Annotated in this window: 202 protein-coding genes, 1 tRNA gene and 2 pseudogenes (2 of these 205 running past the window's edge); 117 read left to right on the forward strand and 88 right to left on the reverse strand. The window is 67.3% G+C overall.

What is annotated here, in order from left to right; translation table 11 throughout:
• From ASF16_RS12685 to ASF16_RS12700, 4 genes are all read right to left on the reverse strand, one after another.
• Window positions 1–343: the 5' portion of an enoyl-CoA hydratase gene (locus ASF16_RS12685; RefSeq protein ID WP_056167444.1), read on the reverse strand. The gene continues 437 nt to the left of window position 1, outside the view; 343 of the gene's 780 nt are visible here — the first part of the coding sequence; it begins with the start codon at window positions 341–343; its stop codon lies beyond the left edge, outside the window.
• A 133-nt stretch (window positions 344–476) separates the two neighbouring features.
• Window positions 477–2,276 carry a M61 family metallopeptidase gene (locus ASF16_RS12690; RefSeq protein ID WP_056167446.1) on the reverse strand — a complete coding sequence of 600 codons (1,800 nt, stop codon included), beginning with the start codon at window positions 2,274–2,276 and terminating at the stop codon, window positions 477–479.
• A gap of 117 nt (window positions 2,277–2,393) precedes the next feature.
• Window positions 2,394–3,122, reverse strand: a complete 729-nt coding sequence (locus ASF16_RS12695) for a DsbC family protein (RefSeq protein ID WP_056167448.1) — start codon at window positions 3,120–3,122, stop codon at window positions 2,394–2,396.
• A gap of 58 nt (window positions 3,123–3,180) precedes the next feature.
• The gene (locus ASF16_RS12700) at window positions 3,181–4,314 is read right to left on the reverse strand and encodes an FAD-dependent monooxygenase (RefSeq protein WP_200926899.1); all 1,134 of its coding nucleotides are present in this window, start codon (window positions 4,312–4,314) and stop codon (window positions 3,181–3,183) included.
• A 105-nt stretch (window positions 4,315–4,419) separates the two neighbouring features.
• Between ASF16_RS12700 and ASF16_RS12705 the strand changes: the two genes are divergently transcribed.
• The 4 genes from ASF16_RS12705 to ASF16_RS12720 all read left to right on the forward strand — a co-directional run bounded on the left by ASF16_RS12705 (window position 4,420) and on the right by ASF16_RS12720 (window position 8,991).
• The gene (locus ASF16_RS12705) at window positions 4,420–5,292 is read left to right on the forward strand and encodes an MOSC domain-containing protein (protein ID WP_056167454.1); all 873 of its coding nucleotides are present in this window, start codon (window positions 4,420–4,422) and stop codon (window positions 5,290–5,292) included.
• Window positions 5,293–5,375: 83 nt separating this feature from the next.
• Window positions 5,376–6,470, forward strand: a complete 1,095-nt coding sequence (gene ychF, locus ASF16_RS12710) for a redox-regulated ATPase YchF (RefSeq protein ID WP_056167457.1) — start codon at window positions 5,376–5,378, stop codon at window positions 6,468–6,470.
• A 159-nt stretch (window positions 6,471–6,629) separates the two neighbouring features.
• A complete protein-coding gene (rarD, locus tag ASF16_RS12715; RefSeq protein WP_056167461.1) occupies window positions 6,630–7,514 on the forward strand; it encodes an EamA family transporter RarD in 885 nt (294 codons plus the stop codon).
• A 286-nt stretch (window positions 7,515–7,800) separates the two neighbouring features.
• A complete protein-coding gene (locus ASF16_RS12720) occupies window positions 7,801–8,991 on the forward strand; it encodes a diguanylate cyclase (RefSeq protein ID WP_235507363.1) in 1,191 nt (396 codons plus the stop codon).
• 23 nt (window positions 8,992–9,014) lie between these two features.
• On the opposite strand, the gene ASF16_RS12725 is transcribed toward ASF16_RS12720, so the two are convergent.
• Window positions 9,015–9,485 (reverse strand): YqaA family protein, encoded by a 471-nt coding sequence (locus ASF16_RS12725; RefSeq protein WP_200926912.1) that lies wholly within the window; start codon window positions 9,483–9,485, stop codon window positions 9,015–9,017.
• Window positions 9,486–9,675: 190 nt separating this feature from the next.
• On the opposite strand from ASF16_RS12725, the gene ASF16_RS12730 reads away from it, so the two are divergent.
• The 7 genes from ASF16_RS12730 to ASF16_RS26170 all read left to right on the forward strand — a co-directional run bounded on the left by ASF16_RS12730 (window position 9,676) and on the right by ASF16_RS26170 (window position 14,738).
• Window positions 9,676–10,281 (forward strand): M15 family metallopeptidase, encoded by a 606-nt coding sequence (locus ASF16_RS12730; RefSeq protein WP_056167471.1) that lies wholly within the window; start codon window positions 9,676–9,678, stop codon window positions 10,279–10,281.
• 235 nt (window positions 10,282–10,516) lie between these two features.
• Entirely contained in the window at window positions 10,517–11,563 is a 1,047-nt protein-coding gene (dusB, locus tag ASF16_RS12735; RefSeq protein WP_056167474.1) for a tRNA dihydrouridine synthase DusB, read from the forward strand.
• Window positions 11,560–11,793, forward strand: a complete 234-nt coding sequence (locus ASF16_RS12740; protein ID WP_056167477.1) for a Fis family transcriptional regulator — start codon at window positions 11,560–11,562, stop codon at window positions 11,791–11,793. The genes dusB and ASF16_RS12740 overlap by 4 nt, the downstream gene beginning before the upstream one ends.
• Before the next feature lie 100 nt (window positions 11,794–11,893).
• Window positions 11,894–13,507 carry a bifunctional phosphoribosylaminoimidazolecarboxamide formyltransferase/IMP cyclohydrolase gene (gene purH / locus ASF16_RS12745; RefSeq protein ID WP_056167480.1) on the forward strand — a complete coding sequence of 538 codons (1,614 nt, stop codon included), beginning with the start codon at window positions 11,894–11,896 and terminating at the stop codon, window positions 13,505–13,507.
• A 117-nt stretch (window positions 13,508–13,624) separates the two neighbouring features.
• Window positions 13,625–13,951 (forward strand): N-acetylmuramoyl-L-alanine amidase, encoded by a 327-nt coding sequence (locus ASF16_RS26160; protein ID WP_156372062.1) that lies wholly within the window; start codon window positions 13,625–13,627, stop codon window positions 13,949–13,951.
• Between the two features lie 35 nt (window positions 13,952–13,986).
• Window positions 13,987–14,316, forward strand: coding sequence for a hypothetical protein (locus ASF16_RS26165; protein ID WP_156372063.1), 330 nt, complete (start codon window positions 13,987–13,989; stop codon window positions 14,314–14,316).
• Complete coding sequence (locus ASF16_RS26170) at window positions 14,316–14,738, forward strand: hypothetical protein (protein WP_156372064.1); 423 nt, start codon at window positions 14,316–14,318, stop codon at window positions 14,736–14,738. Before ASF16_RS26165 ends, ASF16_RS26170 begins: the two co-directional genes overlap by 1 nt.
• 97 nt (window positions 14,739–14,835) lie before the next feature.
• Here the strand turns inward: ASF16_RS26170 and pobA are convergent, their stop codons facing one another.
• Window positions 14,836–16,032 carry a 4-hydroxybenzoate 3-monooxygenase gene (pobA, locus tag ASF16_RS12755; protein ID WP_056167487.1) on the reverse strand — a complete coding sequence of 399 codons (1,197 nt, stop codon included), beginning with the start codon at window positions 16,030–16,032 and terminating at the stop codon, window positions 14,836–14,838.
• Window positions 16,033–16,149: 117 nt separating this feature from the next.
• Between pobA and ASF16_RS12760 the strand changes: the two genes are divergently transcribed.
• Window positions 16,150–16,941 (forward strand): IclR family transcriptional regulator C-terminal domain-containing protein, encoded by a 792-nt coding sequence (locus ASF16_RS12760; RefSeq protein WP_056167490.1) that lies wholly within the window; start codon window positions 16,150–16,152, stop codon window positions 16,939–16,941.
• Between the two features lie 72 nt (window positions 16,942–17,013).
• Here ASF16_RS12760 and hemL read toward each other — a convergent pair whose 3' ends face one another.
• Window positions 17,014–18,318, reverse strand: coding sequence for a glutamate-1-semialdehyde 2,1-aminomutase (hemL, locus tag ASF16_RS12765; RefSeq protein WP_056167494.1), 1,305 nt, complete (start codon window positions 18,316–18,318; stop codon window positions 17,014–17,016).
• Window positions 18,302–19,255 carry a bifunctional hydroxymethylpyrimidine kinase/phosphomethylpyrimidine kinase gene (locus ASF16_RS12770; protein ID WP_056167495.1) on the reverse strand — a complete coding sequence of 318 codons (954 nt, stop codon included), beginning with the start codon at window positions 19,253–19,255 and terminating at the stop codon, window positions 18,302–18,304. The genes hemL and ASF16_RS12770 overlap by 17 nt, the downstream gene beginning before the upstream one ends.
• A 94-nt stretch (window positions 19,256–19,349) precedes the next feature.
• Between ASF16_RS12770 and ASF16_RS12775 the strand changes: the two genes are divergently transcribed.
• The 7 genes from ASF16_RS12775 to ASF16_RS12805 all read left to right on the forward strand — a co-directional run bounded on the left by ASF16_RS12775 (window position 19,350) and on the right by ASF16_RS12805 (window position 30,888).
• Window positions 19,350–19,523 carry a rubredoxin gene (locus tag ASF16_RS12775; protein WP_082516905.1) on the forward strand — a complete coding sequence of 58 codons (174 nt, stop codon included), beginning with the start codon at window positions 19,350–19,352 and terminating at the stop codon, window positions 19,521–19,523.
• Window positions 19,524–19,586: 63 nt separating this feature from the next.
• Window positions 19,587–19,985 (forward strand): PleD family two-component system response regulator, encoded by a 399-nt coding sequence (locus ASF16_RS12780; RefSeq protein WP_034692846.1) that lies wholly within the window; start codon window positions 19,587–19,589, stop codon window positions 19,983–19,985.
• On the forward strand, window positions 19,985–20,350 hold the full coding sequence (locus ASF16_RS12785) for a PleD family two-component system response regulator (protein ID WP_010459520.1): 366 nt from the start codon (window positions 19,985–19,987) through the stop codon (window positions 20,348–20,350). The genes ASF16_RS12780 and ASF16_RS12785 overlap by 1 nt, the downstream gene beginning before the upstream one ends.
• Window positions 20,351–20,365: 15 nt before the next feature.
• A complete protein-coding gene (locus ASF16_RS12790; RefSeq protein WP_056167501.1) occupies window positions 20,366–20,893 on the forward strand; it encodes a chemotaxis protein CheW in 528 nt (175 codons plus the stop codon).
• 21 nt (window positions 20,894–20,914) lie between these two features.
• On the forward strand, window positions 20,915–23,203 hold the full coding sequence (locus ASF16_RS12795; RefSeq protein WP_056167502.1) for a methyl-accepting chemotaxis protein: 2,289 nt from the start codon (window positions 20,915–20,917) through the stop codon (window positions 23,201–23,203).
• Window positions 23,204–23,257: 54 nt separating this feature from the next.
• The gene (locus ASF16_RS12800; RefSeq protein WP_056167505.1) at window positions 23,258–29,557 is read left to right on the forward strand and encodes an Hpt domain-containing protein; all 6,300 of its coding nucleotides are present in this window, start codon (window positions 23,258–23,260) and stop codon (window positions 29,555–29,557) included.
• Between the two features lie 161 nt (window positions 29,558–29,718).
• On the forward strand, window positions 29,719–30,888 hold the full coding sequence (locus ASF16_RS12805; protein WP_082516906.1) for a PilT/PilU family type 4a pilus ATPase: 1,170 nt from the start codon (window positions 29,719–29,721) through the stop codon (window positions 30,886–30,888).
• A 178-nt stretch (window positions 30,889–31,066) separates the two neighbouring features.
• Here ASF16_RS12805 and ASF16_RS12810 read toward each other — a convergent pair whose 3' ends face one another.
• Window positions 31,067–32,551 (reverse strand): deoxyribodipyrimidine photo-lyase, encoded by a 1,485-nt coding sequence (locus ASF16_RS12810; RefSeq protein WP_056167510.1) that lies wholly within the window; start codon window positions 32,549–32,551, stop codon window positions 31,067–31,069.
• A gap of 21 nt (window positions 32,552–32,572) precedes the next feature.
• Between ASF16_RS12810 and ASF16_RS12815 the strand changes: the two genes are divergently transcribed.
• The 9 genes from ASF16_RS12815 (at window position 32,573) to ASF16_RS12855 (ending at window position 40,922) form a co-directional block, all read left to right on the forward strand.
• Window positions 32,573–33,172 (forward strand): YqgE/AlgH family protein, encoded by a 600-nt coding sequence (locus tag ASF16_RS12815; protein WP_056167512.1) that lies wholly within the window; start codon window positions 32,573–32,575, stop codon window positions 33,170–33,172.
• Window positions 33,169–33,606, forward strand: coding sequence for a Holliday junction resolvase RuvX (gene ruvX, locus ASF16_RS12820; RefSeq protein ID WP_056167514.1), 438 nt, complete (start codon window positions 33,169–33,171; stop codon window positions 33,604–33,606). Before ASF16_RS12815 ends, ruvX begins: the two co-directional genes overlap by 4 nt.
• Window positions 33,603–34,124, forward strand: a complete 522-nt coding sequence (gene pyrR, locus ASF16_RS12825) for a bifunctional pyr operon transcriptional regulator/uracil phosphoribosyltransferase PyrR (RefSeq protein ID WP_056167517.1) — start codon at window positions 33,603–33,605, stop codon at window positions 34,122–34,124. The genes ruvX and pyrR overlap by 4 nt, the downstream gene beginning before the upstream one ends.
• Before the next feature lie 2 nt (window positions 34,125–34,126).
• Window positions 34,127–35,089 carry an aspartate carbamoyltransferase catalytic subunit gene (locus ASF16_RS12830; RefSeq protein ID WP_056167520.1) on the forward strand — a complete coding sequence of 321 codons (963 nt, stop codon included), beginning with the start codon at window positions 34,127–34,129 and terminating at the stop codon, window positions 35,087–35,089.
• A 199-nt stretch (window positions 35,090–35,288) separates the two neighbouring features.
• On the forward strand, window positions 35,289–36,581 hold the full coding sequence (locus ASF16_RS12835) for a dihydroorotase (protein WP_056167523.1): 1,293 nt from the start codon (window positions 35,289–35,291) through the stop codon (window positions 36,579–36,581).
• 177 nt (window positions 36,582–36,758) lie between these two features.
• Entirely contained in the window at window positions 36,759–37,499 is a 741-nt protein-coding gene (locus ASF16_RS12840; RefSeq protein WP_056167525.1) for a 1-acyl-sn-glycerol-3-phosphate acyltransferase, read from the forward strand.
• Window positions 37,500–38,393: 894 nt separating this feature from the next.
• Window positions 38,394–39,626: a Yip1 family protein gene (locus ASF16_RS12845; RefSeq protein ID WP_056167528.1), complete on the forward strand. Its 1,233-nt coding sequence runs from the start codon at window positions 38,394–38,396 to the stop codon at window positions 39,624–39,626.
• 328 nt (window positions 39,627–39,954) lie between these two features.
• Window positions 39,955–40,536 carry a DUF4166 domain-containing protein gene (locus tag ASF16_RS12850; protein ID WP_235507364.1) on the forward strand — a complete coding sequence of 194 codons (582 nt, stop codon included), beginning with the start codon at window positions 39,955–39,957 and terminating at the stop codon, window positions 40,534–40,536.
• Window positions 40,533–40,922, forward strand: coding sequence for a thiol-disulfide oxidoreductase DCC family protein (locus ASF16_RS12855; RefSeq protein WP_056167535.1), 390 nt, complete (start codon window positions 40,533–40,535; stop codon window positions 40,920–40,922). Before ASF16_RS12850 ends, ASF16_RS12855 begins: the two co-directional genes overlap by 4 nt.
• Window positions 40,923–41,009: 87 nt before the next feature.
• Here the strand turns inward: ASF16_RS12855 and ASF16_RS12860 are convergent, their stop codons facing one another.
• Window positions 41,010–42,074, reverse strand: coding sequence for an ABC transporter ATP-binding protein (locus ASF16_RS12860; RefSeq protein ID WP_056167538.1), 1,065 nt, complete (start codon window positions 42,072–42,074; stop codon window positions 41,010–41,012).
• A gap of 129 nt (window positions 42,075–42,203) precedes the next feature.
• Here ASF16_RS12860 and ASF16_RS12865 point away from each other — a divergent pair, with 129 nt between their 5' ends.
• Complete coding sequence (locus ASF16_RS12865; protein WP_056167540.1) at window positions 42,204–43,826, forward strand: iron ABC transporter permease; 1,623 nt, start codon at window positions 42,204–42,206, stop codon at window positions 43,824–43,826.
• A 374-nt stretch (window positions 43,827–44,200) separates the two neighbouring features.
• Here the strand turns inward: ASF16_RS12865 and ASF16_RS12875 are convergent, their stop codons facing one another.
• From ASF16_RS12875 to ASF16_RS12925, 11 genes are all read right to left on the reverse strand, one after another.
• Window positions 44,201–44,989, reverse strand: coding sequence for a hypothetical protein (locus ASF16_RS12875; RefSeq protein WP_156372065.1), 789 nt, complete (start codon window positions 44,987–44,989; stop codon window positions 44,201–44,203).
• 328 nt (window positions 44,990–45,317) lie between these two features.
• On the reverse strand, window positions 45,318–46,874 hold the full coding sequence (locus ASF16_RS12880) for a PepSY-associated TM helix domain-containing protein (protein ID WP_056167548.1): 1,557 nt from the start codon (window positions 46,872–46,874) through the stop codon (window positions 45,318–45,320).
• An 18-nt stretch (window positions 46,875–46,892) separates the two neighbouring features.
• Window positions 46,893–49,163 carry a TonB-dependent siderophore receptor gene (locus ASF16_RS12885; protein ID WP_082516907.1) on the reverse strand — a complete coding sequence of 757 codons (2,271 nt, stop codon included), beginning with the start codon at window positions 49,161–49,163 and terminating at the stop codon, window positions 46,893–46,895.
• A 118-nt stretch (window positions 49,164–49,281) separates the two neighbouring features.
• Complete coding sequence (locus tag ASF16_RS12890) at window positions 49,282–49,641, reverse strand: DUF2946 family protein (protein WP_056167551.1); 360 nt, start codon at window positions 49,639–49,641, stop codon at window positions 49,282–49,284.
• Between the two features lie 277 nt (window positions 49,642–49,918).
• The gene (locus ASF16_RS12895) at window positions 49,919–51,172 is read right to left on the reverse strand and encodes a VWA domain-containing protein (RefSeq protein WP_056167555.1); all 1,254 of its coding nucleotides are present in this window, start codon (window positions 51,170–51,172) and stop codon (window positions 49,919–49,921) included.
• Window positions 51,169–53,589 carry a DUF5682 family protein gene (locus ASF16_RS12900; RefSeq protein WP_056167559.1) on the reverse strand — a complete coding sequence of 807 codons (2,421 nt, stop codon included), beginning with the start codon at window positions 53,587–53,589 and terminating at the stop codon, window positions 51,169–51,171. The genes ASF16_RS12895 and ASF16_RS12900 overlap by 4 nt, the downstream gene beginning before the upstream one ends.
• Window positions 53,590–53,710: 121 nt before the next feature.
• Window positions 53,711–54,802 carry an AAA family ATPase gene (locus tag ASF16_RS12905; protein ID WP_056167561.1) on the reverse strand — a complete coding sequence of 364 codons (1,092 nt, stop codon included), beginning with the start codon at window positions 54,800–54,802 and terminating at the stop codon, window positions 53,711–53,713.
• Window positions 54,799–56,376 carry a DUF5691 domain-containing protein gene (locus ASF16_RS12910; protein WP_056167564.1) on the reverse strand — a complete coding sequence of 526 codons (1,578 nt, stop codon included), beginning with the start codon at window positions 56,374–56,376 and terminating at the stop codon, window positions 54,799–54,801. Before ASF16_RS12910 ends, ASF16_RS12905 begins: the two co-directional genes overlap by 4 nt.
• The gene (locus tag ASF16_RS12915) at window positions 56,373–57,731 is read right to left on the reverse strand and encodes an SWIM zinc finger domain-containing protein (RefSeq protein ID WP_082516908.1); all 1,359 of its coding nucleotides are present in this window, start codon (window positions 57,729–57,731) and stop codon (window positions 56,373–56,375) included. The genes ASF16_RS12910 and ASF16_RS12915 overlap by 4 nt, the downstream gene beginning before the upstream one ends.
• Window positions 57,732–57,966: 235 nt before the next feature.
• A complete protein-coding gene (locus ASF16_RS12920) occupies window positions 57,967–59,406 on the reverse strand; it encodes an aldehyde dehydrogenase family protein (RefSeq protein WP_056167567.1) in 1,440 nt (479 codons plus the stop codon).
• A gap of 245 nt (window positions 59,407–59,651) precedes the next feature.
• Window positions 59,652–60,380: a FadR/GntR family transcriptional regulator gene (locus ASF16_RS12925; protein WP_056167571.1), complete on the reverse strand. Its 729-nt coding sequence runs from the start codon at window positions 60,378–60,380 to the stop codon at window positions 59,652–59,654.
• 131 nt (window positions 60,381–60,511) lie between these two features.
• Here ASF16_RS12925 and ASF16_RS12930 point away from each other — a divergent pair, with 131 nt between their 5' ends.
• From ASF16_RS12930 to ASF16_RS12965, 8 genes are all read left to right on the forward strand, one after another.
• Complete coding sequence (locus tag ASF16_RS12930; RefSeq protein ID WP_056167575.1) at window positions 60,512–61,330, forward strand: NAD(P)-dependent oxidoreductase; 819 nt, start codon at window positions 60,512–60,514, stop codon at window positions 61,328–61,330.
• Between the two features lie 8 nt (window positions 61,331–61,338).
• The gene (locus tag ASF16_RS12935) at window positions 61,339–62,235 is read left to right on the forward strand and encodes an SMP-30/gluconolactonase/LRE family protein (protein ID WP_056167578.1); all 897 of its coding nucleotides are present in this window, start codon (window positions 61,339–61,341) and stop codon (window positions 62,233–62,235) included.
• A gap of 58 nt (window positions 62,236–62,293) precedes the next feature.
• On the forward strand, window positions 62,294–63,271 hold the full coding sequence (locus ASF16_RS12940; protein WP_056167580.1) for a TRAP transporter substrate-binding protein: 978 nt from the start codon (window positions 62,294–62,296) through the stop codon (window positions 63,269–63,271).
• 76 nt (window positions 63,272–63,347) lie between these two features.
• Window positions 63,348–63,836 carry a TRAP transporter small permease gene (locus ASF16_RS12945; RefSeq protein WP_010459444.1) on the forward strand — a complete coding sequence of 163 codons (489 nt, stop codon included), beginning with the start codon at window positions 63,348–63,350 and terminating at the stop codon, window positions 63,834–63,836.
• Between the two features lie 217 nt (window positions 63,837–64,053).
• Window positions 64,054–65,346 carry a TRAP transporter large permease gene (locus ASF16_RS12950; RefSeq protein ID WP_010459442.1) on the forward strand — a complete coding sequence of 431 codons (1,293 nt, stop codon included), beginning with the start codon at window positions 64,054–64,056 and terminating at the stop codon, window positions 65,344–65,346.
• A gap of 173 nt (window positions 65,347–65,519) precedes the next feature.
• Window positions 65,520–67,094, forward strand: a complete 1,575-nt coding sequence (garD, locus tag ASF16_RS12955) for a galactarate dehydratase (protein ID WP_235507365.1) — start codon at window positions 65,520–65,522, stop codon at window positions 67,092–67,094.
• A gap of 379 nt (window positions 67,095–67,473) precedes the next feature.
• Window positions 67,474–68,424 carry a DMT family transporter gene (locus tag ASF16_RS12960; RefSeq protein ID WP_056167587.1) on the forward strand — a complete coding sequence of 317 codons (951 nt, stop codon included), beginning with the start codon at window positions 67,474–67,476 and terminating at the stop codon, window positions 68,422–68,424.
• 11 nt (window positions 68,425–68,435) lie between these two features.
• A complete protein-coding gene (locus ASF16_RS12965; protein ID WP_056167589.1) occupies window positions 68,436–69,578 on the forward strand; it encodes an aldose epimerase family protein in 1,143 nt (380 codons plus the stop codon).
• Between the two features lie 70 nt (window positions 69,579–69,648).
• On the opposite strand, the gene ASF16_RS12970 is transcribed toward ASF16_RS12965, so the two are convergent.
• Complete coding sequence (locus ASF16_RS12970; protein ID WP_056167592.1) at window positions 69,649–70,596, reverse strand: LysR family transcriptional regulator; 948 nt, start codon at window positions 70,594–70,596, stop codon at window positions 69,649–69,651.
• Between the two features lie 126 nt (window positions 70,597–70,722).
• Here ASF16_RS12970 and ASF16_RS12975 point away from each other — a divergent pair, with 126 nt between their 5' ends.
• The 7 genes from ASF16_RS12975 (at window position 70,723) to ASF16_RS13005 (ending at window position 78,293) form a co-directional block, all read left to right on the forward strand.
• A complete protein-coding gene (locus ASF16_RS12975; protein ID WP_056167595.1) occupies window positions 70,723–71,505 on the forward strand; it encodes an SDR family NAD(P)-dependent oxidoreductase in 783 nt (260 codons plus the stop codon).
• 279 nt (window positions 71,506–71,784) lie between these two features.
• Window positions 71,785–73,311, forward strand: coding sequence for a DegQ family serine endoprotease (locus tag ASF16_RS12980; RefSeq protein WP_056167598.1), 1,527 nt, complete (start codon window positions 71,785–71,787; stop codon window positions 73,309–73,311).
• Between the two features lie 145 nt (window positions 73,312–73,456).
• Window positions 73,457–74,116, forward strand: a complete 660-nt coding sequence (locus tag ASF16_RS12985; protein WP_056167600.1) for a response regulator transcription factor — start codon at window positions 73,457–73,459, stop codon at window positions 74,114–74,116.
• Window positions 74,113–75,489, forward strand: coding sequence for an ATP-binding protein (locus tag ASF16_RS12990; protein ID WP_056167605.1), 1,377 nt, complete (start codon window positions 74,113–74,115; stop codon window positions 75,487–75,489). The genes ASF16_RS12985 and ASF16_RS12990 overlap by 4 nt, the downstream gene beginning before the upstream one ends.
• A 359-nt stretch (window positions 75,490–75,848) precedes the next feature.
• Window positions 75,849–76,844, forward strand: a complete 996-nt coding sequence (locus ASF16_RS12995; RefSeq protein ID WP_056167607.1) for a 2-dehydropantoate 2-reductase — start codon at window positions 75,849–75,851, stop codon at window positions 76,842–76,844.
• A gap of 166 nt (window positions 76,845–77,010) precedes the next feature.
• A complete protein-coding gene (locus tag ASF16_RS13000) occupies window positions 77,011–77,814 on the forward strand; it encodes a hypothetical protein (protein WP_056167610.1) in 804 nt (267 codons plus the stop codon).
• A 251-nt stretch (window positions 77,815–78,065) separates the two neighbouring features.
• A complete protein-coding gene (locus ASF16_RS13005; RefSeq protein ID WP_056167614.1) occupies window positions 78,066–78,293 on the forward strand; it encodes a DUF4287 domain-containing protein in 228 nt (75 codons plus the stop codon).
• A gap of 40 nt (window positions 78,294–78,333) precedes the next feature.
• Here the strand turns inward: ASF16_RS13005 and ASF16_RS13010 are convergent, their stop codons facing one another.
• Entirely contained in the window at window positions 78,334–78,864 is a 531-nt protein-coding gene (locus ASF16_RS13010) for an Lrp/AsnC family transcriptional regulator (RefSeq protein ID WP_369817150.1), read from the reverse strand.
• Between the two features lie 103 nt (window positions 78,865–78,967).
• On the opposite strand from ASF16_RS13010, the gene ASF16_RS13015 reads away from it, so the two are divergent.
• Window positions 78,968–79,855 carry an EamA family transporter gene (locus tag ASF16_RS13015; RefSeq protein WP_056167616.1) on the forward strand — a complete coding sequence of 296 codons (888 nt, stop codon included), beginning with the start codon at window positions 78,968–78,970 and terminating at the stop codon, window positions 79,853–79,855.
• 36 nt (window positions 79,856–79,891) lie between these two features.
• Here the strand turns inward: ASF16_RS13015 and ASF16_RS13020 are convergent, their stop codons facing one another.
• On the reverse strand, window positions 79,892–80,278 hold the full coding sequence (locus ASF16_RS13020) for a nuclear transport factor 2 family protein (RefSeq protein ID WP_056167618.1): 387 nt from the start codon (window positions 80,276–80,278) through the stop codon (window positions 79,892–79,894).
• An 80-nt stretch (window positions 80,279–80,358) separates the two neighbouring features.
• Window positions 80,359–80,859 carry a VOC family protein gene (locus tag ASF16_RS13025; RefSeq protein WP_056167621.1) on the reverse strand — a complete coding sequence of 167 codons (501 nt, stop codon included), beginning with the start codon at window positions 80,857–80,859 and terminating at the stop codon, window positions 80,359–80,361.
• A gap of 322 nt (window positions 80,860–81,181) precedes the next feature.
• Between ASF16_RS13025 and ASF16_RS13030 the strand changes: the two genes are divergently transcribed.
• From ASF16_RS13030 to ASF16_RS13040, 3 genes are all read left to right on the forward strand, one after another.
• The gene (locus tag ASF16_RS13030) at window positions 81,182–81,934 is read left to right on the forward strand and encodes a hypothetical protein (RefSeq protein ID WP_056167624.1); all 753 of its coding nucleotides are present in this window, start codon (window positions 81,182–81,184) and stop codon (window positions 81,932–81,934) included.
• Window positions 81,935–82,130: 196 nt separating this feature from the next.
• Window positions 82,131–82,331 (forward strand): hypothetical protein, encoded by a 201-nt coding sequence (locus ASF16_RS26175; protein WP_156372066.1) that lies wholly within the window; start codon window positions 82,131–82,133, stop codon window positions 82,329–82,331.
• Window positions 82,332–82,638: 307 nt separating this feature from the next.
• On the forward strand, window positions 82,639–83,964 hold the full coding sequence (locus ASF16_RS13040) for a hypothetical protein (protein WP_200926900.1): 1,326 nt from the start codon (window positions 82,639–82,641) through the stop codon (window positions 83,962–83,964).
• A 57-nt stretch (window positions 83,965–84,021) separates the two neighbouring features.
• Here the strand turns inward: ASF16_RS13040 and ASF16_RS13045 are convergent, their stop codons facing one another.
• On the reverse strand, window positions 84,022–84,372 hold the full coding sequence (locus tag ASF16_RS13045) for a hypothetical protein (protein ID WP_056167631.1): 351 nt from the start codon (window positions 84,370–84,372) through the stop codon (window positions 84,022–84,024).
• Window position 84,373: 1 nt separating this feature from the next.
• Here ASF16_RS13045 and ASF16_RS13050 point away from each other — a divergent pair, with 1 nt between their 5' ends.
• Together ASF16_RS13050 and ASF16_RS25490 are read left to right on the forward strand one after the other, a co-directional pair.
• Complete coding sequence (locus tag ASF16_RS13050; RefSeq protein WP_235507366.1) at window positions 84,374–84,721, forward strand: KTSC domain-containing protein; 348 nt, start codon at window positions 84,374–84,376, stop codon at window positions 84,719–84,721.
• A 228-nt stretch (window positions 84,722–84,949) separates the two neighbouring features.
• Complete coding sequence (locus ASF16_RS25490) at window positions 84,950–85,654, forward strand: lysozyme inhibitor LprI family protein (protein WP_082516909.1); 705 nt, start codon at window positions 84,950–84,952, stop codon at window positions 85,652–85,654.
• A gap of 598 nt (window positions 85,655–86,252) precedes the next feature.
• Here the strand turns inward: ASF16_RS25490 and ASF16_RS13055 are convergent.
• From ASF16_RS13055 to ASF16_RS13085, 7 genes are all read right to left on the reverse strand, one after another.
• A tRNA-Arg gene (locus ASF16_RS13055) sits at window positions 86,253–86,327 on the reverse strand.
• Window positions 86,328–86,386: 59 nt separating this feature from the next.
• Complete coding sequence (locus ASF16_RS13060) at window positions 86,387–90,988, reverse strand: translocation/assembly module TamB domain-containing protein (protein WP_056167635.1); 4,602 nt, start codon at window positions 90,986–90,988, stop codon at window positions 86,387–86,389.
• Window positions 90,988–92,805, reverse strand: a complete 1,818-nt coding sequence (locus ASF16_RS13065; RefSeq protein ID WP_235507396.1) for an autotransporter assembly complex family protein — start codon at window positions 92,803–92,805, stop codon at window positions 90,988–90,990. Before ASF16_RS13065 ends, ASF16_RS13060 begins: the two co-directional genes overlap by 1 nt.
• Before the next feature lie 307 nt (window positions 92,806–93,112).
• The gene (locus ASF16_RS13070) at window positions 93,113–94,300 is read right to left on the reverse strand and encodes a VWA domain-containing protein (RefSeq protein ID WP_056167638.1); all 1,188 of its coding nucleotides are present in this window, start codon (window positions 94,298–94,300) and stop codon (window positions 93,113–93,115) included.
• 21 nt (window positions 94,301–94,321) lie between these two features.
• Window positions 94,322–94,921 carry a GNAT family N-acetyltransferase gene (locus tag ASF16_RS13075; RefSeq protein WP_056167639.1) on the reverse strand — a complete coding sequence of 200 codons (600 nt, stop codon included), beginning with the start codon at window positions 94,919–94,921 and terminating at the stop codon, window positions 94,322–94,324.
• 53 nt (window positions 94,922–94,974) lie between these two features.
• Window positions 94,975–95,205, reverse strand: coding sequence for a hypothetical protein (locus ASF16_RS13080; RefSeq protein WP_056167641.1), 231 nt, complete (start codon window positions 95,203–95,205; stop codon window positions 94,975–94,977).
• A gap of 135 nt (window positions 95,206–95,340) precedes the next feature.
• Window positions 95,341–96,195: a MoxR family ATPase gene (locus ASF16_RS13085; protein WP_056167643.1), complete on the reverse strand. Its 855-nt coding sequence runs from the start codon at window positions 96,193–96,195 to the stop codon at window positions 95,341–95,343.
• Window positions 96,196–96,306: 111 nt separating this feature from the next.
• Between ASF16_RS13085 and ASF16_RS13090 the strand changes: the two genes are divergently transcribed.
• Window positions 96,307–96,969 (forward strand): cytochrome c, encoded by a 663-nt coding sequence (locus ASF16_RS13090; protein ID WP_056167645.1) that lies wholly within the window; start codon window positions 96,307–96,309, stop codon window positions 96,967–96,969.
• A 75-nt stretch (window positions 96,970–97,044) separates the two neighbouring features.
• On the opposite strand, the gene ASF16_RS13095 is transcribed toward ASF16_RS13090, so the two are convergent.
• Complete coding sequence (locus ASF16_RS13095) at window positions 97,045–99,630, reverse strand: EAL domain-containing protein (RefSeq protein WP_056167647.1); 2,586 nt, start codon at window positions 99,628–99,630, stop codon at window positions 97,045–97,047.
• Between the two features lie 235 nt (window positions 99,631–99,865).
• Window positions 99,866–100,300 carry a DUF1841 family protein gene (locus tag ASF16_RS13100; RefSeq protein WP_056167649.1) on the reverse strand — a complete coding sequence of 145 codons (435 nt, stop codon included), beginning with the start codon at window positions 100,298–100,300 and terminating at the stop codon, window positions 99,866–99,868.
• A gap of 195 nt (window positions 100,301–100,495) precedes the next feature.
• Here ASF16_RS13100 and ASF16_RS13105 point away from each other — a divergent pair, with 195 nt between their 5' ends.
• Window positions 100,496–100,720 carry a hypothetical protein gene (locus ASF16_RS13105; RefSeq protein WP_200926901.1) on the forward strand — a complete coding sequence of 75 codons (225 nt, stop codon included), beginning with the start codon at window positions 100,496–100,498 and terminating at the stop codon, window positions 100,718–100,720.
• A 252-nt stretch (window positions 100,721–100,972) separates the two neighbouring features.
• On the opposite strand, the gene ASF16_RS13110 is transcribed toward ASF16_RS13105, so the two are convergent.
• Complete coding sequence (locus tag ASF16_RS13110) at window positions 100,973–101,773, reverse strand: IclR family transcriptional regulator C-terminal domain-containing protein (RefSeq protein ID WP_056167651.1); 801 nt, start codon at window positions 101,771–101,773, stop codon at window positions 100,973–100,975.
• Between the two features lie 90 nt (window positions 101,774–101,863).
• Here ASF16_RS13110 and ASF16_RS13115 point away from each other — a divergent pair, with 90 nt between their 5' ends.
• From ASF16_RS13115 to ASF16_RS13135, 5 genes are all read left to right on the forward strand, one after another.
• Entirely contained in the window at window positions 101,864–102,562 is a 699-nt protein-coding gene (locus tag ASF16_RS13115) for a 3-oxoacid CoA-transferase subunit A (RefSeq protein WP_056167655.1), read from the forward strand.
• Between the two features lie 40 nt (window positions 102,563–102,602).
• Window positions 102,603–103,253 carry a 3-oxoacid CoA-transferase subunit B gene (locus ASF16_RS13120; RefSeq protein ID WP_056169142.1) on the forward strand — a complete coding sequence of 217 codons (651 nt, stop codon included), beginning with the start codon at window positions 102,603–102,605 and terminating at the stop codon, window positions 103,251–103,253.
• Window positions 103,254–103,285: 32 nt separating this feature from the next.
• Complete coding sequence (gene pcaF / locus ASF16_RS13125) at window positions 103,286–104,497, forward strand: 3-oxoadipyl-CoA thiolase (protein WP_056167658.1); 1,212 nt, start codon at window positions 103,286–103,288, stop codon at window positions 104,495–104,497.
• 5 nt (window positions 104,498–104,502) lie between these two features.
• Window positions 104,503–105,234 (forward strand): SDR family NAD(P)-dependent oxidoreductase, encoded by a 732-nt coding sequence (locus tag ASF16_RS13130; protein ID WP_369817161.1) that lies wholly within the window; start codon window positions 104,503–104,505, stop codon window positions 105,232–105,234.
• 146 nt (window positions 105,235–105,380) lie between these two features.
• The gene (locus ASF16_RS13135) at window positions 105,381–106,394 is read left to right on the forward strand and encodes a tripartite tricarboxylate transporter substrate binding protein (RefSeq protein WP_056167664.1); all 1,014 of its coding nucleotides are present in this window, start codon (window positions 105,381–105,383) and stop codon (window positions 106,392–106,394) included.
• A gap of 114 nt (window positions 106,395–106,508) precedes the next feature.
• Here ASF16_RS13135 and ASF16_RS13140 read toward each other — a convergent pair whose 3' ends face one another.
• A complete protein-coding gene (locus ASF16_RS13140; RefSeq protein ID WP_056167666.1) occupies window positions 106,509–107,111 on the reverse strand; it encodes a short chain dehydrogenase in 603 nt (200 codons plus the stop codon).
• Between the two features lie 128 nt (window positions 107,112–107,239).
• On the opposite strand from ASF16_RS13140, the gene ASF16_RS13145 reads away from it, so the two are divergent.
• Window positions 107,240–108,127: a LysR family transcriptional regulator gene (locus ASF16_RS13145; protein WP_056167668.1), complete on the forward strand. Its 888-nt coding sequence runs from the start codon at window positions 107,240–107,242 to the stop codon at window positions 108,125–108,127.
• Window positions 108,128–108,169: 42 nt separating this feature from the next.
• Here the strand turns inward: ASF16_RS13145 and ASF16_RS13150 are convergent, their stop codons facing one another.
• The 9 genes from ASF16_RS13150 to ASF16_RS13190 form a co-directional block, all read right to left on the reverse strand.
• Window positions 108,170–109,441, reverse strand: a complete 1,272-nt coding sequence (locus ASF16_RS13150; protein WP_056167670.1) for a type II toxin-antitoxin system HipA family toxin — start codon at window positions 109,439–109,441, stop codon at window positions 108,170–108,172.
• 2 nt (window positions 109,442–109,443) lie between these two features.
• Window positions 109,444–110,040, reverse strand: coding sequence for a helix-turn-helix transcriptional regulator (locus ASF16_RS26775; RefSeq protein WP_235507367.1), 597 nt, complete (start codon window positions 110,038–110,040; stop codon window positions 109,444–109,446).
• Window positions 110,041–110,240: 200 nt separating this feature from the next.
• Window positions 110,241–110,708, reverse strand: a complete 468-nt coding sequence (locus ASF16_RS13160) for a PaaI family thioesterase (protein ID WP_056167672.1) — start codon at window positions 110,706–110,708, stop codon at window positions 110,241–110,243.
• Window positions 110,705–111,421 (reverse strand): transglutaminase family protein, encoded by a 717-nt coding sequence (locus tag ASF16_RS13165; protein WP_056167674.1) that lies wholly within the window; start codon window positions 111,419–111,421, stop codon window positions 110,705–110,707. The genes ASF16_RS13160 and ASF16_RS13165 overlap by 4 nt, the downstream gene beginning before the upstream one ends.
• A 129-nt stretch (window positions 111,422–111,550) precedes the next feature.
• Entirely contained in the window at window positions 111,551–112,198 is a 648-nt protein-coding gene (locus ASF16_RS13170; protein WP_056167676.1) for a trimeric intracellular cation channel family protein, read from the reverse strand.
• A 129-nt stretch (window positions 112,199–112,327) separates the two neighbouring features.
• A complete protein-coding gene (locus ASF16_RS13175) occupies window positions 112,328–112,678 on the reverse strand; it encodes a hypothetical protein (protein WP_056167679.1) in 351 nt (116 codons plus the stop codon).
• Window positions 112,675–113,529: a hypothetical protein gene (locus ASF16_RS13180; RefSeq protein WP_056167682.1), complete on the reverse strand. Its 855-nt coding sequence runs from the start codon at window positions 113,527–113,529 to the stop codon at window positions 112,675–112,677. The genes ASF16_RS13175 and ASF16_RS13180 overlap by 4 nt, the downstream gene beginning before the upstream one ends.
• A 157-nt stretch (window positions 113,530–113,686) precedes the next feature.
• Window positions 113,687–114,847 (reverse strand): PepSY domain-containing protein, encoded by a 1,161-nt coding sequence (locus tag ASF16_RS13185; protein ID WP_056167686.1) that lies wholly within the window; start codon window positions 114,845–114,847, stop codon window positions 113,687–113,689.
• Window positions 114,848–114,881: 34 nt separating this feature from the next.
• Complete coding sequence (locus ASF16_RS13190) at window positions 114,882–117,077, reverse strand: TonB-dependent siderophore receptor (protein ID WP_056167689.1); 2,196 nt, start codon at window positions 117,075–117,077, stop codon at window positions 114,882–114,884.
• A gap of 390 nt (window positions 117,078–117,467) precedes the next feature.
• On the opposite strand from ASF16_RS13190, the gene ASF16_RS13195 reads away from it, so the two are divergent.
• Together ASF16_RS13195 and ASF16_RS13200 are read left to right on the forward strand one after the other, a co-directional pair.
• A complete protein-coding gene (locus ASF16_RS13195) occupies window positions 117,468–117,959 on the forward strand; it encodes a hypothetical protein (protein ID WP_056167691.1) in 492 nt (163 codons plus the stop codon).
• A 92-nt stretch (window positions 117,960–118,051) separates the two neighbouring features.
• Window positions 118,052–118,918 (forward strand): DUF4424 family protein, encoded by an 867-nt coding sequence (locus ASF16_RS13200; protein ID WP_056167694.1) that lies wholly within the window; start codon window positions 118,052–118,054, stop codon window positions 118,916–118,918.
• Between the two features lie 148 nt (window positions 118,919–119,066).
• Here the strand turns inward: ASF16_RS13200 and kefC are convergent, their stop codons facing one another.
• On the reverse strand, window positions 119,067–120,971 hold the full coding sequence (kefC, locus tag ASF16_RS13205; RefSeq protein WP_056167697.1) for a glutathione-regulated potassium-efflux system protein KefC: 1,905 nt from the start codon (window positions 120,969–120,971) through the stop codon (window positions 119,067–119,069).
• 358 nt (window positions 120,972–121,329) lie between these two features.
• Between kefC and ASF16_RS13210 the strand changes: the two genes are divergently transcribed.
• The 4 genes from ASF16_RS13210 (at window position 121,330) to ASF16_RS13225 (ending at window position 124,370) form a co-directional block, all read left to right on the forward strand.
• Window positions 121,330–121,968, forward strand: coding sequence for a LysE family transporter (locus ASF16_RS13210; RefSeq protein ID WP_056167698.1), 639 nt, complete (start codon window positions 121,330–121,332; stop codon window positions 121,966–121,968).
• A 171-nt stretch (window positions 121,969–122,139) separates the two neighbouring features.
• Window positions 122,140–122,757 (forward strand): ParA family protein, encoded by a 618-nt coding sequence (locus ASF16_RS13215; protein WP_056167703.1) that lies wholly within the window; start codon window positions 122,140–122,142, stop codon window positions 122,755–122,757.
• A gap of 105 nt (window positions 122,758–122,862) precedes the next feature.
• Window positions 122,863–123,327 (forward strand): MaoC family dehydratase, encoded by a 465-nt coding sequence (locus ASF16_RS13220; protein ID WP_056167706.1) that lies wholly within the window; start codon window positions 122,863–122,865, stop codon window positions 123,325–123,327.
• A 101-nt stretch (window positions 123,328–123,428) separates the two neighbouring features.
• The gene (locus ASF16_RS13225; protein ID WP_056167709.1) at window positions 123,429–124,370 is read left to right on the forward strand and encodes a LysR family transcriptional regulator; all 942 of its coding nucleotides are present in this window, start codon (window positions 123,429–123,431) and stop codon (window positions 124,368–124,370) included.
• Window positions 124,371–124,578: 208 nt separating this feature from the next.
• Here ASF16_RS13225 and trmL read toward each other — a convergent pair whose 3' ends face one another.
• Together trmL and ASF16_RS13235 are read right to left on the reverse strand one after the other, a co-directional pair.
• Window positions 124,579–125,106 carry a tRNA (uridine(34)/cytosine(34)/5-carboxymethylaminomethyluridine(34)-2'-O)-methyltransferase TrmL gene (gene trmL, locus ASF16_RS13230; protein WP_056167712.1) on the reverse strand — a complete coding sequence of 176 codons (528 nt, stop codon included), beginning with the start codon at window positions 125,104–125,106 and terminating at the stop codon, window positions 124,579–124,581.
• Window positions 125,107–125,169: 63 nt separating this feature from the next.
• Entirely contained in the window at window positions 125,170–125,892 is a 723-nt protein-coding gene (locus ASF16_RS13235) for a ComF family protein (protein ID WP_056167715.1), read from the reverse strand.
• 34 nt (window positions 125,893–125,926) lie between these two features.
• Here ASF16_RS13235 and ASF16_RS13240 point away from each other — a divergent pair, with 34 nt between their 5' ends.
• The 8 genes from ASF16_RS13240 (at window position 125,927) to ASF16_RS13270 (ending at window position 132,450) form a co-directional block, all read left to right on the forward strand.
• Window positions 125,927–126,853 (forward strand): class I SAM-dependent methyltransferase, encoded by a 927-nt coding sequence (locus ASF16_RS13240; protein WP_056167718.1) that lies wholly within the window; start codon window positions 125,927–125,929, stop codon window positions 126,851–126,853.
• A 241-nt stretch (window positions 126,854–127,094) separates the two neighbouring features.
• Entirely contained in the window at window positions 127,095–127,571 is a 477-nt protein-coding gene (locus ASF16_RS13245) for a DUF2244 domain-containing protein (RefSeq protein WP_056167722.1), read from the forward strand.
• A 59-nt stretch (window positions 127,572–127,630) separates the two neighbouring features.
• Window positions 127,631–128,800: a cytochrome c oxidase subunit II gene (gene coxB / locus ASF16_RS13250; protein ID WP_056167724.1), complete on the forward strand. Its 1,170-nt coding sequence runs from the start codon at window positions 127,631–127,633 to the stop codon at window positions 128,798–128,800.
• A 33-nt stretch (window positions 128,801–128,833) separates the two neighbouring features.
• Window positions 128,834–130,465, forward strand: coding sequence for a cytochrome c oxidase subunit I (ctaD, locus tag ASF16_RS13255; RefSeq protein ID WP_056167726.1), 1,632 nt, complete (start codon window positions 128,834–128,836; stop codon window positions 130,463–130,465).
• A 10-nt stretch (window positions 130,466–130,475) separates the two neighbouring features.
• Window positions 130,476–130,586, forward strand: a complete 111-nt coding sequence (locus tag ASF16_RS26780) for a cytochrome oxidase small assembly protein (RefSeq protein WP_232727916.1) — start codon at window positions 130,476–130,478, stop codon at window positions 130,584–130,586.
• 17 nt (window positions 130,587–130,603) lie between these two features.
• Window positions 130,604–131,236, forward strand: coding sequence for a cytochrome c oxidase assembly protein (locus ASF16_RS13260; protein WP_056167728.1), 633 nt, complete (start codon window positions 130,604–130,606; stop codon window positions 131,234–131,236).
• Window positions 131,233–131,463, forward strand: a complete 231-nt coding sequence (locus tag ASF16_RS13265) for a DUF2970 domain-containing protein (RefSeq protein ID WP_056167731.1) — start codon at window positions 131,233–131,235, stop codon at window positions 131,461–131,463. Before ASF16_RS13260 ends, ASF16_RS13265 begins: the two co-directional genes overlap by 4 nt.
• A 105-nt stretch (window positions 131,464–131,568) precedes the next feature.
• Window positions 131,569–132,450, forward strand: a complete 882-nt coding sequence (locus ASF16_RS13270) for a cytochrome c oxidase subunit 3 (protein ID WP_056167734.1) — start codon at window positions 131,569–131,571, stop codon at window positions 132,448–132,450.
• A gap of 119 nt (window positions 132,451–132,569) precedes the next feature.
• Here the strand turns inward: ASF16_RS13270 and ASF16_RS13275 are convergent, their stop codons facing one another.
• Window positions 132,570–132,800 carry a twin transmembrane helix small protein gene (locus tag ASF16_RS13275; protein ID WP_056169145.1) on the reverse strand — a complete coding sequence of 77 codons (231 nt, stop codon included), beginning with the start codon at window positions 132,798–132,800 and terminating at the stop codon, window positions 132,570–132,572.
• 15 nt (window positions 132,801–132,815) lie between these two features.
• Between ASF16_RS13275 and ASF16_RS13280 the strand changes: the two genes are divergently transcribed.
• Genes ASF16_RS13280 through ASF16_RS13300 form a run of 5 tightly spaced genes read left to right on the forward strand, consistent with a single transcriptional unit; the run spans window position 132,816 to window position 136,989 of the window.
• Entirely contained in the window at window positions 132,816–133,607 is a 792-nt protein-coding gene (locus ASF16_RS13280; RefSeq protein ID WP_056167737.1) for an SURF1 family protein, read from the forward strand.
• Entirely contained in the window at window positions 133,549–134,295 is a 747-nt protein-coding gene (locus ASF16_RS13285) for a hypothetical protein (protein ID WP_056167740.1), read from the forward strand. The genes ASF16_RS13280 and ASF16_RS13285 overlap by 59 nt, the downstream gene beginning before the upstream one ends.
• On the forward strand, window positions 134,295–135,476 hold the full coding sequence (locus tag ASF16_RS13290; protein WP_056167743.1) for a heme A synthase: 1,182 nt from the start codon (window positions 134,295–134,297) through the stop codon (window positions 135,474–135,476). Before ASF16_RS13285 ends, ASF16_RS13290 begins: the two co-directional genes overlap by 1 nt.
• On the forward strand, window positions 135,473–136,372 hold the full coding sequence (gene cyoE, locus ASF16_RS13295) for a heme o synthase (protein ID WP_056167746.1): 900 nt from the start codon (window positions 135,473–135,475) through the stop codon (window positions 136,370–136,372). Before ASF16_RS13290 ends, cyoE begins: the two co-directional genes overlap by 4 nt.
• A 5-nt stretch (window positions 136,373–136,377) precedes the next feature.
• Entirely contained in the window at window positions 136,378–136,989 is a 612-nt protein-coding gene (locus ASF16_RS13300) for an SCO family protein (protein WP_056167749.1), read from the forward strand.
• 127 nt (window positions 136,990–137,116) lie between these two features.
• Here ASF16_RS13300 and ASF16_RS13305 read toward each other — a convergent pair whose 3' ends face one another.
• On the reverse strand, window positions 137,117–138,175 hold the full coding sequence (locus ASF16_RS13305) for a tripartite tricarboxylate transporter substrate binding protein (protein ID WP_056167751.1): 1,059 nt from the start codon (window positions 138,173–138,175) through the stop codon (window positions 137,117–137,119).
• Window positions 138,176–138,308: 133 nt separating this feature from the next.
• Window positions 138,309–139,250, reverse strand: coding sequence for an RNA polymerase sigma factor RpoH (rpoH, locus tag ASF16_RS13310; RefSeq protein ID WP_056167754.1), 942 nt, complete (start codon window positions 139,248–139,250; stop codon window positions 138,309–138,311).
• Between the two features lie 491 nt (window positions 139,251–139,741).
• Between rpoH and ASF16_RS13315 the strand changes: the two genes are divergently transcribed.
• A complete protein-coding gene (locus ASF16_RS13315) occupies window positions 139,742–140,029 on the forward strand; it encodes a hypothetical protein (RefSeq protein WP_056167756.1) in 288 nt (95 codons plus the stop codon).
• A 93-nt stretch (window positions 140,030–140,122) separates the two neighbouring features.
• On the forward strand, window positions 140,123–140,416 hold the full coding sequence (locus ASF16_RS13320) for a hypothetical protein (RefSeq protein ID WP_056167760.1): 294 nt from the start codon (window positions 140,123–140,125) through the stop codon (window positions 140,414–140,416).
• A 112-nt stretch (window positions 140,417–140,528) separates the two neighbouring features.
• On the opposite strand, the gene ASF16_RS13325 is transcribed toward ASF16_RS13320, so the two are convergent.
• Window positions 140,529–143,186 carry an EAL domain-containing protein gene (locus tag ASF16_RS13325; protein WP_056167762.1) on the reverse strand — a complete coding sequence of 886 codons (2,658 nt, stop codon included), beginning with the start codon at window positions 143,184–143,186 and terminating at the stop codon, window positions 140,529–140,531.
• Between the two features lie 119 nt (window positions 143,187–143,305).
• Window positions 143,306–144,277, reverse strand: a complete 972-nt coding sequence (ftsY, locus tag ASF16_RS13330) for a signal recognition particle-docking protein FtsY (protein WP_369817151.1) — start codon at window positions 144,275–144,277, stop codon at window positions 143,306–143,308.
• A 552-nt stretch (window positions 144,278–144,829) separates the two neighbouring features.
• Between ftsY and ASF16_RS13335 the strand changes: the two genes are divergently transcribed.
• Genes ASF16_RS13335 through rsmD form a run of 3 tightly spaced genes read left to right on the forward strand, consistent with a single transcriptional unit; the run spans window position 144,830 to window position 148,326 of the window.
• On the forward strand, window positions 144,830–146,263 hold the full coding sequence (locus ASF16_RS13335; protein WP_056167766.1) for a pitrilysin family protein: 1,434 nt from the start codon (window positions 144,830–144,832) through the stop codon (window positions 146,261–146,263).
• 21 nt (window positions 146,264–146,284) lie between these two features.
• Complete coding sequence (locus ASF16_RS13340; RefSeq protein WP_056167768.1) at window positions 146,285–147,631, forward strand: pitrilysin family protein; 1,347 nt, start codon at window positions 146,285–146,287, stop codon at window positions 147,629–147,631.
• Window positions 147,628–148,326, forward strand: a complete 699-nt coding sequence (gene rsmD / locus ASF16_RS13345) for a 16S rRNA (guanine(966)-N(2))-methyltransferase RsmD (RefSeq protein ID WP_056167771.1) — start codon at window positions 147,628–147,630, stop codon at window positions 148,324–148,326. The genes ASF16_RS13340 and rsmD overlap by 4 nt, the downstream gene beginning before the upstream one ends.
• A 77-nt stretch (window positions 148,327–148,403) precedes the next feature.
• On the opposite strand, the gene xdhB is transcribed toward rsmD, so the two are convergent.
• From xdhB to ASF16_RS13375, 6 genes are all read right to left on the reverse strand, one after another.
• On the reverse strand, window positions 148,404–150,857 hold the full coding sequence (xdhB, locus tag ASF16_RS13350) for a xanthine dehydrogenase molybdopterin binding subunit (protein ID WP_056167774.1): 2,454 nt from the start codon (window positions 150,855–150,857) through the stop codon (window positions 148,404–148,406).
• Window positions 150,854–152,512: a xanthine dehydrogenase small subunit gene (xdhA, locus tag ASF16_RS13355; protein ID WP_056169152.1), complete on the reverse strand. Its 1,659-nt coding sequence runs from the start codon at window positions 152,510–152,512 to the stop codon at window positions 150,854–150,856. The genes xdhB and xdhA overlap by 4 nt, the downstream gene beginning before the upstream one ends.
• A 164-nt stretch (window positions 152,513–152,676) precedes the next feature.
• Window positions 152,677–153,498 (reverse strand): precorrin-6A synthase (deacetylating), encoded by an 822-nt coding sequence (gene cobF / locus ASF16_RS13360; protein ID WP_056167775.1) that lies wholly within the window; start codon window positions 153,496–153,498, stop codon window positions 152,677–152,679.
• Complete coding sequence (gene cobM, locus ASF16_RS13365) at window positions 153,495–154,337, reverse strand: precorrin-4 C(11)-methyltransferase (protein ID WP_056167778.1); 843 nt, start codon at window positions 154,335–154,337, stop codon at window positions 153,495–153,497. Before cobM ends, cobF begins: the two co-directional genes overlap by 4 nt.
• Complete coding sequence (locus ASF16_RS13370; RefSeq protein WP_056169156.1) at window positions 154,334–154,864, reverse strand: cobalamin biosynthesis protein; 531 nt, start codon at window positions 154,862–154,864, stop codon at window positions 154,334–154,336. The genes cobM and ASF16_RS13370 overlap by 4 nt, the downstream gene beginning before the upstream one ends.
• A 17-nt stretch (window positions 154,865–154,881) precedes the next feature.
• A complete protein-coding gene (locus tag ASF16_RS13375) occupies window positions 154,882–156,075 on the reverse strand; it encodes a bifunctional cobalt-precorrin-7 (C(5))-methyltransferase/cobalt-precorrin-6B (C(15))-methyltransferase (protein WP_056167780.1) in 1,194 nt (397 codons plus the stop codon).
• Between ASF16_RS13375 and ASF16_RS13380 the strand changes: the two genes are divergently transcribed.
• Complete coding sequence (locus ASF16_RS13380; protein WP_056167782.1) at window positions 156,074–156,853, forward strand: cobalt-precorrin-6A reductase; 780 nt, start codon at window positions 156,074–156,076, stop codon at window positions 156,851–156,853. The genes ASF16_RS13375 and ASF16_RS13380 overlap by 2 nt on opposite strands.
• Here the strand turns inward: ASF16_RS13380 and cobJ are convergent.
• From cobJ to cobG, 4 genes are read right to left on the reverse strand one after another with little or no spacing between them, the layout of a single operon-like run.
• Complete coding sequence (cobJ, locus tag ASF16_RS13385) at window positions 156,808–157,638, reverse strand: precorrin-3B C(17)-methyltransferase (RefSeq protein WP_056167786.1); 831 nt, start codon at window positions 157,636–157,638, stop codon at window positions 156,808–156,810. The genes ASF16_RS13380 and cobJ overlap by 46 nt on opposite strands.
• Window positions 157,632–158,387: a precorrin-2 C(20)-methyltransferase gene (gene cobI, locus ASF16_RS13390; RefSeq protein ID WP_156372068.1), complete on the reverse strand. Its 756-nt coding sequence runs from the start codon at window positions 158,385–158,387 to the stop codon at window positions 157,632–157,634. The genes cobJ and cobI overlap by 7 nt, the downstream gene beginning before the upstream one ends.
• A gap of 4 nt (window positions 158,388–158,391) precedes the next feature.
• A complete protein-coding gene (locus ASF16_RS13395) occupies window positions 158,392–159,021 on the reverse strand; it encodes a precorrin-8X methylmutase (RefSeq protein WP_056167792.1) in 630 nt (209 codons plus the stop codon).
• Window positions 158,943–160,382, reverse strand: a complete 1,440-nt coding sequence (gene cobG / locus ASF16_RS13400; RefSeq protein WP_082516911.1) for a precorrin-3B synthase — start codon at window positions 160,380–160,382, stop codon at window positions 158,943–158,945. The genes ASF16_RS13395 and cobG overlap by 79 nt, the downstream gene beginning before the upstream one ends.
• Before the next feature lie 253 nt (window positions 160,383–160,635).
• Here cobG and ASF16_RS13405 point away from each other — a divergent pair, with 253 nt between their 5' ends.
• The 12 genes from ASF16_RS13405 to ASF16_RS13455 all read left to right on the forward strand — a co-directional run bounded on the left by ASF16_RS13405 (window position 160,636) and on the right by ASF16_RS13455 (window position 173,824).
• Entirely contained in the window at window positions 160,636–161,568 is a 933-nt protein-coding gene (locus tag ASF16_RS13405) for a LysR family transcriptional regulator (protein WP_082485921.1), read from the forward strand.
• 79 nt (window positions 161,569–161,647) lie between these two features.
• Window positions 161,648–163,261, forward strand: a complete 1,614-nt coding sequence (locus ASF16_RS13410; protein ID WP_056167794.1) for an ABC transporter ATP-binding protein — start codon at window positions 161,648–161,650, stop codon at window positions 163,259–163,261.
• On the forward strand, window positions 163,254–164,327 hold the full coding sequence (locus ASF16_RS13415; RefSeq protein WP_056167796.1) for an ABC transporter permease: 1,074 nt from the start codon (window positions 163,254–163,256) through the stop codon (window positions 164,325–164,327). Before ASF16_RS13410 ends, ASF16_RS13415 begins: the two co-directional genes overlap by 8 nt.
• Complete coding sequence (locus tag ASF16_RS13420) at window positions 164,327–165,247, forward strand: ABC transporter permease (protein WP_056167799.1); 921 nt, start codon at window positions 164,327–164,329, stop codon at window positions 165,245–165,247. Before ASF16_RS13415 ends, ASF16_RS13420 begins: the two co-directional genes overlap by 1 nt.
• Before the next feature lie 162 nt (window positions 165,248–165,409).
• Window positions 165,410–166,576, forward strand: coding sequence for a BMP family ABC transporter substrate-binding protein (locus ASF16_RS13425; RefSeq protein WP_056167802.1), 1,167 nt, complete (start codon window positions 165,410–165,412; stop codon window positions 166,574–166,576).
• Window positions 166,577–166,733: 157 nt separating this feature from the next.
• Window positions 166,734–167,786, forward strand: coding sequence for an adenosine deaminase (locus ASF16_RS13430; protein WP_056167804.1), 1,053 nt, complete (start codon window positions 166,734–166,736; stop codon window positions 167,784–167,786).
• 279 nt (window positions 167,787–168,065) lie between these two features.
• Window positions 168,066–169,658, forward strand: coding sequence for a methyl-accepting chemotaxis protein (locus tag ASF16_RS13435; RefSeq protein WP_056167808.1), 1,593 nt, complete (start codon window positions 168,066–168,068; stop codon window positions 169,656–169,658).
• A gap of 11 nt (window positions 169,659–169,669) precedes the next feature.
• Window positions 169,670–169,795 carry a hypothetical protein gene (locus ASF16_RS26980; RefSeq protein WP_255354955.1) on the forward strand — a complete coding sequence of 42 codons (126 nt, stop codon included), beginning with the start codon at window positions 169,670–169,672 and terminating at the stop codon, window positions 169,793–169,795.
• Between the two features lie 85 nt (window positions 169,796–169,880).
• Window positions 169,881–171,026: a BMP family ABC transporter substrate-binding protein gene (locus ASF16_RS13440; RefSeq protein ID WP_056167812.1), complete on the forward strand. Its 1,146-nt coding sequence runs from the start codon at window positions 169,881–169,883 to the stop codon at window positions 171,024–171,026.
• A 92-nt stretch (window positions 171,027–171,118) separates the two neighbouring features.
• Window positions 171,119–172,402, forward strand: coding sequence for a guanine deaminase (gene guaD, locus ASF16_RS13445; RefSeq protein ID WP_056167814.1), 1,284 nt, complete (start codon window positions 171,119–171,121; stop codon window positions 172,400–172,402).
• A gap of 269 nt (window positions 172,403–172,671) precedes the next feature.
• Window positions 172,672–173,244: a dCTP deaminase gene (gene dcd, locus ASF16_RS13450; protein ID WP_056167817.1), complete on the forward strand. Its 573-nt coding sequence runs from the start codon at window positions 172,672–172,674 to the stop codon at window positions 173,242–173,244.
• Between the two features lie 196 nt (window positions 173,245–173,440).
• Complete coding sequence (locus ASF16_RS13455) at window positions 173,441–173,824, forward strand: hypothetical protein (RefSeq protein ID WP_056167820.1); 384 nt, start codon at window positions 173,441–173,443, stop codon at window positions 173,822–173,824.
• A 15-nt stretch (window positions 173,825–173,839) separates the two neighbouring features.
• Here the strand turns inward: ASF16_RS13455 and ASF16_RS13460 are convergent, their stop codons facing one another.
• The 3 genes from ASF16_RS13460 to pcp all read right to left on the reverse strand — a co-directional run bounded on the left by ASF16_RS13460 (window position 173,840) and on the right by pcp (window position 177,312).
• A complete protein-coding gene (locus tag ASF16_RS13460) occupies window positions 173,840–175,549 on the reverse strand; it encodes a diguanylate cyclase (protein WP_235507368.1) in 1,710 nt (569 codons plus the stop codon).
• On the reverse strand, window positions 175,534–176,529 hold the full coding sequence (locus ASF16_RS13465) for a delta(1)-pyrroline-2-carboxylate reductase family protein (RefSeq protein WP_056167822.1): 996 nt from the start codon (window positions 176,527–176,529) through the stop codon (window positions 175,534–175,536). The genes ASF16_RS13460 and ASF16_RS13465 overlap by 16 nt, the downstream gene beginning before the upstream one ends.
• Window positions 176,530–176,634: 105 nt before the next feature.
• Complete coding sequence (gene pcp, locus ASF16_RS13470) at window positions 176,635–177,312, reverse strand: pyroglutamyl-peptidase I (RefSeq protein ID WP_056167825.1); 678 nt, start codon at window positions 177,310–177,312, stop codon at window positions 176,635–176,637.
• 122 nt (window positions 177,313–177,434) lie between these two features.
• Here pcp and ASF16_RS13475 point away from each other — a divergent pair, with 122 nt between their 5' ends.
• The 3 genes from ASF16_RS13475 to ASF16_RS13485 all read left to right on the forward strand — a co-directional run bounded on the left by ASF16_RS13475 (window position 177,435) and on the right by ASF16_RS13485 (window position 182,541).
• The gene (locus ASF16_RS13475; RefSeq protein ID WP_056167827.1) at window positions 177,435–178,325 is read left to right on the forward strand and encodes a neutral zinc metallopeptidase; all 891 of its coding nucleotides are present in this window, start codon (window positions 177,435–177,437) and stop codon (window positions 178,323–178,325) included.
• Window positions 178,326–178,414: 89 nt separating this feature from the next.
• Window positions 178,415–180,631, forward strand: coding sequence for a SulP family inorganic anion transporter (locus ASF16_RS13480; RefSeq protein ID WP_082516913.1), 2,217 nt, complete (start codon window positions 178,415–178,417; stop codon window positions 180,629–180,631).
• Between the two features lie 398 nt (window positions 180,632–181,029).
• The gene (locus ASF16_RS13485; RefSeq protein WP_056167829.1) at window positions 181,030–182,541 is read left to right on the forward strand and encodes a DEAD/DEAH box helicase; all 1,512 of its coding nucleotides are present in this window, start codon (window positions 181,030–181,032) and stop codon (window positions 182,539–182,541) included.
• 185 nt (window positions 182,542–182,726) lie between these two features.
• Here ASF16_RS13485 and ASF16_RS13490 read toward each other — a convergent pair whose 3' ends face one another.
• On the reverse strand, window positions 182,727–183,572 hold the full coding sequence (locus tag ASF16_RS13490; RefSeq protein WP_056167832.1) for a symmetrical bis(5'-nucleosyl)-tetraphosphatase: 846 nt from the start codon (window positions 183,570–183,572) through the stop codon (window positions 182,727–182,729).
• A 479-nt stretch (window positions 183,573–184,051) separates the two neighbouring features.
• Between ASF16_RS13490 and ASF16_RS13495 the strand changes: the two genes are divergently transcribed.
• Window positions 184,052–184,357: an H-NS histone family protein gene (locus tag ASF16_RS13495; protein WP_056167837.1), complete on the forward strand. Its 306-nt coding sequence runs from the start codon at window positions 184,052–184,054 to the stop codon at window positions 184,355–184,357.
• A gap of 302 nt (window positions 184,358–184,659) precedes the next feature.
• Here ASF16_RS13495 and ASF16_RS13500 read toward each other — a convergent pair whose 3' ends face one another.
• Complete coding sequence (locus ASF16_RS13500) at window positions 184,660–185,544, reverse strand: helix-turn-helix domain-containing protein (RefSeq protein WP_056169168.1); 885 nt, start codon at window positions 185,542–185,544, stop codon at window positions 184,660–184,662.
• 123 nt (window positions 185,545–185,667) lie between these two features.
• Here ASF16_RS13500 and ASF16_RS13505 point away from each other — a divergent pair, with 123 nt between their 5' ends.
• The 7 genes and pseudogenes from ASF16_RS13505 (at window position 185,668) to ASF16_RS13525 (ending at window position 197,125) form a co-directional block, all read left to right on the forward strand.
• Window positions 185,668–186,075 (forward strand): hypothetical protein, encoded by a 408-nt coding sequence (locus ASF16_RS13505; RefSeq protein ID WP_056167840.1) that lies wholly within the window; start codon window positions 185,668–185,670, stop codon window positions 186,073–186,075.
• Between the two features lie 213 nt (window positions 186,076–186,288).
• A complete protein-coding gene (locus tag ASF16_RS13510) occupies window positions 186,289–189,225 on the forward strand; it encodes an aconitate hydratase (RefSeq protein ID WP_056167842.1) in 2,937 nt (978 codons plus the stop codon).
• Between the two features lie 334 nt (window positions 189,226–189,559).
• On the forward strand, window positions 189,560–191,677 hold a 2,118-nt coding region (locus ASF16_RS26785), incomplete at its 3' end, for a PAS domain-containing protein (protein ID WP_235507369.1).
• Window position 191,678: 1 nt separating this feature from the next.
• Window positions 191,679–192,885: pseudogene (locus tag ASF16_RS27145) on the forward strand (putative bifunctional diguanylate cyclase/phosphodiesterase); the annotation flags it as partial.
• A 1-nt stretch (window position 192,886) separates the two neighbouring features.
• Window positions 192,887–193,225: pseudogene (locus ASF16_RS26795) on the forward strand (EAL domain-containing protein); the annotation flags it as partial.
• A complete protein-coding gene (locus tag ASF16_RS13520) occupies window positions 193,222–195,738 on the forward strand; it encodes an EAL domain-containing protein (protein WP_056167847.1) in 2,517 nt (838 codons plus the stop codon). The pseudogene ASF16_RS26795 and the gene ASF16_RS13520, both read left to right, overlap by 4 nt.
• 175 nt (window positions 195,739–195,913) lie before the next feature.
• Window positions 195,914–197,125 carry an FAD-dependent monooxygenase gene (locus ASF16_RS13525; protein WP_056167851.1) on the forward strand — a complete coding sequence of 404 codons (1,212 nt, stop codon included), beginning with the start codon at window positions 195,914–195,916 and terminating at the stop codon, window positions 197,123–197,125.
• Window positions 197,126–197,229: 104 nt separating this feature from the next.
• Here the strand turns inward: ASF16_RS13525 and ASF16_RS13530 are convergent, their stop codons facing one another.
• Together ASF16_RS13530 and ASF16_RS13535 are read right to left on the reverse strand one after the other, a co-directional pair.
• Window positions 197,230–197,592, reverse strand: a complete 363-nt coding sequence (locus ASF16_RS13530) for a MerR family transcriptional regulator (protein ID WP_056167855.1) — start codon at window positions 197,590–197,592, stop codon at window positions 197,230–197,232.
• Window positions 197,579–198,469, reverse strand: coding sequence for an ornithine carbamoyltransferase (locus ASF16_RS13535; protein ID WP_056167856.1), 891 nt, complete (start codon window positions 198,467–198,469; stop codon window positions 197,579–197,581). Before ASF16_RS13535 ends, ASF16_RS13530 begins: the two co-directional genes overlap by 14 nt.
• 139 nt (window positions 198,470–198,608) lie before the next feature.
• On the opposite strand from ASF16_RS13535, the gene ASF16_RS13540 reads away from it, so the two are divergent.
• Window positions 198,609–199,094 carry a hypothetical protein gene (locus tag ASF16_RS13540; RefSeq protein ID WP_056167859.1) on the forward strand — a complete coding sequence of 162 codons (486 nt, stop codon included), beginning with the start codon at window positions 198,609–198,611 and terminating at the stop codon, window positions 199,092–199,094.
• Here the strand turns inward: ASF16_RS13540 and ASF16_RS13545 are convergent.
• The gene (locus ASF16_RS13545; protein ID WP_056167861.1) at window positions 199,054–200,316 is read right to left on the reverse strand and encodes a nitrate/nitrite transporter; all 1,263 of its coding nucleotides are present in this window, start codon (window positions 200,314–200,316) and stop codon (window positions 199,054–199,056) included. The two genes, ASF16_RS13540 and ASF16_RS13545, sit on opposite strands and share 41 nt — an antisense overlap.
• A gap of 647 nt (window positions 200,317–200,963) precedes the next feature.
• Here ASF16_RS13545 and ASF16_RS13550 point away from each other — a divergent pair.
• Complete coding sequence (locus ASF16_RS13550) at window positions 200,964–201,341, forward strand: MliC family protein (RefSeq protein ID WP_056167864.1); 378 nt, start codon at window positions 200,964–200,966, stop codon at window positions 201,339–201,341.
• A gap of 232 nt (window positions 201,342–201,573) precedes the next feature.
• On the opposite strand, the gene kynA is transcribed toward ASF16_RS13550, so the two are convergent.
• The 4 genes from kynA to ASF16_RS13570 all read right to left on the reverse strand — a co-directional run bounded on the left by kynA (window position 201,574) and on the right by ASF16_RS13570 (window position 205,320).
• Window positions 201,574–202,461, reverse strand: a complete 888-nt coding sequence (kynA, locus tag ASF16_RS13555) for a tryptophan 2,3-dioxygenase (protein WP_056167867.1) — start codon at window positions 202,459–202,461, stop codon at window positions 201,574–201,576.
• A gap of 144 nt (window positions 202,462–202,605) precedes the next feature.
• Window positions 202,606–203,916, reverse strand: a complete 1,311-nt coding sequence (kynU, locus tag ASF16_RS13560) for a kynureninase (protein WP_056167869.1) — start codon at window positions 203,914–203,916, stop codon at window positions 202,606–202,608.
• Window positions 203,917–204,007: 91 nt separating this feature from the next.
• Complete coding sequence (kynB, locus tag ASF16_RS13565) at window positions 204,008–204,667, reverse strand: arylformamidase (protein WP_056167871.1); 660 nt, start codon at window positions 204,665–204,667, stop codon at window positions 204,008–204,010.
• 206 nt (window positions 204,668–204,873) lie between these two features.
• Window positions 204,874–205,320, reverse strand: coding sequence for a hypothetical protein (locus tag ASF16_RS13570; protein ID WP_056167874.1), 447 nt, complete (start codon window positions 205,318–205,320; stop codon window positions 204,874–204,876).
• A 261-nt stretch (window positions 205,321–205,581) separates the two neighbouring features.
• Between ASF16_RS13570 and ASF16_RS13575 the strand changes: the two genes are divergently transcribed.
• The 3 genes from ASF16_RS13575 to ASF16_RS13585 are packed head-to-tail and all read left to right on the forward strand — an operon-like array spanning window position 205,582 to window position 208,073.
• Window positions 205,582–205,902 carry a FeoA family protein gene (locus tag ASF16_RS13575; protein WP_056167875.1) on the forward strand — a complete coding sequence of 107 codons (321 nt, stop codon included), beginning with the start codon at window positions 205,582–205,584 and terminating at the stop codon, window positions 205,900–205,902.
• Window positions 205,899–207,809: a ferrous iron transporter B gene (locus ASF16_RS13580; RefSeq protein ID WP_056167879.1), complete on the forward strand. Its 1,911-nt coding sequence runs from the start codon at window positions 205,899–205,901 to the stop codon at window positions 207,807–207,809. The genes ASF16_RS13575 and ASF16_RS13580 overlap by 4 nt, the downstream gene beginning before the upstream one ends.
• Before the next feature lie 6 nt (window positions 207,810–207,815).
• Window positions 207,816–208,073 carry a hypothetical protein gene (locus ASF16_RS13585; RefSeq protein WP_056167881.1) on the forward strand — a complete coding sequence of 86 codons (258 nt, stop codon included), beginning with the start codon at window positions 207,816–207,818 and terminating at the stop codon, window positions 208,071–208,073.
• A 350-nt stretch (window positions 208,074–208,423) separates the two neighbouring features.
• Here the strand turns inward: ASF16_RS13585 and ASF16_RS13590 are convergent, their stop codons facing one another.
• Together ASF16_RS13590 and ASF16_RS13595 are read right to left on the reverse strand one after the other, a co-directional pair.
• Entirely contained in the window at window positions 208,424–209,884 is a 1,461-nt protein-coding gene (locus tag ASF16_RS13590) for a HAMP domain-containing sensor histidine kinase (protein WP_056167885.1), read from the reverse strand.
• Window positions 209,881–210,537, reverse strand: coding sequence for a response regulator transcription factor (locus tag ASF16_RS13595; protein WP_056167888.1), 657 nt, complete (start codon window positions 210,535–210,537; stop codon window positions 209,881–209,883). The genes ASF16_RS13590 and ASF16_RS13595 overlap by 4 nt, the downstream gene beginning before the upstream one ends.
• A 111-nt stretch (window positions 210,538–210,648) precedes the next feature.
• Between ASF16_RS13595 and ASF16_RS13600 the strand changes: the two genes are divergently transcribed.
• Complete coding sequence (locus ASF16_RS13600) at window positions 210,649–212,829, forward strand: TonB-dependent siderophore receptor (RefSeq protein ID WP_162241079.1); 2,181 nt, start codon at window positions 210,649–210,651, stop codon at window positions 212,827–212,829.
• Window positions 212,830–213,013: 184 nt separating this feature from the next.
• On the forward strand, window positions 213,014–213,433 hold the full coding sequence (locus ASF16_RS13605; RefSeq protein WP_056167895.1) for a GNAT family N-acetyltransferase: 420 nt from the start codon (window positions 213,014–213,016) through the stop codon (window positions 213,431–213,433).
• A 29-nt stretch (window positions 213,434–213,462) separates the two neighbouring features.
• Here the strand turns inward: ASF16_RS13605 and ASF16_RS13610 are convergent, their stop codons facing one another.
• The 3 genes from ASF16_RS13610 to ASF16_RS13620 are packed head-to-tail and all read right to left on the reverse strand — an operon-like array spanning window position 213,463 to window position 216,293.
• Window positions 213,463–214,143 carry a hypothetical protein gene (locus ASF16_RS13610; RefSeq protein ID WP_056167898.1) on the reverse strand — a complete coding sequence of 227 codons (681 nt, stop codon included), beginning with the start codon at window positions 214,141–214,143 and terminating at the stop codon, window positions 213,463–213,465.
• A gap of 12 nt (window positions 214,144–214,155) precedes the next feature.
• Entirely contained in the window at window positions 214,156–215,082 is a 927-nt protein-coding gene (argF, locus tag ASF16_RS13615; protein ID WP_156372069.1) for an ornithine carbamoyltransferase, read from the reverse strand.
• A 14-nt stretch (window positions 215,083–215,096) separates the two neighbouring features.
• Window positions 215,097–216,293 (reverse strand): aspartate aminotransferase family protein, encoded by a 1,197-nt coding sequence (locus ASF16_RS13620; RefSeq protein WP_056167904.1) that lies wholly within the window; start codon window positions 216,291–216,293, stop codon window positions 215,097–215,099.
• A gap of 271 nt (window positions 216,294–216,564) precedes the next feature.
• Between ASF16_RS13620 and ASF16_RS13625 the strand changes: the two genes are divergently transcribed.
• Window positions 216,565–216,885, forward strand: a complete 321-nt coding sequence (locus tag ASF16_RS13625) for a DUF3579 domain-containing protein (protein ID WP_056167907.1) — start codon at window positions 216,565–216,567, stop codon at window positions 216,883–216,885.
• Between the two features lie 19 nt (window positions 216,886–216,904).
• Here ASF16_RS13625 and ASF16_RS13630 read toward each other — a convergent pair whose 3' ends face one another.
• Both ASF16_RS13630 and rpsT read right to left on the reverse strand, forming a co-directional pair.
• The gene (locus ASF16_RS13630) at window positions 216,905–218,092 is read right to left on the reverse strand and encodes an AAA family ATPase (RefSeq protein ID WP_056167910.1); all 1,188 of its coding nucleotides are present in this window, start codon (window positions 218,090–218,092) and stop codon (window positions 216,905–216,907) included.
• A gap of 247 nt (window positions 218,093–218,339) precedes the next feature.
• Window positions 218,340–218,642 (reverse strand): 30S ribosomal protein S20, encoded by a 303-nt coding sequence (gene rpsT, locus ASF16_RS13635; RefSeq protein WP_056167912.1) that lies wholly within the window; start codon window positions 218,640–218,642, stop codon window positions 218,340–218,342.
• Between the two features lie 200 nt (window positions 218,643–218,842).
• On the opposite strand from rpsT, the gene murJ reads away from it, so the two are divergent.
• Together murJ and ASF16_RS13645 are read left to right on the forward strand one after the other, a co-directional pair.
• Entirely contained in the window at window positions 218,843–220,408 is a 1,566-nt protein-coding gene (gene murJ / locus ASF16_RS13640) for a murein biosynthesis integral membrane protein MurJ (RefSeq protein WP_056167915.1), read from the forward strand.
• An 82-nt stretch (window positions 220,409–220,490) separates the two neighbouring features.
• Window positions 220,491–221,339 (forward strand): SirB1 family protein, encoded by an 849-nt coding sequence (locus ASF16_RS13645; RefSeq protein ID WP_056167918.1) that lies wholly within the window; start codon window positions 220,491–220,493, stop codon window positions 221,337–221,339.
• 77 nt (window positions 221,340–221,416) lie between these two features.
• Here ASF16_RS13645 and ASF16_RS13650 read toward each other — a convergent pair whose 3' ends face one another.
• On the reverse strand, window positions 221,417–222,301 hold the full coding sequence (locus ASF16_RS13650) for a hypothetical protein (protein WP_056167921.1): 885 nt from the start codon (window positions 222,299–222,301) through the stop codon (window positions 221,417–221,419).
• A gap of 134 nt (window positions 222,302–222,435) precedes the next feature.
• Window positions 222,436–223,515, reverse strand: a complete 1,080-nt coding sequence (locus tag ASF16_RS13655) for a transporter (RefSeq protein ID WP_156372070.1) — start codon at window positions 223,513–223,515, stop codon at window positions 222,436–222,438.
• Between the two features lie 126 nt (window positions 223,516–223,641).
• On the opposite strand from ASF16_RS13655, the gene ppk2 reads away from it, so the two are divergent.
• Window positions 223,642–224,556, forward strand: a complete 915-nt coding sequence (gene ppk2 / locus ASF16_RS13660; protein WP_056169174.1) for a polyphosphate kinase 2 — start codon at window positions 223,642–223,644, stop codon at window positions 224,554–224,556.
• A gap of 262 nt (window positions 224,557–224,818) precedes the next feature.
• Here the strand turns inward: ppk2 and ASF16_RS13665 are convergent, their stop codons facing one another.
• The 3 genes from ASF16_RS13665 to ASF16_RS13675 all read right to left on the reverse strand — a co-directional run.
• Window positions 224,819–225,211 carry a hypothetical protein gene (locus tag ASF16_RS13665; RefSeq protein WP_056167923.1) on the reverse strand — a complete coding sequence of 131 codons (393 nt, stop codon included), beginning with the start codon at window positions 225,209–225,211 and terminating at the stop codon, window positions 224,819–224,821.
• The gene (locus ASF16_RS13670; protein WP_056167926.1) at window positions 225,208–225,714 is read right to left on the reverse strand and encodes a GAF domain-containing protein; all 507 of its coding nucleotides are present in this window, start codon (window positions 225,712–225,714) and stop codon (window positions 225,208–225,210) included. The genes ASF16_RS13665 and ASF16_RS13670 overlap by 4 nt, the downstream gene beginning before the upstream one ends.
• 75 nt (window positions 225,715–225,789) lie before the next feature.
• Window positions 225,790–226,368 carry the 3' portion of a GlxA family transcriptional regulator gene (locus ASF16_RS13675; RefSeq protein ID WP_056167929.1) on the reverse strand. 432 nt of this gene lie beyond the right edge of the window, so only the last 579 of its 1,011 coding nucleotides appear in the window; its start codon lies beyond the right edge, outside the window; it ends in the stop codon at window positions 225,790–225,792.

Genomic DNA, 226,368 nt, shown 5'->3' on the forward strand with positions numbered 1-226,368 from the left:
CCAGCTCGCACCCGCCGCCCAGCGCAAAGCCGCTCACGGCAGCGATCACGGGCTTGCGGATGGATCGGATGGCTTCCCAGTTGCGGGTGATGTAGTCGCCTTTGTAGGTGTCCGCAAAGCTGTACTTGGCCATCGCGCCGATGTCGGCGCCCGCTGCAAATGCTTTTTCGCTGCCGGTGACGATGATGGCGCCGATCGCTTCGTTGGCGTCGAAATCCTTCAGGGCGGCACCCAGCTCGTTCATGAGCTGGTCGTTCAAGGCGTTGAGTTGCTTGGGGCGGTTCAGCGTGATCACGCCGACCTTGTCCGCTTCGATGCGAACCTCAATGGTTTCGTAGGCCATGGAATCTCCTGGGTTTATGGTTTGTTATGACGGGCGTGAAGGAATATACCGAAGCAGGTCCGGATTGCGCCGCGGTAGGTAAAAGACCGTACCGCTGCCGCGCGTGGGCCTGAATTGCCCTCCGCCGTCACCTTTACCCCAGCCAGCGTCCCAGCGCCGCGGCGTCCGAGGCCGACAGGCTGACCGTATCCGGGGCGGGCGTATGGCGGCTCGATTTGCGCGGCGTGGCACTGTGGCCGCGCGCCGGCAGCTCCAGCGCCAGGCGCAGCAGCCGGCCGTCGCGGGCCACCACGGCCGTCACCGACGTTTCGGTGCCTGCGTAGAACGCCACGTCGTCGAGTTTGCTGATGCGCCAGCCCTGGCCTTGCACCTCCACGCCCAGCCATTCGTCCCCGGGTGCGATGCCGGCCTGCTCTGCCAGGCCCGCGCGCAGCACGGTCTTGATTTGCACGCTGTGGTTTTCGGCCACGCGCAGCCCCAGGCGCTGGGCCCATTGCGGCGCTTCTGCCTGCAGATGCACGCCGTGGGCCGCCAGCAGTTCGGCCAGGGGGAGTTCCGACGTGCTGTGCACCCACTGCGCGATGTCAGCGTCGAACGAGCGCCCGCCCAGCTCCCGCAGCACGGTGCGCAGGTCGTCCTCCGTCATGGGGCCGCCCTGGCAGCGCTTCCACAGCGCGCGCATCACGTCGTCCAGCGTGCTCTTGCCGTCGCGGCGCAGCGCCAGGTCCAGGCACAGCGCCAACAGCGAGCCCTTGGTGTAGTAGCTCACCGTGGCGTTGGGGGTGTTTTCATCCTGGCGGTAGTACTTGACCCACGCGTCGAAGCTGGCCTGCGCCACGGTCTGCACCGCGCGCCCCGGGGTCTGGTGCACCTGGTTGATGGTCTTGGTGATGAGCTTGAGGTAGGTTGCGTCGTCGATCAAGCCGGCACGGCGCAGCAGCAGGTCGTCGTAGTAGCTGGTAAAGCCCTCGAAGAACCACAACAGGTCGGTGTAGTTCTCCCGCGCGTAGTCGTACTGCGCAAATTCGGCAGGGCGCAGGCGCTTGACGTTCCAGGTGTGAAAGTACTCGTGGCTGATCAGACCTAGCAGCGTGGTGTAGCCGTCGCCAGCGCGGCTTTCGCCCACACGGGGCAGGTCCCTGCGGCCGCAGATGAGGGCCGTGGAGTTGCGGTGCTCGAGGCCGCCGTAGCCGTCGCCCACGGCATTGAGCATGAACACATAGCTCTTGAACGGGGCCGCGCCGTCGCCGTGCCAAAACCGGATGGCCGTCTCGCAGATTTTTTGCGTGTCCGCCAGCAGGCGCTTGTCGTCGAATGACGGCGCAGCGCCGGCCACGACGAAGCGGTGCGGGATGCCACCGGCCGTGAAGCGGCCCACCCAGAAGTTGCCCAGCTCGAACGGGCTGTCGACCAGCTCATCGTAGTCCTCGGCCTGGTAGAGACCAAAACCCTTCTTGTCGACCTTGAGTGCCGTCAACCCGGTGGCCACCGACCAGTCCGCCGTGGCCGGGGTGCTGGCCATCTCCAGGGTGTGGCTTTGCTTTTCCTGGCCGCGCACCTGCAGGCACAGGCTGGTGCCGTTGAAGAAGCCGCGCGACGTGTCCAGCCACGCCGTGCGCACCGAGGTGTCGTAGGCGCAGACGGCGTAGGTCAGTACCAGGGGCTTGTCCGCGCTGCAGTCCGCGCGCCAGCGGTGCTTGTCCAGCTGCGTCAGGGGCACATCGTGCTTGCCCTGGTGTGCCTTGAGCTCCTGGAGGTTCTTGGAAAACTCGCGCACCAGGTAGCTCCCCGGGATCCACACCGGCAGTGCGACCTCCTGCAGCGCCTGGGGGTGGGCGATCGTCAGCGTGATGTGAAAGAGGTGGGCATGCAGATCCGCAGGCTCTACGCGGTAGTGGATGGCTGCGGGCTCGTGGTGGCGGGGTGAGGGCATGGGCGTCTGGTGGGTTCTGGCGTGGTAGCCAGCAGCGCCGGGCCCTGCTGGCAGGCTCAGGGAACGTCAACGCGTTCCCACAGTGCGGTTCAGTTCGTGCGGCTCAATGGATGCGGCTCAGTTGGCCCGGGTGGTTTCGCTGCTGGCCTCGGCCAGGCGCTTTTCGACTTCCTGCGCGCCGATGGCTCCGGGGACCCGTGTGCCATTGGCAAAGATCAACGTGGGGGTACCGGTGATCTTGTGCTTGCGGCCGAAGGCCAGGTTGCGCTGCAGGGCGCTGGTGTCGCAACTGGCGGCTGGAGCGGGCTTGTCGCGCACCATCTGGTCTTGCCAGGCGGCCACCTTGTCCTTGGCGCACCAGATGTTGCGCGATTTTTCTGCCGAGTCGGGGCTCAGGATGGGGTACAGGAACAGGTAGACGGTCACGTTGTCCACGTTCTGCAGGTCGCGCTCGAAGCGCTTGCAGTAGCCGCAGTTGGGGTCTTCGAACACGGCCACCTTGCGCTTGCCGTCGCCGCGCACGATGGTGAAGGCGTCCTTCAATGGCAACGCCGAGAAGTCCACCGCAGAGAGCTTGGCGCTGCGGTCTTCGGTCAGGTTGCGGCGTGCCTTGGTGTCGATCAGTTCGCCCTGGATCACGTAGTCGCCCTTGGCATCGGTGTAGAACAGGTCAGTGCCGATGCGCACTTCGTACAGCCCCTTCATGGGCGTGGGGCGAACCTCGTCGACCTTGTCCATCTGCGGAATGCGTTCGGCCAGGGCCTTGCGGATATCGGCCTCCTGGGCAGAGGCTGCGGTGCTGGCGAGGAGGCCAATGGCCGTGATCAGGATGGGAAGCAATGTCATGGTGTTCTCGGGTTCAAGGCGCGGAAGCCACCAGGGGCCGCCGCAGTGTCGTCGTCAATCAAATTCCCATGGCCTGTCGGGCCACAAAATCCTTCAGTGGGCCGCTTCTCTCGAAGCCCTTCATGCCCCAGTTGCGCAGTGCCTGTATCGGCCCCTCGGGCCGCGCAAACAGCTGCTGCAGTCCGTCGGTGGCCACGCCCATGGGCAGCAGGGCGGCCTTGCGCTCGCGTTCATAGCGCCGCAGCAACCGCACATCGCCCACGCTGCGCCAGTAGTCCCGCTCGTGCAGCACACGGGCCAGTGCCTGTGCATCTGCCAGCCCCAGGTTCAAGCCCTGTCCTGCCAGCGGGTGCACGTTGTGGGCGGCATCGCCGGCCAGGGCCCAGCTGCGCATTGCAGTGCCTGGTGCCGATGGCATGGGGCCGCTCCAGCGGTCAGCCTTCGCCCATTGCAAAGGCCAGGCGGCCCGCTCCGCGCTGAGTTGCAACGCGCCCAGTGCGTCGTGGCTGGCCGATTGCAGCCGTCGCGCAAATTCCTGCGGTGGCAAAGCCAGGAGCGGCGCCACCTGCTCCTGCAAGACGGACCACACAACGGCCACGGAGTTCCCGTCAGGCCCGCCCAAAGGCAAAAAAGCCAGGATGCCGTCGGGCAAGAACCACTGGCGGGCCACCTGCCCATGGGGGCGTTCGCACTGCAGCCGGGTGGCGATGGCGTGCTGGGCATAGGGCGTGACCTGAAAGTTCACCCCGAACTCGTCCCGGGTGCTGCTGGCCCGGCCCTCGCACACCACGGTGAGTGCGGCAGGCACCGGCGCGTCCACCACTTCTACATGGGGTTGGTACCGCACGGCCTGGGCCAGGCCCGATTCCAGGGCCGGCACGTCGACGATCCAGGCCAGGGCATCCACGCCCTGGGCCGCCGCATCGAATTGCACCGCGCCGTCCTGGTCGCCCTGCACCTGCATCTGGCGCACGGCCGTGGCATGTGCATCGTCTGGCCAGCTGCGCAGGGATTGCAGCAACTGGCGGGAGGCGATGTTCAGGGCATAGGCCCGCACGTCGGTGGCTGCAGGATTTTTGGGGCCTGAGGCGGGCAGCAGCGCCACTTTCAAACGGTCCCGCGCCAGCAACAGGGCGAGCGTGCTGCCCACCACGCCGGTGCCGCGAATACAAATATCAAAGGTTTGGGCCATGAGAGGCATTGTAGGAGCCGTCCCGGGCGCCTGGGCGCAGTGCAAAATTGCGGGCGGAGAGCCCCTTTTTTGTATCGATGGCCCATTTTTCAGGAGCGCGCTGGCGTGAGTTTCAATCCCGATTCCGATCTGTCCGGCACCATCGCGCGCCTGTTCGTCTACCCCGTCAAGTCGTGCGCGGGCATCGAGGTGCGGGAGGCGCTGCTCACCGAGACGGGCCTGGACCTGGACCGCGCCTGGATGGTGGTGGACGCGCACGGTGCCTTCCTGACCCAGCGCGCGCTGCCGCGCATGGCCCTGATTCGCCCGCAGCTCAAGACCGAAGAGATGGTGCTGCGGGCACCCGGCATGCTGGCCCTGCACGTGGCCATCGACGCGGTGGAGGCCCCGGCCACGGTCACGGTCTGGCGCGACACGGTGCCCGCCTGGGACATGGGCGCGGTGGCCGCCCAGTGGTTCACCGACTTTCTGGGCCAGCCCTGCCGGCTGGTGCGCTTCGACCCCGATTACCGGCGCCTGTCCAGCATGGACTGGACGGGCGGCATCGAGGCGCCCAACCAGTTCTCCGACGGGTTTCCGGTGCTGGTGGCGAGCGAGGCCTCGATGCAGGAGCTGAACGACCGACTCACGGCGGCTGGCCACGGCGCCGTCGGCATCGAACGCTTTCGGCCCAACGTGGTGCTGGGCGGTGTGGACTCTCACGACGAAGACCGGGTGGACATGGTGCGGGTGGACGGCGGAGCCGAAGGCGAGATCCATCTGCAGACCGTCAAGCCCTGCGCACGCTGTCCTATCCCCGACATCGACCCGGCCACCGCCGAGAGCAGCCCCGAGGTGGGCACCACGCTGCGCGCGTACCGCGCGGACCGGCGCCTGAACGGTGCCATCACCTTCGGCATGAACGCCATTGTGCGCCAGGGGGCCGGCCAGATGCTGCGCGTGGGACAGCGGGTGGCGGCCGATCTGCGGTTTGACTGAGGCGTGAACGGTCTCTCTCGGAGGGGCATGCCTCGCGCGCCGTAAAATAAGCGGTTTGTCTCCGAATTCCAGAAAGCCCTGCCATGAGCCTCCAATGCGGCATCGTGGGTCTGCCCAATGTGGGCAAGTCCACTCTCTTCAACGCGCTGACCAAGGCCGGCATCGCCGCCGAGAACTATCCCTTCTGCACCATCGAGCCCAACACGGGCGTCGTGGAAGTGCCCGACCCTCGCCTGCAGAAGCTCGCTGAGGTCGTCTCGCCCGAGCGCGTGGTCCCCGCCATCGTCGAGTTCGTGGATATTGCCGGTCTGGTGGCCGGTGCCTCCAAGGGCGAAGGCCTGGGCAACCAGTTCCTGGCCCACATCCGCGAAACCGATGCCATCGTCAACGTGGTGCGCTGCTTCGAAGACCCGAACGTGATCCACGTGGCCGGCCGCGTGGACCCGATCGCGGACATCGAAGTCATCCAGACCGAGCTGTGCCTGGCAGACATGACGACGGTCGAGAAGGCACTGAACCGTTACAGCAAGGCCGCCCGGTCGGGCAATGACAAGGAAGCCGCCAAGATCGTCGCGCTGCTCACCCCCATCCAGGCCGCCCTGGACCAGGGCCAGCCTGCCCGCAGCGTCCCCGTCAGCAAGGAAGACGCGCCGCTGCTCAAGCAGTTCTGCCTGATCACGGCCAAGCCCGCCATGTTTGTCGGCAACGTGAGCGAAGACGGTTTCGAGAACAACCCCCTGCTCGATCGCCTGAAGGAATACGCAGCCGCCCAGGGCGCGCCGGTGGTGGCCATCTGCGCCAAGATCGAAGCCGAAATGGCCGAGATGGGCGATGAAGACCGCGACATGTTCCTGCAGGAGATGGGCCTGGAAGAGCCCGGCCTGAACCGCCTGATCCGCGCGGGCTTCAGCCTGCTGGGGCTGCAGACCTACTTCACGGCCGGCGTGAAGGAAGTGCGCGCCTGGACGGTGCCTGTGGGCGCCACCGCACCGCAGGCGGCGGGCGTGATCCACGGCGACTTCGAGCGCGGCTTTATCCGTGCGCAGACCATCGCGTTTGACGACTACATCCAGTACAAGGGTGAGCAGGGCGCCAAGGACGTGGGCAAGATGCGCGCGGAAGGCAAGGAGTACATCGTCAAGGACGGCGACGTGCTCAACTTCCTCTTCAACGTTTGATTGGCCTTTGTGGCATCGCCGGCCTTCCGGCGGTGCCGCCTGGGGGCGCGTGGCGCTCCCGGTCCGCTCCCTGCAAGCCCCTGGCGGCCTGCAGGGATTTTTTTCGACCCTGCGGCGGGACGGGCACTGGCCCCATTCCGCACCCACCCTGGCAGCACCATGAACCCCGGAATCCTCTACGCCGCGCTGGCCTATGTCGCCTGGGGCCTGTTCCCGCTGTACTTCAAGCAGGTGGCCGATGTGCCGTCGCTGGAGGTGGTGATGCACCGCACGCTATGGTCGCTGGTGTTCGTGCTGGCGGTGCTGCTGGTGCGTCGCCAGTGGGCGTGGATGGGCGCCGTGGTGCGCCAGCCCCGCGTGCTGGCGGCGTTTGCGCTGTCGGCGCTGCTGCTGTCCGGCAACTGGCTCACCTATGTGTGGGCGGTGCAGAACCAGCATGTGGTGGACGCGAGCCTGGGCTACTTCATCCTGCCGCTGGTGAACGTCGCACTGGGCTATGTCTTCCTGCACGAGCGTCCGCGCCCCGGGCAGTGGGTGGCGGTGGCCGTGGCGGCAGCGGGGGTGCTATGGCTCACGGTGCAGGCGGGTCGGCTCCCCTGGATCGCGCTGGTGCTGGCGTCGAGCTTCGGTGTGTACGGGCTGCTGCGCAAGGTGGCCGCCCTGGGGGCCCTGGAGGGTCTGGCGCTCGAGACGATGATGCTGGCCCCGGTGGCCGCCATCGTGCTGGGCTGGTGGGCCTGGCAAGGGCAGGGAGCGATGGTGCAGGGTGATGCGGCCACGCTGGGCTGGCTGCTGGTGGCGGGGCCGCTCACCGCCGTGCCGTTGCTGCTGTTTGCGGCGGGCGCGCGTCTCATTCCCATGTCCACGCTGGGCATCCTGCAGTACATCTCGCCCAGCCTGCAGTTCGCGCTGGGCGTATGGGTGTTTCATGAGGCCTTCGAGCCTGCGCGATTGGTGGGTTTTGTGCTGATCTGGGCGGCTCTTTGCGTCTATTCTGCTGAAGGCTGGTGGTCGGTGCGCAGGGCGGAGCCCGCGCGACTATGATGCGCCGCGCTGCAGTGCGCGGCGGCGGCCGCTGCGGACGGCGGTCCATGCCCCCCATCGGTTGATCTTTCTCAAAAGTGGGCGTCTGGCGCTGCCCGCTACTGGAAAACACCGTGTGGTGTGATGTCAGTTCTGCGTAAGATGCGCGGGGCCTGCACCAAGGCTGCTTGCCAAGGGCCCGCGCACCCCGGCAAGATGTTGCCACCCGAACGAACCCAGGCTTCGCCTGTCCTCCCACATGTTTTTTGGACGCAAGAATCCGTTTTCTGCCACGGATGCCTTTCCCTTGTCCGACGCTGTCATGGAGTTCGACGACTCGTCGGCGGCGGTGGTGCGTCCGGCCCGGCGCGCCATGGACGGACTGGGCGCACAGGGCGCGCGCGGGGCCAGCGTGGCGCAGCAGTGGCAGCAGGCGATCGGTCTGATCGGGCTGTACGCGGCGGCGATGGTGGGTTTCTACGCGCTGGACGTGGTGTCGGCGCAGGTATTGGTGGTGCTGGCGGTGTTGGCAGCGCTGTGCTGCCTGGCCTTCTGGGCCTTGTTTGCCACGGCGCTGCACCAGAAGCTGCGGCACCGGCATATCAAGCTGGCCATCGTGGCCACGGCGCTGGCCTGCATGCTGGTGCTGTTCTACCTGGAACCCGTCACGCAGATTTTGCTTGCGCCCTTTGCGTTCGTGGCGGTGGCTTACGGCACCTTCACCGTGCCGCGCCGCACGCTGCTGGGCTTGTCGGCCTGCCTGATGGTGCTGTATGCCGGGGTGGTGGGGCTGCATTACCTGGAGCAGCGCAATGTGGCGCTGCTGCGTCTGGAGGCGCTGCACGGTCTGGCCCTGCTGTTGGCGCTGCCCGCGTTCATCCTGCTCATGGGCCGGGTGCAGCGCCTGTACCGCAGCCTCTACCACGCCAGCCGCAAGATCAAGAACATCCAGGAAGACGCGCAGCGCGACACGCTGGTGGGCTGTTTCAACCGGCGCTACGTGCTGGCCGCGCTCGAAGAGCAAAAGCAGATGGCCGACGAAAGCGGCATCCCGCTGTGCCTGGCCGTGCTGGACATCGATCGCTTCAAGCGCATCAACGACGAGCTGGGCCACCTGGGCGGCGACGAGGTGCTGCGCACGTTTGCGCGCATCGCGCAGCAGGGCGTGCGCGGCGGCGATGTGTTCGGGCGCTACGGCGGCGAGGAGTTCTTGCTGATCTTCCCCGCGACCTCGCTGCTTCCGGCGCTCAACACCTGCGAGCGCATCCGCGCGCAGGTCGAGTCGCACGCCTGGACCGGGCTGCTCAAGGGCCGCGTGACGGTGTCCATCGGCGTCACGCAGTATGTACTGGGGGAATCGGTGCTGGAGTTCTTCTCGCGCGCCGACACCGCGATGTACATGGCCAAGGAGGGCGGGCGCAACCAGGTGGTGGTCGAGGAGCCCGTGGCCAAGGGTGATTCAGTGCTGTCGGAGTCCAGCGCCCACGCTTTTCTGTAGGCCTGCGCAAACGGCGCCGGGCATCAGCCGCCCAGTTTGCCGGGCATGAAGTGCAGCAGCACGCTGGTCATGACCAGGTAGCGCATGAATTTGCCGATGGCCATGTAGAACAGGCAGGGCCAGAACGGCAGCTTGAGCCAGCCGGCCACCGCGCACAGTGGGTCGCCCACCACCGGCAGCCAGCTCATCAGGCACGCCCGGGCGCCGAACCGCTGCAGCCAGGCCAGTGCCCGCACATCCGTGTGGCCGCCCCGCGCCTTGTCCACCGCCTTGTGGGCGCCAAAACCCATCCACCAGCTCACGCCACCCCCCAGCGTGTTGCCTGCCGTCGCCACCAGGATCGCGGGCCAGAACATTGCGGGGTTGATCTTGATGAGGCCGAACACCGCGGGCTCCGAGCCCAGCGGCAGCAGCGTGGCCGAGATGAAAGAGACGATGAAGACGGTGCTCAGGCCGAACTGCGGCAAAGCCAGCCATTCCAGCAGTTGCTGCATCCAGTGTTGCATCCAGATTTCCATAGCGGCGAAGTGTAGGTCCGGCCAATGGGGCGGTTTGCGCATGGGGGCGCTGTCCTACGCAGGCCTGCGGCATCTGCGCATGGGCCTGCCACAGCCCGATTTGTATCGTGAAGCAACACGGTGCTGCCAATCCTGTTCTTCTGGTGGCGCCGCTCAGGAGACCGCCATGCACAAAGACACCCTGTCCACCATCCCATCGTTTGCAGTCCGCACCGGGCGCCGCTGCGCCGCCGTGTCGTCCCGCACCCGCTGGTCGTCGGTGGCCACGGCGCTACTGATGGCGGCCTGTGTGCACAGCCCGCAGGCTGCAGTGCCGGCATCGTCAGAACCGCGGGCCGCCAGCGCCTCAGCCGGTCAGGGCTCTGCCCAGCCCTGTGCGGAGACCGCCGCCTCGCGCAGCGCTCTGCAGGGCATCACGCAGGAGCTGAAGGCCCAGGGCCTTGCGTTTCGCGCGTCGTGCCAAGTGGCTCAGAGCCGCAGCGGCTGGGTCGTGCAGGTGAAGGTGACGGACGGCGTCAAGGCCAGCAAGGTGGTGCGCGGTCCGTTGGCCGACGGGCACGATGTGGACATGGGCACCCCGCCCGGTGTGGAGCTGGCAGGTGCGCAGACCGGGGCACAGGGCTTTTCGCCCGATGTACAGCACAACCGGGATTGGCTGCGCGGCCTGATGGCCCGCCACCAGTTCGACAACCTGCCTACGGCCTGGTGGCATTTCGCACAGCGCGGCGCGGCGCCCGCGTCCTCGGCGGACACCGATCTCGCATCGCGCTGATCGGGCCAAAGCGTGGCGCGCGGGCCAAAAGCTGAGATAGCAGCAGCCGAATCAACGAGACGTTGAAACGTACCGGCCGATGAGGCCATGCCTGCCGCGGCTTGGTGCGGCTACCGCCAGCTGCAAAGACATCCGCTTTTCACTGGGCGGAACATTTCATTTGCTGAAATTTTGAGCAGGTACAATCCCGCCTCCTTTTTCAGCATTCGCTGCTGCCCCCTCCCGCACCCTTCCCATGCACATTGGCCACATTCCTTTGGCGAACCGGTTGTTCGTCGCCCCGATGGCGGGCGTCACGGACCGGCCGTTCCGCCAGTTGTGCAAGGCGCTGGGCGCGGGCTATGCGGTGAGCGAGATGGTGACCTCGCGCAAGGACTTGTGGAACAGCCTCAAGACCTCGCGCCGGGCCAACCATGACGGGGAGCCCGGGCCGATTGCCGTGCAGATCGCCGGCACCGAGGCGCAGATGATGGCCGAGGCCGCGGTCTACAACGTAGAGCGTGGCGCGCAGATCATCGACATCAACATGGGCTGCCCCGCCAAGAAGGTCTGCAACAAATGGGCGGGCTCCGCCCTGATGCAGAACGAGGCCCTGGCGGTGGAGATCGCCGCTGCGGTGGTTGAGGCCTGCGCGCCCTTCAACGTGCCCGTCACGCTGAAGATGCGCACCGGCTGGTGCCAGGAGCACAAGAACGCGGTGCAGCTCGCCCGCGCGTTCGAAGGCGTGGGCATCCAGATGCTGACCGTGCACGGCCGCACGCGCGAGCAGGGCTACAAGGGCCATGCGGAGTACGACACCATCGCGGCGGTCAAGGCCGCGGTGAAGGTGCCCGTGGTGGCCAACGGCGACATCACATCGCCCGAAAAGGCGCGTGACGTGCTGGCCGCCACCGGGGCCGACGCGATCATGATCGGCCGCGCGGCCCAGGGCCGGCCGTGGATCTTCCGCGAGGTCGGCCACTTCCTGGCCACGGGTGAACACCTGGCGCCGCCGTTGGTGGCTGAGGTGCGGCGCCTGCTGCTGGACCACCTGCAAGACCACTACGGCCTGTACGGCGAGCTGACCGGGGTGCGCAGTGCGCGCAAGCACATTGCCTGGTACCTGCGCGCGCTGCCCGGCGGCGAGGCCTTCAGGCAACACATCAATACGATCGAAGACAGCGCCACGCAGTGGCAGGCCGTGGCCGACCACCTGGATGCCCTGGGGCAGCAGATGGACCGGCTGCCCGCCGCCACCGGCGTGGACGCTGACTCAGAAGAACAAGAGGGAATGGCTGCATGAGCAAGAAACACATAGAGGAATGCGTGCGCGAGAGCCTGCAAGGCTACTTTCGCGACCTGGGCGGAGAGACGCCCGACGGCATGTACGACATGCTGGTGCGCGTGGTCGAAAAACCGCTGCTGGAAGTGGTGATGCAGCAGGCCGACAACAACCAGTCCCGCGCCGCCGAATGGCTGGGCCTGAACCGCAACACCCTGCGCAAGAAACTGTCGCTGCACAAGCTGCTGTGACGGCCCGCACAACCTATTGCTATTAAATTTGTAGCTGCTCGCGCTTATCCATCCAGCGGTAGACCCTGTTTTTATTCAAACTCTCCCCACCACCACTGCCATGAACGCACTTCTTTCCGTCTCCGACAAGACCGGCATCGTCAAATTTGCCCAGGCCCTGCACGCGCTGGGCATCAAGCTGCTGTCCACCGGCGGCACCGCCAAGTTGCTGGCCGACAACGGCCTGCCCGTGACCGAGGTGGCCGAGGTCACCCGGTTCCCCGAGATGCTGGACGGCCGCGTGAAGACGCTGCACCCCAAGGTGCACGGCGGCCTGCTGGCCCGCCGCGAACTGCCCGAGCACATGGCCGCCTTGAAGGAGCACGGCATCGACACCATCGACCTGCTGGTGGTCAACCTGTACCCCTTCGAGTCCACCGTGGCCAAGGCCGGCTGCACGCTGGCCGACGCCATCGAGAACATCGACATCGGCGGTCCCGCCATGGTGCGCAGCGCCGCCAAGAACTGGAACGACGTGGGCGTGATCACCTCGGCCGACCAGTACGACGCTGTGCTGGCCGAGCTGAAAGCCGGCGGCAAGCTCTCCAACAAGCTGCGCTTTGCGCTGTCGGTGGCTGCGTTCAACCGCATCGCCCAGTACGACGGCGCCATCAGCGACTACCTGTCGTCCGTCACGTTCGAAGAAGACAAGCTGTCGGAAACCTACGTGCCCACGCGCGCCCAGTTCGCCGGCCAGAGCAACGGCATCTTCACCAAGGTGCAGGACCTGCGCTACGGCGAAAACTCGCACCAGCAGGCCGCGCTGTACCGCGACCTGCACCCCGCACCCGGCTCGCTGGTGACCGCAGAGCAGGTGCAAGGCAAGGAGCTGTCGTACAACAACATCGCCGACGCCGATGCCGCGTGGGAATGCGTCAAGAGCTTTGAGGCGCCTGCCTGCGTCATCGTCAAGCACGCCAACCCCTGCGGCGTGGCCGTGGGCCTGGACGCGCTGGATGCCTACAGCAAGGCCTTCCAGACCGACCCCACCAGCGCATTCGGCGGCATCATCGCCGTGAACCGCACACTCGACGGCGCCGCTGCCGCGCAGATCAGCAAGCAGTTCGTCGAAGTGCTGATGGCCCCCGACTTCACGGCCGAGGCATTGGAAGTCTTCAAGGCCAAGGCCAACGTCCGCCTGCTCAAGATCGCGCTGCCGCCCCACGCATCCAAGACCGACGTCCTGACCGACTGGCAGCGTGGCCGCAACGCCATGGACGCCAAGCGCATCGGCTCGGGCCTGCTGCTGCAGACCGCCGACAACCATGAGCTGTCGCTCATCGACCTGCAGGTCGTGACCCAGAAGCAGCCCACCCTGGAGCAACTGGAAGACCTGCTGTTCGCCTGGAAGGTCGCCAAGTACGTCAAGAGCAACGCCATCGTCTTCTGCAAGGGCGGCATGACCATGGGCGTGGGCGCCGGCCAGATGAGCCGCCTGGACTCCGCCCGCATCGCCAGCATCAAGGCCGGCCACGCCAACCTCTCGCTGCAGGGCACCGTGGTGGCGAGCGACGCGTTCTTCCCCTTCCGCGACGGCCTGGATGTGGTGGTGGACGCAGGCGCCACCTGCGTCATCCAGCCCGGCGGCTCGATGCGCGACAACGAAGTCATCGACGCAGCGAATGAGCGTGGCGTGGCGATGGTGTTCAGCGGCGTGCGCCACTTCCGCCATTGATACCTATACAAAAAAAGATATCTGCGTAAAAAGCGGCCTCACGGCCGCTTTTTATTTGCCCTTACATCTGAAAACGTTTCAACTTGAAAATTTCCTTGTTGAAAGATTTGCCTTGAAATGAAATCTGTCGCGCATATCAATAGGTTCATTGCGGGGCGGATTATGTTGAAGCTAAGTGCTGACGGGATGGTGATCAAAAATTCCAGGGTGGTTGCTCACAGGGTAACATCCATCGAGCGTTCAAAAATGGCTGCCGTGATGGGCATCATTGCCCATCAAACCGGTTCTTCTACCGAGAATTCCACACTGGCTAGTTATAAACAACCAGGCGCCAATGGTGCTCATTTTCTTATTTCGAAAACGGGTGTTATATATCAGACGGCTTCTATCAGGTATCGCACAATCATATTGGTCCGATACGCGCCCGTTGCCTTGCTGAAGTGAAATGCACGCCTTCTGAAAATTCGGCATACAAGAAGATGGGCGTCACCCGAATGCACGCAGCGGAAATGAAAAAATCAGTGCCTGAAAGATATCCGTCCAATTCCGAAACCATCGGGATCGAGATCGTGGGCCAAGCTTTCCTGCCGGCTAACAAACCAATGCCCAAAGGACTGAGCGACGTTCAGCAAAAGCGTTTTTTTAACGATCATTCGGTGTACGAGGCGTTGACGGGCGCACAACAGATGTCTTTCAAATATCTGCTGGAGGAACTGCTGCAGACCTTGAGCTTGGAGAAAGCAGATGTCTTTCGGCACCCCACCGTCAGCCGCAAGAACGTCACGGAAGCGGCCACTGCGGAGTGGTGATGCCAAAACTGTTGTCGACAACCCTTGCCGTGATGGCCGCAGGAGTCGCCGCGTTTGCCCACGCGGCGGACGATTTTCCGCTCCTCCAGAAAGACTCCAAGGCGACGTACATTGTCAAGAATTCTGCGGGAGCGAATTCATCGGGCAATCAAGATCATTGCGTCGATTCGGTATTGACCGAGCGAAAAATGCGATTCTTCATAAAACATGCTGTCCCAAGTACGGCATTCAATTATCAAAGGGCATTGATCCTGGATGACTGCACGGCCGAGGGTTTTGTGCGGTCCCACAAAGGAAAGACCTATCGACTCACTCTGGATGGCGCCACGGGATGGGGCGCGTTGGCGGCTGGAACCAAAACTAGGTATCTTTATTGCGAGCGTTGTGAAGGCATCTTAGACAAGGATTTTCCCCTCGACTGAGATGCGTTATTGGCTCTTGATGCGTTGCAGGGGGTGCATGACGTCCGCGCCCCCGTCAAGCATGTATCGAAACCGCTTCAAACGCTTGAAGAGCGGATTACGAGGGCTCACGCAGCGCAAAATCCAGCGGCAACCCCACATAGTTCTCCGCCAGCGACGTGGACGCCGCGCGTGAATTCACCAAGTAATCCAGCTCCGCCTCCTGCATCTTCTGCCCGAACTCGCCCGTGTCCGGAAAACGGTGCATCAGCGAGGTGAACCACCACGAGAAGCGCTCGGCGCGCCAGACGCGGCGCAGGCAGCGGTCCGAATACGTGTCGATGCCCGCACTGGACTTATCGCGGTAATAGTCCGACAGCGCGTTCCACAGGTACCCCACGTCGCTCGCCGCCAGGTTCAGGCCCTTGGCACCGGTGGGCGGCACGATGTGGGCCGCGTCGCCCGCCAGGAACAGGCGGCCAAACCGCATGGGCTCGGCCACGAAGCTGCGCAGCGGTGCGATGCTCATCTCCAGCGCCGGGCCGGTGACCAGGTTCTCGCGCGCCTCGGGGTCCAGGCGGTTGCCCAGTTCTGCCCAGAATTGCTCGATGCTCCACTGCTCCACCTTGTCGGTCGATGGCACCTGCAGGTAGTAGCGGCTGCGCGTGTTGCTTCGCATGCTGCACAGCGCGAAGCCGCGCTCGGTGTTGGCGTAGATCAGCTCGTGCGAGACGGGCTTCACGTCGGCCAGCACGCCCAGCCAGCCGAAGGGGTAGACGCGCTCGTAGGTGCGCAGCGCGCCCTCGGGCACGCTGGCGCGGCACACGCCGTGGTAGCCGTCGCAGCCTGCGATGAAGTCGCACAGCACCTCGTGCGTCTGGCCGTCCTTCTCGTACGTCACGCGCGGCTGCTGGCCGTCGAAGTCGTGCACGCTCACGTTCTGGGCGTCGTATACCGTGGTCAGGCCTTCGGCGGCGCGGGCGTCCATCAGGTCGCGGGTCACCTCGGTCTGGCCGTACACCGTCACCCGGCTGCCGCCGGTCAGCGCGTGCAGGTCGATGCGGTGGCGGGCTCCCTTGAACAGCAGCTCGATGCCGTCGTGCGGCAGCCCTTCGGCATGGGCGCGGGCGCCGACGCCGGCCTGGTCCAGCAGGTCCATGCTGACCTGCTCCAGCACGCCGGCGCGGATGCGGCCCAGCACGTAGTCGGGGCTGCGCTGTTCGATGATGACGGCGTCGATGCCGGACGTATAGAGCAACTGGCCGAGCAGCAGGCCGGCGGGGCCTGCGCCGATGATGGCAACCTGGGTACGCATGGGTGGGCAACCTCGTGGGGAAAAGATGCTGCCAAGCGTAGGTTGATCTGCGTCAAACGGGCAGGGCGACTGGGCGGTTGCGTGCGATGGGCGGATGTATTGTGCGATCATCGCGCAATGACCACCGTTCAGACTGCGTCCCCCATCGCCAAGGCGGACTTCATCGAAGGCATGGCCAAGGGCATGGCGGTGCTGGAGAGCTTCGACACCGAGCGCCAGCGGCTGAACGCCACGCTGGCGGCGCAGCGCACGGGCCTTACGCGCGCGGCGGCGCGCCGGCACCTGCTGACGCTGGCGCACCTGGGCTACCTGGAGACGGACGGCAGCTACTTCTGGCTGGCGCCCAAGGTGCTGCGCTTTTCAGGAAGCTATCTCGCGTCGGCCCGGCTGCCGCGCGTGCTGCAGCCCACGCTCAACCGGCTGGCGGCGCAGACGCAGCAGTCGTTCTCGGCGGTGGTGCTGGACGGCAACGAGGTCGTGATCGTGGCGCGCAGCGGTGTGTACGGCGCGCCGTCCCGTGTGCTCGCCTACGGCCTGCACCTGGGCGCGCGGCTGCCGGCGCACCCCACGTCGACTGGGCGGGTGCTGCTGGCGGCGCTGCCTGCGGCGGAGCTGACGGCCTGGCTCAAGGGCTGCACCCTGCAGCGTCTCACGCCGCACACCATCACGCAGGTCGGGCCGCTGCGGCAGGTGATTGCTAGGGCGCGGCGGGACGACTGCTGCTTGGCGGTGGAGGAGCATGAACTGGGCGTGCACGCGCTGGCCGTGCCGCTGCGCAACCTGCAGGGCCGCACGGTGGCGGCACTGAACGTGGTGGCGTCACCCAAGCAGGTGGACGAGGGCAGCCTGCAGCGCGACATGCTGCCGCTGCTGCAGGAAGCCGCGCGCGAGCTGCGCGGGCTGCTGTGATGGCGCTGCAGCCAGGATTTCGATAAAAAATGCCGCTACCGCGCTATGGATCAGCGCTGGTAGCTATGATTTTTATAGTGTCTTGAATACTTCGCGCGCGGCGGCCACGGTGGCGTCGATGTCGTCGGCCGTGTGGGCCGAGCTCACGAAGCCTGCCTCGTACAGCGCTGGCGCGATGTAGACGCCGCGGTCCAGCAGGCCGTGGAACAGCGTGTTGAAGCGCGCGTTGTCGGTCTTGAGCACCTGGGCGTAGTTCTGCGGTAGCTCGGGCAGCAGGAAGAAGCCGAACATGCCGCCTTCGCAGTCCGCGCTGAAGGGAACGCCCTCTGCGGCGGCGGCGGCAGACAGCCCATCGACCAGCGAGCGGGTGCGGGCCGAGAGCGCGTCGAAGAAGCCAGGCTTCTTGATCTCGCGCAGCGTGGCCAGCCCGCAGGCGGTGGCCACCGGGTTGCCAGACAGCGTGCCCGCCTGGTACACGGCACCCAGCGGGGCCAGGTGCTCCATGATGGCGCGCGGCCCGCCGAAGGCCGCCAGCGGCATGCCGCCGCCGATCACCTTGCCCAGCACCGTGATGTCGGGCTTGAAGCCGGGGATGGCTTTTGCGTACACGCTCTGCGCACTGCCCAGCGCCACGCGAAAGCCGGTCATCACCTCGTCGAGCACCAGCAGCGCGCCGTACTCGGTGCACAGCTCGCGGCAGCGCTTCATGAACGGGACGCTCGCGCGCACCAGGTTCATGTTGCCCGCGATGGGCTCGATCATCACGCAGGCCAGTTCCTTGCCATGCAGGGCAAAGGCTTCTTCGAGCTGGGCGACGTTGTTGTATTCGAGCACCAGGGTGTGCTGCACCACTTCGGGGGGCACACCCGCGCTGGTGGCGTTGCCGAAGGTGGCCAGGCCCGAGCCGGCCTTGACCAGCAGCGAGTCGGCATGGCCGTGGTAGCAGCCTTCGAACTTGATGAACTTGCTGCGCCCCGTGGCGCCGCGCGCCAGGCGGATGGCGCTCATGCCGGCTTCGGTGCCCGAGCTCACCAGGCGGATCATTTCCATGGAGGGCACCAGGCCCAGGATCTCCTCGGCCAGTTCGACCTCGCGCTCGGTGGGCGCGCCGAAGCTGAAGCCTTCGAGCGCCGCCTTCTGCACCGCGTCGAGCACGGCCGGGTGACCGTGGCCCAGGATCATCGGGCCCCAGGAGCCGATGTAGTCGATGAAGCGCTGGTCGTTGGCGTCCCAGAAGTACGCGCCTTGGGCCCGCTTGATGAAACGCGGCGTGCCGCCCACGGCCTTGAAGGCCCGCACGGGCGAGTTCACGCCGCCGGGGATGAGCGCCTTGGCGCGTTCGAACAGGGGAATATTGAGATCAGTGCTTGGTGTCATGAGGGGGCATCACAAAGCCTTCGATGGCCTGTGTTTCGTCGATCAGGGTGTCGTCATCCGCATCGTCTTCGTCGTCGGGCTGGGCCCAGAACATGCGGTCGGGCACGATGTGGCCCATGCCAGGGCGAAAGCCGGCGTCCAGGCAGCGGTCGAGGTAGCTCAGCGCCTCGCTCGTGGCCTCGCCCAGGTCGTTGCCGGCGCCCACCAGCGCGGTGAGCGCCGCCGACAGCGTGTCGCCCGCGCCGGCGAAGGTGGCGTCGAACAGCTCGAACTTGCCGCTGCCCATGATGGCCTGGGGAGAGGCGAGCACGTTCTCGACGAACTGCTCGGGCAGGGGGATGCCGGTGACCAGGGTGTAGGGCACGCCCATCTCGGACGCGGCGCGGGCGATGTCGCGCGCCGTGGGGCTGCGCTCGCTGCTCCAGTCCGGCAGCAGCCAGCGCCACAGCGTGCTGTGGTTTCCTACCAACACCGAGGTCTGCGGTAACAATAATTCTCGGAAGGCATCCAGGTACTCGTCGATCTGCTCGTCCGTCCACCAGGACAGGTTGGGCATGTAGGCGATCACGGGGACTTCGTCGTAGTCGGTCGTGATCTCGGCGATGGTGCTGATGTTCTCGGGGCTGCCCACGAAGCCGACCTTGATGGCCTGCACGGGCATGTCTTCCAGCACGGTGCGGGCCTGCTCGGCCACGGCCTCGTCCTCGAAGCTGAAGTGGTCGAAGATCTGGGCTGTGTCCCTGGCGTAGGCCCCACACACCACCGCAATAGGGTGGCCGCCTACCGAGGCAATGGTGGTGATGTCGGCCGTCAGTCCGCCCGCGCCGCTGGGATCGCTGGCATTGAAGACGAGGATGCAGGCCGGGCTTGCGTCTTCGGAACCGTCATCTTCGCTGTCTATGATTTCTGGGGAGGGTTGGGATGCTTTGTTGGTCATGGACCAGATCCTGCTGAAGGGGTGGCCCCGAAGCCGCAGCCCGCTGAGATGACTAGATACAATCGTTGCATTCTATGTGAAGGCCCTTTAAGCTGTGACCGACTCTAAAACCTGGATGTGTTTGATTTGCGGCTGGATATATGACGAGGCAGAGGGTTCTCCCGAGCACGGCATTGCCCCCAATACGCCCTGGGAGCAGGTCCCCATGAACTGGACCTGCCCCGAGTGTGGCGCACGCAAGGAAGATTTCGAGATGGTTCAGATTTGAGACGATTTAGCCCAGCATCATGGACTACAGCGTTGTTTATTTTTCCATCGGGAGCAGTAACAATTGACTACAACAGGCGCATCTTTCAAAGTGCTCGTGGTGGATGACAGCAACACCATCCGTCGAAGCGCCGAGATTTTTCTCAAGCAGGGGGGGCACGAAGTCTTGTTGGCAGACGACGGCTTTGATGCTTTGGCGAAGGTCAACGATTACCAGCCTCAGCTGATTTTCTGTGACATTCTCATGCCCAAGCTCGACGGGTACCAGACCTGCGCCATCATCAAGCGCAACGCCCGTTTCGCAGATACACCGGTAGTCATGCTGTCCTCGAAGGACGGCGTGTTCGACAAGGCCCGCGGGCGCATGGTCGGCTGCCAGGAATATCTCACCAAACCGTTTACCAAAGACCAGTTGCTGCAGGCTGTGCAGCAATTTGGCAATGCCCAACAAGGAGCGATGTAATGCCCATCCAGAAAGTACTGGTCGTCGACGACTCGAAGACCGAGTTGATGTTTTTGACCGACCTGCTTCAGAAAAAAGGCATGCAGGTGCGTACCGCAGAAAATGCTGATGAAGCTTTTCGCCGTCTCGCCGAAGAAAAGCCCGACCTGATTCTCATGGACGTGGTCATGCCCGGCCAGAACGGTTTTCAGCTCACCCGCGCCATTACGCGTGACCCGCTGTATGCCGACGTGCCCATCATCATGTGCACCAGCAAGAACCAGGAAACAGACCGCGTCTGGGGGATGCGCCAAGGTGCGCGTGGCTACATCACCAAGCCAGTGGATCCCGCAGAACTGCAGGCCAAAATCGACGCGCTCAACTAACGCGGCGGCTCGCTCATGGCCAACCGCGAAGCCCTGCGAGAGCTCCAGACCCGCCTTGCCAGCCGCCTGCAGGCGGCGCGGGTCGAGGGAACCTCTGTATCGTCCTGGCTGGCTGTAGAGTCCGCCGGGAGTTTTTATTTGCTGCCGCTCGGACAGTCGGGGGAAATCTTCTCCTGGGTCTCCGTGCAGCCTGTCCCCTACACCCAGAGCTGGTTTCTGGGGGTCGCCAACCTGCGCGGCGGGCTCGTCGGCGTGGTGGATCTGGCCGGCTTGCTAGGTGCCACGGCGCCGCGCACCGAGCAGGCACTGACCGAGTCGAGCCTGCTGGCGTTCAACGCCGCGCTCGACGTCAATGCTGCGCTCCTGGTCGACCGCCTTGCGGGCCTGCGCGGCACCGACGCTTTCGTGTCGTCGCACCCCCCGGGCGAGGATGCACCCGCATTCTTCGGCACGACCTATATCGATTCCAGCGGCACCCGCTGGCAGGAACTGAACCTGCAGCTCCTGTCCCAACATCCCGCTTTCCTGAGCATCAGTGCTTGAGTTTTTCTGTAAGGCTGCACCATGTCCGTCGTCAATCAATTTGGAAAACTGTTCAACCGGAAACCTGCCACGCCAGACAACGGCGCGACGGCAGGCACTGCCGACGATGGGCAGGACCTTCTGGCCACGGGTTCGCTGGACGGCGCGCAACTGCGCGACGCGTACCAGGCCGAAGCCATGAACAGCGTGCAGGGAGACCCTGACGGCTACGCACCGGAGCTCTCGGCCCCGGACGTCGAGGAAGACCTGATTTCCCTGCCCATCCTGGGCCGCGCGACCGCAGCGGCCCACCAGCGCCGCCTGCTCGCCCTGCTGGGCGTCGGCGTGCTGGTGCTGGGTGCCATTGCCTTCTGGGTGCTGCAACAAGCCGACCGCTCTGCACAGCAACTGGCCGCTACCGGCCAATCGCTGATGCAGTCGCAGCGTCTGGCCAAGTCGGTGTCGCAGGCGCTGGTGGGTAGCCCCCAGGCTTTCCCCGACGTGGTGGAAAGCTCGGGCGTGCTGGCGCGCAACGTGCGCGGCCTGAACGCTGGCGACAACGAACTGGGCGTGCAATCGCTGGGCGAGCCCTACAAGCCGGATCTCGATGCGGTGAACCCGCTGATGGAGCGCGCAGAGCGCAACGCCAGCGTGGTGATGGGCCAGCAAAAGATCCTGACGCAGGTGGGTGACGCTCTGCGCACCATCAACCGCCAGTCGTCCGACCTGCTCGAAATCGCCGAAACGGTGTCGTCGCTCAAACTCCAGCAGAACGCGCCCGCCGCTGAAATCTCTGCTGCCGGCCAGCTGGTGATGTTGACCCAGCGTATCGGCAAGTCCGCCAACGAATTCCAGACCATGGAAGGCGTGAGCCCCGAGGCTGTGTTCCTGCTGGGCAAGGACTTGAACTCGTTCAAGGAAATCGCCCAGGGCCTGCTGGATGGCAGCCCTGAACTGCGCCTGGCCGCCACGAAGGACGCCCAGACCCGCGAGCAACTCGAATCGCTGATCAAGCTGTACGAACAAACCCGCACCCAAGCCAGCGCCATCCTGGGTAACCTGCAAGGTCTGGTGTCTGCCCGTGAAGCGCAGTCCGCCATCATTGCCGACAGCGAACCCCTGCGCCGCCAGCTGGAAGGCCTGCAGTCCAAGCTGTCCGCACAAACCGGTGTGGGCGGTGGTCAGCTGGCAGCCCTGGCTCTCGCCGGTCTGTTCGTGATTCTTTGCGGTGTGGGTATCTCCCGCGTGCAGCTGCTGGACAGCCGGGGCCGCCAGGCCGCTGCCGAATCGCAGCAAAAGGACGCCAAGCGCCAGGAGCAGGAAGCCAAGCGCGTCAACGATGCCAACCAGGCCGCCATTTTGCGTTTGATGAACGAACTGCAGTCGGTTGCTGAAGGTGACCTGACCCAGGAAGCTACCGTGACCGAAGACATCACGGGCGCCATTGCCGACTCGGTGAACTACACGGTGGAAGAACTGCGCCAACTGGTGGGCAGCGTGCAGAACACGGCGACCCGCGTGGCACAAACGACCGCCCAGGTGGACAGCACGTCGACCGAACTGCTGGCAGCCTCGACCGAGCAGCTGCGCGAAATTCGCGAAACCGGCCGCTCCGTTCTGGACATGGCGACCCGAATCAACGAAGTGTCCACACAGGCGCAAGAGTCGGCCACGGTGGCCCGCCAGTCGCTGCAAGCAGCCGACTCCGGTCTGCAGGCCGTGCAGAACGCCATCGGCGGTATGAACTCCATCCGTGACCAGATCCAGGACACCTCCAAGCGGATCAAGCGCCTGGGCGAGTCGTCGCAGGAGATCGGTGAAATCACCGAGCTGATTTCCGACATTACCGAACAGACGAACGTGCTGGCTCTGAACGCCGCCATCCAGGCAGCGTCTGCTGGTGAAGCCGGTCGCGGCTTCTCGGTGGTGGCAGAAGAAGTGCAGCGACTGGCTGAACGTTCCGCAGACGCCACGCGCCAGATCTCGGCGCTGGTGAAGGCCATTCAGACCGACACCCAGGATGCCGTGGCCGCTATGGAGCGCTCCACGCAGGGTGTGGTGGAAGGGGCCCGACTGTCCGACAGCGCCGGTACCGCACTGACCGAAATCGACCGCGTGTCGCGCCGCCTTGCCGAGCTGATCGAGCAGATCTCGTCGTCGACATCCCGCGAAGCCGTGCTGGCCAACGAAGTGGCCGACAACATCCAGCACATTTTTGCGGTGACCGAGCAGACCGGTGAAGGTACCCGGACCACAGCACAGCAGGTGCGCGAACTGTCGCACATGGCCGAAGAACTGCGCCAATCGGTGGCCCGGTTCAAGATCGCCTGACGCGTCAGCAGTTAGTCATCAATCAGCTGGCTCATAGCGGCCGGGGACGAATACATGTCATCTATGGATGTCAACAATGCACCGGCCGCAGACTGGTCCCAAGGGGACCAGGACCTGGGTCCCTTGGCCTGGGTGCTGGACGAACTGCGCAAATCGCTGGACGGTGCGGTCAAGGCCATGCGCCGCTTCGTGCGCGACGCCGAAGTGGCCAGGGAGTCGGATCTGGCCGCGCTGGACGCCGGGTCTCTGCGCATAGCGCGCCAGCAACTGCACCAGGCGTGCGGTGCGCTTGAAATGGTGGGCATGGGCCCACCGGCGTTGGTGCTGCGCTCGATGGAGTCTGCTGTCCAGAAGTTCGTGCAGCGCCCTGAAACCTGCAGCGACGAAGCCGCTGCGGTGATCGAGCGCGCCAGTTTTGCGCTGATCGAATACCTGGAAACGGTGCTGGCGGGCAAGCCTGCCTCGCCCGTGTCGCTGTTTCCGCAGTACCGCGATGCCCAGGCACTGGCCGGGGCCGACCGTGTGCACCCTGCCGACCTGTGGCCCGTGGAGCGCCGCTTTCGCGAGCCGGAAGGCACGGTGTCCGTGCCCCCGCTTCCCTACGGCCCGGAAGCCCGTGCACGCCTGGATTCCGCGGTGCTGCGCATCGTCAAGTCGGGTGACCTCAAGGCGGCCATCAGCCTGCGCGACACCTGCCTCGGGTTTGTCGCAGCTCAGCCGGACCGCCAGTCGCGCGCCTTCTGGAAGATCTGTGCCGGCTTCTTCGAAGCGTTCGGCACCGGCCTGTTGCCCCCCGATGTGTATGTGAAGCGCGTCGCGTCGCGCGTGCTGATGCAGTACGCCACGCTGGCCAAGGGCGACACCACCATCGCCGACCGTTTGGTGCAAGACCTGCTGTTCTTCTGCTCGCAGGCCAAGCCGGCCGAAGGCACTCTGGACGACGTGCCTTCGCTGCGCGCCGTGCGCCAGGCGTTTTCGCTCGACCGTTTCAAGCCGGTCGATTACGACACCCCCCGCTTCGGCCGCTTCGACCCTGCCGTGTTGACCCAGGCCAGAAAGCGCATTGCCGCGGCCACGGAAACCTGGTCGGGCCTCGCGGGCGGAGACCGCAACAAGCTCAAGCCTGCAGCGGACCAGTTCAGCCTCGTCTGCGACTCCCTGCGCAAGCTGCACCCAGGCAGCGAGAACCTCGCCCTGGCCCTGACGCGCGTGGTCGAATCCACCACCCGCTCGGGCGAGCCGCCTTCGGCCGCCCTGGCCATGGAGGTCGCGACCTCGGTGCTGTACCTGCAGGCCGCGTTCGAAGAACTGGACGCTGGCGACGAACAGATGGAAGTGCGCGCGACCCGCCTGGCGGAGCGCCTGGATGCGGTGGGCGCAGGCGCACAGCCTGAGCCCCTCGAACAATGGATGGAAGAGCTGTACCGCAGGGTCAGCGACAACCAGACCATGGGCAGCGTGGTGGACGAGTTGCGTGCCACCCTCGGCGAAGCCGAAAAGGCGCTGGACCAGTTCTTCCGCAATCCGCAAGACACGGCTGTTCTGGCCGCGGTGCCGGGCCACCTGGCGCAAATGCGCGGCGTGCTGTCGGTGCTGGGCCTGGACCAGGCCTCGTTGGCCGTCGTGCGCATGCGCGATATGGTCGAGCGCCTGCTGATCAACGAAGTGCCCGAGGCCGAGCGCCAGGGCGTCTTCGAGAAGCTGGGCAACAGCCTGGGCGCTTTGGGTTTCCTGATCGACATGCTCAGCTACCAGCGCACCATGGCGCGCAAGCTGTTCGTGTACGACGAAGAACTGGGCGAGCTGCGCATCCTGATGGGCAAGACACGCCCCCGCGCATCGGACGCGGTGGAAGAGTCTCCCGCCAAGCTGGAAGAGCGCTCTGCGATCCCGGTGCCCGACGTGCTGCCACGCTTTCCGGTGCAGGAACCCATCAGCGCACCGACCGATTTCGGCTCCTTGCAGGAACTGCCGGATTTCCCCGCTGCGGCCCCTGTCGCGGCGCCGTCCGATGCCCCATCCCTGGCGCCCGAAATCTCTTTCGACGCGCTGGACCTGGGCGCAAACGCTGCGGCACCAGCTGCCGCGCCGGCCCCTTTCATCAACCTGCGCGCAGCGCCTGCCATCGAAGACGAACTCCTCGAGGTATTCCTCGAAGAAGCGCGCGAAGTGGTCGTCAACGGTCTGGCCGCGATCGACCTGCTCCGCGATGAACCGGGCAACCTGAGCGAGCAGACCACGCTGCGTCGTGCGTTCCACACGCTCAAGGGCAGCTCGCGCATGGTCGGCCTCAACGACTTCGGCGAAGCCGCCTGGTCGATGGAGCAACTGCTCAATGCCTGGCTGGCAGAGCAAAAGCCGATGCAGCCCGAATTGCTCACGCTGTCGGCTGATTCCTTGCAGGCCTTCAGCCGCTGGGCAGACGACATCGCGGCAGGACGCGATGCTGGCTGGGACCCAGAGGCCTTCCGCAAGTCTGCTGACGCGATGCGCCTGGATGGCACCTTGCTGCCGCTGGCACCCCCGTCGGCCGATGGAGTCGCGGCCCCGGTGCCCGCCGCTGCCGAACCCGAGCTGGTGGCCGAGGCGCCCGAACTGGCCGCTCCGGAAGTCGAGCCCCTGGTGGCAGAGTTGCCTCCTGTGTTGCCCGAGCCTGTGGTCGCAGAAGTACCTGCCGCAGGTGAAGAAGAATTCACCATTCCCGACTTTGAGGCCACCGAGATCGCAGAGCACGGTCCCGACGAGATCGCTGCGGTGCCGGAAGTGGCCGAGGACATCGACTTCTCGGTCTTCAGCGCTGCGCTGAACGAAGCCTCGCCTGCCGAAGTGCCCGCTGCAGTCGATACGTCCAGCGTCGATTTCGTGCTGGACCTCGAACTGCCAGACCTCGAACCCGTGGCCGCCGCAGAGCCTGTGGCTGACGGCTATCTGTCGCTGGACTCCGAGCCAGCCGCCGAAGGTGCCGTGGAAGAGGCGGATGCAGCGCCTGCGTTGCCGCCTCTCGAGTCGGTGGAAGAGGTCGAATTCCTGGAAGCACAGGAATTTGCAGAACTGGAAAAACTGCTGGATGCCGGTGAGCCGGAGCCCGTGGCTTCTGCAACTGCCGAGTTGCCCGATGCGCGCGTGGATGCCCCGGTGGCTTCGTTCGCCGCAGAAGACGCGGCCGATGCGGAGCTCACTGCGGCAGCCGAGCCATCAGCTCCACTTCCGGTCTCGGCCGATCTGGACGAACCGCTGCAGCTGGACGATTCCGGCAGCGACGATGCGGTGAAGGTCATCGACACGCTGCGCATTCCGATCCCTCTGTACAACGTGTACCTGAACGAAGCCGACGAGTGGTCGCGCCGCCTGGTGACCGGTCTGCAGGAGTGGGCGCTGGAGCTGCACGAGCCGCTGCCCGACAACGCCGTGGCGCTGTCGCACTCGCTCGCAGGCAGTTCGGCCACCGTGGGTTTCACGGGTCTGTCCGAAATGGCCCGCACACTGGAACATGCGCTGCAACACGTGCAGTTCCAGTCTGGCGGCACCGAGGAGCAGGCCCAGGCGTTCATGGCTGCGGCCGACGACATCCGCCGCCTGCTGCACCAGTTCGCGGCCGGATTCCTGAAGGAGCCCAGCCAGGAAGTGCTCGAACAGCTGCGCCAGATTCTGGAGACCGAGGTCGAAAACACCCTCACGCCTCCCGAAGACGACTTGCTGGACGCGTACGCCAACGAGTTTGCAGAACCGGCACCCGCAGCGCCAGCAGAACCCGCAGCAGCTGTGGTTGCTGCTGCGGAGCCCGCCGCGCCCGAGCTGCCTGAAGAACCCGAAGCGTTTGCCGAGTCGACACTCGACCCTGCTCCGCTGATCGTGCCCCAAGGCCATGTGGCCCCCGCGCTGTCGGTGGTGGTGCACGACCAGGACCAGTTGGTGGACGACGCCATCGCCCACGCCGTGGCCATGGCATCCGACGTGGACGACGACATCGACGCCATCGACGTCATCGACCCAGACCTGTTCCCGATCTTCGAGGAAGAAGCCGCAGAACTGCTGCCCCAGCTGGGTGGTGCACTGCGCCAATGGGCCTCCCGCCCCGACAACCTGGGCGCACGCAGCGAGGTGCTCCGTGCCTTGCACACCCTCAAGGGCAGCTCGCGCCTGGCAGGCGCCATGCGCCTGGGCGAAATGGCGCACAGGCTGGAATCGGCGATCGAACACCTCGATGCCGAGACCGTCACGTCCGACCAGATCGAGCCTTTGCAAGGCAGTTTCGACGGCTTGCAGGCCAACTTCGAGGCACTGCGCGCCATCGGCCAGAACGCTGGCGACACCGTGGTGGCGCTGCCTGTGGACGCTGCGCGCGCCGGCGCTCCGGCTGCAGCACCGTCTGCAGATGCGGCGGCCGCAACGTCGGCTCCATCGGCGGCTACCCCTGCGGGCGCTACCGCTGCCCGCATGCCCGGACCGTCCCAGCTGGCGCCCCTGCGCGTGGCGACGAACCAGTCGGTGCGCGTGCGTGCCCAGTTGCTGGACCGCCTGGTCAACCAGGCCGGCGAGGTGATGATCAGCCGCTCGCGCCTGGACGTTCGCCTGGGCCAGTTCCGCAGTTCGCTCACCGACCTGTCGGGCAACCTGGACAGGCTGCGCCAGCAGCTGCGTGACATCGAAGTGCAGGCCGAGTCGCAGATGCAATCGCGCCTGGCGCTGTCCAAGGACTCCGCCGCCGGTTTCGACCCGCTGGAGTTCGACCGCTTCACCCGCGTGCAGGAACTCACGCGCATGATGGCCGAGTCGGTGAACGACGTGGCCACCGTGCAGCGCAACCTGCAACGCGCCATGGAAGGCGCCGAAGACGATCTGATCGCCCAGGGCCGCCAGGCCCGCGAGCTGCAGCGCGACCTGCTGCGCACCCGCATGGTGGAGTTCGAAGGCATTGCCGAACGCCTGTACGCCGTGGTGCGCCAAGCCTCCAAGGAGACCGGCAAGCAGATCAAGCTCGACATCACCGGCGGCTCCATCGAAATGGACCGCGGCGTGCTGGACCGCATGACGCCGGCGTTCGAACACTTGCTGCGCAATTGCGTCGCCCACGGCATCGAAGACCCGCAGGTGCGCACGGCGGCTGGCAAACCAGCCTCCGGCACCATCACGGTGGACCTTCACCACGAAGGCAACGACGTGTCGGTCGAGTTCCGCGACGACGGTGCAGGCCTGAACCTGCCCCGCATTCGCGAGAAGGCGCTGGCGCAAGGCATCGTGGAAGCCGGTGTCGAACTGAGCGACGCCGATGCCGCCAACTTGATCTTCATGCCCGGGTTCTCCACGGCGTCTGAAGTGACCGGCCTGTCGGGCCGTGGCATCGGGATGGACGTGGTGCGCGCCGAGATCAACGCGCTGGGTGGCCGCATCGAAACCTCGACCGAAGCGGGCAAGGGTGCTGCGTTCCGCATGGTGCTGCCCCTGACGACTGCGGTGACGCAGGTGGTGATGCTGCGCGCGGGCGATCTGTCCGTTGGCGTACCCGCCAGCGTGGTCGAGATCGTGCGCCGCACGTCATTGCAGGACCTGGAAGAAGCCTACCGGACCGGCACCTTCGATGACGGCACCGAAAAGCTGCCGTTCTTCTGGTCCGGCGCGCTGCTGCAGGCCTCGGCCCGCAGCTACGAGCCTGCTGGCAAGACCCGCCCTGTCGTGATCTTCCGAAGCGCTGCACAGCGCATCGCGATGCACGTGGACGAAGTGCTGGGCAACCAGGAAGTCGTGGTGAAGAACCTCGGGCCGCAGCTGTCCCGTCTGCCTGGCCTGGCCGGTATGTCGGTGCTGGCATCGGGCGCCGTGGTGCTGATCTACAACCCCGTGGCGCTGTCCACGGTGTATGGCGACCAGGTGCGTGCGGCCAGCGTTGGCCTGCCACCCGCTTCTGAAGCTGGCGGCGCGGGCGCCGGCAAGGCAGTGGTGCTCCCCCAACTGGCAGGACCGAGCCAGGTGCCGCTGGTGCTGGTGGTGGACGACTCGATCACGGTGCGCCGCGTCACGCAGCGCCTGCTGCAGCGCGAAGGCTACCGCGTGTCCCTGGCGGCCGACGGCCTGCAGGCGCTCGAACGCTTGCAGGAAGAGCGTCCGACCGTGGTGCTGTCCGACATCGAAATGCCGCGCATGGACGGCTTCGACCTGGCGCGCAACATCCGGGCCGACGGTGCACTGCGCGACCTGCCGATCATCATGATCACCTCGCGGATCGCCGAAAAGCACCGCGAGCATGCGATGGAGCTGGGCGTGAACCACTACCTGGGCAAGCCGTACTCGGACGAGGAACTGCTGAGCCTGATCCAGCACTACGCGCGCCTGGAGGCCGCGGCCGCCGAGGCTTGACCACGGTACTGCAGGAGCAGATGCCCGGATCGGTGGACGAGAGAGATAGAGACGAATGAATGTGTGCCGCGGCATGCGGCCCCCTGAAGGAGCTGCATGCCCGGTTCTCACACAGTTCCTGCAACGGGCGCCCTGGAGGCGCCCTTTTTTTTGAGCGTGCCATGCCCCCAGAGTCCGATGTCCTGATCGAGCCCAACCCGCCCGCACCGTTCGGCGACAGCCGGCTGCTGGCCTGCCTCGCCCTGGTCGCCCGCGAAAGGGCGTCAGACCTTTTCCTGCTGGCGGGGGCACCGCCCACCGTCAAGCGGCAAGGCGACTTTCTGCCCATCAGCCAGCAGGTGCTGCCAGCGCAGGACATCCGCACTATGGCCTATTCGATCATGGGCAAGGCGCAGCGCCACGAGTTCGAAAGCACGATGGAGTGCGACTTCTCGTACGCGACGGCAGAAGGCGATCGCTTTCGGGTCAACGTACACCTGCAGCGCGGCCAGGTGGGCATGGTGATTCGCCATGTGGCCTCCCGGATTGCCAGCCTGGACGAGCTGGGCCTGCCCAAGGTGCTCAAGGAGCTGGCCTTCCTCAAGGGCGGCCTGGTGCTGACGGTGGGCTCTGCAGGCTCGGGCAAGACGACCACGCTGGCCGCGCTGCTCGACCACCGCAACACCAACGCGTCCGGGCACATCCTCACCATCGAAGACCCGATCGAGTACCTGCACCCGCACAAGAAATCGCTGATCACGCAGCGCGAGGTCGGTATCGACACGCGCTCCTACGACGAGGCCTTGCGCCGCGCGATGCGCGAGGCGCCCAACGTGATCATGATCGGCGAGATCCGCGACCGCGCCACGATGCAGCATGCGCTGCACTATGCCGAGTCGGGCCACCTGTGCGTGTCCACTCTGCACGCGCACAACGCCAACCAGGCGGTGCAGCGCATCCTCAATTTCTTTCCGGAGCATGCGCACAAACAGCTGCAGATGGACCTGTCGCTCAACCTGCGGGCGGTGATTGCGCAGCGCCTCATCAAAGGCGTGTCGGCGCGCCTGGTGCCTGCTACCGAGGTCATGCTGCTCACGCCCTACGTGGCCGACCTCATCCAGAAAGGACAGGTCGACGAGCTCAAGACCGCCATCAGCCGGGGCGTGGAGCAGGGTATGTGCAGCTTCGACCAGTCACTGTTCGCGTTGGCTGAGTCCGGCGCGATCAGCGCCGAAGAAGCCATTGCCCATGCGGACAACCGCACCGACCTGTCACTCAAGCTGCGGCTGGCCGCGGGAGGCTCGCTCACGGTGGCGGGGATGAGCATGCGTGAGAACGCGCCTCCCGTCTGAGCGGGGTGGCAGATACCCATTCGTCTTCAGCAGATACAAGAACCCGTTCACGCTGGAATGCATCAACGGGCTCCGGACGGGCTCAGGGCAGGCCTGCCGAAGCGCCGCGCAAGGCTTCGACAGGCTCAGCCTGAACGGTCTTGGGTGATTGAACGCAAATCCGCAGGAAAGATCAGGCTCAGGCGCCGGCCTTCACCACCGCATACCGCGCCAGCGTCTGCTGCCGCGCGGTGTCATGGTCCACGATGGGCAAGGGGTAGTTGTCCCCCAGTTGCACGCCGGCGCTTTGCAGCTCCAGCGGCTTGGCCTTCCAGGGGGCATGCAGGGCTGCGTTGGGCAACGCGGCCAGCTGGGGCAGGTACCTGCGGATGAACTTGCCATCCGGGTCGAACTTCTCGCTTTGGCTCACCGGGTTGAAGATGCGAAAGTAGGGCTGTGCATCGCAGCCGCTCGAGCTGGCCCACTGCCAGCCCCCGTTGTTGGCCGACAGGTCGAAGTCGTTCAACTGCAGCGCAAAGTAGGCCTCCCCCCGGCGCCAGTCGATACCCAGGTCCTTGACCAGAAAGCTGGCCACCACCATGCGCAGCCGGTTGTGCATGTAGCCCGTCTGGTTGATCTGCGCCATGGCGGCGTCCACCAGCGGGTAGCCGGTGCGGCCCTCGCACCAGGCCGCAAACAAGGCATCGGCCTCGGGCCCCGTCTCCCAGTCGATGGCGTCGTAGGCGGGCTTGAAGCTGTTGTCCACCACGTGGGGGTGGTGGTACAGGATCTGAAAATAGAAGTCGCGCCAGATCAGCTCGCTCAGCCAGGTGGCCGCGCCGGGGCTGCCCTTGCTGGCGCGCTCGTGGGCGGTGCGGGCCAGCAGGCGGGGCGATATGGTGCCAAAGCGCAGGTGCACGCTCAGGTAGCTCGGGCCCTTGACCGCCGGGAAGTTGCGCGTGTCCTCATACTTGTCGATGCGCTCCACAAAGTCCGCCAGCAACTGGTGCGCGCCCTGGCTGCCGGTGGGGATCTTCAGCTGCGCCAGGCCCGCGGGCTCGAAGCCCAGTGCCGCCAGCGTGGGCACGGGCCTGCGGTGGCCCGCAGGCCGGGGTGCCAGCCGCGCGGCATGCCGCTCCACCGGGTAGCTGCTCAGGTAGAACGCATCCACCTTCTTGAGCCACGCGTTCTTGTACGGCGTGAACACGCTGTACGGGTGCCCCGCCTGCGTCATCACCTCGCTGCGTTCGAAGACCGTGTGGTCCTTGAAGGTGTGCAGCGCGCGGCCCTGGGCCGCCAGCCGGGTGCGGACGGTGCCGTCCCGCTCGATGGCCTGCGGTTCGTCGTCGTGGTTGGTGAACACGGCCTGCACGTCCAGCGCGGCCGACAGGTCCGGCACCGCATCGGCTGCCGCGGCGTGGTGCACCGCGATGAGCCCGCCGTGATCGTGCCCTGACAGGGCGCGCAGGGCGGCATCCAGCTCCACCAGCGTCTCGCGGATGAACTCCACCCGCCGGTCCGCGCGGGGCAGCGCATCGAGGATATCGGTGTCGAAGACAAACGCGCAGTGCACCTGCTGGCACTGGGTGAGGGCGTGGTACAGGGCGGCTTGGTCCTCGGTGCGCAGATCGCGCCGAAACCAGACCAGCCCGCTTGAATAGGAGGGCGCCGAAGGGGGCTGCATGTTCACCGTTAAAATTGCGGAATGTCCTCCGATTCTGCGCCCATCAACCTGACGCATCACTTCCTGATTGCGATGCCCGGCCTGGAGGATGAGTCTTTCGCGCGCAGTGTGGTCTACCTGTGCGAGCACAGCGAACGCGGTGCGCTGGGCCTCATCATCAACAAGCCCACCGACATCACCCTGAAGGGCCTGTTCGACAAGGTCGATCTGTCCCTGCGGCGCGAAGACCTGACCCAAGAGCCCGTGTTCCAGGGCGGCCCGGTACAGACCGAGCGCGGCTTCGTGCTGCACGAGCCCATGCTGTTCGAGAGTGCCGAGGCGGATGAATCCGTGTACGCCTCCACCATGACCATTCCGGGCGGCCTGGAGATGACCACCTCCAAGGACGTGCTCGAAGCCCTGTCCACCGGTGCGGGCCCCCGCCGCGTGCTGATCACGCTGGGCTATTCGTCCTGGGGCGAAGGGCAGCTCGAGACCGAGCTGGCCGAGAATGCCTGGCTCACCGTGGCGGCCGACCTGTCGGTGATCTTCGACACCCCCGTGCCCGAGCGCTACGACCGGGCCCTGGCGCTGCTGGGCCTCAAGGCCTGGATGCTGTCGCCCGAGGCGGGGCACGCATGACCGTTGCGCCCGTTCACCACGAGCCCCCCGAGCAACCCGCCGTTCCCGCGCATTTCCAGACCTTTTTGGCTTTTGACTTCGGCCTCAAGCGCACGGGCGTGGCCACCGGCAACCGCATGCTGCGCAGCGCGACACCCCAGCGCACCATCCAGGCCGAGGGCGACGCCCGCTTTGCCCATGTGGCCGAGCGCATCAAGGAGTGGCAGCCCGACGCCCTGGTGATCGGCGTGCCCTACCACCCCGACGGCGCCAGCCACGAGAACACCGCGCGCGCGCTCAAATTCGGCCGCCAGCTGCGCGGACGCTTCGGCCTTTCGGTGTTCGAGGTGGACGAACGCTACAGCACCACCGAAGCCATTGCCGGTGGCGCCAAGGACGCCGATGCCGCCTCGGCCTGCATCATCCTGGAACAGTTTTTGAGGACCCTCCCATGACTACCCCCTCCAACGCCATCGCAGGCAGCCTCGTGCTCGATGCCGAGGCCCTGTACCGCGAGCTGCTGCGCGGCGTGCGCAGCATGCACACCGGCACCACGCGCCTGGTGGGCATTGCCTCTGGCGGTGCCTGGCTGGCCGAGCGCCTGCAAAAGGACCTGGGCCTCGAAGGCCCCGCCGGCGTGCTGTCGTCGGCCATGCACCGCGACGATTTTGCCCAACGCGGCCTGGCCGCCAGCGCGCAGACCACACTGCCGTTCGACGTGAACGGCGCCGACGTGCTGGTGCTCGACGACGTGCTCTACACCGGGCGCACCATCCGCGCCGTGCTCAACGAATTGTTCGACTACGGCCGCCCCGCCAGCGTGCGCCTGGCCGTGCTGGTGGACCGCGGCGGGCGCGAGCTGCCGGTGCAGGCCGACTTCGCCGCCGCGCGCGTGGCGCTGCCCGCATCGCAGTCGCTGGCGCTGGCGCGTGACGACAGCGGCACCTTCCATTTCCAAGTCAAAGAGGCCTGACCGTGCTGAAGAAGCGCAACCCCCAACTCAACGGCAACGGCGAACTCATCCACCTGCTGTCCATCGAAGGGCTGCCGCGCGACATCGTCACGCACATCCTCGACACGGCCGCCAACTTCGTCTCCGTCAACGACCGCGAGGTCAAGAAGGTGCCGCTGCTGCGCGGCAAGAGCGTGTTCAACCTGTTTTTCGAGAACAGCACGCGCACGCGCACCACATTCGAGATCGCGGCCAAGCGCTTGTCGGCCGACGTGATCAACCTGGACATCGCGCGCAGCTCGGCCAGCAAGGGCGAGTCGCTGCTCGACACCATCGCTAACCTCTCGGCCATGGCGGCCGATTTGTTCGTGGTGCGGCACAGCGAGTCGGGCGCGCCGTACCTGATTGCCCAGCACGTGGCACCGCATGTGCACGTGATCAACGCAGGCGACGGCCGGCATGCCCACCCCACGCAGGGGCTGCTGGACATGTACACCATCCGGCACTACAAAAAAGACTTCAGCAACCTCACCGTGGCCATCGTGGGCGACGTGCTGCACTCGCGCGTGGCGCGCTCGGACATCCACGGCCTGACCACGCTGGGATGCCCCGAAGTGCGCGTGGTGGGCCCGCGCACGCTGGTGCCGTCCGATATGTCGCAGATGGGCGTGCGCGTGTGCCACACGCTCGAAGAAGGCATCAAGGACGCCGACGTGATCATCACGCTGCGCCTGCAGAACGAGCGCATGAGCGGCGCGCTGCTGCCGTCCAGCCAGGAGTACTTCAAGAGCTTCGGCCTCACGCAGGAGCGCCTGCAGCTGGCCAAGCCCGACGCCATCGTGATGCACCCGGGGCCCATCAACCGTGGTGTGGAGATCGACTCCGCCGTGGTGGACGGCAAGCAGAGCGTGATCCTGCCGCAGGTGACTTTTGGCATCGCGGTGCGCATGGCGGTGATGTCCATCGTTGCCGGAAATGAGGCTTAACCCCCCTGAGCCGCTTCGCGTCTTCCCCCCAAGGGGGGACGCCCCCGGTGGCCCGGCGAAGCCGGTTCCACGGGGGCGCTGGCATCGCGTCTGCTGCGGTGCGAACGGCGGGTGAAAAGTTGAGTGAAGTATTTGCTATGTTTTTTGTAGCTGCTGGCGCTTATCCATCAAGCGGTAGCGGCCCATTTGGCTTGAAATCATGAAAATCCTGATCCAGAACGGCCGTGTGATCGACCCTGCCTCGGGGTTCGACCAGACCTGTGACATTGCGCTGGCGGCGGGCCGCATCGTGGGGGTGAACCGCGTGCCGCCCGAGTTCGCGCCCAACCGGGTGATCGATGCGGCGGGCTGCATCGTGCTGCCTGGGTTGGTGGACCTGGCGGCGCGCTTGCGCGAGCCGGGGTATGAGCACGAAGGCATGCTCGAATCCGAGATGGCCGCCGCCGTGGCCGGGGGTGTGACCAGCCTGGTGTGCCCGCCCGATACCGACCCCGTGCTCGACGAGCCGGGGCTGGTGGAGATGCTCAAGTTCCGCGCCGAGAAGCTGCACCAGTCGCGGCTGTTCCCGCTGGGCGCGCTCACCCGCAACCTCGCGGGCGAAGTGCTGACCGAAATGGCCGAGCTGACCGAGTCCGGCTGCGTGGGCTTCGGCCAGGCCGAGGTGCCGCTGGCCAGCACGCAGGTGCTGCAGCGCGCGCTGCAGTACGCGGCCACCTACGGCTACACCGTGTGGCTGCGCCCGCAGGAGATGCATCTGGGCAAGGGCGTGGCCGCCAGCGGCCCGCTGGCCACCCGCCTGGGCCTCTCGGGCGTGCCCGTGGCGGCCGAGACGATCGCGCTGCACACCATCTTCGAATTGCTCAAGACCACCGGCGCGCATGTGCACCTGTGCCGCATCAGCAGCGCAGCCGGCGTGGAGCTGCTGCGCCGCGCCAAGGCCGACGGCCTGAAGGTCACGGCCGACGTCAGCATCAACTCGCTGCACCTCACCGACGCGGACATCGGCTTCTTCGACAGCCGCGCGCGCCTGTCACCGCCGCTGCGCCAGCAGCGCGACCGCGATGCACTGAACGCCGCCCTGCTGGACGGCACCATCGATGCGCTGGTGTCCGACCACACCCCGGTCGACGAAGACGCCAAGACCCTGCCGTTCGCCGAAGCCGAGCCCGGCGCCACCGGCCTGGAGCTGCTGCTGTCGCTGGCGCTCAAGTGGTCGCAGGACAACGGCGTGCCGCTCGCGCGCGCGCTGGCCGTGGTCACCTCCGAGCCCGCCCGCGTGCTGGGCTCCGCCCTGGGCACGCTGCAGGCCAGCGTGGGCCAGATCGTGGAGGGCGGCGTGGGCGACCTGTGCATCCTGGACCCCGGCGCCGCCTGGGTCGTGCAGGGCAACGCGCTGCGCAGCCAGGGCAAGCACACCCCGTTCTCCGGCTACGAGCTGCCGGGCCGCGTGCGCATGACGCTCGTGGGCGGACAAGTCGCGTTTGATCGGTAGCCCCCCTGTGCCGCTTCACGCCATGTACCCAAGGGGACGCCACCCTTGGCCCGGGAAAGCCGGTTCCATGGTGGAACGGGCGTCGGCCGCGCCATTCATGCCAGTCGTGCCGGGCATGCTGATTGGGCGACCGCTGCAGGGCCGGTCCGTACGGATGGATCGATACGGACCATTGGCATGAGGCATCTGCGCGCCGGCTGGCGCTTGCTGCGTCTGCTGGGCCACATTGCCAAGGGGCTGTGGATCGTGGCGCTGCGCTTTCCGGCACTGTCCGAGGACCAGCAGCACGCGCATGTGCAGGCGTGGTCGCTGCAGCTGCTGGCCCGGCTGGGCATCAGCCTGCGCGTCGTGGGCCAGCCGCCGGTGGCGGGGCCGGTGATGCTGGTGGCCAACCACATCTCGTGGCTCGACATTCCGGTGATGCACGCAGGGCGGCACTGCCGCTTCGTGTCCAAGTCCGACGTCAAGGGCTGGCCGCTGATCGGCACCCTGGCCACCGCGGCCGGCACCCTGTACATCGAGCGCAGCTCGCGCCGCGACGCGCTGCGCATGGTCAAGTCCATGCAGGACGCACTTGGGCGCGGCGAGGTGCTGGCCGTGTTCCCCGAAGGCACCACGGGCGATGGCCGCGACATGCTGCCCTTCCACGCCAACCTCATCCAGGCCGCCGTCGCCGCCCAGGCGCCGGTGCAACCGGTGGGCCTGCGCTTTGCCGACAAGGCGACGGGTGCGACGAGCTTTGCGCCCAGCTATATCGGCGACGAGACGCTGATCGGCTCCATCTGGCGCACGCTGAGCGCGCCGCCGATTGAGGCGGTGGTGCACTACGGCGAGATCCAGCAGCCCGAGGGGCGCGACCGCCGCGTGTGGACGCAGAATTTGCACGGCACGGTGGATACGCTGCGGCAGACGGGGTGAGAATTTCGGGACTTGAATGGGTTGTGTTTTGACTCTCCTGCGCTGCGCGGGAGTACCGGCTGAATGGTTTGGAAAAGCGGCCTGAACCGATGACTGGGATCGGCCAATAGCGGCCATTAATGAGGACGCCAAGTTGTACTACCAAGGCTGTGTCGTGTTTGATGGCTTCCAAAGTGATAGCACGCACGCGATAGGTACAAGAACAAATGCCGACCCTGCCAGATAGTGATTTGGATAGAGCCAACGGTAGGCCAACACCATGCCAAGTAAGCTTGCGACTACCAGCAACAGGCAGTTCGCAATGCGCCATCCAACCCGTCGTTGGGGCAACAGGGCTCCCGAAATTCCAAAAAGTAGTATGAACATTGAGTCCATTAACGCGAAACTGATAGGGATGCTTATCGAATCAGCGTCTGCTGGATAAATTCCCCTTGTTAGATTGGCACCCAGCACGCCCCACAGGGTTGCGTTGGCACACACGACAGCACCAAAGATAGCCAGTGCAGATTGGGCACGAGATAGTGGCTTGAGATTTGGCATAAAAGGCATAGTAGGAGCCTTTCGTGTGCAGAAAATGAGCCTAATTTGAACTGAGCGTGAAGTAGCCATCTTGGATGCTCGCAAACCGGTGACCAATGCAAAGCGAGTCGGCTCAATTAACCCGCAATGTCTGCAAGAATGCAGGTCACTGAAGGACTGCTCAGGGCCCTGAGTCGACAGTGGGCACCCTTCCCGAAAGCAGCCACTGGCCTCGCTCCCCAAAACCGTGCATATTCCACGGTTACAGCCGCGGGGGCTGCTACACACCGGCCCCATACACGCCGTTTCCCCGTATCGTCCGCATCTTTCGCCAGCCTGCAGCCTTTGCAGGCCTGTCACTGCCGGGAGGGCACCATGAACCTGATCGAACGCGCCAAGAGCATTCTTTTGCAACCCAAGGAGACCTGGGTCGCCATCGACACGGAGCCTACCGACGTCGCCACGCTGTTCACCCGCTACGCGATGATCCTGGCGGCCATTCCGGCGGTGTGCGGGTTCATCGGCATGTCGCTGATCGGGTTCGGCGGGTTTGGCGTCACCATCCGCGTGCCCTTCGTCTCCGGGCTGGTGAACATGGTGGTGTCGTACGTGCTCAGCCTCGTGGGGATCTTCGTGCTGGGGCTGATCATCGATGCGCTGGCCCCCACGTTTGGCGGGCAGAAGAACCCCATTCAGGCCCAGAAAGTGGCGGTGTACGCCAGCACGGCGGCGCTGCTGGGCGGCATTTTCAGCCTGCTGCCCTCGCTGTCCGTGTTGATGCTGGTGGCTTCGCTGTATTCCATCTACCTGCTCTACACCGGCCTGCCGGTGCTGATGAAGAACCTGCCCGAAAAATCGGTGGTCTACACCGTGGTGGTCATCGTGGCGGCGATCGTGGTGGGCGTGATCATCGGTGCGGTCAGCTCCATCTTCATGCCGCGCGGCGGGTCGTTGATGGGCGGTGCTGCAGGCTCTGCCATCACCATGGAGACCGCGGGCGGCAAAGTGTCTATCGACACGGCCGGGCTGGAGGCCGCGGGCAAGAAGATGGAAGAGGCCGCGCGCAAGATGGAAGAAGCGCAAAAGAGCCAGGACCCGGCCGCCATCGCTGCCGCGGGCCAACAGGCGGCCGCGGCGGCTGCGGGCGCCCTGGGCGGCGGCCAGGTGGTGGCCGCGCAGTCGCTCAAGGCCGCGCTGCCCGAGAAGCTGGCGGGCCTGCCCCGCACGGGTTTTGACGTGCAGGACGGCGCAGCGCTGGGCCTGCCCACCAGCCAGGCCCGTGCGCAGTACGGCAGCGATGACAAGCAGGTGCGCCTGGAGATCGTGGACGTGGGCGGCCTGGGCCAGATGGCCGCGATGGCGATGGGCATGGCCCAGGGCGAAAAGGAAGACCCGTCCAGCGCTGAAAAGACCTGGCAGGAAGGCGGCCGCACGCTGCACACGCGCTACCAGAAGGACGGCAGCCATGCGGAGTTCAAGGCCATCCTGAAGAACGGCCTGGTGGTCAGCCTCGAAGGCGACAAGGTGGGCGTGAAGGAACTGCAGGGCTACATGTCGCAAGTGGACTTGAATGCCCTGGAAGGCCTGCAGCGCAAGGGCAAGTCCTGAAGCGCAATAGCACCCTCTGAAGCGCTGCGCGCGTCTCCCGCCTCTCTAGATTCGCTGCGCGATTCTGGAGGGGGATGTTCAGAGCACACCAGCGAAGCGCCGCATCCGCGCTCGCGCCCGCGCCCGCGCCCGGGGCGGCCCTTGCGCGGGGGCACTGGCTGTGGCCGCGCCAGTGGCATGCGCTGCGGGTGGCGCGTTGCACCGGTATGCATGCCGGCTTTTGAGCGTGGGGCACTGGCAGGGTCGGTAGACTGGTCGGCATCGACAGCGTGGCCGTCCGTCCGTTGGCGACGGTGGTCTTCGCTGGACTGATACCCTCACTTTGCCCATGCCCGACACGTCCGCACCCTCCCACCCCTTGCCTATGTACCAGCGCGCCATGGGCCCGGCCTTCGCGCGCCTGGCACCGGCGCTGGCGCGTTTTCACAGCCTGTCTGGCCAGCACCGGCTGCAGGGGCAGGTCGCGGTAGAAGCTCCCGCGGGCGCTGTGGGCCGCGTGCTGGCCTGGGCGCTGGGGGCGCCGCAGGCATCGGTGCGCGGCAGCATCGTCTTCGAGCTTCAGGCCACCCCGCTCGCCGAGGTGTGGACCCGCCACTTTCCCGCGCGCACCATGAGCTCGACGTTGCGTGCATCGGGCGGCCAAGTGGTCGAGCACCTGGGTGCGGCGCGCCTGGGCTTCACCTTGGTCGAGGCACAGGGCCGCCTGGTCATGCGCCTGGAGAGCCTGCACTTTCTGGGCGTTCCGTGCCCCGCATGGCTGCGCCCGCAGATCGTGGCCGAGGAGATGGGGCAGGGCGACACGCTGCACTTTCATGTGCAGGCCACCGTTCCCTGGGTGGGGCGGGTGGTGCACTACCGCGGCCACCTTGTCGTGCCGGTCGTACCGGCTGGGCGGGAGGCATCCGCATGATCGTGGTGTTCGATGCGCAGTGCCTGCTGTGCAATGGCTGGGTGCAGTTCATCCTGCGGCACGACCGCGCCGGGCGCATCCGGTTCGCGTCTATGCAGGGCGCCACGGGCCGGCAGCTGCTGGCCGATGCCGGACTGCGGGTGGACTCGTTGCAGACCCTGCTGGTCATCGATGGCGACCGCAGCTGGCAGCACACCGCCGCCATCCTGCGCGTGCTGCACGCGCTGGGCTGGCCGTGGCGGCTGGCGTGGGTGGGGTGGCTGGTGCCCGCACCGCTGCGCGATGCGCTCTACCGCTGGGTGGCGCGCAACCGCTACCGGATCTGGGGGCGGTCAGAGGTGTGCATGGTGCCTTCGCCCGAGACCGCTGCACGCTTTCTGGACTGAAATACTGCAGCGCTGATCGTCAAAAATGATAGCTGCTTGCGCTTGATGGACAAGCGGTAGAGCCCGTTTTGGATCAAATCCCGGCCATCATGCGCGCGGGAAGGTCACCACATGGTCCACCTGCGCGCGAATGCCGATCCACTCGCCCAGCGCATGGTTGTGGTGGCTGGGCACATGGGCCAGCACGGTGTGGCCGCTGGCCAGGCGCAGCGTGTACAAGAACTCCGACCCGCGGAACGACTTGCGCAGGATCTGCGCCTGCACCGGGGCGGCGTCGTCGTGCACCACGTCGTCGGCGCGCAGCAGCACGTCGCACTCGCCGCCCGCGTAGCTGCCGGGCAGCGGGCATTCCTCCAGGTCGGTCAGCTCGCCCAGCGGCGTCTGCGCGATCACGTTGTCACCGCGCTGCACCAGCGTGGCGGGAGCGAACACGCCGTGCCCGATGAAGTCGGCTACGAAGCGGGTGGCAGGGCGGTGGTACAGGGTGTATGCGTCGTCCCACTGGTGCAGCTGGCCTTCGTGCATCACGCCGATCACATCGCCGATGGCAAAGGCTTCGAGCTGGTCGTGCGTCACGAACAGCGCCGTGGCGCCCGCGGCCTTCAGGATGCCGCGCACCTCGTGCGCGAGCCGCTCGCGCAGGTCCACGTCGAGGTTGGAAAATGGCTCGTCCAGCAGCATGAGCTGGGGGCGCGGTGCCAGTGCACGGGCCAGCGCCACGCGCTGCTGCTGGCCGCCCGACAGTTCATGCGGAAAGCGGTTCTCGCTGCCCGCCAGGCCCACCAGCTCCAGCACCTCGGCCACGCGCGCGGCCTGCTCGGTCTTGGACAACCGGTGGATGCCGAACGCCACGTTGCGGCCCACGGTCAGATGGGGGAACAGCGCGTAGTCCTGAAACACCATGCCGATGCGCCGCTCTTCGGGCGGCACGCTCACGGTGGCGCTGCTCACCACCTGCTGGGTCAGGCAGATCTGGCCGCCGGCCACGGGCTCCAGCCCCGCCACCGCGCGCAGCAGCGTGGTCTTGCCGCAGCCAGACGGGCCGATCAACACGCCGATATCGCCTGCATTGAGGCTGAGAGTGACGCCTTGCACGGCGGCCTGCGCGCGGCCGGCATAGCGCACGTCGAGTTGGGAGACCTCAAGAAACATGCCCCAATTCTAGGCGTACGCACGAATGCTTAAAATTCGCATTTGCATTCCCGAACCATGCCTGGCCCCGCCACGCCGGGCGTGCGTCCCTGGTCCTGATTCCCTGACTCCTCCGCCGAGCCCCCTGCCTTGCGCCGCATCTCCTTCGCCCTTCGCTCCATTCCGCTGATCCTGTTTGCCGGTTTCCTGTCGCTGCCCGTGCTGGCGGTGCTGGCATCGTGGCTGCCTTTTGGCCAGGGCGATGCGCAGGCGGGCAGCATCCTGCGCGAGATGGCGTCCACCGTGCTGCCCGGCTATGTGTGGACCACGCTGTGGCTCAGCCTGCTGGTGGCGGTGGGGGCGGCCATCGTCGGCACGGGCACGGCGGCGATGGTGACGCTGTTCGACTTTCCGGGCCGGCGCACGTTCGAATGGCTGCTGCTGCTGCCGCTGGCCATGCCGGCGTATGTCACCGCGTATGCGTACACCGACTTCTTGCAGTTCAGCGGGCCCCTGCAGGTAGGGCTGCGCAACACTTTCGGCCTGGAAGGCCGCCTGCTGCCCGAGGTGCGCAGCCTGGGCGGCGCGGTGTGGGTGTTCATCTTCTCGCTGTACCCGTACGTCTACCTGCTGGCCCGCACCGCGCTGGGCGAGCGCGCAGCGCACCTCATGGAAGCCGCGCGGCTGCTGGGCGCGCCGCTGTCCCGCCGCATCCGCACCGTGGCCCTGCCGCTGGCGCGCCCTGCCGTGGCCGCCGGGGTGGCGCTGGTGCTGATGGAGACGCTGGCCGACTTCGGGGTCACCAGCTATTTCGGCATCCAGACCTTCACCACCGGCATCTACAAGGCCTGGCTGTCCATGGACAACCGGTTGGCCGCCGCGCAGCTGGCCACCATCCTGCTGGTGCTGGTTCTGCTGTTGCTGCACATGGAGCACCGCGCGCAAAAGCGCATGCGCTTTGCGGCCGGCGGTGGCCGCGCGGGCTCGGCCGAGGCGCAGCCCGTGCGGCTGCGCGGTGCGCGCTGCGCGGCCGCCTGGGCCATCTGCCTGGTCCCGGTGGTCATGGGCTTCGTGGCGCCGGTGTTCTTCATGCTGCGCCCGCTGGCGGCGGACTGGTCGGTGCTGCCGTGGGAGCGCTTCGTGGGCTGGGCCTGGAACAGCGTGCGCCTGGGTGGCATCACCGCCGGCCTGGCCGTGATGGTGGCGCTGGGCCTGGCGTTTGCGTTGCGCCGCCAGCCCGACCGCATCACCCGCGGCGTGGTGCAGCTCGCCAGCGTGGGCTACGCCGTGCCGGGCGCTGTGATCGTCGTGGGCCTGCTGCTGCCTGTGGGCTGGCTGCAGGCGGCGGTGCCGCAGTGGGGCGTGGGTGCACTGGTCACGGCCACCGCGTTCGGCATCGTGTGGGCGTACCTGGTGCGCTTTTGCGCTGTGGCGCTGCAGTCCATGCAAAGCGGCTATGCGCGCATCCCCCCCAACCTCGATGCCTCGGCCCGTATGCTGGGCGCGGGCAGCGCGCGGCTGCTGTCGCAGGTGCACTGGCCGCTGCTCAAGCGCTCCACCGCCGCAGCGGCGCTGCTGGTGTTCGTGGACGTGATGAAGGAGCTGCCCGCCACCATGGTGCTGCGGCCCTTCAACAGCGACACGCTGGCCGTGGTGGCCTACCAGCTGGCGCGCGACGAGCGCCTGGGCGAGGCGGCGCTGCCGTCGCTTGCGCTGGTGGCGGTGGGGCTGGTGCCGGTGATTTTGCTGAGTCGCACGCTGCGCAGCCGCTGATGAGTGGGTAGGTCGGCGCTGTGCGCTTTCGTAACCTTTCCACAGCAATTCGAGCCCTTGTACTCGCGCACGCAATCTTCAGGTCGTCAGAGACTAATCCAGCTTCCTGAATGGATAGTCGTTGATGATCCATCCATCACCCTGCGGGCAAACCACTTTCTGGTAGCCCAAGGATTTGGTCACCTTAACGTCTGGACTTATGGCACAGACATCACCCTTGGCCAAATGGAATTTCACGGTGAACCTGTCGTCGCTTTCGGCATAGACATTGACCGGGCCAGTGGCCTCCCAACGGCCCTGAGGCGGCTGTGGCGGGTCGGTGCAGGCACACAAGATAGACAGGCATGACAGCATCGCCATTTGCAAAACCCTGGTCATTTCGATTTTGAATAGTTAGTGCGCTTGATCAACCGATCCGAGCGGGAAAGAACAATCAGCAGCTCCTTGGGGGTCACCAATTTTGTGCTGGATGGCATCAGTTGAAAGCGTGGGTCATGGGCCAGTATGCCGACCTTTTCCAGAACGTCTGCCACATTGGTGGAACAACTATTGACCGCGATGTCGTAAGGCGCTTGAGCTGCAACACGCTTGTCCAGCTCGGCCTTGATGATCGCTTTTTCCTGGCGAGTGACACGCAGAGTCAGTGACACCACATCGCGTTTCACCCGCGTCAAGTTGCTGGTGATGTAGTCGTCGCGCCCAAGCTTTGCATATTTTGTGTGCGCACGGGAGTAGGTAGTGCCGTCAATGTCGATTGCGGCATGTCCGAACTGCGACCCAGGGCTGCTCATGATGGCGTCAAATACAAAAACCTCAATGCTCTGTTGAGGCTCTGTCATGGTGAGTGACATCTTCAGCCGCATCCGCCTTCGCTCGTATCCAAAAGCGTCCGGTCTCTGATTGAGCATCCACAGCGTAGGGCTCCCCGGTTCAACGCGGCCGGGCCGTATGGCAGCGATGTCGCCAGCTATTTGGAACGACGTTATGGCTTCAAGGAGTTCGGTCGACATCTTTCCATCCACCGCCAGCTGCCTGCTGCCGTTATCTCTCGCCAAGTGCCCGTTGAGAAGGCGCTGTATGGCTATCACGTCAGTTGGCTTATTCAGGCCTGCATCTCCCACAGCGCCAGTGATCCTTTGTTGTGCTGTTGCTCCCATTTTCATCCCACGTTGCGAATTGGTCGGTTGGTGCGGGTAGCACCGAACTTGGGCCATTCCATCATCTGTGGGAGCGGTTCCAACGTAGCTGGTGACGATGCAGCATCGGTTGATGCAACGAGGTCTAAAAAGGCTAGAAAGTGCGCCCTGATAGCAATTGGAAGAAATTTTTCATCGAAGGGGCCATGTGGTCCGTATGACGACATCAGGGTTTCAATCACCACTACTTGCGCAGCGCAGAAGGCATTTAGCGAGGTGCAGCGAAAGAGGATGACGCCGGCCTACGCAGAGCGCGAGGTCATGGCGCTGCAAGCGGTCTGTCGAGCCCATCACGTTAGCCGCCGCGCAGCTTCAACCCCAGCCTCCGCCACCCGATCACCACCCCCGTCACGCTCATCACCGCACCGCCCAGGCTCAGCACGATCAGCACCACATCCCACAGCGGCCTGCGCTCCAGCAGGGGCAGCCAGTCCCAGCTGTGCAGCATGGCAAACAGCCAGCGGCTGGTGCGGCGGCGGGTGTCGGTGCGGCCCAGCACCGCGCCGGTGTGCGGGTCGATGTGGACCCAGGTGGCCTGTGGGTCGTCGAACACCACGCGCAGCACGGGCAGGGGCTTGTCGCCGCCGCCGGTCATGGTGTGGGCTGCGCGGTCGTAGTAGTGCAGGTCATAGGCCTGCAGGGTGTCGGTGCGCACTACCGGGTAGGGCAGCAGTTGGGCGGCGGCGTGGGCCAGTGCGCCGGGCTGCCAGGCGTGGGGGTCGCCTGTGCCCGCGTGCAGTACCAGGGGCGCGCCGGTGGGGCTGTGTGCCTGTACCAGGGCGTGGCCGGCGGTCTGCGTCCAGCGCAACTCGCGGGTATTGGGCGATGCAGCGGCCAAGAGCGCGGGCACGCTGGCGGCGGGCACGGGCAGCACCAGGGGGCCGCCGTGCATGGCCTCGGTGCGCAGCGGGGCGGCGCCGCTGTCGAAGATCTTCCAGGGGTTCATGGACATGAGGCCGCTGAAGATCCAGGTGAAGGTGACGAGCGCAAACACCAGGCCGAACACATGGTGCCAGCGCATCATGAAGCCGCGGTACGGCGTGCGTGCACCGGTCTTGTAGCGGCCCGCAAAGCGCCAGCGCATCACGCCCACCACGGTGCCCGTCACTGTCAGCACGATGCCTGCGATGGAGAGCCAGTTGACGATGTCCGTCCAGTGGGGGTTGAACACATTGCCCCGCAAGGGGTACAGCCAGTGAATCCAGGCGCCTGCGTAGTTCCACACGCGCTCTTGCAGCGTGGCGTCGCGCACCACCTCGCCGGTGATGCCCGATACGTAGACGACGGTGCCTGCCGCATCGCCCAAGTGCAGGCGGTGCAGCGGGCGGTGCACGTCCAGGGCGCGGGAATGGGTGAACGCATCTTCGTCCACTGTGCCCAGGTGCTGGATGGGTCCCGCAGCGCCCTGTGCAAAAGCGCTCGCAGAAGCGACGGCGTGTTGTGTATCCACCTGCTGCAGCACGGCGCCGGTGATGGCGTCGATGACGGCCGGAGCCGCTGGCCTGCGCGGGGGCGCTTCCTTTGAAGCGGGCGCTGTGTGCGTGGCCTGCGCCGTCGCCGGTATCACCAGGTACACGGCCCGGCCAGCGCTCGCCACAGCCAGCCGCAGGTCCTGCAACGGGCCGGTGATGCCCGCGCGCTGCAGCGCCTCGGCAGGCTCCAGCACGCGGTCGGGCCCTTGCGTGGCGGGGCGCAGCGGCGGCAGGTGTGCCAGCCGCTCGGCCTGCGTGAGCTTGGGGTAGCCCACGTACATCATGACCACGCCCGAGACGAACCACATGGCGAAGAAGGCGCACAGCAGCACGCCCAGCCACCGGTGAACCAGGTACAGCCAACGCTTGGCATGCAGCATGTGTGGGTGCTCCCTGCGTCAGAAGGCGGTGTGCAGCGTCACGTCCAGCGTGCGGGGCGCGCCCAGGTACACCTGGTCGCGCGTCTCGGCGGCGTAGATGCGGTCGGTGGCGTTGCGGATGCGGCCGGTGAGCGTGGTGGTGGGGCTGACCTTCCACGCCAGGCCCAGGTCCAGCAGCGTGTACGAGGGCCAGAACTTGGTGTTGGCGGCGTTGCCATACACCTTGCCCACATGGCGCACCCCGGCGCTGGCGGTGATGGCGGGCGTGATGGCATACGACGCCCACAGGTTGGCCACGGCCTGCGGTACCAGGGCCGGCACGTTGCCCGCGCGCGAGACGCCGCCCTGCACGAAGTGCTCGTACCGGGCGCGGATGAGCGACAGGTTGCCTTGCAACTGCCACCGCGCGCTGGGGCGCACGCCGGCCGCCAGCTCGATGCCCTTGGACGATTGCTCGCCCACCAGCACGGTGAGGTTGGGGTTGGCCGTGTCTTGCGTGGCGATGTTCTTGCGGCGAATCTCGAAGGCCGCCACCGTGGCGCTGCCTTTGCCGTCCCAGAAGTCCCACTTGCTGCCCAGCTCGACCTGGCGGCCCGTGGTCAGCTCGCTGTTGTTGCGCACGTCGGCGAACGACGCTGATGCCAGCGAGCCCGAGGGCGGGTCGGCCGCGTTGGAGGCCTGCGCATACAGGTTGGCGCCGGGGGCGATGTCCCACACCACGCCCAGGCGGCCGGTCGTGGGGCTGTAGCTGCGGCTGAACGTGGCGGGCGCGGCGGCGGTGACGGCGCGGCGGTTGACCAGGTCGAGCCCGATGCGCTCGTGCCGCAGCGCGGTGACGAGGTTCACGCCCGGCACCACGGCTGTGCGGTTCTCCAGGTACAGCGCGGTGGTGGTGGCCTTGTTGTCCTTGTCGGCACTCAGTACGGGCGACATGCCGGGGATGTCGAAGAAGTTCTCGGTCGAGAACTGGTAGGGGTTGACCGTGCTCACCGTGACCGAGGGGCCCAGCGGAAACCGCGTCTGCTTGTTCACGCTCACATCGAGGCCAAAGGCCCAGTCGCTTTGGCGGCCCGCGAGCTGGCCCTGGTAGGTGCCCTCCAGCCGATTGCCCACCAACTGCTGGTCGTGGCGCTGCAGCAGGGGCGATGTGCGAACGACCGCCGTGTTGGCGGCGTTGAAGGTGTAGATCTCCACGTTACGGTAGTCACGCAGCGCGTCGTACGCGTACAGCGTGTTCTTGATCTGCAACGCATCCGATACGCGCCACTGCGACACCGAGCGCAGCCACTGCACGCGGTGGCCGTACATGCCGTCGGCGCTGTTGTAGTTCGCAAAGCGCGTGGCCCGGTCGATGCGCAGCGCGCCCACGGCGGGGTTGAGCACGGGCGTGCCCCAGTAGGGGCGGTCCACGTGGTCCTTCTGGTATTCGTAGGCCAGCGTGTGGGTGAAGCCGCCGCCCAGGTCCGACAGCAGCGAGGTGGCTAGCTGTGTGGCCTGGGTTTTTGTGCCGTGCGTCCAGCTGCCAGCGTCGCGGTGGTTCAGGTCGATGCGCGCGAAGTGGGCCGGGCCGGTGCCATCGGTGCTTGTGGCGATGCGCCGGTTCAGGCCCACCGACACCTCTTTGTGCCCGTAGGAGCCCAGGCGCACCTGGCCTTCGGCGAAGTCGCTGCGCTCGGCCGTCTTGGTGATGTAGTTGATCGAGCCGCCCACGCCGCCCGATCCGAACAGAAAGCTCGACGCACCGCCGATGGCCTCCACCCGGTCGTAGATCCAGCTGTCCACCGCGCGCGTGGCGCTGCCGTACTGTGGGTTGATGCCGTTGTACAGCTGCGCCACCGAATTGGCCGTGAAGCCCCGGTAGTTGGCGGCCATGGAGCCGGGTGCGTTGTGGGCGGTGACGCCCGGGATGCCCCGCAAGATCTCCTGCGTGTCCTGCGCGCCGCGCGCGTCGATGGTGGCTCGGTCCACCACGGTGACGGCGGCCGGGGTCTCGCGCGCCGTGAGGCCCAGGCGGCTGCCGGTCTCGGTGGGGGTGTCGAGCTGCAGCTTGCCGCCAGCCGATGCTGCGGGCTCGGCCACGGTCACGGGCTGCAGCGTGGGTGTGGGGGTGGCGTCTTGCGCCTGGGCTGCTGCCAGCGGGCCCAGCGCCAGCAGGGCCAAGACGCCGCTGTAGATGGGCGAGGGCGACAGGGTCAAGGAGCGGCCCACGGGCTGCAGGCAGCCGCTATCAGCGAAACGGGGCGCGCAGGCGCGGGTGGCCGCAGTGCGGCGGGGGGAGGTACGGGACATGAAAAAAACGCTCGGAATGAACCGCGCAGCCCACCCCACAGGATGCGCTGGCGCGTTGGTACGGACAGGGATGCAGTGCCGTCCCACCAGGAACGCGGCGCTGCGAAGGCGTGTCAGCTCACGAGCGTGCGGGCGGGCCGCGGGCCGGCAGCGGCGCTGCCGTGGCCGCCGCAATGCGGGCGGCCTCCACCGGCTGCAGCGCATGGGCCAGCGGGTGGTAGGGGAGCGGAAGGGTCACCGCAGCCGGCGGTGGTGCAGCCGGCGTGGCGCACAGTGGGCAGTCCATGGGGGTGGCGGCCATCTCCACCGTGCCGTCGTCGGTCTGCACCAAAAGCTTGATGGTGCCGGCGCCCGAGCAGATCACTTCGATGGTCTGCGGGTTGACGAACGGGGTCGCCACGGCCATGCCCATCGACGCCACGAACCATGCGAGCACCCACAGGCGCAGCGCAGAGAAGGTTCGTCGGGTGGCGGTCATGGGGCGCGATGATAACCGCGCATGCCCCGGATCGCCGGGCGAGGCACTGCAGGCGGCGTGCGCGCCTCTCGATGATCTCAATGCGATGTGCTATAAAAAATATAGCTATTGGCGCTGATCCATCAAGCGGCGGGAGGTCGTTTGGATCGATAGTCTTCAGGAGCGAACACCGTGCCGTAACCTCTGTGGCGCTGGCGGTAACTGGCCCTGCTGCCCGTGCGTTGGGCGCCGCAGACTGGGGGGCGCTGGCGTTGCTCCTGCAGTCTGCAAGGCGCACTCACCGCGCCTTGGCGCTCGTCACCATGCCCTGGGTCGCCGCCCACGCGTTGATGTCGTCGCGCCGGATCGCCGCGGCCATCAGCTGCGGAAAGGCGTCGGGCGTGCACGCGAACGAGGGCACGCCCAGCGCGGCCAGTTTGGCCGCCAGCGCGTGGTCGTAGGCGGGCGCGCCTTCATCGCTGAGCGCCAGCAGGGTGATGAACTGCACGCCGCTGTCCACCAGCTCCGCGGCGCGGCGCAGCAGGTTGGCCTCGACGCCGCCTTCGTACAAATCGGAGATCAGCACGAAGATGCTGTTGCGCGGCTCCTTGATGAGGGACTGGCAGTACGCCACCGCGCCGTTGATGTCGGTGCCGCCGCCCAGCTGCACGCCGAACAGCACGTCCACCGGGTCGTCGAGCTTTTCGGTCAGGTCCACCACCGCTGTGTCGAACACCACGAGCTTGGTGGATACGGCCGGCAGGCTGGCCAGCACTGCACCGAAGATGCTGGAGTACACCACCGAGTTGGCCATGGAGCCGCTCTGGTCGATGCACAGCACCACCTCGCGCTGCGGGCGCCGGGCCTTGCGGCCGTAGCCGATCAGCGTCTCGGGCACCACGGTGCGGTAGTCGGGCTGCCAGTGCTTGAGGTTGGCGCGGATGGTGCGCTGCCAGTCGATCTCCGAGTGGCGCGGGCGGCGGTTGCGCTGGCTGCGGTCCAGCGCGCCGCTCACGGCCGAGCGCATGGGGTCCTCCAGCCGCTTCATCAGGTCGTCCACCACGCGGCGCACCACCATGCGGGCGGTGTCCTTGGTGCCGGCCGGAATCACGTGCGACAGCGCCAGCAGGTTGGCCACCAGGTGCACGTCGGGCTGCACGGTCTCCAGCATCTCGGGCTGCAGCAGCATGTCGCGCATGTTCAGGCGCTCCATGGCGTCGCGCTGCATCACCTGCACCACCGAACTGGGGAAGTACTTGCGGATGTCGCCCAGCCAGCGGGCCACGCTGGGCGACGAGGCGCCCCGGCCCCCGCGCCGCTCGCGCGACTGCAGGCCGCCCGGGCCATCGGCCTCGTACAGCGCCGCCAGGGCCTGGTCGATCTCCACGGCAGGGCCCGTCAGGGGGCCGCAGCTTTGTGCCGCTTCGCTGCCCAGCACCAGGCGCCAGCGGCGCAGGCGTTCTTCGTGGGTGAGCGGCGTGGGCGCGGTGTCCGCCGCCGGTGCCGATGGCGTTGCCTGGGCGGCCGGCGTGGGGTTCGGGGTTGTCGTCATGCCGTCAGTCCCATCAGTTCGCGCAGCAGCGGCAGCGGCAGGGCCGCGCGGGTTTCGTCCCATGCGGGGGCGGCCAGCGGTGCGGCGGCGGTGCGCGCGCCCTGGCTCGCTCGCTGCCCCAGGTCGCGCCGCTCGCTCGGGCCGAACGCCGAGAACGTGCGGCGCACCAGCGGCAGCACCCGCACGAAGTGTTCTTCATTCAGGCTGGAGAGCCACTGGTCCACCAACTGCCACACGTTGGCATCGTGCAGCAGCACCACGGCGTTGCGGTTGAGAAAACCATCCAGCCACGCCGCCGCCTTGCCGGGCTCCGCGCCCGCCGACAGGTGCAGCGACAGCGCGGGTCCGACCTGGTCTGCCGACCAGACGCCATCGTCGAGCAGCAGCCGCACCGCCACGCCCTGCAGCAGCTCGTGCGCGCTCTGGTGCTGCTGAGCCACCTGGGCCAGCGCACGCTGCCACTGCTCGGTCTGCTCAGGCGATTGCCGCAGTGCGATGGCCGCGTGGGCGCCCAGGAGCTTTTCGCGCAGCTGGTCGGCGGCGTCGTCGTCGATGGCGCTGCAGGCCAGTGGCAGGCTGATGGCCGCGCGCACGATGAGGCTGTCCAGCACATGGCTGACCAGCGTGGCGTCGGTCTGCCGCACATTGCCGTAGCGGAAAACGTTGGACAGCGGCGGCAGCGCGGCCAGCAGCTGCAGCGCATCGCCGGTGAGCGCCGCGCGGTTTTCCAGCGCGCGCGTGGCGGCGGCCACGGCCGTGTCCAGGTCGGCCAGCAGCACGCGGTCCACCAGGGACGACAGCTCGCCCAGGCTCTCGGCGCGGGCGGACTCGTCGGTCACGCGCGCCGTGGCGGCCTGCGCCAGTGTCTGTCCCCACTGGCTGGCCTCGATGAGGCGCAGCACGAACTCGGGCTGCCACTGCAGGTTCCACACCTCGTGGAAGGTGCCGCGCGACGAGCGCCCCACACGGGCCAGCGTGCCCCAGGGCACGTCCAGCAGGTTCAGGCGGTGCAGCAGGTGGCTGCGCGCCAGGTCGTTGGCGTTGCGCAGGTCCAGGTCCAGCGTCTTGTGCGTGGCCTCGGGCTTCAGGCGCAGGCTCTTCTGGGCCTGCTCCACATCGCGCTGCAGCGGCACCATGGGCACGTCGGGCGGCACGGCGCCCAGGCGGTCGCCCACCACCAGCGCATCGTGGATGAAGTGCAGCACCGACTCGTCGCCCAGCGTGAGCACGGTGCGGCTGGCCTCGTGCAACTCTTCCAGCCCCGGGGCGGGCCGCTCGCGCAGCGCGGCCAGGGAATCGGCCAGCCGTGCGGCCTCGATCAGGTGGGCGGACGAGCAGTCCAGGTCGCGCTCGCGCATCAGCCGCGCCACACGGGCCAGCCAGCCGATGGCGCGCGGCTGAGTGCTCTGGTGGCTGGTCCACAGGTGCTCGTACCAGCCGGGCGCGTGGACGCCGGCGCCATAGCCGCTGGCGCGGGCCAGGTGGCGGTAGGTCCAAGGCACCCAGGTGCTCTGCACCTTGACCTTGGGCAGGCCCTTGAGCAGCGCCTGGTCCGCCTTGGCCGTGGCCTTGGCCTGCAGGCCCCCAAGGTGCCAGGCGCCGCAGACCACGGCGATGCGCTCGAAGCCTTCCTTCTGCGCCGCGCGGATGCACTGGCGCATGTGCGCCTCGCGCAGGGCTTCACGCTGCGCTTCCTCGGGGCTGCGGTGGCGCTCGCCCCACTCGCTGCGCAGCGCCAGCATGGCTTCGGAGATGGCGGCAAACAGCTCTTCGCCGTCACCGCGCTCCTCGACCATGTGGTTCCACCAGGCTTCGCCGTCGGCATAGCCTGCGGCCTGTGCCAGCCAGGTCAGCGGGTCGCCGCGTGCGCCCTCTGCGTCGGCTCGCGGGTCCAGGTCCGCATCGGCGTCGCCGGGGTGGGTGGGGGTGGCTGCAGCGGCGGGCTCTTCGGTGGAGCCTGTGGCGGGAGCGTCGGCCGACTCGCCGGGCGTGTCGGGCGCTGCGGGCCCGGCCCGCGGAGTGTCTGCATCGCTCCCGGCCGCTGGTTCCGCCTGGTCGGCTTGTTCTGCCTTTTCGGCGTCCGCACGTGCCTTCTCGATGCCCAGGCTGTGCGCCACCGGCAGGTCGATGAAGCGCACCGGCACCTGGGCCTGCACCGCCCACAGGGCGGCCTGCCACTCCGGCGAGAACACGGCGAAGGGGTGGTACACCGCCAGGCCTTTTTCATCGGGAGCGTGGCTGAGCAGGGCCACCGGCGGCTTCATGTCGGCATGCACCATCAGCGGCAGCAGCGCGTCGCCCTCCGGCGGGCCTTCGATCAGCACGCAGTCGGGGCGCAGCGCCTCGAACGCGCGCACCAGGCTGCGCGCACAGCCGGGGCCGTGGTGGCGCACGCCGAAGTAGTGGGGTTCGCTCATGTCAGGGGTCCACGGTGCACGGCACCGGCGCGCAACCCGCCGGCACGGGGGGCGCAAGTGGCGCAAGTGGCGCAAGTGGCGCAGGTTGCGCCAATGGAACCGGTGTCACAAGGGGCCTGCGTCATGCCATTTCGCGGAAGGCGCGGTACAGGTCCTTCCAGTCGGCGCGTTCCTTCACCACCGTCTCCAGGTATTCGTTCCAGACCACCTGGTCCTGCACCGGGTCCTTGACCACGGCGCCGATCAGGCCCGAGGCCACGTCCAGCGGGCTCAGCGTGCCGTCGCCAAAATGCCCCGCCAGCGCCATGCCGTTGTTGATCACCGAGATGGCCTCGGCGGTGGACAGCGTGGACGAGGGCGACTTGATCTGCGTCTTGCCGTCCTCGGTCTTTCCGTTGCGCAGCTCGCGGAAGATCTGCACGATGCGCCGCACTTCCTTCAGCGCCGGGGGCTCGGCGGGCAGCTGCAGCGCGCGGCCCATCTCGGCCACGCGCTTGACCACGATGGCGACCTCGTCGTTCTCGTTGCCGGGCACAGGCAGCACCACGGTGTTGAAGCGGCGCTTGAGCGCGGCCGACAGCTCGTTCACGCCCTTGTCACGGTTGTTGGCGGTGGCGATGATGCTGAAGCCACGCACGGCCTGCACCTCGCTGCCCAGCTCCGGGATGGGCAGGGTCTTTTCGGACAGCACGGTGATGAGGCTGTCCTGCACGTCGGCCGGGATGCGCGTGAGCTCTTCGATGCGCGCGATCTTGCCCGCGCGCATGGCCTGCATCAGCGGGCTGGGCACCAGGGCCTTTTCCGACGGGCCATGGGCCAGCAGTTGGGCGTAGTTCCAGCCGTAGCGCAACTGCTCTTCGCTGGTGCCGGCCGTGCCCTGGATGAGCAGGGTGGAGTCGCCGCTGATCGCGGCCGACAAATGCTCGGACACCCAGGACTTGGCCGTGCCCGGCACGCCGTACAGCAGCAGGCCCCGGTCCGTGGCCAGCGTGGCCACGGCGACCTCCATCAGGCGCGCATTGCCGATGTACTTGGCGCTCACCTGAAAGCCATTGGCGAGCGTGGCGCCCATGAGGTACTGCACAACGGCCCAAGGCGACAGCGCCCAGTTGTGCGGGCGCTGGCGCTGGTCGTGCTTTTTCAGTTCCGCCAGTTCTTCGGCGAACTGGTGCTCGGCGTGCTGGCGCATGACGGAAGAAGGTGTGGAGCTCATGGCGTGGCGTGGGTGGTGGGTGTCGTGGACAGGGGTTGAAGGGCGCGGCGTGTGGCGATGACCTGCATCACGTCATGCACCACGGTGGCAAAAGAAGGGGTCTCGTCGGCATGGCGCGGCCACTGGGCCAGCGCGGGCAATACATCGGGGTGCAGCGCGCAGGCCAGCTCCGCCAGGTCCGAGCGCAGCCCGTAGTCGTCCCTCAGCGTGCCCTGGCGGGCCCGCTGCAGCAGGATGTCTGCCAGCGCCGCGGACAGCGGGGCCGACAAGGTGTCCGCAGGCGGGCAGGCCGCCAGCATCTGCGGCGCAAGGGTGTACAGCTGCACCGTCACGCCCTCCTTGTCCAGCCGCTGCTGCCAGATCTTTTCACGTGCGGCGCGGGGCAGCAGCGCCAGGATGGCCGCCACGTCGGTGCGCAGCTGGTGGGCGGCCCCGGTGTCGATGAAGGCCTGGGCCCAGTCGGTCTGCGGCGCTGCGAGCAGCACGTCGCGCCAGCCGCGCAGCAGCGACTGCGCCCAGTCGGTGCCCCTGGCCCACTCGATCAGCTCGCTGGCCGACAGGCTGGTGTGCATGGTCCACCAGCCCAGCGGCACCTGGCGCACCAGCTGGTACAGCCACCAGGCACGTTCGCCGAGCGCCTCGTGCTGGGGGCGGGGCGTGTCCAGGTTGTCGGCTTTCCAGTCGGCGCCCACGGCCTCGGGCGCATCGATGACCCAGCGCTTGCGCAGCAGCGCGCGTTCGTGGCGCACCAGCGGGGCCATGCGGTCTGCAGCGCGCCGGGGATGGGCGGCGTCGGGCAGGCGCAGCAGCAACTCCAGCGCGCTGGCGCGCACCTCGCGGCTGCGGTCGGTGCGCAGGCCGTCGAGCAGCGGCTCGTCCTGCAGCGAGAGCTGGTCGGCCAGCACGCCCACCAGGTCGGCGCGCTCTTTGGCGCCCAGCTCGGCCAGCGCCTGCGCGAGCCGCTGGCGGGCCTGCTCGGGCTGCGTGGCGCGCTCGGCGGCCAGGAAGGCGCGCCGCTGTTCCAGGCTGCCGTCGGTCCAGCGCGTTTCTTCGGGGGCCGACGCGCTCACGCCCACGGCGTAGCGCCAGTCCTCGCGCTGGCTGGCCAGCCACCGGCCCCGCTCGCCCAGCACCGGCGCCAGCACGGGCCGCAGCGCGACGGAGCGGCGCCCCAGGTCCAGGGCCGCGGGCAACAGGCGCGGCGGCAGCCGGTACCCCGCCCCGGCCAGCGCCAGGCAGATCTGGTGGTGCAGCCGGGGCGGCCCCTCCTGCAGCGCCCAGGTGATCAGGTGCGGCAGCTGGCCGTCAGGCCAGGCCTGCAGCGCGGGCCGCGTGTCGGGCTCTGCCTGGGTGGCCGATGCGGGCAGGGGGCTGGGCACGCCCTGCAGCCCCGCCAGGCTGCAGGCCGCGAGCATGCCCGAGGCGCGCAGCAGGGCCGTGGGTGCATCCGCCGCCTGCGCCATCGCGTCGTCGATGGCCTGGCCGATGGCGCCGGGCCAGTGCGGCTGCGCGCTGCTCTGGCGCTCGGTGCCCACCATCGCGGTGGCCAGCAGCGGGGTCCATGCGGCGCTCATGCGGCACTCCTTTGCCACAGGGGCGACGGCGCCGGGGCTTCGGCCTGGTGTTGGGGCGGAGCGCTCTCCCACGCGGTCATCGGCACCAGGCTGCTGCCGTCCCATTCGCAGGCCAGGTGCACCGCGTGCCCGCCGGTCGCGGCCAGCAGGGTCCACAGGTCGGCGTCGCCCACGGCCAGGGGCAGCAGGTGCCCGTCGGCATGCAGGTACGGCTGGCCGTCGCGCAGCAACGGTACGGCGTGGTGCATCACCACCGGATGGCCGAACACCCAGGGGCTGGCGGCGATGCGGCGCGCCACGCCGTCCCATTCGTGCGCCGTGCCGGCATCGGGCCACTGCGGGGCGGCAGGGGGGCCTGCCTGGTCCACCACCTGCGCGCGCAGGCCCGCCGTGCCGGGGAAGAAGGCCAGCGTGGCGCTGACACCCGTCCCGGCGAAGAAGGATTGCTCGAAACCCCGGCCGCCGAAGGCGTGGTCCCACAGCAGCGCCCGGCGCTGGCTGCGGGCTCCGTGCAGCCATACACGGCGTTCGGTGAGCTTGTCGTCGCGGTCCTGGGCCACCACGCCCAGCACGGTCCAGTGGTCGTCCACGCGCTCGCCATGCTCCAGCACCTCGGCCTTGTCGTGCGGCCAGCCCAGCATGGCGCGCAGCTCGGCCTGCAGGGCCGGCGGCAGGCTGGCGCGGCGCTGCAGGGCTTCGCAGGCCAGCTGCATGAGGCCCAGGCGCGCCAGCGTGCGCTCGGGCCAGTCTTCGCCGTCACGGATGCCGGCGGCGGCTTCGCGGATGCGCACGCCCAGGCCCGGGGCCTGCGCATCCACCATGCGCGCGGCCATGGTCTGCCAGGTCTGCAGCACCTCGGCGTTCAGCGACCCGAGCCCGCGGCTCACCTGGTCGCACAGCCAGCGCTGCAGTTCCTGCGCGGCGGTTTCCATGCGCTGCCAGCGCTGGGCTTCGCGTTTGGCCTGCGCCTGTTCGTCCACGGGGGCGGCGGCCTTCTCGGCCTGGCGCACTTCCTTTTGCTGCGCCTTGTCGGCGCGCGAGCCGAGCCATTCGCTCACCCACGCGGGCGGCGGTGTGGCCTGGAAGAGTTGGGGGTTCTGCGCCTGGATCATGAGCAGCGCCAGCCCGTGCTTGCACGGAAACTTGCGGCTCGGGCAACTGCAGCGGAAGGCGGGGCCGTTCAGGTCCACCTGCGTCTGGTAGGGCTTGGAGCCACTGCCCTGGCATTCGCCCCAGACGGCTTTGTCGTCGGCGCCCAGCAGGGGCCATTTGGCGGGGGAGACCAGGCCTTTGGCGGCCTTGGCCGACGCGTCGTCGGGCGCCAGCGCCACCACGCCTTCCATCGTGAATGCCATACGGATCCCGCGCCCCTCGCCCTGTTGGTTGTGTGAATCTGGTCCGGGCAGGATCATACGGGCGGCCTGCGGCCCATTCGGGGCCCGCGGCCCACCGTTGCAATGCGTAACGATTGGGGCGGCCATCGCTCCCCGCCCAAAAAGAAACCCCGCCAAGGCAGAGTGCCGTGGCGGGGTTGCGGGGGGGGCAGGCAGCCGTACCCATGCAGGGTGCGGCTGGCGCGGTGCGGGCTGGTCAGGCCTGGGTGTAGGCCGTCTTCACGGTGGTGTAGAACTCCGCGGCGTAGCGGCCTTGCTCGCGCGGGCCGTAGCTGCTGCTCTTGCGGCCGCCGAACGGCACGTGGTAGTCCACGCCGGCCGTGGGCAGGTTCACCATCACCATGCCGGCCTGGGCGTGGCGCTTGAAGTGCGTGGCGTGCTTGAGGCTGGTGGTGGCGATGCCGCTGGCCAGGCCGAACTGCGTGTCGTTGGCCAGGGCCAGCGCTTCGTCGTAGTTCTTCACGCGCTGCACGCTCACCACGGGGCCGAAGATTTCTTCGCGGTTGATGCGCATGCCGGGCGTGGTCTCGGTGAACAGGGCGGGGCGCAGGTAGAAGCCGGGCGCGCCGTCCGCGTTCTTCTCCAGGGCCTCGCCGCCGAAGGCGAGCTTGGCGCCTTCCTGCTGGCCGATGCCGATGTATTCCAGGTCCTGCGCCAGCTGGCGGTCGTCCACCACGGGGCCGATGTCGGTGCCGGCCTTGCGGGCGTCGTCCACCTTCAGGGTCTTCATCTTCTCGATCATGGCGGCCACGAAGCGGTCATGGATGCCTTCGGTCACGATCACGCGGCTGCTGGCGGTGCAGCGCTGGCCGGTGGAGAAGAAGCCGCTGTTCACGGCAGCGCCCACGGCCACGGCCAGGTCGGCGTCGTCCAGCACCACGAAGGGGTTCTTGCCGCCCATCTCCAGTTGCACCTTGGCGCCGCGCGGCACGCAGGCGGCGGCCACGCGCTGGCCCGTGCCCACCGATCCGGTGAAGCTCACCCCGGCGATGCGCTCGTCTTCGAGCAGCACCTGGCCCACGTCCGAGCCGCGGCCCATCACCAGGTTGAACACGCCGGCCGGCAGGCCTGCGCGGTGCAGGATGTCGGCCAGCGCCCAGGCGGAGCCGGGCACCACTTCGGCGGGCTTGAACACCACGCAGTTGCCGTAGGCCAGGGCCGGGGCGATCTTCCAGGCCGGGATAGCGATGGGGAAGTTCCACGGCGTGATGATGCCGATCACGCCCAGGGGTTCGCGCGTGATCTCGATGCCCACGCCGGGGCGCACCGAAGGCACCAGCTCGCCGCCAGGGCGCAGCGCCTCGCCGGCGAAGAACTTGAAGATGGCGGCCGCGCGGCCTACTTCGCCAATCGCTTCGGGCAGTGTCTTGCCTTCTTCGCGGGCCAGCAGGTCGCCGAGCTCGGCCTTGCGGGCGATGATCTCGTTGCCCACCGCGTCCAGGATGTCAAAGCGCTGCTGGGGCGTGGACAGGCTCCATGCTGGGAAGGCCGCGTGGGCTGCCGACACGGCCTCCAGCGCCTGCTCGCGGCTGGCCACGGCGTAGTCGCCGATCACGTCGCGCGTGTCGGAGGGGTTGGTGTTGCGGTAGTTGCGGGCGCCTTCGGTCCAGGTGCCGCCAATCAGGTTTGCATGCATGGCTGTGGTGGGAGTGAGTGAGGTGGATGGATGGGGGTCGACAAGTCTTCAAGCCCTCAGGGCTGTGGACGTCGTGGCGCTGTGATACGGCGCCGTGCCGCAAGCGCCGTGGTGGTGCGGCGGCCCAAGGACGAAGCACCCAGGGAAAAGAATATGTTGTATGTCATCGTACAACAATGTGCACATACTTTTGCCAGGGTAACTACTTAGGCGCCGAGACTGTGGCCTGCCAGTGGCGGGGGCGTTCAGCTGGCCTCGGCCTGTGCGCGCCGGCGGCGTTCACGGCTGTTGGCCAGGTGGGTGCGCATGGCGGCGCGGGCGGCGTCCGGGTCCTGCGCCACGATGGCGTCGTAGATGCTTTCGTGCTCGCCGTTCACGCGCCGCAGGTACTGGCTGCGCTCGTTGCTCACGCCGTCCACCGAGTCCAGGCGCGCGCGAGGAATGATCATGCTGCCCAGCGTGCCCATGAGTTCCGCGAAGTGGCTGTTGTGCGTGGCGCGTGCGATCTCCAGGTGGAACTGGAAGTCCGACGCCACCGCGTCGCGCCCGGCCTCCACGGCGGCGGCCACCGCGTCCAGCGCTTCACGCATGGCCTTGAGGTTGGCGTCGGTGCGGCGCTGGGCGGCCAGGGCCGCCGCCTCGGTCTCCACGCCGATGCGCAGCTCCAGCACGGCGATCACGTCGCGCAGCGTGCTGAACTGGTCGGGCGTGATCTTGAAGCCGGGCGCCTGGCCCAGCCCCAGCACGAAGGTGCCGATACCGTGGCGCGTCTCCACCAGGCCCGAGGCCTGGAGCTTGGAAATCGCCTCGCGCACCACGGTGCGGCTCACGCTGAACTCCGTCATGATCGCGGCTTCGGTCGGCAGCTTGTCGCCCAGGGCCAGGCGGCCGTCGCGGATGCGGTCGCCCAGGGATTCGACCAGCTCCAGGGCCAGGGTGCGGGGCTTGCGGCGAAGCTCGGTAACGGTGTTCATTTCTTGGTGTTATCCCTATGTGGCCTCGTGGGGCAGAAGCGGTACATTGCTCTTTCTTTGTTGTACGACAACTGATGACGTATAGCAAGAGTGTTGTCACTGTACCAAGAACCTCTGCCTTTGTAACCGCCATGCCTTGCCATCCGACGCCGATCCGTTTTCAACGCTTGCTTCTGACGGGCGCCGCCGGGGGGCTGGGCAAAGAGCTGCGCACGCGGCTGTCGGCCTACTGCACCACGCTGCGCCTGTCGGACATCGCGGACCTGGGCGCAGAGGCCGAGGGCGAGGAAGTGCGCCCCGCTCGGCTGGAAGATGCCGGCGCCGTGCTCAGCCTGCTGCAAGGCGTGGACGCCGTGATCCACCTGGGCGGCGTGTCCACCGAACAGCCCTGGGACCTGATCCTGCAGGCCAACATCGTCGGCGCATACAACCTGTACGAAGCCGCGCGCAAGCAGGGCGTCAAGCGCGTGGTGTTCGCCAGCTCCAACCACGTCACCGGCTTCTATCGCCAGGACGAAGTCGTGGGCCTGGCAGACCCGGCCCGCCCGGACGGCCTGTACGGCCTGTCCAAGGCGTTTGGCGAAGACCTCTCGCGCTTTTATTTCGACCGCTACGGCATCGAGACCGTGTGCCTGCGCATCGGCTCCTCGTTCCCCGAGCCACGCAACCGCCGCATGCTGGCCACCTGGATGAGCTACGACGACCTGGAGCGCCTGGTGGTCGCCAGCCTGACCGCGCCGGTCGTGGGCCACAGCACCATCTACGGCATGGGCGACAACACCACCACCTGGTGGGACAACACCCTGGCGCGCCACATCGGCTACCGCCCGCAGGACAGCTCCGAGCCCTTCCGCGCCAAGGTCGAGGCGGCCGACCCCCACCCCGACCTGACCGACCCCGCCGTGATCTACCAGGGCGGCCCCTTCGTGCGCACCGGCCCTTTCGAATGAGCGCCCCGATGACGCCGTCCGTGGACCTGCTGCTGCCCGACCACCGCGACCAGGTGGGCGAAAGCCCGGTGTGGAGCGCTGCCGAGCAGGCGCTCTGGTGGGTGGACATCGAAGGCCGCCAGCTGCACCGCTGGACCTATGCGGACCAGCACCTGCAAAGCTGGGACACCGCCGAGCGCCCCGCCTGCATCGCGCTGCACGCAGCCGGCGGGCTGATCGCCGGCATGGACACGGGCGTCTTTCACCTGCAGCCCCAGGTGGGGGGCACGCTGGCCGCCACGCTGCTGGCCGGCGTGGACCACCCCCAGCCCGGCATGCGCTTCAACGACGGCCGCTGCGACCGCCAGGGCCGCTTCTGGGCGGGCACCATGGTGCGCGACATGTCGCTGGCGCAGGCCGCGGGCAGCCTGTACCGCATGGATGGAGAGCGCGGCCTGTCGGCACCGCAGGTGCAGGGCCTGGTCACGCAAAACGGCCTGGGCTTCAGCCGCGACGGCAAGACCATGTACCTGAGCGACAGCCACCCGAGCGTGCAGCAGATCTGGCAGTTGCCATTGCACGACGATGGGTCGCTGGGCGAGCGCTCGCTGTTCGTCGACATGCGCGATCTGCCCGGCCGGCCCGACGGCGGCGCGGTGGATGCCGACGGCTGCTACTGGATCTGCGGCAACGACGCCGGCGTGGTGCACCGCTTCACGCCCGACGGCCGCCTGGACCGGTCCATCGCCGTGCCCACGAGCAAGCCCTCGATGTGCAGCTTCGGCGGCCCGGGGCTGGACGTGCTGTTCATCACCTCCATCCGCCCGGGGCAGCCCCAGGGCGACGACGTGGCGCTCGGCGGCGCCATCTTTGCCACCCGGCCCGGCGTGGCGGGGTTGCCGGAAACACCCTATCGGAGCGCCTGAGGACAACAGGCCCCGGAACTCTCCCCCAATTCACAACATTTCAACCCAGGAGACAACCATGAAAATCCCCCATCTGTTTGGCCGCGTCGCACTGGCTGCCAGCGTCCTGTTCGGCAGCCTGGCCGCGCAGGCCACGGAATTCCGCTCGTCGGACATCCACCCCGAGGACTACCCCACCGTGCTGGCCGTGCGCCACATGGGCGAGACGCTGTCCAAGGCCACGGGCGGCAAGCACAGCATCAAGGTGTATGCCAAAGGGTCGCTCGGCATCGAGAAGGACACCATCGAGCAGACCAAGCTGGGTGCGATCGCCATGACGCGCGTGAACGTCGCGCCCATGAACAACATCTGCCCCGCCACCATGGTGCCCACCATGCCCTTCCTGTTCCGCGACAAGGAACACATGCGCAAGGTGCTCGACGGCGCCATCGGCGACGAGATCCTGAAGGACTGCGAATCGCAAGGCTTCGTGGGCCTGGCGTTCTACGACTCCGGCGCCCGCTCGATCTACACCGTCAAGAAGCCCATCAAGACCCTGGCCGACGTCAAGGGCCTGAAGGTGCGCGTGCAGCAGAGCGACCTGTGGGTGTCCCTGCTCGAAGCCATGGGTGCCAATGCCACCCCCATGCCCTTCGGCGAGGTCTACACCGCGCTCAAGACCGGCCTGGTGGACGCTGCCGAAAACAACTACCCCAGCTACGAAAGCTCGCGCCACTTCGAAGTGGCCAAGTACTTCAACAAGACCGAGCACTCGATGGCGCCCGAGATCCTGTTGTTCAGCAAGCGCGTGTGGGACACGCTGAGCGCCGACGAGCAAAAGGCCATCCGCGCTGCCGCCAAGGAATCGGTGGGCTTCATGCGCAAGATCTGGGACGAACGTGAAGAAAAGTCCCTGGCCACGGTGAAGGCCGGCGGCGCGCAGGTCGTGGAGATCGACAAGGTCGCGTTCAAGACCGCGATGAAGCCTGTGTACGACAAGTTCCTGAAGGACCCCAAGCTCCAGGACATGGTCAAGCGCATCGACGCGGTGCAATAAGCCCACCAGACCGGCCGGCAGGGCGCCTTCTTCGGTCGCCCTGCCGGTCACTCCTTCCGTCTTCTGAATGTCTCTTATGTATACGCGTCTCTGCGCTTTCATCGCGCGCACCTGCCTTCAGCTGGGTGTCGGGGGGCTGGTGCTGCTGGTGTGCGCCGTGCTCTATCAGGTCGTCGGCCGCTACATCTTCAACAACACACCCACCTGGGCCGAAAGCAGCGCCGTGCTGCTGGTGCTGTACGTGACCATGCTGGGCATGGCCGTGGGGGTGCGTGATGCCGGACACATCGGCCTCGAATCGTTCCTGGTGCTCGCGCCCGACTGGCTACGCCACAAACTCGAAATCGTGATCCACGTGCTGGTGCTGATCTTCGGCGTGGTCATGGCCTGGAACTGCGGCGTGCTGGCCGAGTCCGTGGCGCCCTACAAGATCCCTACGCTCGGCATCTCCGAAGCGTTCAAGTACGTTCCCCCCGCGCTCGCTGGTGTGCTGGTGGCGATGTTCTCGCTCGAGCACATCATCGCCCTGGTCCGCGGCACAGAGGTCGAGCCCGCCTGGCACTGAGATGAAGCACACCCCCCTGAGCGCTTTCAGCGCTTCCCCCCGCTCTCGCATGGCTGCGCCAAGCGGGCAGGGAGACGCAGCCCTCGCGGCGGGGCGGCCCTGGCTCGGCTGCCCTGGCCTGGGTAACGCCCGCCTCATGCGCAGCGACCCGGGGTCGATCGCAGCAATCCCTGCATACCGCCCAGCACCCTAACGTTCCTGTAAAGATTCCACCATCATGGCGTTGACCATTCTGTGCGTGACCTTCACGCTCCTGCTGCTGCTGGGCGTGCCCGTGGCCTTTTCCATCGGTTTGTCGTCACTGGCGACCATCCTGTACGAAGGCCTGCCGCTGGCGGTGGGCTTCCAGCAGATGATTTCGGGCATGAACCCGTTCTCGTTCCTGGCGATTCCGTTCTTCATCTTTGCGGGCGAGATCATGATGTACGGCGGCATTGCCGACCGCATCGTGGTGTTCGCCAAGAGCGTGGCCGGCCATGTGCGCGGCGGGCTGGGCATGAGCAACGTGCTCGCCTGCACGCTGTTCGGCGGCGTCTCGGGCTCGCCCGTGGCCGACGTGTCTGCCATGGGCGCGGTGCTCATCCCGCAGATGAAGAAAGAGGGCTACCACGCCGACTACGCGGTCAACGTGACCACGCACGCCTCGCTGGTGGGCGCGCTCATGCCCACGTCGCACAACCTGATCATCTTCACGCTGGCTGCCGGCGGCAAGGTGAGCATTGCCGCGCTGATCCTGGCTGGCATCGTGCCTGCGCTGCTGCTGACCGTGTGCAACCTGCTAGCCGCCTACCTGGTGGCCGTCAAGCGCGGCTACCCATCGGGCACGTTCCCCGGCTGGGAGATCGTGTGGATCTCGTTCCGGGCGTCGGTCCCCGGGCTGGCGGTGGTGGTCATCATCATCGCGGGCATCTTGTCGGGGGCGTTCACGGCCACGGAGTCCGCCTCGGTGGCGGTGATCTGGGCGTTGCTGCTGTCGGTGTTCGTCTACAAGAAGCTCACCCGCGAGCAGTTCCTCAAGGCCGCCTCCAAGGCCGTCAAGACCACGGGCACCGTGCTGCTGCTGATCGGCATCTCGTCGATGTTCGGCTACCTCATCGGCCTGTACGGTGTGGCCGAGCTGACCGGCGAGGCCCTCAAGTCCATGAGCACGTCGCCATGGGTCATCTTCCTGTGCGTGAACATCATCCTGTTCATCCTGGGAACGTTCCTGGACATGGCGGCCACCATCCTGATCTGTACGCCGATCTTCCTGCCCATCTGCCAGCAGTTCGGCATGAGCACCGAGCAGTTCGGCATCGTGATCCTCATCAACTGCGCGCTGGGCCTGAACACCCCGCCGGTGGGGACCACGCAGTTCATCGGCTGCACCATCGGAGGCATCTCGGTGGGCGAGGTGATGCGAACCATCTGGCCGTTCTACAGCGCGCTCATCGTGGCGCTGATGCTGGTGACGTACGTGCCGCAATTCTCGATGTGGCTGCCGGACCTGGTCTTGAAGGGCGGTGGGTGAAGCGGGGCGGGGCTGGCGACGAGTCGGCCCCTTGACAGCTTGTCCACCGGGTGTGAAGGCGAGTGAAGCGAGATGCATGTGCAAGGCGCGTGCGATGACTCTGGCGGCGGCATGGCGTATCTTTTTGTGCAAGCTGTGCAGCGCCAGCAAGAAGTAAAGAAGTGACAGACCCGATGCGAGAAGCCCTCACCATCCGCATGCATGCGGAAGACAACGTCGCCATCGTCTCCAACGACGGTGGCCTGCCCGCTGGCACGGTGTTGCCGCCCGGCGTGCCCGGCGCCGGCATCGCGCTGCGCGACAAGGTGCCCCAGGGCCACAAGGTGGCGCTGGCGGACATCCCCGAAGGCGGCGTGGTGCGCCGCTACAACGTGCCCATCGGCTATGCGCTCAAGGACATCGCGGCCGGCAGCTGGGTGCACGAGCGGCTGCTGCAGATGCCCTCGGCCCGTGCGCTGGAAGGCCTGCCCATGGCCACGGTGAAGCCCCCGGTGCTGGAGCCGTTGACGGGCTACACCTTCGAGGGCTACCGCAACGCGGACGGATCGGTGGGCACGCGCAACATTCTGGCGATCACCACCACCGTGCAGTGCGTGGCGGGCGTGGTGTCGCAGGCCGTGCACCGCATCAAGACCGAGCTGCTGCCGTTGTTCCCGAACGTCGACGACGTGATCGGCCTGGAACACAGCTACGGCTGCGGCGTGGCCATCGACGCGCCCGACGCGGTCATCCCCATCCGCACGCTCAAGCACATCAGCCTGAACCCCAACTTCGGCGGAGAAATCATGGTGGTGAGCCTGGGCTGCGAGAAGCTGCAGCCCGACCGCCTGCTGCCCCCGGGCAGCTTCCCCATCACCGACGAGCGCGATGCGGCCCTGGGCCCCGAGACGGTGTGCCTGCAGGCCGACCACCACGTGGGCTTCATGTCGATGCTGGACGACATACTGCAAAGCGCCAGGCCGCATCTGGAACGCCTGAACGCCCGCCGCCGCGAGACCATCCCGGCCAGCGAGCTGGTGCTGGGCGTGCAGTGCGGCGGCAGCGACGCGTTTTCGGGCGTCACCGCCAACCCGGCTGTGGGCTTTTGCGCCGACCTGCTGGTGCGCGCAGGCGCCACGGTGATGTTCAGCGAGAACACCGAGGTGCGCGACGCGGTCGAGCAGCTCACCAGCCGCGCCGCCACGCCGGAGGTGGCCGAAGCCATCGTGCGCGAACTGGGCTGGTACGACCGCTACCTGGACCGCGGCCGCGTGGACCGCGCGGCCAACACCACGCCGGGCAACAAGGCGGGTGGCTTGTCCAACATCGCCGAGAAGGCCATGGGCTCCATCATCAAGAGCGGCACCGCGCCCATCTCGCACGTGCTGGCCCCGGGCGAAAAACTGCGCCGCGACCAGCGCGGCCTGGTGTACGCCGCCACGCCGGCCAGCGACTTCATCTGCGGCACGCTGCAGCTGGCCGCCGGCATGAACCTGCACGTGTTCACCACCGGCCGGGGCACGCCCTACGGCCTGGCCGAATGCCCCGTGGTCAAGGTGGCCACGCGCAGCGACCTGGCGCGCCGCTGGCACGACCTGATGGACATCAACGCCGGCAAGATCGCCGACGGCGAGGCCACCATCGAAGATCTGGGCTGGGAGATGTTCCACCTGCTGCTCGATGTGGCCAGCGGCCGCAAGAAGACCTGGGCGGAGCAGTGGAAGCTGCACAACGCGCTGGTGCTGTTCAATCCGGCGCCGGTGACTTGACGAGGCTCGCGTGTATTAGCCAACCGTTCGGGCTGAGCCTGTCGAAGCCTCGCGCCGCGCTTCGACCGGCCTGTCCTGAGTCCGTCGAAAGGCTTGGCGTGAACGGTATGGGTTGTTGAAAGGGTTCGCAGGAGTCTTTTGAAGCGTACGTTGTGAGGGACCTCACCCATCTGTCCCGCGTCCGCTCCCATCCTTCAAACCCACCAAATACCCGGTCGGGCTGAGCTTGTCGAAGCCCTGCGCGGCGCTTCGACAAGCTCAGCGTGAACGGGTTTTAAGTTTTTTTTCGAGACAGATCCATGAGACACGATCTGCCGAAATCCCATCCCCACAGCCCGTCCTTGCACGGGCTGTGTCACTAGAGAGAAAGACGAATCCCATGCCCCACACCCGATTTTCCGACCGCAAGGTCGTGGTGGCGCTGGCGCTGCTGTGTTGCCTGCTTTGGGGCAGCTCGTACCCCGCCATCAAGACCGGCTACGCCTGGTTCGGCATTGCGCGCGACGACATCCCATCGCAACTGGTGTTCGCCGGCTGGCGCTTTCTGGGCGCGGGGCTCATCCTGCTGGCCTGGGCGCTGAGCCAGCGCAAGTCCATCGTGAACCTGGGGGCGGGCAGTGCGCGCCAGCTGGTGGTGCTGGGCCTGTCGCAGACCACGCTGCAGTACGTGTTCTTCTACGTGGGGCTGGCCTACACGACGGGCGTCAAGGGCTCGATCATGAACGCCACCGGCACCTTCTTCAGCGTGCTGCTGGCGCACTGGGTCTATCACAACGACCGGCTGAGCCACGCCAAGCTCTGGGGCTGCCTGGTGGGCTTTGTGGGTGTGATGGTGGTCAACCTGGGGCGCGGCACGCTGGACATGGACTTCACGCTGCTGGGCGAAGGCTTCGTGGTGATCGCCGCTTTTGTGCTGGCCGCGGCCAGCATCTACGGCAAGCAGGTGTCGCAGCGCATGGACTCGGTGGTCATGACCGGCTGGCAACTGGGCATTGGCGGCGCGGCGCTGCTGGCCGTCGGCGGGGTGCTGGGCGGCTCGCTCACGGGCTTCACCTGGGGCTCGGCTGCGCTGCTGGTGTACCTGGCGCTGCTGTCGTCGGCCGCGTTCTCGCTGTGGAGCATCTTGCTCAAGCACAACCGGGTGAGCCAGATCACGGTGTTCAACTTCACGGTGCCGATCTTCGGCGCGGCGCTGTCGGCGCTGTTCCTGGGCGAGGCGCTGCTGGAGTGGAAGAACCTGCTGGCCCTGGTGCTGGTGTGCGCGGGCATCTGGCTGGTCACGCGCGATGCGCCTGCGTCCACGCCAGCCACGCCCCCTGCCAAGCCCTAGACTCGCTGCCCATGGCCCATACCCTCCATCGCGACGCTTTCACGCACACCCTCCACGGTCAACCCACCGACCTGTACACCCTGCGCGGCGCGGGCGGGCTGCAGGTGGCGGTCAGCAACTACGGCGCCCGCCTGGTGCAGGTGGCGGTGCCGGACGGGCAGGGCGGCCTGGCCGACGTGGCACTGGGCTACGACAGCCTGCAGGGCTACCTGGATGGGCAACTCTCCATGGGCGCGATCATCGGCCGCTGGGCCGGGCGGCTGCGCCACGGACAGCTGAAGTTGCCCGATGGCACCACGCTGCAGCTGCCCACCAACAGCGGTCCGCACCACCACCACGGCGGCCCGCTGGGCAGCCGGTTCCAGGTGTTCACGGTGGCTGAGGCGCGGCCCGATGCACTGCGCCTGCAGCACGTGTTTCGCACGCAGGACGACGGCGTGCCCGGCACCGTGCGGCTGACGCTGGACCTGGCCATCGCACCCGACAACGCGCTGCACATGGCCTGGACGGCCGAGGTGGCCGATGCGCCCACGGTGGTCAACATCACCGGCCACGCGTTCTTCAACCTGGCCGGCGCGGGCAGCACGCACGGCCATGTGCTGCAGGTGCCCGCCAGCCACTATGTGCCGCTGGCGGCGGATGTGTGCCCCGTCGGCACGGTGGAGCCGGTGCAGGGCACGCCGTTCGACTTTCGTGCGCCCCGCCGTGTGGGCGATGCCGTGGCGCACCCGCACGAGCAACTGGCGCGCGCAGGCGGGCTGGACCACTACCTGGCCTGGGGCGGCGCTACCAGCGCCGCGCTGCCCGCCTGGGCTCTGCAAGCACCCGCGCTGGCCTCGCCGATCACGCCGGGGGGCCTGCGGCCCGCGGCCCTGCTCAGCGACCCTGCCAGCGGGCGCGCAATGCAGGTGTGGACCACTGCTCCGGGCGTGCAGGTGTATGCCGGCCACGGCCTCAAGGCCGACCCGATGCGTGACAGCGGGCGCAGCGCCATCGGCGCGCCCGGCACGCCCTGGCTGTGGCAGCCCGGCGACGGCATTTGCCTGGAGCCCATGGAGTACCCCGACGCGCCCAACCACCCCGGCTTCGGCGCGCGCTGGTGGCAGCCGGGCGAGGTGGTGCGCGGGGCCATCGTCTACCGGTTCACAGGCTGATGCGTCCGCCTGCCTTCATGGGTTATCAAGCTTTTCAGGCCTCTGCCGCTTGTCTGGCAAGCGCTGTCAGCTATTGAATTGATAGCGATGCCTGCTGGGCTGCTGCGGCCGCCTCGCGCTGCAGGTGCTCCTGCACCACCGCCGCCAGCCAGTCCATCACCACCCGCACGCGCTGGGGCAGGTGGCGCCGGTGGGCATACAGCAGCGTCACGGGCATGGACGGGGCAGGGTGGTCCTGCAGCACCTCCACCAGCAGGCCCTTGTCGATCAGCTCGCGCACGCCCAGCAGCGGCGCCTGGATCAGACCCAGCCCGGCGGCGCAGGCGCCCAGGTAGGCCTCGGCACTGTTCACGGTGACGCGCCCGTCCATGGGGTGGAACTGCGGGCTGTCGCCGTCCTGCACCTCGAAGCCCGCCGAGCGTGTGCCCAGTGTGCTCACGTAGTGCACCAGTTCGTGCTGTGCCAGGTCGGCCAGCGTGCGGGGCGTGCCCTTCCTGGCCAGGTAGCCGGGGCTGGCGCAGGTGGCCACGCGCACCACGCCCAGCGGGCGCGCCACCAGGCCGGGCTCTGCCACCGGACCCACGCGGATCACGCAGTCAAAACCCTCGCGCACCAGGTCCACGCGCCGGTCGGTGCTGCTCAGCTCCACCTGCAGCAGGGCGTGGCGCTGCAGCAGCTCGGGCAGGCGCGGCAGGACCAGCTGGCGCGCGATGCCGGTGGACATGTCGATGCGCACCCGGCCCTGCAGGTCGGCGCCCTCGGGGTGGGTGAACAGGGTTTGCAGCTCCTCCACGTCGGCCAGCAGGTCCTTGCAGCGCTCGTAGTAGACCTGCCCGTCCTGCGTCAACTGCACGCGGCGCGTGGTGCGGTGCAGCAGGCGCGTGCCCAACTGCGCCTCCAGTTGCTGCACGGCCAGCGAGGCGTTGGCCTTGGGGATGCCCAGCACCTGCGCGGCCTGCGTGAAGCTGGCCAGCTCGGCCACGCGGGCAAAGATCTGCATGCGGTCAAAGGGGTTCATTGGCTATCTATTTTTGAACAATCAATTCAATTTTGCCTGGTTTATGTATTCATGGGGAATCAATAAAGTTCTCTCCATGCCCGCTGCACCCCGTGGCAGGCACCCCACCCACCCGAGGACCTCCCCATGACCACCCCCGCAAACCCCGCTTCTTCCACCCCCATCGTTCTCATCACCGGCGGCAGCCGGGGCCTGGGCCGCAGCGCCGCGCTGGCGGCTGCGAAGAGCGGTATCGATGTGGTGCTGACCTACCGCCAGCAGGCCGCCGAAGCCCAGGCCGTGGTGGCCGAGATCGAGGCCCTGGGCCGCCGCGCCGTGGCACTGCCGCTGGATGTGGGCAACGTCGGCAGCTTCGAGGCCTTTGCCGTTCAGCTGTCGCAGGCCCTGCAGTCCGGCTGGCAGCGCGAGCGCATCGACTTTCTGGTCAACAACGCCGGCATGGGCGTGCACGCACCGTTTGCGGAGACCACCGAGGCGCAGTTCGATGCGCTGGTCAACGTGCACCTGAAGGGCGTGTTCTTTCTCACGCAGCGCCTGCTGCCGCTGATGAACGACGGCGGCCGCATCCTGAACCTGTCGTCGGGCCTCGCCCGTTTCGCCTTGCCCGGCTACGCGGCCTATGCGGCGATGAAGGGCGCCATCGAAGTGCTCAGCCGCTACCTCGCCAAGGAACTGGGCCCGCGCGGCATCGCCGTGAACGTGGTGGCCCCCGGTGCCATCGAGACGGATTTTGGCGGCGGCGCGGTGCGCGACAACGCACAGCTCAACGCCTTTGTCGCCGGCCAGACGGCACTGGGCCGCGTGGGCGTGGCGGAGGACATCGGTCCGCTGGTCGCAGCCCTGCTGCAGCCCGCCACGCGCTGGGTGAATGCGCAGCGCATCGAGGCCTCGGGCGGCATGTTTTTGTAGAGTGCACCCCCTGAGGCGCTATGCGCCTTCCCCCTCTCTCTACGCGCTTCGCGCTAGGGAGGGGGACGCCACCGGTGCACGCAAGCGCAGCGCCGCATACGCAGCATGGCGGCCCTTGCACGGTGGCACTGGCCTGGGGTCGCGCCAGTATCGAAGGCCCTTGGGCGGGAAAAGAATGTTCCAAATGCACCCACATGCACATCCCGCAGCCTAAGTTTCGTCTAAGTGTCGCTACCCACACTGCCTTCCATCGCAACCCCGATTGAAAAGGCAGACACCATGAGCAACACGCTTGCATCCACTCCCCGCCGCCTGATCCTGGCCCTGGTGGCCGCGGGCGCTCTGGGCGCCACCGGCGCCGGGCTGATCAGCGGCCACCAGGCCCGCGCGGTCACGCCGGCTACCCCCATCGTGGCGCAGACCCCTGCGGCACCCTCGGGCGGTGCACTGCCCAGCTTTGCGCAGATCACCGCGCAAAACGGCGCGGCGGTGGTCAACATCAGCGTCACCGGCAGCACCAAGGCTGCCATGGCCAACGACGACGATGACGACGACGAGAGCCAGCCCACCGCCCGCCAGGGCCGGGGCCCGCAGATCGACCCGAACGATCCGTTCTACGAATTCTTCCGCCAGTTCGGCATGCCCGGCGCCGGTGCGCAGGGCCGTCCCAACGTGCCCACCCACGGCCTGGGCTCGGGCTTCATTGTCAGCCCCGACGGGCTGGTGCTGACCAACGCCCACGTGGTCAAGGGCGCGAGCGACGTCACCGTCAAGCTCACCGACCGGCGCGAGTTCCGCGCCAAGGTGCTGGGCTCGGACCCCAAGACCGACGTGGCCGTGCTCAAGATCGACGCCAAGGACCTGCCCGTGGTGCGCCTGGGCAGTACGCGCGACCTTCAGGTGGGCGAATGGGTGCTGGCCATCGGCTCGCCCTTCGGTTTTGAAAACAGCGTGACCGCGGGTGTGGTCAGCGCCAAGGGCCGCTCGCTGCCCGACGACAGCCTGGTGCCGTTCATCCAGACCGACGTGGCGGTGAACCCCGGCAACTCGGGCGGGCCGCTGTTCAATGCGCGCGGCGAGGTCGTGGGCATCAACTCGCAGATCTACAGCCGCTCGGGCGGCTACCAGGGCGTGTCGTTCGCGATCCCCATCGAGCTGGCCGCCAAGATCAAGGACCAGATCGTCGCCACCGGCAAGGTGCGCCATGCGCAGCTTGGCGTGGCGGTGCAGGAGGTGAATCAGGCGTTTGCCGAATCCTTCCAGCTCGACAAGCCCGAAGGCGCGCTGGTGGCCAGCGTGAGCAAGGGCAGCCCCGCCGAGAAGGCGGGCCTGCAGCCTGGCGACGTGATTCGCCAGGTGGACGGCCATGCCATCGTCGCCTCCGGCGACCTGCCCGCCTGGGTGGGCCAGGCCCAGCCCGGCCAGCAGGCCAAGCTGTCGGTGTGGCGCCGCGGCCAGCCGGTGGAGCTGACCGCCACCCTGGGCGACGCCAGCGACAAGGCGGGCAGCAAGCAGGCGCGCGCCGAAGAGGCGGTGGGCAAGGCGCAGCTGGGCCTGTCGCTGCGTCCCCTCGATGCCGACGAACGGCGCGAGGTGGGCGTGAGCGAAGGCCTGGTGATCGAGCAGGCCCGCGGCCCCGCCGCCGCCGCGGGCGTGCAGCCTGGCGACGTGCTGCTGGCCATCAACGGCGCTCCGGCGAAGAACATCGACCAGGTGCGCACGGCGATGGCCAAGGCCGGCAAGTCGGTGGCGCTGCTGATCGAGCGCGACGGCAACAAGATCTTTGTGCCCGTGCGGTTGGGCTGATGCGGGGATGGGGGTGAGGTGTAAGGAACGGGGCGGAGTGCCCCAACCTCCACACCTCATCCCGACCCGACCCCACCCGTTCGGGCTGAGCCTGTCGAAGCCAGGGCGCAACCCCACTCCCACCATTCGCTATGCTCGCCCCACCATGCGATTGCTCCTCGTAGAAGACGACACCATGATCGGCGAAGCCGTGCAGGACCTGCTGCGCGCCGAGCACTACGCGGTGGACTGGGCCCGTGACGGCACCGCGGCCGACACGGCCCTGCGCACGCAGGTCTACGACCTGGTGCTGCTCGACCTGGGCCTGCCCCAGCGCGACGGGCTCTCGGTGCTGCGCGACCTGCGCACGCGCAAGGACCGCACCCCGGTGCTGGTGGCCACGGCGCGCGACTCGGTCACGCAGCGCATCGAAGGGCTCGATGCCGGTGCCGACGACTATGTGCTCAAGCCCTATGACCTGGATGAACTGCTCGCCCGCATCCGCGCCTTGCTGCGCCGCGCCGCAGGCCGGGCCGAGCCGGTGTACGAACACAAGGGCGTGTGCATCAACCCTGCCACGCGCGAGGCCACGGTACAGGGCGTGCCGGTCGTGCTGTCGGCCCGCGAATGGGCTGTGCTGGAGCCGCTGATCGCCCGCCCGGGCATGGTGCTGTCGCGCCAGCAGCTCGAAGACAAGCTCTACGGCTGGGGCGACGAAGTCAGCAGCAATGCGGTCGAGGTGTACATCCACGGGCTGCGCAAGAAGCTGGGCGCCGAGGTGCTGCTGAATGTGCGCGGCGTGGGCTACCTGGTGCCCAAGGCATGACGGAAAAGCTCACCTCAGCCCTGCAGTCCGTTCGCGCGGTGCTGCCGCGCTCGCTGCGTACGCGGCTGCTGATATTCATCCTGGCCGCCATCGTGCTGGCCGGCGCCGTGCAGGGCGCGCTGGCCTACCGGGGTGCTCTGGCCGAGGCCGACACGCTGTTCGACTACCACATGCAGCAGACCGCGCTGGCGCTGCGTTCGGGCCTGCCGGTGGACGCGCAGGGGCTGGGCCCGGGGCTGGACCCGGAGGACGAGAACCACGAATTCATCGTGCAGGTGTGGACCAACGAAGGCCTGCGCATTTTTGAATCCGCCGTGGGCGCGGCGCTGCCGCAGATCGCGGTGCTGGGCTTCACCGACGTGCAGGCACGGGGCGGCACCTACCGCGTGTTCTCGATGCAGACGCGCTCGCAGGTCATCCAGGTGGCGCAGAACATGGCGGCCCGCCGGGGCATGGCGCGCGCCCTGGCGCTGCGCACGCTGGCGCCGCTGGCCTTCATGGCGCCGCTCTTGGTGCTGGCCGTGTGGTGGGGCGTGAGCCGGTCGCTCGCGCCGGTGGAGCGCGTGCGCCGCCAACTGGCCCAGCGCCAGGCCGACGACCTCTCGCCCGTCAGCGACGCGCAGTTGCCCGACGAGGTACAGCCCCTGGTGAGCGAGCTCAACCTGCTGTTCGAGCGCGTGCAGCGCGCGTTCGACGCGCAGCAGCACTTTGTGGCCGATGCCGCGCACGAGCTGCGGTCCCCCCTGGCTGCGCTGCGCCTGCAACTGCAGGGCCTGCAGCGCGCGGGTGACGACGCTGCGCGCGCCGCCGCCGTAGAGCGACTGTCCTCGGGCATCGACCGCGCCACGCGGCTGGTGGAGCAATTGTTGACCCTGGCCCGCCAGGAGGCCGGTGCTGCGGCCCCCGGCGCGCACACCGAGCCGGTGGACCTGCAGGCCGCGGCGCAACTGGCGCTGGCCGACGTGGCCCCGGCGGCGCAAGCCCGGTCCATCGACCTGGGCCTGCTCGACTCCGACGCGTCATCGGTGCCTGGCAACGCCGAAGCGCTGCGGATGCTGGCGCGCAACCTGCTCGACAACGCCGTCAAGTACACGCCCGCAGGCGGCCGGGTGGACCTGCTGGTCCGGCGTGCGGCCGACGGCCAGGCCGTTGAACTGACGGTGGAAGACAGCGGCCCCGGCATTGCTGAGGAACACCGCGCCCGCGTGATGCAGCGCTTCGTGCGCGAGACCACCGACGGCGCGCCGGGCAGCGGCCTGGGCCTGGCCATCGTGCAGGCCATCGCGCAGGCCCACGGCGCCACGGTGGCGCTGGATGCATCGCCGCGGCTGGGCGGGCTGCGCGTCACGGTGCGGTGGCCGGGGGCGGCGTAGGTCACCGTCAGCCTGTGGCACGGGCTGCGGGCCTGCGTGGGTGTGCGGGTCGGTTCGTTGTGCAATGCACGGCATCGGGTTCAGTGCGAGTGCTATGATTTTGGTAGCTGGTAGCGCTTATCTATCTAGCGGTAGGGGCCAAAAAAGCTGGACTTCTGGTGCGCGTTGGCATCCGAGGGGGCAGTGCAGGGCAGTGCCGGGAAAGGCCGTGGGAGGGGACAGTGGTCGCCTGGGCGGCTGGCCGCAGGCCCGCGTCGCCGCACAATGCACAGGCTGCGGGTGGCCGGCCGCCGACCGCCCTTTGGCGTGCGGTTTTGCCAGTCCGCGTTTACACATCGCTTCAACGGAATCGACGTCACATGAACTTCATCGTCTTGGGTGCGGGCGCCATTGGCTGCTATGTGGGTGGGCGGCTGGCTGCGCACGGCCACTCTGTGTGCCTGGTGGGCCGTCCTCGTGCGCTCGAAGCCATCGCATTGCAGGGCTTGCGCGTGACGGACCTCGACGGCCTGGACCAGCTGGTGCCGCCCACGGCACTGCGCATTGCCACCAATCTGGCCGACGCCGTACCGCGTGCCCAGAGCGTGGTGCTGCTGTGTGTCAAGAGCGGCGCCACCGAATCCGCCGCGCGCGAACTGGCGGCCGCGTGCCCGGCCGGCACCCCCGTCATCTCGCTGCAGAACGGCGTGGACAACGTGGCCCACCTGACCGCATTGGCACCCGAGCTGCGCGTGCTGGCCGGCATGGTGCCGTACAACGTGGTGCTGCGCGGCGCCCACGTGCACCGTGCCACGGCGGGCCACCTGCAACTGCAGCGCAGCGATGTGACCGAGGGCCTCGCACCCTTGTTCAACGCGGCGGGCCTGGCCACCGTGCTGCCGTACGACATCCGCGCAGTGCAGTGGGGCAAGCTGCTGCTCAACCTGAACAACCCGGTGAATGCGCTGTCCAACCTGCCGCTGCGCGAAGAGCTGCTCGACCGCGACTGCCGCTTCGTCTTTGCCGCGCTGCAGTCCGAGGCACTGGTGGTGATGGCGCGCGCCGGTATCTCCCCGGCCAAGGTCACCGCGGTGTCGCCGCGCCTGCTGCCCCATGTGCTGCGCCTGCCCAACTGGCTGTTCACGCGGCTGGCCCGGCGCATGCTGCAGATCGACGCCCAGGCGCGCTCGTCCATGTGGGACGACTTGGAGGCCGGACGTGTGACCGAGATCGATGCCATCTGCGGAGCCGTGGTGCGGCTGGCCGCGCAGCAGGGTGGGCAGGCGCCGCTCAGTGCGCGCATGTGCGAGTTGCTCGGGGGGCCGCGGCTGCGGTTGACGGGGCGAGAGATGCGCAACGCGTTGGGTTTGGCGTGACACAGGACTTGCTGGAAAAAGCTTGTTGCCTTGCCTTCCCACCCAGGTCGTTGGCTCTCCAAGGCGCATGTTTTCCCTGTCCCAACCTTCCCCCGTGCGTTGCGCAGACCCGCCTGCAAAGCTGCGTTCAAGTCAACGCTGGGTGGGAACCGCTAAGCTTTTGATCATGCGCATATTCATACTCCTTGCAGCCACGGCGCTCGTGTTGTCGACACCCTCCCTCGCCGCGTCACCGCGCACGGACACGCTGGCCATCAGTCCATCCGAAGGGTGGGCCGCGGTCGGTTGTACGCCAGACAAGCTCTGTGTGGAAATCGCTCCATCGGAGCGCGGCTGCGAAGGCCAGGCATGTCCCAACGGCGCAGCCGATGGCACGGACGTGAGCCTGCAGCTGCCTGGCGGTCAGGGCGATCCGGCGCACATGCTCTATCGGATAGCAGGGCTGCCATCCGCAGACGCTTATGCCCGGCTGTGGCCGAAGCTCATCCGCTTCAAGGGCGGCCTCCTTGTGGGTGTGCAAATGGAGGAGCGCGCCATGTACTCGGGCGGTGGGGCCAGTGCAACCACCCTGCACCTCATCGCCTTTGTGCCCGACCAATCACCGTTCGAGGTTCTGCGTGTTCCACAGAGCTCCAGCGCGACGATCCGGGCGTGTTTCAGCGAGCGCCACATGAAGCAGCGCGCCGGGGCCTGCCACGATGAATACAACTTCGACGCGACCCTCGTCCTGACGCAAGCATCCGCTGCAGGGTGGCCGGTTCTGCGCTATCGCAGCAAGGCGACATCGTTTCCGGGGCACGTGTCGCGGTCCAAAGACTCGCTGGCGGCGCGGCCACTTCGCCAGCGCGACCTGGTGACCGTGACCGACCCCCGATGCAGTTACCAGCGGTTGTTTCGCTTCACCCCGCAAGCCCGCGCTTACGTGCCCGATACGCCAGCGCCCGATTGCACGGACTACACCGTGCCCTGATGGGCTGTGCAAGCTCACCGGAGGTTGCCAGGCCTGGCTGCCAGTGCGACGATGGCAATACGGCCAGCGATGAGCAAGACGCACTGCAGTGGCAACCGCTGCCAGCGCGCCGGCTTGCTCACGGGCGCGCCGGGCGAGTGCCCTACCGGCGACAACGGCGCTGATGGTCCGCGCCCACAGGCCCAGAGTCACCGTCCTGTCAGGGGCTGTCTTCATTTTGTCGCCAGCCAGTTTCATACCAAGGACCCACCATGACAGAGCCAAGCACCAACATCACCCCGGCGAAAGGCCCCGCCTCGTATTTCCCGTCCATCGAGGCCAAGTACGGCCAGCCTATCAGCCACTGGATGGACGTACTGCGCGCCGCGGGCCCGCGCAAGCACATGGAGTACGTGGCCCTGCTCAAAACCGACCACGCCCTGGGCCATGGGCATGCGAATGCGCTGGTGGCGGCCTATCTGAGCCAAGGCAAGTCATAGCTGTCCATCTTTGGGGGATGTGCGCAGCCGGGGTCGCCACTCAGGCCGCACCAGCCTCACCCAAGCCCAGCGGCACCTTGAGCCCTGCTTTCAAACACCCCAGCGACACCGACGTGCGAAAGCGCCGCACGTTGTCGTCCCCATCGAACAGCCGCCGCGTCAGCGCCTCGTAGTCCGCCATCGACGCCACGTTGACCACCAGCAGGTAGTCCGCCTCGCCGGTCACGCTGTAGCACTGCTGCACCGCGTCTTCGGCGGCGATGCGCGCGCGCAGCGGGGCCGTGCGGTCGGGGCGCTCGTTCTCTAGATGGATCTCGAGCACGATGGTCAGCGGCATGCCCACCTTCACCGGGTCGATCACGGCCACGTTGGCGCGGATCACGCCGCTGTCCTGCAGCCGCTTGATGCGCCGCTGCACGGCGGGCGCCGACAGATTGACCGCCCTGGCGATCAGGCGTTGCGGCGTGGTGTTGTCCGTCTGCAGGATGTCGAGGATGGCCAGGTCGAAGCGGTCCAGGCCCGGGTGCGGCAGGGGCGCGATGGCGGAGGCGGAAATGGGCGTGGTGGGCATGTCGGCAGCCTTCCGGTGCAGGGCAGGGGGAGTGAGCGAAAGTTGCGTGAAGGGCTTCGAAACAGAGCCAAAAACGCGCCGCGGTCGAACTATATTTTTACCCATGACCGCGTCCCCCTTTCAACGATTCATTCCCTTCCTGGCCGTGCTGGGCTCCGTCACGGCGCTCGGGTTCGGCACATCGTGGGCCAAGCAGATCCTGTTTCCGGCGGTGGGCGCGCAGGGCACCACCGCCGTGCGCGTGGGCCTGTCGGCCGTGCTGATGCTGCTGCTGTGGCGCCCCTGGCGCTGGCGTCTGTCACGCGCCGATGCCGTGGCGATTGCCTGCTACGGCGCCGCGCTGGGCGCCATGAACCTGATGTTCTACATGTCGCTGCGCACGCTGCCGTTCGGCCTGGCCGTGGCCATCGAGTTTTCGGGGCCGCTGGCGGTCGCAATCTGGTCGTCGCGCCGCGCGGTGGACTTCGTGTGGGTGGCCCTGGCGATGGCAGGCCTGGGCATGCTGCTGCCGCTGGGCCTGAACGGCAGCGTGCTCGACCCGATGGGCGTTTTCTACGCGCTGGCTGCCGCCGTGTTCTGGGCGCTGTACATCGTGTTCGGCAAGCGCGCCGGCCATCTGCACGCGGGGCATACCGTATCGCTGGGGCTGCTGGTGGCTGCGCTGGTGGTGGTGCCCGTGGGCGTGGTGCATGCAGGCACCACGCTGCTCACGCCCACCGTGCTGCTGGTGGGCCTGGCCGTGGCGGCTATCTCCAGCGCCATCCCCATCTCGCTGGAAATGATGGCCCTGAAGCGCCTGCCCAAGGAGGCCTTCGGCATCATGATCAGCATGGAGCCCGCCGTGGCCGCCGTGCTGGCCATGGGCCTGCTGGGCGAGCACCTGAGCTTCAATCAGTGGCTCGCCATCGGCCTCATCGTGTCGGCATCGATGGGCACGGCCATGACGGCCGGGCGGAGCAAGCCCGCGCTGCGCGAGCCGGCCGCCGCGTAGTTCAGTGATGGTTCCAGGGGTCGCGCATGCGCATTACTAACTGGCGCGCGGTGCGTCGTGGTAATGCAGGTGCTGCACCTGCCAGCCGTGTTCTACGGTGTGCAGCCACAACTCGGTGAACAGCACCGCAGGCTGGTCACCCTGTGGTGTAGCCATGCGGCCCACGCCATGGGCCGACACCACGCCATCGCAGATTGTGCGCAGCACCAGCCGCTCGTCCTGCGCGCGGCTGCCGGGCGGAAACCAGCGGCCCGATTGCACGGCAGCTGCAATGCCGCCCAGCTGCATCGCCCGGCTTTGCACGCCGGTGCTGGTGACGACAAAGAAATCGGCGGCCTGCAACTGCCCCAGAACGCCGGTGTCGCCCGCCACAAAGGCTGCATACCATTGCGTGCGCGCCGCCCGCAGATCCGTGTGATTCACTTGCTGTCACTCCCTGCCATCCGTTCCTCAAGAGCCCGACGCGGGCTCTTTTCTTGACAGCGATGGTATCCGTCAGTGCATCAAGCCGCAGATGCCGGGCCGCCGCCCCGCCATGCCGCCTCGATGGTGGCGATGTCGATCTTGCGCATGGTCATCATCGCTTCGAACACCCGCTTGGCCACTGCGCGGTCGGGGTCGGCCATGGCCGTGGTCAGCACGCGCGGGGTGATCTGCCACGACACGCCCCAGCGGTCCTTGCACCAGCCGCACTCGCTCTCCTGGCCGCCGTTGCCCACCACAGCGTTCCACAGTCGGTCCGTCTCGGCCTGATCGTCGGTCGCGATCTGGAAGGAGAAGGATTCGTTGTGCTTGAACTGCGGCCCGCCGTTCAGGCCGACGCACGGGATACCCGCCACAGTGAACTCCACCGTGAGCACATCGCCCTGTTGGCCGTCCGGGTAGTCGCCCGGTGCCAGCATCACTGCGCCGACGGAACTGTCGGGAAAGGTGGCTGCGTAGAAATGGGCGGCGCTCAAAGCATCTCGCTCGTACCACAGGCAAATCGTGTTCTTGCTGGTCATGGTTGGCTCCTTGGAAAAGTGGACCCGCCGCGCATCTGGGCGATCGTCATCGTCGTCATGTCCCGCGCGGTGTCCATGGGGTTGTCGCAAGCGGGTGGTGTGGCCGCGCGCTTCGTTGATGCACGTTGACCGAGGCTCGCGTGCCCGCCCGTCGCGCCGCGGGCGTGCAACGTTTATGGCGTGAATGTGCACATCTGTATCGCAGCCACAGCACTACAAACGCGTAAGGAATGGCCTACAGAAATGGGCAGCGCGTTTTTTCAAGATGGGTTTTCGCATGAGGAATTGGCCCATGCGTTTTCATTGAAACGAGGAGATTGCAATGGCATACCGTGACGACGAAGACCGCAACCGCAACCAAGCACGCGACTACGACAGCGACAGCGGACGGCACCAACAACACCAGCAGCAGGAATACCGCAGCGGCGGCTATGGCAGCCATGAAGACCAACGCAACCGGCAGTACCAGGCGCAGGACGACACCAGCCGGTTTGCCAGCGACAGGGACTCCAGCGCCGGCCAGTACCGCAGCGGGCGCGGCAACGAATCACAGTTTGGCGGCTATGGGCAGTCAGGCCCCGGCAGCAGCCACTTCGTGGGTGACCGCGGTGGCAACAGCAACATCGGGCGCGGCGTCGGGGACAGCGGCTACGGCGGCTATGGCGGCGGTCAGCAGTACCAGCAGGACCGCTATCCACAGGGTGGTCAACAGCAAGGCTATGACTGGGGCGGCTCTCGCCAGGTAGGCGGTGGTTACGGCGGCGCCGATCAGTTCTCGCAGGGCTACGGTGGTGGCCAGTACGGCGGGCGGCAGGACCGATCCGGCGGTGGTTTCTATGGTGAGTCCGACCGCTTCAGCTCTGGCCGCAACCAGAGCCAGCAGGGCCACGACCCCGACTACCACCAGTGGCGCAACGAGCAGATCAGCAATCTCGACAAGGACTACGAAGCCTTCCGCGGAGAGCGCTACCAGAAGTTCTCGGACGACTTCAACACCTGGCGCAGCAACCGCACCAAGAGCGCCGACCAGAACCAGCAAACCGCCAGCGCGAAAAACAAGGACCAGACCAAGTGACCGTGCTGCAGCGCAGCCGTAACACCCAATATGGCGAAGGCCTCGACATCCATGTCGGGGCCTTTTTTTCGCACATGCGCTACGTGCCCGAAGGGGCCAGTGAGACTCCCGGCCGCGCACCCGGATCTTGGCCCGTCTCCTACGCTGCAGGCCAGCGCTACCGGGCCCAATTCAATCTTTGACCCAGGAGCACACCATGGCCACTGACCCCGCAGAACACCCCATCCACAAAGTCCCCGAAACGTTCCCCCTGCCGCCGGGGGATCTGCCGCCCAGCACGGAGCCACTGACGGTGCCGCCACAGCCCCAGTTGCCGCAGTCGTCCGAACCCAGCCCGTACCAGGGCGAGCAAGAGGATGAAAGCGCAGACCCGGTAGGCCAGCCGCCCAGGATGTAGGGCGACTGCTGCAGTGGTCAAAGCTTCATGCGCGCTCCTAAGCGCCAGCGGTTTTGACCTGCTGACCTGCAGGTCCCGTTCAAGCCTGTGGGTCCTGTCGGCGACGGGCATGCCACGCAAGTCCGCTAGCATCACGCAGCGCTGACCCTGCCTTTGGCCGTCGCACTGGCCATCCGAAGATGCTGGTACGGAGGTGGGAATCAGCCTGACCGTGGATGTGTCGGCGTGCGCCGCTTAGTTGGACGCGCTCAGCCGAGCCATCTGTGTTGCACCCCCCGACCGCCTACCCGTCTACCCACTTCCACCCATGAACTTCGACTTGGTCGCCCCGCTGCTGCATCGCATCTACGACGTTGCCAACCACGGTATCGACAGCCACGGCCAGTCCTTCTTTCGCATCCCCGATACGGTGACCGCGCAGGAGCGCCAACAACTGGCCGATGCCGGCTGGACGCCCAACACGCTGGCGAAGTGGCCGCATGACGAAGCCATACAACGGCTGCGCAGCCTGGCCGCCCAGGTGGACCTGCGTCGCGCGGCCGACGCGTTCGTGGCATCGCTGGGCTCGGCCGGCCTGCAGTGGCAGGCCGTGCTGCCCGCCGTTGCGCTGGGCCGGGCCATGCCAGAACATGCACACCAACCCATGGGCCCGGGGTCAGACCGCTGCGCCATCTGCTTTCACACCGCAACGGCCAAGGATCGCACTCAGCTGGCTTACTACCGCGCGTTGCAAGGGTCGGGCTGGAGCGACGAGGACGGCCCGCTGGCCGCAGTGCTGACCCTGGAAGACGCGCTCCAGTGCCCGCCCGACAGCTGGCCGCAGCCCGCGCCGCGCGACATCTGGGTGCTGCACCAGCTGCTGGGCTTGCTGCGCAGACTGCCCGGCATCGCTCGCTACAGCCAGGCACGCACCGCCATCCAGGCCGCGAAGTGGCTGCAGCCTGCCAAGCCCTGGCGTGCCGGGCTGCTGCTTGAGGCTTTGGCGTTTATAGGCGTGCTGCAGGCCCCGGATCGGCCTGGCCTGCGGACCCGCTTCACCTCCGCGCGCGAGCGCGACCAGCGGCCCAGCGTGCGGGTCGAAGTGCCGGGCCCGCTGGCGTGGTGGACAGCGGCGCACGGCACCAACGACGCCCTGCTGCACAGCCTTTTTGGCCACCTGCCGCGCCCCACCGCAGAGCCTGCGGCCCCAGCACCTCAGCCACCACCATCTCGTGCAAAGTCCGCAGCCCGGCCCACCGGGGTGCCCAAGGCCCCGCGTGCATTGCCCGGTCCGCTGGCCGCGGGCGACGTGTATGTCGTGCGCTTTCGAGAAGACCTCTGGGGCGCCGCCTACTGCCACGAAATGCGCACCGACGAGCCCACCGGCGTCGTGCGCGGCCGCATGGAGTATCTGGACATCCTGTCACCCACACCACCCACACCGGCCGACTTGGCCGAGCGGGGCTTTCGCGACCGCCTGGACGGCAGTCGCTGGCAGATGTGGTGCGCCAGCCTGGACCAGACCAGCGGCGTCAAACGCATCGCCCAAGGCGTACCGCCGCGCCCCCATGCCCAGAGAATGCCCGACCGCATAACCCACGGCGGCGCGAAGGAGTTGCGGCACATGGCTGCATGGAATTTTCCGCAGCTTTGAGCAGCGCGGGCGTTGGATGGACCGGGCGCTTTGCCTGCGCGCCCACACATCCCGTGCCTATCGCAGCAACTCCACAACCATAGGAGCTACTTGGTACAGCCCGTAGAGCACATATGCGATGAACGGGCAGGCAAGAACGGCGGCGGTCAACGTCAGCGCGGATTTGAAGCGAAGCATCGCTGACGAGAACGTAGCGATGCAACCCGCCATGGCGACGGCCGCACAGGCTGCAAGCCAAGAGAGCGCCCCGGCCCACACCTTGCCGTACCCGCAGCCGCCTTCGAAGTCGGAGGCACAGGGCTTGTGCACCGCGATCGCAAGGTCTGCGGAAAACCACGCTGCAGCGCAGTAGAGGATGAATGCAATTGCAAGGGCCAGTCCTGAGGCTGATGGGTCGGGGGGGCGCATCTTGAAGCTTTTCGTATTTGTAGCGCTTGCGCTGATGGCCCAGGCCGCCGCAGCCGAGACGGTGCAGGTGTGGCACCACGGCCCCGTCCCGCTCGATACGCTTGTGTGTGCCGACGTGAACCAGAGCAGCGATGTTTCCCGCATCTGCTACGACAAAGCAGAGCGGTTCATGGTCATTCGTTTGAAGAGCACCTACTGCGACTATTGCAGCATCGATTCAGGCACGGCGCAGGCGCTACAAAGCGCAGGCTCAAGGCGGCAGTTCTTCGAGTCGCGCATCCGTGGCTCGGGCAGCGATGGGCCCTTCGATTGCATGACCCATGCCATCCCGAACAAGTACAAGCGCTAGATGCTGAACGTTCTTTAACGCCGAAGGCTGATACGCAGAGGTGGGGTGTGCGAGTTGTACCGGTGCGATCTTAAAAATTTGCCCTTCCGCTCCAAAATTGAGCTATCAAGCCAATGGGCATAGCTCCTACAGTGAGAGCAAAATTCTTGTACTTTAATAGTCAGTCTCAGGGGCTTATTCTGATGGCTTCAAAAGAAATTGAAGTCCGCTAACATATTCAAAGCAGAAATGAAAAAACCTTTATTTATCGGCATTGCTCTCGTCGCTTTGAACGTTACTGCCTCGGCATGGGCTCAGACCGCAGGCCAATTTATGAATAATCCAGCGTTTACTGGTCAAAGGCCGGCGCAGTGCATCTCAACTCTTGAAATGCAGCAATGCGCTGCTCATGATTTGCGCGATGCAGATGCTGAGATGAGCAAGCGCTATGCTGAGCTGCGCGCCAGCCTGAATACAGCTGCTCGAAAAACTCTTTTGACCGAGCAACGGGCATGGCTGAAATCGCGTGATCGGGACTGCGTCTCCAAAGGGCGCAATGGCGGCACGATGGCTTCTGTAGCCGTGGCTAGCTGCTGGGTCGAGGTAACTAAATCTCGTTCTTTATCGCTGGAGAAAGAACTCGGGTCTAAGGTGAATTCTGCTGCTCCTTTGCCGGCATCCGCGTTTATCGGCCGCTGGCGCGGCGGTGAAGGCACTGTGATGAAAATTACGCGCCAAGGCGACAGCCTCTTGATTGACAATCAGTGGGGCTTAGACGCAGATATGCACGGCAAATTTGTTGGCACTATTACATCGGATGGACTTCGCTTTGAGCGTAATGGTGTGATGGAGACTGTGCGTCCTGGTATGGGTGATTCCGTAAACCGCAGTGCTTTGAGAGGGAAAAAAGACTGCCTTGTGGTTTCGCGCGATGAAGGCTATTGCCGATATTAATAACGATATTTATTCTTCGTAGTGTTGACGGCTTGTAATTGATGGCAGGCCAACGCAAAAAAGGGCCCCGAAATAACGCCGGGGCCTTTTGCATTTCAGCGCCAAGCGCACGCCTGGTAGGAATCATTGGGACGCTCAAAGATCCAGCATGCCCAGCGCCTCCACTCGGGCTGCCCCGAAGCCTCCGGCCGCCCCAGCGCCACGGCCGTTGAGCGCTCGCCGACCAAACTTCATGCAATAGGCGCGCACATCCTCCACGCGCTAATCAGAGCCCAACGGGTCGGGAACGTGCGCAGCAGCGCCATGGCCTTCGAGAGGGCCTCTTCGCAGTCTGCCTAGGCCTTGCAAGCCTCCAGGCGCGCATAGGCTGCATCGTGGGCGGTTGCGTACTGCTCTGCAGCCGTGACACACTGGCCCGCATGGGCAGCGCGGTGCGCCCCGAATCGGCCAGCGCCTCGCGAAGCTCTTCGGCGATAACCATGGGAGGACTGTGCTTGGTCTGGCCGCAATCAGTGCTTGTATAGGGGCATAAGCTGATTTCCCAGGGGGAAACAAAAAAGCCCGCAAGAGCTTGCACCCGTGCGGACTGGTTGTTTTTTGGTCCCTTCGACAGGAATCGAACCTGTATCTAGCGCTTAGGAGGCACTCGTTCTATCCATTGAACTACGAAGAGACAGCCGCGCATTGTAGGGGCTGCGTGGCGCGGTTCCTGGCGGCCTGATTCCACCCCCCTCAGTCGTACTTCACGGTATAGATCAGATCCACCGCGCTCTTCTCCCCCGTCTGCCCGCGCAGCGTCAGGCGGCGCGACAGGTCGTAGAAGATATACAGCGTGCCGAGCGTCCCCGACAGGCTGCGTTCGTACGTCACGTACAAATCCTTGGACAAGCGCTTGCCAAAAGTGAGTGCCGCGCCTGTGGCGTCTTCGCCGGAGCCGGGGCCCTTGAAGCCGATTTCGTCCAGGCCCACGCGGTTGGCGATGTTGGCGGCGGTGTTGTTGCCGCCGCCGCCTCGGCCCAGCAGGGCGAGGGCGGCTTGTTGCAGCACGGCGGCTTCGGCGCCGCCGGCGGCGGCGTTGCGGCCCAGCACCACCCACGACAGCTTTTCGGCGTCGGGCAGTTCAGGGTCTGAATACAGGCGCACGCGCGGGGCCTGGGCGCTGCCAGTGACCTGCACGCCCGCGCGCACGCTGATGTTGGGGCGCAGGGCCAGGATGTCGAGCGAGGGGTTGTTGTACGGGCCGTTGAAGCGGATGAGGCCCGTCTCCACGTCCAGCATCTGGCCCCAGGCGCGGTAGCGGCCTTCTTCGGTGCGCACCTCGCCGGTTACGCGCGGCGGGGCGCCGGCCACGGCGCTGCTGCGGATGTCCACTTCGCCGGTCAGGCGGGTGGTGATGCCGTGGCCATGCAGCGCGAAGTCGCGGCCCAGGTTGAGGGTGATGGCGATGTCGGGGGGCTTGGCGGTTTCGGCCTGGGCGGCCACCTGGTTGGCACGGGCGGCGGCCTGGGCCTTGGCCTGGTCTTCCTTGTCCTTGGCGGCAGAGCGCACTATCACGTCAGAGCCCAGGCTGGGCGCGCTTTCGTCGGGCAGGATGATGGTGGCGCGGTCGGTGGTCAGCTTGCCGCGCAGGCTGATCTGGCCCTGCTGCAGCTGGGCCTTGAGTTCGCCCGACACGCTGATCTGGCGGTCGGCGCGCACCAGCACCTGCAGCGCTTTGGCTTCGGCCTGCAGTGCCATGGCGATGCCGGACATGCCATTGCCCGCCTGGCCCCAGGTGATGCGGCCCGTGCCGGTGAGGGTGCCGCCGTCCTGTGGCGCAGACGTGCGGTTGCCGCTGAATCCCGCGATGCGGGCCCCGCTGCCGCGCCCGCCCTGCAGGCGGAACTCGGTGATGTCGAGCTGGTTGCCGCTCAGCGCCGCCCGCAGGCGTCCGCCTTGCAGGTCCACGCCATCGACTACGGAGCGCACGGCCAGTTCGTCCGCCCCGAGCGTGCCGGCCCAGCGGGGCACGTCGCGTGTGCCCGACAGGGTGGCGCTGGCGTCCAGCGTGCCGCGCACGCGCCAGCCGGGCGGTGCCAGGGCAGACCACACGCCCACGTCGGGCAGGCGGGCGCGCAGTGTGCCGGCCAACGGTGCGTTGGCCGCCCAGGTGATGGCGGCCAGGTCGGTGCCCGCGCTGCCACCGGCCAGTGTAAGCCGTGTGCTGGCGCTGGCGTCGATCTCGCCAGCGCGGTCGCTGGCCCAGGCCAGCCGTGCGCGCAGCGCGTCGCCTTCCAGATCGATCGACACCTCGGCCTGGCGCACACCGGCGGGTGTGCCTGCGGCGGGGGTGGACGTGGCCTCGGTGGCGATCACGGTGGTGGCGCCGGCACCAGCGCCTTGGCCGCTGCTCTGCACGGCGGTCACGGCGGTGGGGTCGCCCGCCAGGATGCGCAGGTCGCCGCTGGCCCGCCGCAGGCTGGCGCTGGCACGCAGCGCGCTGGTGGTGTCCAGGTTCCATTGCCCGTCCAGCACCAGGGTGCTGGCCAGGCCCATTCGGGCGAGTAGGGGCTGATTGGGGCGGCCTGCTGTCGCGGGTGTGCTGCCAATGCCCAGTGCGTCCACCCAGGCCATGGGCAGGCCCTGCAGAGTGCCCTGGGTCTGCACCTGCAGTGCGGGGCCTGTGGTGACGCGCACGGGCTGCCAGCGCAGCACCACGGTGCCGGGCTGAGGGCCGGTCAGGCGGGCCTGGCCTGCGGATGTCTGGATGGTCAGTGCGGGCGCGGGCTGTGGTGCGGGGGCGGTGCTGCCTTTGTTGTCGTTCTTGTTGTTGCCGGTGCGCCGGCTTGCCGTGCCGGCGGCGGGGACCGTGCTGGCCGTGGTGTTCACGGTAACGGACAGCGGCTCGGCCAGTTGCATGGCCCAGGGGCCTGGGCGCTGCGCGTCCTGCGCCTGCAGGCGCAGTTCGTTGATCTGCGCTCGCCATTGCGACGGGGCGGTCAGACCACCGGACAGTCGGGCCTGCAGGGTGGCGCGCTGCATCTGCTGTGCCTGGTTGGCGTTCAGGCGGGCTTCGCCGTCCACCGACAGGGTGGCCTGCAGTACGTTGCCCGACAGCTCGGCCTTCACGCCGCGCAGTTGCACGGCGGTGGGCCTGCTGCCGGCTTCCTTGGCGGGCGGTAGCGTCAGGTCGAGCTGCGATGTGGCCAGCGTGGCCTGCAGCTCGAAGGCGTCCTTGGTTGCGGGCAGGGCTGCGCCGGATGGGGCGGCCTGCAGTTGGCGCGCCAGTGTCTGCCAGCCGCCCTTCCATCGCGCGGTGACCGACGCAGCACCCTTGGCAGTGGCACCCTGCAGCGCGGCCTGCGCGGCGCTGCCGGCGAACGGCAGGCTGGTGAACCAGCGCTGCGTGGCATCCACATCGGCCCATTGCACCTGCAGGTCGCCTGCGCCGGTGGTGGGTGCGATGCTGCCTTGCGCCCGGGCCGTGGCGCCCGGTACGGTGATGGCGAGTTGGCCCTGCACGGCGGGGCCGGCCAGGGCGATGCGCAGGCCGGTGCCTTCGGCGCGCGCCTGCAGTGCATCCACCAGCAGGCGGTCCAGCTGCACCGTGCCGCCACCGCTCTGCGCACCGGCCTGGGCCCCGGGTTGCCAGTTGCCCTGCGCCGCGAGGGTCTGGATGCTGAGCAGGGCAGGGCGGCCCTTGCTGGCCCGTGCAGGCGCTGTAGCGGGGCCTGACGCACGGATGTCTGCGTTGAAGCGCACCTTGTCGCCCTGCGTCTGCGCGCTGATGCGGCCTGCCAGTGGCGCAGCGGCCATGGCGGTGTGCAGCAGGTCGGGGCGCAGGTTGCGCAGCTCGGCCTGGCCTTCCAGGGCCTGGGTTGCGGGGGTGAAGTGGCCTTGCAGCGTGGCGGTACCGGTGCCTGCAGTGGCAACGGCGGAGGGCACGGTCCAGCGGGTGCCGTCGTAGCGGGCGTCGGCCTGCAGCGCGGACAGGGGCAGGCGGCGCTGGTCCCACGGGCCGGCCAGGTCATTGCGCAGTTCGGCTTGCAGCGTCCATCCGGTGGTGGGGCTTGCCGATGAGGGAGCAGTAGTGGGAGAGGCGGCGCCACTGCCCTGCGTGATACTGGCTGGATTGTTGGGTGCGGGGAGCGGCGGCGTGGCACCTGCTGACGGGTCGACCGCCATCGGCCCGGCCCTCACGGTGCCATGCAACTGTGTACTGGGTGCCTGGGGCCAGAGTGCGGCCAGGTCCACGGCGCGCAGCGCTGCGGTGGCGGCTTGCAGGGGCTGGGCGGTCCAGGGGGTGACGGTGGCCGTCAGGTCGGCCTGCATGGGCTCTGCGGGCGGCGGCTTTGCCGCATTGCGTTGCGCGGTGCTGGTGGTACGGGCGGCTTTGGACGCCGACTTGCTGGCGGGCTGGGCGGTGGGTGCCGATGCTGCCGTTGCGTTGGCGGCCGCGGAAGCGGAGGCGGCTGCTGATGCTGTTGCTGATGCTGTTGCTGTTGCCGTGGTGGCCACCGGGCTGATGCGTGCCTTGAGCTCCAGCTGCGCCGCGGCGGTGGCCAGCGTGCCCTGCAGCGTGGCGTGTGCGCCCAGCTGCAGCGCAGCGCCGCCGCCGGGCACGGCAGCCTGCACGGTGCCGTCCACCGTGGCGTCCAGCGCCATGGGCGCATCGGCCTGCAGCGTGGCGCTGGCGCTGTAGCGGCCCTGGGCCAGCTCCACGTTGTCGATCTTCAGACGGTGGTCGCGCCCGTCGTAGCGGTAGGTACCCTGCAGGCCCAGCACCTGCACGGCCGGCGTGCCTGCCCACTGGATCTCGTCCACCCGAAACGGCACGCCGATCTGCAAGGGCAACTTGAGTTGTGTGAGCGGCTGGGGTGGCTCGGTGCTGCGCGGTGCGTCCGCGGCGGGTGTGATCTGCACCCGGGCGGCGTGCACCTCGCCCAGCTCCAGCCGCCGCTGCAGCAGGGGCATGAGCTGCCAGCCCAGGGCGATGTCATTCACCTCCACCGACAGGGCCGGACTGCTCCAGCGCAGCCAGCCGATGTGCCCGCCACCGCGCAGCGATCCGGTGACATCGCGGCTTTCCAGTTGCTGGTCGGCGGGCAAATACTGCGCAGCGCGTGCCAGTGCGGCCGCCAGCGAGCTGTTGCTGCCGGTCCACCACCACAGGGCCGCGGCCACGGCCAACAGCAGGGCCACCACGGTGGCCAGCAGCCAGCCCAGGCCCCGCAGCGCGCGGCGTACGCGCCGCCGTGGGGGCTTCTTGCGGCCGGACGCGCCAGCGCTGAAATCCGAAGACCTAGCGCGTGGCGGAGCGGGGGCTGGAACGGGCGTGGGGTCCTGGTTTGCCATCAGAAGCTGAACCCCAGACGCAGGTGCACCCGCACTTCCTTGGTCTTCACGCCGTAGGCCAGGTCGGCCTGCAGCGGGCCCACCGGGCTGCGCCAGCGCACACCCGCGCCCACGCCGACGCGCGGATCCAGGTCGCCTGCGCGGTCGGCCACCGCGCCTGCGTCCACGAACAGGGTGCTTTCCCAGTCGGTCATCTCACCCTTGTAGACGATGGGGCGCTGCCATTCGACGCTGCCCACGGCCATGTAGCGGCCCCCGTAAAGCATGCCGTTGTCGGTGCGGGCGCCGATGCTGCGGTAGCCGTAGCCCCGCACCGTGGTGTCGCCACCGGTCAGAAAGAGCTGCGTCACCGGCACCTGGGCACTGTCGCGCGCCAGCACGGCCCCAGCCTCGGCGCGCACGGCGATGCGGGCATTGCGGCCCTGGCCGGCGTCGTCCTGCACGCGGCCTGCGGGGATGAAGGTCTGCCAGCGCACCAGGGTGCGCACGAAGGGGTCGCGCTCGGGTCGCAGCGTGGTGCCCACGCCCAGCTCCACGGCGATGCCGTGGCCGCGCGTGGGTGCGGTCATGTTGTTGAAGTAGCGGCCCGTCCAGCCGTAGTTGACGCTGACGGCGGTGCCCGACGGCGGTGCGCCTACACCCTGGCTGTTGGCGTAGTCGTACTGCAGGAAGTAGCTGCGGTCGATGGCTTTGGTGCTCTTGCTGCGGCCCGATCGCAGGCGGCCGCTGTTGGTGTCGAAGTCGCCCGTGTCTTCGCGCTGCAATTGGCCGCCGGCGAACCAGCGCCAGCCGTTGGTGTCGGGCAGTGCGGTCCATTCGGTGCTGGCCAGTTTCGTCTCGCGGTCCAGCGACAGCTTGCTCACCGCGCGCCAGCCGATGCCGGGCAGCTTGTTGTGGATGTGCTCCAGCGACAGGCGGGCGCCGCTGTCGGTCGAAAAGCCGGGTCCGAATACCAGCTTTTGCAGCGGCGCTTCGCGCACCTGGGCCACCACCGGAGCGGCTTGCGGGTCCGTGCCTTCGGTGTCGAGCGTGAGGAACACCGCATCGTAGTAGCCGCTGCTGGCCAGGCGCAATTGCGCGTCCAGCAGCTCGGCCTCGTCGTACACCGCGCCCGTGGGCAGGCGCGCCAGGCGGCGAGCACCGTCGGGGTCGTAACGCTCGCTGCCCTGCACGCGCAGGGGGCCGAAGCGATAGGCCGGGCCGGGGTCGTAGGTGACGTTGAGCTTGGCTTCGTGCTTGTCGGCGTCAACCTCTGCACGGCTGTTGGCGATGCGAGCGGTGGGGTGGCGGCGGGCCTGCAGCTGGCGCAGGCCGTCGGTCTTGGCTGAGTCCCATGCGGACTGCGTGAAGGCCTGGCCGGGCGACAGCGACCAGTTACGCTGCACCCGCTGCTGCTGGCGCGCGCTGGCCTTCACGTCTTCGGGGTTTGCCGCGGGGTTGGCGGAGAAGTCGATGTCTGCGCTGGCAATGCGGGTCTGCGGGCCGGGCTGCACAGTGACCACCACGGTGCGCGGCGCAGCCTTGGAGTCCGGCGTCTCGGTCAACTCCACCGTGATGGTGGGGGCGAAGTAGCCCATGGTGCCCAGCAGCTCGCGCGCGTTGGCGTCGGCTGCGCCCAGCAGGCGCTGCAGCTCGCTGGCGTTCACGTCGGGCAGGTTGCGAAAGCGCTGCAGCTCCAGGTGCCGCTCCAGCGTCCCGCGCACGGCATCGGGGGCGCGCACTTCGACAGCGAACGATGGCGACGAAGACTCTGCGATGACGGGCCCCGTGCCCGATGCGCTGTCGCCCTCGTTCTCGTCGACCCCGGGCCGCAGCATGCTGCAGCCTTGCAGGCCGAGCACGCCAACAAGCAGCAACGCCGGCCACAGGGCCGGCGTTGGGGAGATGGCGGTGGGGCGCAGGGGGCTGAAAGGCACGGTGGGCAAGGAATATTGGGCGTCCGGGGCGTCAAAAACGGCGTTTCAGGTGTCTTGCACGCCGCACCTGCACCTTGTTGGTGCCCTGCCACTATGCCCTGAAAGTTGGGCGGTCCTTGTCAGACAGCTTCGCTCACTGTGCCCGCTGATGCCGGGATGCCCCTGCCGACTCCCGTGCGCGGTGCGCGTCGGGGCGCTGCATGCGGCCCTATTTGGACAGCAGGCGCATGGTTTCTTCCAGCCCCTTGAGGGACAGCGGATACATCCGGTTGCTGATGAGCTGCTGGATGATGTTGATGCTCTGGCGGTACTGCCACACGCCCTGGGGCTCGGGGTTGATCCAGGCGTGCTTGGGAAACGCGTGGGTCAGGCGCTGGATCCACTCGGCGCCGGGCTCCTCGTTGTTGTATTCCACGCTGCCGCCGGGCTGCAGGATCTCGTACGGGCTCATGGTCGCGTCGCCCACGAAGATCAGCTTGTAGTCGCGGTTGTACTTGCGGATGATGTCCAGCGTCGGAAACTTCTCGGCAAAGCGGCGGCGGTTGTTCTTCCACATGAAGTCGTAGACGCAGTTGTGGAAATAGTAGAACTCCAGGTGCTTGAACTCGGACTTCACGGCGCTGAAGAGTTCTTCTACGCGCTGGATGTGCTCGTCCATGGTGCCGCCCACGTCCATCAGCAGCAGCACCTTCACGTTGTTGTGGCGCTCGGGCACCATCTTGATGTCCAGGTACCCCGCGTTGGCGGCGGTGCTGCGGATGGTGTCGGGCAGGTCGAGCTCCAGGTCGTGCCCTTCGCGTGCAAACTTGCGCAGGCGGCGCAGCGCCACCTTGATGTTGCGCGTGCCCAGCTCCTGCTGGTCGTCATAGTCCTTGTAGGCGCGCTGCTCCCACACCTTGACGGCGCTCTTGTTCTTGCCCGCGCCGCCGATGCGCACGCCCTGCGGGTTGTAGCCGCCGTGGCCAAAGGGGCTGGTGCCGCCGGTGCCGATCCACTTGCTGCCGCCCTCGTGGCGCTCCTTCTGTTCTTCAAGGCGCTTCTTGAGCGTCTCCATCAGCTCGTCCCAGCCCATCTTCTCGATGGCGGCCTTCTGCTCGGGCGTGAGTTCGTTATCCAGGATATTGCGCAGCCAGTCGGCCGGAATCTCCTTGGTGAAGTCGGCCACCATCTCCACGCCTTTGAAGTAGGCGCCGAAGGCCCGGTCGAACTTGTCGTAGTGCTTCTCGTCCTTGACCAGGGTCAGGCGCGAGAGGTTGTAGAAATCGTCCAGGCTCCAGGCGTCGTCCGAGCGCGGGCCCACCACGCCGGCCTGCAGCGCTTCGAGCAGGGTGAGGTATTCCTTGACCGACACCGGCAGCTTGGCCGAGCGCAGCGTGTAGAAGAAGTCGATGAGCATGTTGTGGGCTCCTGCCGCTGGTCAGGCGGGCATGTGGCGCTCTAAAAGATATAGCAACTGCGCCTTGGCTTCGGGCCATTCGCCCGAGCGCATGCTGTACATCACCGTGTCGCGGATGGTGCCGTCGCGGCGCAGCGCGTGGCCGCGGATGACACCGTCCTTTTTGGCGCCCAGGCGCTCGATGGCACGCTGCGAGGCGAAGTTGTAGTTGTCGGTGCGCCAGCCCACCACGTGGCAGCCCAGCGTGTCGAAGGCATGGCCCATCAGCAGCAATTTGCAGGTGGTGTTGACGTGGCTGCGCTGCACGCTCTGGCAGTACCAGGTGTAGCCGATCTCCACGCGTTTCACTGCGGGCAGGATGTCGTGAAAGCTGCTGGAGCCCAGCACCTGGCCCGTGGCTTCATCGATGACGGCGAACGCAAAGCGGTGGCCTTCCTCGCGGCCCTTCAAGGCCGTTTCGATGTAGGCGCGCGTGTCCTGCGGCTCGGGCACCGAGGTGATGCGCAGCTTCCACAACTCGCCATCGGCGGCCGCTGCGGCCAGGCCCGATGCGTGCGACAGCGCCAGTGGCTCCAGGCGCACGCCGCGGCTGCTCAGGGTGACGGGTTCTACAAAGGCCATGTTGCTGTCTTTGCGGTTGGTGCCTTGGGGTGTGTGTGCGGGCCCCAGGCCGGTCAGTCTTGGGTCCGTTCGCGGCGGCTTTTCTGCCAGCGGCGCGCCGCGTGCAGGCCCAGGCCGCCACCCAGGCCCACCAGGGCAATGCCCAGCAGTGCCTTGGTGCCGTAGCCGGGCGCAAAGATATCGAGGCCCAGCCACTGGCCGATCCAGAAGCCGGCCAGCGCGCCGCCGACGAAACCGATGGCGTCGGCAATGCCGTCTGCGAGAGAGGGGGTGGACTGGGTCATGGATGCTTGTTCAAGTGGGTCAACAGACGACCCGCCGCCGGGCCGCCCCAAGGCGGGTCAGTCCCACGGGCTCGGTGGGCCGACGCCCCTCCCCCAGCCTGGGGCAGCGACCCATGAAACGGCGGAGCGTGGGGGTCAACGGTTCCTCTGGTTCATGAACACGAGCTTTTCGAACAGGCTCACGTCCTGTTCGTTTTTGAGCAGCGCGCCCACCAACGGCGGTACGGCCACCTTGTTGTCGGCGCTTTGCAGCGCGGTGAGCGGGATGTCTTCGGCCACCAGCAGCTTGAGCCAGTCCAGCAGTTCGCTGGTCGACGGCTTCTTCTTGAGGCCGGGCAGGTTGCGCACGTCGTAGAAAGTCTTCATCGCCACGGACAAGAGCTCGCTCTTGAGCGTGGGGAAGTGCACGTCCACGATCTGGCGCATGGTGTCGGCCTCGGGGAACTTGATGAAGTGAAAGAAGCAGCGGCGCAGGAAGGCGTCGGGCAGCTCTTTTTCGTTGTTGGAGGTGATGAACACCAGCGGGCGGTGCTTGGCCTTGATGAGCTCGCGCGTCTCGTAGCAGTAGAACTCCATGCGGTCGATCTCGCGCAGCAGGTCGTTCGGGAATTCGATGTCGGCCTTGTCGATCTCGTCGATCAGCAGCGCCACGGGCCGGTCGGCCGTGAAGGCCTGCCACAGCACGCCCTGCACGATGTAGTTGCGGATGTCCTTCACGCGGTCGGCGCTGTCGCCATCGTTGAGCTGGCTGTCGCGCAGGCGGCTCACGGCGTCATATTCGTACAGGCCCTGCTGGGCCTTGGTGGTCGACTTGATGTGCCATTGCAACAGTGGCATGTCCAGCGCCTGGGCCACTTCTTCGGCCAGCATCGTCTTGCCGGTGCCGGGCTCTCCCTTGATGAGCAGCGGGCGCTGCAGGGTGATGGCTGCGTTCACGGCCAGCATCAGGTCTTGGGTGGCGACGTAGTTCTGGGAACCTTGAAATTTCATGAGGGAAATCACCGGATCGTTGATGGATGGGGCTTGACAGGCGCTGGCTATAATCTGCTGTTGATCAGATCCCCAGAGCTGACTGAACTTCCACGAGATTGTGCGCGCAAAATGAACAAAACGCTGACCACGCTATTCGCCCTGGCTGTCGCTTCCGTGACCGCCGTCTCCCATGCCCAGGAAGCCAAAGGCGACGTGGAAGCAGGCAAGCAGAAGATTGCCATGTGCATCGGTTGCCACGGTATTCCGGGCTACCAGGCCAGCTTTCCTGAAGTGCACAAGGTGCCGATGATTTCGGGCCAAAGCGCCAAGTACATCGCCGCAGCGCTCACCGCCTACCAGAAGGGCGAGCGCAAGCACCCCACCATGCGCGGTGTGGCTGAGTCGCTGTCTGAAAAAGACATCGCCGATGTGTCTGCCTACTACGAGCAGCACGGCAAGACGGGCACCGAGCTGCCTGCCAAGCCCGCCCGCGAACCCAGCGTGCAAGTGGCCGAGCTGCTCAAGAAAGGCGCCTGCGTTTCGTGCCACGGCGACAACTTCGCCAAGCCCATCGACCCGTCTTACCCCAAGGTCGCAGGCCAGCACGCCGACTACCTGTTCGTGGCCCTGAAGTCGTACAAGGCTGAGAAGAATCCCAACGTGGGCCGCAGCAACGCCATCATGGGCGGCGTCGCCAAGCAGTTCACCAATGCCGAACTGAAGGCACTGTCCAACTACATCAGCGGCATCGACGGCGACCTGCACGTGGTGCCTCAATCGCGCTTCCGCTGATCGCAGGAAGAGCCCGGCGGTGTGGCCAGCCACCCGCCGCAGCCAGAACAACCCGCCACGCCCTGGCGGGTTTTTTTATGCCTGCGTCGATGGCGTTGACGATGGGGTGGGCAGTGAGCCCGTCCCATCTCCGTCCAGCAGCCGCACCGACAGGTCCATGTCCTGCAGCAGCGCAGGGCGGCCGAACCAGTAGCCCTGGGCGCTGGCGCAGCCCATTTCGCGCAGGCGCTGGGCGGCGGCCTGTGTCTCCACGCCCTCGGCCACCACGGTCACGCCAAAGCCTTGCGACATGTTCAGCACGGCGGTGACGATGGCGGCGTTCTGCGGCGAGTCGAGCAGGTTGCGCACAAAGCTCTGGTCTATCTTCACGCAGTCGAACGGCAGGCGGCTCAGGTAGGCCAGCGATGAGTAGCCCGTGCCGAAGTCGTCGATGGCGATCTTCACCCCGAGCGCCCGGATGCGCGCCAGGCGCTGGCCGGTCACCGCATCGCCCTCGATCAGCACCGACTCCGTCAGCTCCAGCGTCAGGTGCCGGGGCGGCAGGCCGCTGGTGGCCAGCACCTGCTGCAGCGCTGCCGGAAAGTCCGACTGGATGAGCTGGCGCGCCGACACGTTCACGTGCAGATCGAACCCTTCGGGCAGGTGCGGCAGTTGCTGTGCGATGTCCTGCGTCGCGCGGCGCAGCACCCAGTCGCCCAGGGCCAGGATCAGGTCGGACTCTTCCGCCACCGGGATGAACACGCCTGGCGGCACCATGCCGCGCGTGGGGCTGTGCCAGCGCAGCAGCGCCTCGGCGCCGCTCACCCTGCCGGTGTCCAGCTCGATCACCGGCTGGTAGTGCACCAGGAACTGGTTCTTCTCCAGCGCCTGCCGCAGCTCGGTGGCCAGCCGGGCGCGCTCCTTGGACTGCTCGGCCATGCTGGGCTCGAACACGACACACTGGTTCAGGCCGCGCCGCTTGGCTTCGCCCAGCGCGATGCTGGCGTTGCGCAGCCATTCGGGCAGGTCGTCGCCGCGCAGGTGCCCGCCCACCACGCCGACCGATGCGTGGACCATGACTTCGTCGGCGCCTGCCGAGAACGGCGTGGTGAAGAGTGTCAGCACGGTCTTGGCGATCTGCGCTTGCGACGCCGCATCGCCGCTGCTCAGGTGCAGCAGCGCAAATTCATCGCCGCCCAGGCGTGCCATGAGCACCGGCGCGGGCAGGCGCGCGCGCAGCCGTTCACTCACGGCCTGCAGCAGGCGGTCGCCGGTGCCGTAGCCCACGTTGTCGTTGATGGCGCGAAAGGCGTCCAGGCCCACCAGGGTCAGCACCGCGGGTTGCGGCTCGGTCCAGTTGGCCTGCTCCAGCAGGCCGCGGCGCGTGAGCAACTGGGTGAGGCTGTCGTAGATGAGCAGCTCGCGCATCTGGTTGAACGAGCGTTGCAGCCGGTCCGCCATCTGGTTGAAGGCGTGCACGAGGATGGTGGTCTCCAGCAGCGGGCTGCTTTTTTCGATACCCGTGCTCCACTCGCCGCGTGCAATCCGGTTGGCGGCCTCGGCCGTCATGAGGATGGGGCGCGCAGCCCGCTCGATCACCCACAGCCCCAGGATGAGTCCCAGCACCGCGATGGCTGCGGTGGCCAGCAGTGCCTGGCGATTGGCGCTGCGGGAGTCGCCCAGCAAGTCCGACTCGGGCAGCAGCACCACGATGCGCCAGTCGATGCCGCGTGGGTCCGCATATCGCGTGACCCGGCCGAAGTACTGCTCGCCCACGTGGGTGAACCGAAAGCCCGTGCCCTCCGCCGTAGCGGCCTGCTGCAGGTAGGGGCCCGCCGCACGGATCTGCGGGCTGGCGCTCTGCGCGACGGTCAGGCGTTCGCGCTGGCCGGCCGCGTCCTGCTGGTCGCTGACCAGCGCGCCGGGCTCGGAGTGCGCGACGATGCGGCCCTGCGCGTCGGTGATGAAGATCTGCCCCTGGCCGCGCAGCGGCTCCTCGCGCAAAAAGCGGTTGAGGGTGTCCAGCCGCACGTCGGCCTCCATCACGCCCACCAACTGGCCCTTGACCACCACGGGCGACGCGGCCGAGATGGTCACGTCACCCCGCTCGCCGGCCGTGGTGTAGATGGGCGACCACTGCGCCGTGCCAGATTGCGCCACCGGCGCATACCAGGGCCGCACACGGGGGTCGTAGTGGGGGAAGGCTGCCGCCACCTTGGCGGGGCTCGCGTCCTCGTACACGTTCATCAGGCCGCGGGTGGAGTTGTCCTTGAGGATCAGCTTGAAGCCGCTGCGCGCGCTGGCGTCACGGCGGATGCCGGCGTACTCGCCTGTCTGGCTGCCAAAGCTGAGCAGGCTGATCTGCTGGTGGTCTGTGTAGAGCTCGGAAAAAATGCCCTGCAAATGCTGGTACAGAGGTTTGAGGTTGCCTGGCTGGTACAGGCCATGGCGGGCTATCGCATCGCCGATGCTGCGCTGGATGAGGAACGGCGCCTCCAGAAACTCGGCCAGCCGCCCGCGCGAAGTGTTGGTGATCGCGTCGAGCAGGCGCACGCTTTCCTGGTCGATCAGATCGGTGATCTGCCGGTGCTGCGTGACGGCCTGCAGTGCCACCGTGGCTGCGAACAGCACGGCAAAAGGCACGGCGATGGCCGTTCGCAGGGAGAGCTGAAATGCGCGCATCCGAGTGGGCTCCAGGACCGGACTGGACAGCCTGCACGCAAGGAGCGTGCCGCGTGCAGCCAGTGGTTTGTGTCCTATTGTGTGCGCCAGGGTGACGAACGGGCAAGCGCGCCGCACATTTGTGCTACCGGTGGTGTTGTCCGGCCACCGCCGGCAAGGCTGGGTCGCTCGATATCTTTGCGGCGCAGGGCAGAGCGGCGAAGGGCAGAGCAGCGCTGCTCGCGCGGGCCCGGCCCTAGTCCTTGGTGGCGCGGCGCTGCACGCAGGCGATATAGGCCTGGCCGTCGGGCGCGCGGCCGGCGCGCTGGCTCTCCCACAGCATCTCGCCCAGGCAGTCCATGGCCGCATGGTGGGCGTCGTGCAGCGAATCGAGGCGCGCGGTCAGCAGTTCCACCGCCTGACGGATGCCGCGGGGCTGGTCGATGCTGCACTGCTCGCTGATCGACAGGTGCATCGACAGGTGCAGGAAAGGGTTGGTCTGGCCAGGTGTCTCGTCGTAGTTGCGGGCGACGGCGGCATCGGCGCTGGAGAGGTCGGCGTGGTACTCGGGGTGCTCCGCGATCCACAGGCTGGCCAGCGTCTCGATGGCTTCCATGGGGGCGCCGGCCTGGGTCTTGGTGTGCACCCCGCAGAGAAAGCGGCGGACATCGGCTTGGGAGGGGCTGAACATGGGGCGGGAGGTTAGCACGCACCCTGTGGGCCTGGGGCGCGCAGGGTTGCCAGGGCCGCGCGGTCAACGCAGCATAGTCTGCGGCTATGTCCTACGCGGCGGTTTTCTGGCCGCTTCTACATTTGCGTTGCGCAGAGAGAGCCGGGCCCTATCTGCCAGATTCCACGGATGGTCCGGTGTTTGGGAGATGCGTTCATGACTGCACTGCGAATTGCGGGTGTGTTGCTGCTGATGATGGGCATGGCGGTGTTTGTGGCCGGCGGAATCAGTATTGGCGGCGACGTTTTGCAGGCGCCATTAGGCGCACTGGATCTGACGGCCCAGGACAACTACGAGGCTGTCGTCATCCCGCAGTGGATGAGCCTGGGTGCCATGGTGGTCGGCGGCATGGTGCTGGTCGTAGGCTTTCGCAAGAGCTGAGATCAACCCGGCTGAGACCCAGCCGGCAGTTCGCTGATTTTCTCCCCGGCTATGCCCCGTCGCAGGGCATGCCATCACATGCAGTGCCTTGCGCAGCGCGCGCCGGGCCACCAGTCATCGCAGCGAGTCGTTGGCGTTGGTGCTTCAGCACTTTGCACCCACGCAAGGCAAGGTTGCCTGGAATGCCAGCCCCGGCTGCTCGTTGCGGTGAATCGCTGGATCTTTCCCTTCCCACCACCAAGCCCCCACCGTTCATGCCCGCGGTGCACCCATCATGCGCGAGATGGTTTGGGCCGCGCGCAGCAATGCTGGCAGCAGCGTGGTCTGCATCACGTCCGCACTGGTCCGGTTGGCCTGACCGCTGATGTTGAGCGCCGCCACTGTGCGGCCCGTGCGGTCGGCCAGCGGCGCGGCAATCGATATCAAACCCTCTTCCAGTTCTTGATTCACCAGGCACCAGCCCTGTTGGCGCGCCTCGCGGATCCGTGACAGCAGCGTCGGCAGGTCGGTGGTGGTGTGCGTGGTAAAGCGATCAAGCGGCTGCTGCGCCAGGCGCAACTCCAACTCCGCATCGGGCAGCCCGGCCAGCAGCACCCGGCCCATCGACGTCCACGGCGCCGGTAGGCGCGAGCCCACGCCCAGGTTGGTGCGCATGATCTTGTGGGTGGGCACGCGCAGCACGTAGACGATGTCCAGCCCGTCGAGCACGGCGGCCGATGACGACTCGCGTACGTCTTCCACCAGGTCTTCCATCACCGGTTCGGCCAGGTTCCAGATGGGCAGCGACGACAGGTAGGCAAAGCCCAGGTCCAGGATGCGCGGGCTCAGGCGAAAGAGCTTGCCGTCCGTCTCTACGTAACCCAGCGTCTGCAGCGTGAGCAGGATGCGGCGCGCGCCCGCGCGGGTCAAGCCGGTCTGCGCAGCCACTTCGCTCAATGTCTGCTGCGGCCGGGCGGCGCTGAACGAGCGGATCACCTCCAGCCCGCGGGCGAACGACTGCACATAGCTGTCGCTGGGCTTGGGGTCTTTGGCGGGGAGCGTTTCGGCATTCATACTGAGGCCCTCTATAATTCTTTATGCGAACATTTGTTCTATAAGCGAACAAATTCTATCCCGAGACAAGCACATCACGAAAGCGGTTCGATGATCAACAAACTGGCGGAGTCGGTGGCCCAGGCCCTTGCAGGGGTGAAGGATGGTGCCACGGTGTTGATAGGCGGGTTCGGTACCGCGGGCATTCCCGGCGAGCTGATCGACGGCCTGATTGCCCAAGGCGCGCGCGACCTCACGGTGGTCAACAACAACGCCGGCAATGCCGACCAGGGCCTGGCCGCGCTGCTCAAGGCCGGCCAGGTGCGCAAGATCATCTGCAGCTTTCCGCGCCAGGTCGACAGCTACGTGTTCGACGACCTGTACCGCAACGGCAAGCTCGAACTCGAACTCGTGCCCCAGGGCAACCTGGCCGAGCGCCTGCGCGCTGCGGGTGCGGGCATCGGCGCCTTCTTCTGCCCCACGGCCCACGGCACCGAGCTGGCCGCCGGCAAGGAGACGCGCGAGATCAACGGCAAGCACTACGTGCTGGAATACCCCATCCACGGCGACGTGGCACTGATCAAGGCCGAGCAGGGCGACCGCTGGGGCAACCTGACCTACCGCATGTCGGCCCGCAACTTCGGCCCGGTGATGGCCACGGCCGCCAAGACCACGATCGCCACCGTGCACGAGGTGGTGGAACTGGGCGCGCTGGATCCGGAAGCCATCGTCACGCCCGGCATCTACGTGACCCATGTCGTGAAGATCGACCGCACCGCCACGCAGGCCGGTGGGTTCAAAAAGCCGTGAAATCCGCATGAAATTGGCCTCTACCGCACAAGGAATCAGCGTGAGCAGCTATCAAAAGCGTAGTAAAGAAGAACTGGCGAAGCGCGTGGCGCAGGACATCCACGACGGCGCCTACGTCAACCTGGGCATCGGCCAGCCCACCCTGGTGGCCAACCACATTCCCGCGGGCCGCGAGGTCATCCTGCAAAGCGAGAACGGCATCCTGGGCATGGGCCCGGCGCCGGCTGCGGGGCTGGAGGACTACGACCTCATCAACGCCGGCAAGCAGCCGGTGACGCTGCTGCCCGGCGGCGCGTATTTTCACCACGCCGACAGCTTCGCGATGATGCGCGGCGGGCACCTCGACATCTGCGTGCTGGGCGCCTTCCAGGTCAGTGCCACGGGCGACCTGGCCAACTGGAGCACGGGCGAGCCCGGCGCCATCCCGGCCGTGGGCGGCGCCATGGACCTGGCCATCGGCGCCAAGCAGACCTGGGTGATGATGGACCTGTTGACCAAGCAGGGCGCCAGCAAGATCGTGACGCAATGCACCTACCCGCTCACCGGTGTCGCCTGCGTGAAGCGCATCTACACCGATCTGTGCACACTGGCCTGCACGCCCACCGGGCTGCAGCTCATCGACACCGTGCCCGGCCTGCAGTTGCCTGAGCTAGAGCAACTGGTGGGCCTGCCCATCCGCCCCGCCGCCTGAATCCAACCCCCAAGAAACGAGGAGACAACACCATGAGCCCACAACGCCAAGCCTTCATCTGCGACGCCATCCGCACCCCCTTCGGCCGCTACGGCGGCGCGCTCTCCGGCGTGCGCACCGACGACCTGGGCGCCATCCCCATCAAGGCGCTGATGGACCGCAACCCCGGCGTGGACTGGGCGGCCGTGACTGACGTGCTCTACGGCTGCGCCAACCAGGCCGGTGAAGACAACCGCAACGTGGCCCACATGAGCAGCCTGCTGGCGGGCCTGCCCATCGACGTGCCCGGCGCCACCATCAACCGCCTGTGCGGCTCGGGGCTCGACGCCGTGGGCACCGCAGCGCGCGCCATCAAGTCGGGCGAGGCCGGCCTGATGATCGCGGGCGGCGTGGAGAGCATGAGCCGCGCGCCCTTCGTGATGCCCAAAGCCGAGAGCGCTTTCAGCCGCAACAACGCGGTGTACGACACGACCATCGGCTGGCGCTTCATCAACAAGCTGATGAAGGAAAAGTACGGCGTCGACTCCATGCCCGAAACCGCCGAGAACGTGGCCACCGACTTCGGCATCGAGCGCGAGGCGCAGGACCGCATGGCCCTGGCCAGCCAGCTTAACGCCGTGGCGGCGATCAAGGCCGGCCACCTGGCGCGCGAGATCGTGCCGGTGCACATCCCGCAAAAGAAGGGCGACGCCATCATCGTGAGCCAGGACGAGCACCCGCGCGAGACCAGCCTGGAAGCGCTGGCCAAGCTCAAGGGCGTGGTGCGGCCCGACGGCACGGTGACGGCGGGCAACGCCAGCGGCGTGAACGACGGCGCCTGTGCACTGCTGCTGGCCGACGAAGCCAATGCCGCCAAATATGGCCTCAAGCCCCGCGCCCGCGTGGTGGGCATGGCGGTGGCCGGCGTGGCGCCGCGCATCATGGGCTTCGGCCCCACGCCCGCCACGCAAAAGGTGCTGGCGCAGACGGGCCTGACCATCGACCACCTGGACGTGATCGAGCTCAACGAAGCCTTTGCCGCGCAGGGCCTGGCGGTGCTGCGCGCGCTGGGCATCAAGGACGACGATGCACGTGTGAACGCCTGGGGAGGCGCCATTGCGCTGGGCCACCCGCTGGGTGCCAGCGGTGCGCGCCTGGTGACCACCGCCGTCAACCGCCTGCACGAACACGCTGGCCAGTACGCGCTGTGCACCATGTGCATCGGCGTGGGGCAGGGCATTGCCATCATCCTGGAGCGCGTGTGACCGCCATCGATAAAAGCACTCCCGTCACGGTCGTCACCGGCGCCAGCAACGGCATCGGCCGCGCCATCGCCGAGGCCGTGCTGGCCCAGGGCCGCGCCGTGGTCAACCTGGACTACGTGCTGCCCAGCTGGAGCCACCCGCTGCTCACGTCCTACCAGGGCGACCTGACCGACGAGGCATCGACCCGTGAACGCGCGGCCGAGATCGCCGCCAAACACAATGTCACGGCACTGGTGAACAACGCCGGCGCCACGCGCCCCGGCACCATCGACACCGCCACCACGGCGCACCTGGACGACGTGGTGGGCCTGCACCTGCGCGCGCCCATGCTGCTGGTGCAAGCCTTTTTGCCCAGCCTGCGCGCGAGCGGCCAGGGCCGCATCGTGAACATGTCGTCGCGCGCCGCGCTGGGCAAAGGCGACCGCATCGTGTATTCGGCCACCAAGGCCGGAATGATCGGCATGACGCGCACGCTGGCCATGGAGCTGGGGCGTGACGGCATCACCGTCAACGCCATCGGCCCCGGGCCCATCGCCACCGAGCTTTTCCGCCAGAGCAACCCCGACGGCGCGCCGCAGACGCAGCGCATCCTGAACAGCATTGCCGTGGGCCGCATGGGCACGCCCGACGACGTGGCCCGCGCGGCGCTGTTCTTCCTCTCGCCCGACAACGGTTTCGTGACCGGGCAGGTGCTGTACGTGTGCGGTGGTACCACGCTCGGCGTGGCACCTGTCTAGCCACCTGAACGCATTTGCACTGCAGCCCTGAAAGGGGCGCACCCCCTGTTCTCGCCCGGAGGCCTTGGCGCCCGGTTGAGGCCACGGCGCGGCGGATTCCGCGCTCGTGACACCCATTTCATCCACCTTCCTGAAGGAGACAAACCATGACCCGTTCCATCCACACCACCCGCCGCTTCGCACTGTCGGCCGCTGCTTGCGCGGGCATTGCCGCCATCGCCGGTGCTGGCCTGCTGGGCAGCAGCGCAGCAATGGCCCAGGCCTACCCCACCAAGCCCGTCACCATCGTCGTGCCCTTTGCCGCGGGCGGCACCACAGACATCCTGGCCCGCATCATCGGCCAGGCGCTGACCACCGAACTCGGCCAATCGGTCATCGTGGACAACCGTGCCGGCGCGGGCGGCAACATCGGTGGCGCGCTGGCGGCCAAGTCGCCGGCCGATGGCTACACGCTCTTCATGGGCACGGTGGGCACGCACGCCATCAACGCCAGCCTGTACAAGAAGATGCCGTTCGACCCCATCAAGGACTTCGCGCCGCTCACGCGCGTGGCCAATGTGCCCAACCTGCTGGTGGCCAACCCCGCACAGCCCTACAAGAGCGTGAAGGAGCTGATCGCCTACGCCAAGGCCAACCCCGGCAAGGTGAACTTCGGCTCGTCGGGCAACGGCAGCTCCATCCACCTGTCGGGCGAGCTGTTCAAGAGCCTGGCCAAGGTGGACATGGTGCATGTGCCCTACAAGGGCAGCGCACCGGCCGTCACCGACCTGCTGGGCAACCAGATCGGCATCATGTTCGACAACATGCCGTCTGCCATCCAGCATGTGCGCAGCGGCAAGCTGGTGCCCATTGCCGTGACCACCGCCAAGCGCTCGCCCGAGCTGCCCAACGTGCCCACCATCGCCGAAGCCGGCGTGCCGGGGTATGAGGCCACGTCCTGGTTCGGCATGTTCGCGCCCACTGGCACGCCCGCACCGGTGCTGGCCAAGCTGAACACCGCGCTGGTCAAGGTGCTGAACCAGGCCGAGGTGAAGAAGAAGATCAACGAACAAGGCGCCGAGACGTACAGCGAGACGCCCGAGCAGTTCGCCGCCTTCATCCAGGCCGAGTCCGTGAAGTGGGGCAAGGTCGTCAAGGAGTCGGGCGCGAGCTTGGACTGATCTGCGCCTTCGGTCATTGCAGCTACTAAAATGATAGCTGCTGACGCTTGATAGACAAGCGGCAGCAGCTATTTTCATTTCATTCCCAGCTGGGTGGGGTACAGGTGGCCGTGATCACTGCACGCGGTACACGCGCCCCGTCTGCGCGCCTTCCACGCTGCGCTGGTAGCCGCGTGCGGCCCGCTCGGCGGGCACGGTGTCGAAGCCTGGGAAGAACGGCCCGTACACGCCCACCGATTCGGTGAGGATGGTGGGGCTCACGGCGTTGATGCGCAGGCCGCGCGGCAGCTCGATGGCGGCGGCGGCCACGAAGCCCTCGATGGCGGCGTTCACCGCCGTGGCGCTGGCGCCGTTGCGGATGGGCTCGATCGACAGGATGCCCGCGGTCAGCGTGATGGAGCCGCCATCGGTCAGGTACTTCTGGCCGATCAAAGCCAATTGCACCTGGCCCAGGAGCTTGTCTTGCAGCCCCAGGTTGAACTGCTCGGGCGTCATGTCGGCCAGCGGGCCGAAGTGCAGGTTGCCGGCGGTGCTGACGACGGCATCGACCGTGCCCACCGCCTCGAACAGTTGTGCGACCGCGCCCGGCTGTGCAAAGTCTGCGCGGTGCGTGCCGCTGCTGCGGCCCACGGTGATCACCTCGTGCCGTGCGCCCAGGTTGGCCAGCACGGCCTGGCCGATGGTGCCGCTCGCGCCGATGAGAAGAATCTTGGACATGGTGTTTTCCTTGAAAGTTGAAAAAGAACGGGGGGAGGAACAGACAGGCTCTGATTCTTTTGTGAATCAAACAATGCATAAAGTACATTGAAGTTCTTCTTGCACTAACCATTGATTAGGAATCTGCCATGGACAAACTGCGCAACATGGAAGTCATGGTGGCCGTGGTCGAAGCCGGCAGCTTTGCCGCCGCCGCGCGCCAGCTGCAGATATCGGCGGTGATGGTGGGCAAACACATCCAGCAGCTCGAAGCCCACCTGTGCGCGCGCCTGTTCCAGCGCAGCACGCGCCAGAACAGCCTGACCGAGGTGGGCGCCGCGTTCTATGAAGACTGCAAGCGCGTGCTGGAACAGGTGCGCTGGGCCGAGTCCGCCGTGGAGCGCAGCCGCGCCGTGCCCCAGGGCCTGCTGCGCGTGAGCGCCCCCTTCACCCTGGGCACCCACGTCATTGCACCGCTGGTGGCTGACTTTCTGCGGGTGCACGACCAGGTGCGCGTGGACCTGCAGCTCACCGACAGCGTGGTGGACCTGGCGGGCGAGGGCTTTGACGTGGCGGTGCGCATCGGCCGGGTGGTGGATGAAGGCTTGGTGGCCCGCCCGCTGCGCCCCTACCGCATGGTGATCGCTGCCGCACCCGCCTACCTGCAGCGCCACGGCACGCCCGAGCGCGCCGCCGACCTGGACAGCCACCAGTGCCTGAGCCATTCGGCATGGCAGCGCCGCGTGGAGTGGACGCTGCGTGATGGCGATGCGGATTTCTTCTGGCCCGAGAACGCCCGCCTGACCTGCAACCAGGGCGAAGGCCTGCGCCAAGCCGCGTTGCGCGGCCTGGGCCTGATCATGCAGCCCGAGGTGCTATTGGCCGACGACCTGGCCAGCGGCGCGCTGGTGCCGGTGATGCAGCACTGCCTGCCCGCGGCGCGCGCCGTGCAACTGGTCTATGCGCCGGACCGGCGTCAGCTGCCCAAGCTGGCGCGGTTTGTGGAGCATGTGGTGGCAGTGATGGGCGTGGCTTGATGCGTGGAAAAGCAAAGCAGCGCAGCGCTCTGCGACAGCAGATCAGTAGAAGGCTTCGCGCTGCTGCCTGAGCGCATCGCGGTCGATGCTGGCGGCGAGCTGCTCCATGTCTGCGGGGCAGACGCCATGCTGCACAAAATGCCGGGGCCACTGCGCGACCACCTGGGCGACGTCCTGGATCAATGCGATGGCCCGGGCCCGTGTGATGCCGAACTCGTTCAAGTCGGTCAGCGCGTTGTCCAGCGTGGACTGCGCCCCGTGCCGGCCCACCACCATCGCCTGGTAGCCCATGTTCTGCAGTGTGGGCACCACGTCGAACGCCGGGGCCAGGTCGTAGTAGCCGTCAAAGCCCAGGCGCAGGCAGTGGTTGCGTTCGTGGTCGTCCGTGTTGTCCATCAGGATGTTGAACACCATGCGCCTGAACAGCTCTTCGCGCAGGGCCTTGTGGCGGTCCGGGTGGGCCTGGCGCAGCAGTACTGTGGCCAGCGCGCCATAGCTTTCGGTCAGGCCTGCCGCTGCCAGCGCGGTCTTGGCAGAAATGCAATGCACGCGCAGGTTCAGTGCCTCGGTCTGCAGACGGTCAAACCGCTGGATCGTCAGCGCATGGCGTTTGGATGGGCGCGCGTGGCGCGATGCAATGGGCAGCACACCCGTGGTGGCGACATGGATGCCCGCCTGCGCTGCCAGCGTCATCGTGGCGTGTTCGATGAGGGGCGTGTCCACGGTGTCGTCGAGTTCGCTGAACTTGATCACGCAGGGGCCGTTGTCGGTTTGCAGCAGCGCCTTGGGCCGGGCCCCGCCCAGCGTCACGCCGGGCTGCACCAGGCGCTGGATTTCCGGGGTGACCGGGGCTTGGGACTGCACGTCTTCCACCGCCCGCACCATGGCGTCCAGGTCGCGCAGCTGCGGGTACGGCCCGATGCGGCGGGGAACGTAGTGGTCGGCCGATGTCGAGATGCCCAAAGCGCCGAAGCGGTCGTCCCCCGCGAACAGCAGCATCTCCAGGATCGACAGGCGTGCAGGGCGGTCGATGTGGCGGATGATGCGCTCGCCCCAGCGGTCGGGGCGGGCATCGTCGATGGCGCCGGGCGCACTGTCCTTGTGGCCAGCGCTGAACATCTGGCCGGCCAGCAGGGGCAGGTCTTCGCTCAGCGCAAACTGCCACCAGTCGGCGGCGTAGTGGAAGGTGGCGCAGTTGGGCACCAGTTGCGACAGGCTGACAGCGCCCGCCAGAACAGGGTTAGCAGGGTTGACCACCGCCCACACGTACAGCGTGTCCTGCGGCTGGTAGGAGCGCGGGGTGACGTCGGCCATGCTCACGGCCGCACCTTGTTGTGGCCGGCGATGAGGGCCGCCAAACCCGCTGCGGTGCTGTTGGTCTTGTGATCGGACATGCCCAGCCCAGCGGCTACCTGCGTGGCCCGCTGCACGTTGTCATCCTGTGGTGGGCCCCAGGGACTTGTCGTTGCTTCCCGCGCAACGTGAGAAGCCCGAGGTTCGGCTTGGGCCGTTTTTCCCTTTGCGGGTTTCGGCTCCAAATACCCCATCTGGCCTTGCCCCACATCAGTGGAGGGCGCCTCTTGCACCGCAGCCCTGGTGGCTTGGGGCCGGCTGCGGGTCCGGGCCACTTCCCGCTCCAGCGAGGCCATGTCGTTTTGCGGCGCAATCAGGTCAGCCAGGCCCAGGGCCGGGTTGATGATCCACATGCACATGACGTAGGACGCCATCGCGACGGATGGGTCGCCCCGTTCGATGCGCGCCATGGTGGGTTGCGACACCCCCAGCCGCTGCGCCCACTGCGCCTGCGTTTCCTTGCGGCGCTTGCGCGCGATCACGATGTTCTGCGCCAGCAATTCGATCTGCTGCAGCACAGCCTGGGGGTGGTCAGTGGGCCTGGTGTTTTGAACGGGCATTCATAGATGTTAGTACAGATTGAATTTTCTGACATCTATGAATTTTTCTGGTGTTGTTGCCACCATTCTTTGTCATAGTTGGCAATATTTATTCATAGATGAATTAAAATAAGAAAATTCGTAAGTCTATGAATGAAAAGCCATTGCAAAAGCAAGGTCGCGTAGCATTTCTCGCGCCCGCGCCGCGTGATGGCAACCGCTCACTCGACAGCGTTTTGTGGCGCAGCCGGCCCGATCTTGAACACCCCGCTCACCCGCGCGCAAGGCACGCCATCGGCCGTGACCAGCCCCTGCGCGAACACCAGCGAGCGCGTGATGCGCAGCGGATCGGCCTCGCCTTCCACCCACACGCCCAGCGGGGCAGGGGCGAGGTAGTCGATCTGCAGGCTGATGGTCGGTAAAAACCGGTCGGCCACCTCGGTGCTCTTGCGGTGCACGGACAGCGGCAGCAGCATGTCGCAAAAGCTGGCCATCATGCCGCCGTGCAGGTTGTTCATGGGGTTGACGTGGCGGCGCTCCACCCGAAAGCCGAACCGCACCACGTCGCCCTCGTGCCGAACATACAGCAGGCCGTTGTGCTCAATGAACGGCCCGCCCGAGGCCAGGGCCACAAAACCATCGGGTATCTGCGGCGACGGGGCCTGCGCTGAGGAGGCGGTGGCCGTCACCGCGCGGCCTCCTGCTCCACATCGTCGGCAAAGCTGGCGCCGTTCAGCACGCTGGTGGTGGCTTTGCTGCCACTCCCGCCGTCGCTGCTGTCCAGCCAACCGCCATACACCGCCTGGAAGTCCGCCACGATCTGCGCCAGCGGCATGTCATCAAACGCGCCGCGCTGGTGCACGTACTCCATGTGGCGCTGGCCGGACTTGTCGAACGGGTGGTAGATGGAGTCGTTCTCGCCGTCGAACGTGAGCGGCAGCAGCCCGAAGCGGTCGCACAGCTCGATGTTGAAGGCCGGCGTGGCCTTGCGCCATTGGCCATCGAGCCAGATGTCGGTGTAGCCGTGCCAGATGAAGAGGTCGGTCTTCATCGTCTCGCGCATGCGCTCGGTGGAGAGGTGATTGCGCACGTCGGCAAAGCCCATGCGCGCAGGGATGCCCGCTGCGCGGCATACGGCGGTGAGCAGAGCGGCCTTGGGCACGCACCAGCCGTGGCCGTGGGCCAGCACGCTGCTGGCTGCCATGCCCTCGGGCGACAGGTCGATGCGGTAGGGGTCGTAGCGAAAGCGGTCGCGCACGGCCAGGTACAGCGCCACGGCACGTTCGCGGTCGCTGGCGCCGCGGGCGTGTTGGGCGGCAAAGGCTTGGACAGCCGGGGCGTCGCTGTCGATGAGCTCGGTGGCCTGCAGGTGCGCGGCGGTGGGGTGGTCGGGACTCGTCATGGTTCGATGGCTCCTCGTGGCCCAGTGTGCCGCCCGCGCCAGTGCACGGCTGTCACGGTGGCGCCAGGGCCAGTGCGCAGTGCTGAGTCCGTTGATGATGCTGGGTGTGTAAAAGGCGGCAATCAAGTGTCACACCCGCCAGGCCGGCAGCTCCCAGTTGCGCCACAGCGCCAGGCCGCGCAGGCCCGCGGTGAGCAGCACACACGCCACCAGCGGCGCCCAGTCGGGCGCGTGCAGGTGGCGCAGGGCCACGTCGGCCCAGCCACCGGCAAACGCGCACAGCGCATACGGCCGGTGGTCGCTGAAGGCCTGGGGCACTTCGTTGCACAGCACGTCGCGCAGCACGCCGCCAAAGGCGCCGGTGATCACGCCCATCATCACGGCGATGATCGGCTCCATGCCGACGGCGGTGGCGATGTCGACTCCCACCGCAGCGAACAAGCCGAGGCCGATGGCGTCGGGCACGAGCATGGCGCGCTGGGTGGGCTCGAAGTGGCGCTGGCGCATGAACAGCATCGCGCCCACGCACAGGGCCAGGATGCCCCAGACAAAACCGGTGTGGCGAATCCAGAAGAAGGGCCGCTGGTCCAGCAGCAGGTCGCGCAGCGTGCCGCCGCCAAAGGCCGCGACGAAGGCCAGCACGCACACGCCCACGGCATCGAGCCGCTTGCGCGCGGCAGCGATCACGCCCGAGAGTGCAAACGCGATGGTGGCAGCCACCTCCAGAAGAAAGCGCAGGGTGTGCACCCAGGGGGCGTCGAGCAGCGAGGGGTCCATGGCCGCGATTGTGCCGTGGCGTCGGGTGGGCGCTCAGCATTCAGTGCGTGGCTGTGATGCTATAAAAATGGTAGCTGCTAGCGATTATTCAACAAGCGGTATCTGTATTTTTGATTGAAGAAAGAAGGCTCAGGTCTGGAAGAATAAGTGCCACGCCAGCGCCAGCACGCAGCCCGCGCCGCCCAGTGCGCCCAGCCGGCGAGCCCACTGCAGGCTGGCAGTGGGCCACTGGTTCATGGCCAACACCAGCAGCCAGCCCAAAACCATCCACGCAGCGACCACCAGGGCGACGCCTGCCGCCAGCCCCGCCGCTGCAGTCGCGGTCAGGATCTGCAGCACGACGGTGGCCAGCGCCACGGCCCAGGCGCGGCGGGGTGCGGGACTGCCGTCGCCCCACGTGCGAGTGGGCACGCTGCGCGCCCAGCAGGTCAGGGCCATCAGCGAAGCGACTGCGGCGCACAGGCCGGTGAATTCGTTCATGCAGCCTCCGGGGGGTGAGGGTCCGCCGCTGGGGCTGGTGGGTGCGGCGCGTTATGGCCCGTCCGCCGCCAGCGCAGTGCCCGGTGCGCGCGCAGCAGCAGTGGGGCCCCGGCTGCCACTGCGCACAGTGCACACGCCACAGCCCACTGCACCAGCCCCGCCTTGGCCGCCAGGCCGCCATAGGCCAGCGCGGCCACCGCCCACAGCAGCACGGTGGTGCGCGGCGCCCAGTGCCGCAGCGTGGCGGCGGGCAGGGCGATGAAGAAGGCGAGCAGCAGGCCCAGCATGCCGGACGAGCGCGCGGGTTCGGTGGCCACGATGTGGGCCAGGCGGAAAGACTCCACCGCCAGCAGGCCGCTCAGCCAGAAGGGCAGATGCGCCGGCACCACAAGGCGGCCCCAGCCGCGCGGGTGCCAGCGCGGACGGGGAGCGACAGGGTGCGCTGCCGGGCCCGATGTGGCCACGGTGGCGTGTCGCGCTGCCTTGCGCCGGTGGGCCTGCACCCGCTGCGGCCCGATGAAGGCGGCGATGCCCGCAAACGCCAGGCCCACGGCGAGCAGGCTGGCGCACATGCCCACCGCGTGCGCGCTGCCCAGCGCCAGGCCCACGACGCCAGCGACGGCCAGCATGGCGCCCGCACCGCCCAGCGCCACCCGCCACAGCGCAAGCGTGCGCAGTGCCCATGCGGCCATGGCCGACATCAACAGCCACGCGCCGATGAGCACCCACGTCGCCCACACCGGCCGCTGAGCCAGCGACGGCATGCCGGAGGGCCCCCATAAATGCACGAACACCGCCACGACGAGCGCGGCGGGCGTGGTGGCGTGCAGGGCCAGGAAGAAGCGTTGCATGGTCAAGGAGAAAAACGAATGGGGGGCCTGGATGTGGACATGGGAGTGGATGGGCCTCGCAAAGACGGGCTTTCAATCGTTCAATACCGTTCGGGCTGAGCCTGTCGAAGCCTTGCGCGGCGCTTCCGCAGGCCCAGCGTGACCGGTTCAATGACCATCAACTCGCCGCAGCGATGCCGCCGCCTGCGGCCTCGGCCTCGCGCCGGCGTTGCTGGCGCGCGTCGAGCCAGATCAAGGTGCCCGAGATCGACAGGAACGCGGGCGTCATGCCCAGCAAGAAATACAGCCACTTGAGCGCCAGCCCGCCGAAGTCACCAAAGTGCAGCGGCTCCATGAGGCCATTGACCAGCGACCAGAAGCCCGCCGTGCGCGGGTCGTGCACCTTCCTGGGCACGCCGGTGGCGGCGTTGATGTCCACCCGCGCGGTGCTGGCCAGGTGGCCGTCCAGATTGCCGGTGAAGCTGGCCTCGGCCGTGTCGGTGCCCCAGCGGCGCATCGACACGTAGCGCGCCTCCAGCCCCGGCACGGCCTGCTGCGCAGTGGCGTACAGGGCATCGAGCGACTGCATGCGCACGGGCTCTGCGGCATCGCCCGCGGCCTTGCGCGCAGGCTTGGGGGCTTTGGCGGCATCGGTGCCGCTGGTGTTGCTGTTGGCGGTGCTTACGTATTTGTAGCCCTGCTCGAACAGCGGCGCCAGGCCCATCCATGCGCCCGTGGTCGCGATCAGGATGTGAAAGAACAAACCCCAGATGCCCGCGGACTTGTGCAGGTCGGACATCACCACGCGAAAGCTGCGGCCCCAGCGCTGGGTGAACAGCTCGGCCAGGATCTTGCGGTGGATGACGATGCCCGTGACGATCAGCACCAGCATGGCCGCGCCCAGAAAGCCCACGATCCACCGCGGCCCGAAGAACAGGAACACGTGCAGCATGCGCAGGTACTGGCCGAGCTGGCTGTCCACCGGGCCCACCACCGCGCCCGTGTCCGAGCGCAGTGCCACCTTGGTCCGCGTGCTGGCCGGCGCGCCGCGCTCGCGCACAAAGGCAAAGTAACTCGGGTTGACCGCATCGGGCAGCGCGATGGTCTCCACCGTGGCGCCGGGGTAGCGGGAGTGCAACTGCGTCAGCACCACGTCGAGCGAGGCAGGTTTGTCTGAGCGTGGCAACTGCGCCAGCGACGGGTTGGCCCACAGGTCGATCTCGTTCTTGAACACCACCACCGCGCCCGAGAAGCACACGATGAACAGCAGCAGCCCCGTGACGATGCCCGCCCAGGAGTGCAGGACGAAAAGGCGGTTCAGGGTGCGCTGGCTGGTCATGGTCGGCTGGCGGTGGCGGGTGATGGCGCTGCGGTCAGAAGAAGTACGTCACACCCAGGTTGAAGCTGCGCGGCAACGCGGGCGAGACCACGTTGGCATTGATCGCGCCGTCGTAGTACGCCTTGTTGAACACGTTCTTCACGCCGGCCGTCACGCGGTAGTTGTCGCCCGCGTAGCTGATGGACGCATCGGCCACTACATACGACGGCAGCGTGAACGGGTAGGAGCCGATCTGCTCGCTGACATAGCGCCCGCCCATGCCCAGCGTGATGCGCTGGTACTGCGGCAGCTTGTAGGTGGCCCAGGCCGTGAGCGTGTGGCGCGGCGTGAGGTTCAGCGGCAGGCCCACGATGGCGGCGTTGTTGTCGCGCGTGACCTTGGACTGCGTGTAGGTGTAGGCGCTGGTCAGCTTCCAGCCGTTCTTCATGTCTGCGCCCAGTTCCACCTCCAGGCCGCGTGCGCGCTGCTGTCCGGTCTGCACGCTGAAGCCCGTGTTCGCCAGGTCGGCCGTGGTCACGTTCTCGCGCACCAGGTCGAACACGGCGAGTGCGCCGGTGAGCTGGCCATTGGGCGACTCGTACTTCACGCCGGCCTCCCACTGCTTGCCGGTCTCGGGCACGAAAGGCGAGCCTGCAAACGTCAGGCCCGACTGGGGCAGAAAGGATTCGCCATAGCTGCCGTACGCGGCCCAGCCAGGCTTGAACTCATACACCAGGCCGGCGGACAGCGTGGTGGCGCTGTCCTTCTGGCGCGTCTGCGTGTTGGCCACGCGGTTGTCGGTGTCGTTGGTGGACCAGTCGCGGCGCAGGCCCACCAGGGCCGTCCAGCCTTGGCCGAACTTGATCTGGTCCTGCGCATACAAGCCGGCCACCGAGAGCTTGGCGGGCGCGTCGCTGGTCAGCGCCGTGGGGCATACGGCCTGCATGCCGTAGACGGGCGCGAACAAATCCAGCGCGCCGATGCGGCAGGTGCGGCTGGCCAGCAGGCTGTGGCCGCTGCGCACGTCCAGGCCCGTGACGATCTGGTGCTTGGCGCCCAGCGCCTCGAAGCGCGTGAGCATCGAGGTGTCGGTGGCCAGCAGGTCGTAGTCCATGTATTGGCGCGAGGCCTGGCGGTTCTGCAGCCGCTGGTTGGCCTGCAGCGCCTGGTTGGAGACGAAGTTGCCCGTGCCCTTCTCGGTCTCGTAGCGCACGTTCTGGCGGAAGGTCATGGCGTCGGACACCTTGTGCTCCAGCGCATAGCCCAGCGTGGTGCTCTCCACGTCGTACACGCCAAAGGCAGGGTCGCCGGTGAACATCGTGCGGGACAGCGTGCCGTTGCGGTTGGGCAGCAGCGTGCCATACGGCGTGATGCCCTGCTGGCGCATCCACTCGCTGCGGCTGTAGGTGGCAAACAGCACCAGGTCGGTCTGCGCGCCCAGGTCGATGGAGAGCGAGGGCGCGAACCACCGGTCCTTGCGGTAGACGAACTGGGTGGGGTCGTCGGCGTTGGACACCTGGGCATTGATGCGCAGCGCCGTCTTGCCCGATTCGGACAGCGGCTTGTTCACGTCGGCCTGCAGCGTGCGCTGGCCGAAGCTGCCCACCTCGACGCCCACTTCGTTCAGCGCATCCTTCTTGGGCCGCTTGCTCACCGCGTTGACGATGCCGCCGGGCTGCACCTGACCGTACAGCACCGACGCCGAGCCCTTGAGCACCTCGAAGCGCTCGTAGCCGTAGGGCTGCAGCTTGGCCCACATGCCAGGGCTTTGCACCAGGCCATCGACCAGGATGGATTCGGTAGAGCGAAAGCCGCGGATGTTGATGTCGTCAAACCCCCGGCGCCCGAAGTTGACGGGGCTCACGCCCGCCACGGTCTGCAGCGCCTGCTGCACGTTCACGATCTGGCGCGACTCCATCTGCTCGCGCGTGACCACGCTCACCGACTGCGGCGTCTCCAGCCGGCGCATGGGCGCCTTGCCGGCGGTCTGGGCCTCGACCGGGGCGAAGCCCATGTCTTTTTCAGTGCTGGCGTTGATGCGGACTTCTTGCAGTTGGGGGGCTGTGACGTTGGCGTTGGATGTTGGGTCAACAGCGGGCGCGGCGGCCTGCTGCGCCATCGCTGCTTGTGCAAAGCAGAGGGCCAGCGGGGTCAGGGCGAAAAAGCGGGCCTTGCGGGCCGATGGAGTGGGAGACGCAAACGTGCGTGCAGCGCTGGACGCCAGGGCCGCGCAGGAGGGCTGGAAAGACATGAAAGTCCCGTTGGAGAGTGGGCAAAACGCGAAGGGGCACTGGCTCGCGTTTCTCTGTCCGGGGACGCTGGCTGGCTGAGGGGTGGGATTCTAATGCGAATGGTTATCGTTTGGGAGGCTTGGCACGGGAAAATGTTGCGCCGCGGTGGCCTGTGTCATCCGCTGCACTTTGTAGGAGTCGTAGAAGCAGTTTGCTGCAAATGTTTCGTGTCTGGCACATATTGGTTGGTGCTGCGGTCGTGAAAACATCGGTGCCGTCGATACGATCGCGGGCTTTGCGAAGCACCTTCCACTCGATGCGCACCAAGCATCAGAGCGGACGGTAGCGGGCCGAAAGCGTTCAGTGCAGCAGCCCTGCACCAGCGGCAATATTCAAAACACCTCTCCGACATGACGCAAAAAACAAGGCGCGATATCACCGCCAACGAAGCGCTTCCCCTCATCAAAGAAGCGGCCACCTGGAAAGGAACGACGTATGCCCTGCGCGGATCTGCTTCCACCAAAGGGGGCTCTGGCGACTGCAGCGGAACGACGTTCTTGATCTACCGCGAAGCGGGCTTTCCGTACGAATATCAGACGTCGGGCACCTTCCCTGCCTATGCCCAGCGCTCAGGGCTATTTCGCCTGTTGACGGCGACGGAGGCGGTGCAACCGGGCGATGTGCTGTCCTGGCCCAATCACATGGCGATCTATGCTGGTTCTGCGCTTCAAAAGGAAGACGCCACCACGCAGCGTGTCAACGCCAATGGCAAGAACTGGACGCAGCACAACGATATTTTCACGGCCACCCGTCCGAACGGGCCCGCGTACATGCCGGCGTCCTTGCGCTACTGGCGGCCGGATCCTCCCAAGGTCTACCGCTACCAGACCAGCGCTCCATGACTGCGGCCCTGCCTGATCTTCATCAACGCCTGCGGAGCGCGGTGCGATGTGCCGTCGTGATCGGAGCCAGTCTGTGTCTGGCGCAGCCCGTCATGGCGAACGACACCAGCGATGGCGTGGCGCCCCGCATTCTCTCGGCGCCCCAGGATGCCCCGCTGCGTGGCGCGCCCAGTGTCAGCAGCGCAGTGCGCATGCAGGGTGATGAGGTGACTGTGTCCTTGACGCCCCCACCCACACTGGCCGCCCCGGCGCAGTGGCTGATTCAAGGGCCGCTGTTTGGCTGGCTGGGAGACTCGGACCCTTATCCGGACCGCCACTTCCCGGAGCTGCGTGTCCTCAGCAATGGCCAGCCCGTAGAGGTCACGGAGTCGGTCCGGGCGGTTGCCGGTGCGGTGGATGTCTCCGAGCTGCTGCGCAAGGCCGGCATCAACCCCTGGCTGATCGCCGACACGCCGCCGTTCGTTCCCACGGAAGGCCTCTCTGCCGACGTGCTCTCCCAGCTAATTCGCGCAGGTGCTGTGGGCACCTCGGGCACCGACCACCTCGCCCAGTGGCGCGCGCAGCGCACACTGGGCGTGGCGCTGCCCGCGGGCCAGACGCTGGACATCCGCTACCGGCTGCGCCCCGGGTACGCGCTGATGACGCAGCAGGCCCTCACAAAAGCCAACCTGCGCCACCGCTACTGCCTGACGGACGCGCCATTGCGCGCGCTGAGCACACAGTTCGGCCGTTCTGCCCAGTTCATCGCCAAGCGCTACGAGATTGCCGTGGGCGCGCAAGACCGCACGCCGCCGACTGTGCGCCTGAGCGTGGTGCCGCAGCCGGGGGTGGCGTTGGTAGCGGCCTGCACACGGGGCCATGTGCGGCTGGCTGGCGTGGGCGGTTGGACCGATGTCGAGGTCTTACCGGATCAGCGTGCGGTGCTGCATGTGTTGACGCTGGAGCCTGCCGGCCGTTGATGGCGCGGACGCAAAGCGGACCTGCTAGGTTCGCGCGAATGCAGGCAGTGGACCGCCGTCGTGGATGCGCCATTCGGGCTCGGTGGAACACCTCTGAAGACCTGTAGTGCTATTGAATAAATAGCTGCCAGCGTTTGATGAATAGGCGTTAGGTCCGGTTTTTGGTCTCATCTTGGGCGCTGGCGATCGCATCGCCCCCCTCGCCAGCCTTCTCTGCTTCATACCCCGGATACGCGCCACCCGCGGCATCCAGCGCGGCACTCTCCTGCCGCTCCCTCGCCATCTGCTCCGCAAACTGGTTGCGCCCCTCGCGCGCCACGGCGATGAACTTGGCGCGGTCCTTGTGGTGCGGGTACATGCGGTCGGCCAGCGCGATGTTGTGGGCGCGAAAGCGCTGGGCGATGGCCGTGGCTTCGGTGGGCTGCAGGCCCATCAGTTCCAGCACGGTGTGGGCGCTTTGCAGGCTGGATTCGAACAGCTCGCGCTGCACCAGCGTCACGCCCACATCGCGCAGCTTGTTCCAGTGGGTGACGTCGCGGGCGCGGGCCACTATCTGCAGCTGGGGAAAATGCTCGCGGGCCAGCTTGGCGATCTTGAGGGACTGCTCGGCGTCGTCCACCGCGATGACCAGGATGCGGGCGTGCTCGGCGCCAGCGATGCGCAGCAGGTCCAGGCGCGTGGCGTCGCCGTAGAACACGCGGTAGCCGAAGGTGCGCGCCACTTCCAGCATCTCCACGCTGTGGTCCAGCACCGTGGTGCGAAAGCCCTGGGCCAGCAGCACGCGCGAGACGATCTGCCCGTAGCGGCCGAAGCCCGCGATGATGATGGGCGCCTCTTGTGGCTCGGAGATTTCCTCGGCCGTGGGGGCCTTGACGTGCGCATAGCGGCGCAGCAGTGCGCGGTCGAGCACCACGAGCAGCAGCGGGCTGATCAGCATCGACAGCGCCACTGCGCCGATCAGCAGCGACGCCGTCTCGGCCGGGAACACGCTGGCACCAGCCGCAGCCTGGAACACCACGAACGCGAACTCACCGCCCTGGGCCAGCAGCAGCGTGAACACCGGGCGCTCCTGGTAGGGGATGTTGACGAGCTTGGCCAGGGTGTAGATGACGATGGCCTTGGCCGCCAGAAAGCCGACCAGGATGGCGGCCATGAGGCCGGGCGAGCGCAGGATCACGCCGAAGTCGATGCTCATGCCCACGGCGATGAAGAACAGCCCGAGCAGCAGGCCCTTGAAGGGTTCGATGTCGGCCTCCAGCTCGCGCCGGTACTCGCTGTCGGCCAGCAGCACGCCGGCGAGGAAGGCGCCCAGCGCCATCGACAGGCCCACGATCACCATCAGGTAAGCGATGCCCACCACCAACAGCAGTGCGGCGGCGGTGAAGATCTCGGGCGTGTTGCTCTTGGCGATCCAGCGCAGCACGGGGCGCAGCAGCAGGCGCCCGCCCAGGATGATGGCCGCGATCACGCCCACGATCTTGAGCACCTCCAGCGCCAATTCGCCCGGCGTGTGGCCCGCGCCGTCGCCCGCAGCGGCGCCCAGCACTGGCAGCAGGGCCAAGATGGGAATGGCCGCTACGTCCTGGAACAGCAGGATGGAAAAGCCCGCCTGCCCGCTCTGGGTGCGCATGAGGTTGCGCTCGGACAGCGACTGCAGCGCGATGGCTGTGGATGACAAAGCCAGGCCCAGGGCGCCCACCAGGCTCACGCGCCAGGGCAGTCCGGCGAGTGCGCCCAGCGCGAACAGCACGGCCGCACAGCCCAGCACCTGCGCAGTGCCGGTGCCGAAGATGGGGCGGCGCAGCGCCCACAGGCGGCTCGGTTGCAGCTCCAGCCCGACGAGGAACAACATCAGCACCACGCCGAATTCAGCGAAATGCAGGATGTCCTGCACGTTGCTCACCAGCCCCAGGCCCCAGGGCCCGATGGCGATGCCCGCCGCCAGGTAGCCGATGATGGCCCCGAGGCCCAGCGCCTTGGCAATGGGCACGGCCAGCACCGCGGCGGTGAGGTACAGGAAGCCGTAAGTGAGCCAGGTAGGGGCGTGTTCCATGTCTGAATAAAGGCTGGGGCGACGGCCAAAGCCGTGGCCTGTTCAAGGTGTGGGGGGCGTGTGCGGAACGTACGAGCGGGCCTGTGCGGGGCTTGAGGCCGCACGTCCGCATGCCCGTGCTAAAGGCGTACGGATGGCATGGATTTTGGCACCGCTGAGCCCGCGCGGCAGCGGGTGTGCCGTGTTTACTGCACCAGCCTGACGTGGTTGCGCGGCAGTCCACCGGCGTGCTTCTTTTTTGATAGCTGCTTGCGCTGGGTGGCTGAGCGCGAGCGGCTGTTTTTGCCTGCGTCAAGCCGCCAGGCAGGCCGCGTTGCTAAGATGCGGGCCCCTCTTGGCTTTCTCTTGGTGTGACCTCATGGACTTGCAGACCTGGCTGGCGTTTTTTGCGGCATCGTGCCTGATAGCGGTGTCGCCGGGCTCAGGCGCCGTGCTGTCGATGAGCCACGGCCTGTCGTACGGCGTGCGCAAGACGGGCGCCACCATCCTGGGCCTGCAGCTGGGGCTGCTGCTGATCTTGCTGGTCGCAGGCGCGGGTGTGGGCTCGCTGCTGCTGGCGTCCGAGGTGGCCTTCAGCATCGTGAAGGTGCTGGGCGCCTGCTACCTGATCTACGTCGGCTTCAACCAATGGCGCGCGGGCGATGCGTCGCCCGTGCAGGGCGACGAGGCCGCGTCGGCGGGCACCTGGCAAAAGCGCTGCCTGACGGGCTTTTTGACCAACGCCACCAACCCCAAGGGCATCATCTTCATGGTGGCCGTGCTGCCTCAGTTCATGACCGACACGCGCCCGCTGTGGTCGCAACTGCTGGTGATGGCTGCCACCACGCTGACGGTGGACGTGGTGGTGATGCACGGCTACGCTTTCGGGGCCAGCGCGCTGCGCCGCCTGATGCGCAGCGCGCGGGCGGTGCGCACGCAGAACCGGGTGTTCGGCGGGCTGCTGATGGCGGTGGGTGCAGGGCTGTTCTTTGTGAAGCGGGGCGGGCAGCACGCCTGAGCGCGGACCGTCCCGGGTGGCTGCAGCGCCGCCGTGCAGGTGGTCTGTGCGGCCCGTGCGGCCTGCACGGTTTTGCTCTGAATTTAATAGCTACTAGCGCTTATCCATCAAGCGGTAGGGCACGATTTGGCTTGAAGTTTTCATGAACCCAAAGATTCGAAGGAGCTCGCCATGCCAGTGATCGTTGTCGCCAATCCCAAGGGCGGCGTGGGCAAGTCCACGCTGTCCACCAACATCGCGGGCTACTTTGCGAGCCAGGGGCACCCCGTGATCCTGGGCGACACGGACCGGCAGGAGTCCGCCAAGCTGTGGCTGGGCCTGCGGCCCCCGGCCGCGCGCACCATCGGCGCCTGGGATGCCAGCTCGGACGTGATCAGCCGCCCGCCCAAGGGCACGACGCATGCCGTGTTGGACACCCCCGCCGGCCTGCACGGCTGGCGGCTGAACGACGTGCTCAAGCTGGCCGACAAGGTCATCGTGCCCCTGCAGCCCAGCGTGTTCGACATCTTTGCCACGCGCAGTTTTCTGGACCAACTGGCCGAGCACCGCCACGCAGCGGGCGTGCCAGTGGGCATCGTCGGCATGCGGGTGGATGGGCGCACCAAGGCGGCCGAGCAGTTGCACCACTTCGTGGACAACCTCGGGTTTCCGGTGCTGGGTTATCTGCGCGACACGCAGAACTATGTGCACCTGGCGGCGCATGGCCTCACGCTGTTCGATGTGGCGCCGGGCCGCGTGGCGCGGGACCTGGAGCAGTGGCAAGGCATCCGCATCTGGCTCGACGCATGACGGACGCGGTTTTGAAGGACGCTGTGAAGCCAAAAATCCTGCGGGAAAACACCTGCTGTCCCGCGCCAGACAAGGCGCGCCCGGGTGCGGCGCTACATTGGGGCGATGAAAATCTTCCGCTCCTACTCCGAAGTCAGCGCCAGCGTCGGCCAGGAGGTCGCCGTGACCGACTGGATCACCATCACGCAGGAACAGGTCAACCTGTTCGCCCAGGCCACGGGCGACCACCAGTGGATCCATGTGGACCCCGAGCGTGCGAAGGCCGGGCCGTTCGGCGCGCCGATCGCGCATGGGTTTCTCACGCTGTCGCTGATCCCGCAGTTCTTCGAGACGGGCCTGACCATCGAGGGCTCGCGCATGGGTGTGAACTACGGGCTCAACAAGGTGCGCTTCACCGCGCCGGTGCCGGTGGGCAGCCGCCTGCGTGCGCGCCTCACACTGCAGGCCGCCGAGCCCGTGGCGCCGGACGGCATGCAGATGACGTGGCTCGTGACGGTGGAGCGCGAGGGCAGCGACAAGCCGGTGTGCGTGGCGGAATCGCTGGCGCGCAACTTCGGCGCTCCGGCGTAGAAGCTCTGTTCAGCCTCCTCTCCCCCAGTCCCTCTCCCGTAGGGGGAGAGGGGAGTCGCATCCGCCCTCGTATGGGCGCGGCTGGACGGAGGAGCTGAACCATGGACCGTCTGCAAGCCATGAAGGTCTTCGAGCGCGTGGTGGAGGAGGGCGGCTTTGCCGCCGCTGCCCGCGCCATGGACATGTCGCCCCCGGTGGTCACCCGAATGGTGGCCGAGCTGGAGCAGCACCTGGGCACCCGCCTGCTGCAGCGCACCACCCGCAAGCTCGCGCTTACCGACGCGGGCGAGTCGTACCTGCAGCGTGTGCGCACCATCCTGCACGAGATCGACGATGCGGAGGCCGCTGCGGCCGCCAGCACGCGCGACCTGCGCGGCACGATCCGCATCGTGGCCGCGCCCGTGCTGGCCACCAATTTCCTCGCGCCCATGATGGCGCTGTGGCATGCCCACTATCCCAAGCTGATGCTCGATATCAGCATCGATGCGTTCGCCATGGCCCGGGTGGATGAGTTCGACGTGACCATCATGGTGGCGGGTGAAGACTTCGACGCCAACATCGTGGCGCGGCCGCTGCAGCAGGGCGAGGCCATCGTGGTTGCGTCGCCGGACTACCTGGAGCGCCGGGGCATTCCGCGCGAACCGCAGGACCTGGTGCACCACGACCACCTGCGCGACTCTGGCATGGCGGCGCGGTCGCAGGCCGGACCCGGGCGCAAGCTGCGCCTGCAGTCGCTCAGCGGCAGCCAGCCCGCGCAAGAAATCGACGTGCCCGCCGTGCTGCAGTCGGTCAGCACCGAGTTGCTGCTGCGCGCTGCGGTGGATGGCGCGGGCGTGGCGATCACCTCGCGGCTGCTGGCCGAAGAGCACTTGGCGCGGGGCGAGCTGGTGCACATCCTGCCCGCGTGGATCTTCTCGCGCTACACCATCTACGCCGCGCTGCCGTCAGGCCGCATGCTGCCGGCGCGCACCAAGGTGCTGTTGGACTTTTTGACGGAGCAGGTGCCGTTGGCCATGGCGGAGCAAAAGCGCCAGAAGCTGTAGCGCTGGCGTGCGTCTGCGTCTGCGTCTGTGTTTGCACCTGCTTCTGCACCTGCGCTCAGCGAAGGCAAGCGGGTTTGAATTTGGGGGTGGCGGGCCTGCGAGAGCGGCAGGCGCAGCCAGCAGGATCGGCTTGCAGCGCGGATCGGGCCAGGTCTGAAAAGACTGGGCCTGACTCAGCGCACCTCAGATAAGCGCTACCAGGTTCAGCTCAGCTCAACTGCGCAAAACCGCTGATGATCGTGCCTTCAGGCTCCACGTCAATCCCGCCATCGGGCATGGCAAAACTGTTCTGGCGCCAGGCTTCGAACACCGTCACGGCCACCGCGTTGGACAGGTTCAGGCTGCGCTGTCCCGCCACCATCGGCAGGCGAAGGCGCTGGGCGGGCGGGAAGGTGTCGCGCAGCTCGGGTGGCAAACCGCGGGTCTCGGCCCCGAACACCAGCCAGTCGCCCGCGAAGAACGGGGTGGAGTGCACAGGCTGCGAGCCCTGCGTGGTCATGGCGAACATGCGGGTCGGGTCCGGCTGGGCGTCGCGCAGAAAGGCAGTCCAGCCTGCGTGGCACTGCACCTGGGCGTACTCGTGGTAGTCCAGGCCGGCGCGGCGCATCTGCTTGTCGTCCATCGAAAACCCCAGGGGCTCGATCAGATGAAGCGTGCAGCCTGTGTTGGCCGCCAGGCGAATCACATTCCCGGTGTTGGGCGGGATCTCGGGTTCGACGAGGACGATATGAAACATAGGCCTCTATTGTCTTCGTCCCGAGCGAGAGTGGGACAGCCGCTGGTAATCAAAAGTATCCCGTTAGTCGATGCCGGTGCGGGCCAGCACCACGGCCGTGATGTGTGCCACCCCGGCCTCACGCAGGGCCTGCGTCGCTGCGTGCAGGGTGGCGCCGGTGGTCATCACATCGTCCAGCAGCACCACACGCTTCCCGCGCAACGCGGCGGCGCGGGCGGGCTCCACCGCAAACGCACCGTTCAGATTGCGCAGCCGCTGCGCGCGCGGCAAGCCGCTCTGGGCCTCGGTGGCATGTATCCGCAGCAGAGTCCGTGCGTCGGCCTTGGGCCCGGCCAGCTGCCGCGCCAGCAGGGCCGACTGGTTGAAGCCGCGCTCGCGCAGGCGTTGGGCTGAGAGCGGCACGGGCAACACCCGGTCGGCGGCATCCAGCGCAGGTTCGATCCAGGGCGTGCTGCGCATCAGGGTGGCCAGGGTGGCGGCCCAGCCTGCGTCGCCTCGAAACTTGAAATCGCCCAGGATGTCCGACCAGGGATAGGCGTAGTCCACCGCCGCCATGCAGGCGTCAAACAGGGGCGGGTGCAGCGTGCAGGCGCCGCAGACGGCAACGCCCTGGGGGACCTGCAGCGCACAGCGCTGGCAGCGGGCGGCCGGCTGGGCGAACCGCGCCGCGCAGGCGTTACAAACGCGTTGCGACGGCCAGGCGTGGCATACGGCGCACTGGCTTGGTACGCGGTGGGCACTGCTGCGCACGCGGTGCGAAATCCCTTGAAGGGCTTTGAAGAGCATGAATCAATATACTCGCGCGTCCCCGTGCATTCCCATGTCCTCCGAGCGCCCCCCCACCATCGATCCCACCGCCGCAGCCCGCTGGCATGCTGCTGCCCCCGCTATTTCGCCCTGGCTTCATGAAGAGGTGGCCCGCCGCATGGAAGACCGCCTGCAGTGGATACGCCAGCCCCCCGATTCCTGGTGCCACTGGGACGCCGTGCGCGGCGGACTCGGCGCCCACGCGCTGGTGAGCGCACGCTACCCCAAGGCGCGTTGCCAGGTCTACGAAAGCGCGCCCCGGTGTGAGGGCGCGGCGCAGCAGGCACTGGCCAAGCCCTGGTGGAACCCTGCCAGCTGGGGCGCGGGCAACCCGCAGTTCGGCATGCCACCGGATGCGAGTGTGCAGATGCTTTGGGCCAACATGGCGCTGCACACCGCGGCCGACCCCCAGGCGCTCATCGGCCAATGGCACCGGGCCATGGCGGTCGACGGCTACCTGATGTTCTCGTGCCTGGGCCCCGATACCCTGCGCGAGTTGCACGCCGTCTACGCCGCGCTGGGCTGGCCGCCGGCAGGCCATGCTTTCACGGACATGCACGACTGGGGCGACATGCTGGTGCACGCCGGCTTTGCCGAACCAGTGATGGACATGGAGCGCATCACGCTGACCTTTGCCACGCCCGAGCGGCTGGTGCAGGAGCTGCAAGAGCTGGGCTGCAACCTGCACCCGGCGCGCTTTGGCGCACTGCGCGGCAAGCGCTGGCGGGACCGTTTGTACCAGGCGCTGGCAGACCGGCTGGCAGACCCGGCCGAAGGTGGCCAGTTGGCACTGACTTTCGAGATCATCTACGGGCACGCCTTCAAGCCCGCACCCCGGGTGCGCGTGAGCGAGAGCAGCGCCGTCTCGCTGCAGGACATGCGCGCCATGCTGCGCCAGGGCGGCAAAGACAGCCCGGACGGCGGGCCGCGCAACCCCTGATCGGGCCGGTCCGCACAGGGTTTTCCAGACTTGATTTGTGCGAGTGTTGCGAAGGCGGCGCACCCATATGGGGCTATGGCCTTCACTTGCAACAGCGTGTCAATGATGTGGAACAAGGCACGGTACAATTCAGGGTTATTGGGATTTCGGGCACATCCTCCCGCGCAACGTGGCGGCTGCGCATGCTGCACCAGTATTTTTGCTGGTGCAGCGGCAGTCGCCGGTCTTGTGAACACCACCGGTGACAGGCTTGATTCTTCGTTTTGCCACTGTCTCGGGCCAGCGCATCGATTGGCGTCTGGCTCGCAACTGCTCGGTCACCCCCGCGCAGATGGGGTGGATGTACCTGTCGCTGTGTTCGGTGTCACTGGGCATTGCGACTTTTTTCTGGATGCTCGGAGCCCGTCTGGTCATGCCTTTCGCATGGCTGGAGATAGTGGTTGTTGGATGGGCATTCGCCATGTACGGACGTCATGCGGCCGACGGCGAGAGGATTTCACTGCAGGGCTCACGCCTGGTGGTGGAGCAGGAGACAGCAGGCAAGCTGAAACGCGCCGAATTCGACCGGAACTGGGTCCGTGTGGAACCCAAGACCGGCGACCGATCGCTGATCACCTTGTCTGGCCAAGGACGGTCGATAGACGTGGGGCGTTACGTGCGCCCCGAGCTTCGCCCGGCCCTGGCATCGGAGATCCGCATGGCCTTGCGCGCAGCCTGACCCCACGCAGGCGCACACAGGGGATTGGTTAAATTAAGGCTTAGAAGTAAGTGAGAACTATGAAGAGCATTTCCAACAAGCTGGCTTCTCTGCTCCTGATCGCCGGTGCATGGGTGGGTGGCGTGGCCCATGCCGTTCAAGACCTGCCCGGCGGTCCTGCAGTCAACCAGCTCAATCTGCATCCTCCGGTCACCAAGATTGCCGAGGAGCAGCATTTTCTGCACTGGATGATGCTGATCATCTGCACGGTGATCTTCGTGGCAGTGTTCTCCGTGATGTTCTACTCGATCTGGAAACATCGCCGCTCCAAGGGCGCCAAGTCGGCCAATTTCCATGAGTCCGTCACTGTCGAAGTGGTCTGGACCATCGTCCCCTTCATCATCGTGATCCTCATGGCCCTGCCCGCCACCAAGGTGCTGGTGGCGCAGAAGGACACGACCAACGCCGACCTCACCATCAAGACCACGGGCTACCAGTGGAAGTGGGGTTACGACTACATCACCGGCGAAGGCGAGGGCCTGGCCTTCATCTCTACGCTGGACAGCAGCCACCGCGTGATGTCCGATAGCGGCAAGGTCGCCGACGCGCCCGCCGACTACCTGCTCAAGGTCGACAACCCGATGGTCGTGCCGGTCAACAAGAAGATCCGCATCATCACCACGGCCAACGACGTGATCCACGCCTTCATGGTGCCCGCATTCGGCATCAAGCAGGATGCGATCCCCGGCTTCGTGCGCGACACCTGGTTTCGCGCCGAGAAGATCGGCGACTACTACGGCCAGTGCGCCGAGCTGTGCGGCAAGGAACACGCCTACATGCCCATCCACGTGAAGGTCGTGTCCGCTGAGGACTACACCGCCTGGGTGGCCGACCAGAAGAAGAAGGCCGCCGCCAAGCTGGACGACCCGACCAAGGTCTGGACGATGGACGACATCATGAAGCGCGGCGAGAAGGTGTATGCCGCCAACTGCGCGGCCTGCCACCAGGCCAACGGCAAGGGTGCCGGCCCGATCAAGCCACTGGACGGCTCGGCCATCGTGCTCGATGCCGACCACGCCAAGCAGATCCAGATCCTGCTCAAGGGCGCGGCCAATGGCGCGATGCCTTCCTGGGCCCAGCTCAGCGATACCGATATTGCCTCTGTGGCGACCTATACGAAGAACTCCTGGTCCAACAAGACCGGGCAGCTGGTGCAGCCTGCTGAAATCGTGGCCCAGCGCGGCAAGTAAACATCGCCCTACGTATTGATTGAGGAATCCAACATGAGCGCAGTTCTCGACAACCACGGGCACGCTGGCGACCACGCACACGACGACCATGGCCACCATGGTCCCACCGGCTGGCGCCGCTGGGTGTTCGCCACCAACCACAAGGACATCGGTACGCTGTACCTGCTGTTCTCGTTCACCATGCTGATGGTGGGCGGCATCCTGGCCCTGCTGATCCGTGCCGAGCTGTTCCAGCCCGGCCTGCAACTGGTCAACCCCGAGCTGTTCAACCAGCTCACCACCATGCACGGCCTGATCATGGTGTTCGGCGCCATCATGCCGGCCTTCGTGGGCTTTGCGAACTGGATGATCCCGCTGCAGATCGGGGCATCCGACATGGCTTTCGCCCGCATGAACAACTTCAGCTTCTGGCTGATGATTCCTGCGGCACTGATGCTGGTGAGCTCGTTCTTCATGCCAGGTGGCGCACCCGCCGCCGGCTGGACGTTGTACGCACCGCTGACGCTGCAGATGGGCCCCTCCATGGACGCCGGCATCTTCGCGATGCACATCCTGGGTGCCTCGTCCATCATGGGCTCGATCAACATCATCGTGACCATCCTGAACATGCGCGCCCCCGGCATGACGTTGATGAAGATGCCCATGTTCGCCTGGACCTGGCTCATCACCGCCTACCTGCTGATCGCCGTGATGCCCGTGCTGGCCGGCGCGATCACCATGACGCTGACGGATCGCCACTTCGGCACCAGCTTCTTCAACCCCGCCGGCGGCGGTGACCCGGTGATGTACCAGCACATCTTCTGGTTCTTCGGCCACCCCGAGGTGTACATCATGATCTTGCCGGCCTTCGGCATCATCAGCCAGATCGTGCCCGCGTTCGCCCGCAAGAAGCTGTTCGGTTACGCCTCCATGGTGTACGCCACCTCGTCCATCGCCATCCTGTCGTTCATCGTGTGGGCCCACCACATGTTCACGACCGGCATGCCTGTGACGGGCCAGCTGTTCTTCATGTACGCCACCATGCTGATCTCCGTGCCCACGGCCGTGAAGATCTTCAACTGGATCGCCACCATGTGGCGCGGCTCCATGACGTTCGAGACCCCCATGCTGTTCGCCGTGGGCTTCATCTTCGTGTTCACCATGGGTGGCTTCACCGGCCTGATCCTGGCCATGGCGCCCATCGACATCCAGCTGCAGGACACCTACTACGTGGTGGCCCACTTCCACTACGTGCTGGTGGCCGGCTCGCTGTTCTCCATGTTCGCTGGCGTCTACTACTGGCTGCCCAAGTGGACGGGCGTGATGTACTCCGAAAAGCGCGGCCAGATCCACTTCTGGGGCTCGCTGATCACCTTCAACATCACGTTCTTCCCGATGCACTTCTTGGGCCTGGCCGGTATGCCCCGCCGCTATGCCGACTACCCCATGCAGTTTGCTGACTTCAACGCCATCGCTTCGGTGGGTGCGTTCGGTTTCGGCCTGATGCAGGTGTACTTCTTCCTGGCCGTGGTCGTGCCCGCCATGCGCGGCAAGGGCGAAAAGGCCCCGGCCAAGCCATGGGACGGTGCCGAAGGCCTGGAATGGGAAGTGCCATCGCCTGCACCGTTCCACACCTTCGAAAACCCACCCAAGCTGGATGCCACGGCAACCCGCGTGATCGGTTGATGCCATGCCCATGACGCCCGAGCAAAAGAAGAGCAACCTGCGGATGGCATTGATCCTTGCCTCCGTAGCCGTCGTCTTCTTCGTCGGGTTCATGGTCAAGGTCGTGCTGATGTCCCGCTGAACCACACACCGACTGCCATGAGCCTGCACCGCGAAAACGCCAAGATGGTCGGCAAGCTGGTCGTGATCGCGGCCGGCATGTTCGCCTTCGGCTACGTGTTGATCCCCATCTACAAGCACATCTGCGAGATGACGGGCATCAACATCCTGTCGCTCTCCGAGCGGCAGGTGCCGGGCAACGGCGTGGCAGGCAAGGACGTGAAGGTGCCTGCCAACACGCAGGTGGACAAGACCCGCACCATCACGGTCGAGTTCGACGCCAATGCCCGCGGCCCCTGGGACTTCAAGCCTGCGCAGCGTTCGGTGCAGGTGCACCCTGGCGAGCTCACGACGGTGATGTATGAGTTCCAGAACGTGCAAAACCGCCGCATGGCGGCTCAGGCCATTCCGAGCTATGCGCCCCGCCAGGCGGCAGCGCACTTCAACAAGCTCGAGTGCTTTTGCTTCAACCAGTACACGCTCGAGCCCGGTGAAAAGAAAGAATGGCCGGTGGCCTTCGTGATCGACCCGCGTCTGTCCAAGGACGTCACCACGATCACGCTGTCCTACACCTTCTTCGAAGTCGGCGGCAAGACGCCCCCAGCGCCCGAATCGACAGCGGCCGTGGGCAGCGTGCTCCCGGCAGCATTGGCCACCGGGGCAGGCTCATGAACGCGCCGGTGGAGCAGCCCGCTGTGGCCACCAAGCCGCACGAGCGCAAAGGCTCGTTGCTGCGCACGGTGCGCGCCGTGGCCTGGTCGCTGATCGGTCTGCGCAAGGGCAGCGAGTACCAGCAGGATGTGGAAAAGCTCAACCCGTTGCACATCATCGTGGTCGGCCTCGCAGCGGTATTCCTGCTGGTGATTGGCCTGATCGGGCTGGTGAACTGGATCGTTTGAGTTGCGTGAATAAAAGTAGATGAATATTGGTCGAATCGGGTGGGGGACGACGTACCCCGAAGACAAGACCGAGACAAACAAAGATTTTGAGAGCCAGGAGCTGAAATGAGTGCATCGACCCACGGCGGAACCCCGTACTACTACGTGCCTGCAGAGTCTCGCCACCCGGTGATGGCGGCGATAGGGCTGTTTTTCGTCATCCTGGGCGCAGGCCAATGGATCAACGGCCACGACTGGGGCAAGTATTCCCTGGCGGTGGGCATGGTGTGGTGGCTGTTCGTGCTGTACCAGTGGTTCGGCGACGCCGTGCGCGAGAGCCAGAACGGCCTGTACGGCCACAAGATCGACATCTCCTACCGCTGGAGCATGAGCTGGTTCATCTTCTCAGAGGTGATGTTCTTCGGCGCGTTCTTCACCGCCCTGTGGTGGGCACGTTCGCACTCGGTGCCCGCACTGGGCAGCCTGGACAACGCACTGCTGTGGCCTGACTTCAAGGCCGTGTGGCCCAGCCTGGCTGCGGGCGTCACCGCTTCGCCTGCCGGCATCGTCGAGCCCTTTCAGACCGTGGGTCCCTTCTGGCTGCCCACCATCAACACCGCGTTGCTGCTGACCTCGGGCGTGACGCTGACCATTGCCCACCACGCACTGCGCGAAAACCACCGCGGCAAGACCATCGCCTTCATGTGGGCCACGGTACTGCTGGGCTTCGTGTTCCTGCTGGTGCAGGGCTACGAGTACTACCACCTGTACACCGACCTGAACCTCAAGCTCAACTCGGGCGTGTTCGGCTCCACCTTCTTCATGCTGACCGGCTTTCACGGTTTCCACGTGTTCCTGGGCATGCTGATGCTGCTGGTGATCACGCTGCGCCTCCAAAAGGGCCATTTCACGGCGGACAAGCACTTCGGCTTCGAAGGCGCCGCGTGGTACTGGCACTTTGTGGACGTGGTCTGGCTCGGCCTGTACGTGCTGGTCTACTGGATGTAATCAGCAGTGCCATGCATCAACAAAAAAGCGCCGCAAGGCGCTTTTTTGTTGGGAATGTCAGGGCTGGCGCCAGGGGCTGCTTGGACGCCAGTGGCCAGTGTTCAGACCATCCAGAGCCTTCAACGGCTCGCCGGCAGACCGGTGGGCTGGATGTACCCGAGCTTCCAGGCCAACAGCAGGCACAGAAACAGCACAATGGACAGTCCCACCCGAACCGCCAGCGCCTTGGCCATGTGGTTGCCTTTGGCCCTGTCGTCCTTGTCGCTGCGGCCATTGCGCATCATGAAGAACAGGGCCGAAGCCAAGCTGGCCAAAATAGCGATGAACGCCACCACCACAAGATATTTCATGGAGTCCATTATCCCGTGACCGCTATCCAACGTCCTGTGGGCCTGCGTTTCTGGCTGATCGCCCTGGCCGCGCTGGTGGGCATGGCCGTTACGGCGTCGCTCGGGCGCTGGCAGCTGTCGCGCGCTGCAGAAAAGGAATCCCTGCAGACCGCTCTGGATGAGCGCGGGCGGATGCCCGCCATCGATGGCTCCAGCCTGTTCCTCAGCGCGGGCCCAGCCGCCGCTGCGTCAGCGCCGGGCAGCCAGGCGCTGGTGCACCGTGCGGTGGTGCTGGAAGGGCGGTGGCTGCCCGAGCACACCGTCTACCTCGACAACCGCCAGATGCAGGGCCGCCCCGGGTTCTTCGTGCTGACACCGCTGCAACTGAGCGCGCCGGGCGGTGGCGTGGTGCTGGTACAGCGGGGTTGGGCACCGCGCAATTTTCAGGACCGCACCGCACTGCCGCAAATCCAGACCCCTGCCAGTGCGGTAGTCCGCGTCGAAGGGCGCGTGGCTGCGGCGCCATCGCGGCTTTATGAGTTCCAGGGCGCCGATAGCGTTCAGGGGTCTTCCCGCATCCGGCAAAATCTCGACCTGGCAGCGTACCGCACCGAAACCGGTCTTGCGCTCGCCAATCTCACGGTGCTCCAAACCGGCGCAGCGAGCGAAGGCTTGCAACGCGACTGGCCCGTGGTCGGCGCCGGTGTCGACAAACACTACGGTTACGCATTTCAATGGTTCGGGCTCTGCGGCCTGATTGCACTTCTCTATGTCTGGTTCCAACTCGTCCGACGGTTCATTCGCCCGCGCAGCCAGCCTGCCGCCTGAGGGCCAGGGGGACGAGCATCCCCTGGGCCTGACCGTGCACACGCTGCCTGCTGCAGGCGATGCGGTGGCGTCGGCGCAGCGCACGCACCACGGCCGCTGGAAGATGCTGGGCGTGCTGCTCATCTGCGCGGCCCCGGTCGTCGCCTCTTACTTCACCTACTACGTGATCCGCCCCGAGGGCCGGCGCAACTACGGCGAGCTGATCGATCCCCAGCGCACCATGCCCGCGTTGACCGCGACGGCGCTGGATGGCAAACCGGTGCAGCTGTCGTCGCTCAAAGGCCAATGGCTCTTGGTCAGCGTCGCCGGGGGCGCCTGCGATGCGGCGTGCCAGAAGCACCTGTACCTGCAGCGGCAACTGCGTGAGAGCGTCGGCAGGGAAAAGGACCGTGTGGACTGGGTGTGGCTCGTGAACGATGGCGCCCCGATCCCTGCCGAATTGCAGCCAGCGATTCAAAAAGCCACGGCGCTGCGGGTGGATGGCGCGGCATTGAGCGCCTGGTTGGCCCCGGCCGACGGCCACCAGATAGCCGAGCACCTCTACGTGGTGGACCCCATGGGTAACTGGATGATGCGCTTTCCGGCCGCCATGGACAGCAGCGGCGCGGCCAAGGCCAAGCGTGACCTGGAACGCCTGCTGCGCGCCTCGTCGTCCTGGGACGAGGCCGGCCGGCCCGGAAAGCCCTGATGGACGCGTCACAGCCCCTGTACGACCTCGCTCCGCTGGCCCGCATGATGCTGCTGGGCGTGGTGATCGCCCTGGGCCCGCTGGCTTGGGTGGGGCTGCGCAACCGCGGCAGCTCACCGCTGCGCCGTCTGCAGGCCCTCACGGTGCTCACGCTATTCCTCACCTTCGATCTGGTGCTGTTCGGTGCGTTCACGCGCTTGACCGACTCGGGCCTGGGCTGCCCCGACTGGCCCGGCTGCTATGGCAGCGCGAGCCCGGTCGGCGCGCGCACCGAGATCGCTGCGGCGCAGGAGGCGATGCCCACGGGCCCGGTCACACACGGCAAGGCCTGGGTCGAGATGATCCACCGCTATCTGGCCACCGGTGTCGGCGTGCTCATCATCGTGCTGACGGTGTCTGCCTGGGTGCAGCATCGCCGCGCTGCGCGGGGCGAGGGCGAGCGACCGCCGCTGAGCCCCTGGTGGCCGACGTTCACGCTGTTCTGGGTGTGCCTGCAGGGCGCCTTCGGTGCGCTGACAGTGACCATGAAGCTCTTTCCTGCCATCGTCACGCTGCACCTCATTGGCGGCCTGGTGCTGCTGGCGCTGCTGTGTGTGCAGGCCGTGCGCCACACCCACAGCGCGCTGGGCAAGGCGCCCGTGGGCATCTCCGCCGGTCTGCGCCGTGGGTTGGTGTGGACGGGCGTGTTGGTCAGCGCGCAGGTGGTGCTGGGCGGCTGGGTCAGCACCAACTACGCGGTGCTGGCCTGCACGACCTTTCCCACCTGCCAGGGCAGTTGGTGGCCCGACATGGAGTTTGCCCAGGGCTTTCAGATCTGGCGCGCGCTCGGCATGCTGCAGGACGGCAGCCACATCAGTTTTGCGGGCCTGACCGCCATCCACTACGTCCACCGGCTTGCGGCCTATGTGGTGCTGCTGGCGCTGGGCCTGACCGCATGGCGCCTGCACCGCACCGGCGCGCTGCCGGTACAGGCGCGGTGGCTGGCGGGCCTGGCGCTGCTGCAACTGGCCACAGGCTTGTCCAATGTGGTGCTGGACTGGCCCCTCGTCGCCGCCGTGCTGCACACCGGTGGCGCCGCGGCGCTGGTGGTGGTGCTGACCTGGGCGCTGGCGTCCAGCCGCGTGGCCGCTGCCACCCACAATGTCCCCGCGCGTTCGAGCGCATCGAGAGTCTCCGCATGACCGCTGCCCCCGCCCTTGTCTCCCCGCCGTCACGCTTTGCGCAGTTCTATGCGCTGACCAAGCCGCGCGTGGTGCAGCTCATCGTGTTTTGCGCGCTCATCGGCATGGTGCTGGCGGTGCCGGGCATGCCCACGGCGGCGCAGTTCGGTCTGATGGTCATCGCCTGTCTGGGGGTGTGGCTGGTGGCCGGCGCGGCGGCGGCCTTCAACTGCATCGTGGAGCAGGGTATCGACGCCAAAATGAAGCGCACCGCCTGGCGCCCCACGGCCAAGGGCGAGCTGTCCAACGCCCAGACGCTGCTGTTTTCGGCCGCGCTGTGCGCAGCCGGCTCGCTGCTGCTCTACTTCTGGGTGAACCCGCTGACCATGTGGCTGACTTTCGCCACGTTCGTCGGCTATGCCGTGATCTACACGGTGATCCTCAAACCCCTCACGCCGCAGAACATCGTGATCGGCGGCGCGTCCGGCGCCATGCCCCCGGTGCTGGGCTGGGCGGCCATGACGAACGATGTGGGCCCCGAGGCGCTGATCCTGTTCCTCATCATCTTCCTGTGGACGCCGCCGCACTTCTGGGCGCTGGCGCTGTACCGCGTGGAGGACTACCGCAAGTCCGGACTGCCCATGCTGCCCGTGACCCACGGCAACGAGTTCACGCGGCTGCAGGTGTTTTTGTACACGCTGATCCTGTTCGCTGGCTGCCTCATGCCCTTCGTGTACGGCATGAGCTCGTGGATCTACCTGGCGGCTGCGGTGGTGCTCAGCGCGGGCTTTTGCGGCTATGGCTTTGCGCTGTGGCGCAACTACTCGGACGCGCTGGCGCGCAAGACCTTCCGTTTTTCACTCATCCACCTGAGCGTGCTGTTCGCGGCGCTGCTGGTGGACCACTACGTGCTGTAAATACCATGCTCAAGAGAAATGCTCTCAAAACGATAGCTGTTGCCGCCCTGTCCATCAGCGGTGGCGGGCTTTTGACGGCATGCACAGAGAAGAAGGCCGAGTTCCGCGGCGTGGACATCACCGGCGCAGACTATGCCCGTGACCTGCCCCTGACCGACCACAACGGCCAGCCGCGCCACATCAAGGACTTTGCCGGCAAGGTGGTGGTGGTGTTCTTCGGCTTCACGCAGTGTCCCGATGTCTGCCCCACGTCGATGCAGGAGCTGGCCGAGGTCAAGCAGATGCTGGGCAAGGACGGCGAGCGCCTGCAGGGCATCTTCGTCACGGTGGACCCGGAGCGCGACACCCCCGAAGTGCTCAAGGCCTACATGACCAACTTCGACCCCAGCTTCCTGGCCCTGCGCGGCACGCCCGAAGAGCTGGCCGCCGTCGCCAAGGACTTCAAGATCTACTACAAGAAGGTCGACGGCAAGACGCCCACGAGCTACACGATGGACCACTCCGCCGGCAGCTACGTGTACGACACGGCAGGGCGCCTGCGAGTCTACAACCGCTACGGCAGCGGCGCGCAGGCGCTGGCTTCGGACGTCAAGGCGCTCCTGGGCGAGGCGGCCTGAGCCGGGCGGGCTGCCCGCCTCCATCACCTCCATCGCCCCGCCACGCCTGCGTCGGCAGTGCGTCGCGAAACGACAAAGGGCCCGCTTGCGGGCCCTTTGTGATGGTCATGGGTGCACCCCAGTGCCTTTACTCAGCCTTGATGCCCCGCATGGCGATCACACCGCCCAGCAGGTTGGTGTCGGCCTTGATGCGGTTGGCCAGGCCTTCGGGCGAGGTGCCCACCACCTGCCAGCCCTGCTGGAACAGCTTGCTGCGCACATCCGGGCTGCGGGCGATCTCGCTGATCAGCGCCGCCACCTTGGCCTGGATGGGCTTGGGCATGGTGGCCGGGGCTGCGAAGGCGTTCCAGATTTCCAGGTTGAAGTTCGTGATGCCCGCTTCCGCGAGGCTCGGTACATCCGGCACCAGCGGGCTGCGGCCCGCGGACGTGACGCCGATGGCGCGCAGCTTGCCGGCCTTGACCTGGGCCTGGGCCAGGGCGGGCGGCAGCAGCGCCATCTGCAACTGGCCGCCCAGCATGGCCGTGGCTACCTGGGGATAGCCGGGGTAGGGCACGTGCACGGGGTTGATGTTGCTGCGCGACTTGAGCAGTTCGGTGCCGATGTGGCCGACCGTGCCCACGCCCGGCGTGCCGTAGCTCCACTTGTCGCCACCATTGCGGGCGGCCACGAAGAATTCGCGCGCATCGGCCGTTGCCGACACGCCCGGCTGGCTCACAGGCGCGGTCAGCACCAGCGGCGAGGTACCGATCAGGCTCAACGGCGCCAGGTCCTTGATCGGGTCGTAGGGCACGGCCGGATTGAGCATCTTGGCGATGGTCATGTTGCCGTTGATCATCAGGCCGATGGTGTGGTCGTCACGCGCCTTGGCCACCGCATCGGCACCGATGTTGCCACCCGCGCCCACCTTGTTCTCCACGATCACCGGCTGGCCCAGCGCTTTGGACAGGGGCTCGGCGATGGTGCGTGCCGTCAGGTCCGGGGAAGAGCCTGCGGGAAAGCCGACGATGATGCGCACCGGCTTGGTCGGCCAGGCCACGGATGCCGCAGCCGCAGCGGGAGCAGCCGCCGCCGCTGGTTTGGTGGCGGGCTTCTGGGCGGACTGCTGCGCTAGGGCCCAGGGTGACAGGGCGGCAAGCGCCAATGCCAGGGCGGCGCGGCGGGGAACAGGGCGTGACAAGAGCATCTCCTTGGAATTATTCGTTCGGGAGGCTGGAATGGCAAAGGGCCCCGACGGGGCCCTTTGGTGTGTATACCAGCCGCGAAGCAGCGATGTTAACGCGCTACTTCGTGCTGCCGCTGGCAAACCGTGCGCATGCTTATGCGTATTCCGCCAGCGCCTTCTTCATCTTCTTCATCGCAGCCACTTCGATCTGGCGGATGCGCTCAGCGCTGACTCCATAGACAGCAGCCAGTTCGTGCAGCGTCATGCCGCCCGAGCCGTCGTCGTTGACCTTGAGCCAGCGCTCTTCCACGATACGGCGGCTGCGGTCGTCCAGGCTTTCCAAGGCCGTGGCGATCCCATCGGTGGCCAGCGCGTCACGCTGGCGCGACTCGATCATGGCGGTGGGCTCATGCGAAGCGTCGGCCAGGTAGGCGATGGGGCCGAACGCCTGTTCGCCGTCATCCGATGGAGCGGGGTCCAGCAACACGTCGCCGCCCGACATCCGGGTTTCCATCTCGATCACTTCTTCGCGCTTCACATTGAGCTGCGCGGCCACCGCGTTGATCTCGCTGTCCGACAGGGTGTCACGGTGCGTCGCAGCGTCGGCGGCTGCAGCGTCGGCCTTGAAACCCTGCTTCATGGACCGCAGGTTGAAGAATAGCTTGCGCTGGGCTTTGGTGGTGGCCACCTTCACCATGCGCCAGTTCTTCAGGATGTATTCGTGGATCTCGGCCTTGATCCAGTGCATGGCGTAGCTCACCAGGCGCACGCCCTGTTCGGGGTCGAAACGCTTGACGGCCTTCATCAGGCCCACGTTGCCTTCCTGGATCAGGTCGCCGTGGGGCAGGCCATAGCCCAGGTACTGGCGAGCGATCGACACCACCAGGCGCAGGTGCGACATCACCAGGCGTCCGGCGGCATCCACGTCATTGTTGTCACGCAGTTGGCGGGCGTAGGTTTGCTCTTCCTCGGGGGTGAGCAGGGGCAAGCGGTTGACGGCCGAAATATAGGCGTCCAAATTGCCCAATGGGGGCACCAGCGCCCAGGGGTTGGAAGGCGCCAAAGTCGTCGTCGCGGTTCCATACTGAATGTTCATTCCAGGAATCCTTTCCTCTAAGCCGTGAATATTAGCACTCGTTCAGATCGAGTGCTAAACCACAAGTTCCCTCTGGTTGTTCGTCCATGGTGCCATGGCCCGCATGACGTCGGGAGTAGGGCGGCATGCGTCGCGAGTGTCGGCCAATTCGCACGCAGGCCATTGATTCATATAGGATTAATGTGAGCTTTGATCCCATCTAATGACTGCAAGTGACCTCCAATAGGCGCGGTCATTGCTGCAAATGATGCAGCTAACCGCCCGCATTTTTGGTGATTCTTGCGTCGGCTATCTGCAATTCAGCGTGGGAAACGATTGTTGCCATTTACAGAACAGTCAGTTCGCGACCGGACGGTTTTTCTTTGAACACCACCGGCGTACAGTTCAAACCATCGATGAGCCGAACCCGCAAGGCGACTCACCGAGCCCGGTTCAAGAATTGTTTTGTCCCGGCTTTATTGAGACGCTTTTTAACTTCAAGGACTTTCATCATGAACAACACCGCACGCTTCCTCTCCATCGCCGCCGTTGCCGCTTTCGCTTCCTTCGGTGCACAAGCCGACGAAGCCGACGCTTCGCAATACGTGTCCAAGTTCGAAACCAACCGCACCCGCGCCGAAGTGGCTGCAGAAGCTGCCACCGTCGCCCAGAACCGCAGCATCGAGCCAGCAGGTTCGCGCGTCGTGACCTCCAAGTCCACCGCTGATCGCGCTGCCGTGCGTGCCCAGGCTGCCGACGCTGTGCGCACCGGCCAGATCCCTTCGGGTGAGCAGGGTTGATCTGAATCCAATCGATTCAGCGTCCCGTATCACTGAGTACCTAGGTACTTTCGATCCTCATCTTTATTCACCCGATTGCACAGGAGTTCCATCATGAACAAGACCGCACGTTTCCTCTCCATCGCCGCTGTGTCCGCTTTCGCTGCCTTTGGCGCCCACGCTGACGAAGCCGATGCTTCGCAGTTCGCTGCCAAGTTCGACACCAACCGCACCCGTGCCGAAGTGGCTGCAGAAGCCACCAGCGTGGCCCAGACCCGCAGCATCGAACCCGCAGGCTCCCGCGTGGTGACTTACAAGTCCACCGCTGATCGCGCTGCCGTGCAGGCCCAGGCTGCCCAGGCTCTGCGCGCAGGCCAGATCTCGTCGGGCGAAATCAGCGCGATGTAATGGCTGGGCTCTGGCCCCGCTGACAAGAAAGGCGCCTCGGGCGCTTTTTTTGTGGCTATGCGCACTGTGCGCCGCCGGGCGCTGGCCGGGGGCAAAGCTTGCGAGGTGCAAATCAGCCAGGCAACGATGATTCGCGCGCCTGCCGCTCGAACACATCGAGCGCCAGCGGCCTCCCGAACAAGTAGCCCTGAAAAGACCTGCAGCCGTGCGCCAGCAGAAACTCATGGTGCGCCGTGGTCTCCACCCCTTCGGCGATCACGTCCAGCCCCAGGCTGTCCGCCAGCGCAATGATCGAACGCGCAATCGCTGCGTCGTTGGGCTCCTGCAGTACCCCGCGCACAAAGCCCTGGTCGATCTTGATCTGGTCCAGTGGCAGGCGCTTGAGGTAGCTCAGCGACGAATAGCCCGTGCCGAAATCGTCCAGCGAAAAGCCCACGCCGTGGGCTTTCAGGGCGCGCATGGTGGCGATCACGCTGTCCACGTTGTCCAGCAGCAGGCTCTCGGTCAGCTCGAGCTTGATGCGCGTGGGGTCCGCCCCCGTGTCCTGCAGCAGCTGCAGCACCTGGGCCACAAAGTCGTCCTGCAAGAACTGCCGCGCGCTCACGTTGATGGCCAGCGCCAGCCGGGCCAGGGCAGGGTCCTCGCGCCAGAGCGCCTGCTGGCGCAGTGCGGTCTGCATCACCCAATGGCCCAGCGGCACGATCTGGCCGGACTCCTCGGCCTGCGCAATGAACTCCGCTGGCGGCACCATGCCGCGCACCGGGTGCATCCAGCGCACCAGGGCTTCGGCGCCGATGACGTGCCCGCGGCTGTCCACCTGCGGCTGGTACAGCAGCACAAACTGCGATTGCCGCAGGCCCGCATGCAGTTCGGCTTCCAGCTGGGCGCGGCGGTTCACCGCCTGCTGCATGTCGGGGTCGAAAAACCGCAGGGTGTTGCGCCCGGCGTCCTTGGCGCGGTACATCGCCATGTCTGCCTGTTTGAGCACTTCGTCCACCGAGTCCTGGTGGCCCCGCAGCAGCGTGATCCCGATGCTGGCCGAAAAATGGTGCTCGTGGCCTGCCAGGACCGAGGGTTGGCGCAACTGGGCCAGGATCAGCTCGCCCAGCGTGCGGGCTTGCGCGGCGGCTTCGGCCGCATCGCTGCTCAGGGCCTGCAGCACCACCACGAACTCGTCGCCGCCCAGGCGCGCCACGGTGTCCTGTTCGCGCACGCAGCGGCGCAGCTGCTCGGACACTTCCCTGAGCAGCAGGTCGCCCACCTCGTGCCCGCGGGTGTCGTTCAGTGTCTTGAAGTTATCCAGGTCCACAAAAAGCACCGCCGTGGTCAGGCCCGAACGCGCGCCGCTGGCCAGCACCTGCTGCAGACGGTCCACCAGCAGGCGCCGGTTGGGCAACTGGGTCAATGCGTCGTAGAACGCCAGGTACCGCGCCTCGTCTTCGGCCGCCTTGCGCCCCGAGATGTCGATGTCGATGCAGAACATCTCGGCCGGCTGCCCCGGCACCTGGATGTAGGCGTGGCTGGAAAACACGTGCACGGGCGTGCCGTCTTTGCGCCGCAATTGCAGCTCGCCCGCGGGGATGGCCTCGCCGGTGGCGAACATCTGTTGCACGTTGCCGCGCACCACCTCGCGCATCGGCGGCGGGATGATCAGGTCCAGCAGGTTGCTGCCCAGCGCCTCTTCGGCCGTGTAGCCATACAGGTGCTCGGAAGCCTTGTTCCAGTAGCTCGTGGTGCCGTCCGCCAGGTAGCCCTGCACCGAGATGGATGGGATGTTGCGCAGCAGCGAACGAAAGCGCAGCTCCGACTCGCGCAGCGCGCTTTCGGCCTGCTTGCGGTGGGTGATGTCGCGCGCAAGAAAGGCCACGGCCGCCAGCCCACCCACCTTCACGCCCAGTGGCTGCGTCCGGCCTTCGAAATGCCGCAGCCCCGACTGCGTCTGCATCTCGTACTCCATGCTGTGGGTCTGGCCCGATTGCAGCGTGTCGGTCACCAGCCGCAGAAAGCGGTCTGCCTGCGCGGCAGGCAGCACGTCGTGCAGGCGTTTGCCGATCAGCTGTGCAGGGCTGGCCGCGAGCGATGCATCGTCGGACGACAGCACTTCCACATAGCGCCCCTGCGCATCGAGCACCAGCAGCACATCCGGGATCGCATGCGCAATGGCACGCAGCCGGGCGGCGCTGCCGGCCAGGGCAAGCTCGGTGGCCAAGCGCTGCTCCACGTCGCGCAGCAGCAGGCCCAGCGCCACTGTGGCAGGAGTAAAGGTCAGCAAAAAGGGCAGAGCCAGCGTCTCGTTCACCCGCGCCACCGCGGCGGGCGGCAGCCACTGGAACACGCCGAGCAGCGCCACATGCACCAGCAGCCCGAACAGGGCCAGCGGAAGCAGGTTCACGCTCAGGCGCCCGCGCGTGCGCGCTTCGCGGTAAAGCAGCCCCAGCACCGTGCACAGCGCGATGCTGGCCAGGCCGACCTCGGTACCGCCACCGCCCAGCCACAGCCGGCCCGCAGCAGCCATGGCGGCGGCAATGCAGGCCACCAGGGGGCCGCCGAACAGGCCCGCCATGCTGAGCACCACCGAGCGTGCGTCGAAGATCACCCCTGGCATCAACACCACCGGAGTCAGCATGCCGACCACGCAGATGCCGCCAAACAAGACCCCGGAGACGGCCTGTCCGGTCAACGGATGATGGCGCCACAGCCGGATGCTAGTGCTGTGCAGAAAACACAGAGCCAGCAGCAGGGCGAGACCTTTGACCAGCTCAATGAACATGGGCCTTCCACACGTTTTCTTCTGGACGGAAAAGGTCCATCATGGGGGAATAACCGTGATCCGTAAACGTGAAAATGGCCCCGGCAAGGGGCCATGGCGCGCCGTGGAGGCTGCCGGATTCAGCTCAGCAGTGCCTGGGCGAATTCGCGTGCGTTGAAGGTTTCCAGGTCTTCCAGCTTCTCGCCCACGCCGATGAAGTACACCGGGATCGGGCGCTCCTGCGCAATGGCGGCCAGCACGCCGCCCTTGGCCGTGCCGTCGAGCTTGGTCACGATCAGGCCGGTGAGCTGCAGTGCATCATCAAAAGACCGCACCTGGGCCAGCGCGTTCTGGCCGGTGTTGCCGTCGATGACCAGCAGCACCTCGTGCGGTGCCGTGGCATCGGCCTTGGTCACCACGCGGCGGATCTTTTTCAGCTCTTCCATCAGGTGCAGCTGCGTGGGCAGGCGGCCGGCGGTGTCCACCAGCACCACGTCCTTGCCGCGTGCCTTGCCGGCCGTCACGGCATCGAAGCTCACGGCGGCCGGGTCGCCCCCTTCCTGGCTCACGATCTCCACCGTGTTGCGGTCGGCCCAGACACCGAGCTGCTCGCGCGCCGCGGCGCGGAAGGTGTCGGCCGCGGCCAGCAGCACGGCGGCGCCTTCGTCGGCCAGGTGCTTGGTGAGCTTGCCGATGGACGTGGTCTTGCCCGCGCCATTGACGCCCGCCACCATGATCACGGTGGGCGTGAACTCGCCGATGACCAGCGGCTTTTCCAGCGGGCGCAGCAGGTCGGCCAAAGCGTCAGCCAGCAGGCCCTTGACCGCTGCAGGGTCGGTGGCCTTGGCATCCTTCACCCGGCGCTTGAGGTCCTGCAGCAGGTGCGTGGTGGCCTTGACGCCCGTGTCGGCCATGAGCAGGGCTTCTTCCAGTTCTTCGTACAGCGCATCGTCGATCTGAGTGCCGGTGAAGACCGTGGTGATGCTGGTGCCGGTCTTGCGCAGGCCGGACTTGAGGCGGTCGAGCCAGCCCGTGCGTTCGGCAGGGGCGGCGGCGATGGCTGCAGCGGGGGCTGGTGCTGACACCGGCACTGGCACTGGTGTGGGCGCCATGAACGGCGCGAGCGGAGCCCGAGCCGGAGCCGGAGATGGTGCGACGGCCGGGGTGGACGGCGCGGGCGCAGGGACGCGAGCGGCGGGCGCCAGAGCGGGCGCTGCGGCAGGCGGCGTCACCGCAGGGGGCGCAAGCACAGGTGCCGCTGCAGGTACCGCCACGGGCGCAAACACCGGCGTGGACACCGGCGCAGGTGCCGGTGTAGGTACCGGGGCGGCTACCGGCGTTGAGGGTGGCGGCTCCGCCGTCTTGTTGCCAAAAGGATTGCGCAGCCAGCCGAAGGCCGAGGGGGCTGGCGCTGCGACTGGCGCAACGGGTTGCACGGCCCCGGAAGCCGCTGGGGCAGGCGCGGCAGGCCAGGGCGGCACAGGCGCCGCAGTCGGGGCGGGGGCCGCCGATGGAGGGGTTAAAGGGGCTGGGGGCGTGGTCGGCGCGGCTGTGACCGGAGGGGCGGCCGCAGGTGCGGCGGCTTCCGGGGCCGGGGTGGACTCGGGGGAGGGCTTTTTCTTGAAAAAACTGAACATTGGCGGGTTCTTAGAATCAGCCATTCTATGAAACGCGCTTTCACCCTTCTGGCCCTGGTGGCCTGCCTCTCGTCCGGGGCTGCCTTTGCGGCGACCACCCCGGCTGTTCCAACCCCCGCCACGCCGTCCAGTACGGCCTCTGGCGCAGAGCTGTTCACGCTCAAAAACGGCATGCAGCTCATCGTGCAGCCGGACCGCCGCGCACCCACCGCGGTGCACATGGTGTGGGTGCGCGTGGGTTCCATGGACGAGGTCGATGGCGTCACGGGCGTCGCCCACGTGCTCGAGCACATGATGTTCAAGGGCACCAAGACGCTGCCGCCCGGCGACTTCTCGCGCCGCGTGGCCGCCCTGGGCGGGCGCGAAAACGCGTTCACCAGCCGCGACTACACGGGCTACTACCAGCAGATCCCGTCCAATCGGCTGGAAGACGTGATGAAGCTCGAATCCGACCGGTTTGCCAACAACCAGTGGCCGGATGAGGAATTCAAGAAAGAGCTGGAGGTGGTGAAGGAAGAGCGCCGCCTGCGCACCGAAGACCAGCCCCGGGCCGTGCTGTCCGAGCAGCTTTTTGCCACCACCTTCATCGCATCGCCCTACCGCCGCCCCATCATCGGGTGGATGAGCGACCTGGATGCGCTCACCCCCAACGACGCCCGCGCCTTCTACCGCCAGTGGTACACGCCCACCAACGCGGTGGTCGTGGTGGCTGGCGACGTAGACCCCGCCAAGGTGCGCGCCTGGGCCGAAAAGTACTACGGCAGCATCCCCGCCCATGCGCTGCCCGAGCGCAAGCCGCGCATCGAGCCCGTACAGCAAGGCATGCGCCGCATCGCCGTCAAGGCCCCGGCCGAGCAGGCCTACGTGGCGCTGGCGTTTCGCACGCCCAGCCTGGAGCGGCTGGACAAGCTCACCGACGCCGACAACGATGCTCTGGCATTGATGGTCCTGTCGGCCGTGTTCAGCGGCTATGACGGTGCCCGCCTGGACCGCGCCCTGACCCAGGGCGAGAACCGTGTGGCCGACAGTGCCAGCAGCGGCGCCATGGTCACCGGCCGCGGTCCCAGCCTGTTCATGCTCAGTGGCGTGCCCGCTGCGGGCAAGACCGCGCAGCAGGTCGAAGACGCGCTGCGCGCCGAAGTCACCCGCGTGGCGCGTGACGGCGTGAGCGAGGCCGAACTGGCACGGGTCAAGACGCAGTGGATCGCCTCCACCGTGTACGAACGCGACTCCGTGATGAACCAGGCCCAGGAGCTGGGCGGCAACTGGATCCAGGGCTTTCCGCTCGACGCCAACGAGCGCCTGCTGGCGCTGCTGCGCACCGTGACGCCAGCCCAGGTACAGGCCGTGGCCGCCAAGTACTTCGGCGACGACCAGCTCACCGTGGGCACGCTGCTGCCCCAGCCCCTGGAGGGCCTGCGCGCCCGCCCCACACTGCCCCCTGGCACCGTGATCCGTTGAACAAGCCTTGGGCCATTGCACATGATTACTATCAAAAATATAGCTGCTCGCGCTTGCCTGATAAGCGCTGGAGTGGTTTTTTATTCAAACCCTGCCTGGGCGTTGCTGCCCATTCAGCACTGGACGGAGGCGAACGGCGCCAAGGTCTATCTGGTCGAAAGCCCGGTCATCCCCATGGTGGACGTGCAGATCGACTTCGACGCCGGCAGTCGCCGCGATCCTTCCGGTAAAGAAGGCTTGGCCAGCGCGGTGGCCACCATGGCATCGAAGGGCGTCAAGGCTGTGGGCAGCGAGCCCGCGCTGGACGAGAACGGCCTGGGCGAGGCCTGGGCCGACCTGGGCGCGAACTTCGAGGCCGGTGCCGAGAACGATGCACTTCACTACTCGCTGCGTTCGCTCACCGACCCGCCGCTGCTCGACAAGGCCGCCCGCCTGGCCGCCCGCCAGATCGGCGAGCCCAGCTGGCCTGCCGACGTGTGGCCACGCGACCGCGCCCGCTGGACCGCCAGCCTCAAGGAAGCGGCCACGCGTCCAGCGACCGTGGCGGGCTACGCATTTGCATCGGCCGTGTACGGCACCCACCCGTACGGCCTGCGCACCACGGAAGAAAGCCTCATGCGCGTCAACATCGCCGACATGCAGACCTTTCACACCCAGCTCATCGCAGCTTGCCGTGCCAAGGTCAGCATCGTGGGCGCCGTGTCGCGTGCGCAGGCACAGACGCTGGTGGCCACGCTGCTCTCGCGCCTGCCCGCCACGTCGGGCTGCGCGCCGTTGCCAGCAGTTGGCGAGATCAACGCGCTGACTGCGCCGGCCGAGCAGAACATCCCGTTCGCGTCGGCTCAGGCCCATGTTCTGATCGGCCAGCCCGGCTTTCAGCGCCGCGACCCGGACTTCGTCGCGCTGCTGGTGGGCAACCACATCCTGGGCGGCGGTGGCTTCGTCTCGCGCCTGACCAACGAGGTGCGTGAAAAGCGCGGCCTCTCGTACAGCGTGTACAGCTACTTTGCCGCCGGCATGCATGCGGGTGCCTTTACCGTGGGCCTGCAGACCCGCCCGGACCAGGCGGCCCAGGCCGTCAAGGTCTCGCGCGAGGTCATCGCCCGCTTCGTGGCCGAAGGCCCCACCGAGGCCGAGCTGCGTGCCGCCAAGGACAACCTCATCGGCGGCTTCGCACTGCGCATCGACAGCAACAAGAAACTGCTGGGCAACGTGGCCAACATCGCCTGGAACGACCTACCGCTCGACTACCTGGACAAGTGGACCCAAAAGGTCGATGCCCTCACGGTGGCCGAAGTGCGCGCCGCCATGGCCCGCAAGCTGCAGCCCGAGCGCATGGTGACCGTAGTGGTGGGAGGCAAGCCATGAGCCGCTCCACCCTGCGCCCCAGCGACCTGCCCGGCGGCAAAAACGCGGGCGCAACCGCCGCGTCTACAGCGAAGCCGAAAGGTCCCCAAAGCAATGCCGCACCCACCGACCCGGCCGTCCATAAGGGCGCGGGCGAGATCCGCATTATTGGCGGCCAGTGGAAACGCACCCGCCTCGCAGTCGCCCGCCATCCCGGCCTGCGCCCCACGCCAGACCGCGTGCGCGAGACGTTGTTCAACTGGCTCGGCCAGGACCTCACTGGTTGGCGCTGCCTCGACGCCTTCGCCGGCACCGGCGCCCTGGGCCTGGAAGCCGCATCGCGCGGCGCCGCGGCGGTCCAACTGGTGGAGAACGATGCCTCCCTGGTGGCGCAGCTCAACACCCAGCAACAGCGCTTGAAGGCCACCACCGTGCGGGTGACCCGCGGCGACGGCCTATCTGCCCTGCAGCAGGCCGGGCCCGGCAGCCTCGACCTGATCCTGCTCGACCCGCCGTTCGGCAGCGATATCTTTGGCAAGGCACTGCAGGCCGCAGCGCGTGCCGTGGCCCCCGATGGGCATATCTACCTGGAGGCACCGCGGGTGTGGGTAGATGAGGAGCTGGCGGATTGGGGGCTGGTGGTGCACCGGCATCTGAAGGCGGGGGCGGTGCATGCCCATCTGCTGCGCCGGGGAGCGGCGGCTACCGCCGCCTGAGCGGCGATGTGCTGGCATGGCGGTGTGGCCCTACACGCCGTCCGCTATTGCCCAGCCTGATTGGCCCGCACCCTGGCTCAGTTGCCTAATCGCCCCAGCGCCTTCAGTACATTCTCCGCCGTCGCAGGCGCTGTCAACACCACCGGCGCTTGCGCTGCTTCATCGCCAGCGCGCCCGGCAGCCACCGCGTTGCGCAGCGCCTCGTACACGCTGATCGCCAGCATGAACGGCGGCTCGCCCACGGCCTTGCTGCCGCCCACGTTGTCTTCGCGGTTGGCCTCGGGCCACAGGGTCACGCGGAAGTGCGCGGGGATGTCGCCCGTCGCCGGGATCTTGTACGTGCTGGGGGCGTGCGTGACCAGGTACCCCTTGTCGTTCCACACCAGCTGCTCGGTGGTGAGCCAGCCCATGCCCTGCACGAAGCCGCCTTCGATCTGGCCGATGTCGATGGCCGGGTTGATGCTGTGGCCCACGTCGTGCAGGATGTCCACGCGCGTCACGCGGCTCTCGCCGGTGAGGGTGTCGATGACGACCTCGGAGCATGCCGCGCCGTAGGCGAAGTAGTAGAACGGCCGGCCGGTGAGCGTGGCCTTGTCGTAGTGGATCTTGGGCGTGCGGTAGAAGCCGTCGCTCCACAGCTGGATGCGGTTGGCGTACGCTTCTTTCACCACGTCGTCGAACTGCCGCACTTTCTTGGGCGAGATCACCTGCCCGCCTTCGAAGCGGATCGCACCCGCGCCGCAGGTGTCGAGCCCCGACACGAAAGCTGCAAGGTTGTCGCGCACGTTGCGCGCTGCGAACTGGGCTGCGCGGCCGTTCAGGTCGGTACCGCTGCTGGCGGCGGTGGCGCTGGCGTTGGGCACCTTGCTGGTGTCGCTGGCGGTGACCAGCACGCGGGCCAGCGGCACGCCCAGCTCGTCGGCCACGATCTGCGCGACCTTGGTGTGCAGGCCTTGGCCCATCTCGGTGCCGCCGTGGTTCACCTGCACGCTGCCGTCGGTGTACACGTGCACCAGCGCGCCGGCCTGGTTGAACAGGGTAGCGGTGAAGCTGATGCCGAACTTGACCGGGGTGATCGCAAGGCCCCGCTTGAGCACAGGGCTGGTGGCGTTCCACGCCGCAATCGACGCCTGTCGCTGGCGGTAGTCGGCGTCGCGCTCCAACTGGGGCAAAAGCGCGTGCAGGATGTTGTCCTCCACCGTCATCTGGTAGTGGGTAACGTTGCGGCCTTCGGATGCGTCCTTGCCGTACAGGTTGACCATGCGCACGTCCTGCGCATCCCGGCCCAGCGCGCGCGCGATGTCGCCCAGGATGGCCTCGATCACGATCACGCCCTGCGGGCCGCCGAAGCCGCGAAACGCCGTGTGGCTTTGGGTGTTCGTCTTGCAGCGGCACGAGGCTATCTCCACGTCGCTCAGGTAGTACGCGTTGTCGCTGTGGAACACGGCGCGGTCGGCCACGGGGCCCGACAGGTCGGCGGAAAAGCCGCAGTTGGCCGCCATCTGCAGCTTCAGGCCCGTGATGCGGCCGGTGGCGTCAAAGCCCACGTCGTAGTCGTACGCGAACGGGTGGCGCTTGCCGGTGACCATGAAGTCTTCGTCGCGGTCCAGGCGCAGCTTGATGGGGCGGCCGAATTTGTTCGCGGCCACGGCCGCCCACACGGCCAGGTGGCCGGCCTGCGTCTCTTTGCCGCCGAAGCCGCCACCCATGCGGCGGCATTCGACCTTGACCGCGTGGTTGTCGATGCCCAGCGCGTGTGCCACCCAGTGCTGCACCTCGCCGGGGTGCTGGGTGCTGGAGTAGATCCACCACTGCTTTTGCTCCAGCGGCAGGGCGTAGGCGATCTGGCCTTCGAGGTAGAAGTGCTCTTGCCCGCCGACTTCGAACTGGCCGCTCAGGCGGTGTTCGGACGAGACCAGGCCTGCGGCCGCGTCGCCCCGGCGCACGAACACTGGCGGCAGCACATAGCTCTGGGCCGCCAGCGCGTCCTGCACGGTGAGCACGGCGGGCAGGGGTGTGATGTCGAGCTTCACCGCCCGCACCGCGCGGCGCGCCTGCATCACCGAGTCCGCCACGACGAGGCCGATGACCTGGCCGATGTGCTGCACGGTGTCGATGGCGAACACGGGCTCGTCGTGCGCAAAGGCGGCCAGCAGCTTGTCGCCCGGCACGTCGGCCGACAGCACCACGCCGCGCACGCCGGGCAGTGCGAGGGCGGCACTGGCGTCCACGCTGTTCAGCTTGCCGTGAGCGACGGTGGACAGGATGGGCGCGGCGTACAGCGTGCCCTTCACCTCGGGAAGGTCGTCAATGTAGTGGGCAGCCCCGGCCACCTGGGCGCGTGCGCTTTCGTGGATGTGGGACTGGCCCATGGCACGCAGGCTGGGCGCGGGGACCGGGGCGGAGGGTGCGCCGGCAGCCGTCGGGGGCTGCGGGTCGGCGGCGTGGGCGTCGGCCGCTGCCACCATCGGGTCGTCGCCTGCGTCGCGGCTCACGGGCAGGCTGGTGGAGCCGTTGTCGCGCTGGTTCATACGGTGGCCTCCAGGCGGAAGTTCTCCACGCTCACCACGTCTTCGCCCTGGCTTTCGAGCCAGAAGCGCTGCAGCAGGCTGGCCAGCACGGTGCGGCGGTAGGCGCCACTCGCGCGCATGTCGGAGATGGGGTTGAACTCGGCCTGCAGCGCCTGCACGGCGCGCTGCACGGTGTCGGCATTCCAGGGCTGGCCAGTCAGGGCGGCTTCGGTCTGTCGGGCCCGCGCGGGCGTCGCGGCGACGCCGCCAGCGCCGATGCTGGCATGGCGCACCACACCCGCGTCGATGTCGAGGTTGATGACCAGGCACACGGCGGAGATGTCGTCGTCGAAGCGTTTGGAAATTTTGTACGCGCGCAGCGCCTCGGTCACGCCGGGGCGCGGCACGACGATGCGCACCAGCAGCTCATCGGCCGCCATCACGTTCTGGCGGTAGCCTGTGTACAGGTCTTCCAGCGGCAGCGTGCGCTCGCCGCGCGCACTGCTGGCCAGCACCACCTGGGCGCGCAGCGCGATCAGCAGCGGCATGGAGTCGCCAATCGGCGAGCCGTTGGCCACATTGCCGCCCAGCGTGCCCGAATTGCGCACCGGCAGGCCCGCAAAGCGCGCGGCAAAGCTGTGCAACTGGGGCCACTGGGCCTTGAGCACCGCGAACGCCTCGGTCAGCGATACGGCGGCGCCGATGGCGATGTGGTGCGCATCCCGTTGCACCTTGCGCAGCTCGGCCGCGCGGGTCACATCGAGGATGCGTTCGTACTGCTTGTGCTGCTTGGTCACCCACAAGCCGACATCGGTGCAGCCGGCCACGATTTGCGCGCCGGGGTGGGCGGCGCGGGCGGCCAGCAGTTCAGGCAGTGTCGTGGGGGCGATGTAAGAAGAATCAGGCGCTGCCGCTGGCCCTGATTCATTCATTTGCTGCAATTTCTGTAGCAAGAGCGTTTCGTTGACCGCTACGGGGGGCAGTGCGGCCATCTGCTGCGCTGCGTCGAGGATGGGGCGGTAGCCCGTGCAGCGGCACAGGTTGCCCGAGAGGTCTTCCTGCGCCATCTCGCGGGTGATGGGCTGGATGGTCTGGATGGGGTGGGTGGCCTGGGTGGTGCAGCCCACGGCCTGCAGGGGCACGACGTGCCGCTGGTACATGCCAAACAGGCTCATCACAAAGCCGGGGGTGCAGAAGCCGCATTGGGAGCCATGGCACTGCACCATGGCCTCCTGCGCAGGATGCAAACCTGCTGCGCGAACGGTGGGCGTCGTTGCGCGGTGCTCGGAATCCTCATGGACCTGAATGTCCATTCCGGTTCCTGCGCTCCGTGCGCCTAGCCCGCCGTCCGCTCGCGACGGTTTGGGCGGTTCATCAGCCGGCTGAATCAGTGGGTCTTCCGCCAAGTCCTCCACCGTCCACAGCGCCATGCCGTCCACCGAATGCGCCAGGCGTATGCAGCTGTTCACCGCGCTGTAGTGCACATGGCCGTCGCGCGGTTCGCCCAGCACCACCGTGCAGGCGCCGCAGTCGCCTTCGCCGCAGCCTTCCTTGGTGCCCGTGCAGCCCAGGTCTTCACGCAGCACCTCCAGCAGTGTGCGGTCGGGCGGTATGTGGTTCAGCACCACGGGCTGGCCGCGGCGGATGAAGCGAATAAGGCGGTGGGGCGTCGTCATGCGTGGGGCGGCCCGGGGTCCGGGCAGGTAGTCGTCAGAAGGATAGTTCCAGAGCGTATGCGCACCGCGCAGCGCCCACATAAGCGCGAGCGTATAACGAGGATGCCCGGCGCGCTATGGGTTTCTGATGTTGCGGCTGGGCAGGACGGCACCGGGCCGCGCCATCAGCCCTCGTGGGCAGGCTGGCGGCGCAGCAGGTAGATGTCCATGATCCAGCCATGGCGCGCGCGGGCCTGGGCGCGCGCGCTGTCGATGCGCGGGCCGGCATCGGCCAGCGGGCCGCTGTCAAGCAATTGCTGGGGCATGCCCAGGTAGGCGCCCCACCAGATGTGCAGCCCTTCAGCTGGCAAGGTGGTGAAGCTGCACTGCCCGTCGAGCATGACCACGGCCGTGTCCACCCCGGCGGGCCACCCGTGGTCGCGCAGTTGGCGGCCGGTGGTCACCACGAAGGGCTGGCCGATGTCGTTGAGTGCGATGGCGTGCGCCGCCGCCAGCGCCTGCACCGACGTGATGCCCGCCACCACCTGCACCTGTGCCGGCGCGGGCTGCAGGCGGGCCGCGATGCGCAGCGTGCTGTCGTACAGCGACGGGTCGCCCCACACCAGCAGCGCCACGCGCAGCGCTGCGCCATCGGCGGGCACAGGCAGGCGGGCCTGCGCCAGTGCACTGGCGATGGCCGCCTGCCACTGCTGCGTGATCGCGGCATGCCATTGGTCCACCTGGGCCAGGTAGTCGTCGCCCTCGCTGCGGCGCACCGGCATGTCGAAGCCGGCGATGCACGGCACTGCGGTGCCCGTCAGCACCGCATCGCACAGCGACTGCCGCAGGGCCGCCAGCTCGGCCTTGTCCTCGCCCTTGTGCGGCAGCAGGATCAGGTTGGCCGCGTTCATCGCCGCGATGGCCTGGCGCGTGAGGTGGTCGGGGTTGCCGGTGCCGATGCCGATGAGAGTCAGCGCGACGGGGGGCAGGGCCTGTTCGGCGCTCATGCGGAGGGCGCGTCCAGCGGCTCGTCGCGGGCGGTGTCCAGCGCCGTGCCGCCCCGCACATCGGTGGCCGGAAAGCGCGGCGCAGTGCCCAGGGGGCGATAGCGGCGGTCGTAGTCGGCGGCGTAGAGGCGGCTCTCGGCAAAGTCCTCGGCCTGCAGGCTGCGGCCCACCAGGATCAGCGCGGTGCGCTCCATGCTGGTGGCCACGGCCTGCGCCAGCGCGCCCACCGTGGTGCGCACCACGGTCTCGTCGGGCCAACTGGCGCGCCACACGATGGCGGCGGGGCAGTCGGCGCCGTAGTGCGGCAGCAGCTCGGCCTGCACCTTGTCGGCCACATGGATCGACAGGTGGATCGCCAGCACCGCGCCGGTGGCGGCAAACGCCGCCAGGTTCTCGGCCTCGGGCATGGACGTGGCGCGGCCCGAGGTGCGCGTGAGCACCACCGACTGGCACAGCCCGGGCAGCGTGAGCTCCGCGCCCAGCGTGGCCGCAGCGGCAGCGAATGAGGGGACGCCGGGCGTCACGGTGTACGGAATGCCCAGCACGCGCAGCCGGCGCAGTTGCTCGCCCATGGCGGACCACACCGACAGGTCGCCCGAATGCAGGCGCGCCACGTCCTGGCCCTGCGCATGGGCGACCTCGATCTCGGCCACGATGTCGTCCAGGCTCATGGCCGCCGTGTTGACGATGCGGGCGCCCGGCGGGCAGTGCGCCAGCAGGTCGCGCGGGATCAGCGAGCCGGCGTACAGGCAGACTGGGCACGCGGCCATCAGGTCGCGGCCGCGCACGGTGATCAGGTCGGCAGCGCCGGGGCCAGCGCCGATGAAATGCACGGTCATGCCGGTGCTCCTTGTAGTTCTTGAGATGGGCCCGTGGCATGCGGCAGGACAACCGCTGCGATGCCACAGGCCGGGTTGCCGGTGCGCCGGATGGCCACGGCCAGTGTGGCGCTGCCATCGGCGGCCACGAGGCGCGGCACGGCCAGCTCTGCCTGCGGGCCTGCAGCCGATAAGGCAGCTGCTTCGGCCACGCTGCCGGTGCCGTAGCGCGCCTGCAAGCGCGGCGATTGGGTGGCCACCGGTTGGCCGGCCAGGTCTGCGGCGGGTATTGCCCGTACCGGTACGGGCGGTGCGCTGCCGGCGATGCCCGACAGCCAGGCTGCGAGCGCGGGATGCGCCGCCTTGGTGTCGAGCACGGCCACGGCGCAAGGCCGCAGGTCGTCTGCAGCCCACGCCGCATCGCCCCGCAGCAAGGCCTGCGCCTGGGCCCACAGCGCGTGCAGCGCGGCGGGCTGCGCATGGGCCCGCAGGCCCACGCCCACCACCGTGCAGACGTGGTCCTGGCTCGAGGCGGAGTGGGGTGGCATCAGGTGGGTATCACCCGTCATCGCTGCCAGCTCCACTGCACCAGCGGACGGGCGGCCTGCCAGCTGTGCATGCGCCCGAGCGGCTGGGCGCTGGACAGCTCCAGCCGCAGTAGCTGCCCGCCGTGCGCGCCATGCAGCTGCACCAGCAGCGCCTGCGTCTCCAGCGTGACGGCGTTGACCACCAGGCGGCAACCGGCGGGCATCAACGCCTGCAGTTCGGCGAACAGCGCGGCGTCGAAACCGCCACCGACAAACACCGCCTGGGGCGACGGCAACCCGTGCAAGGCTGCGGGTGCGAGGCCGTGCACCACCTGCAGCGCGGCGTGCAGGCCCACGCGCTCGGCGTTGCGGCGGATGTTGTCGGCGCGGGCCGCGTGCTGCTCCACGCAGTGCGCCATGCCTCCGGCCAGGCACCATTCCACCGCGATGGAGCCGGAGCCGCTGCCGATGTCCCACAGCCGCTCGCCGCGCCGTGGCGCCAGGGCGGCCAGCGTGAGCGCGCGGGCCGGGGCCTTGGTGATCTGGCCGTCGTGCGCATAAAAATCGTCGGCACGGCCCGGCACCTGGGGCATGCCCACGCCGCCCAGGGCCTGCAGGGCCACGGCCAAGGGGGCCTGTGCGGGGTCTGCCGGCAGCGCGATGATCGCCTCGTGCGCCGCCAGCCTGCGGCAGCGCTCACGCGGGCCGCCCACGGCCTCCATCACCCACAGGCTGCTGTCGCCCCAGCCTTCGTGCACCAGCCACTGCGCCAGCTGCGCCACGGCCGCGCCATCGCGCAGCAGCACGATGAACTGCCGCCCTGGCGCCAGGCGGGGCAGCAACTGCTGCAGCGGGCTGGCGTGCAGCCCCAGGCAATCGACTGCCTCCAGCCGCCATCCCAGGCGCGCCGCGACCAGCGAGAATGTCGAGGGTTGCGCGTGGCAGCGCCACTCGTGGGGCGCTAGGTGCGCCGCCAGGCTGCCGCCCGCGCCGAACCAGAACGGGTCGCCCGATGCCAGCACCACCACGCGCTGCCCGCGCAGGGCCAGCACGGGGGCGACGTCGAAGGGCACAGGCCAGGGCTGGCCGCGGTCTCCCACCTCGGCCAGCGCCAGGTGGCGCGGGCCGCCGAACACCACCTGGGCGGCATCGAGTGCGCGGCGGGCGGCGGGGGCCAGTCCTTCCAGCCCATCTTCACTCAGGCCGACCAATGTCAACCACGGATCAGTCATGACGCATGTTCTCCTGCTGGGCGGTACCACCGGCGCCAGCCAGTTGGCCCAGGCCCTGCACCAGGCGGGCGTGCCGGCCGTTTTTTCGTATGCGGGCGTCACACAGGCCCCGCTGGCGCAGCCCTTGCCTGTGCGCGTCGGCGGCTTTGGCGGGGTGCCGGGGCTGGTGCAGTACCTCGTGGACCATGGCATCACGCACGCGGTCGACGCCACGCACCCCTTTGCCGCGCAGATGAGCCGCCATGCCTGCGAGGCGTGTGGCATGGCCGGTGTGCCGCTGCTGGCGCTGGAGCGTGCCCCGTGGCAACCCGGGCCGGGCGACCGGTGGATCGACGTGCCCGACATGGCGACCGCTGCCTTGGCTTTGCCAGAGACACCGGCGCGGGTGTTCCTGGCCGTGGGGCGCAAGCAGCTGCAGGCCTTTGCGGGCCTGGGGCAGCACCACTACCTGCTGCGGCTGGTGGATGCCCCCGAACCCGGCAGCCTGCCTTGGCCCGATGCCTCGGTGGGCCTGGAGATCGGGCGTGGCCCCTTCAGCGCGGACCAAGACCTGGCCCTGCTGCAGGCGCACCGCGTGCAGTGGCTGGTGGCCAAGAACGCGGGCGGCGAGGCCACGCGCGGCAAGCTCGACGCGGCGCGCGCGCTGGGCCTGCCGGTGGTGATGGTGCAGCGGCCAGCCCTGCCGCAGCGTGCGCGCACCGAGGATGTGGGCGCGGTGATGCACTGGCTGCGTCATGGCGCATTGCCTGGTGAAGACGCGTCGGCTGGCACGCCATAAAAGCGCGGCGTGTAGGTGAACCGGCCCACGCGCCGCGTGGTGCTGTTGCCCACCAGCACCACGGTGCGCATGTCGGCCATCTCGGGCGCAGCCTCGGCCAGGGTGCAGACGGTGAGCTGCTCGTCGGGCGTGGACACGGCCCGCGCAAACACCAGCAGGCGCCCGGGCTCGCAGTGGGCGCGCAGCAATTCCAGCAGCCGCACGAAGCCCTCGGGCCGGCTGCGCGAGCGCGGGTTGTAGAAGGCCATCGCGAAGTCGGCCTCGGCCGCAAGCCGCACGCGCTTGGCGATCACCGGCCAGGGCTTGAGGTTGTCCGAGAGGTTGATGCAGCAAAAGTCGTGGCCCAGCGGCGCCCCGGCGCGCGCGGCTGCCGCGAGCATGGCAGTGATGCCGGGCAGCACCTGCACGTCCAGCGCCTGCCAGGCTGCCGATGTGGCGGGCTCGGCGTGCTCCATGGCCTCGAACACTGCTGACGCCATGGCAAACACGCCGGGGTCGCCCGACGACACCACCACGACCTGCCGGCCTTGTGCGGCCAGGGCCAGCGCCTGTTGCGCGCGGTCCAGTTCCACCCGGTTGTCGGACGCGTGCCAGGCCACAGGTTGTAGTGCGTCGGCTTGCTGCCGCAGGGCTTGCGCCCGCTCGACGTACGGCAAGTAGCCGACCACATCGGTGGCGTGCTGCAGGGCGGCTGCCACCTCGGGTGTGATCTGCGCCAGCGAGCCGGGGCCCAGGCCTGCGATGGTCAGGCGGCCCGGGGCGGGGTTGGCAGACCCGTTCACCATGCCGCCTCCGGCCGCCGTCCCTGGCCGTGCACCAGCACGATGGCGAAGTAGGGGCAGGCGTCGTCCGCCACTTCGGCCAGGCGCGCGACCTGCTGCGTGGACGTGGTGCCGTTTTGCACCAGCCACGCGGTATCGAGCCGCCCGGTGCGCACCAGCGCGCGGCGGATGCGGGGCAGGTTGCGCCCCACCTTCATCACCACCAGCGCGTCGGCGGTCTGCATGCGGCGCACCAGTTCGTCCTCGGGCAGGGTGCCGGTCATCACGCTCAGCACGTCGTCGCCCCAGGTGATGGGCTCGCCCGTGGCGTGCCAGCAACCCACCATGCCGGGGATGCCGGGCACCACATCGGGCGCGGTGCCGGTGCGCTCGCGCAGGCGGGTGTACAGGTGCATGAACGAGCCGTACAGAAACGGGTCGCCTTCGCACAGCACCACCACCTGCTGGGTTTGCGCCAGCAGGGCCAGGCGCGTGCACCAGTCGTCGTAGAAGGCCGAGAGCTGGGCTACGTAGTCCGCGCTGTCCACCGGCAGTTCGGTGGTCACGGGGTATTCCATGGGGTATTCCGTCACGCCGGGTGCGAGCAGGCCCTGCACCAGCTGGCGCGCCTTGCCGGGGCGGCCCTTCTTGCGGAAGAAGGCCACGTGGAGCGCGCCGCGCACCAGGCGGTCGGCCTTCACGCTCATCAGGTCGGGGTCACCGGGGCCCAGGCCCACGCACACGATGCCGGGCCGGGCCTGCGCGGATGCCATGGCGCTACTCGACATCGCTGGCCAGTGCGTTGATGGCGGCCACCGTCATCGCAGAGCCGCCCAGGCGGCCGCGCACGATCATCGCCGGCACGGGCAGGTCGTGCATCAGGGCATCTTTGGATTCGGCCGCGCCGATGAAGCCCACCGGGCAGCCGATGATGGCCGCAGGGCGCGGGCAACCGGGCTCCTGCAGCATGTTGAGCAGGTGGAACAGGGCTGTGGGTGCGTTGCCGATGGCGACCACGGCGCCCTGCAGCTGCGGGCGCCACAGCTCCACCGCCGCGGCGCTGCGCGTGGTGCCCAGTTGCTGGGCGAGAGCGGGTATCCGCTCGTCCTGCAGCGTGCAGATGATGGGGTTGGTGGCGGGCAGGCGGGTGCGGGTGATGCCCTCGCTCACCATGCGCACATCGCACAGCACGGGGGCGCCGTCCTGCAGCGCCTGGCGCGCGGCCTCGGCCATGCCGGGGGAGAACATCACGAGCGGGGCCAGCTCGACCATGCCCGCGGCGTGGATCATGCGCACCACGACGCGCTCTTCGACGGGGGTGAAGCGGCTCAGCTCGGCTTCGCGCCGGATGGTGGCAAAGGACTGCCGGTAGATCTCGGCGCCCTGGGTTTCGTAGCGGTGGAGCATGAATTCTTTGCAAACAACAACCCGGGATTGTCTTGCAGGATGGCCTCCTTCATGCGCTCATCGGTGACCTGGCTGGCAGTCCCTTGGCGAATCACCGCCCAAATCGGTCCGCGTTCGGTCGCTTCCGCCCGCAGAGCGACCGTGGCCGGCGCCTGGCGCGCGCAGCCTTTGGCGCAGCCCGACACGTGCAGGTGCGCGCCCGGCGGCACGTGGGGCGCGCAGGTCAGCGCCAGGGCCTGGGTGGGGGCGTGGGCCTGCGGGCAGCCCGGGGCGCCGGTGCACGCGGAAACGCGCAGGCGCGGGTCGTCGGGGTGGGTGATCCAGTGCGGGCTGGATGGGAGGCCCGCCGCGGCATCACATCCCTGCCTGCCGCCGCCAACGGCGTCGGAGCCAGATTCCAGCAACACCATGCGCCACGGCGTGATGCGCAGGCCCGTGACGCCGCTGCGGCGCGCTGCGCAAACCATTTCGGCCCACGCTTGGGCAGGCACCCGCCCCAGCGGGGCCGCCACCAGCGTGCCGACGCCGGGCACCAGGCAGGGCAGGGCATCGCCTTCAAGGGGCGGCTCTGACGCTTGTGCAGAGACCACCCCGTCGGCCGGCACCCACGCCACGCCCGCAGGCAGGCTCGTCAGCCATTCCAGAGACGTGGATGACGTGGCCGTGGAATTTTCGTCAGCAGGGTGATGAAGTGCGCTTTCCAGTTCTTTTGCACAGGCGGCCATGCGTCCGGGCCGTTGCCCCAAGGCTTTCTGGCGCACGCAACGTTGTGCAAACCAGCGTGCCAGTGCCAGGCCTGCAGCCACAGCGTCTTGCTGGTTGTTTGCCGCCAGCGCCCAGCGCAGTCCATCGGGCTGCACACACCATGCGGTGGTGCCCGGGCCCGGTGCGCGCAGCAGGCGGATGTCCGCCGACACGCCATGCAGCCAAGTCGAATATCCGCCGTCGATGGACCAGCCGAACTTGGCGGGCAGGGCGTCCAGTTCTGGCGACTGCGCCAGCGCCTGGTGCAGCGCCAAAGCCAGCGCCTGCACCCCGTCGCCGAGCCGGTGCAGCGGGTCGACCACTACATTGCGCAGGCGCTCGCTGCGTGCATCCGCATCCAGCAGCCCGCAGGCCGCCAGGGATCGCAGCAACGCGGCATGGCGCTCGGGCGGCACGCCGCGCAGCTGCACGTTGGCGCGGCTCGACAGCTCCAGCGTGCCCGCACCGTGCACCTGCGCCAGGCGCGACAGCCGCAGTGCCTGGTGCAGGGTCAGCCAGCCCAGCGGCGGGCGCACGCGCACCACCAGCCCGTCGCCCGAGGCCATGGGCTGCCAGGCGCCGGGGCACCAGCCTTGGATGTGCGGTGTGGGATTCATGCAGGGGGAACAGGAGGAGCGCTTGCGCGCAGGCGGATGCGTGGGCCGCGCAACCGACAAATGTACCTGCGGCGTGGTCGGCCACGACCGGGCAGTCGCCGTCAACCCGCAGCCCGGTCGCGGGACTTTTGCCTTGCGCGCTGCTGCTGGCGCGGCGTTCTATGTGAAGATTGGCAAGCCCCTTGCGGTGCGTTGCGCAGCCCCGCGCCGCACGGCATACACGATGCCGTATGACAGGAATGCAGGCCCCCGTATGAGAGACCACGCCCTTTTCGACAAGATAGACCTCCATCTCATAAGGGTCTTGCACACCGTGCTCACAGAACGCAGCGTATCGAGGGCCGCCGTCCGGCTGGGCATGCACCAGCCGGCCGTGTCTGCCGCGCTCAAGCGCCTGCGGGACCTGGCGGGCGACCCGCTGCTGGTGCGATCGGGTGCCAACATGATGCCCACCGACGCCGCGCTGCGCATGGTGGAGCCCGCAGGGGCCATCCTGCGCTCGGCCGAAGCGCTGTTCTCCGATGCGCGGGGGTTCGATCCGCGCACGTCCACCCGCACCTTCCGCGTGGCGGCCAGCGACTACCTGGACCCGCTTTTCCTGCCCCAGCTGGTCGCGCGCCTGAAGGTCGAGGCACCGCTGTGCCCGATCGAGATATTGCCGCTGTCGGCCGACGCCCACTACCACGCGCACCTGGCCCAGGGCGAGGTCGATGTGGTCATCGGCAACTGGCCGCAGCCGCCCGACGACCTGCACATGGGCCGCCTGTTCGGCGACGAGGTGGTGTGCCTGGTCAGCCGCGAGCACCCGGCCGTGCGCCGGGGCTGGGACGCCGAGAGCTGGCTGGCCGCCGAGCACATCGCGCCCACCCCCACCCACCCGGGTGCGCGTGGCGTGATCGACGCGCACCTGGACAGCCTGGGCATGGCCCGCAACATCACCGCACGCTGCGCGCACTTCAGCGCCATACCGCCCATCGTGGCATCGAGCCTGCTGGTGCTGACCACCGGCCGCCAGTACTGCGAACGCTACGTTGACCAGCTGCCGCTGGCCATCTTGCCCAGCCCCGTGCCCTTTCCGCGCCTGATGTACTACCAGCTGTGGCATGCGCGCACCCACCATTCGGCGGCGGCCATCTGGCTGCGCGACTGCGTGAAGACCGTGGCTGCGTCGCTACGAAAAGAATAGCTGCTAGCGCATACGGAGCAAGCGCAAGGCGGTATTTTCATTCCAAAAACAAGTCATAAAACTGAGAGACAATCCCCGCATGAGTTCACCTCCTACCTCCAGCGCCCCGGGTGGTCCGGGCGCACCGCCGCCCCGGCTGCAGCTCGCGGGCATCACCAAGCGCTACCCGGCCGTGGTGGCCAACAGCGGCGTGTCGCTGACGGTGCTGCCCGGCGAGATCCACGCCGTGCTGGGCGAGAACGGCGCGGGCAAGTCCACGCTGATGAAGATCATCTACGGCTCGGTCAAGCCCGACGAGGGCAGCGTGCACTTCAACGGCCAGGCCGTGCAGGTGCGCAACCCGCAGGAGGCGCGCGCGCTGGGCATCGCCATGGTGTTCCAGCACTTCAGTTTGTTCGACACGCTCACGGTGGCCGAGAACGTCTGGCTGGGCCTGGACAAGAGCCTGTCGCTGCCCGAGGTCACGCAGCGCATCACTGCCAAGGCGGCCGAGTACGGCCTCGACATCGACCCCCTGCGCCCGGTGCACACCCTGAGCGTGGGTGAGATGCAGCGGGTGGAGATCATCCGTGCGCTGCTCACCAACCCCAAGGTGCTGATCCTGGACGAGCCCACCTCGGTGCTCACGCCCCAGGCGGTCGAAAAACTCTTCGTCGTGCTGCGCCAGCTGGCCAGCGAGGGCTGCAGCATCCTCTACATCAGCCACAAGCTGCACGAGATCCGTGCGCTGTGCACCGCCTGCACCGTGCTGCGCGGTGGCAAGGTCACGGGCGTGTGCAACCCGGCCGAGGAATCGAACGCGTCGCTCTCGCGCCTGATGATCGGCGCCGAGCCGCCGGCGCTGGAGCACCGCGCGGTGCAGACCGGCGCCACGGTGCTGCGTGTGCAGGGCCTGTCGCTGCCGCGCGCGGACCAGTTCGGCGTGGACCTGGTCGACCTGCAGTTCGAGGTCAAGGCGGGCGAGGTGGTGGGCATTGCCGGAGTGTCCGGCAACGGCCAGAAGGAGCTGCTGTACGCATTGTCGGGCGAGGACACGCGGGCGGAGCCCGCCGCCATCCAGGTGGCCGGGCAGAACGCGGGCCGCATGCGCCCCGGGCAGCGCCGTGCGCTGGGCCTGCACTTCGTGCCCGAGGAGCGCCTGGGCCGGGGCGCCGTGCCCACCATGGGCCTGGCGCACAACCTGCTGCTCACGCGCACCAACTCGGTGGCGGGCAGCGGCTGGATCAAGGTGGGTGCGCTGGAGGCGCATGCCAAGGCGCTGATCGAGCGCTTCAACGTGAAGGCGGGCGGCCCGCACGCGGCGGCCAAATCGCTGTCGGGCGGCAATCTGCAAAAGTTCATCGTGGGGCGTGAGATCGACGCCAACCCCAAGCTGCTCATCGTCTCGCAGCCCACCTGGGGCGTGGACGTGGGTGCGGCGGCGCAGATCCGCGGCTCCATCCTGGCGCTGCGCGATGCCGGCTGCGCGGTGCTGGTGGTCAGTGAAGAGCTGGATGAACTGTTCGAAATCTGCGACCGGCTGCATGTGGTGGCCAAGGGGCACCTGTCGCCCTCGGTACCGCGCGCCGATGCCACGGTGGAGCAGATCGGCGAATGGATGAGTGGCCTGTGGCATGCCGACGTGCAGGCCCATCTGGCCCAGAACGTTCACAGCGCCCACAGCGCCAAGGTGGGGGAGGTGCAGCATGCTTAAGCTCGAACCGCGCCCCCAGGCGTCCAAACTCTGGACCTACGGCTCGCCGCTGCTGGCGCTGGCCTTCACGGTGCTGATCGGCATCGCGCTGTTCGCCGCGCTGGGCAAGGACCCGGTGCGCGGGCTGCAGGTGTTCTTCTGGGAGCCCATCAAGACGCAGTACGCCATCGGCGAACTCATGGTCAAGGCCACGCCGCTGTTGCTCATCGCGCTCGGTCTGGCGGTGTGCTTTCGCTCCAACGTGTGGAACATCGGTGCCGAGGGCCAGTTCGTCATCGGTGCCGTGGTGGCCGGCGGCGTGGCGCTGCTGGCCGACAAGACCACCGGGCCGTGGATCGTGCCCGCCATCCTGGTGGCGGGCGTGCTGGGCGGCATGGCGTGGGCGGGGCTCACGGCCCTGCTGCGCGACAAGTTCAACGCCAATGAAATCCTGGTCAGCCTGATGCTGGTGTACGTGGCCACGCTGGTGCTGGGCTACCTGGTCTACGGCCCGTGGAAGGACCCCATGGGCTACAACTTCCCGCAGACCAAGACGTTCGAGAAGGTCACGCAGATCCCGCGGCTGATGCAGGGCTCGCGCATGTCCATCGGGCTGCTGCTGGCGCTGGCCGGGGCTGCGGCGCTGTGGGTGTTTTTGTTCCGCACCCGCGCGGGCTTTGCCCAGCAGGTGGGCGGGTTGGCGCCAGCGGCGGCGCGGTACGCGGGCTTTTCATCGCGCCGGGCGCTGTGGACGGCACTGCTCATTTCGGGCGGTGCAGCGGGCCTGGCGGGCGCGCTGGAGGTGGCCGGGCCCATCGGTCAGCTCACGCCGTACGTGCCGGCGGGCTATGGCTTTGCGGCCATCATCGTGGCGTTTGTCGGGCGGCTGCACCCGGTGGGCATGATCCTGTCGGCCATTTTGATGAGCATGTTCTACATCGGCGGCGAGCTGGCGCAGTCGCGCCTGGGGCTGCCCAAGTCGCTCACCGGCGTGTTCCAGGGCTTGCTGCTGTTCACGCTGCTGGCCTGCGACACACTCATTGCCTACCGCGTTCGCTGGGTAGGCGCCAAGAAAGTGGTGGCCTGATGGAATCCTACGCACTCCTCATCGGCGCCACCTTGAGCGCCGGCACGGTCCTGGCCATCGCGGCCCTGGGCTTGCTCATCAACGAGAAGGCCGGCATCGTGAACCTGGGGGCCGAGGGCATGATGCTCTGCGCCGCCATCGCCGGGTTTGCCACCGTGGTGCACACGGGCAACACCTGGCTGGGCTTTGCCGCGGGCATGGCTGCCGGGGCGCTGCTGGCGGCCATCTTCGGTGTGCTGGTGATCTGGCTCAACACCAACCAGTACGCCACCGGGCTCGCGCTGTCGCTGTTCGGGGTGGGGTTCTCGGCCTTTGCGGGCATCAGCTTCGTGCAGGCCAAGCTGCCCGAGCTGCCCAAGTACGCCATCCCGGTGCTGTCCGACGTGCCGCTGCTCGGGCCCGCGCTGTTCCAGCAGCACCCGCTGGTGTACCTGACGATGGTGCTGGTGGCGGCGCTCATCTGGTTTTTGTACCGCTCGCGCGCGGGCCTGGTGCTGCGCTCGGTGGGCGAGTCGCCCGAGTCCGCCCATGCGCTGGGCTACCCGGTGCGCCGCATCCGCCTGGCTGCCGTGGTGGCCGGGGGCGCGCTGTGCGGGCTGTCGGGCGCGTACATCTCCACCGTCTACACCCCGCTGTGGGTCGAAGGCATGGTGGCCGGCCGCGGCTGGATCGCGCTGGCGCTGACCACCTTTGCCACCTGGCGCCCCGCGCGGGTGCTGCTGGGGGCCTACCTGTTCGGCGGCGTGACGATGCTGCAGTTCCACCTGCAGGCCACGGGCGTGCAGGTGGCCAGCCAGCTGCTGTCGATGCTGCCGTACGTGGCGACCATCGTGGTGCTGGCGCTGATATCGCGCAACCCGGCGTGGATCCGCATCAACATGCCGGCGTCGCTGGGCAAGCCGTTCTATCCGGGCTCCTGAGCCGCGCCGGGCATTTTGCAGAAACTGCCTCCGTGGCCCGGGTCTTGCATCCGGGCTGCAGGAGCTGAAAAACCTTTGGTTACTGCCCGGTAGATCGGACCATAATCACCGTTTTCGTGCGTTTGCCGTTGTTAACCTCTCTTCATCCATAAGGAAACCGACATGACTGATCTGCAGAAACGCTCCCTGCTCAAGGTGGCAGCGCTCTCCGCCGTTGCCGCCGCCGCGCTCGTGGGCTGTGGCAAGAAGGAAGAACCGGCACCGGCCCCCGCGCCCGCACCGGCTCCTGCGGCAGAGGCCCCTGCGCCCAAGGCCGAGCCTCTGAAGATCGCGTTCGCGTACGTCGGCCCTGTCGGTGACGGCGGCTGGTCGTTCGCCCACGACAACGGCCGCAAGGCCATCGAGAAGGAATTCGGCGACAAGGTCGTGACGAGCTTCGTCGAAAGCGTGCCCGAGTCCGCCGACGCCGAGCGCGTGCTGCGCGACCTGGCCGGCCAGGGCAACAAGCTGATCTTCGGCACGACCTTCGGCTACATGGAGTCCATCCAGAAGATCGCCCCGGACTTCAAGGACGTGAAGTTCGAGCACGCCACCGGCTACAAGACCGCCGAGAACGTGCGCACCTACGACAGCCGCACCTACGAAGGTGCCTACATGGCCGGCGTGATCGCCGGTGCCATGACCAAGACCAACACGCTGGGCGTGGTGGGCTCGGTGCCGATCCCTGAAGTGATCCGCAACATCAACAGCTTCACGCTGGGTGCGCAGTCGGTCAACCCCAAGATCAAGACCAAGGTGGTCTGGGTGAACGAATGGTTCAGCCCGCCGAAGGAAACCGAAGCCGCCACGTCGCTGATCAACGGCGGCGCCGACGTGCTGTTCCAGAACACCGATTCGCCCGCCGTGCTCAAGACGGCGCAGGAAAAGGGCAAGCGCGCCTTCGGCTGGGATTCGGACATGACCGCCTATGGCCCCAAGGCCCACCTGGCATCGGCCGTGATCAACTGGGGCCCGTACTACACCAAGGCCACCCGGGACGCCCTGGAAGGCAAGTGGGCCACCGGCCAAAGCTGGTGGGGCGTGAAGGAAGGCGCGATCGACATCGTCTCCATCGCTGAAGACGTGCCCGCCGACACCAAGGCCAAGGTCGAAGAAGTCAAGAAGGGCCTGGCCGACGGCAGCTTCGTGATCTGGAAGGGCCCCATCGTCGGCCAGGACGGCAAGGCCGTGCTGGAAAAGGACGCCGTGGCCGACGACAAATTCCTCGGCGGCGTGAACTTCTACGTCAAGGGCGTGGAAGGCAAGATCCCCGGCGGCGACAAGAAGTAGTAAGACGCCTTTGTGAACACCTCGGCGGGCGCCGTGCGGTGCCTGCAAGGTGGATCGCGACAATGCCCCAGGGCCGCTTTGTGCGGCCCTTTTCGTTGGTGCCATGCCGGTGCATGATGTGGCCCATCCCCACAGAAAAATGAGAGGCCAGGCCGCCATGTTCAAAGTCCCGCCCATCTCCGCCGAGCGCCTGCCTGCGCTGCTGCGCGCCATGCCCAAGGCAGAACTGCACATCCACATCGAAGGCTCGCTCGAGCCCGAGCTCATCTTCGCGCTGGCGCAGCGCAATGCGGTGGCCTTGCCCTACGCCAGCGTGGAAGCACTGCGCAGCGCGTATGCCTTCACCAACCTGCAGAGCTTTCTCGACATCTACTACGCCGGTGCCAGCGTGCTGCTGCACGAGCAGGATTTTTACGACATGGCGCGCGCCTACCTGGTCCGCGCCGCGCACGACAACGTGCTGCACGCCGAGATCTTCTTCGACCCGCAGACCCACACGGCCCGCGGCGTGGCGATGGAGACCGTGATCAACGGCCTTCACCGCGCCTGCCAGGACGCGCGCACCGAGCTCGGTATCAGCGCCACGCTGATCCTGTGCTTCTTGCGCCACCTGAGCGAAGAGTCCGCGTTCGAGACGCTGGAGCAGGCACAGCCCTTCCTGGACAAGATCGTGGGCGTGGGGTTGGATTCGAGCGAAGTGGGCCACCCGCCCGAGAAGTTCGCGCGCGTGTTCGCCCGCTGCCGCGAACTGGGCCTGCGCTTGGTCGCGCATGCGGGGGAAGAGGGGCCACCGGCGTACATCTGGAGCGCACTCGATGTGCTCAAGGTCGAGCGCATCGACCATGGCGTGCAGGCGGTGCACGACGCGGCGCTGATGCAGCGCCTGGCGCAGGACCGCATCGCGCTCACGGTGTGCCCGCTGTCCAACCACAAGCTGCGCGTGTTCCCCGACCTGGCGGACCACAACCTGGGCAAGCTGCTCGACGCAGGGCTGGCGGCCACGGTCAACTCGGACGACCCGGCGTACTTTGGCGGCTACATCAACGACAACTTCACCCAGGTGTTCGCCGCCACGCACCTCACGGCCAAGCACGCCTACCAGCTCGCTTTCAACAGCTTCGAAGCCAGCTTTGCAGGCAATGCCGACAAGCGTACGTGGGAGCACAAGCTCAAGGAGACCTTCGAGCGCTGTGTGGAGCATGACTACTGAGAACGGACCACTCTCGCGCTGCGTTGCGGGATGGCTCATGGTGCAGCCGCCTTCACAGGCCCTCCAGAGGCCTTGGTTTTATCCCCCATTTGGTGCAGGACTAGCTAAATTTTCGGGTAAACCCTAGAATTGTGAGTTTTTGTACGAGCGGGCTGAGGCCCGCATCCTGGGGCGCCGTCAGCCGCACCCCCGTTTTGACTTCCCTCGATCCAGACCCCCTCAGCCCATGGACCATGGGCTGGCGAGGCGCGCGCCCGCGCCACCACGGAGCTTTCCCCCATGTTTCTCAGTCAAATTTCCATCGGCAAGCGCCTCACTTTGGTGCTGGGCCTGATCCTGGCCCTGTTTTTTGCCAGCAGCGTGGTGGCGGTGGTCAAGCTCGGCCAACTGGGCCAGGAGATCGACACCATGGTGTCCGACAACATCAAGACCGAGCGCGCGGGGGCCGACTGGCTGCGCCACACCACGTCGGGCGTGCAGCGCGCCGCGGCCATCGCCAAGAGCAGCGACGCGAGCCTGATCCCGTACTTCGCACCGGCCACGGCCGAGTCGATCCGCAACACCAACGAGCTGCAAAAGTTCATCGAATCCAAGATGGACACGCCCGAAGAGAAGAAGCTCTTCGACCAGGTGGGCCAGCTGCGCAAGGACTACCTTGCGGCGCGCGAGGAAGTGAGCAAGTTCAAGCAGGCGGGCGACGCCGAGAGCGCCAACAAGGTGTTCAGTGAGCGCTTTGAGCCCACCTCGCGCAGTTATCTCGCAGGCGTGCAGCAGATGGTGGACGCGCAGCGCGCGCAGCTGGACGACGCCGGCAAGCGCAGCGAAACCCTGCGCGCACAGACCACCCTGCTGCTGCAGGTCTGCACCGGCGTCTCGCTGCTGCTGGGCGCCTTGCTGGCCTGGCTGCTGGCCACCAGCATCACGCGCCCGCTGCGCCATGCCGAGGCCATTGCCGAAGCCATCGCCGACATGGACTTGACCGGCCAGCCCGAAGCCAGCTACGCCAACGACGAAACCGGCCGCCTGCTGCGCGCGCTGGACCTGATGCGCAGCGCGCTGCAAGGCTCGCTGCAGCAAGTGCGTGGCGTGGTGGACAGCATCTCCACAGCCAGCACGCAGATCGCCATCGGTAACCAGGACCTGAGCGCGCGCACCGAGCAGACCGCCAGCAGCCTGCAGGAAACCGCCAGCTCCATGGAAGAGCTGACCAGCACCGTGCGCCAGAGCGCTGATTCGGCCGTGCAGGCCAACCAGCTGGCCGCATCGGCCGCTGCCGTGGCCGAGCGCGGTGGCGCGGTGGTCTCGCAGGTGGTGAGCACCATGGACGAGATCAACACCAGCAGCAAGAAGATCGCGGACATCATCGGCACCATCGACGGCATCGCCTTCCAGACCAACATCCTCGCGCTCAATGCGGCCGTCGAAGCGGCCCGTGCAGGCGAGCAGGGCCGCGGGTTTGCCGTGGTGGCCACCGAAGTGCGCAGCCTGGCACAGCGCAGTGCCGAGGCTGCCAAGGAGATCAAGGCGCTCATCAGCGTGTCGGTGGAGAAGGTCGAGTCGGGCTCTGCCCTGGTGCAGAACGCCGGTACGACCATGACCGAGATCGTGAGCTCGGTGCGCCGCGTGACCGACATCATTGGCGAGATCAGCGCCGCAGCGTCGGAGCAGAGCCTGGGCATAGGCCAGGTGAACGTGGCGGTGAGCCAGCTGGACCAGATGACGCAGCAAAATGCCGCGCTGGTGGAGGAATCCACCGCAGCCGCCGAGAGCCTGAAGGACCAGGCCGCGCGCCTGTCCGAAGTGGTGGGCGCCTTCCGCCTGGGCGGTACCGTGTCGGACTCCGCACGCCTCAGGGTGCCGCGCCTGGGCTGATGGGGGCGTCGATGCAGGCGAAGGGTGGGCGCCGCCCCACAGCCTGCCCGGCACCCATCACTATCGACCTGTTCACCATCGACCTGTCCAGCGAACCGTTTGCCGAACTGCCCACCGACCGCAGGACCATCGACTGAACCACTGACCGACCGATTTTTTTCGTGGACCACCGCCGCCCTGCGGTGGCTCCGCTTTTCAACCTGGGCCATGTAGAGGAACACCATGTACAAAAACCTCGCCACCGCACTGCGTGCGGCTTGTGTGAGTGCGCTGGCGGGCGCCGTTTTCATCACCTTTCCCGCTGTCTCCCAAACCCCGGCCGGTGCCAAACCACCTGCCCCCGCGCCAGCGCAGCAGCCCGTCAAGGCGGGCTTCGTCTACGTCTCCCCCATCACCGAAGCCGGCTGGACGCGCCAGCACGACGAGGGCCGCAAGGCCGTGGAGGCGGCGCTGGGCGCACAGGTGCAAACCACCTTTGTGGAAAACGTGGCCGAGGGGGCCGACGCCGAGCGCGTGATCCGCGACCTGGCGGCCACGGGGCATCAGATCATCTTCACGCCCAGCTTCGGCTACATGGAGCCCACGCTCAAGGTGGCGCAGGACTATCCGAACGTGAAGTTCGAGTCCATCACCGGCTACAAGACCGCGCCCAACGTGGCGGCGGCCAATGCTCGCTACTACGAGGGCCGGTATCTTGCGGGCATCGCGGCGGGCCGCATGAGCAAGACCGGCGTGGCGGGCTACGTGGCGGGCTTTCCGATCCCCGAAGTGCTGCAGGGCATCAACGCGTTCACGCTGGGCATGCGCTCGGTCAACCCGCAGGCCACCGTCAAGGTGGTGTGGATCAACGTGTGGTTCGACCCGCCCAAGGAGCGCGATGCGGCCATGGTGCTCTTCAACCAGGACGTGGACGTGATGGCGTTTCACACCGGATCCACCGCGGTGATGGCCGCAGCGCAGGAGCGCGGCAAGATGGCCGTGGCCTACCACTCCGACATGCGCAAAGCCGGGCCGGACGCGCAGATCGTCGCCGTCACCCACCAATGGGGCCGCTACTACACCGACCGCGTGCGCGCGGTGCAAAACGGCACCTGGAAGAGCGGCAACCTCTGGGGCGGCGTGCGCGAGGGCCTGATCCGCGTGGGCGACTTCGGCCCCAAGGTGCCGCCCGCCGTGCAGCAGGAGGTGCTGGCCGCACAGAAGGCCATCGGCGCGGGGCAGCTGCAGCCGTTCCGCGCGGGTACCAAGGCCGCAGTGCGCGACAACGAAGGGCGCGAAGTGATCGCTGCCGGCCAGTCCCTGACGGATGCACAGATCCTGCAGATGAACTGGCTGGTGGAAGGCGTGCAGGGCCGCATCACCCGCTGACGCGGTTACCTGGGCTGCGTCGGCGCGCAGGCCATAGCGTTTATTGCACGCAGCGTATGTCCGGGGCCACAGCCGCCGCTAAGCTAGCGCCCATGCACGTATACCGCTCAGCCCTTTTGCGCTTTGCCGACGATGGATCGGCGCTGTATGAAGAAGACGGCCTCTTGGCCGTCGGCCCCGATGCGAAGGGCCGCCAGCGCGTGGTGGCGGCGGGTGCTTGGCAAGCGCTCGCCCACCAGTACGCCGGCCACCCCGTCACGCACCTTCCGGGCCGGATTCTGGCGCCGGGCTTCGTGGACATGCACATCCACTTTCCGCAGACCGACGTGATCGGCTCGCCCGCGGACGGCCTGCTGCCCTGGCTGGAGAACTACACGTTTCCGCACGAGTCGCGTTTTGTCGACCCGGCCTACGGCGCCCAGGTGGCGGGCTTTTTCGTCGACGAGCTGCTGCGCAACGGCGTGACCACGGCGCTGACGTTTGCCACCTCGCACCCGGCCAGCGTGGACGCGCTGTTCACCGAGGCGCAGCGCCGCCAGCTGCGCCTGATCACCGGCAAGGTGCTGCAGGACCGGCATTCCCCCGACGGCGTGCGCGACGACACGGAGCAGAGCCTGCTCGACACCGAAGTACTCATCCGCCGCTGGCACGGCGTGGACCGCCTGGGCTACGCCATCACGCCGCGCTTTGCCCCCACCAGTACGCCCGAGCAGCTGCGCGGCGCGGGCGATCTGGCCGCGCGCTACCCCGACGTGTGGATTCAGTCGCACGTGGCCGAGAACCTGGACGAGATCCGTTGGGCGCGCGAGCTGTTCCCCGCGTCGCGCAGCTACCTGGCGGTGTACGACGACTTCGGCCTGATGCGCGAGCGTGCGGTGTACGCCCACTGCATCCATTTCGACGACGACGACCGCGCGCTGATGCGTGACACCGGCACCGTGGCGGCCGTCAGCCCCACGAGCAACCTGTTCCTGGGCAGCGGCTTTTTCGACTATGCGGGCGCGGACCGCGTGGGCTTTGGCTACGGCCTGGCCAGCGACGTGGGCGGGGGCACCAGCTTCAGCCCGTTCCACACCATGCTGGCGGCTTACTACGTGGGCCGCGAGGGCCAGAGCAAGCAGGGCCTGAGCTTGTCGCCCCAGCAGCTGTGGTGGCAGCACACGGCGGGCGCGGCCCAGGCGCTGGGCTTGGCGGGCGTGTTGGGCAACCTGCAGCCGGGCTGCGAGGCGGACTTCGTGGTGCTGAACCCCCGCGCCACGCCCCTGTTGGAGCGCAAGACGGCCCAGGCGCGCAACCTGGATGAGCTATTGTTTGCGCTGATCGTGCTGGGGGATGACCGCGTGGTGGAAGAGACGGTGATTTCTCAAGCAAAATAAGCCCAGGGAACCTCTGCACGAATCACCGCGCCGTGGGCATCTGCGGTCTCGGGCAGTCTGCGGCGTTGCAAATACTCGCAATAGCTACGGCTATTGCTCCGTTTTGCGCCTTGCAGCCCCTCCCGATCCGCAGCCCCCACTTTCCGCTCGATTCGTGCAGAGGTTCCCTTGCGCTTGATGATCAAGCGCTACCAGCTACATATTTCATAGCGCCCGGACGTTTGTCGTTGTTTGTCGACCGCCCGGGCCACTGCGCAGGGAGTTGACCGATGAGCATCAAGAGCGACAAATGGATCCGCCGCATGGCCGCCGAGCACGGGATGATCGAGCCCTTCGAGCCCGGCCAGGTGCGCGAGGCCGAAGGCCGCAAGATCATCAGCTACGGCACCAGCAGCTACGGCTACGACATCCGGTGCGCGCCCGAATTCAAGGTGTTCACCAACATCCACAGCACCGTGGTGGACCCGAAGAACTTCGACGAGAAGAGCTTCGTGGACTTTCATGGCGACAGCTGCATCATCCCGCCCAACAGCTTTGCGCTGGCGCGCACCATGGAGTACTTCCGCATTCCGCGCAACGTGCTGACCATCTGCCTGGGCAAGAGCACCTATGCCCGCTGCGGCATCATCGTGAACGTGACCCCGTTCGAGCCCGAGTGGGAAGGCTACGTGACGCTGGAGTTTTCCAACACCACGCCGCTGCCGGCCCGCATCTACGCCGGCGAAGGCTGTGCACAGGTGCTGTTCTTCGAGAGCGACAAGGACGATGTGTGCGAGGTGAGCTACCGCGACCGCGGAGGCAAGTACCAGGGGCAGGTCGGCGTCACGCTGCCCAAGGCCTGATTCCCGCCGCTACACAGCCACCCAGCCACCCAGGCAACGGGGTGGCCCCGCAGGCGCTCAGCCGCGGGCGGGCGGTGCGCACAGCCGGTGTCCTACACAGGCATGGTCCATCGGCTGAAGTGCAAGCGCAAGTAAGGTTCTTAGCATGGTGTCAAGCCTCCAGATGGTCTGGTGGTGAGACAAAAAGGAGTTCCCCATGCTGACCTTTGCTGCACCCTCGGCACCCGCGCAAAACCGGGGCGCTGATTTTTCCCTCACCACAGACGCATCGTTTGCCTCGCAACGCCGCGCGGCAGCGTTTGTCGGCATGCCGCACCACGCCACCTACTGGCCCTGCGATTTGCTCAACGTTTTTGTGCTCAAGATGGCCGCTGCGGGCCACTGTGTCAACACCGACATGATGCTGGGCCACCGGCCCTATGCCCAGAGCCGCCTGAATGCCGCCTACGACTCGCGCGACGAAAGCCTTGGCGCGCTGGCAGCCCGCTTGCAGGTCTACTTCGACGCCGCGGCGCCTGAAGGTTGCCGCGTAGCAGCCGAGATGGACGAGCAAGGACGCGGACACCTGCTCCTGGTGTAACAGCCCTCAGGTCCCTCAGGTCTCCACGCAGACCCGATTGCGTCCCTGGCCTTTGGCTTCGTACAGAGCTGCATCGCCACGCCGCAGCATGTCGGCGCCATCGTCGTACAGGCCGTGCATGGTGGCCACGCCCGCACTCACGGTGATGTGGCCGACCACGGGGTCGTGCTGGTCGTCCATGGCGGTTACCAGCGCCTCGGCGATGGACCGCGCACCTGCCAGGTCGGTGTCGGGCAGCAGCGCCACAAACTCCTCGCCCCCCACCCGCGCCACCACGTCGGAATTGCGAAGGCGCAGCTCCAGCGTGCGGGCCAGGCGCCTCAGCACTTCGTCGCCGGCTTCGTGCCCGTAGGTGTCGTTGACGCGCTTGAAGTGGTCGACGTCGACGGTGATCAGGCTCAGCGGGCGGCCGCCGCGCCGCGCCAGCGCCAGTGCAAAAGCCATTTGCGTTTCGAACCCGCGGCGGTTGAGTAGGCCGGTGAGCGCATCGGTGCGGGCCTGCAGGTCCAGGGCGCGGTTTGCGGCTTCCAGCTCCAGCGTGCGCATGCGCACCTTTTCTTCCATGGCCTCGCGGGCGGTGAGCAAGTGGTGCGTCATGCGTCGCAACGCGCCCGAGAGCTTGCGCACCTCGCGGCTGCTGCGCGTCTGCGGGATGCGGGTGCCGGGCGTTTCGGCCTCCACGGCCGTCGCGGCATCGGCCAGCGAATACAGGTCGTCGCTCAGCCGCCGCGCCGCGAGCCACGCCAGCACCGATGCCACCATGGCGGCAGTGAGCCCGATGACCAGCGCCAGGCGCACGGTACGGCCTGCCTCGGCAAAGGCCAGCTCGACCGGCTCGCGGGCCACGACGCGCCAGCCCAGGTCGCTGGCCGTGTTGCGGGGCTTCATCGGGGCGATGGCGGTCAGGTACTCGCGCCCGTCCAGCCAGCGGACCACGGCGGGCTGCGTGCCGTCGCCCGCCCCTCCCCGGGCCGTGGGCGGGGGCTTGGGCAACTGCTGGCCGGCCGCCTGCAGGGCCTGGGTCTGGCCATCGGGGGCGTAGATGAGCTGCCCTGCACGGTCGAAGACGAAGAGTTCCAGGGCGGAATCCTCGGTGGGCGGCGGGGTGAGGCTTTCGATGACCTCGCCGGTCCACTCCCAGCTGCCGTGGATGCCCAGCACGCCCACGGTGGTGGGGCCGATGCGGATGGGCGCGGCGAAGTCCACGAACCGGTACGGCTCGCCCGACGCCTGGGGCGGCAGCAGTTTTTCGAGCAGTTTGGCGGGGTGCACGTCGCCCACATAGAGCTTGTCGATGCCGGCCTTGAACCAGGGGCGCTCCAGCACGCTCTGGTCAAGCAGCAGCCCTCCCGTCGCATTGCGCACCACGCCCTGCGCGTCGGCCACCCCGATCCACACGCTGTTGGGCTGCGCGGCCTGGCTGCGCGACAGCATGTGGTGGGCCTCCGGCGAGTCCAGTCCCTTGACCCAGACGACCTCGGCGGCGGCCAGCACTTCGGCTTCGCGGCTGCGGTCCAGCAAGCCATTGGCCAGCAGCTTGCCCGCGTTCTCGGCAACCATCATCAAGGAGGCGCCCGCATCGCGTTCGTTGCGCACCTTGATCAGCTCGCCGAAGCCCAGCGACAGCAAGGCAGCCAGCGCGACCACGATGGTGCCGAACACCAGCGCAATCTGCGAGCGCAGGCTGAGGTCCGAAAAGCGCCGCACCCTCATGGCGTGGCCCATTGGCGCGGCTCGGCGGTACCGACGGTAACGGCCGCAGCGCCTGCGTGGTCGTGCGCACGCACCGCCAGCCGCGCCGCGGCCAGGTCCCACCCTGCCCAGCCGCAGCTCTTGAAGAGCACGGGGCCGGTGCGCTGGATGCGCGGGCCTTGCAGCACATCGCCCAAGGTGGGCAGGTCGGCCACGTCAATGCCCGCCTGCAGCAGGTCGCCCGCCTCGTGGCGCGCGTCGGGGGTGTCGACCACGATGTGGCCCTGCTGCGCAATGTGTCGGCACAGCGCGGGGGACAGCTCGGCCATGGTGGGGGTGTAGGCGCCCACGGCCGCCACGAAGGCATCGGCCAACGGCGGTGTGCCCAGCACCACGCTGTGCGCGGGGGTGCAGGTGACGATCAGCGGGCAGTGGCGCACCTCGGCCTCTGCATCGGCCACCACGCGGGCCTTGGCGCCCAGGGTGCGGGCGTGCTGGGCCAGGGCTTCGGCGCTGGCCGCGCTGCGCGACGCCACGCGCACGTCCCGCACCCCGAGGCCCTGCACGAAGGCTTCGACATGCGCAAAGCCCTGCACGCCCGCGCCCACGACCAGCAACGGCCCCTGCGGCTCCTGCGCCAGGTGCCGTGCGGCCAGCAGCGACGCTGCCGCCGTGCGGCGTGCGGTGATGGTGGGACCGTCGAGCACCAGGCGGCGCTCGCCCGTGGCCACGTCGAACACCACCACATCACCCTGGATGGTGGGGCGGGGCGTGCCCGCGTTGGCCGGGGTCAGGGTGATGAGCTTGGTCATGGCCACCCGGCTGTCGGTGGCGGGCATGACGAACAGCGTGCCGCCCAGGGGCAAGGGCAGCACGCTGCGGGCCGGCACCAGCACCGACGCATCCCGCAGCACGGCGGCGATCTCGTCGGCCAGCGCGGTCCAGGGCAGCAGCGCGGCAGTGGCGGCGGCGTCCAGCGTGCGGGAGGGCTCCGGGCGGTGCGAAGAAGGCATGGTGGAAATGTACACACGCCGCGGCGCACCGGGGGGCCGGGCAAGCCCCAGTTCAGGGGGCATTGGCCGGCGGGATCGCATTCGGCCCCGCGCCGCGGGTGGGAGTCAGTGCGTGGCGCCCGCTCCGAGCGCAATGTCTTCACGCGCCAACACGGCCGCCCACAGGGCCGCATGCAGGCCCCGCACCATGTCGCGCAGCGGAAGGTAGGGCGCGCCCTGCCCGGGCAGCCAGGGCACGTGGACGAATCCACCGCGCACGCCCTGGGGGCCCGCAGGGCGCGTGGCCAGCAGGTGCATCAGCCCGTACAGCACGTGGTTGCAGACAAAGGTGCCGGCCGTCTGCGACACCTCGCAGGGCACGCCGGCGCGCTGCACGCCGCGCAGCATGGCCTTGACGGGCAGGCTGGCGAAATACGCGGCCGGCCCGCCGGGCACCACGGGCGTGTCGACGGGCTGGGCGCCCATGTTGTCCGGGATGCGCGCGTCGTTGACGTTGATGCCCACCCGCTCGATGGAGAGTGCGGCCCGCCCGCCCGCCTGGCCCAGGCACACCACCAGGGCAGGCTTGTGCGCGTCGATCAGCGCTCCCAAGTGGTGCAGCGACCGGCCAAACACCGTGGGCAACTGCACGGACACCACCCTGTGCCCGCCGATGCGCTGGCCATCCAGCGCCTGGGCGATGAGCCAGCTGGGGTTCAGCGCGTCGCCGCCGAAGGGGTCGAACCCGGTGAGCAGGATCACCGGCTCGGCGGGCGGCGCGTAGTGGGAGGCGTGGTGGTGCATGGGGGGGTGCCTGCGCGGCGGGCGTGAAGCGAGGTGGGCCATCGTAATCTGCCCGGCGCCGCCCTTGTTGGCGCGTAACATGGCGCCCATGCCTTCCAGGGAGGAGGGCGCTGGAGACTGGCATGAAGTGGGAAGGCAATCGCGAATCCGACAATGTGGAAGACCGCCGGGACGAGGGCGGTGGCGGCGGGGGCGGCTCGCCCATCTTTGGCGGGCGCAGCATCGGCATCGGCACCATCGTGATCGCCCTGGTGGGCGGCTGGGTGCTGGGCATCAACCCGCTGACGATTTTGGGGCTGCTGAGCGGCGGCTCTCCGGCGCAAGTGCAGCAGCAGCAACCGCAGGGCCCGGCGCACCGCCCGCCCGCGGACGACACCATGGCGCGCTTCGTGTCCACCGTGCTGGCCGACACCGAAGACGTGTGGCAGGCCGTGTTCCGCCAGGGCGGCGGCCAGTACCAGAACCCGCGCCTCGTGCTGTTTCGCGGTGCCACGCCCACGGCCTGCGGCACAGGCCAGGCGGCGATGGGGCCGTTCTACTGCCCCGCCGACCAGAAGGTCTACATCGACCTGGGCTTTTATGAAACCCTGAAGAACCGGCTGGGTGCGCCCGGCGACTTTGCCCAGGCCTATGTCATTGCCCACGAGGTGGGCCACCACGTGCAGAACCAGCTGGGCATCAGCGCCAAGGTGGACCAGATGCGTGGCCGCGTGAGCAAGGCTGAGTACAACCAGCTGTCGGTGCGCCTGGAGCTGCAGGCCGACTGTTTTGCCGGCGTGTGGGCCCACCACGCACAAAACGCCCGCCAGATCCTGGAGAAGGGCGATGTGGAAGAGGCGATGAACGCGGCCGCCAAGATCGGCGACGACGCGCTGCAGCGTTCCAGCGGCGGCGCCGTGGTGCCCGAGAGCTTCACCCACGGCACCAGTGCGCAGCGCCAGCGCTGGTTCAACAACGGCCTGCAGAACGGCAACGTGAAGGCGTGCGACACCTTCACGTCCCGCAGCCTGTAAGGGCGGTGTGCCGCGGTAGTTTGTAGCAATTGCTGCCGCAGCCCCAAGACCGCCATCGTCGGCTCCATCGCAGCGGCAGCACCTCTCTCATGCCATCCGTCCAGCAGTCACGGCCTGCGCCGCTTCAGACCCCATCGCCCACCGGCTGGAACACGCTGGAGCCCGAGGCGGCTGCGCCCCAGGCATCGGGCGCAGCGGCAGCCTGGTCTGCCGCTGCCGTCACCGTGCCGCATGCCGTGGGCCTGGGGCTGCTGGCCTTCGCTCCGCTGGCGGGGGACCATTCGCTGGCCGCGCTGGCCCTGTGGTCGGCGGCGCTGCCAGGCCTGCTGCTCACGCTGGTGGTGCCGCGCCCGGGTGTGGTCTATGCGCCCACCACGGTGGTGGCGCTGCTGTTTGCGGCCGTGCTGGCCACGGCCCATGGAGCGGCGCCGGAGCTGGGCCTGAGCGCGCGCCAGGTGCTGGCGGTGAGCGGGGCCACCGTGGCGCTGGCGTTTGTCTTTCAGTGGCTGCTGGGGGTGCTGCGGCTGGCATCTGTCGCGCGGTTCTTGCCGATCTCGGTCACGCATGGTTTTGCGGCCGGCGTGGGCTTGTCGATGGTGGTGGGCCAGGTGCGCAACGGCTTTGGCGCCGGGGCCGCTGATGCGCTGTGGGATGCGCGCACGCTCTGGCATGCGCTGGCGGCCCTGACCGTGGTGACGCTGGCCTGGGCGCTGCGCTGGCGCTGGCCGCGCGCGCCCGGGCTTTTGACGGCGGTTGCGCTGGTGGCACTGGCGGTGGCACTGGCGGGCGTGTGGGGCGCGGGGCTGGGCGATGTGTTCGCCCCCGCGGTGCAGGCCAGCGCGTTTGCCGGGCCGTTGTGGCCCGACTGGACGGGCATCCCCTGGGTGGCGCTGGCACAGCAGCACGGCTCGGCCCTGGTGGTGCTGGCGCTGCTCATGGCCCTGGTCAACAGCCTGGAGATCATGGTCTTCAACCAGGAGCTGGAGCTCGACCACGGCCTGCGCGGCAATGCCAACCAGGCCCTGCGCCGCGAGAGCCTGCTGGGCGTGCTGTGCGGCCTGGCGGGGATGATCCCTGCCTCCACCAGCGCTTCGCGCTCGCGCATCCTGCTGGCGCAGGCCGGGGGCTCGGGCGGCGCGCCGGGGCTGGCGAGCGGCCCGCGCTGGCATGCGGCCATCATGCTGGGCGTGGCGGTCACCGGGGCTTGGTGGCTGCACTGGGTGCCGATGGCGGGACTGGCGGGCGGCCTGGTGCTGGCGGGGCTGCTGCAGGTGCCCGCACTGATGTGGTCGCTGCGCTATGCCCGGCGCTCGCGCGTGACCTGGGCGCAGAGCTGGCAGGTGGCGCTGGTGTTTGCGGTGATGGGCGGCGTGGGTGCGCTGGTGGCCGGCCTGGTGGTGGCCACCTTCGTGCTGCTGCACGACTCGGCCGCCAAGGTGCTGCGGCATGTGCGGCTGGATGGCGAGCTGCGCTCGCGCCGGCTGCGGCGCGCGGGATCGGACAGCTGGCTCGTACCGCGCATGAACCAGGTGGCGGTGTTCGAGCTGCAGGGCGTGATGTCCTTCGGCGTGGCCGCCCACCTGGCCGAACAGGTGCGCATGCTGCTGCAGCCGCGCCACCGCTGGGTCATTCTGGATGCAGCGCGCGTGCCGGCCTGGGACAGCACGGCGCTGGCCCAACTGCGCGCGCTGGTGCGCGACCTGGCGCAGCAAGGCATCGCGGGCGCCGTGGCGGGGCTCGACCCGCTGGCGCGTGACCATGCGGGCGAGCACGTGCGCAGCTTTGCCGACCTGGACCGCGCGCTGGAATGGGCCGAGGCCGGCATCCTGCTGCAGCGGCCCCTCGACCAGCGCCCCGCCCACCCCGAGCGCGACCTGCTGGGCGAGATCGGCGAGGGCGTGGGCCCCGAGGCCGGCGCCGCGCTGCTGGCCCTGCTCGTGCCCGTGGCCGTGCCCGCCCGCAGCGTGGTCTTCAGCGCGGGCGACCACGACCGCGACCTGCTGGTGGTGCAGTCCGGCCACATCACGCTGGCCACGCAGTGGCCGCCCGAGACGGGCCTGAGGCTCGCCACTGTCGGTCCGGGCATGGCGTTCGGCGACATGGCTTTCCTGAACGGTGCAGCACGCACGGCGAGCGCCGGGGCCGAGCGGCGGCCTGCGCAACTGGTGCGCCTGTCGCGCGACCAGTTCGACGCCTGGGCCCGGCTGTACCCCGAGGCGGCGCTCACGGTGATGAATAACCTCGCGATGATCGGGGCCCGCCGGCTGGCCGCGACCACACGCCAGCTGCGCGCCGTGCTGGAGTGATACATCGATCAAAACTGCCGGTACCGCTTGATAGGTAAGCGCTGGCAGCTATATAAAACATAGCAAATGCCGTTCTGGGCGACGGAAAGCGGGCCCGCTCGCACCCCATTCCTGCCTGAAAAATCGCTTTTTGGGCCACCAGTGCGACAATAGAGGGCTGCGAGCCTGCTCATGACCTCGCGCGGCCCCCGACCGCGGAAGGTCATGAGCAGGTTCTAGCGCAACGCCCAGTCAGGCCCTTGCCCACGGCACCCCGCCCGTGGGAGGCCCGATCTGCGGCGTTGCAATCCTTGCGGTGGCGATGGTCACCGCTACGGTTTGCGCCTTGCGGCCCGCCCCGAACCCGGGGGTGTCACATTGCTCAGACATATTCAGCGTCGCCTTCCAACACGCTCTTAATGACAAGTTCCTTTTCCAATCTTTCGCTGGCCGAGCCGCTGGCGCGTGCCGTGGCCGAAATGGGCTACGAATCCATGACGCCGATCCAGGAGCAGGCCATTCCGGTCGTGCTCACCGGGCAGGACGTGATGGGCGCCGCCCAGACCGGCACCGGCAAGACGGCCGCCTTCTCGCTGCCTCTGCTGCAGCGCCTGCTCAAGCACGAGAACAGCTCCACATCGCCTGCACGCCACCCCGTGCGCGCCTTGGTGCTGTTGCCCACGCGTGAGCTGGCCGACCAGGTGGCCCAGCAGATCGCGCTGTACGCCAAGCACACCAAGCTGCGCAGCACCGTGGTGTTCGGCGGCATGGACATGAAGCCGCAGACCCTCGAGCTGAAAAAAGGCGTCGAAGTGCTGGTGGCCACGCCAGGCCGCCTGCTCGATCACATCGAGGCCAAGAACGCGGTGCTCAACCAGGTCGAGTACGTGGTGCTCGACGAGGCGGACCGCATGCTGGACATCGGCTTCTTGCCTGACCTGCAGCGCATCCTGTCGTACCTGCCCAAGCAGCGCACCACGCTGCTTTTTTCCGCCACGTTCTCGCCCGAGATCAAGCGCCTGGCCGGCAGCTATCTGCAAAACCCCATCACCATCGAAGTGGCTCGCCCCAACGAGACGGCGTCCACGGTGGAGCAGCGCTTCTACAGCGCCAACGACGACGACAAGCGCCGCGCGATCCACCAGGTCTTGAAGACCCGGGGCATCAAGCAGGCCTTCATCTTCGTGAACAGCAAGCTAGGCTGCGCACGCCTGGCCCGCAGCCTGGAGCGCGAAGGCCTCAAGACCGCCGCGCTGCACGGCGACAAGAGTCAGGACGAGCGCCTGAAGGCGCTGGAGGCCTTCAAGAAGGGTGAAGTCGACCTGCTGGTGTGTACCGATGTGGCCGCCCGCGGCCTGGACATCAAAGACGTGCCGGCGGTGTTCAACTTCGACGTGCCGTTCAACGCCGAAGACTATGTGCACCGTATCGGCCGCACCGGCCGTGCGGGCGCCTCGGGCCTGGCGGTGACGCTGGTGTCCGGCAGCGACACGCGCCTGGTGGCCGACATCGAGAAGCTGATCAAGAAGAAGATCGACCTCGAAGCGGTCGAGTACGACGAAGACCAGCCCCGCGGCCGCATCAACGATGGCCGCCGTGCCTGGCGTGAAGCCGGTGAAACGGGCGACGGCCGCGATGCGATCGCCGCTGCAGCGCCACGCCGTGAACGCGAACGTGAGCGAGAGCGCGACCACCGTGGTGGCCGCGAAGGCCGCGAGCCGCGCGAGCAGCACCGCGGCTTTCGGCCCGCAGTGCCGTCGCGCGACCCGTTCTTCGAGAAGCCTTACGAAGCCAATGCAGCCGCCGACGCCGCCCCCGCCTGGGAGTCCGCCAAGTCGGCCCCGCGCAGCAGCGTGTCGGCCAACATCAAGCCCAAGCGCAAGGTGGCCGCGCTGTTCAAAGCTGTGCAGCCGGAAGCTACGACGCAGTAAGTCAGCATGTAGTCGCTGCGCCTGGTGATGCACCGGGTTGCTCAATAAAATAGCTGCCACCGCTTGGTACACAAGCGCTGGCAGCTATATTTTTTGTAGCGTCGATTTTGGGCACCCCACCTTTTGCCCTTCCTTTGCGCTCTTGTGCCCTTTGGGCTCTGTGCTCCCGAAGTGCAGCCCCGGGTTCAGGCGCCGGGTGCTTGCGACTGCTCGCAGTGCACCTGCAGCAGTTCGCGGTCGGCCAGTGTGGCGCCAAAACGCACCGCGCTCAGGCAGCCGCCCCACACGCAGCCGGTGTCCAGGCCCAGCAGATCGCTGCGGTTGAGCCAGCCCAATGTGGACCAGTGGCCGAACGCGACCAGCGTGCGTGCAGCGCGGCGCCCTGGCACGTCGAACCAGGGCATCAGGCCTGCGGGCGCATCGCTGGCGCTCTCGGTGCTGTCGAAGTCCATCTCCCCGCGAGCCGAGCAAAAGCGCAGCCGCGTGAGCGCGTTCACGATGACGCGCAAGCGGTCGTTGCCGGTCAGCTCGTCGCTCCAACGGTCAGGGGTGTTGCCGTACATCGCCTGCAGAAAGCCGGGCAGGTCGGGCCCGCGCAGCACGGCCGCCACCTCGTCGGCGTGCGCCAGTGCGTCCTGGGCAGACCACCCGGGCAGCACCCCGGCATGCACCATCAGCAGCGTCTCGCCGCCGTGCGTGTGCGTGCGGGCCAGCGGTTGGCTGCGCACCCACTGCAGCAAGGCATCGCGGTCAGGCGCCTCCAGCACGGAGGCCAGCGTGTCGCGGCGCGACGGCTTGCGGGCCCCGTGGGCCGCGGCCAGCAGGTGCAGGTCGTGGTTGCCCAGCAGGCTGCGCAGCGCGCCGTCGTGCGCGATGCAGCGGCGCAGCACGGCGGCCGAATCGGGCCCGCGGTTCACCAGGTCGCCCAGCAGGTACACCGTGTCGCGGCTGGCAGAAAAACCGATCTCGTCGAGCAGGCGCCCCAGCGCGCTGTCGCAGCCCTGGATATCGCCGATGCAGTAAAGAGCCATGGGTACTTGTGGTGTGTAAGGAGCAGCGATTCTCTGCGGGATTGCACGGCCCGCGGCGGCAACCGGTGTCGATTGCTGAATGCAGAGTGCATTTCAGGCCGGGCGTGGCGGATGCGCCAATGCCTTGAAAGCGTTGCAGGCCACAGTCTGTGGGGCGCGCGCCCGATATTCAGGATTTACAGGGCGTGATGCGTTCGCAATAAAACTTTACGGCTTGCAGATAGATGGTAGGGGCGCTCCCGGCCCACAGTGGCTGGCATATTCCGATGGATATCACACCCGGTGCCCAGGGCTTTCAGGTCGTCCAACCCATCCCCATGGGGATGGGTGTAGTGGCAAAGGTGGGACGATTCCTACAAATGGCGCTGGCTTATTCCATAGCATTGAAAATGGGATTTTTTCGGGGCTGTGAACCACACGGCAGAAAATATTCCTATAATCGCGCCTGTCTTTCACCCTTACACCTAAATCCAGACATCATGACCACTAGCTACAAAGACCTGCTGAAGCAGCGTGAAGCCCTCGAGCAGCAAATCAACGAAGCGCGCCGCAGCGAATTGTCGAGCGCTGTCGCTCAGGTTCGTTCGCTGGTGGCTGAATATGGCCTGACCGCGCAAGACGTGTTCCCCGCTGGCAAGTCTGCTGGCAAGGGCACCCGCAGCTCCACCGCTGGCACCAAGGTCGCGCCCAAGTACCGCAACCCCGCCACCGGCGAAACCTGGACTGGCCGTGGCAAGGCGCCCAAGTGGATTCAAAACGAAAGCCGCGAAAAGTTCGTCATCTGATTCGCCGCCCGGACCGTCCGGATGGTAAAAAAGCCCGCTCTTCAGCGGGCTTTTTTTGTGGATTCGTTAATCCCCCAATTGGTGCAGGCCGGGGTGCAGGGTTGAATGGTTTTTATCCATCCTCACAGCAGCGCCGGCTTGGCTCGATTGCGATGGCGGGAGATGCCTCGCTTGTCTGGCCAAAGTGGCGTCGCAGTACAACTTTGGATAATTAGGGGGAAACCCTGCCCCCGCCTCAAACCCTGCGCCATTGCATGGCGCCCAGACAGCAGCAGGCCAGAAGGTCTATTTGCTGCCGCCATTTACGCCTGCCTGTTTTGCGCCGCCACGTCGCGCAGCACCTGCGCCGTGAAATCGTCGGCTGGAAAGAATGACTCCACCGCCAGCTCCTGCAGCGTCACGTCCACCGGGGTGCCGAATATCGTGGTGGTGCTGATCAGCGAGAGCATGCCGTGGCGGCTTTCAAAGCAAAACGGCATTACCACGCCCAGCAATTCACCGGGCAGCACGGTGGATTGCGCGCCCGCAGGCTCGGGATATTCCAGCAGCTCGGCTTGCAATGCGATCAGCACCGGGTCGGCCGTGGCCTGGATCTGCTGGCGCAGCCGCTCGAACAAATGCGAACGCCACTGCGCCAGATTGGCGATGCGCGGCGCCAGCCCCTCAGGGTGCAGGCTCAGGCGGAACACGTTCACGGGCGGCGCCAGCAGCTCAGGCGCCACGTGGTCCGCCAGCAGGGCCTGGGCCGCGCGGTTGGTGGCCACCACGTTCCAGCAGCGGTCCAGCGCGATGGCGGGGCAGGGCTCGTGGCCCTTGAGCACCAGCTCCACTGCCTGCCGTGCTGCGGCCAGCGCCGGGTCGTCCAGCGCGCGCTCGCGGTACATGGGCGCATAGCCGGCGGCCACCAGCAGGGCGTTGCGCTCGCGCAGGGGCACGGCCAGGCGTTCGCACAGGCGCAGCACCATGTCGCGGCTGGGGTTGGTGCGGCCGGTTTCCATGAAGCTCACGTGGCGCGTGGAGATGTCCGCCTCGTCCGCCAGCTCCAGCTGGCTCAGGTGCCGCTGCTGGCGCCAGGTGCGCAGGTGGTCGCCGAACGATGCGGGCCCGGCCGCTGCGGCGCGGTGCGGCAGGGTGGGGCGCGGTGGGCGGTGCGACGGGGTGGATGCGGAGGATGCGGAGGAGGTCATGGGCCACATCCTAGGGTCAAAGCGGACACGGGCCATTACCTGCCAGGTCATCGACTCGGTGCGCCGTGGCGGGAACGATGCAGGCCTGTTCTTCGTTTTTTCAACCCAGTCAAGGAGCCTTCCATGTTCAGTCTGATGTCTTCCCCCCGATTCCTGCGTGCTGTGGTCTGGTTCGATGCGTCCACGGGTGTCTTGCTCGGTGCCCTGCATCTGTTGCTGACTGCGCCGCTGACCGAATGGCTGGGCCTGCCGACGGGGCTGCTGCAGGTCACCGGCGCGCTGCTGTTGGGCTACGCGGCGCTGGCCGTGGCGATTGCGCGGTCCGAGCCCATGCCCCGGGGCTGGCTGTGGGTGCTGATCGTGGGCAACTTTGCGTGGGCGTTGGCCAGCCTGGCGCTGCTGCTGGCCTCGCCGCTCACGCCCACGCTGCTCGGCCAGGCATACCTGGTGGTGCATGTGGTGTCGGTGGCGTTGTTGGCAGAACTGCAGTGGTTCGGTGTGCGCCGCCTGCCTGTGTGGGCAGCCGCGTAGGGTAATGCAGGCGATTGCTATCAAATAAATAGCTGCTGGCGCTTGTCCATCAAGCGGTAGCGGCTATTTTTATTTGAATTTTCAGCGCTGTGGCCCGGGTCCATGCACGTGCCGGGCGCACGCAGCGCCGCGCGGCACCTGTGCATACCCCCACGATTGCGCCGTCACGTGAGGCTGACAGAATAGGCCTGTTGCGTCACACAGGAGTTCGCCATGGCCTCATCGCCCAAGCCGCCAGCCACCCCGTCTTCCCGCCCAGCCACCGGCGCTTCGCCGCGCCACGCGTTTGCCAGCACGCTCAAGAGCTTCAAGACAGCGTCCGGCAAGGAGGGGTACTTCTACTCCCTGCCCGCACTGGCCCGTCAGTTCCCCGAGGTCAGCCGCCTGCCGGTGTCCATCCGCATCGTGCTCGAATCGGTGCTGCGCAATTGCGATGGCCGCAAGGTGACGCCCGAGCACGTGCAGCAGCTGGCGCACTGGGCGCCCAACGCCGAGCGCAAGGACGAGATCCCCTTCGTCGTCTCGCGCGTGGTGCTGCAGGACTTCACCGGCGTACCGCTGCTGGCCGACCTGGCCGCCATGCGCAGCGTGGCCGGCCGGCTGGGCAAGAACCCCAAGAAGATCGAGCCGCTGGTGCCGGTGGACCTGGTGGTCGACCACTCCATCATGGTCGACTACTACGGCAAGAAGAATTCGCTCGACCTGAACATGAAGCTCGAATTCCAGCGCAACCGCGAGCGCTACGAGTTCATGAAGTGGGGCATGCAGGCCTTCAGCACCTTCGGCGTGGTGCCCCCGGGCTTCGGCATCGTGCACCAGGTGAACCTGGAATACCTGGCCCGCGGCGTGCACAAGACCAAGGACGCCACGCGCCCCGTCTACTACCCCGACACCCTGGTGGGCACCGACAGCCACACCACCATGATCAACGGCATCGGCGTGGTGGGCTGGGGCGTGGGCGGCATCGAAGCCGAGGCCGCCATGCTGGGCCAGCCGGTGTACTTCCTCACGCCCGATGTGGTGGGCTTCGAGCTCACGGGCCAGCTGCGCGAGGGCGTGACCGCCACCGACCTGGTGCTCACCGTGACCGAGATCCTGCGCCAGCACAAGGTGGTGGGCAAGTTCGTCGAATTTTTCGGCGAAGGCACGCGCACGCTGTCCCTGCCCGACCGCGCCACCATCGGCAACATGGCGCCCGAATACGGCGCCACCATGGGGTTCTTTCCGGTCGATGAGAAGACCATCGACTACTTCCAGGGCACGGGCCGCACCAAGGTGGAGATCGAAGCCTTCGAGGCGTACTTCCGCGCGCAGGGCTTGTTCGGCGTGCCGCTGGCCGGCGAGATCGACTACTCGCAAGTGGTGCGCCTGAACCTGGGCGACGTCACCCCCAGCCTGGCCGGGCCCAAGCGCCCGCAGGACCGCATCGAGCTGGGCAAGGTCGCCAGCCAGTTCGCCGAGCTGTTCAGCCAGCCCATTGCCAGCAACGGCTTCAATCGCCCAGCCGAGCTGCTTCACACCCGCCACCATGTGCGCCCTGACGACGCGCCGGCCGACCCCGTCACGCCCGCCGAAAAGCCCGCGCCCTCGGGCGGGCCGCGCTTCCTGGTCGAGATGGAGCACAACAAGCCCACGCTGGCCGCCGCGCGCGCCGACGTGCCGGCCCAGCAGGCCAGCCGGCCCGGCGACGTGAGCATCGGCAACGGCGACGTGCTCATTGCCGCCATCACCAGCTGCACCAACACCAGCAACCCCAGCGTGCTGCTGGCCGCGGGCCTGCTGGCCAAGAAAGCGGTGGAGGCGGGGCTCAAGGTCAAGCCGCACATCAAGACCTCGCTCGCACCCGGCTCGCGCATCGTCACCGAATACCTCACCGAGACCGGCCTGCTGCCGTATCTGGAAAAGCTCGGCTTTGCGCTGGCGGGCTACGGCTGCACCACCTGCATCGGCAACGCGGGCGACCTCACGGCCGAGCTCAATGACGTGATCACCAGCAACGACCTGGTGTGCGCGGCCGTGCTGTCGGGCAACCGCAACTTCGAGGCGCGCATCCACCCCAACCTCAAGGCCAACTTCCTGGCCAGCCCGCCGCTGGTGGTGGCCTACGCGATCGCCGGCACGGTGCTCAAGGACCTGATGACCGAGCCCGTGGGCAAAGGTAAGGGCGGGCGCGACGTGTACCTGGGCGACATCTGGCCCACCAGCGACGAGATCCAGCAGCTGATGAAGTTCGCGATGAACGGCAAGGCCTTCCGCGAGAACTACGCCAAGGTGAGCACCGAGCCCGGCAAGCTGTGGGAGAAGATTCTGGGCGTCTCCGGCAATACCTACACTTGGCCTGCCAGCACCTACATCGCTGAGCCGCCGTTTTTTGCCCAGTTCACGCTGGAACAAGGCGAGTTCACCGCTTCTGCAGTGCACGGCGCGCGCATCATGGCGCTGTTCGGCGACTCCATCACCACCGACCACATCTCGCCTGCGGGCTCCATCAAGGCCACGTCGCCCGCCGGCCAGTGGCTGCAGCTCAACGGCGTGCAAAAGGCCGACTTCAACAGCTACGGCGCACGCCGCGGCAACCACGACGTGATGATGCGCGGCACCTTCGCCAACGTGCGCATCAAGAACCTCATGATCCCGCCCACCGCCGACGGCTCGCGCGAGGAGGGCGGCGTGACGGTGTTCCAGAACGAAGGTGCGCTGCAGGGCGAGAAGATGTTCATCTTCGACGCCGCCATGCAGTACATCGCGCAGAAGACGCCCACGGTGATCTTCGCGGGCGAGGAATACGGCACGGGGTCGAGCCGCGACTGGGCGGCCAAGGGCACGCAACTGCTGGGCATCAAGGCCGTGGTGGCGCGCAGCTTCGAGCGCATCCACCGCTCCAACCTGGTGGGCATGGGCGTGCTGCCCCTGCAGTTCAAGGCGGGCGAGTCGTGGGAGACGCTGGGCCTGGTCGGCAACGAAGAGATCGACGTGGTGCCCGACCCCGCACTCACGCCGCAAAGCGATGCGCAACTGGTGATCCGCCGCGCCGACGGCTCGCGCCAGGAGGTCACCGTCACGCTGCGCATCGACACCCCCATCGAGGTGGACTACTACCAGGCCGGCGGCATCCTGCCGTTCGTGCTGCGCCAGTTGCTGCAGGGCTGAGGTTGGGGGGGGTCGTGCGTTGGGCAGCGCTGTGTGGTGCTCCTCGGGCGCGCGGCCTTCAGACACCGCACTGAGCCCGTGGGGCCCCGCGCCATGACCGGCTGGTCGCGCAAGCTGACGTAAAAGGTGGGGGCGCAAGGGTTACCCCCTGCGGCCCCGACACCCTCAGGGTCCACGGCAGAGTGCCGACATTGAGGCTACGACTGCGTGGCAAGACTCGTGGTGGAGGGGGCCAAGTAAAGCCGGCCGGGCATCCTGCCGTTGGGTTTACTCATGGATACACTTGTGACGCGATGTAGAACTCTGTAGAAATACGCCTGTCTCTCGCTCGCCCATGGCCCCACCACCCCTCACACGCTCCTCCAGGCCGCGCCTGCCGCAGCTGATCGACGCGCCCGCCGCCACGGTGGTGCTCGTCGTGGCTGTGCTGGCGCTGACCGTGGTGCCCCTGGCGCGGGTGCTGGGCGAAGGGGCGGGCGCGCAGCACGGGCTCGAGCCTTTTTTCGAGCTGATGGCTGTGCTGCTGGGCCTGCTGGTGGTCACCGTGTCGCTGCACACGCTGGATGCACCCGAGCAGGCCCGCGCCAATGTGCTGGCCGCCGGCTTTGTCGTGGCGGCGGCCTGCAACTTTTTGCACGGCGTGCTCGCGCATTCCACGCCGGTGCACATGCCCTCGGCCACCTCCGACATCTCGCTGTGGCTCAGCAGCTGGGCGCGGCTGGCCGAAACCGTCACCTTGCTGCTCATGGGGCTGCAGGTGGCCGCTCCGGGCCCGGCCAGGGCGTGGCTGGCCGGCGCGGGTGCAGTGGCACTGCTGCTGGTGGTCTCGTCGCTCGGCCCGCTGCCCGGCTGGTTCGCATCGGCCGCGGGGGGCGGGCTGCGGCGCTACCTGGCCTGGGCGCTTGTCATGGCGCTGGCGGTGGCGGCTGTGTGGTGCTACCGCGGGGCGCAGCGCCACGCACAACGGCGCGAGCGCGTGCTGGCCTGGGCCGCGCTGGCATTCCTGTGCGGCGAAGTCACGGTGGCCACGCTGGGCGGCCACTCGCCGGTGGGCGGGCCACTGGCCCACGGCCTGCGCGTGGTGGCCTATGCACTGCTGTACCAAGCCGTTTTCAATGCCGGCATTCGCCTGCCGTTCGCACGCGTGCAGGAGGCCGAGCGCCGCCTGCGCGAGAGCGAGGGCCGCCTGTCCCTGCTGGGGCGCAACCTGCCGCACAGCGTGCTCTACCAGGTGGTGCGCGAGCTCGATGGCCGCACGCACTTCGTCCATGTGGGCGAGGCGCTGGAGCGCCTGCACGGCGTGAGCGCGCAGGACGCGCTGCGCGACCCTCTGCGGGTGTACCGCCAGATCCTCCCGGAAGACCTCAAGCGCCTGCGGCAGTTGGAACGTGCGTCGTTTCTCACCATGTCCACGCTCGATGTGGTGTTCCGCATCCGCCGCGCCGACGGCCAGCTGCGCTGGATGCACCTGAGCGCATCGCCCCGCCCGCTCGACGATGGCCGCGTGATGTGGGACGGCGTGCAGACCGACATCACCGCCCACCACCTGGCCGAAGAAGCCGCGCATGCGCACGAGGCCTTGATGGCCAACATGCTGCGCCAGGTGCCGGGCGGCGTGGCGAGGCTGGACAAGGACCTGCGCGTGCTGTACGTAAACGAGCAGCAGGCGCGCTGGCTGCGCACCGAACCCGCGCAGTTGCAAGGGCGGGTGCTCAAGGACGTGCTGCCCCCCGAACTGATGGCGCGCATGCAGCCGTATTTCGACAAGGCCTTTGGCGGCGAGACGGCGGTGTTCGAGAACCGCGTGGACGCCCCCGACGGACCGCAGTACCGCCACACCACCATCGCGCCCGAGGCGGTCACCGACCAGGGCGTGTCGGCCGTGGTGGTGTTCGCGTACGACCTGACCGAGCTCAAGCGCATCGAGACCGAACTGGCCCTGCAAAAGGCGCACCTGGCGCGCGTGGTCAACGCCATGCCGGACATGGTGTTCCTCAAGGATGCGCAAGGCGTGTACCTGTCGGTCAACCCGGTGTTCGAGCGGTTTGCCGGCCTGCCCGAGCGGCAGGTGGTGGGGCGCAACGATTTCGACCTGGTGCCTGCCGCGGTGGCCGAGCGGTTTCGCAAGTACGACCTGCGCGCCATGCAGGCCTGGCAGCCACTGGTGTACGAAGAGACGCTCACCTTTGCCGAGGACGGCTACCAGGGCCAGTTCGAGACCATCAAGACCCCCATCCGCGACCTGCACGGCCGCGTGACCGGCGTGCTGGGCGTGTGCCGCGACATCACCGATCGCAAGCGCGCAGAACAAGAGATCGAGCGCCTGGCCTTCTACGACGCACTCACCGGCCTGCCCAACCGCCGCCTGCTGCTCGACCGCCTGCAGCGCTCCATCGCCGCCTGCCAGCGCACCAGGAACCTCGGCGCCCTGCTGTTCATCGACCTCGACAATNCCCAACCGCCGCCTGCTGCTCGACCGCCTGCAGCGCTCCATCGCCGCCTGCCAGCGCACCAGGAACCTCGGCGCCCTGCTGTTCATCGACCTCGACAATTTCAAGGACCTCAACGACACCCTGGGCCACGACATGGGCGACCAGCTCCTGTCCCAGGTGGCCGCCCGCCTGGTGGGCAGCGTGCGCGAGGCCGACACCGTGGCCCGCTTCGGCGGCGACGAATTCGTCGTCATGCTCGAAGCCCTGTCCCCGGACCTGGCCGAAGCCGCCACCCAGGCCGAGACCGTGGCCGAGAAACTGCTGGCCCACCTGAACCAGCCCTTCGAACTCGACGGCGCCCAGCACTACAGCACCCCCAGCATCGGCATCACCCTCTTTGGCGACGAACGCCTGTCGGTGGACGAGCTCTTGAAGCGCGCCGACCTGGCCATGTACCAGGCCAAGGCCGCCGGGCGCAACACCCAGCGCTTTTTCGACCCCGACATGCAGGCGGCGGTCAACGCCCGCTCCAACCTGGAAGCCGACTTGCGCCAGGGCCTGGCGCGGGGCGAGTTGCTGGTGCACTACCAGCCCGTGGTGGACCACCAGGCCACCCTGCTGGGCGCCGAAGCCCTGGTGCGCTGGCGCCACCCCCAGCGCGGCATGATCAGCCCGGGCGACTTCATCCCGCTGGCCGAGCAGACCGGGCTCATCCTGCCACTGGGCCAGTACGTGCTGCAGACCGCCTGCGCGCAGCTGCAGCGCTGGGGCCAGCACATCGAGACGGCAGACCGGGCTCATCCTGCCACTGGGCCAGTACGTGCTGCAGACCGCCTGCGCGCAGCTGCAGCGCTGGGGCCAGCACATCGAGACGGCGCATTTGTCCATTTCGGTGAACGTGAGCGCCCGCCAGTTCCGCCAACCCGGCTTCGTGGCCGAAGTGCTGCAGACCCTGAGGGAGCACGGGGCGGACCCCCGAAGGCTCAAGCTCGAGCTCACCGAAAGCTTGCTGCTGGGGGACATCGAAGACACCATCGCCCGCATGGTGCAGCTCAAGAGCGAAGGCGTGGGCTTCGCGCTGGATGACTTCGGCACCGGCTATTCATCCCTGTCCTACCTCAAGCGGCTGCCACTGGACCAGGTGAAGATCGACCAGAGCTTTGTGCGGGACGTGCTGTCGGACCCGAACGACGCGGCGATCGTGCGGACGATTTTGGCGCTGGCCAAGNCCACTGGACCAGGTGAAGATCGACCAGAGCTTTGTGCGGGACGTGCTGTCGGACCCGAACGACGCGGCGATCGTGCGGACGATTTTGGCGCTGGCCAAGAGCCTGGACCTGGAGGTGGTGGCCGAGGGTGTGGAGACGACGGGGCAGCTGGGGTTCTTGCGGCTGCACGGGTGCGAGGGGTTCCAGGGGTATTTGTTTGGGCGGCCGGTGCCGGTGGATGTCTTCGCCCGCGAGCACGACCTGGGCGCGGCTGCGGGCACGCAGGCAGCGTCGCCAGCGCCACAGCATCCGCAGCCCGCGCCCGCTTCCGCCTCTTTGCCCAAGGGCCCTGCTGCATGAGCGGGCCGGGCGTCCTGTGGGTGGACAGCGACACGCAGCACGCGGCGCTCGCGCGGCGGCTCATCGCCGTCAACCACCCCGACTGGCGCGTGGTCAACAGCCCCGGGCCAGAGGCTGCCATGGCCCCGCTCGCATCGCAGGCGTGGGACGCGGTCGTGCTGTGCCTCAAGCCCTCGGTGCAGGAGCTGCCCGACGTGCTCGAGCTGTGCGCGGGCCGGCCGGTGCTGATGTGCATCGACCAGCAGCAAGAGGCGCTGGCCGCCCGCGCCTTTCGGTGCGGGCTGGGCGACTACGTGCTGCGCGACGTCGACGGGACGGCCCACCTGGGCGAGCTGCTGCACCGGCTGGCCGCGCTCATGAAGACTGCCAGCGTGCAAGGCCAGCAGCCCGTGCGCATGGTGGACGCACGCATCTGGCAGGACGCGCTTGCGCTGCTGCAGGAGCAGCGCTCGGCCCTGCAGGCCACGCTGGGCAGCATGAGCCAGGGCATCTTCAAGACCGGGCCCGACGGGCGCATCACCGTCTACAACCAGCGTGTGCTGGAGCTGCTGAACCTGCCCGAATCGCTGATGGCCGCGCGACCCACCATGGCCGAGCTGACCCGCGTGCAGGCCGAGCGCGGAGACTTCGGCGAAGGCTACAGCCTGGTGGACCGGCGCGGCCATGAATACGTGGCCCGCGGCGCCGTGGCCCCCGCGCCCGAGCTGTACTGGCGCAGCACGCGCCAAGGCCACACGCTGGAGGTGCGCACCACCACCCTGCCGGACGGCAGCCTGGTGCGCACCTTTGCCGACGTGAGCGACTACGTGCGGGTAGAGAACGAGCTGCGCGAGAGCGAGACGCGCTTTCGCTCGCTCAGCGATTTGTCTTCCGACTGGTACTGGGAGCACGACGCCGAAGGCCGCTTCGTGCAGCTGGCGGGCGATTTGAGCGTCAACGGCCTGCCGCTGTCTGACGTGCTGGGCCACACCCGCTGGGAGCTGGGCGCGCTCAACATGACCGATGCCGACTGGGCGGCGCACCGCGCGGTGCTGCAGGCGCGCCAGCCGTTTCGGGACCTGGAGCTGCAGCGCCACCGGCCCGACGGCACCATGCACTGGATCTCGGTCAGCGGCGTGCCCGTGATCGACGTGCAGGGCACGCTGCGCGGCTACCGCGGCGTGGGCCGCGACATCACCGAGCGCAAGGCAGTGGCGAGCCAGATCGAGCGCCTGGCGTTCTACGACGTGCTCACCGGCCTGCCCAACCGCCGCATGCTGGTGGACCGCCTGCAGCGCGCCATGGCGGCGGTGGGCCGCTCGGGCACGCAGGGCGCGCTGCTGTTCATCGACCTCGACAACTTCAAGGACCTGAACGACACCCTGGGCCACGACACCGGCGACCAGCTGCTGCTGCAGGTGGCCCAGCGCCTGACCACCTGCGTGCGCGAGGCCGACACGGTCTCGCGTTTTGGCGGCGATGAGTTCGTGGTGCTGCTGGAGGGCCTGAGCGCCGACGGGCCCCACGCCAGCGCCGAGGCCGCCCACGTGGCCAGCCACATCGCCGCCACGCTGGGCACGCCCTACGCGCTGGGCGAGACCAGCCACCACAGCACGCCCAGCATCGGCATCGCGCTGTTCGGCCAGCAGACCGGCAGCGTGGACGAGCTGCTCAAGCACGCCGACCTGGCCATGTACCAGGCCAAGGCCGCGGGGCGCAACACCCAGCGCTTCTTCGACCCCGACATGCAGGCCGCCGTGAGCAACCGTTCCGCGCTGGAAGCCGACCTGCGCCGCGGCCTGCAGGAGCGCGAGCTGGTGCTGTACTACCAGCCCGTGGTGGACGGCAAGGGCCGGCTGATGGGGGCCGAGGCGCTGGTGCGCTGGAAGCACCCGCGCCGCGGGCTCGTGTCGCCGGCCGAGTTCATCCCGCTGGCCGAGCAGACGGGGCTCATCCTGCCCATCGGGCAGTGGGTGCTGGAGACTGCTTGCGCGCAGTTGGTGGCCTGGTCGCGGCACTCGCTCACGCGCCAGTTCTTCCTGTCGGTGAATGTGAGCGTGCGGCAGTTCCGCCAGCCCGACTTCGTCGAGCAGATGCTGGGCATCCTGCACAAGAGCGGCGCCAACCCCGAGCGCCTGAAGCTCGAGCTCACCGAGAGCCTGCTGCTGACCGACGTGGAGGATGTGATCTCGCGCATGGAATATCTGCGCCGCTACGGCGTGGGCTTTTCGCTGGACGACTTCGGCACGGGCTACTCGTCGCTGTCCTACCTCAAGCGCCTGCCGCTCGATCAGATCAAGATCGACCAGGGCTTCGTGCGCGACCTGCAGACCGACCCCAACGACGCGGCCATCGTGCGCACCATCCTGGCCCTGGCGCACAGCATGGACCTCACGGTGGTGGCCGAAGGCGTGGAGACCACGGGCCAGCTGGAGTTTCTGCAGCGCCACGGCTGCCAGGCCTTCCAGGGCTTTCTGTTCGGCCGCCCCATGCCGGCCGAGGTGCTGGAGCGGGCGCTGCGGCCTGCGCTGTAAGGCCGCGCAGGCCGCATCTCACCCGCAGGTTTTGGCAGGCAGCGCTGCGCCATGACAAAAAGCGGCGCCCGGGCGCGCGGCACAATCGGCGCATGACACATTGCATGCGCGCTTTTCGTCCCGTGTGGTCGCAGTCCCGTGCGGGGGCTGCGCTTCAGCCTGCGGTGGGGGGGCGATGAAAAAGCAGGTCCTGGTGGCCGGCGGCGGCATCGGCGGGCTGGCGGCTGCGCTGGCCGCATCGCGCGCGGGCTGGGAGGTGCGGCTGTACGAACGCGCGACCGCGTTCAGCGAGGTCGGCGCGGGCGTGCAGATCGGGCCCAACGTGGTGCGCCGCCTGCAGGCCTGGGGCCTGCAGCAGCCGCTGCAGGCCGTGGCGGCGTTTCCCAGCCGCCTGCAGGTGCGCAGCGCCGTCAGCGGCCGCGGCCTGGCCGAGCTGCCGCTGGGCCCGACGGCGGTGCAGCGCTACGGCGCGGCCTACGCCACCATCCACCGCGCCGACCTGCACGGCCTGCTGCTGGCCGCCGTCGAAAAATACACCGACACCCAGCTGCACCTGGCCCACGCCATCGACAGCTTTGCCGACGACGGCACCGCCGTCACCGTGCGCACCAGCCGCGGCAAGGAGGTGGAGGGCGATGCGCTCATCGGCGCCGACGGCCTGTGGAGCCGCACCCGCACGCAACTGCTGGGCCCCGTGCCGCCGCGCGTGACCGGCCACCTGGCCTACCGCGCCCTGGTGCCGCAGCACGCGCTGCCCCAGGCGCTGCGCACCGCCCAGGTCACCGCCTGGCTGGGCCCGCGCCTGCACGCGGTGCAGTACCCCGTGCGCCGGGGCGAGCTGCAGAACATCGTCGTCATCGTGCAGGGGCCGGTGCCGCACGACCTGGAGAACTGGGACCACGCCGCCAACGCCGCGGGCCTGGAGCACGCCCTGAAGGGCACCTGCACCGCGCTGCAGGACGTGGTGCGCAGCGTGGCCGCGCCAGGGGCCGCCGGCTGGCGCCTGTGGCCGCTGTGCGACCGCCCGCCGGTGCGCAGCGCGGCCGAGATGGCGCGCGGCCTGGTGGGCCTGCTGGGCGACGCGGCCCATCCCATGCGCCCTTACCTGGCCCAGGGCGCGGGCATGGCCATCGAAGACGCCGCGGAGCTGCAGCGCGCCCTGTCCATGCACGACCTGGAAGTGCCCCTGCGCCTGACCCGCTACGCCCTCAACCGCTGGCAGCGCAACGCGCGCGTGCAGGCGCGCTCCACCCGCAATGGCCGCATCTTCCACGCCACGGGGCCCGTGCGCTGGGGGCGCGATTTGTCGCTGCGCCTGCTGGGCGAGCGGGTGCTCGATGTGCCCTGGCTGTACCGGGGCGACGGGTCGATCGCCAGTTCTCTGTGATGCTATTTATTTGATAGCTGGTGGCGCTTTCCCATAGCGCGGTAGCGGCTGTTTTTATTCGAAATCAGCGGTGTGGGGCCGGGTGTGGCGGACTGGGTGCGCCTTCAACCCGGCTCCACGGCGCGCAGCGGGCAGTCGGCGGCCACGCGCTCGGCCAGCGTCTGGCGCAGGCTTTGCAGTGCGGCGATGCGTGCGTCGATCTCTCCGAGCTTGCTGGCCAGCACCTCGGCCAGTGCGGGTGCCGGGTCTGGCGCGTCCCAGATGGCCGGCAGGCGGTCGCCGATCTCCGCCAGGGTGAAGCCCAGCTGCTGCGCGGTGCGGACGTACTGCACCAGCATCACCGCCTCGGGCGGGTAGTCGCGGTAGCCGTTGGCCAGGCGCCGCGCGCGGATCAGGCCCTGCTGCTCGTAAAAGCGCAGCGCCTCGCGGCTCAGGCCCGACGCGGTGGCGAGCTCACCGATCAGCATGGCCGTCGCCCTGGTGGGCCACCCGTTTGGCATCGGCCTCGGCGGCGGCCGCCAGCACCCAGCGCACGATGGCGATCTGCACGGGCAGCAGCAGCTCCTTTTGCGCGTAGCCCACGAAGCAGGGGTAGGCCGCAGGGTCCACCGTGAGCTCGCGGCCCAGGGTGAAGGGTGGCGTGGGCAGCAGGGCGGGGGAGCCCATCGCGGCCAGGTGGTCCTCGGACAGCGGCGTCAGGTCGGTTTGCGTGGTGGCGTCGGCTTCGGCACTGGCCGGCCAGCTGTCGGTGATCACCACGTCCACCGCCTGCGGCAGCGCGGACGGCTCCACGAACTCGACCTGCGGCAGCACCTCGTGAAAGCGCCGGTCGCACACCTGCACCAGCGCGAACCCCAGCACCTGTGCCAGTTCGTGCCACGAGCGGAACACGTTGGTGCTGGGCCCCCACAGGCACACGCGCGCGTCCTGCAGCGGCTTGATCCGGGTGTCCACGTAGTACGCATCGGTGAGCACCTCGCACGGGTGGCCCTGGGCCGACATCGCGTTGATCACCGGCCGGCGCGACGCCGCCGCAAACGCCGACAGCCGCGGGTGGTCGGACTCGCGCACCACGTACAGCGCATAGAACGGGTCCAGGTAGCCGGCCAGATCCTCGGGCCGCTCCGCGGTCTTGAGCAGATTCGGCAGCTCGGTAAACGCCAGGCCCAGCTGCCGGAACGCCTCGATGAAGGTCGTGCGCGTGCGGATGCCGTTGCCCTCGAACGACCACGCCACGGTGCCGCCCGGCGCGGGGTTCAGTGCGGGCCCCGGTGCCTCGCCCGCCAGCGCCCAGATGCGGCGGATGTCGTCAGGTTGCAGGTCGGTCAGTTGAAGAAGGTTCATGGGAGTGCCCGCTGCCGGGATGAAGGCGTGTGGAAGAGAAACAAAGAAAGAGCAGCACGCGTCGCAGAAAGTGCTTGACCCTGAAGCGTACTTCAGGCCTGAAGCTCGGCGCTTCCTTCACTTCGATGACCGCGTTGCCATGGCCACCATTCCTGCATTTTCCGAACCGCGCTACCTGCGCATCGTGCGCGCCAGCGGCTGGTACGACCTGCTCGTCACCTGGCCGTTCGCACTGCCCTGGACCTTTGCGTGGCTGTACGCGCAGCTCACCGCACTGGCCCAGGCGCTGGCCCTGCCAGGCACGCTGCACCCGCTCGACACCACGCACATGCTGCTGGCCAACCTGCTCGGGTCGGTGGTGGTGGTGTGGTCCATTGCGCGCATCGCAGCGCCGTCGCGGCGGCTCGGGCGGCTCGATGGACTGGCGCGCATGCTGTTCTCTGCGTGGCAGATCTATGCCGTGGCCCACGGGGCCAATGCCATCGTGCTGGGCTTCACCGCATTCGAGCTGCTGTTCGGGGTGTTGCAGTGGTGGCGGGTGCAGGGCACAGGCTCCGCCCAGTGCCCGCCGCGGGCCGCTGGCGTCAGCGCGCAGGGCGGTGCCGAGGCGCAGGCAGCAGCCTGAAGGCCAGCACCCCGGCTGCCAGCATGCCGGCGATGGTGAGCATCACCGCCACGTACGGGTCCGCGCCCCGCGCGGCAGCCAGCGATGCTGCCAGGCCCGTAGCCCATTGCATCAGCGCCACGCCCAGGAACAGCGCCATGGTAAAGACCGCCATGGCGCGCCCGGTCATGGCCGCGGGGTAGGCCGAGCGCACGTCGGCGTACTGCAGCACCATGTAGCCCGACAGCAGCCCCACGGCGATGGAGCCCGCCACGTCCAGCCATTGCGCATGCAGCAGGCCCACGGCGGTGAACAGCGCGGCCAGCAGCAACGAGAAGCCCGTGATCCAGCGCCGCCGCCGCCACGGCCCGGGGTCGAGCCGCCCGAACAGTGCGGGCGTGAACAGCGACACCAGCGACGACAGCATGGCCACGTTGCCGCTGGCCACCAGCGAGTAGCCGTGCCGCTCGATCAACAGCGGCCCGAGCCACAGCCCGCGCAAGGTCAGGAACGACGCGTACGTCATCAGCGCCAGCAGCATGATGCCGGCCGTGTGCGGCAGCAGGAACAGCGCGCCGAAACCGCGCACCGCGGCACCCACCGATTCACGCGGCTGGGTGCCGTGGCCGGCCGCTGCAGGCTCGTGCACCTTCCAGAAGATGAGCAGCCAGGCCAGCGCCGCCAACACCGCCAGCACGGCAAACCCCATGCGCCAGGACGACTGCTGCACCAGCCACGCCAGCGGCGTGCCCGTGAACAGCATCCCGAGCCCGCCCACGCCCATGGCCACGCCCGACACCATCGCAAACCGGCTGGCCGCAAAGTAGCGTGCAATGAACACCGTGCAGACCAGGAAGGCCGGCGCGCAGCCCACGCCGATCAGCACCTGGCCCAGCAGCACCACGCCGTAGCCGGGCGCGAGCGCCGACAGCAGCGACCCGGCGATAGCCAGCGGAAACGCCACCAGCAGCGTGCGCCGCACGCCATACAGATCGATCCCCACGCCCATGAACAGCTGCATGGTGCCGAAGGCGAACGCAAAGGCACCGGCAAACACCCCCAGCGCCTGGGCCGACAGGCCGAACTCCGCACGCAGTCCGGTGGCCATGATGGCCGTGATGGTGCGAAACGCCTGGCTCAGCGCAAAGCCGGACACCAGCGCCAGCAGCATGGCCCAGGCGGCGCGGGCGGGCAGCAAGGCAGGGGGCGGGGGCGACGCTGAGGGGGATGGGGGCGCAGGCAAGGGGTGGTCTCCAGAAAGAGGCGGCGCTCGGAAGTCATGTCCGGCCCGCTGGATCCGGCGAGCGTACCTGCTGATCGGCATGCCCGCTGTCGCCGCCTGTGCGCAGCTGGTGTGCGGCCCGGTGTGGCAGGTGGCTGTGGCAGCGCTCGACCTGCCCCGCCTAGGGTATGTCCTGATCCCCTGCATGGGGTGCTACCTGCACCGCTGCGGGGCTGCTTTCTTTTCAACAGTTGCATGCAATCCACCAGTTCAAAAGCCATTGAGATGGCTGGTGATCTCAATGGAGCCATGCCCGGGGGCTTTTGGTGCCGTCACAGGCACGCCACAGGCCGGGGGCAGACTTTAGAGGAGCCTCTCGATGTGGGGATCACCCCAATGACGGGCCGAAAGCCCTGGGGCACTCTTGTGGACATGCCTCTGGGGGGCTCCGAAGGATCTGGAATCCGGTGGCTTCGGCCTCGTGCCAGCAGGCCGGGAGGACCCATCCGGCGTGGTACCGCCCGCAGGGGGGGACCGGCAGGCAGGAGTGGCAAGGTTTGTGCTTGGGTGGTAGCCGGGGCCGCGAGTCCGCAGGCCCCAAGGTGTGGATGTTGGATGGTTGTTGTCGGGTGTGCCGCCAAGGTGCACCGCGACGTCAGGAGTGACCGATGAAGAAGATGGTTGTGCTGGGTTCGGGTGCGCTGGTGACTCTCATGCTGACGGGTTGCGCCAGCCAACCGCCTGCGCTGCAGGCTTTCTCCGAGCCCACGGACCGTGGCAGCATGCAGTTTGCATGCGGCAACGGCGAGAAGGTGGAAATGCAGTTCTTCCCCGATCAGGACATGGGCGTGCTGCTGCGCAGCGGCTGGACCGTGGACCTGCCCAAGCAGGCGGCTGAAACCGGCTACGCCTACAGCAACGGCCCGACCACCGTGCTGGGCAAGGGCAACGAGCTGACCATCCAGATCGGTCACCTGGCACCGATCTGGTGCCGCAGCAACCGCCCCATGATGGTGGCGGGCGGCACGCAAGGCAGCGTGCGCTGATTGCGCCTTTCTTTCATCGCCTGTGCGGCGGTGAAATGGCTGCGGAGGCCGTCCCGGGCCCCGCGCCCTGCGGTCATCCCTGCCTGAGCCTGAGCACCTGGAGAGTGCCGTGCGGCGCTCTCATCCGCAGTGTGTGCGGGCTCTGACCGTGCAGACAGCAGTAGCGCAGTAGCGGCGATTGGAAGGCCTGTTCACCGTGCAGTGAGCAGCCTCCTTGTTCGCGTGGGCCGCGTCACAGGTCCGTGCGCAGCTTCCATATCTCCGGGAACAGCACCACGTCCAGCATCTTGCGCAGGTAGCTCACGCCGCCGGTGCCGCCCGTGCCGCGCTTGAAGCCGATCACGCGCTCCACGGTGGTCACGTGCCGAAAGCGCCACAGGCGGAATGCGTCTTCCAGGTCGGTGAGCTCCTCGCCCAGCTGGTACAGGTCCCAGTGCTCCTTGGGATTGCGGTACACCACCAGCCAGGCCTGCTCCACGCCGTCGCTTTCTGCGTACGGTTGCGTCCAGTCGCGCTCCAGGTGGCTGGCGGGCACGGGGATGCCGCGGCGCGCCAGCAGGCGCAGGGCTTCGTCGTACAGCGACGGCGCCTCGTACGCGGCCTGCACCTGGGCCAGCAGGTCGGCGCGGTGCTCGTGCGGCTTGAGCATGGCGCGGTTCTTGTTGCCCAGGGCGAACTCGATGCTGCGGTACTGATAGCTCTGGAATCCACTGGACTGGCCCAGGTACGGGCGCATGGCGGTGTACTCGGGCGGCGTCATGGTGGCCAGCACGTCCCAGGCGTGCACCAGCTGCTCCATGATCTTGGAGACGCGCGCCAGCATCTTGAACGCCATCTGCAGCTCGTCGTTGGCGATGTGCGCAATGGCCGCGCGCAGCTCGTGCAGCATGAGCTTCATCCACAGCTCGCTGGTCTGGTGCTGCACGATGAACAGCATCTCGTCGTGTGCGGGCGACAGCGGCTTTTGCGCGGTGAGGATGGCGTCGAGCTGCAGGTAGTCGCCATAGCTCATCGACTGGCTGAAGTCGAGCTGGGCGCGTTCCTCGTGCACGATGGACTCGGGCAGGGCGGCGGCCGGTGCGTCGCTGGCGGGGACGGTGGTCTGGGAAAAAGGGCACATGGTGGGTCTCCTGCGTTCGCGTGGCGTCGTGCGTATTCGCGGTCGATCATTCAAGACCGTTCGGGCTGAGCTTGTCGAAGCCTTGCGCGGCACATCGACAAGCCCGGTGTGAACGGTTGAGGTGTTTTGGGATGCCGACAGGCCTCAGGTCACCGCGTGCGTCTGGTTGAACTCGGGCTTCTGCCAATCGCCACTCTCCAGCACCTGGCGCAGGTGCTCCACCGCATTCCACACGTCTTCAAACCCCAGGTACAGCGGCGTGAAGCCAAAGCGCAGGATGTCCTTGTGCGGGCCCGTGCCGCCGTCCCCTTTGCGGAAGTCGCCGATCACGCCGCGGGCGATCAGCGCCTGCACGATGGCGTAGGCGCCGCTACCCTGGCCGTTGACGCCCGCGCCTTCGTCGCGCGTCAGGCAGACCTGCGAGCCGCGCTGTGCGTGGTCGCGCGGCGTGGCCAGGCCCAGGCCGTGGCCTGCGCAGCGCTCCTCTACCAGGCGGATGAACAGGTCGGTGAGCGCGAGCGACTTGGTGCGCAGCGCGGCCATGCCGCCCAGTGCCTGCGCGGCGGTGAACACGTCCAGCCCGCACTGCAGGGCCGACAGGCTGATGATGGGCTGCGTGCCGCACAGGTAGCGCGTGATGCCGGGTGCAGGCTGGTAGTCAGGGGTGAACTGGAACGGCGCCGCGTGGCCCCACCAGCCCGACAGCGGCTGCCAGAAGCGGTCGGCGTGGCGCGGGTGTACCCACACAAACGCCGGCGCGCCGGGGCCGCCGTTGAGGTACTTGTAGCCACAGCCGACGGAAAAATCTGCACCCGCGCCGTTCAGGTCGACAGGCACCGCACCCGCGCTGTGCGCCAGGTCCCACACGCACAGGATGCCCTGGACATGCGCGGCGGCCGTGATGGCGGCCATGTCGTGCATGGCGCCGGTGCGGTAGTTCACATGGGTGAGCATCAGCACGGCCACGTCGGGGGTCAGCGCGGCGGCGATGTCTTCGGGCTCCACCAGCACCAGCTCCAGCCCGCGTTCCTTGCACAGGCCTTCGGCGATGTACAGGTCGGTGGGGAAGTTGCTGCGCTCGCTCACGATGCGCTTGCGCGCGGTGTTGTCCTCGCGGGCGATGTTCAGAGCCGCGCTCAACACTTTGTACAGGTTGATCGAGGTGCTGTCGGTGCAGACCACTTCGTCCGGGCCCGCACCGATCAGCGGGGCCAGCTGGTTGCCCAGGCGCTGGGGCAGGTCGAACCAACTCGCGGTGTTCCAGGATTGGATGAGGTCCGTGGCCCACTCGCGCGTCACCACATCGGCCACGCGCGCCGCGGCAGCCTTGGGCGCCACGCCCAGCGAGTTGCCGTCCAGGTAGATCACGCCCGGGGGCAGCGCAAAGTGCTCGCGCAGCGGGGCGATGGGGTCTTGCGCGTCGAGCGCGCGGCAGTCTTGTGCAGTGATGGTCATGGCAGATAGGTGGTTGTTTGCTTCTGTTTTGATAGCTGCTGGCGCTTTATCAGCAAGCGGTAGCGGCCCAAAAGCTTTAAAAAATGAGTGATCAGGCCAGCGCGCGCAGCACGGCGCGCACGGGTGAGGCGTCGGCGGTGGTGAGCCTGAGCGGCAGGGCGATCAGTTCGTAGTCGCCCTCGGGCACATCGTCGAGCACCAGGTTCTCCAGCACGCGCAGACCGCGGCGGCGGATGACCTGGTGGCTGTCCAAAGTCTTGCTATCGGCCGGGTCGATGCTGGCGGTGTCGATGCCCACCAGCAGCACGCCGAGGTCTGCCAGGCGCTCGATGGTGTCGGGGGCATAGGCCGCCAGTGCGCCGTCCCAGCGGTCCTGGGGCATGTGCTGGTAGGTGCGCACCAGCACGCGCTGCGGCAGCGTGGCGCCCACCGCGTGGGCGATGTGGTCCCAGGTGATGAGCGGCCCGCGCGCGATAGCGTGGATCACGCGGCAGGGGCCCAGAAAGGCGTCGAGCGACACATCGCCGATGCTGGCACCGTGCTCGTCATAGTGCAGCGGCGCATCGGCATGCGCGCCCACGTGGGGCGACAGCGTGATGGCGCTCACGTTCACCGGGCAACCGGGCCCGATGGTGGCGCACCACTGCTGGCTGTACGCCGTGTCGCCCGGGAACACGGGGCTGCCCGCATGCACGGGCGGCGAAATGTCCCAGAGCCTGCGGGCGGCGGAGGAAGAGGGGCTGGTTGGCATGGGACAAAGTTTGCATGTCCCGGAAAACCCGTGGTGTCGGTTATTTCCAACACCCTTCATATTTTGTTGAAGCCTAAACGATCTATCAAAAAGTGCGTCAGAAGATCAACCCTGCTTGCCGTTCACCTTCGCCCCAGAGTCGACCCTGCATGGCCACATGCCCGCGCCGAGGCCCGCGTAGCGCGTCGTCCGCGTGGGTGCGTCTGTCAGGGACGACCACCGAAAAAGGCTGCGAACAGCCCGCTTGCCACTGCAGCAGCGGCAGCTATGCGGATCGCGGCAGGGCCATTGAAGATGCCCAGGTTCCGCTGCGTCGCGCGCAGGTATCTCGAGAGGGTCGAGGCGCCATCCTTGAGGAATACCCACCAGAGCAGTGCGCTCCACAGAAAAATCTGGACGGATAGGGCCAGCGATCTCTGCGGTTGCGGCCACGTCAGAAACATCGGCGCTGCGCTGTCGCCCACCGACCTTTGCAGGACCCAAAGAAGAACACAGGGGCAGGAGATCCAAAGCGCGTATGCCCGCGTGAAGGATGCGACCTCCTCTGCGGAAAATTCTCCAGCGGCCACACTTTTTCCAAGCCTATACCGTATATAGACCGCGCCCGTGAGACCACACCACGCCGCACAAAGGAGCCAGAAGTAATCGTTCATTCGTCTTCGCAATGCTTAGTGACCAGCGATTTTCAGGTGTAACACAAACAAGGCGCTAGCAATGGGCACTGCCGATGTGGCGCCGTTCCAGCCCGCAGACCTGAAGCCGTAGTGCGTTTGCCGCAGCAATGGCAGAGCCTCTTCTAGCGAGGCAGTCCCTGCAGGCTTGTTGCGCTGCATCAACCCTCTTCGACGGAACCAAACTCCCAACCTTGGTGTCATTAAAATGAGAATCAATAACATTCAAAAAATCAGACTCCGATGACTACCTCGCACGATGGCGCCGCTGTGCCGCAGCAGTTCTTCACTGGCCCTGCGCCATCCACCTGCCTTGACGGGCTGGCCCTGCACACCCCGGCGCTGGTGACGGGCCTTCGCAGCGCCAGCGGCGAGCAGGAAGAGGGCACGGTATTGCGTCTGATGGAGATCGGCTTTCTCCCTGGCGAGGCGGTGCGTGTGGTCGCACGCGGTGGGTTCGGGGTGGACCCGATTGCTGTGCGCGTTGGCCAGGCCACGTTTGCCTTGCGCCGCAGCGAGGCGTCGATGGTGCAGGTGCAAGTCGGCGTCGAGGTACAGCCATGAGCGCGCAAGGCACCTCCACCACCGCGCCGTCGGCAACTGCCTCGCTGCGCATCGCCCTGCTGGGCAATCCCAACTGCGGCAAGACCGCGCTCTTCAACCTGCTGACGGGTGCCCGCCAGAAGGTGGCCAACTATGCGGGCGTGACGGTCGAGCGCAAGGAAGGCTCGCTGCAGACAGCCAGCGGCCGGCGCGTGCGCGTGCTGGACTTGCCGGGTGCCTACAGCCTGCATGCGCAGAGCATGGACGAGGCTGTCACGCGCGACATCGTCACCGGCCGGAGGGCGGGCGAGCCCGCGCCCGAGGTGCTGGTCTGCGTGACCGATGCCACCCACCTGCGGCTGAACCTGCGCCTGGTGCTGGAGGCCCGCTCCCTGGGTCTGCCCATGGTGCTGGTGCTGAACATGAGCGACGTGGCAGAGCGCCAGGGCATCGTGATCGACCGCGAGGCGCTGGCGCGCGAGCTGGGCATGCCGGTGCTGGCCACCGTGGGCGTGCGGGGCGGCGGTGCGCAAGAACTGGTGCAATGGCTGGACACGGTGCAGCCTGCGGCGCTGGCTGCCGCGCAGGTGCCGGTGGCGATGCCCGAAGGCAGCGCGCAGCAGCAGGTGATGCAGCTGCACCAGCAGGTGCGCCGCATCATCGACATGGCGGTGCGCGCACCGCAGGTCAGCCTGCACCGCGACGACCGCATCGACGCGGTGGTGCTGCACCCGGTGTGGGGCATGGTGCTTCTGGCCGTGACGCTGTTCCTGATGTTCCAGGCGGTGTTCAGCTGGGCCGCTGCGCCCATGGACTGGATCAAGGCCGCCACCGAGGCCGCGGGCGCGTGGGTCAACGCGAACATGGGCGAGGGCACGCTGCGCAGCCTGCTCACCGACGGCATCATCGCCGGCGCGGGCGGGGTGGTGGTGTTCCTGCCGCAGATCCTGATCCTGTTTTTCTTCATCCTGGTGCTGGAAGACTCGGGCTACCTGCCGCGCGCGGCGTTTTTGCTGGACCGGGTGATGGGCGTGGTGGGCCTGTCGGGCCGCTCGTTCATCCCGCTGCTGTCGAGCTTTGCGTGCGCCATCCCGGGCATCATGGCCACGCGCTCCATTCCGAGCTGGCGCGACCGGCTGGTGACGATCATGATCGCGCCGCTCATGACGTGCTCGGCACGTTTGCCGGTGTATGCGCTGCTCATCGCGGCCTTCATCCCGGAGCGCACGGTGGCCGGTGTGTTCAACCTGCAGGGCTTGGTGCTGTTCGCGCTGTACGTGGCCGGCATCGTCAGCGCCATGGCGGTGGCCGCCGTGGCCCGGCTGGCGCGCACCAACACCGGTGCCGCGCCGCTGCTGATGGAGCTGCCCACCTACCGCTGGCCCAGCGTGCGCAGCCTGGCCATCGGCCTGTGGGAGCGCGCCAAGATCTTCCTGCGCCGCGTGGGCGGCATCATCCTGGCGCTCACCGTGCTGCTGTGGTTCTTGTCGTCGTTCCCGGCGCCACCGGTGGGCGCCACCGGGCCCGCCATCGAATACAGCCTGGCGGGCAAGATCGGCAGCCTGCTGGCGGTGGTGTTCGCGCCCATCGGCTTCAACTGGCAGATCTCCATCGCCCTGGTGCCCGGCATGGCCGCGCGCGAGGTGGCCGTGGGGGCCTTGGGCACCGTATACGCGCTGTCTGCCACGGGCGAGGAGACTGCCGCGCAGCTGGGCCCGCTGATCGCCGCCCAATGGTCACTGGCCACGGCGCTGTCGCTGCTGGTGTGGTTCATCTTCGCGCCGCAGTGCCTGTCGACCATCGCCACCGTCAAGCGCGAGACCAACAGCTGGCGGTACCCGTTGATCATGACGGCGTACCTGTTTGCGCTGGCCTACCTGGCCAGCTTCGTGACGTACCGCATCGCACTGGCGATGGGTGGAGGGTAGACAACCATGGCCCAGGACATCATCGTCGGCGTGATCGTGGCCGTTGCCATGCTCTACGTGGCGTGGCGCTACATGCCGCAGGGTTGGCGGCAACGTCTGGGCCGGGTGCATCCGGCGCTGGTGCAGGCACCGGGCTGCGGCAGCGGGGACGGCGGTGGGGGGTGCAGCAGCTGCAGTAGCGGTGGCGGTGGCTGCGGTCCTGCAGCATCGTTGCCGGGCGAGGCTGCCGAGAAAACAGTGGCCATGCCACGCTCGCGGCATTGATATGGGTTGCTATATTATTTGTAGCTGCTTGCGCTTGTCCATCAAGCGGTAGAGGGCGCTGGAGCATCTAATAGGCTTGGATGGCTTGGATGGCTTGGATGGCCACATGCGTCACATACCCCCAATCCGTTCGGGCTGAGCCCGTCGAAGCCTTGTACGCTTGGGGCATGCCCTGGCTTCGACAGGCTCAGCCCGAACGGATGGTGAGGTCGCTGAGGCTGCAGTTCATCAGGCCGCGAGTTCGCTGAGGCTGAAGCTCATCAGGCCGCGAGTTCGCTGAGGCTGAAGCTCATCAGGCCGATGGCCAGCGGTTGTCACGACGGCCATGGCCCGCTCGGATCAGCGCCGCATCAGCCCCGGCGCGCCGCCAGCGGTATCTCCACGAAGAATCCCACGCCCCGCCCACCCAGCCCCTGGCCCAGCCGCACTTGCCCGCCCATGCGCAGCGCGGCCTGGCGCACGATGGCCAGGCCCAGGCCGGAGCCGTTGGTGGCATGGTCCCCATCGTTGTGGCTACCGCTACCGGCCGCATGGCCCGGGCCGCGGTAGAAGCGTTCGAATACCTTGCCCTGCTCAGCGGTTGGAATGCCCGGCCCGTCGTCCTGCACCGCCAATTGCAGCGTTGTGCCACCGTCGTCCACCCGCAGGCCGACAGCCACCGTGCCGCCTGCGAGCGAGTAGCGCACCGCGTTGTCCAGCAGGTTGTGCACCACCGATTCCAGCGCGGGCAGGTCCAGCCGCGCAGTCAGGCTGTCGGGCGCGTCCAGCGACAGTTCGATCTGCCGGGCCATGGCCCGCGGCGCGGCCTGCGCCAGCGCGGCGCGCAGCCACTGCGCCACGTCCAGGTCGCGCGGGGCTGGGCGCTGCGCTTCATCGAGCGCGGCCAGGTCCAGCAGCTGCTGCGCCAGGTGCGAGGTGCGGGCGATGGCCTGCTCGAGGTGCGCCTGGGCCTGCGTGCGCTCGGCTTCGCTTTGCGAACGTGCCATGACGTGGGCTTGGGCGGTGATGACGGCCAGGGGCGTGCGGATCTCGTGGGCGGCGTCCTGCACGAAGGCGCGTTCGCGTTCGACTTTCTGGCGCATGCGGGCCAGCAGGGTGTCCAGGGACTGCTCCAGCGGTTTGAGCTCGCGGTGGCGGGCGTCGAAGCCCACAGGCTGCAGGTCGTCGTTGTTGCGCCGGGCAATGCGGCTGGCCAACTGCTGCAGCGGCTTGAGGCCGTTGCGCACCGACAGCCACACGGGCACCAGCACGAAGGGCATGGCCAGCAGCAGGTAGGGCAGGATGAAGCGGCCGTTGTAAGCCAGAAAGGCTGCATCCGTGCGCTTGGGCTCGAACACCTGCAAGGCCCACCGGGCGTTGTGGCCTGTGTAGATGCGGTACACGGTGCCCTCTGCGATGGCTTCGGTAATCACGCCCACCGCCTCCGGGTGCCTGGGGGGTAGATTCAGGGTCTTCAACTCATGCGAGGCAAACACCGGATTGCCGTCTGCATCACTGAGTGCGTGCAGTGTCTTGCCAGGAAAAATGCCAATCTGGCGGCGTCGTATGTAGGTCCACGTTTCGGTGGAGTCGATGGCCGCTGCAGCGTGTGCGGGGTCGGTCACGTCCTGCAGAGACACCAGCAGGGCGTCTCCGTACTTTTGCAGGCCCGGGTCGTTGGTGATGGTGTGTTTGTAGGTCATGAAGATGTAGCACAGCAACACCCCCCAGACCAGCACAAACGCCAGCAGCACCGATACCACGCTGCGGCGCACCAGGGTGGGCTCGGCCAGCCGCTGCCATCTGGCGTGCAATGTCGTGCGTGCGCTCATGCTTGAAGCAGGTAGCCCACGCCACGCACCGTGCGGATCAGCTCTGGCCCGATCTTGCGGCGCAGGTTGGACACATGCACTTCGATGGCGCCAAAGTCCACCGGCTCGCCCAGCGGGTCCAGCCGCTGCGCGATCACGCCCTTGGGCACCACGGCGCCAGGCTCGCGCGCAAGCTCCAGCAGCAGCTGAAACTCGCGCGGCGACAAGTCCAGCGCCTCGCTGCCACGCCGCACCTGGTGGCGCCGGGGCTCGATCACCAGCTCGCCCAGCACCCAGCGCTCGCTGGCCTGCCGCGCGCTGCGGCGCAGCACCGCGCGGATGCGCGACATCAGCTCGGCCGTGGCAAAGGGCTTGATCACAAAGTCGTCCGCGCCGCCGTCCAGTCCCGCCAGCCGGTCCTCCACCGCCGAGCGCGCGGTGATCACGATGACGGGCACCTGCTCCCCCTGCGCCCGCCAGCGCGCCAGCAGGTCGAACCCGCTGCCGTCGGGCAGCGTCAGGTCCAGCAGCACGCAGTCCACGGTGGTGGCATCCACTGTGGCGGGCGCGTCCACCGCGCGGCGCAGCCACTCGCTGGTCAGTCCCTCGACCTTCAGCGCGGACTGCAGGGCCCGGCCCAGGTCCAGGTCGTCTTCGATGAGCAGGATGTGCATGGGGGGATTGTGGCGGTTTGCACCACGGTTGGACGGGGCAACAGCATGTTGGCGCGCCGTCTTTGGCTGCGCTTAAGACACGCGCTGGACAATGACCGGAGGAGGGTAGGTATGAGAAAAATCAAGCGCCATGCCGCGATGTGGATGACTTGTCTGGCGGGCCATGCTGCGTGGGCCCAGGGTCAGGCCGAGGGAGCGGGCGCGCCCCCGCAATTGGAGGGCGTGACGGTGACGGCGCGCCGCTCGCTCGAGCAGCGCTTCTTTGCCGCGGGCTCGCTGGTGGTGGTGGACCGCAATGACATCGAGCAGATGGGCGCTTTCTCGGTGGCCGATGTGCTGCGTCAGTTGCCCGGCGTGCAGGTGACGCCGTCAGGGGACGGCAGTGTGGAGATTCGCATGCGCGGCATGGACCGTGGCGCGACCCAGTTGCTGGTGGATGGACAGCGCGTAGGCAGCAAGCGATCGCAGTTGCCCATCGACCAACTGCCGCCAGAGCTGATCGAGCGCATCGAGGTGGTGCGCGCGCCCACGGCGGAATTCTCAGGCGCTACGGGCGGCACCATCAACATCGTGCTGCGCCAAGCCACGGTCAAGCGCGAGACGGTGCTGCGCCTGACGGACAACCATGTGTGGGGGCGCAATGCGGGCCAGGCCTTCTTCTCGCGCACGGGTCCTATCGGCGCCACGCCGGCACAGGCTGGCGATGAGAGTGATGCAGCGCACAGCCCGCCGTGGTCGTACTTCGTGGCCGCGTCGGCCACAGGGCTGCTGCTGGGCTCGGACACCCACCGCAGCACGCAGCGTGCGGGTGCAGAAGTCGCCCAGTCGGACACCAGCGCTCGCTATCGACGCAATGACTATGCGTTGGTCCCGCGCGTCAGCGGTCGGCTGAGCGCGGAAGACCAGCTTACGCTGCGCGCAACGTTCAGCCGGGGCGAGTTTGCCGGCGAGTCGGTCGGCGTGGGCAGCGGTGATGGAACCTATGCGCTGAGTTCAAAGGAAGCACACCGCTACGAGCGCCGCTACCTGCAGGCCGCGGCCGACTGGACGCACCGCTTTGCCGCCAGCAAGCTCGAAACTACGCTGGCTGCGAGCCGGGCGAGCGACACCGTGGACCGCGATGGAACGCTGGTCCGCGCTGCGGGAATGGCGGGGGCCGCTGCAGTGACCGACAGCTACAGCTTTCTGGATGACCGGCGGGAGGACCTGGTGAGCCTGAGTACCAAGCTCACCGGCACCACCAGCGCTTTGCTCTGGAGCGTGGGTGCGCAGCTGGAAGACCGTCAGTTGCACGTCCGCACTACAGCGAGTGGCGATTTGCAGTCGAACACTGCGTTGGAGTCTGGAATCCGCCGCGCCGTACTGTGGGGGCAAAACGAATGGGAGCTTCCCGCCAACACCACGCTCACCCTCGGGCTGCGGGGCGAGCAGGTCACGCTCCATGGTGGCAGCTCGCTGGTGGCGGGCCAGAGGCAATGGAACATTTTGCAGCCCTCGCTGCACACGCGCACACCGCTGTCCGACGACCTGCAGTGGCGCGCCAACCTGGCCCGCGTGACGCAGTTGCCCCGCGTGTGGGACTTGGTCGATCGGACCATTCCCAGCCAGGGCAGCAACAGCCTGAGCAACCCCGATACCGTTGGCAACCCGAACCTGCGCCCTGAAGTGACGTGGACGCTGGACACAGGCTTCGAGCGCCGGCTGGCGGCGGGCCACATGGGCTTGAACGTTTTCGTGCGCAGGGTGAGCGATGCGCTCGCGCCCACGCTCCAGCTACAGGGCGCGCGTTGGGTGGAGCAGCGCAGCAACGTGGGCGACGCCATGGTCTGGGGCCTGGAGGCGGACGCCCGCACCGGCCTGGGTTGGCTGGGGCTGGCCAGCGACTGGACGCTGTCTGCCAACGCCAGCCTGCTGCAGTCGCGCATGACCAGTGGGCGCAACGAGGGCCAGCGCATTCCCGGGCAAGCCCGCTACATCGTCACGTTGAGTGCAGCCCGCCCTATGCCGCGCGGAGGCGGTTGGTACGGCGGCGCCACGCTGTCGATGACCGGGCCTGCAGATCAGAATGTCGACCCGGTGTTGGCGGGTCGCAGCCGTGCCCATGCGATGCTGGATGTGTACGTGGGGCAGTTGGTGCGAGGCCTGGGTTACTGGCGTCTCGGCATCTACAACGTAGGCGACGCGCGCTTTCGCCGCGACCGCGTAGATGCATCGGGCCCGGTGCCGCTACTGAGCACCAGCAGCATGCAGCTGACACAGCGCGTGTACCTGACGGTGGGCACGCAGTTCTGATCGTCGCCGGCAGCAGGTCATGCCCCTCACTGGCAGCTGAGCGGCTTAATCCCAAATGTCTATTGATCCCATTGAAACCATGGATGCCTCCAACGCTTTGATCGAAATGCGGCAGCTGTCTGCTGCCAATGCGTAGGTGTTTTCGTCGCTGCGCCGCGAACTGACAGCGGACAACCCGATACCCATGGGTCTCACGTTGGAAGAAGAACTGAGCCGCTCTCTGGACGGCTTCAGGGAGCAACTGGCGTATCCGGCGCCGAATGCCGTGTTCGGAGTCTTTTGCGATGGTGTGTTGGCGGGGACAGCAGCCGTGGCATGGCAGAGCAAATTCGCATCGTCTCGCCACAAAGTATTGTTGTGGGGCACTTTTGTTTCCCCACGGTTCAGACGCCGAGGTTTTGCGCGCAGGCTGGTTGTGCGGGCCATTGAGCACGCACGCGCTCAAGGTGCGCGGCGGATCAATCTCATGATGTATTTGCCCAACGATGCGGCGGCCCAGCTGTACCGGTCGCTGGGTTTCTCAACATACGGTGTGGAGCCGGAGGCAGTGTGTCTTGACGGGGTGTACTTCGACGCTGCGCTGATGAGCCTGCGGTTGGACTGAGCCCTGCGCGGGGCGGCGCTGTGACCTGCTCAGCCGTACAAGCGGCTTGCGGACAGAGCTTGCAAGGCGTTCTGGAGGTTTGCGCGCGCCTGTGCCTCATAGCGCTCGTGGAACCACTCCGAGCCATAAATCCGCGGCCGGTCCACAAACCCTTGCAGCACCGCGCTGCGGCCCGCCACGTAGCGCGGCCAGCGGACAAAGAAGTATTCACGCCGCACGTTGCGCTCGAACTGGCGGTAGACCGCATCGCTCTGGCCGAGGATGGACAGGTCGATGTCGACAACCCACTGTGCATCGCCGGTCAACGCACCGGGGCAGTGCCGCGTGTCGAGGATGTGCTGGTGCACGCGCACAACCATGGATTCGGGCAGACCCTGGCTGCGCAGAAAGCGCGCGGCCCATTCAGCGCTGCGTTCCTCGTTGTGCTTGCTCCACGGCCAGTAGACCGCATCGTGGTACCACAGCGCAAGGGCCACAGCATGGGGGTCTTGCAGGGCGTCGGGCTGCTGGTCTTGCACGGCCTGCAGATGCCGCAGGCAGGCCCACATGTGTGTGGTGTCGTGGTACGCACGGGGCCAGTGGGCCCAACTCAGGATCAGGCGGCGGCCCTCGGCGCGCCAAGTGTGGGTGTCGCGGCCCAGCGCCTGGCCCAGTGCGTTCCAGTGCGCCTGCAGTTCGGCGCTGTGGGCTGGTTGGCGGCGCCAGGGCATGGGACTTGCCGCTCAGGCAACCTTCCCGAGCAACAAGTACTCCATGAGTGCCTTCTGCACGTGCATCCTGTTTTCTGCCTCGTCCCACACCACCGACTGCGGCCCGTCGATCACATCCGCTTCGACCTCTTCGCCGCGGTGGGCGGGCAGGCAGTGCATGAAGAGGGCGTCGGGCTTGGCGGCGGCCATCATCTCGGCGTCCACGCACCAGTCGGCAAAGGCCTTCTTTCGCTCTTCGTTCTCGGCCTCGTAGCCCATGCTGGTCCACACATCGGTGGTGACCAGGTCGGCGCCCTGGCAGGCTTCGAGCGGGTTGCTAAAGAATTGATAGCTGCCAGCGCTGATCCCACGGGCGCCAGCGGCCAGTTTCTCGTCCACTTCGTAGCCGCGCGGCGTGCTCACATGCACCTTGAAGCCCAGCAGCGATGCCGCCTGCAGCCAGGTGTTGGCCATGTTGTTGCCGTCGCCCACCCACGCCACGGTCTTGCCCTTGATGGCGCCGCGGTGCTCGATGTACGTGAAGATGTCCGCCAGGATCTGGCAGGGGTGGTATTCGTTGGTCAGGCCGTTGATGACGGGCACGCGCGAGTTGGCGGCGAAGCTTTCGATCTTGGCTTGTTCGTACGTGCGGATCATCACCAGGTCGACCATGCGGCTGATGACCTTGGCGCTGTCTTCGATGGGCTCGGCGCGGCCCAGCTGGCTGTCGCCTGTGGTCAGGTGCACCACGGAGCCGCCCAGCTGGTACATGCCGGCCTCAAAGCTCACGCGGGTGCGGGTGCTTGCTTTTTCGAAGATCATGGCCAGCGTGCGGTCCACCAGGGGGTGGTGTTTTTCGTAGGCCTTGAACTTCTTCTTGATGAGCGCGGCGCGCTCGAACAGGTACGCGTATTCGTCGGCGGTGAGGTCGTTGAACTGCAGGTAATGTTTCAGCGTCATGGCGTGCTTGCTCTTCATTCAGCCAGGATGGCTTTGACCAGCGGGGTCAGCTTGGCGACGATCTCGTCGGCCTCGGTGGTGGTGAGGACCAGCGGTGGCACCAGGCGGATCACGGTGTCTGCCGTGACCGACAGCAGCAGCCCAGCCTCGGCCGCACGGGCGATCAGCGCGCCACAGGGCTTGGCAAGTTCGATGCCCAGCATCAGGCCCTGGCCGCGGATGTCCTTCACACCGGGCAAGCTGCCCAGCTCGCGCTGCAGCGCCGCGCGCAGGTGGTCGCCCACCTTGGCCGCGTTGGCCAGCAGGCCATCTTCTTCCATGATGCGGATGGTCTCGACCCCGGCGCGCATGGCCAGCGGGTTGCCGCCGAAGGTGGTGCCGTGGTTGCCGGGCTGCAGCACGTTGGCGGCCTTGGGGCCGGCCACCACCGCGCCGATCGGCACGCCCGAGCCCAGGCCCTTGGCCAGGGGCATCACGTCGGGCACGATGCCCGCCCATTGGTGGGCGAACCACTTGCCGGTGCGGCCCATGCCGCACTGCACTTCGTCGATCATCATGAGCCAGCCGCGCTCGTCGCACAGCTTGCGCAGCTGCTGCAGGTATTCGATGCGCATGCCGTTGATGCCGCCTTCGCCCTGGATGGTCTCGAAGAACACGGCCACCACGTTGGGGTTGCCTTCAGTGGCCTGCTTGATGGCGTCGATGTCGTTGAGCGGTACACGGATGAAGCCTTCGACCAGCGGGCCGAAGCCGTTGTGGATCTTGGGGTTGCCGGTGGCCGACATGGTGGCGATGGAGCGGCCGTGGAAGGCCTTCTCGTACACCACGATCTCGGGCTTGGCGATGCCCTTGTCCACGCCGAACTTGCGGGCGATCTTGAGGGCCGCCTCGTTGGCTTCGAGGCCCGAGTTGCAGAAGAACACGTTCTGCATGCCCGACAGCTCCACCAGTTTGGCGGCGAGCTGCTCTTGCAGCGGCACGTGGTAGTAGTTGGAGGTGTGGATCAGCTTGGTGAGCTGGTCCTGCAGCGCTGGAACGAGCTTGGCATGGTTGTGGCCCAGCGTGTTGACGGCGATGCCGCCCAGGCCGTCCAGGTATTCCTTGCCGTTGACGTCCCAGACTCGGCTGCCCTGACCGCGGGCCAGCGCGATGGGTACGCGGCCATAGGTGTTCATCACGTGGGGCGAAGCTGCCGGGGTGGTAGCGGTCATGCAGAAATCTCCTGACGGTGCGGTGAATGGGCTGCCCTGGTGGGATCAAAGCCCGAGAAAGCGAAGCACGATTCTAGGGGGAGCACGGTGAACGGCTGTTGACGATTGCGCATTACTGCAATGCCGTACGTTGGCAGCAAACCGGGGCCGATTCCCGATGCGGGAGGTGGATTAGGGGGCTAGCTCTTATATAAGAGTTAGAATGTCGCGCTGCGGTGCAGCATGCAGTGATCCTGCATTCGGGCACCCTTACTACCACTCCAATCCGCCGATGGTTTCCCCCTCCTCCAAAGAAGTCTTCATCCAAGGCATCACCCACGACGGGAAGACCTTTCGCCCGAGTGACTGGGCCGAGCGGCTGGCCGGGGTGATGAGCAGCTTTCGCCCCGGCGGAGCGCGGCCTGGCAGCCATCTGAGTTATTCGCCCTGGTGCATCCCCACCACGATGAATGGTGTGAAATGCGTGGTGGTGCACCGCGACCTGCGCGACCACGAGCCCATGGCCTGGGATTTCGTCATCAACTTCGCACGCGACAACGATCTGCAGGTGGCCGAGGCCTGCCTGCTGCCCGACCCGCCGCCCAAGGGCTGAAGCCGCGCAGCGCCGGGGTTCAGCGCTGGGCGTTGCTGCCCGCATGGCCCGCGCGCAGCAGATGGTCTGCCTGCAGCCTGTTCATCCAGGCTTTTTCCACGAACGGGTCCGTCACGCCGTAGTGGCCGTGCTTCACACGCATCAGCAGGTTGGCCGAGGTCATCATGCCGATGATGCCCTGCACCTCCTGGGCCGTGACCTCGCGGCCGATCTGCGCGGCGTAGGTCTTGAGCGCTTCGCCGGTGAAGACGCCCTTCACGTCGCCGCCGATGCTGCAGATGCGCGAGAACACCGCCTCGGCCAGCGGGCCCATGGCCTCCACCTTCTGCAGTTCCACATCGGCCGCCGCGGCGCCCAGCGACTGCGCAATGGTGGGCAGGTGCTCGTCCGGCAGGGCATCGGCGGGCAGGCTGCGCAGCACGTTGAGCGCCTTCATCAGCTCCTCCGGCCGGCTGCCCATGCTGCGAAACGCGGCTTCGGTGACGTCGGCCGAAGGCAGCATGGCGCCCAGCTGCGGGCGGACCTGCTCCAGCACGTAGTCGATGAAGTCCCGCCCCAGCACCGGAAACTCATTGGTCACCGCGCCGTTGAAGGCCTGGTTGCCCTTGAGCGTGAGTTCCTGCACCCGCGCGCGGTGAGAGCCTGTGCCGATGAACAAGAAGTAGCCGGGGGTGCCGGGGCGGGTGTTGATGGCGTCGCGCGCAGCCTTGAGCGCATGCAGCAGGTGGTCGCCGTCGGCGCTGCCCAGGGCGTGCTGCACCTCGTCGATGATGAGCACCACGTCCGTTCTGGCCTGGTCGATCAGTGCCTCGAAGGCGTGGGCCAAGGTGGTGCCGTCGTCCTTGCCCACGTCGGCCAGCTTGAAGCCAAACTTGAACCCCGCCGCCCCGGCTTCGACGCTGGCCACGTCCTTGAGGCGCTTCAAGATGCCCGAGCCGGGCGTCTGCAGCTCCTTGAGCGTCTTGCGGATGGCCTCGTGCACCAGGTCCGCCGGGTTGGCCTGGGGCTGGCTCCACAAATCCACATAGACCACGATGGCGCCCAGGGCCTCCAGCGCCGGGATGAGGTCGGTCGCGAGGAAGGTGGTCTTGCCCACCCGCCGCTGGCCCGACAGGAACAGCCCGGAGCGCAGGGACGTGTCCAGGAACGAGGGCCTGAGCAACTGCGTGGCCATCTGTTCGGCAAGGGCGGTGCGGCGGAACGTCATAGTTTATGAATTTTTATGAAATTCCAATAATTATGATCAATCCATAATTCGCCGTAAAGCCTGATGGCGTGCAGTCTGGGGCGACGGCTCTGGATATTGAGCGCCAAACCGGCGCAAAGCGTTCGGAAACGAAAAAACCGCCCGAAGGCGGTTTTGTTCGTTTGCTGGCAGCGCACCCGTTACAAACGGCGAACGGCACATGCCGTTCGGGCTGTTTGCCTGAAGTGATTCAGGCGGAAAATGAGTTTTAAGCGGCTGCCAGAGCCAGGGTCTTCACCTTGGCAGACAGACGGCTCTTGTCGCGAGCAGCCTTGTTCTTGTGGAAAATGCCCTTGTCGGCCACGGAGTCCACCACGGCTTGCATCTTGGCGAACAGTTCGGTCGCCTTGGTCTTGTCGCCAGCCAGAACAGCCTTTTCGACGTTCTTGACAGCGGTACGGTACTTGGAGCGCAGCGAGGTGTTGGCTGCGTTCAGCTTGGTGTCCTGACGGACGCGCTTGCGGCCCGACGCCAGGCGCGGGTTCTTCTTCTTGGGTTTAGCGGATGCCATGATTTAGTTCCTTGAGTCTGAGGATGATGCCAGCAAAGCCCGCGATTATAGCCCAGGGCGGGTTTCAGATGCCACCGCACTCAAAAACCGGCGCAGCGCCATCGCCGGCGCACCCAGGGCGTGTGGGCTTGGCCGTGCCGCCCGATGCGTCCCCACTGGGGTGAAGCCGCGCAGCGGCACAGGGGGAATACACTCCAGCGGTGTCATTGCTCAAAGCCGCCTCCACCGTTTCCCTGCTGACCCTGGCCTCCCGTGTGACGGGACTCATGAGCCAGTTGCTCATGGCCTCGATGTTCGGGGCCAACGCCCTGACCGACGCCTTCCAGGTCGCCTTCCGCATCCCCAACCTGTTCCGGCGGCTGTTTGCCGAAGGGGCGTTCAGCCAGGCCTTCGTGCCGGTGCTGGGCACCGCCAAGACGCAGCAGGGCGAAGAAGCCACGCACAAGCTCATCTCCGCGGTGGCCACCGCCCTGGCCTGGGTGTTGCTGCTGGTATGCATCCTGGGCGTGGTCGGCGCGCCGCTGCTGGTATGGGCGCTGGCCAGCGGCCTGCGCCAGAACGCCGAGGCCTACGACGCAGCGGTGCTGATGACCCGCTGGATGTTTCCGTACATCGGCTTCATGTCCATGGTGGCGCTGTCGGCGGGCATTCTCAACACCTGGAAGCACTTTGCCGTGCCCGCGGCATCGCCGGTGCTGCTCAACGTGTGCATGATCGCCGCGGCCTGGCTGGGTGCGCCGCAGCTGGAGGCCCGCGGCATCGAGCCCATCTACGCCATGGCCGGCGGTGTGATGCTGGGGGGCGTGCTGCAGCTGGCCGTGCAGATACCGGCCCTGGTGCGCCTGGGGCTCATGCCGCGCATCGGCGTCACCTGGGGCACCGTACGTGCCGCCTGGGCCGACCCCAGCGTGCGCCGCGTGCTCACGCTCATGGGGCCGGCGGTGCTGGGCGTGGGGGTGGCGCAGATCTCGCTCATGATCAACACGCAGATCGCGTCGTACCTGACGCCGGGCAGCGTGACCTGGCTGTTCTATGCGGACCGGTTGATGGAGTTCCCCACCGCACTGCTGGGCGTGGCGCTGGGCGTGGTGCTCACCCCGCAGCTCACGGCGGCCAAGGCGGCGGGTGATGCCGAGAAGTACTCGGCCATGCTCGACTGGGGCCTGCGCATCGTGGTGCTGCTGGCCGTGCCGTGCGCGGTGGCGCTGCTGACCTTTTCCACACCGCTGGTGGCCACGCTGTTCCACTACGGCAAGCTCACCGACGACGATGTGGGGCAGATTGCGCTCGCACTGTCGGGCTACGGCGCCGGGCTCATCGGCATCGTGGCCATCAAGGTGCTGGCGCCCGGCTACTACGCCAGCCAGGACGTGCGCACGCCCGTGAAGATCGCCATTGCCGTGCTGGTCATCACGCAGCTGCTCAACATCCCGCTGGTGCGCTTCATGGACCATGCTGGCCTTGCCTTGTCGATCGGCCTGGGTGCGTTGGTCAACGCGATGTGGCTGCTGATCGGCCTGCTGCGGCGCGGCAGCTACCGGCCCCTTCCGGGCTGGGGCATGTTCGCCCTGCAGGTGATTGCCGCCAGCGCCTTGCTGGCCGTTCTGCTGCTCTGGGGTTCGCAGCATTTCGACTGGGTGGACATGAAGGGGCAGACCCTGCGGCGCATAGGGCTGTTGGCGGCGCTGATGGCGGCCGCTGCGGTGCTGTATTTTGGCGCGCTGTGGGCGGCTGGGCTCAAGCTGCGCCAGCTGTTGCGGCGCTGATGCAGGTGGTCCTGGTAACAGCCTGGCAAAACCTGGGTTTGTGCAGCTTGACGCCAGGGCAGGGTGCACTTACAACAACGCCATGCCCCTGAGTCTTTCCGTGCCCACCTCGCTCGAGTACTTTGCATCGCTGGTGCAGAGCGACGACCACTTTCCGCTGCTGGAAGCCGCCGCCAGCCTCGCCCAGGACGAGTACCCCGAAATGGACGTGCAGCTGCTGCTGGGCGACATGGATCAGCTGCTCGCGCGCATCAAGCGCCGCCTGCCGGTCGATGCGCCCGCGCTGCAGCGCCTGCGCACGCTCAACCAGTTCTTCTTTGCCGACCTGGGCTTTGCCGGCAACATTAACAACTATTACGACCCCGAGAACAGCTACCTCAACGCCGTGCTGCGCACGCGCCGGGGCATTCCGATCTCGCTGGCCATCCTGTGGATGGAGCTGGCCCAGGGCCTGGGCCTGCACGCGCGTGGCATTGCCTTCCCGGGGCACTTCATGGTCAAGGTACTGCTGCCCAAGGGGCAGGTGGTGCTCGACCCGATTTCGGGCCAGTCGCTCAGCCGCGAGGAGCTGTCCGAGCGGCTGGAGCCCTACAAGCGCCAGAGCGGCCTGGTGGACGACTACGACGTGCCGCTGGGCCTGTACCTGCAGGCCGCCACACCGCGCGACATCATTGCGCGCATGCTGCGCAACCTGAAGGAGGTGCACCGCACCCAGCAGGACTGGCAGCGCCTGATCTGCGTGCTGGACCGCCTCATCGTGCTGCAGCCACAGTCCTGGGGTGAGTGGCGCGACCGGGGCCTGGCGCATGCCGAACGCGGCAATACTGCGGAGGCCGTGGTGGACCTGGAAACCTACCTCGACCATGTCGAGGACGGCCTTGACATCGACCTGATCTCCGACCGCCTGAGCGCCTTGCGCAGCGCGGGCTGACCTGCAGCAGCGCAGGCAGGCAGACCTGCCGCCTGCGCGCCGGGCACCCTGGGGTCAGCGCCGAACGAAACCCGTGCCTAGAACGGCGCGCCGTCTGCTGGCAGGGCCGCCTGCAGTTGAAACAGCTGCCGGCGCAGTTCGGTGTTCTCAGCCGTGAGTTCGGCCACGCGGTGGCGCAGTGCCTGCAGTTCATCAGCGCCTGAGCTTGCGCCTGCGCCAGCGCCTGCACCAGTATCGGCGTCAGCGCCTTCGGCCTCTGGCAACGGGGCGTCTTCCTTGGGCTTGCGCTTGTTGAGTTCACGCACGCGCTTGGCGGCCTGCTTGAGCTCGTCCTTGCCCGCCGCCACGGCGGCCACCTGCTCCTCGGCAGGCAGCGTGGCGACGGCGGCAGCGGCGTTGATGGAGATGGTGCCGGACTTCACCGCGGCCACCAGCTCGGGCGCGGCCTGCTTCTGGATCTTTTCGATCATCACCACCTGGCTGCTGCTCAGCCGGGCGGCCTTTGCGATGGCCTCGCGGCTGCTCAACGGGTCGGGCGCGGGCAGTGCGGCCATCGCTTCGGGGGCGGCTGCGGACGCATCGGTTGTGGCATTGGCGGCCGACTCAGTGGTTTCGTCCGCCGTGGTGGCGCGGGCCTTGCGGTCCGCGATGATCTCGCGCTTGCGCAGCGCCAGCACGCCGCGCTGGAAGTCGGACACGCTGCGGCGCCCCAGGTGCTGGTCGATCATCCACAGGTGGACGTCTTCCATCGACTGAAAACGCGGGTTCTGCACGGTCTGAAAGGGCAGGCCGTGCTTTTGGCAGATGCCATAGCGGTTGTGGCCGTCCACCAGCACATCGCCCCACAGCACCAGCGCATCGCGGCAGCCTTCGGCCAGGATGCTGCGCTCCAGGGCCTCGTGCTCGTCGGGGGTCAGGGGTTCGATATAGGCTTTGAGTTCTTCGTTGACGACGATGTTCATGGCAGGCAGGGCTGGGCTGGGGAGTGCGAATCGGAGGCGGGCAAGGGGCGCGATTGTAGACATGCCCGGCCACAGGCCCCGCGCAATCGCCCCGCTGCGCTGATGCGGCAGCTCAGCGGCCGCTGACCCTTCGCTCACCGGTCGCGCGCATCCCGCAGCGCCAGCCAGCCTGCCACGGCCGTGAAGGCCACCACCACGGCCACGATGATCCAGAAGCCGTGCGGCTCGTCCGCCAGCGGCACGCCGCCCACGTTCATGCCGAACAGGCCCGCCAGGATGTTGATGGGCAGGGCCAGCACCGTGACCACCGTCAGCACGAACAGGCTGCGGCTGTTGGCCTCCTGTACGCTGGCAGCAATCTCTTCCTGCAGCAGCTTGATGCGCTCCTGCAGCCCCTGCATGTCGCGCAGTACCACCGAGAACTCTTCGGTCGAGTCGCGCAGCTCCTGCGCGTCGTCCGCCCCCATCCAGGCGGGCGGGTGCTGCAGCAGCCGAAAGAGCGCCGCAGGCTCCGGCGCCAGCAGCCGCTGCAGGCGTACCAGCAGCCGCCGCAGCACGCCCAGGCGGGCGCGCTTGTGGTCCAGGCGGCCTGCCAGCAGTGCGTCTTCCACATCGTCGATGCGCTGCGTCACGCCACGCACGATGTTCACCAGGCCCGACGCCTGCGTGCGCATCAGCTCGGCCAGCAGCCCCACGCTGGAGCGCGGCGCCTGCCCGCTGCGCACCGCCGTGCGCAAGGCATCCACCGACCGCAGGGGGCGCGTGCGCCCCGTCACCATCAGGTGCGGCGCCACGCTGGTCCACAGCGTGGCGATGTCCGAAGGCTCGAACGCGAAGTCGAAGTGCGCATCGTTGAGCACCGCGATCAGCGTGTCGTCGTCGCGCTCGATGCGGGTGGAGACCGAGCGGTCCTTGAGCGCGTCGAAGAACGCTTCGGGCAAGTTGGCGTGCCGCTCCATCCAGCGCACGGCCTGGGCCTGGCTCAGGTTGAAATGCAGCCACAGGAACTCGCCCGGGGCTGCGGCAGCGGTGCCCTGCGCCTGCAAGGCCAGCCACTGGGCGGCTTGCACGGAGTCCACCTCGCGCGGCAGGGCGTCGTCGCCCAGCAGATAGCCGCAGATGAGACCTGCGGCATCGCCGCCGTAGTTGAGGCTGGCGTGAAGGGCGCCCGGAACAGGCGGGCTGGGGGGAGCGGGGGTTGCAGGGGTGGGCACGGACGTGCATGATGGTGCGCAGTTGTGACGCTGCCGTGACAAATCACGCGGTTGTCATTCAACTGTCACGACAGCGTCACCAGCCGAAGACACCATGGCGCTCTTTGTGTGAAGACCCTGACGCCCATGCTCTACAACAACGCCCTCGACACCCAGGAACTGATGCAGCGCATCGCCAACGACCTGATCGACAGCTACGACGAAGAACTGGAGCTGGAGATCGAAGACCGCGAGGTGGACGACATCGGCGCGCCCACGGCCGCCGACAAGCTCGCCCGCCAGCAGTATTTCAAGGAACTGTTCCGCCTGCAGGGCGAACTGGTCAAGCTGCAGGACTGGGTACAGCACAGCCGCGAGAAGGTGGTGATCCTGTTCGAGGGGCGCGACGCCGCGGGCAAGGGCGGCGTGATCAAGCGCATCACCCAGCGCCTGAACCCCCGCGTGGCCCGCGTGGCGGCGCTGCCCGCACCGAACGACCGCGAGCGTACGCAGTGGTACTTTCAGCGCTACGTGGCACACCTGCCCGCTGCGGGCGAGATGGTGCTGTTCGACCGCAGCTGGTACAACCGCGCCGGCGTGGAGCGCGTGATGGGCTTTTGCTCGGACGACGAGTACGAAGAGTTCTTCCGCACCGTGCCCGAGTTCGAGAAGATGCTCGTGCGCTCGGGCATCCGCCTCATCAAATACTGGTTCTCCATCACCGACGAGGAGCAGCACCTGCGCTTTCTGGGCCGCATCCACGACCCTTTGAAGCAGTGGAAATTGAGCCCCATGGACCTGGAGAGCCGCGTGCGCTGGGAGGCCTACACCAAGGCAAAGGAAACCATGCTCGAGCGCACCCACATCCCCGAAGCCCCCTGGTGGGTGGTGCAGGCCGTCGACAAGAAAAAGGCGCGGCTGAACTGCATCGCGCACCTGCTGTCGCAGATGCCGTATGAAGAGGTGCCGCACCCCACCGTGGTGCTGCCCGAGCGCGTGCGCAACCCCGAATACCTGCGCCAGCCCGTGCCTGCGTCGATGTACGTGCCAGAGGTGTACTAAGGCGCCTGGCTCAGGCAATTGAGCGGCGGGCGGTGGGTGATTCCAGTTGGCCGGCTGCCTGAGTGCCCGCTGTATGGCTCGATAGCCGGCTCGACTGCTTGACCTGTTGATTGCTTTGCAAGTTGGCTAGCTCGCCAGTTGGCAGATCGGCAGGTCGGCCAGTTGCGTGTCCAGCAATCTATCGCGGAGCTACTATTTTTATAGCATCTACCGATTGTTCACCCAGCGGTAGAGCCCTAAAAAGGGCAAAGTCCAGTGCGCGCTACGCCGCAGCCCTGAGCATCAGGATCGTCGAGATCACATCCCGCACCTTGAAGGGCTTGAGCAGCACGCGCCGCACCTGCAGGGCCTTCATCTGCACGGCGGTGGAGGCGTCGACCTGATCGGTGGTGACGGCCACCGGCACCTGGGCGTCCACCGCGAACTGGGCGCTGCGCACCCGCTCCAGCAGGGCCACCGCTTCGGCCACCTCATCCAGCGACACGATGACGCCCGAGAAGCCTTTGTTCGTCAACTGCTGCTGCGCATTGCGCACGCTGTTGACCTGGCGCACCGGCGGCAAATTCAGCTGGCGCGCGGTGGCCACGATGATGCTGCCGGTCAGCGAACTGGGCTCGACCAGCAGGATGTCTTGCGATTGCGGGCTTTGGCTCATGCGGCGTTCTCCTCGCTGGCGCGTCGCACCAGCTCTTCCACGGCCAGGTCGCGCAGTGAGCCCAGGATGGCCAGGTCCACCTCGTCCAGCTGGCGCGGTGTGCGGTCGATGAGGCACAGCGTGCCGATGTTCTGCCCGCCCGGCATCTTGAGCGGCGCACCCGCGTAGAACTGGATGTGCGGCTCGCCGGTGACCAGGGGGTTGTCGGCAAAGCGGTCGTCCAGCGCCACGTCTGGCACGACCAGGGTCTCGTCCTGCAGGATGGCGTGGCCGCAGAACGAGATGCCGCGCCCGGTCTCGCACACGTCCAGCCCGACTCGGGCCTTGAACCACTGCCGGTCTGCGTCGATGAGCGACAGCAGCACGATGGGCATGTCGAACTCTTCGGCAGCAAAGGCCGTGAGCCGGTCGAAGCGTTCTTCGGGCGGCGTGTCCAGGATCAGCAGCTGGCGCAGGGCCTGCAGGCGGTCATCCTCGTTGGCGGGGCGAGGGGGCTCTTTCATGGCGGTGTGGGGGCAGCAGTCGCGATGGCGCCAATTATGGCCGTGGCTGCGGCCACTGCGCGGGCACCCGGTGGGTCAGTGGGGTTGACCCCGGCCCGCGCCCTGGGAGGGCGTGCCGCCCCGGCCGAACTGGTGCCAGGCGCGGCGCAGCTGCGTGTCGGAGCTGAAGCCCGCCATCTGCGCCGCCTGCGTCACGTTGCGCCCGGACTGCAGCGCCGCCTCGGCCGTGGCCAGGCGGATGCGGCGCAGGTAGGCCAGCGGGGCGATGCCCGCATGCTCCAGAAACAGCCGCGTGAGGTGCCGCGGCGACGTGTGCGCCACCTCGGCCATGGCGGGCACGCTCCACTCGGCCTGCGGCTGCTGGCCCACGGCGTCCTGCACGCGGTGCAGGGCGGCGTGCAGGTGGTTGCGGTGGTGCAGAAACGGCGAGAACTGCGGGTCGTCCGGCCCGCGGCGCAGCACGATGACCATGGCCTGCGCCACCTGCACCGCCACCGTGGGGCCGCAAAGGTCCGAAATGCGGTGCAGCAGCAGGTCGATGCCGGTGGTGACGCCCGCGCTGGTGTACACCGGTCCGTCGGTCACGAACACGCGGTTGGCGGCCACGTCGCAGCGCGGGTCCACCTCGGCCAGCTCGTCCAGGTGCAGATGGTG

Source organism: Acidovorax sp. Leaf78, assembly GCF_001422735.1.
Taxonomy (GTDB): domain Bacteria; phylum Pseudomonadota; class Gammaproteobacteria; order Burkholderiales; family Burkholderiaceae_C; genus Acidovorax.

Coding starts and splice junctions, on each gene's coding strand:
- ASF16_RS12690 (WP_056167446.1), bottom strand. CDS start 2,276: ATGCCCTCACCCCGCCACCACGAGCCCGCAGCCATCCACTACCGCGTA.
- ASF16_RS12695 (WP_056167448.1), bottom strand. CDS start 3,122: ATGACATTGCTTCCCATCCTGATCACGGCCATTGGCCTCCTCGCCAGC.
- ASF16_RS12700 (WP_200926899.1), bottom strand. CDS start 4,314: ATGGCCCAAACCTTTGATATTTGTATTCGCGGCACCGGCGTGGTGGGC.
- ychF (WP_056167457.1), top strand. CDS start 5,376: ATGAGCCTCCAATGCGGCATCGTGGGTCTGCCCAATGTGGGCAAGTCC.
- rarD (WP_056167461.1), top strand. CDS start 6,630: ATGAACCCCGGAATCCTCTACGCCGCGCTGGCCTATGTCGCCTGGGGC.
- ASF16_RS12725 (WP_200926912.1), bottom strand. CDS start 9,485: ATGCAGCAACTGCTGGAATGGCTGGCTTTGCCGCAGTTCGGCCTGAGC.
- ASF16_RS12730 (WP_056167471.1), top strand. CDS start 9,676: ATGCACAAAGACACCCTGTCCACCATCCCATCGTTTGCAGTCCGCACC.
- dusB (WP_056167474.1), top strand. CDS start 10,517: ATGCACATTGGCCACATTCCTTTGGCGAACCGGTTGTTCGTCGCCCCG.
- ASF16_RS12740 (WP_056167477.1), top strand. CDS start 11,560: ATGAGCAAGAAACACATAGAGGAATGCGTGCGCGAGAGCCTGCAAGGC.
- purH (WP_056167480.1), top strand. CDS start 11,894: ATGAACGCACTTCTTTCCGTCTCCGACAAGACCGGCATCGTCAAATTT.
- ASF16_RS26160 (WP_156372062.1), top strand. CDS start 13,625: ATGAAATCTGTCGCGCATATCAATAGGTTCATTGCGGGGCGGATTATG.
- ASF16_RS26165 (WP_156372063.1), top strand. CDS start 13,987: ATGGGCGTCACCCGAATGCACGCAGCGGAAATGAAAAAATCAGTGCCT.
- ASF16_RS26170 (WP_156372064.1), top strand. CDS start 14,316: ATGCCAAAACTGTTGTCGACAACCCTTGCCGTGATGGCCGCAGGAGTC.
- pobA (WP_056167487.1), bottom strand. CDS start 16,032: ATGCGTACCCAGGTTGCCATCATCGGCGCAGGCCCCGCCGGCCTGCTG.
- ASF16_RS12760 (WP_056167490.1), top strand. CDS start 16,150: ATGACCACCGTTCAGACTGCGTCCCCCATCGCCAAGGCGGACTTCATC.
- hemL (WP_056167494.1), bottom strand. CDS start 18,318: ATGACACCAAGCACTGATCTCAATATTCCCCTGTTCGAACGCGCCAAG.
- ASF16_RS12770 (WP_056167495.1), bottom strand. CDS start 19,255: ATGACCAACAAAGCATCCCAACCCTCCCCAGAAATCATAGACAGCGAA.
- ASF16_RS12785 (WP_010459520.1), top strand. CDS start 19,985: ATGCCCATCCAGAAAGTACTGGTCGTCGACGACTCGAAGACCGAGTTG.
- ASF16_RS12790 (WP_056167501.1), top strand. CDS start 20,366: ATGGCCAACCGCGAAGCCCTGCGAGAGCTCCAGACCCGCCTTGCCAGC.
- ASF16_RS12795 (WP_056167502.1), top strand. CDS start 20,915: ATGTCCGTCGTCAATCAATTTGGAAAACTGTTCAACCGGAAACCTGCC.
- ASF16_RS12800 (WP_056167505.1), top strand. CDS start 23,258: ATGTCATCTATGGATGTCAACAATGCACCGGCCGCAGACTGGTCCCAA.
- ASF16_RS12805 (WP_082516906.1), top strand. CDS start 29,719: ATGCCCCCAGAGTCCGATGTCCTGATCGAGCCCAACCCGCCCGCACCG.
- ASF16_RS12810 (WP_056167510.1), bottom strand. CDS start 32,551: ATGCAGCCCCCTTCGGCGCCCTCCTATTCAAGCGGGCTGGTCTGGTTT.
- ASF16_RS12815 (WP_056167512.1), top strand. CDS start 32,573: ATGTCCTCCGATTCTGCGCCCATCAACCTGACGCATCACTTCCTGATT.
- ruvX (WP_056167514.1), top strand. CDS start 33,169: ATGACCGTTGCGCCCGTTCACCACGAGCCCCCCGAGCAACCCGCCGTT.
- pyrR (WP_056167517.1), top strand. CDS start 33,603: ATGACTACCCCCTCCAACGCCATCGCAGGCAGCCTCGTGCTCGATGCC.
- ASF16_RS12835 (WP_056167523.1), top strand. CDS start 35,289: ATGAAAATCCTGATCCAGAACGGCCGTGTGATCGACCCTGCCTCGGGG.
- ASF16_RS12840 (WP_056167525.1), top strand. CDS start 36,759: ATGAGGCATCTGCGCGCCGGCTGGCGCTTGCTGCGTCTGCTGGGCCAC.
- ASF16_RS12845 (WP_056167528.1), top strand. CDS start 38,394: ATGAACCTGATCGAACGCGCCAAGAGCATTCTTTTGCAACCCAAGGAG.
- ASF16_RS12850 (WP_235507364.1), top strand. CDS start 39,955: ATGCCCGACACGTCCGCACCCTCCCACCCCTTGCCTATGTACCAGCGC.
- ASF16_RS12855 (WP_056167535.1), top strand. CDS start 40,533: ATGATCGTGGTGTTCGATGCGCAGTGCCTGCTGTGCAATGGCTGGGTG.
- ASF16_RS12860 (WP_056167538.1), bottom strand. CDS start 42,074: ATGTTTCTTGAGGTCTCCCAACTCGACGTGCGCTATGCCGGCCGCGCG.
- ASF16_RS12875 (WP_156372065.1), bottom strand. CDS start 44,989: ATGAAAATGGGAGCAACAGCACAACAAAGGATCACTGGCGCTGTGGGA.
- ASF16_RS12880 (WP_056167548.1), bottom strand. CDS start 46,874: ATGCTGCATGCCAAGCGTTGGCTGTACCTGGTTCACCGGTGGCTGGGC.
- ASF16_RS12885 (WP_082516907.1), bottom strand. CDS start 49,163: ATGTCCCGTACCTCCCCCCGCCGCACTGCGGCCACCCGCGCCTGCGCG.
- ASF16_RS12890 (WP_056167551.1), bottom strand. CDS start 49,641: ATGACCGCCACCCGACGAACCTTCTCTGCGCTGCGCCTGTGGGTGCTC.
- ASF16_RS12895 (WP_056167555.1), bottom strand. CDS start 51,172: ATGACGACAACCCCGAACCCCACGCCGGCCGCCCAGGCAACGCCATCG.
- ASF16_RS12900 (WP_056167559.1), bottom strand. CDS start 53,589: ATGAGCGAACCCCACTACTTCGGCGTGCGCCACCACGGCCCCGGCTGT.
- ASF16_RS12905 (WP_056167561.1), bottom strand. CDS start 54,802: ATGAGCTCCACACCTTCTTCCGTCATGCGCCAGCACGCCGAGCACCAG.
- ASF16_RS12910 (WP_056167564.1), bottom strand. CDS start 56,376: ATGAGCGCCGCATGGACCCCGCTGCTGGCCACCGCGATGGTGGGCACC.
- ASF16_RS12915 (WP_082516908.1), bottom strand. CDS start 57,731: ATGGCATTCACGATGGAAGGCGTGGTGGCGCTGGCGCCCGACGACGCG.
- ASF16_RS12920 (WP_056167567.1), bottom strand. CDS start 59,406: ATGCATGCAAACCTGATTGGCGGCACCTGGACCGAAGGCGCCCGCAAC.
- ASF16_RS12925 (WP_056167571.1), bottom strand. CDS start 60,380: ATGAACACCGTTACCGAGCTTCGCCGCAAGCCCCGCACCCTGGCCCTG.
- ASF16_RS12930 (WP_056167575.1), top strand. CDS start 60,512: ATGCCTTGCCATCCGACGCCGATCCGTTTTCAACGCTTGCTTCTGACG.
- ASF16_RS12935 (WP_056167578.1), top strand. CDS start 61,339: ATGACGCCGTCCGTGGACCTGCTGCTGCCCGACCACCGCGACCAGGTG.
- ASF16_RS12940 (WP_056167580.1), top strand. CDS start 62,294: ATGAAAATCCCCCATCTGTTTGGCCGCGTCGCACTGGCTGCCAGCGTC.
- ASF16_RS12945 (WP_010459444.1), top strand. CDS start 63,348: ATGTATACGCGTCTCTGCGCTTTCATCGCGCGCACCTGCCTTCAGCTG.
- ASF16_RS12950 (WP_010459442.1), top strand. CDS start 64,054: ATGGCGTTGACCATTCTGTGCGTGACCTTCACGCTCCTGCTGCTGCTG.
- garD (WP_235507365.1), top strand. CDS start 65,520: ATGCGAGAAGCCCTCACCATCCGCATGCATGCGGAAGACAACGTCGCC.
- ASF16_RS12960 (WP_056167587.1), top strand. CDS start 67,474: ATGCCCCACACCCGATTTTCCGACCGCAAGGTCGTGGTGGCGCTGGCG.
- ASF16_RS12965 (WP_056167589.1), top strand. CDS start 68,436: ATGGCCCATACCCTCCATCGCGACGCTTTCACGCACACCCTCCACGGT.
- ASF16_RS12970 (WP_056167592.1), bottom strand. CDS start 70,596: ATGAACCCCTTTGACCGCATGCAGATCTTTGCCCGCGTGGCCGAGCTG.
- ASF16_RS12975 (WP_056167595.1), top strand. CDS start 70,723: ATGACCACCCCCGCAAACCCCGCTTCTTCCACCCCCATCGTTCTCATC.
- ASF16_RS12980 (WP_056167598.1), top strand. CDS start 71,785: ATGAGCAACACGCTTGCATCCACTCCCCGCCGCCTGATCCTGGCCCTG.
- ASF16_RS12985 (WP_056167600.1), top strand. CDS start 73,457: ATGCGATTGCTCCTCGTAGAAGACGACACCATGATCGGCGAAGCCGTG.
- ASF16_RS12990 (WP_056167605.1), top strand. CDS start 74,113: ATGACGGAAAAGCTCACCTCAGCCCTGCAGTCCGTTCGCGCGGTGCTG.
- ASF16_RS12995 (WP_056167607.1), top strand. CDS start 75,849: ATGAACTTCATCGTCTTGGGTGCGGGCGCCATTGGCTGCTATGTGGGT.
- ASF16_RS13000 (WP_056167610.1), top strand. CDS start 77,011: ATGCGCATATTCATACTCCTTGCAGCCACGGCGCTCGTGTTGTCGACA.
- ASF16_RS13005 (WP_056167614.1), top strand. CDS start 78,066: ATGACAGAGCCAAGCACCAACATCACCCCGGCGAAAGGCCCCGCCTCG.
- ASF16_RS13010 (WP_369817150.1), bottom strand. CDS start 78,864: ATGCCCACCACGCCCATTTCCGCCTCCGCCATCGCGCCCCTGCCGCAC.
- ASF16_RS13015 (WP_056167616.1), top strand. CDS start 78,968: ATGACCGCGTCCCCCTTTCAACGATTCATTCCCTTCCTGGCCGTGCTG.
- ASF16_RS13025 (WP_056167621.1), bottom strand. CDS start 80,859: ATGACCAGCAAGAACACGATTTGCCTGTGGTACGAGCGAGATGCTTTG.
- ASF16_RS13030 (WP_056167624.1), top strand. CDS start 81,182: ATGGCATACCGTGACGACGAAGACCGCAACCGCAACCAAGCACGCGAC.
- ASF16_RS26175 (WP_156372066.1), top strand. CDS start 82,131: ATGGCCACTGACCCCGCAGAACACCCCATCCACAAAGTCCCCGAAACG.
- ASF16_RS13040 (WP_200926900.1), top strand. CDS start 82,639: ATGAACTTCGACTTGGTCGCCCCGCTGCTGCATCGCATCTACGACGTT.
- ASF16_RS13045 (WP_056167631.1), bottom strand. CDS start 84,372: ATGCGCCCCCCCGACCCATCAGCCTCAGGACTGGCCCTTGCAATTGCA.
- ASF16_RS25490 (WP_082516909.1), top strand. CDS start 84,950: ATGAAAAAACCTTTATTTATCGGCATTGCTCTCGTCGCTTTGAACGTT.
- ASF16_RS13060 (WP_056167635.1), bottom strand. CDS start 90,988: ATGGCAAACCAGGACCCCACGCCCGTTCCAGCCCCCGCTCCGCCACGC.
- ASF16_RS13065 (WP_235507396.1), bottom strand. CDS start 92,805: ATGCTGCGGCCCGGGGTCGACGAGAACGAGGGCGACAGCGCATCGGGC.
- ASF16_RS13070 (WP_056167638.1), bottom strand. CDS start 94,300: ATGCTCATCGACTTCTTCTACACGCTGCGCTCGGCCAAGCTGCCGGTG.
- ASF16_RS13075 (WP_056167639.1), bottom strand. CDS start 94,921: ATGGCCTTTGTAGAACCCGTCACCCTGAGCAGCCGCGGCGTGCGCCTG.
- ASF16_RS13080 (WP_056167641.1), bottom strand. CDS start 95,205: ATGACCCAGTCCACCCCCTCTCTCGCAGACGGCATTGCCGACGCCATC.
- ASF16_RS13085 (WP_056167643.1), bottom strand. CDS start 96,195: ATGAAATTTCAAGGTTCCCAGAACTACGTCGCCACCCAAGACCTGATG.
- ASF16_RS13090 (WP_056167645.1), top strand. CDS start 96,307: ATGAACAAAACGCTGACCACGCTATTCGCCCTGGCTGTCGCTTCCGTG.
- ASF16_RS13095 (WP_056167647.1), bottom strand. CDS start 99,630: ATGCGCGCATTTCAGCTCTCCCTGCGAACGGCCATCGCCGTGCCTTTT.
- ASF16_RS13100 (WP_056167649.1), bottom strand. CDS start 100,300: ATGTTCAGCCCCTCCCAAGCCGATGTCCGCCGCTTTCTCTGCGGGGTG.
- ASF16_RS13105 (WP_200926901.1), top strand. CDS start 100,496: ATGACTGCACTGCGAATTGCGGGTGTGTTGCTGCTGATGATGGGCATG.
- ASF16_RS13110 (WP_056167651.1), bottom strand. CDS start 101,773: ATGAATGCCGAAACGCTCCCCGCCAAAGACCCCAAGCCCAGCGACAGC.
- ASF16_RS13115 (WP_056167655.1), top strand. CDS start 101,864: ATGATCAACAAACTGGCGGAGTCGGTGGCCCAGGCCCTTGCAGGGGTG.
- pcaF (WP_056167658.1), top strand. CDS start 103,286: ATGAGCCCACAACGCCAAGCCTTCATCTGCGACGCCATCCGCACCCCC.
- ASF16_RS13135 (WP_056167664.1), top strand. CDS start 105,381: ATGACCCGTTCCATCCACACCACCCGCCGCTTCGCACTGTCGGCCGCT.
- ASF16_RS13140 (WP_056167666.1), bottom strand. CDS start 107,111: ATGTCCAAGATTCTTCTCATCGGCGCGAGCGGCACCATCGGCCAGGCC.
- ASF16_RS13145 (WP_056167668.1), top strand. CDS start 107,240: ATGGACAAACTGCGCAACATGGAAGTCATGGTGGCCGTGGTCGAAGCC.
- ASF16_RS13150 (WP_056167670.1), bottom strand. CDS start 109,441: ATGGCCGACGTCACCCCGCGCTCCTACCAGCCGCAGGACACGCTGTAC.
- ASF16_RS26775 (WP_235507367.1), bottom strand. CDS start 110,040: ATGCCCGTTCAAAACACCAGGCCCACTGACCACCCCCAGGCTGTGCTG.
- ASF16_RS13165 (WP_056167674.1), bottom strand. CDS start 111,421: ATGACGAGTCCCGACCACCCCACCGCCGCGCACCTGCAGGCCACCGAG.
- ASF16_RS13170 (WP_056167676.1), bottom strand. CDS start 112,198: ATGGACCCCTCGCTGCTCGACGCCCCCTGGGTGCACACCCTGCGCTTT.
- ASF16_RS13175 (WP_056167679.1), bottom strand. CDS start 112,678: ATGAACGAATTCACCGGCCTGTGCGCCGCAGTCGCTTCGCTGATGGCC.
- ASF16_RS13180 (WP_056167682.1), bottom strand. CDS start 113,529: ATGCAACGCTTCTTCCTGGCCCTGCACGCCACCACGCCCGCCGCGCTC.
- ASF16_RS13185 (WP_056167686.1), bottom strand. CDS start 114,847: ATGACCAGCCAGCGCACCCTGAACCGCCTTTTCGTCCTGCACTCCTGG.
- ASF16_RS13190 (WP_056167689.1), bottom strand. CDS start 117,077: ATGTCTTTCCAGCCCTCCTGCGCGGCCCTGGCGTCCAGCGCTGCACGC.
- ASF16_RS13195 (WP_056167691.1), top strand. CDS start 117,468: ATGACGCAAAAAACAAGGCGCGATATCACCGCCAACGAAGCGCTTCCC.
- ASF16_RS13200 (WP_056167694.1), top strand. CDS start 118,052: ATGGCGAACGACACCAGCGATGGCGTGGCGCCCCGCATTCTCTCGGCG.
- kefC (WP_056167697.1), bottom strand. CDS start 120,971: ATGGAACACGCCCCTACCTGGCTCACTTACGGCTTCCTGTACCTCACC.
- ASF16_RS13210 (WP_056167698.1), top strand. CDS start 121,330: ATGGACTTGCAGACCTGGCTGGCGTTTTTTGCGGCATCGTGCCTGATA.
- ASF16_RS13215 (WP_056167703.1), top strand. CDS start 122,140: ATGCCAGTGATCGTTGTCGCCAATCCCAAGGGCGGCGTGGGCAAGTCC.
- ASF16_RS13220 (WP_056167706.1), top strand. CDS start 122,863: ATGAAAATCTTCCGCTCCTACTCCGAAGTCAGCGCCAGCGTCGGCCAG.
- ASF16_RS13225 (WP_056167709.1), top strand. CDS start 123,429: ATGGACCGTCTGCAAGCCATGAAGGTCTTCGAGCGCGTGGTGGAGGAG.
- trmL (WP_056167712.1), bottom strand. CDS start 125,106: ATGTTTCATATCGTCCTCGTCGAACCCGAGATCCCGCCCAACACCGGG.
- ASF16_RS13235 (WP_056167715.1), bottom strand. CDS start 125,892: ATGCTCTTCAAAGCCCTTCAAGGGATTTCGCACCGCGTGCGCAGCAGT.
- ASF16_RS13240 (WP_056167718.1), top strand. CDS start 125,927: ATGTCCTCCGAGCGCCCCCCCACCATCGATCCCACCGCCGCAGCCCGC.
- coxB (WP_056167724.1), top strand. CDS start 127,631: ATGAAGAGCATTTCCAACAAGCTGGCTTCTCTGCTCCTGATCGCCGGT.
- ctaD (WP_056167726.1), top strand. CDS start 128,834: ATGAGCGCAGTTCTCGACAACCACGGGCACGCTGGCGACCACGCACAC.
- ASF16_RS26780 (WP_232727916.1), top strand. CDS start 130,476: ATGACGCCCGAGCAAAAGAAGAGCAACCTGCGGATGGCATTGATCCTT.
- ASF16_RS13260 (WP_056167728.1), top strand. CDS start 130,604: ATGAGCCTGCACCGCGAAAACGCCAAGATGGTCGGCAAGCTGGTCGTG.
- ASF16_RS13265 (WP_056167731.1), top strand. CDS start 131,233: ATGAACGCGCCGGTGGAGCAGCCCGCTGTGGCCACCAAGCCGCACGAG.
- ASF16_RS13270 (WP_056167734.1), top strand. CDS start 131,569: ATGAGTGCATCGACCCACGGCGGAACCCCGTACTACTACGTGCCTGCA.
- ASF16_RS13275 (WP_056169145.1), bottom strand. CDS start 132,800: ATGAAATATCTTGTGGTGGTGGCGTTCATCGCTATTTTGGCCAGCTTG.
- ASF16_RS13285 (WP_056167740.1), top strand. CDS start 133,549: ATGTCTGGTTCCAACTCGTCCGACGGTTCATTCGCCCGCGCAGCCAGC.
- ASF16_RS13290 (WP_056167743.1), top strand. CDS start 134,295: ATGGACGCGTCACAGCCCCTGTACGACCTCGCTCCGCTGGCCCGCATG.
- cyoE (WP_056167746.1), top strand. CDS start 135,473: ATGACCGCTGCCCCCGCCCTTGTCTCCCCGCCGTCACGCTTTGCGCAG.
- ASF16_RS13300 (WP_056167749.1), top strand. CDS start 136,378: ATGCTCAAGAGAAATGCTCTCAAAACGATAGCTGTTGCCGCCCTGTCC.
- ASF16_RS13305 (WP_056167751.1), bottom strand. CDS start 138,175: ATGCTCTTGTCACGCCCTGTTCCCCGCCGCGCCGCCCTGGCATTGGCG.
- rpoH (WP_056167754.1), bottom strand. CDS start 139,250: ATGAACATTCAGTATGGAACCGCGACGACGACTTTGGCGCCTTCCAAC.
- ASF16_RS13315 (WP_056167756.1), top strand. CDS start 139,742: ATGAACAACACCGCACGCTTCCTCTCCATCGCCGCCGTTGCCGCTTTC.
- ASF16_RS13320 (WP_056167760.1), top strand. CDS start 140,123: ATGAACAAGACCGCACGTTTCCTCTCCATCGCCGCTGTGTCCGCTTTC.
- ASF16_RS13325 (WP_056167762.1), bottom strand. CDS start 143,186: ATGTTCATTGAGCTGGTCAAAGGTCTCGCCCTGCTGCTGGCTCTGTGT.
- ftsY (WP_369817151.1), bottom strand. CDS start 144,277: ATGGCGCCCACACCAGTGCCAGTGCCGGTGTCAGCACCAGCCCCCGCT.
- ASF16_RS13335 (WP_056167766.1), top strand. CDS start 144,830: ATGAAACGCGCTTTCACCCTTCTGGCCCTGGTGGCCTGCCTCTCGTCC.
- ASF16_RS13340 (WP_056167768.1), top strand. CDS start 146,285: ATGATTACTATCAAAAATATAGCTGCTCGCGCTTGCCTGATAAGCGCT.
- rsmD (WP_056167771.1), top strand. CDS start 147,628: ATGAGCCGCTCCACCCTGCGCCCCAGCGACCTGCCCGGCGGCAAAAAC.
- xdhB (WP_056167774.1), bottom strand. CDS start 150,857: ATGAACCAGCGCGACAACGGCTCCACCAGCCTGCCCGTGAGCCGCGAC.
- xdhA (WP_056169152.1), bottom strand. CDS start 152,512: ATGACGACGCCCCACCGCCTTATTCGCTTCATCCGCCGCGGCCAGCCC.
- cobF (WP_056167775.1), bottom strand. CDS start 153,498: ATGAGCGCCGAACAGGCCCTGCCCCCCGTCGCGCTGACTCTCATCGGC.
- cobM (WP_056167778.1), bottom strand. CDS start 154,337: ATGACCGTGCATTTCATCGGCGCTGGCCCCGGCGCTGCCGACCTGATC.
- ASF16_RS13370 (WP_056169156.1), bottom strand. CDS start 154,864: ATGCCACCCCACTCCGCCTCGAGCCAGGACCACGTCTGCACGGTGGTG.
- ASF16_RS13380 (WP_056167782.1), top strand. CDS start 156,074: ATGACGCATGTTCTCCTGCTGGGCGGTACCACCGGCGCCAGCCAGTTG.
- ASF16_RS13375 (WP_056167780.1), bottom strand. CDS start 156,075: ATGACTGATCCGTGGTTGACATTGGTCGGCCTGAGTGAAGATGGGCTG.
- cobJ (WP_056167786.1), bottom strand. CDS start 157,638: ATGGTGAACGGGTCTGCCAACCCCGCCCCGGGCCGCCTGACCATCGCA.
- cobI (WP_156372068.1), bottom strand. CDS start 158,387: ATGGCATCCGCGCAGGCCCGGCCCGGCATCGTGTGCGTGGGCCTGGGC.
- ASF16_RS13395 (WP_056167792.1), bottom strand. CDS start 159,021: ATGCTCCACCGCTACGAAACCCAGGGCGCCGAGATCTACCGGCAGTCC.
- cobG (WP_082516911.1), bottom strand. CDS start 160,382: ATGAATCCCACACCGCACATCCAAGGCTGGTGCCCCGGCGCCTGGCAG.
- ASF16_RS13405 (WP_082485921.1), top strand. CDS start 160,636: ATGAGAGACCACGCCCTTTTCGACAAGATAGACCTCCATCTCATAAGG.
- ASF16_RS13410 (WP_056167794.1), top strand. CDS start 161,648: ATGAGTTCACCTCCTACCTCCAGCGCCCCGGGTGGTCCGGGCGCACCG.
- ASF16_RS13415 (WP_056167796.1), top strand. CDS start 163,254: ATGCTTAAGCTCGAACCGCGCCCCCAGGCGTCCAAACTCTGGACCTAC.
- ASF16_RS13420 (WP_056167799.1), top strand. CDS start 164,327: ATGGAATCCTACGCACTCCTCATCGGCGCCACCTTGAGCGCCGGCACG.
- ASF16_RS13425 (WP_056167802.1), top strand. CDS start 165,410: ATGACTGATCTGCAGAAACGCTCCCTGCTCAAGGTGGCAGCGCTCTCC.
- ASF16_RS13430 (WP_056167804.1), top strand. CDS start 166,734: ATGTTCAAAGTCCCGCCCATCTCCGCCGAGCGCCTGCCTGCGCTGCTG.
- ASF16_RS13435 (WP_056167808.1), top strand. CDS start 168,066: ATGTTTCTCAGTCAAATTTCCATCGGCAAGCGCCTCACTTTGGTGCTG.
- ASF16_RS26980 (WP_255354955.1), top strand. CDS start 169,670: ATGCAGGCGAAGGGTGGGCGCCGCCCCACAGCCTGCCCGGCACCCATC.
- ASF16_RS13440 (WP_056167812.1), top strand. CDS start 169,881: ATGTACAAAAACCTCGCCACCGCACTGCGTGCGGCTTGTGTGAGTGCG.
- guaD (WP_056167814.1), top strand. CDS start 171,119: ATGCACGTATACCGCTCAGCCCTTTTGCGCTTTGCCGACGATGGATCG.
- dcd (WP_056167817.1), top strand. CDS start 172,672: ATGAGCATCAAGAGCGACAAATGGATCCGCCGCATGGCCGCCGAGCAC.
- ASF16_RS13455 (WP_056167820.1), top strand. CDS start 173,441: ATGCTGACCTTTGCTGCACCCTCGGCACCCGCGCAAAACCGGGGCGCT.
- ASF16_RS13460 (WP_235507368.1), bottom strand. CDS start 175,549: ATGGGCCACGCCATGAGGGTGCGGCGCTTTTCGGACCTCAGCCTGCGC.
- ASF16_RS13465 (WP_056167822.1), bottom strand. CDS start 176,529: ATGCCTTCTTCGCACCGCCCGGAGCCCTCCCGCACGCTGGACGCCGCC.
- pcp (WP_056167825.1), bottom strand. CDS start 177,312: ATGCACCACCACGCCTCCCACTACGCGCCGCCCGCCGAGCCGGTGATC.
- ASF16_RS13475 (WP_056167827.1), top strand. CDS start 177,435: ATGAAGTGGGAAGGCAATCGCGAATCCGACAATGTGGAAGACCGCCGG.
- ASF16_RS13480 (WP_082516913.1), top strand. CDS start 178,415: ATGCCATCCGTCCAGCAGTCACGGCCTGCGCCGCTTCAGACCCCATCG.
- ASF16_RS13485 (WP_056167829.1), top strand. CDS start 181,030: ATGACAAGTTCCTTTTCCAATCTTTCGCTGGCCGAGCCGCTGGCGCGT.
- ASF16_RS13490 (WP_056167832.1), bottom strand. CDS start 183,572: ATGGCTCTTTACTGCATCGGCGATATCCAGGGCTGCGACAGCGCGCTG.
- ASF16_RS13495 (WP_056167837.1), top strand. CDS start 184,052: ATGACCACTAGCTACAAAGACCTGCTGAAGCAGCGTGAAGCCCTCGAG.
- ASF16_RS13500 (WP_056169168.1), bottom strand. CDS start 185,544: ATGACCTCCTCCGCATCCTCCGCATCCACCCCGTCGCACCGCCCACCG.
- ASF16_RS13505 (WP_056167840.1), top strand. CDS start 185,668: ATGTTCAGTCTGATGTCTTCCCCCCGATTCCTGCGTGCTGTGGTCTGG.
- ASF16_RS13510 (WP_056167842.1), top strand. CDS start 186,289: ATGGCCTCATCGCCCAAGCCGCCAGCCACCCCGTCTTCCCGCCCAGCC.
- ASF16_RS13520 (WP_056167847.1), top strand. CDS start 193,222: ATGAGCGGGCCGGGCGTCCTGTGGGTGGACAGCGACACGCAGCACGCG.
- ASF16_RS13525 (WP_056167851.1), top strand. CDS start 195,914: ATGAAAAAGCAGGTCCTGGTGGCCGGCGGCGGCATCGGCGGGCTGGCG.
- ASF16_RS13530 (WP_056167855.1), bottom strand. CDS start 197,592: ATGCTGATCGGTGAGCTCGCCACCGCGTCGGGCCTGAGCCGCGAGGCG.
- ASF16_RS13535 (WP_056167856.1), bottom strand. CDS start 198,469: ATGAACCTTCTTCAACTGACCGACCTGCAACCTGACGACATCCGCCGC.
- ASF16_RS13540 (WP_056167859.1), top strand. CDS start 198,609: ATGGCCACCATTCCTGCATTTTCCGAACCGCGCTACCTGCGCATCGTG.
- ASF16_RS13550 (WP_056167864.1), top strand. CDS start 200,964: ATGAAGAAGATGGTTGTGCTGGGTTCGGGTGCGCTGGTGACTCTCATG.
- kynA (WP_056167867.1), bottom strand. CDS start 202,461: ATGTGCCCTTTTTCCCAGACCACCGTCCCCGCCAGCGACGCACCGGCC.
- kynU (WP_056167869.1), bottom strand. CDS start 203,916: ATGACCATCACTGCACAAGACTGCCGCGCGCTCGACGCGCAAGACCCC.
- kynB (WP_056167871.1), bottom strand. CDS start 204,667: ATGCCAACCAGCCCCTCTTCCTCCGCCGCCCGCAGGCTCTGGGACATT.
- ASF16_RS13570 (WP_056167874.1), bottom strand. CDS start 205,320: ATGAACGATTACTTCTGGCTCCTTTGTGCGGCGTGGTGTGGTCTCACG.
- ASF16_RS13575 (WP_056167875.1), top strand. CDS start 205,582: ATGACTACCTCGCACGATGGCGCCGCTGTGCCGCAGCAGTTCTTCACT.
- ASF16_RS13580 (WP_056167879.1), top strand. CDS start 205,899: ATGAGCGCGCAAGGCACCTCCACCACCGCGCCGTCGGCAACTGCCTCG.
- ASF16_RS13585 (WP_056167881.1), top strand. CDS start 207,816: ATGGCCCAGGACATCATCGTCGGCGTGATCGTGGCCGTTGCCATGCTC.
- ASF16_RS13590 (WP_056167885.1), bottom strand. CDS start 209,884: ATGAGCGCACGCACGACATTGCACGCCAGATGGCAGCGGCTGGCCGAG.
- ASF16_RS13595 (WP_056167888.1), bottom strand. CDS start 210,537: ATGCACATCCTGCTCATCGAAGACGACCTGGACCTGGGCCGGGCCCTG.
- ASF16_RS13600 (WP_162241079.1), top strand. CDS start 210,649: ATGAGAAAAATCAAGCGCCATGCCGCGATGTGGATGACTTGTCTGGCG.
- ASF16_RS13605 (WP_056167895.1), top strand. CDS start 213,014: ATGGGTCTCACGTTGGAAGAAGAACTGAGCCGCTCTCTGGACGGCTTC.
- ASF16_RS13610 (WP_056167898.1), bottom strand. CDS start 214,143: ATGCCCTGGCGCCGCCAACCAGCCCACAGCGCCGAACTGCAGGCGCAC.
- argF (WP_156372069.1), bottom strand. CDS start 215,082: ATGACGCTGAAACATTACCTGCAGTTCAACGACCTCACCGCCGACGAA.
- ASF16_RS13620 (WP_056167904.1), bottom strand. CDS start 216,293: ATGACCGCTACCACCCCGGCAGCTTCGCCCCACGTGATGAACACCTAT.
- ASF16_RS13625 (WP_056167907.1), top strand. CDS start 216,565: ATGGTTTCCCCCTCCTCCAAAGAAGTCTTCATCCAAGGCATCACCCAC.
- ASF16_RS13630 (WP_056167910.1), bottom strand. CDS start 218,092: ATGACGTTCCGCCGCACCGCCCTTGCCGAACAGATGGCCACGCAGTTG.
- rpsT (WP_056167912.1), bottom strand. CDS start 218,642: ATGGCATCCGCTAAACCCAAGAAGAAGAACCCGCGCCTGGCGTCGGGC.
- ASF16_RS13645 (WP_056167918.1), top strand. CDS start 220,491: ATGCCCCTGAGTCTTTCCGTGCCCACCTCGCTCGAGTACTTTGCATCG.
- ASF16_RS13650 (WP_056167921.1), bottom strand. CDS start 222,301: ATGAACATCGTCGTCAACGAAGAACTCAAAGCCTATATCGAACCCCTG.
- ppk2 (WP_056169174.1), top strand. CDS start 223,642: ATGCTCTACAACAACGCCCTCGACACCCAGGAACTGATGCAGCGCATC.
- ASF16_RS13665 (WP_056167923.1), bottom strand. CDS start 225,211: ATGAGCCAAAGCCCGCAATCGCAAGACATCCTGCTGGTCGAGCCCAGT.
- ASF16_RS13670 (WP_056167926.1), bottom strand. CDS start 225,714: ATGAAAGAGCCCCCTCGCCCCGCCAACGAGGATGACCGCCTGCAGGCC.